221 protein-coding genes, 4 tRNA genes, 1 pseudogene and 1 riboswitch (2 of these 227 only partly in view) are annotated in these 226155 nt (G+C 75.2%); of the genes and pseudogenes, 128 read left to right on the top strand and 98 right to left on the bottom strand.

Translation table 11 applies throughout. The features are described 5' to 3' along the window. Nucleotides 1-2561: the 3' portion of an alpha/beta fold hydrolase gene (locus BM158_RS09515; RefSeq protein ID WP_091557169.1), read on the top strand. Its footprint begins 307 nt before the window's first position; only the last 2561 of its 2868 coding nucleotides appear in the window; the start codon falls outside the window, past its left edge; it ends in the stop codon at nt 2559-2561. Then, nucleotides 2558-3424 carry an ABC transporter permease gene (locus tag BM158_RS09510; RefSeq protein WP_091557166.1) on the top strand — a complete coding sequence of 289 codons (867 nt, stop codon included), beginning with the start codon at nt 2558-2560 and terminating at the stop codon, nt 3422-3424. Before BM158_RS09515 ends, BM158_RS09510 begins: the two co-directional genes overlap by 4 nt. Here the strand turns inward: BM158_RS09510 and BM158_RS09505 are convergent. Beyond that, nucleotides 3414-4238, bottom strand: a complete 825-nt coding sequence (locus tag BM158_RS09505; protein ID WP_091558642.1) for an HAD family hydrolase — start codon at nt 4236-4238, stop codon at nt 3414-3416. The two genes, BM158_RS09510 and BM158_RS09505, sit on opposite strands and share 11 nt — an antisense overlap. 32 nt (nt 4239-4270) lie before the next feature. Further along, nucleotides 4271-4387: riboswitch (SAM riboswitch) on the top strand. A 48-nt stretch (nt 4388-4435) separates the two neighbouring features. Between BM158_RS09505 and thrC the strand changes: the two genes are divergently transcribed. The 10 genes from thrC (at nt 4436) to BM158_RS09455 (ending at nt 15618) form a co-directional block, all read left to right on the top strand. Beyond that, complete coding sequence (gene thrC, locus BM158_RS09500; protein ID WP_229827725.1) at nt 4436-5677, top strand: threonine synthase; 1242 nt, start codon at nt 4436-4438, stop codon at nt 5675-5677. A gap of 114 nt (nt 5678-5791) precedes the next feature. Continuing rightward, nucleotides 5792-6742, top strand: coding sequence for a hypothetical protein (locus BM158_RS09495; protein ID WP_131802008.1), 951 nt, complete (start codon nt 5792-5794; stop codon nt 6740-6742). A 90-nt stretch (nt 6743-6832) separates the two neighbouring features. Beyond that, entirely contained in the window at nt 6833-7900 is a 1068-nt protein-coding gene (locus tag BM158_RS09490; protein ID WP_131802007.1) for a GGDEF domain-containing protein, read from the top strand. A 26-nt stretch (nt 7901-7926) separates the two neighbouring features. Further along, complete coding sequence (locus BM158_RS09485) at nt 7927-8496, top strand: archaeosortase/exosortase family protein (RefSeq protein ID WP_109504848.1); 570 nt, start codon at nt 7927-7929, stop codon at nt 8494-8496. After that, nucleotides 8493-10256, top strand: coding sequence for a glycosyltransferase family 2 protein (locus tag BM158_RS09480; RefSeq protein WP_091557149.1), 1764 nt, complete (start codon nt 8493-8495; stop codon nt 10254-10256). The genes BM158_RS09485 and BM158_RS09480 overlap by 4 nt, the downstream gene beginning before the upstream one ends. After that, on the top strand, nt 10253-11095 hold the full coding sequence (locus BM158_RS09475) for a choice-of-anchor P family protein (protein ID WP_091557145.1): 843 nt from the start codon (nt 10253-10255) through the stop codon (nt 11093-11095). The genes BM158_RS09480 and BM158_RS09475 overlap by 4 nt, the downstream gene beginning before the upstream one ends. Further along, a complete protein-coding gene (gene wecB, locus BM158_RS09470; protein ID WP_091557141.1) occupies nt 11092-12213 on the top strand; it encodes a non-hydrolyzing UDP-N-acetylglucosamine 2-epimerase in 1122 nt (373 codons plus the stop codon). The genes BM158_RS09475 and wecB overlap by 4 nt, the downstream gene beginning before the upstream one ends. 10 nt (nt 12214-12223) lie before the next feature. Further along, nucleotides 12224-12649, top strand: coding sequence for a hypothetical protein (locus tag BM158_RS09465; RefSeq protein ID WP_091557136.1), 426 nt, complete (start codon nt 12224-12226; stop codon nt 12647-12649). 188 nt (nt 12650-12837) lie between these two features. Then, nucleotides 12838-14463, top strand: a complete 1626-nt coding sequence (gene groL, locus BM158_RS09460) for a chaperonin GroEL (protein WP_091557133.1) — start codon at nt 12838-12840, stop codon at nt 14461-14463. A gap of 147 nt (nt 14464-14610) precedes the next feature. Beyond that, entirely contained in the window at nt 14611-15618 is a 1008-nt protein-coding gene (locus BM158_RS09455) for an ABC transporter substrate-binding protein (protein ID WP_091557129.1), read from the top strand. An 8-nt stretch (nt 15619-15626) separates the two neighbouring features. On the opposite strand, the gene BM158_RS09450 is transcribed toward BM158_RS09455, so the two are convergent. Further along, nucleotides 15627-16622 carry a Gfo/Idh/MocA family protein gene (locus BM158_RS09450; RefSeq protein WP_091557127.1) on the bottom strand — a complete coding sequence of 332 codons (996 nt, stop codon included), beginning with the start codon at nt 16620-16622 and terminating at the stop codon, nt 15627-15629. 32 nt (nt 16623-16654) lie between these two features. Between BM158_RS09450 and BM158_RS09445 the strand changes: the two genes are divergently transcribed. After that, entirely contained in the window at nt 16655-16939 is a 285-nt protein-coding gene (locus BM158_RS09445) for a DUF4031 domain-containing protein (RefSeq protein ID WP_091557124.1), read from the top strand. Here BM158_RS09445 and BM158_RS09440 read toward each other — a convergent pair. Further along, nucleotides 16896-17519, bottom strand: coding sequence for an HD domain-containing protein (locus tag BM158_RS09440; RefSeq protein ID WP_091557120.1), 624 nt, complete (start codon nt 17517-17519; stop codon nt 16896-16898). The two genes, BM158_RS09445 and BM158_RS09440, sit on opposite strands and share 44 nt — an antisense overlap. Further along, nucleotides 17516-18781 (bottom strand): ArgE/DapE family deacylase, encoded by a 1266-nt coding sequence (locus BM158_RS09435; protein WP_091558639.1) that lies wholly within the window; start codon nt 18779-18781, stop codon nt 17516-17518. Before BM158_RS09435 ends, BM158_RS09440 begins: the two co-directional genes overlap by 4 nt. Nucleotides 18782-18813: 32 nt before the next feature. Between BM158_RS09435 and BM158_RS09430 the strand changes: the two genes are divergently transcribed. Beyond that, nucleotides 18814-19566: an LURP-one-related family protein gene (locus tag BM158_RS09430; RefSeq protein ID WP_091557117.1), complete on the top strand. Its 753-nt coding sequence runs from the start codon at nt 18814-18816 to the stop codon at nt 19564-19566. Nucleotides 19567-19773: 207 nt separating this feature from the next. Here the strand turns inward: BM158_RS09430 and BM158_RS09425 are convergent, their stop codons facing one another. Beyond that, nucleotides 19774-21249, bottom strand: a complete 1476-nt coding sequence (locus BM158_RS09425; RefSeq protein WP_091557113.1) for a glucose-6-phosphate dehydrogenase — start codon at nt 21247-21249, stop codon at nt 19774-19776. A 95-nt stretch (nt 21250-21344) separates the two neighbouring features. Between BM158_RS09425 and BM158_RS09420 the strand changes: the two genes are divergently transcribed. From BM158_RS09420 to BM158_RS09400, 5 genes are all read left to right on the top strand, one after another. Further along, entirely contained in the window at nt 21345-21917 is a 573-nt protein-coding gene (locus tag BM158_RS09420) for a DUF7282 domain-containing protein (RefSeq protein WP_091557109.1), read from the top strand. Between the two features lie 81 nt (nt 21918-21998). Then, nucleotides 21999-23285, top strand: coding sequence for an MFS transporter (locus BM158_RS09415; protein ID WP_091557104.1), 1287 nt, complete (start codon nt 21999-22001; stop codon nt 23283-23285). 263 nt (nt 23286-23548) lie between these two features. Then, nucleotides 23549-26440 carry a helix-turn-helix transcriptional regulator gene (locus BM158_RS09410; protein WP_091557101.1) on the top strand — a complete coding sequence of 964 codons (2892 nt, stop codon included), beginning with the start codon at nt 23549-23551 and terminating at the stop codon, nt 26438-26440. Next, entirely contained in the window at nt 26437-27015 is a 579-nt protein-coding gene (locus BM158_RS09405; RefSeq protein WP_091557098.1) for a DapH/DapD/GlmU-related protein, read from the top strand. Before BM158_RS09410 ends, BM158_RS09405 begins: the two co-directional genes overlap by 4 nt. Before the next feature lie 4 nt (nt 27016-27019). Further along, nucleotides 27020-27511: a cupin domain-containing protein gene (locus BM158_RS09400; RefSeq protein WP_091557095.1), complete on the top strand. Its 492-nt coding sequence runs from the start codon at nt 27020-27022 to the stop codon at nt 27509-27511. Here the strand turns inward: BM158_RS09400 and BM158_RS09395 are convergent. From BM158_RS09395 to BM158_RS09385, 3 genes are all read right to left on the bottom strand, one after another. Then, nucleotides 27508-29274 (bottom strand): DEAD/DEAH box helicase, encoded by a 1767-nt coding sequence (locus BM158_RS09395; protein ID WP_229827726.1) that lies wholly within the window; start codon nt 29272-29274, stop codon nt 27508-27510. The two genes, BM158_RS09400 and BM158_RS09395, sit on opposite strands and share 4 nt — an antisense overlap. 265 nt (nt 29275-29539) lie before the next feature. Continuing rightward, the gene (locus tag BM158_RS09390) at nt 29540-31225 is read right to left on the bottom strand and encodes a DNA repair helicase XPB (protein WP_091557086.1); all 1686 of its coding nucleotides are present in this window, start codon (nt 31223-31225) and stop codon (nt 29540-29542) included. Nucleotides 31226-31291: 66 nt separating this feature from the next. Further along, on the bottom strand, nt 31292-32575 hold the full coding sequence (locus BM158_RS09385) for an SAM-dependent methyltransferase (RefSeq protein ID WP_091557082.1): 1284 nt from the start codon (nt 32573-32575) through the stop codon (nt 31292-31294). A 107-nt stretch (nt 32576-32682) separates the two neighbouring features. On the opposite strand from BM158_RS09385, the gene BM158_RS09380 reads away from it, so the two are divergent. Beyond that, a complete protein-coding gene (locus BM158_RS09380) occupies nt 32683-32988 on the top strand; it encodes a hypothetical protein (protein WP_091557078.1) in 306 nt (101 codons plus the stop codon). Nucleotides 32989-33096: 108 nt separating this feature from the next. Here BM158_RS09380 and BM158_RS09375 read toward each other — a convergent pair whose 3' ends face one another. Continuing rightward, nucleotides 33097-35331 carry a helicase C-terminal domain-containing protein gene (locus tag BM158_RS09375; protein ID WP_091557075.1) on the bottom strand — a complete coding sequence of 745 codons (2235 nt, stop codon included), beginning with the start codon at nt 35329-35331 and terminating at the stop codon, nt 33097-33099. A 43-nt stretch (nt 35332-35374) separates the two neighbouring features. Between BM158_RS09375 and BM158_RS09370 the strand changes: the two genes are divergently transcribed. Then, nucleotides 35375-35869 (top strand): hypothetical protein, encoded by a 495-nt coding sequence (locus BM158_RS09370; RefSeq protein WP_091557072.1) that lies wholly within the window; start codon nt 35375-35377, stop codon nt 35867-35869. On the opposite strand, the gene BM158_RS09365 is transcribed toward BM158_RS09370, so the two are convergent. After that, complete coding sequence (locus tag BM158_RS09365; RefSeq protein ID WP_091557068.1) at nt 35866-37089, bottom strand: MFS transporter; 1224 nt, start codon at nt 37087-37089, stop codon at nt 35866-35868. The two genes, BM158_RS09370 and BM158_RS09365, sit on opposite strands and share 4 nt — an antisense overlap. A gap of 142 nt (nt 37090-37231) precedes the next feature. On the opposite strand from BM158_RS09365, the gene BM158_RS09360 reads away from it, so the two are divergent. Beyond that, nucleotides 37232-37459 carry a hypothetical protein gene (locus BM158_RS09360; protein WP_091557065.1) on the top strand — a complete coding sequence of 76 codons (228 nt, stop codon included), beginning with the start codon at nt 37232-37234 and terminating at the stop codon, nt 37457-37459. After that, nucleotides 37456-39102, top strand: coding sequence for an AMP-binding protein (locus BM158_RS09355; protein WP_091557061.1), 1647 nt, complete (start codon nt 37456-37458; stop codon nt 39100-39102). The genes BM158_RS09360 and BM158_RS09355 overlap by 4 nt, the downstream gene beginning before the upstream one ends. A 3-nt stretch (nt 39103-39105) precedes the next feature. On the opposite strand, the gene BM158_RS09350 is transcribed toward BM158_RS09355, so the two are convergent. After that, a complete protein-coding gene (locus BM158_RS09350) occupies nt 39106-39426 on the bottom strand; it encodes a hypothetical protein (protein WP_091057530.1) in 321 nt (106 codons plus the stop codon). A 133-nt stretch (nt 39427-39559) separates the two neighbouring features. Between BM158_RS09350 and BM158_RS22960 the strand changes: the two genes are divergently transcribed. Continuing rightward, the gene (locus BM158_RS22960) at nt 39560-39943 is read left to right on the top strand and encodes a cold-shock protein (RefSeq protein WP_091557057.1); all 384 of its coding nucleotides are present in this window, start codon (nt 39560-39562) and stop codon (nt 39941-39943) included. On the opposite strand, the gene BM158_RS09340 is transcribed toward BM158_RS22960, so the two are convergent. Together BM158_RS09340 and BM158_RS09335 are read right to left on the bottom strand one after the other, a co-directional pair. After that, a complete protein-coding gene (locus tag BM158_RS09340) occupies nt 39940-40440 on the bottom strand; it encodes a DUF2771 family protein (RefSeq protein ID WP_091557054.1) in 501 nt (166 codons plus the stop codon). The genes BM158_RS22960 and BM158_RS09340 overlap by 4 nt on opposite strands. Continuing rightward, nucleotides 40437-41990, bottom strand: coding sequence for an MFS transporter (locus BM158_RS09335; protein WP_229827727.1), 1554 nt, complete (start codon nt 41988-41990; stop codon nt 40437-40439). Before BM158_RS09335 ends, BM158_RS09340 begins: the two co-directional genes overlap by 4 nt. A 141-nt stretch (nt 41991-42131) precedes the next feature. Between BM158_RS09335 and BM158_RS09330 the strand changes: the two genes are divergently transcribed. After that, the gene (locus BM158_RS09330) at nt 42132-42932 is read left to right on the top strand and encodes a DUF3027 domain-containing protein (RefSeq protein ID WP_229827728.1); all 801 of its coding nucleotides are present in this window, start codon (nt 42132-42134) and stop codon (nt 42930-42932) included. Between the two features lie 309 nt (nt 42933-43241). On the opposite strand, the gene BM158_RS09325 is transcribed toward BM158_RS09330, so the two are convergent. Then, complete coding sequence (locus BM158_RS09325; protein WP_091557050.1) at nt 43242-43451, bottom strand: DUF2530 domain-containing protein; 210 nt, start codon at nt 43449-43451, stop codon at nt 43242-43244. A 58-nt stretch (nt 43452-43509) separates the two neighbouring features. On the opposite strand from BM158_RS09325, the gene BM158_RS09320 reads away from it, so the two are divergent. From BM158_RS09320 to BM158_RS09295, 6 genes are all read left to right on the top strand, one after another. Next, entirely contained in the window at nt 43510-45003 is a 1494-nt protein-coding gene (locus tag BM158_RS09320) for an NCS2 family permease (protein ID WP_229827729.1), read from the top strand. Between the two features lie 58 nt (nt 45004-45061). Continuing rightward, nucleotides 45062-45496 carry a MarR family winged helix-turn-helix transcriptional regulator gene (locus BM158_RS09315; protein WP_091557047.1) on the top strand — a complete coding sequence of 145 codons (435 nt, stop codon included), beginning with the start codon at nt 45062-45064 and terminating at the stop codon, nt 45494-45496. A 69-nt stretch (nt 45497-45565) separates the two neighbouring features. Beyond that, nucleotides 45566-46909, top strand: a complete 1344-nt coding sequence (locus BM158_RS09310) for an MFS transporter (protein WP_091557043.1) — start codon at nt 45566-45568, stop codon at nt 46907-46909. 44 nt (nt 46910-46953) lie between these two features. After that, nucleotides 46954-47436 carry a hypothetical protein gene (locus tag BM158_RS21495; protein ID WP_131802006.1) on the top strand — a complete coding sequence of 161 codons (483 nt, stop codon included), beginning with the start codon at nt 46954-46956 and terminating at the stop codon, nt 47434-47436. Then, on the top strand, nt 47433-47999 hold the full coding sequence (thpR, locus tag BM158_RS09300) for an RNA 2',3'-cyclic phosphodiesterase (protein WP_091558629.1): 567 nt from the start codon (nt 47433-47435) through the stop codon (nt 47997-47999). Before BM158_RS21495 ends, thpR begins: the two co-directional genes overlap by 4 nt. 4 nt (nt 48000-48003) lie before the next feature. Further along, on the top strand, nt 48004-48807 hold the full coding sequence (locus tag BM158_RS09295; protein WP_091557036.1) for a thioesterase family protein: 804 nt from the start codon (nt 48004-48006) through the stop codon (nt 48805-48807). A gap of 7 nt (nt 48808-48814) precedes the next feature. On the opposite strand, the gene BM158_RS09290 is transcribed toward BM158_RS09295, so the two are convergent. Genes BM158_RS09290 through BM158_RS09280 form a run of 4 tightly spaced genes read right to left on the bottom strand, consistent with a single transcriptional unit; the run spans nt 48815 to nt 54250 of the window. Next, nucleotides 48815-51442, bottom strand: coding sequence for an FtsX-like permease family protein (locus BM158_RS09290; protein WP_109504840.1), 2628 nt, complete (start codon nt 51440-51442; stop codon nt 48815-48817). Beyond that, on the bottom strand, nt 51439-52107 hold the full coding sequence (locus tag BM158_RS21340) for an ATP-binding cassette domain-containing protein (RefSeq protein ID WP_109504839.1): 669 nt from the start codon (nt 52105-52107) through the stop codon (nt 51439-51441). The genes BM158_RS09290 and BM158_RS21340 overlap by 4 nt, the downstream gene beginning before the upstream one ends. Beyond that, a complete protein-coding gene (locus tag BM158_RS09285) occupies nt 52104-52784 on the bottom strand; it encodes an ABC transporter ATP-binding protein (RefSeq protein WP_091557029.1) in 681 nt (226 codons plus the stop codon). Before BM158_RS09285 ends, BM158_RS21340 begins: the two co-directional genes overlap by 4 nt. Nucleotides 52785-52795: 11 nt before the next feature. Continuing rightward, entirely contained in the window at nt 52796-54250 is a 1455-nt protein-coding gene (locus BM158_RS09280; RefSeq protein WP_091557026.1) for an MFS transporter, read from the bottom strand. Nucleotides 54251-54336: 86 nt separating this feature from the next. Between BM158_RS09280 and BM158_RS09275 the strand changes: the two genes are divergently transcribed. Next, on the top strand, nt 54337-54969 hold the full coding sequence (locus tag BM158_RS09275; protein ID WP_091557023.1) for a nucleoside/nucleotide kinase family protein: 633 nt from the start codon (nt 54337-54339) through the stop codon (nt 54967-54969). Here BM158_RS09275 and BM158_RS09270 read toward each other — a convergent pair. Further along, nucleotides 54966-55907 carry an NAD(P)/FAD-dependent oxidoreductase gene (locus tag BM158_RS09270; protein ID WP_091557020.1) on the bottom strand — a complete coding sequence of 314 codons (942 nt, stop codon included), beginning with the start codon at nt 55905-55907 and terminating at the stop codon, nt 54966-54968. The two genes, BM158_RS09275 and BM158_RS09270, sit on opposite strands and share 4 nt — an antisense overlap. Before the next feature lie 50 nt (nt 55908-55957). On the opposite strand from BM158_RS09270, the gene BM158_RS09265 reads away from it, so the two are divergent. Beyond that, nucleotides 55958-56740: a TrmH family RNA methyltransferase gene (locus BM158_RS09265; protein WP_091557017.1), complete on the top strand. Its 783-nt coding sequence runs from the start codon at nt 55958-55960 to the stop codon at nt 56738-56740. Here the strand turns inward: BM158_RS09265 and BM158_RS09260 are convergent. Both BM158_RS09260 and sepH read right to left on the bottom strand, forming a co-directional pair. After that, the gene (locus tag BM158_RS09260; protein WP_091557015.1) at nt 56737-57213 is read right to left on the bottom strand and encodes a YflT domain-containing protein; all 477 of its coding nucleotides are present in this window, start codon (nt 57211-57213) and stop codon (nt 56737-56739) included. The genes BM158_RS09265 and BM158_RS09260 overlap by 4 nt on opposite strands. A 93-nt stretch (nt 57214-57306) precedes the next feature. Next, the gene (sepH, locus tag BM158_RS09255) at nt 57307-58197 is read right to left on the bottom strand and encodes a septation protein SepH (protein ID WP_091557012.1); all 891 of its coding nucleotides are present in this window, start codon (nt 58195-58197) and stop codon (nt 57307-57309) included. A 149-nt stretch (nt 58198-58346) separates the two neighbouring features. Here sepH and BM158_RS09250 point away from each other — a divergent pair, with 149 nt between their 5' ends. The 3 genes from BM158_RS09250 to BM158_RS09240 all read left to right on the top strand — a co-directional run bounded on the left by BM158_RS09250 (nt 58347) and on the right by BM158_RS09240 (nt 63555). Beyond that, complete coding sequence (locus BM158_RS09250) at nt 58347-60131, top strand: N-acetylglutaminylglutamine amidotransferase (protein ID WP_091557008.1); 1785 nt, start codon at nt 58347-58349, stop codon at nt 60129-60131. Nucleotides 60132-60212: 81 nt separating this feature from the next. Further along, complete coding sequence (locus BM158_RS09245; protein ID WP_091557005.1) at nt 60213-62060, top strand: S9 family peptidase; 1848 nt, start codon at nt 60213-60215, stop codon at nt 62058-62060. A 7-nt stretch (nt 62061-62067) separates the two neighbouring features. Then, nucleotides 62068-63555, top strand: coding sequence for a circularly permuted type 2 ATP-grasp protein (locus BM158_RS09240; protein WP_091558625.1), 1488 nt, complete (start codon nt 62068-62070; stop codon nt 63553-63555). A gap of 17 nt (nt 63556-63572) precedes the next feature. Here BM158_RS09240 and serC read toward each other — a convergent pair whose 3' ends face one another. Together serC and BM158_RS09230 are read right to left on the bottom strand one after the other, a co-directional pair. After that, nucleotides 63573-64691: a phosphoserine transaminase gene (serC, locus tag BM158_RS09235; RefSeq protein ID WP_091557003.1), complete on the bottom strand. Its 1119-nt coding sequence runs from the start codon at nt 64689-64691 to the stop codon at nt 63573-63575. Further along, the gene (locus BM158_RS09230; RefSeq protein WP_091557000.1) at nt 64688-65815 is read right to left on the bottom strand and encodes a citrate synthase 2; all 1128 of its coding nucleotides are present in this window, start codon (nt 65813-65815) and stop codon (nt 64688-64690) included. The genes serC and BM158_RS09230 overlap by 4 nt, the downstream gene beginning before the upstream one ends. A 171-nt stretch (nt 65816-65986) precedes the next feature. Here BM158_RS09230 and pdxH point away from each other — a divergent pair, with 171 nt between their 5' ends. The 8 genes from pdxH to BM158_RS09190 all read left to right on the top strand — a co-directional run bounded on the left by pdxH (nt 65987) and on the right by BM158_RS09190 (nt 74365). Continuing rightward, nucleotides 65987-66634 carry a pyridoxamine 5'-phosphate oxidase gene (gene pdxH, locus BM158_RS09225; RefSeq protein ID WP_091556997.1) on the top strand — a complete coding sequence of 216 codons (648 nt, stop codon included), beginning with the start codon at nt 65987-65989 and terminating at the stop codon, nt 66632-66634. Next, a complete protein-coding gene (locus BM158_RS09220; protein WP_091556994.1) occupies nt 66631-67929 on the top strand; it encodes an MFS transporter in 1299 nt (432 codons plus the stop codon). Before pdxH ends, BM158_RS09220 begins: the two co-directional genes overlap by 4 nt. A 45-nt stretch (nt 67930-67974) precedes the next feature. Then, nucleotides 67975-69147, top strand: coding sequence for a glucose-1-phosphate adenylyltransferase family protein (locus BM158_RS09215; protein WP_091558622.1), 1173 nt, complete (start codon nt 67975-67977; stop codon nt 69145-69147). A gap of 45 nt (nt 69148-69192) precedes the next feature. Continuing rightward, the gene (locus BM158_RS09210; RefSeq protein ID WP_091556992.1) at nt 69193-70083 is read left to right on the top strand and encodes an ABC transporter ATP-binding protein; all 891 of its coding nucleotides are present in this window, start codon (nt 69193-69195) and stop codon (nt 70081-70083) included. Further along, nucleotides 70080-71246, top strand: a complete 1167-nt coding sequence (locus tag BM158_RS09205) for an ABC transporter permease (protein WP_091556989.1) — start codon at nt 70080-70082, stop codon at nt 71244-71246. The genes BM158_RS09210 and BM158_RS09205 overlap by 4 nt, the downstream gene beginning before the upstream one ends. A gap of 207 nt (nt 71247-71453) precedes the next feature. Continuing rightward, on the top strand, nt 71454-72374 hold the full coding sequence (locus BM158_RS09200; protein WP_091556986.1) for a DUF559 domain-containing protein: 921 nt from the start codon (nt 71454-71456) through the stop codon (nt 72372-72374). Between the two features lie 144 nt (nt 72375-72518). Next, nucleotides 72519-73496 carry a TIGR03557 family F420-dependent LLM class oxidoreductase gene (locus tag BM158_RS09195; RefSeq protein WP_091556983.1) on the top strand — a complete coding sequence of 326 codons (978 nt, stop codon included), beginning with the start codon at nt 72519-72521 and terminating at the stop codon, nt 73494-73496. Continuing rightward, entirely contained in the window at nt 73493-74365 is an 873-nt protein-coding gene (locus BM158_RS09190) for an SDR family oxidoreductase (protein WP_091556979.1), read from the top strand. Before BM158_RS09195 ends, BM158_RS09190 begins: the two co-directional genes overlap by 4 nt. Here the strand turns inward: BM158_RS09190 and BM158_RS09185 are convergent. Together BM158_RS09185 and BM158_RS09180 are read right to left on the bottom strand one after the other, a co-directional pair. Beyond that, on the bottom strand, nt 74358-75725 hold the full coding sequence (locus BM158_RS09185) for a cytochrome P450 (protein ID WP_091556976.1): 1368 nt from the start codon (nt 75723-75725) through the stop codon (nt 74358-74360). The two genes, BM158_RS09190 and BM158_RS09185, sit on opposite strands and share 8 nt — an antisense overlap. Before the next feature lie 46 nt (nt 75726-75771). Beyond that, nucleotides 75772-76677: an SMP-30/gluconolactonase/LRE family protein gene (locus BM158_RS09180; protein ID WP_091556972.1), complete on the bottom strand. Its 906-nt coding sequence runs from the start codon at nt 76675-76677 to the stop codon at nt 75772-75774. Between the two features lie 55 nt (nt 76678-76732). Between BM158_RS09180 and ppc the strand changes: the two genes are divergently transcribed. Further along, on the top strand, nt 76733-79516 hold the full coding sequence (gene ppc, locus BM158_RS09175; RefSeq protein WP_207506344.1) for a phosphoenolpyruvate carboxylase: 2784 nt from the start codon (nt 76733-76735) through the stop codon (nt 79514-79516). A 98-nt stretch (nt 79517-79614) separates the two neighbouring features. Here ppc and BM158_RS09170 read toward each other — a convergent pair whose 3' ends face one another. After that, the gene (locus BM158_RS09170) at nt 79615-79911 is read right to left on the bottom strand and encodes a hypothetical protein (protein WP_131802005.1); all 297 of its coding nucleotides are present in this window, start codon (nt 79909-79911) and stop codon (nt 79615-79617) included. Nucleotides 79912-79973: 62 nt separating this feature from the next. Beyond that, nucleotides 79974-81299 carry an FAD-dependent oxidoreductase gene (locus tag BM158_RS09165; RefSeq protein ID WP_091556964.1) on the bottom strand — a complete coding sequence of 442 codons (1326 nt, stop codon included), beginning with the start codon at nt 81297-81299 and terminating at the stop codon, nt 79974-79976. 9 nt (nt 81300-81308) lie between these two features. On the opposite strand from BM158_RS09165, the gene BM158_RS09160 reads away from it, so the two are divergent. Both BM158_RS09160 and BM158_RS09155 read left to right on the top strand, forming a co-directional pair. After that, nucleotides 81309-81659, top strand: coding sequence for a DUF1905 domain-containing protein (locus BM158_RS09160; protein WP_091556961.1), 351 nt, complete (start codon nt 81309-81311; stop codon nt 81657-81659). Next, nucleotides 81656-82000, top strand: a complete 345-nt coding sequence (locus BM158_RS09155) for a putative quinol monooxygenase (RefSeq protein WP_229827732.1) — start codon at nt 81656-81658, stop codon at nt 81998-82000. The genes BM158_RS09160 and BM158_RS09155 overlap by 4 nt, the downstream gene beginning before the upstream one ends. Here the strand turns inward: BM158_RS09155 and BM158_RS09150 are convergent. Next, nucleotides 81993-82370 carry a GNAT family N-acetyltransferase gene (locus BM158_RS09150; protein WP_091556957.1) on the bottom strand — a complete coding sequence of 126 codons (378 nt, stop codon included), beginning with the start codon at nt 82368-82370 and terminating at the stop codon, nt 81993-81995. The genes BM158_RS09155 and BM158_RS09150 overlap by 8 nt on opposite strands. A 124-nt stretch (nt 82371-82494) precedes the next feature. Then, the gene (locus tag BM158_RS09145) at nt 82495-83301 is read right to left on the bottom strand and encodes an Fpg/Nei family DNA glycosylase (RefSeq protein ID WP_091556954.1); all 807 of its coding nucleotides are present in this window, start codon (nt 83299-83301) and stop codon (nt 82495-82497) included. Between the two features lie 43 nt (nt 83302-83344). Between BM158_RS09145 and BM158_RS09140 the strand changes: the two genes are divergently transcribed. Both BM158_RS09140 and BM158_RS09135 read left to right on the top strand, forming a co-directional pair. Then, nucleotides 83345-84181, top strand: coding sequence for an SCO6745 family protein (locus BM158_RS09140; protein WP_091556951.1), 837 nt, complete (start codon nt 83345-83347; stop codon nt 84179-84181). A 33-nt stretch (nt 84182-84214) separates the two neighbouring features. Next, complete coding sequence (locus BM158_RS09135; RefSeq protein WP_131802004.1) at nt 84215-84649, top strand: CBS domain-containing protein; 435 nt, start codon at nt 84215-84217, stop codon at nt 84647-84649. On the opposite strand, the gene BM158_RS09130 is transcribed toward BM158_RS09135, so the two are convergent. Both BM158_RS09130 and BM158_RS09125 read right to left on the bottom strand, forming a co-directional pair. Beyond that, nucleotides 84646-86004 carry a cryptochrome/photolyase family protein gene (locus BM158_RS09130; protein WP_091556943.1) on the bottom strand — a complete coding sequence of 453 codons (1359 nt, stop codon included), beginning with the start codon at nt 86002-86004 and terminating at the stop codon, nt 84646-84648. The two genes, BM158_RS09135 and BM158_RS09130, sit on opposite strands and share 4 nt — an antisense overlap. A 26-nt stretch (nt 86005-86030) precedes the next feature. After that, the gene (locus BM158_RS09125) at nt 86031-86363 is read right to left on the bottom strand and encodes a GNAT family N-acetyltransferase (protein WP_091556939.1); all 333 of its coding nucleotides are present in this window, start codon (nt 86361-86363) and stop codon (nt 86031-86033) included. A 177-nt stretch (nt 86364-86540) separates the two neighbouring features. Here BM158_RS09125 and BM158_RS09120 point away from each other — a divergent pair. After that, nucleotides 86541-86613, top strand: a tRNA-Arg gene (locus tag BM158_RS09120). 2 nt (nt 86614-86615) lie between these two features. Here BM158_RS09120 and BM158_RS09115 read toward each other — a convergent pair. Continuing rightward, nucleotides 86616-86810, bottom strand: a complete 195-nt coding sequence (locus tag BM158_RS09115) for a hypothetical protein (protein WP_131802003.1) — start codon at nt 86808-86810, stop codon at nt 86616-86618. Between the two features lie 162 nt (nt 86811-86972). Here BM158_RS09115 and BM158_RS09110 point away from each other — a divergent pair, with 162 nt between their 5' ends. The 4 genes from BM158_RS09110 to BM158_RS09095 are packed head-to-tail and all read left to right on the top strand — an operon-like array spanning nt 86973 to nt 90519. Further along, complete coding sequence (locus tag BM158_RS09110) at nt 86973-87887, top strand: ATP-binding cassette domain-containing protein (protein WP_091556932.1); 915 nt, start codon at nt 86973-86975, stop codon at nt 87885-87887. After that, nucleotides 87884-88681 (top strand): ABC transporter permease subunit, encoded by a 798-nt coding sequence (locus BM158_RS09105; protein ID WP_091556928.1) that lies wholly within the window; start codon nt 87884-87886, stop codon nt 88679-88681. Before BM158_RS09110 ends, BM158_RS09105 begins: the two co-directional genes overlap by 4 nt. 18 nt (nt 88682-88699) lie before the next feature. After that, complete coding sequence (locus BM158_RS09100; protein WP_165628876.1) at nt 88700-89863, top strand: sensor histidine kinase; 1164 nt, start codon at nt 88700-88702, stop codon at nt 89861-89863. Beyond that, nucleotides 89860-90519: a response regulator gene (locus BM158_RS09095; protein ID WP_091556923.1), complete on the top strand. Its 660-nt coding sequence runs from the start codon at nt 89860-89862 to the stop codon at nt 90517-90519. Before BM158_RS09100 ends, BM158_RS09095 begins: the two co-directional genes overlap by 4 nt. Nucleotides 90520-90529: 10 nt before the next feature. On the opposite strand, the gene BM158_RS09090 is transcribed toward BM158_RS09095, so the two are convergent. Then, nucleotides 90530-91348, bottom strand: a complete 819-nt coding sequence (locus BM158_RS09090; RefSeq protein WP_091556920.1) for a hypothetical protein — start codon at nt 91346-91348, stop codon at nt 90530-90532. 235 nt (nt 91349-91583) lie between these two features. On the opposite strand from BM158_RS09090, the gene pta reads away from it, so the two are divergent. Genes pta through BM158_RS09060 form a run of 6 tightly spaced genes read left to right on the top strand, consistent with a single transcriptional unit; the run spans nt 91584 to nt 97403 of the window. Then, entirely contained in the window at nt 91584-93677 is a 2094-nt protein-coding gene (gene pta, locus BM158_RS09085) for a phosphate acetyltransferase (RefSeq protein WP_091558613.1), read from the top strand. Then, entirely contained in the window at nt 93674-94837 is a 1164-nt protein-coding gene (locus BM158_RS09080; protein ID WP_091556917.1) for an acetate/propionate family kinase, read from the top strand. The genes pta and BM158_RS09080 overlap by 4 nt, the downstream gene beginning before the upstream one ends. Before the next feature lie 46 nt (nt 94838-94883). After that, nucleotides 94884-95321 carry an SRPBCC family protein gene (locus BM158_RS09075; RefSeq protein ID WP_091556912.1) on the top strand — a complete coding sequence of 146 codons (438 nt, stop codon included), beginning with the start codon at nt 94884-94886 and terminating at the stop codon, nt 95319-95321. Between the two features lie 10 nt (nt 95322-95331). Beyond that, nucleotides 95332-96192 (top strand): NAD-dependent protein deacetylase, encoded by an 861-nt coding sequence (locus BM158_RS09070; RefSeq protein ID WP_091556895.1) that lies wholly within the window; start codon nt 95332-95334, stop codon nt 96190-96192. Beyond that, nucleotides 96189-96497, top strand: a complete 309-nt coding sequence (locus tag BM158_RS09065) for a biopolymer transporter Tol (RefSeq protein ID WP_091556894.1) — start codon at nt 96189-96191, stop codon at nt 96495-96497. Before BM158_RS09070 ends, BM158_RS09065 begins: the two co-directional genes overlap by 4 nt. 15 nt (nt 96498-96512) lie before the next feature. Next, the gene (locus BM158_RS09060) at nt 96513-97403 is read left to right on the top strand and encodes an MSMEG_6728 family protein (RefSeq protein WP_091556892.1); all 891 of its coding nucleotides are present in this window, start codon (nt 96513-96515) and stop codon (nt 97401-97403) included. A 1-nt stretch (nt 97404) separates the two neighbouring features. Here BM158_RS09060 and BM158_RS09055 read toward each other — a convergent pair whose 3' ends face one another. From BM158_RS09055 to BM158_RS09045, 3 genes are read right to left on the bottom strand one after another with little or no spacing between them, the layout of a single operon-like run. Then, nucleotides 97405-97899 carry a DinB family protein gene (locus tag BM158_RS09055; RefSeq protein ID WP_207506342.1) on the bottom strand — a complete coding sequence of 165 codons (495 nt, stop codon included), beginning with the start codon at nt 97897-97899 and terminating at the stop codon, nt 97405-97407. A gap of 59 nt (nt 97900-97958) precedes the next feature. After that, complete coding sequence (locus tag BM158_RS09050; protein WP_229827734.1) at nt 97959-98366, bottom strand: PaaI family thioesterase; 408 nt, start codon at nt 98364-98366, stop codon at nt 97959-97961. Next, the gene (locus BM158_RS09045; RefSeq protein WP_091556889.1) at nt 98363-98725 is read right to left on the bottom strand and encodes a VOC family protein; all 363 of its coding nucleotides are present in this window, start codon (nt 98723-98725) and stop codon (nt 98363-98365) included. The genes BM158_RS09050 and BM158_RS09045 overlap by 4 nt, the downstream gene beginning before the upstream one ends. 50 nt (nt 98726-98775) lie before the next feature. Here BM158_RS09045 and BM158_RS09040 point away from each other — a divergent pair, with 50 nt between their 5' ends. Both BM158_RS09040 and BM158_RS21755 read left to right on the top strand, forming a co-directional pair. Continuing rightward, nucleotides 98776-99321: a YbaK/EbsC family protein gene (locus BM158_RS09040; protein ID WP_091556885.1), complete on the top strand. Its 546-nt coding sequence runs from the start codon at nt 98776-98778 to the stop codon at nt 99319-99321. Nucleotides 99322-99344: 23 nt separating this feature from the next. Then, a complete protein-coding gene (locus BM158_RS21755; protein WP_165628875.1) occupies nt 99345-99599 on the top strand; it encodes a hypothetical protein in 255 nt (84 codons plus the stop codon). Here the strand turns inward: BM158_RS21755 and mscL are convergent. Together mscL and cpaB are read right to left on the bottom strand one after the other, a co-directional pair. After that, nucleotides 99596-100033 carry a large conductance mechanosensitive channel protein MscL gene (gene mscL / locus BM158_RS09030; protein WP_091556879.1) on the bottom strand — a complete coding sequence of 146 codons (438 nt, stop codon included), beginning with the start codon at nt 100031-100033 and terminating at the stop codon, nt 99596-99598. The genes BM158_RS21755 and mscL overlap by 4 nt on opposite strands. Before the next feature lie 34 nt (nt 100034-100067). Beyond that, nucleotides 100068-100679 carry a Flp pilus assembly protein CpaB gene (gene cpaB, locus BM158_RS09025; protein ID WP_091556875.1) on the bottom strand — a complete coding sequence of 204 codons (612 nt, stop codon included), beginning with the start codon at nt 100677-100679 and terminating at the stop codon, nt 100068-100070. Nucleotides 100680-100801: 122 nt separating this feature from the next. Here cpaB and BM158_RS22400 point away from each other — a divergent pair, with 122 nt between their 5' ends. Next, nucleotides 100802-100972, top strand: a complete 171-nt coding sequence (locus BM158_RS22400; RefSeq protein WP_229827752.1) for a hypothetical protein — start codon at nt 100802-100804, stop codon at nt 100970-100972. 14 nt (nt 100973-100986) lie between these two features. Here BM158_RS22400 and BM158_RS22395 read toward each other — a convergent pair. After that, nucleotides 100987-101196: pseudogene (locus tag BM158_RS22395) on the bottom strand (FmdB family zinc ribbon protein); the annotation flags it as partial. A 48-nt stretch (nt 101197-101244) separates the two neighbouring features. Between BM158_RS22395 and BM158_RS09015 the strand changes: the two are divergent. Further along, complete coding sequence (locus tag BM158_RS09015; RefSeq protein WP_091556868.1) at nt 101245-101721, top strand: MarR family winged helix-turn-helix transcriptional regulator; 477 nt, start codon at nt 101245-101247, stop codon at nt 101719-101721. 5 nt (nt 101722-101726) lie between these two features. On the opposite strand, the gene BM158_RS09010 is transcribed toward BM158_RS09015, so the two are convergent. From BM158_RS09010 to BM158_RS08995, 4 genes are read right to left on the bottom strand one after another with little or no spacing between them, the layout of a single operon-like run. Beyond that, complete coding sequence (locus BM158_RS09010) at nt 101727-102422, bottom strand: AAA family ATPase (protein WP_091556865.1); 696 nt, start codon at nt 102420-102422, stop codon at nt 101727-101729. Nucleotides 102423-102449: 27 nt separating this feature from the next. Continuing rightward, nucleotides 102450-103976 (bottom strand): acetyl-CoA carboxylase carboxyltransferase subunit alpha/beta, encoded by a 1527-nt coding sequence (locus BM158_RS09005; RefSeq protein WP_229827735.1) that lies wholly within the window; start codon nt 103974-103976, stop codon nt 102450-102452. Next, the gene (locus BM158_RS09000; RefSeq protein WP_229827736.1) at nt 103973-105157 is read right to left on the bottom strand and encodes a CaiB/BaiF CoA transferase family protein; all 1185 of its coding nucleotides are present in this window, start codon (nt 105155-105157) and stop codon (nt 103973-103975) included. The genes BM158_RS09005 and BM158_RS09000 overlap by 4 nt, the downstream gene beginning before the upstream one ends. Nucleotides 105158-105172: 15 nt before the next feature. Further along, on the bottom strand, nt 105173-106489 hold the full coding sequence (locus tag BM158_RS08995) for an SLC13 family permease (protein WP_091556860.1): 1317 nt from the start codon (nt 106487-106489) through the stop codon (nt 105173-105175). A 161-nt stretch (nt 106490-106650) separates the two neighbouring features. Here BM158_RS08995 and BM158_RS08990 point away from each other — a divergent pair, with 161 nt between their 5' ends. Then, nucleotides 106651-107337, top strand: coding sequence for a FadR/GntR family transcriptional regulator (locus BM158_RS08990; protein ID WP_091556859.1), 687 nt, complete (start codon nt 106651-106653; stop codon nt 107335-107337). A gap of 3 nt (nt 107338-107340) precedes the next feature. Here the strand turns inward: BM158_RS08990 and BM158_RS08985 are convergent, their stop codons facing one another. Continuing rightward, nucleotides 107341-107910 (bottom strand): 5-formyltetrahydrofolate cyclo-ligase, encoded by a 570-nt coding sequence (locus tag BM158_RS08985; RefSeq protein ID WP_091556858.1) that lies wholly within the window; start codon nt 107908-107910, stop codon nt 107341-107343. 27 nt (nt 107911-107937) lie between these two features. Here BM158_RS08985 and BM158_RS08980 point away from each other — a divergent pair, with 27 nt between their 5' ends. The 5 genes from BM158_RS08980 to BM158_RS08960 all read left to right on the top strand — a co-directional run bounded on the left by BM158_RS08980 (nt 107938) and on the right by BM158_RS08960 (nt 112061). After that, the gene (locus tag BM158_RS08980; protein WP_091556857.1) at nt 107938-108888 is read left to right on the top strand and encodes a UTP--glucose-1-phosphate uridylyltransferase; all 951 of its coding nucleotides are present in this window, start codon (nt 107938-107940) and stop codon (nt 108886-108888) included. Between the two features lie 79 nt (nt 108889-108967). Then, the gene (glp, locus tag BM158_RS08975; protein ID WP_229827737.1) at nt 108968-110422 is read left to right on the top strand and encodes a molybdotransferase-like divisome protein Glp; all 1455 of its coding nucleotides are present in this window, start codon (nt 108968-108970) and stop codon (nt 110420-110422) included. 67 nt (nt 110423-110489) lie between these two features. Next, nucleotides 110490-111056, top strand: a complete 567-nt coding sequence (locus BM158_RS08970; RefSeq protein ID WP_229827738.1) for a GNAT family N-acetyltransferase — start codon at nt 110490-110492, stop codon at nt 111054-111056. Nucleotides 111057-111249: 193 nt separating this feature from the next. Next, nucleotides 111250-111942, top strand: a complete 693-nt coding sequence (sepX, locus tag BM158_RS08965) for a divisome protein SepX/GlpR (protein ID WP_091556853.1) — start codon at nt 111250-111252, stop codon at nt 111940-111942. Nucleotides 111943-111988: 46 nt separating this feature from the next. After that, a tRNA-Ala gene (locus BM158_RS08960) sits at nt 111989-112061 on the top strand. A gap of 44 nt (nt 112062-112105) precedes the next feature. Here BM158_RS08960 and BM158_RS08955 read toward each other — a convergent pair. From BM158_RS08955 to BM158_RS08940, 4 genes are all read right to left on the bottom strand, one after another. Then, entirely contained in the window at nt 112106-112894 is a 789-nt protein-coding gene (locus BM158_RS08955; RefSeq protein ID WP_091556851.1) for an enoyl-CoA hydratase/isomerase family protein, read from the bottom strand. Nucleotides 112895-112967: 73 nt separating this feature from the next. After that, nucleotides 112968-114278 (bottom strand): MFS transporter, encoded by a 1311-nt coding sequence (locus BM158_RS08950; RefSeq protein ID WP_229827739.1) that lies wholly within the window; start codon nt 114276-114278, stop codon nt 112968-112970. 44 nt (nt 114279-114322) lie between these two features. Further along, the gene (locus BM158_RS08945; protein WP_207506338.1) at nt 114323-114748 is read right to left on the bottom strand and encodes a MarR family winged helix-turn-helix transcriptional regulator; all 426 of its coding nucleotides are present in this window, start codon (nt 114746-114748) and stop codon (nt 114323-114325) included. 48 nt (nt 114749-114796) lie between these two features. Further along, the gene (locus BM158_RS08940; RefSeq protein WP_091556845.1) at nt 114797-116323 is read right to left on the bottom strand and encodes a dolichyl-phosphate-mannose--protein mannosyltransferase; all 1527 of its coding nucleotides are present in this window, start codon (nt 116321-116323) and stop codon (nt 114797-114799) included. Nucleotides 116324-116362: 39 nt separating this feature from the next. On the opposite strand from BM158_RS08940, the gene rsmI reads away from it, so the two are divergent. After that, nucleotides 116363-117196, top strand: a complete 834-nt coding sequence (gene rsmI / locus BM158_RS08935) for a 16S rRNA (cytidine(1402)-2'-O)-methyltransferase (protein WP_091556843.1) — start codon at nt 116363-116365, stop codon at nt 117194-117196. Between the two features lie 90 nt (nt 117197-117286). On the opposite strand, the gene BM158_RS08930 is transcribed toward rsmI, so the two are convergent. Both BM158_RS08930 and corA read right to left on the bottom strand, forming a co-directional pair. Further along, nucleotides 117287-118216, bottom strand: coding sequence for an endonuclease domain-containing protein (locus BM158_RS08930; protein ID WP_091556841.1), 930 nt, complete (start codon nt 118214-118216; stop codon nt 117287-117289). Nucleotides 118217-118403: 187 nt separating this feature from the next. Further along, the gene (gene corA, locus BM158_RS08925) at nt 118404-119516 is read right to left on the bottom strand and encodes a magnesium/cobalt transporter CorA (protein ID WP_091556839.1); all 1113 of its coding nucleotides are present in this window, start codon (nt 119514-119516) and stop codon (nt 118404-118406) included. A gap of 111 nt (nt 119517-119627) precedes the next feature. Here corA and BM158_RS08920 point away from each other — a divergent pair, with 111 nt between their 5' ends. From BM158_RS08920 to BM158_RS08825, 20 genes are all read left to right on the top strand, one after another. Beyond that, on the top strand, nt 119628-121154 hold the full coding sequence (locus tag BM158_RS08920) for an amino acid permease (RefSeq protein WP_091556837.1): 1527 nt from the start codon (nt 119628-119630) through the stop codon (nt 121152-121154). A gap of 122 nt (nt 121155-121276) precedes the next feature. Next, entirely contained in the window at nt 121277-121909 is a 633-nt protein-coding gene (locus tag BM158_RS08915) for a hypothetical protein (RefSeq protein WP_091556835.1), read from the top strand. Between the two features lie 9 nt (nt 121910-121918). Then, nucleotides 121919-123712: a methionine--tRNA ligase gene (metG, locus tag BM158_RS08910; protein ID WP_091556833.1), complete on the top strand. Its 1794-nt coding sequence runs from the start codon at nt 121919-121921 to the stop codon at nt 123710-123712. Nucleotides 123713-123771: 59 nt separating this feature from the next. Next, nucleotides 123772-124581: a TatD family hydrolase gene (locus BM158_RS08905; protein ID WP_229827740.1), complete on the top strand. Its 810-nt coding sequence runs from the start codon at nt 123772-123774 to the stop codon at nt 124579-124581. Nucleotides 124582-124679: 98 nt separating this feature from the next. Beyond that, nucleotides 124680-125522: a hypothetical protein gene (locus BM158_RS08900; protein WP_409359888.1), complete on the top strand. Its 843-nt coding sequence runs from the start codon at nt 124680-124682 to the stop codon at nt 125520-125522. A 233-nt stretch (nt 125523-125755) separates the two neighbouring features. After that, a complete protein-coding gene (locus BM158_RS22690; protein WP_091556831.1) occupies nt 125756-126892 on the top strand; it encodes a resuscitation-promoting factor in 1137 nt (378 codons plus the stop codon). Continuing rightward, a complete protein-coding gene (gene rsmA / locus BM158_RS08890; RefSeq protein WP_091556830.1) occupies nt 126849-127766 on the top strand; it encodes a 16S rRNA (adenine(1518)-N(6)/adenine(1519)-N(6))-dimethyltransferase RsmA in 918 nt (305 codons plus the stop codon). The genes BM158_RS22690 and rsmA overlap by 44 nt, the downstream gene beginning before the upstream one ends. Before the next feature lie 4 nt (nt 127767-127770). Beyond that, nucleotides 127771-128724, top strand: a complete 954-nt coding sequence (locus BM158_RS08885; RefSeq protein WP_091556828.1) for a 4-(cytidine 5'-diphospho)-2-C-methyl-D-erythritol kinase — start codon at nt 127771-127773, stop codon at nt 128722-128724. Nucleotides 128725-128797: 73 nt separating this feature from the next. Then, nucleotides 128798-128870, top strand: a tRNA-Gln gene (locus BM158_RS08880). A 32-nt stretch (nt 128871-128902) separates the two neighbouring features. Beyond that, nucleotides 128903-130366, top strand: a complete 1464-nt coding sequence (gene glmU, locus BM158_RS08875) for a bifunctional UDP-N-acetylglucosamine diphosphorylase/glucosamine-1-phosphate N-acetyltransferase GlmU (RefSeq protein ID WP_091556827.1) — start codon at nt 128903-128905, stop codon at nt 130364-130366. Further along, nucleotides 130363-131343: a ribose-phosphate diphosphokinase gene (locus BM158_RS08870; RefSeq protein WP_091556825.1), complete on the top strand. Its 981-nt coding sequence runs from the start codon at nt 130363-130365 to the stop codon at nt 131341-131343. The genes glmU and BM158_RS08870 overlap by 4 nt, the downstream gene beginning before the upstream one ends. A 132-nt stretch (nt 131344-131475) precedes the next feature. After that, complete coding sequence (locus tag BM158_RS08865; RefSeq protein ID WP_091556823.1) at nt 131476-132171, top strand: 50S ribosomal protein L25/general stress protein Ctc; 696 nt, start codon at nt 131476-131478, stop codon at nt 132169-132171. 8 nt (nt 132172-132179) lie between these two features. Next, nucleotides 132180-132830 (top strand): aminoacyl-tRNA hydrolase, encoded by a 651-nt coding sequence (pth, locus tag BM158_RS08860; protein WP_165628874.1) that lies wholly within the window; start codon nt 132180-132182, stop codon nt 132828-132830. A gap of 105 nt (nt 132831-132935) precedes the next feature. Further along, nucleotides 132936-134639 (top strand): sugar transferase, encoded by a 1704-nt coding sequence (locus tag BM158_RS08855; RefSeq protein WP_091556821.1) that lies wholly within the window; start codon nt 132936-132938, stop codon nt 134637-134639. A 155-nt stretch (nt 134640-134794) separates the two neighbouring features. Further along, nucleotides 134795-137134 carry a hypothetical protein gene (locus BM158_RS08850; protein WP_091556820.1) on the top strand — a complete coding sequence of 780 codons (2340 nt, stop codon included), beginning with the start codon at nt 134795-134797 and terminating at the stop codon, nt 137132-137134. After that, entirely contained in the window at nt 137131-137799 is a 669-nt protein-coding gene (locus tag BM158_RS08845) for a DUF4352 domain-containing protein (RefSeq protein ID WP_131802002.1), read from the top strand. The genes BM158_RS08850 and BM158_RS08845 overlap by 4 nt, the downstream gene beginning before the upstream one ends. Before the next feature lie 100 nt (nt 137800-137899). Further along, nucleotides 137900-141457 carry a transcription-repair coupling factor gene (mfd, locus tag BM158_RS08840; protein WP_091556816.1) on the top strand — a complete coding sequence of 1186 codons (3558 nt, stop codon included), beginning with the start codon at nt 137900-137902 and terminating at the stop codon, nt 141455-141457. Then, the gene (locus tag BM158_RS08835) at nt 141454-142254 is read left to right on the top strand and encodes a hypothetical protein (protein WP_091556814.1); all 801 of its coding nucleotides are present in this window, start codon (nt 141454-141456) and stop codon (nt 142252-142254) included. Before mfd ends, BM158_RS08835 begins: the two co-directional genes overlap by 4 nt. 35 nt (nt 142255-142289) lie before the next feature. Beyond that, nucleotides 142290-143255, top strand: coding sequence for a SurA N-terminal domain-containing protein (locus BM158_RS08830; protein WP_091556813.1), 966 nt, complete (start codon nt 142290-142292; stop codon nt 143253-143255). 4 nt (nt 143256-143259) lie between these two features. Continuing rightward, the gene (locus BM158_RS08825; RefSeq protein ID WP_091556811.1) at nt 143260-144141 is read left to right on the top strand and encodes a nucleoside triphosphate pyrophosphohydrolase; all 882 of its coding nucleotides are present in this window, start codon (nt 143260-143262) and stop codon (nt 144139-144141) included. Here the strand turns inward: BM158_RS08825 and BM158_RS21750 are convergent. Then, nucleotides 144132-145079: a DUF3592 domain-containing protein gene (locus tag BM158_RS21750; RefSeq protein ID WP_165628873.1), complete on the bottom strand. Its 948-nt coding sequence runs from the start codon at nt 145077-145079 to the stop codon at nt 144132-144134. The two genes, BM158_RS08825 and BM158_RS21750, sit on opposite strands and share 10 nt — an antisense overlap. A gap of 46 nt (nt 145080-145125) precedes the next feature. Between BM158_RS21750 and eno the strand changes: the two genes are divergently transcribed. From eno to BM158_RS08800, 4 genes are read left to right on the top strand one after another with little or no spacing between them, the layout of a single operon-like run. Then, complete coding sequence (eno, locus tag BM158_RS08815) at nt 145126-146409, top strand: phosphopyruvate hydratase (protein ID WP_091558594.1); 1284 nt, start codon at nt 145126-145128, stop codon at nt 146407-146409. A gap of 14 nt (nt 146410-146423) precedes the next feature. Beyond that, nucleotides 146424-146993, top strand: coding sequence for a septum formation initiator family protein (locus tag BM158_RS08810; protein ID WP_091556808.1), 570 nt, complete (start codon nt 146424-146426; stop codon nt 146991-146993). A gap of 13 nt (nt 146994-147006) precedes the next feature. After that, nucleotides 147007-147516, top strand: a complete 510-nt coding sequence (locus BM158_RS08805; protein WP_091556806.1) for a DUF501 domain-containing protein — start codon at nt 147007-147009, stop codon at nt 147514-147516. Further along, nucleotides 147513-148457, top strand: coding sequence for a Ppx/GppA phosphatase family protein (locus tag BM158_RS08800; protein WP_091556804.1), 945 nt, complete (start codon nt 147513-147515; stop codon nt 148455-148457). Before BM158_RS08805 ends, BM158_RS08800 begins: the two co-directional genes overlap by 4 nt. Before the next feature lie 2 nt (nt 148458-148459). Here BM158_RS08800 and BM158_RS08795 read toward each other — a convergent pair whose 3' ends face one another. Continuing rightward, entirely contained in the window at nt 148460-148765 is a 306-nt protein-coding gene (locus BM158_RS08795) for a DUF4235 domain-containing protein (protein ID WP_091556802.1), read from the bottom strand. 40 nt (nt 148766-148805) lie between these two features. Between BM158_RS08795 and BM158_RS08790 the strand changes: the two genes are divergently transcribed. From BM158_RS08790 to BM158_RS08775, 4 genes are all read left to right on the top strand, one after another. Continuing rightward, nucleotides 148806-149567: a uracil-DNA glycosylase gene (locus BM158_RS08790; RefSeq protein WP_091556800.1), complete on the top strand. Its 762-nt coding sequence runs from the start codon at nt 148806-148808 to the stop codon at nt 149565-149567. 5 nt (nt 149568-149572) lie between these two features. Beyond that, nucleotides 149573-149649 (top strand) — tRNA-Leu (locus BM158_RS08785). Between the two features lie 122 nt (nt 149650-149771). Then, nucleotides 149772-151388, top strand: coding sequence for a M20/M25/M40 family metallo-hydrolase (locus BM158_RS22685; protein WP_131802001.1), 1617 nt, complete (start codon nt 149772-149774; stop codon nt 151386-151388). Between the two features lie 190 nt (nt 151389-151578). Beyond that, nucleotides 151579-152424 (top strand): Bax inhibitor-1/YccA family protein, encoded by an 846-nt coding sequence (locus tag BM158_RS08775; RefSeq protein ID WP_091556796.1) that lies wholly within the window; start codon nt 151579-151581, stop codon nt 152422-152424. 76 nt (nt 152425-152500) lie between these two features. Here BM158_RS08775 and BM158_RS08770 read toward each other — a convergent pair whose 3' ends face one another. Further along, on the bottom strand, nt 152501-153721 hold the full coding sequence (locus tag BM158_RS08770) for an acetyl-CoA C-acetyltransferase (protein ID WP_091556794.1): 1221 nt from the start codon (nt 153719-153721) through the stop codon (nt 152501-152503). 70 nt (nt 153722-153791) lie between these two features. Continuing rightward, on the bottom strand, nt 153792-154796 hold the full coding sequence (locus BM158_RS08765) for an SGNH/GDSL hydrolase family protein (RefSeq protein WP_091556792.1): 1005 nt from the start codon (nt 154794-154796) through the stop codon (nt 153792-153794). 83 nt (nt 154797-154879) lie between these two features. On the opposite strand from BM158_RS08765, the gene BM158_RS08760 reads away from it, so the two are divergent. Beyond that, nucleotides 154880-156238 (top strand): DUF2252 domain-containing protein, encoded by a 1359-nt coding sequence (locus BM158_RS08760; RefSeq protein ID WP_229827741.1) that lies wholly within the window; start codon nt 154880-154882, stop codon nt 156236-156238. Here BM158_RS08760 and BM158_RS08755 read toward each other — a convergent pair. Genes BM158_RS08755 through BM158_RS08745 form a run of 3 tightly spaced genes read right to left on the bottom strand, consistent with a single transcriptional unit; the run spans nt 156231 to nt 160119 of the window. Next, the gene (locus BM158_RS08755; protein WP_091556790.1) at nt 156231-156677 is read right to left on the bottom strand and encodes a GNAT family N-acetyltransferase; all 447 of its coding nucleotides are present in this window, start codon (nt 156675-156677) and stop codon (nt 156231-156233) included. The two genes, BM158_RS08760 and BM158_RS08755, sit on opposite strands and share 8 nt — an antisense overlap. Nucleotides 156678-156691: 14 nt before the next feature. Next, nucleotides 156692-158683, bottom strand: a complete 1992-nt coding sequence (locus BM158_RS08750; protein WP_091556788.1) for a VWA domain-containing protein — start codon at nt 158681-158683, stop codon at nt 156692-156694. Nucleotides 158684-158685: 2 nt separating this feature from the next. After that, complete coding sequence (locus BM158_RS08745) at nt 158686-160119, bottom strand: sigma 54-interacting transcriptional regulator (RefSeq protein ID WP_229827742.1); 1434 nt, start codon at nt 160117-160119, stop codon at nt 158686-158688. Nucleotides 160120-160184: 65 nt separating this feature from the next. Between BM158_RS08745 and ilvA the strand changes: the two genes are divergently transcribed. The 4 genes from ilvA (at nt 160185) to BM158_RS08725 (ending at nt 165463) form a co-directional block, all read left to right on the top strand. Continuing rightward, nucleotides 160185-161408: a threonine ammonia-lyase gene (gene ilvA, locus BM158_RS08740; RefSeq protein WP_091556784.1), complete on the top strand. Its 1224-nt coding sequence runs from the start codon at nt 160185-160187 to the stop codon at nt 161406-161408. A gap of 117 nt (nt 161409-161525) precedes the next feature. Further along, nucleotides 161526-162509 (top strand): ATP-binding cassette domain-containing protein, encoded by a 984-nt coding sequence (locus BM158_RS08735; RefSeq protein WP_091556782.1) that lies wholly within the window; start codon nt 161526-161528, stop codon nt 162507-162509. Beyond that, nucleotides 162506-163315: an ABC transporter permease gene (locus BM158_RS08730; protein WP_091556780.1), complete on the top strand. Its 810-nt coding sequence runs from the start codon at nt 162506-162508 to the stop codon at nt 163313-163315. Before BM158_RS08735 ends, BM158_RS08730 begins: the two co-directional genes overlap by 4 nt. A gap of 75 nt (nt 163316-163390) precedes the next feature. Beyond that, a complete protein-coding gene (locus tag BM158_RS08725; RefSeq protein WP_091556779.1) occupies nt 163391-165463 on the top strand; it encodes a M3 family metallopeptidase in 2073 nt (690 codons plus the stop codon). A gap of 30 nt (nt 165464-165493) precedes the next feature. On the opposite strand, the gene BM158_RS08720 is transcribed toward BM158_RS08725, so the two are convergent. Beyond that, a complete protein-coding gene (locus BM158_RS08720; RefSeq protein ID WP_091558589.1) occupies nt 165494-165859 on the bottom strand; it encodes an RNHCP domain-containing protein in 366 nt (121 codons plus the stop codon). An 8-nt stretch (nt 165860-165867) separates the two neighbouring features. Continuing rightward, nucleotides 165868-166371, bottom strand: coding sequence for a transcription elongation factor GreA (gene greA / locus BM158_RS08715; protein ID WP_242657464.1), 504 nt, complete (start codon nt 166369-166371; stop codon nt 165868-165870). A 152-nt stretch (nt 166372-166523) separates the two neighbouring features. Here greA and mca point away from each other — a divergent pair, with 152 nt between their 5' ends. The 5 genes from mca (at nt 166524) to BM158_RS08690 (ending at nt 170304) form a co-directional block, all read left to right on the top strand. Then, nucleotides 166524-167411: a mycothiol conjugate amidase Mca gene (gene mca, locus BM158_RS08710; protein ID WP_091556776.1), complete on the top strand. Its 888-nt coding sequence runs from the start codon at nt 166524-166526 to the stop codon at nt 167409-167411. Next, entirely contained in the window at nt 167408-167728 is a 321-nt protein-coding gene (locus tag BM158_RS08705; RefSeq protein ID WP_091556775.1) for a hypothetical protein, read from the top strand. Before mca ends, BM158_RS08705 begins: the two co-directional genes overlap by 4 nt. A gap of 34 nt (nt 167729-167762) precedes the next feature. Continuing rightward, entirely contained in the window at nt 167763-168290 is a 528-nt protein-coding gene (locus BM158_RS08700) for a phosphate-starvation-inducible PsiE family protein (protein ID WP_091556773.1), read from the top strand. An 86-nt stretch (nt 168291-168376) separates the two neighbouring features. Further along, on the top strand, nt 168377-169027 hold the full coding sequence (locus tag BM158_RS08695; protein WP_229827744.1) for a hypothetical protein: 651 nt from the start codon (nt 168377-168379) through the stop codon (nt 169025-169027). Between the two features lie 32 nt (nt 169028-169059). Next, a complete protein-coding gene (locus BM158_RS08690; RefSeq protein ID WP_091556771.1) occupies nt 169060-170304 on the top strand; it encodes a geranylgeranyl reductase family protein in 1245 nt (414 codons plus the stop codon). A 21-nt stretch (nt 170305-170325) separates the two neighbouring features. Here the strand turns inward: BM158_RS08690 and katG are convergent, their stop codons facing one another. Beyond that, nucleotides 170326-172569, bottom strand: a complete 2244-nt coding sequence (gene katG, locus BM158_RS08685; protein WP_091556769.1) for a catalase/peroxidase HPI — start codon at nt 172567-172569, stop codon at nt 170326-170328. Between the two features lie 169 nt (nt 172570-172738). On the opposite strand from katG, the gene BM158_RS08680 reads away from it, so the two are divergent. Both BM158_RS08680 and BM158_RS08675 read left to right on the top strand, forming a co-directional pair. After that, nucleotides 172739-173071, top strand: coding sequence for a PadR family transcriptional regulator (locus BM158_RS08680; RefSeq protein ID WP_091556767.1), 333 nt, complete (start codon nt 172739-172741; stop codon nt 173069-173071). Further along, the gene (locus BM158_RS08675) at nt 173068-174015 is read left to right on the top strand and encodes a hypothetical protein (protein WP_091556765.1); all 948 of its coding nucleotides are present in this window, start codon (nt 173068-173070) and stop codon (nt 174013-174015) included. The genes BM158_RS08680 and BM158_RS08675 overlap by 4 nt, the downstream gene beginning before the upstream one ends. On the opposite strand, the gene trhA is transcribed toward BM158_RS08675, so the two are convergent. Next, on the bottom strand, nt 174012-174839 hold the full coding sequence (gene trhA / locus BM158_RS08670) for a PAQR family membrane homeostasis protein TrhA (protein WP_091556763.1): 828 nt from the start codon (nt 174837-174839) through the stop codon (nt 174012-174014). The two genes, BM158_RS08675 and trhA, sit on opposite strands and share 4 nt — an antisense overlap. 128 nt (nt 174840-174967) lie before the next feature. Here trhA and BM158_RS08665 point away from each other — a divergent pair, with 128 nt between their 5' ends. The 6 genes from BM158_RS08665 (at nt 174968) to BM158_RS08645 (ending at nt 180428) form a co-directional block, all read left to right on the top strand. After that, the gene (locus BM158_RS08665; protein ID WP_091556761.1) at nt 174968-175747 is read left to right on the top strand and encodes an isoprenyl transferase; all 780 of its coding nucleotides are present in this window, start codon (nt 174968-174970) and stop codon (nt 175745-175747) included. A gap of 25 nt (nt 175748-175772) precedes the next feature. Further along, entirely contained in the window at nt 175773-176987 is a 1215-nt protein-coding gene (locus BM158_RS08660) for a DUF885 domain-containing protein (RefSeq protein ID WP_091556759.1), read from the top strand. Next, on the top strand, nt 176984-177160 hold the full coding sequence (locus tag BM158_RS21745; protein WP_165628871.1) for a hypothetical protein: 177 nt from the start codon (nt 176984-176986) through the stop codon (nt 177158-177160). Before BM158_RS08660 ends, BM158_RS21745 begins: the two co-directional genes overlap by 4 nt. A gap of 10 nt (nt 177161-177170) precedes the next feature. Further along, nucleotides 177171-178163, top strand: a complete 993-nt coding sequence (locus tag BM158_RS08655; RefSeq protein ID WP_091556757.1) for an ATP-binding cassette domain-containing protein — start codon at nt 177171-177173, stop codon at nt 178161-178163. Further along, nucleotides 178160-178918 carry an ABC transporter permease gene (locus tag BM158_RS08650; RefSeq protein ID WP_091556755.1) on the top strand — a complete coding sequence of 253 codons (759 nt, stop codon included), beginning with the start codon at nt 178160-178162 and terminating at the stop codon, nt 178916-178918. The genes BM158_RS08655 and BM158_RS08650 overlap by 4 nt, the downstream gene beginning before the upstream one ends. Before the next feature lie 214 nt (nt 178919-179132). Next, a complete protein-coding gene (locus BM158_RS08645; protein ID WP_091556753.1) occupies nt 179133-180428 on the top strand; it encodes an RNA 5'-3' helicase PhoH2 in 1296 nt (431 codons plus the stop codon). Nucleotides 180429-180452: 24 nt separating this feature from the next. Here BM158_RS08645 and BM158_RS08640 read toward each other — a convergent pair whose 3' ends face one another. From BM158_RS08640 to BM158_RS08490, 31 genes are all read right to left on the bottom strand, one after another. Continuing rightward, nucleotides 180453-180695 (bottom strand): hypothetical protein, encoded by a 243-nt coding sequence (locus tag BM158_RS08640; protein ID WP_091556751.1) that lies wholly within the window; start codon nt 180693-180695, stop codon nt 180453-180455. Beyond that, nucleotides 180692-184738, bottom strand: a complete 4047-nt coding sequence (locus BM158_RS22035; RefSeq protein ID WP_207506336.1) for a hypothetical protein — start codon at nt 184736-184738, stop codon at nt 180692-180694. Before BM158_RS22035 ends, BM158_RS08640 begins: the two co-directional genes overlap by 4 nt. After that, entirely contained in the window at nt 184731-186764 is a 2034-nt protein-coding gene (flhA, locus tag BM158_RS08630) for a flagellar biosynthesis protein FlhA (RefSeq protein ID WP_091556749.1), read from the bottom strand. The genes BM158_RS22035 and flhA overlap by 8 nt, the downstream gene beginning before the upstream one ends. 56 nt (nt 186765-186820) lie before the next feature. After that, a complete protein-coding gene (locus BM158_RS08625) occupies nt 186821-188008 on the bottom strand; it encodes an EscU/YscU/HrcU family type III secretion system export apparatus switch protein (RefSeq protein WP_091556747.1) in 1188 nt (395 codons plus the stop codon). 4 nt (nt 188009-188012) lie between these two features. Continuing rightward, on the bottom strand, nt 188013-188777 hold the full coding sequence (gene fliR / locus BM158_RS08620; RefSeq protein ID WP_091556745.1) for a flagellar biosynthetic protein FliR: 765 nt from the start codon (nt 188775-188777) through the stop codon (nt 188013-188015). 4 nt (nt 188778-188781) lie between these two features. After that, the gene (gene fliQ / locus BM158_RS08615; protein ID WP_091556743.1) at nt 188782-189057 is read right to left on the bottom strand and encodes a flagellar biosynthesis protein FliQ; all 276 of its coding nucleotides are present in this window, start codon (nt 189055-189057) and stop codon (nt 188782-188784) included. Next, nucleotides 189057-189872 (bottom strand): flagellar type III secretion system pore protein FliP, encoded by an 816-nt coding sequence (fliP, locus tag BM158_RS08610; protein ID WP_091556741.1) that lies wholly within the window; start codon nt 189870-189872, stop codon nt 189057-189059. Before fliP ends, fliQ begins: the two co-directional genes overlap by 1 nt. Beyond that, complete coding sequence (locus BM158_RS08605; RefSeq protein ID WP_091556738.1) at nt 189872-190423, bottom strand: FliO/MopB family protein; 552 nt, start codon at nt 190421-190423, stop codon at nt 189872-189874. Before BM158_RS08605 ends, fliP begins: the two co-directional genes overlap by 1 nt. After that, nucleotides 190420-191175: a flagellar motor switch protein FliN gene (fliN, locus tag BM158_RS08600; protein ID WP_091556737.1), complete on the bottom strand. Its 756-nt coding sequence runs from the start codon at nt 191173-191175 to the stop codon at nt 190420-190422. Before fliN ends, BM158_RS08605 begins: the two co-directional genes overlap by 4 nt. Then, nucleotides 191172-192140: a flagellar motor switch protein FliM gene (locus BM158_RS08595; protein ID WP_229827897.1), complete on the bottom strand. Its 969-nt coding sequence runs from the start codon at nt 192138-192140 to the stop codon at nt 191172-191174. The genes fliN and BM158_RS08595 overlap by 4 nt, the downstream gene beginning before the upstream one ends. Before the next feature lie 52 nt (nt 192141-192192). Next, entirely contained in the window at nt 192193-192693 is a 501-nt protein-coding gene (locus tag BM158_RS08590) for a flagellar basal body-associated FliL family protein (RefSeq protein ID WP_091556732.1), read from the bottom strand. Then, nucleotides 192690-193649 carry an OmpA/MotB family protein gene (locus tag BM158_RS08585; protein ID WP_229827896.1) on the bottom strand — a complete coding sequence of 320 codons (960 nt, stop codon included), beginning with the start codon at nt 193647-193649 and terminating at the stop codon, nt 192690-192692. Before BM158_RS08585 ends, BM158_RS08590 begins: the two co-directional genes overlap by 4 nt. Further along, nucleotides 193646-194425, bottom strand: a complete 780-nt coding sequence (locus tag BM158_RS08580) for a motility protein A (RefSeq protein ID WP_091556730.1) — start codon at nt 194423-194425, stop codon at nt 193646-193648. Before BM158_RS08580 ends, BM158_RS08585 begins: the two co-directional genes overlap by 4 nt. A 1-nt stretch (nt 194426) precedes the next feature. Further along, on the bottom strand, nt 194427-194741 hold the full coding sequence (locus BM158_RS08575; RefSeq protein WP_091556728.1) for a flagellar FlbD family protein: 315 nt from the start codon (nt 194739-194741) through the stop codon (nt 194427-194429). A 128-nt stretch (nt 194742-194869) separates the two neighbouring features. Further along, nucleotides 194870-196138 carry a flagellar hook protein FlgE gene (locus BM158_RS08570; RefSeq protein ID WP_091556727.1) on the bottom strand — a complete coding sequence of 423 codons (1269 nt, stop codon included), beginning with the start codon at nt 196136-196138 and terminating at the stop codon, nt 194870-194872. A gap of 38 nt (nt 196139-196176) precedes the next feature. After that, nucleotides 196177-196599, bottom strand: coding sequence for a flagellar hook assembly protein FlgD (locus tag BM158_RS08565; RefSeq protein WP_091556725.1), 423 nt, complete (start codon nt 196597-196599; stop codon nt 196177-196179). Nucleotides 196600-196608: 9 nt separating this feature from the next. Continuing rightward, nucleotides 196609-198297, bottom strand: a complete 1689-nt coding sequence (locus BM158_RS08560; RefSeq protein WP_091556723.1) for a flagellar hook-length control protein FliK — start codon at nt 198295-198297, stop codon at nt 196609-196611. Further along, the gene (locus BM158_RS08555; protein ID WP_091556721.1) at nt 198294-199253 is read right to left on the bottom strand and encodes an NlpC/P60 family protein; all 960 of its coding nucleotides are present in this window, start codon (nt 199251-199253) and stop codon (nt 198294-198296) included. Before BM158_RS08555 ends, BM158_RS08560 begins: the two co-directional genes overlap by 4 nt. After that, nucleotides 199241-199693, bottom strand: coding sequence for a flagellar export protein FliJ (locus BM158_RS08550; RefSeq protein WP_091556719.1), 453 nt, complete (start codon nt 199691-199693; stop codon nt 199241-199243). Before BM158_RS08550 ends, BM158_RS08555 begins: the two co-directional genes overlap by 13 nt. Further along, nucleotides 199690-201021: a FliI/YscN family ATPase gene (locus tag BM158_RS08545; protein ID WP_091556717.1), complete on the bottom strand. Its 1332-nt coding sequence runs from the start codon at nt 201019-201021 to the stop codon at nt 199690-199692. Before BM158_RS08545 ends, BM158_RS08550 begins: the two co-directional genes overlap by 4 nt. Next, entirely contained in the window at nt 201018-201857 is an 840-nt protein-coding gene (locus BM158_RS08540; protein WP_091556715.1) for a FliH/SctL family protein, read from the bottom strand. The genes BM158_RS08545 and BM158_RS08540 overlap by 4 nt, the downstream gene beginning before the upstream one ends. Then, complete coding sequence (fliG, locus tag BM158_RS08535; protein ID WP_091556714.1) at nt 201841-202923, bottom strand: flagellar motor switch protein FliG; 1083 nt, start codon at nt 202921-202923, stop codon at nt 201841-201843. Before fliG ends, BM158_RS08540 begins: the two co-directional genes overlap by 17 nt. Then, nucleotides 202920-204491 carry a flagellar basal-body MS-ring/collar protein FliF gene (gene fliF, locus BM158_RS08530; RefSeq protein ID WP_091556712.1) on the bottom strand — a complete coding sequence of 524 codons (1572 nt, stop codon included), beginning with the start codon at nt 204489-204491 and terminating at the stop codon, nt 202920-202922. Before fliF ends, fliG begins: the two co-directional genes overlap by 4 nt. Next, entirely contained in the window at nt 204491-204904 is a 414-nt protein-coding gene (fliE, locus tag BM158_RS08525) for a flagellar hook-basal body complex protein FliE (RefSeq protein WP_229827895.1), read from the bottom strand. Before fliE ends, fliF begins: the two co-directional genes overlap by 1 nt. Further along, on the bottom strand, nt 204901-205302 hold the full coding sequence (locus BM158_RS08520) for a flagellar basal body rod protein FlgC (protein ID WP_091558579.1): 402 nt from the start codon (nt 205300-205302) through the stop codon (nt 204901-204903). Before BM158_RS08520 ends, fliE begins: the two co-directional genes overlap by 4 nt. A 2-nt stretch (nt 205303-205304) precedes the next feature. After that, nucleotides 205305-205658, bottom strand: a complete 354-nt coding sequence (locus BM158_RS08515; RefSeq protein WP_195826733.1) for a flagellar basal body rod protein FlgB — start codon at nt 205656-205658, stop codon at nt 205305-205307. A 302-nt stretch (nt 205659-205960) separates the two neighbouring features. Beyond that, nucleotides 205961-206386 carry a hypothetical protein gene (locus BM158_RS08510; RefSeq protein ID WP_091556710.1) on the bottom strand — a complete coding sequence of 142 codons (426 nt, stop codon included), beginning with the start codon at nt 206384-206386 and terminating at the stop codon, nt 205961-205963. Further along, complete coding sequence (fliS, locus tag BM158_RS08505; protein WP_091556708.1) at nt 206383-206769, bottom strand: flagellar export chaperone FliS; 387 nt, start codon at nt 206767-206769, stop codon at nt 206383-206385. The genes BM158_RS08510 and fliS overlap by 4 nt, the downstream gene beginning before the upstream one ends. A gap of 34 nt (nt 206770-206803) precedes the next feature. Continuing rightward, complete coding sequence (gene fliD, locus BM158_RS08500) at nt 206804-208213, bottom strand: flagellar filament capping protein FliD (protein WP_091556706.1); 1410 nt, start codon at nt 208211-208213, stop codon at nt 206804-206806. A gap of 196 nt (nt 208214-208409) precedes the next feature. Continuing rightward, on the bottom strand, nt 208410-209648 hold the full coding sequence (locus BM158_RS08495; RefSeq protein WP_091556704.1) for a flagellin N-terminal helical domain-containing protein: 1239 nt from the start codon (nt 209646-209648) through the stop codon (nt 208410-208412). A 139-nt stretch (nt 209649-209787) separates the two neighbouring features. Next, complete coding sequence (locus BM158_RS08490; RefSeq protein ID WP_229827894.1) at nt 209788-210633, bottom strand: sigma-70 family RNA polymerase sigma factor; 846 nt, start codon at nt 210631-210633, stop codon at nt 209788-209790. Nucleotides 210634-210890: 257 nt separating this feature from the next. Between BM158_RS08490 and BM158_RS08485 the strand changes: the two genes are divergently transcribed. From BM158_RS08485 to BM158_RS08450, 8 genes are all read left to right on the top strand, one after another. Then, nucleotides 210891-211376, top strand: a complete 486-nt coding sequence (locus BM158_RS08485) for a flagellar protein FlgN (protein WP_091556700.1) — start codon at nt 210891-210893, stop codon at nt 211374-211376. Continuing rightward, complete coding sequence (flgK, locus tag BM158_RS08480) at nt 211373-212764, top strand: flagellar hook-associated protein FlgK (RefSeq protein ID WP_091556698.1); 1392 nt, start codon at nt 211373-211375, stop codon at nt 212762-212764. Before BM158_RS08485 ends, flgK begins: the two co-directional genes overlap by 4 nt. Nucleotides 212765-212768: 4 nt before the next feature. Next, nucleotides 212769-213656, top strand: coding sequence for a flagellar hook-associated protein FlgL (gene flgL / locus BM158_RS08475; RefSeq protein ID WP_091556696.1), 888 nt, complete (start codon nt 212769-212771; stop codon nt 213654-213656). A 136-nt stretch (nt 213657-213792) separates the two neighbouring features. Then, on the top strand, nt 213793-214089 hold the full coding sequence (gene csrA, locus BM158_RS22955) for a carbon storage regulator CsrA (RefSeq protein ID WP_091556694.1): 297 nt from the start codon (nt 213793-213795) through the stop codon (nt 214087-214089). Nucleotides 214090-214199: 110 nt separating this feature from the next. After that, on the top strand, nt 214200-214703 hold the full coding sequence (locus BM158_RS08465; protein WP_191328764.1) for a hypothetical protein: 504 nt from the start codon (nt 214200-214202) through the stop codon (nt 214701-214703). Nucleotides 214704-214833: 130 nt separating this feature from the next. Further along, complete coding sequence (locus BM158_RS08460) at nt 214834-215904, top strand: sigma-70 family RNA polymerase sigma factor (RefSeq protein ID WP_229827893.1); 1071 nt, start codon at nt 214834-214836, stop codon at nt 215902-215904. A 98-nt stretch (nt 215905-216002) separates the two neighbouring features. Continuing rightward, nucleotides 216003-216347 (top strand): hypothetical protein, encoded by a 345-nt coding sequence (locus tag BM158_RS08455; RefSeq protein WP_091556690.1) that lies wholly within the window; start codon nt 216003-216005, stop codon nt 216345-216347. A 10-nt stretch (nt 216348-216357) separates the two neighbouring features. Further along, nucleotides 216358-217104 (top strand): hypothetical protein, encoded by a 747-nt coding sequence (locus BM158_RS08450; protein WP_091556688.1) that lies wholly within the window; start codon nt 216358-216360, stop codon nt 217102-217104. Nucleotides 217105-217131: 27 nt separating this feature from the next. Here BM158_RS08450 and BM158_RS22680 read toward each other — a convergent pair whose 3' ends face one another. The 6 genes from BM158_RS22680 to BM158_RS08420 form a co-directional block, all read right to left on the bottom strand. Further along, on the bottom strand, nt 217132-219003 hold the full coding sequence (locus BM158_RS22680; RefSeq protein ID WP_091556685.1) for an NlpC/P60 family protein: 1872 nt from the start codon (nt 219001-219003) through the stop codon (nt 217132-217134). Nucleotides 219004-219129: 126 nt separating this feature from the next. Continuing rightward, entirely contained in the window at nt 219130-219318 is a 189-nt protein-coding gene (locus BM158_RS08440) for a hypothetical protein (protein WP_091556684.1), read from the bottom strand. A 3-nt stretch (nt 219319-219321) separates the two neighbouring features. After that, nucleotides 219322-220632 carry a citrate synthase gene (locus tag BM158_RS08435; RefSeq protein WP_091556682.1) on the bottom strand — a complete coding sequence of 437 codons (1311 nt, stop codon included), beginning with the start codon at nt 220630-220632 and terminating at the stop codon, nt 219322-219324. An 11-nt stretch (nt 220633-220643) separates the two neighbouring features. Beyond that, complete coding sequence (locus BM158_RS08430) at nt 220644-221642, bottom strand: glycosyltransferase family 2 protein (protein WP_165628870.1); 999 nt, start codon at nt 221640-221642, stop codon at nt 220644-220646. Further along, nucleotides 221639-222766 carry a DegT/DnrJ/EryC1/StrS family aminotransferase gene (locus tag BM158_RS08425; RefSeq protein WP_278247565.1) on the bottom strand — a complete coding sequence of 376 codons (1128 nt, stop codon included), beginning with the start codon at nt 222764-222766 and terminating at the stop codon, nt 221639-221641. The genes BM158_RS08430 and BM158_RS08425 overlap by 4 nt, the downstream gene beginning before the upstream one ends. Further along, nucleotides 222763-223251 carry a sugar 3,4-ketoisomerase gene (locus tag BM158_RS08420; protein ID WP_229827892.1) on the bottom strand — a complete coding sequence of 163 codons (489 nt, stop codon included), beginning with the start codon at nt 223249-223251 and terminating at the stop codon, nt 222763-222765. The genes BM158_RS08425 and BM158_RS08420 overlap by 4 nt, the downstream gene beginning before the upstream one ends. A gap of 78 nt (nt 223252-223329) precedes the next feature. Here BM158_RS08420 and BM158_RS08415 point away from each other — a divergent pair, with 78 nt between their 5' ends. The 3 genes in view from BM158_RS08415 to BM158_RS22030 are tightly spaced (each overlapping or abutting the next) and all read left to right on the top strand, a layout consistent with a single transcriptional unit that may run on beyond the window. Then, complete coding sequence (locus BM158_RS08415) at nt 223330-224250, top strand: GNAT family N-acetyltransferase (RefSeq protein WP_091556676.1); 921 nt, start codon at nt 223330-223332, stop codon at nt 224248-224250. Beyond that, nucleotides 224250-225014: a class I SAM-dependent methyltransferase gene (locus tag BM158_RS08410; RefSeq protein ID WP_091556674.1), complete on the top strand. Its 765-nt coding sequence runs from the start codon at nt 224250-224252 to the stop codon at nt 225012-225014. The genes BM158_RS08415 and BM158_RS08410 overlap by 1 nt, the downstream gene beginning before the upstream one ends. Beyond that, nucleotides 225007-226155, top strand: partial view of an NAD(P)-binding protein gene (locus BM158_RS22030; RefSeq protein WP_091556672.1) — the 5' portion only. It continues 246 nt past the right edge of the window; 1149 of the gene's 1395 nt are visible here — the first part of the coding sequence; it begins with the start codon at nt 225007-225009; its stop codon lies off the right edge, out of view. Before BM158_RS08410 ends, BM158_RS22030 begins: the two co-directional genes overlap by 8 nt.

The raw sequence follows: 226155 nt of genomic DNA, 5'->3' as shown, positions 1-226155 counted from the left end.
ACGACGCCCAGGACCTCGCCGGCCGCGGCTACGTGGTGCTCACCTACTCCGCGCGCGGCTTCGGGGCCAGCACCGGCCAGATCGGCCTGGACGACCCGCGCTACGAGGTCGCCGACCTGTCCACCCTGCTCGACGTGCTGGCCGAGCGGGACGACGTGCAGCTCGACGCCCCCGGCGACCCCCGGGTCGGGGTGGCCGGCGCCAGCTACGGCGGCGCGCTGTCGCTGCTGGGCGCGGCCTACGACGACCGGGTCGACGCCATCGCCCCGCAGATCACCTGGAACTCCCTGACCACCGCGCTGTTCCCCTCCCAGGCCGGCGCGGTCGACGAGGCCACCCCCGCCGCCACCCCCGACACCGGCGACAGCGGGGTGTTCAAGCGGCTGTGGTCGGGCCTGTTCTTCGGGGCGGGCTCGGTGCCCACCGGCGACGGCCTGCTCGCCTCGCTGACCGGCGGGTCGGCGGCGGCCGGCGACGGCCTGCCGCAGGTCGACCCCGGGTCGCTGGACTCCGCCGAGGTGGAGCAGGCGCTGACCTGCGGCCGGTTCCGCGCCGACGTGTGCGCGGCCTACCAGCAGGCGGCCAGCACCGGGACGCTGACGCCGGAGATCGCCGAGGTGCTCGAGCGCTCCTCCCCGGCCGGGGTGCTCGACCGCATCACCGCGCCCACCCTGCTGCTGCAGGGCACCCAGGACTCGCTGTTCGGCCTGGGCCAGGCCGACGCCAACGCCCGCGGCATCGCCGCGAACGGCACCCCGGTGAAGGTGGTCTGGTATGACGGCGGGCACGACGCCAGCGCCTCCGAGCGGGACACCGAGGACCTGCGCGGGCTGGTCGCCGGCTGGTTCGACTTCCACCTCCGCGGCCAGGGCACCGACCCCGGCACCGGGTTCACCTTCCCGGTGCCCACCGGCGTCGGCGCCGCGGTCGGCAGCGTGCAGGGCGGCAACCAGAGCGAGACCGCGTCGGCCTACCCCGGCCTGACCGGCGACGCGGTGCAGCGCACCGACGTCCCGCTGTCGGGCACCACCTTCCCGGTGGTCACCCCGCCCGGCGGCAACCCGGCCGCCATCACCACCGTCCCCGGCCTGGGCGCGGTCACCGCGGCCCTCGGCGGCACGACGGTGGAGATCCCCGGCCAGTTCGCCGCCTTCGACTCCGCGCCGCTGGACGCCGCGGTCGACGTCGTCGGCGCCTCGACCGTCACGCTCACCGTGTCCTCGCCCACGGGCACGGCGACCCTGTTCGCCAAGCTCTACGACGTCTCCGCCGACGGCGCGCAGACCCTGCCCTCGGGCCTGGTCGCCCCGCTGTCGCTGACCGGGCTGTCCACCGACCCGACCGCGCCGACCGAGGTCGAGGTGACCCTGCCGGGGATCGTGCACCGGTTCGAGGCCGGCCACACGATGCGGGTGCTGGTGTCCTCCACCGACCAGGCCTTCGCCGCCCCCGCCGAGGCCGGGGTGTACGCGGTCGGGCTGGCCGACGGTGCGGCGCTGGCCGCGCCGTCGGTGAGCGGCACGGTGCAGGGGGAGTCCGGGGCGACCCGCTGGTGGGTGCTGCTGGCGGTGCTGGTCGCCCTCGGCGTGGCCGGTGTCGTCGTCGCGAAGCTCTGGGGCGCCCGCCGGAGGAAGCAGCTGTCGGTCTCCGAGCCCGACGGCGAGGACGTGCCGCTGCGGTTCAGCGGCGTCACCAAGAGCTACAAGGACGGGTTCACCGCCGTCCGCGACCTGTCCTTCGAGGTCCGCCGCGGCCAGGTGCTCGGCCTGCTCGGCCCCAACGGGGCGGGCAAGACGACGTCGCTGCGGATGCTCATGGGCCTGATCCGGCCGACCGAGGGCACCATCTCCGTCTTCGGCCACCCGGCCACCCCCGGTGCCCCGGTGCTGTCGCGGCTGGGCTCCTTCGTCGAGGGCACCGGCCTGCAGCCGCACCTGTCCGGCCGGGACAACCTGGAGCTGTACTGGGCCGCCACCGGCCGCCCGCTCGCCGACGCGCACCTGGACGAGGCGATCCAGATCGCCGGCCTGGGGACGGCGCTGGACAAGCGGGTGCGGTCCTACTCGCAGGGCATGCGGCAGCGGGTGGCGATCGCGCAGGCGATGCTGGGCCTGCCCGACCTGCTGGTCCTCGACGAGCCGACCAACGGGCTGGACCCGCCGCAGATCCACGCGATGCGGCAGGTGCTGCAGGACTACGCGGCCACCGGCCGCACGGTCATCGTCTCCAGCCACCTGCTGGCCGAGATCGAGCAGACCTGCTCGCACGTCGTCGTGATGGCCAAGGGCCAGAAGGTCGCCGAGGGCACGGTCGAGGAGATCATCGGCACCGGGGGAGCGGTGCTGCTGGTCGTGCAGGGCGACCCGGCCCGCGCCGAGCAGGTGCTCACCGGCCTGGGCGCCTCCGTCGAGCGCTCCGACGAGGGCCTGGTCGTCGAGCTCGGCGACCTGACCCGGGCGCAGGCGGTGTCCGCGCTGGTCGAGGCCGGCGTCGGCGTCGACCAGGTCACCCCGCGTCGCCGCCTGGAGGACGCGTTCCTGTCGCTGGTGGGGGAGTCATGAGCAGTTCCGTGCAGGCGACCGGTGCGGTGGCCGGGTACCGGCCCGAGCGCACCCTGCGGCTGTCGGTCGAGCTGCGCCGGCAGTTCAAGCGGCGGCGCACCATCGGCGTCTTCGCGCTGATGGTCGCCCTGCCGCTGGTGCTCATCGCGGCGCTGCAGCTGGGCGCCTCGGAGGACGCGCAGAGCAACAGCAGGCTCAACCTGGTCGACGTGGCCACCGCGTCGGGGCTGAACTTCACCCTGTTCGTGCTGTTCGCGACCACGTCGTTCTTCCTGGTCGTGGTCTACGCGCTGTTCTTCGGCGACACGGTGGCCAGCGAGGCGCAGTGGGGGTCCCTGCGGTACGCGCTGGCCACCCCGGTGCCCCGGATGCGGCTGCTGCGCCAGAAGTGGCTGGCCGCGCTGGTGCTCTCGGTGTCGGCGCTGCTGACCGTCACGGTGGTCGCCGTCGTGGCCGGGGGCATCGCCTTCGGGTTCGCCGACATCACCACCCCGATCGGCATCAGCATCGGGCAGGGCGAGGGGCTGCTGCGGCTGGCCGGGATGGTCGGCTACCTCGCCGTCCACCTGCTCGTCGTCGGCACGCTGGCGTTCTGGCTGTCCACCGTCACCGACGCGCCGCTGGCCGCGGTCGGCGGGGCGGTGTTCACGATGTTCGTGTTCGCGATCCTCGACCAGGTCGAGCAGCTCGGCAGCATCCGGGACTGGTTCCCCACGGCGGAGGAGTTCGCCTGGACCGACCTGCTGCAGACCCCGGTCGACAGCGGCGACCTGTACCGCGGGGTCATCCAGTCCCTGGTCTACGCGGCGGTGTTCACCGCGCTGGCGTTCCGGCACTTCGCGCGGCGCGACGTCACGTCCTGAGGGCGGCGTGCACGGCCTCGGCCCAGCCGAGGCCCATCGCCCCGGCGGTCGCGGTGGCGTTGGGCAGGGCGTCGACGGCCGCGGCCATCCCGGGGACGGCGGCGCCGTTGGCGGTGAGGAACAGCCGGCCGACGGCCGAGGCCATCTCCAGGTCGCTGACCGAGTCCCCGACCGCCACCGCGTCGGCGGGGTCGAGGCCGCGGCGCTCGAGGTCCCAGGTGATCGCCAGGCCCTTGCCGATCCCGCGCGGCATCAGGTGGTAGACGTGCGGGTCGCCCTCGACGGCGAGGGTGACGCGTGAGGTGCGCGGCACCCGGCCGTTGTCCTTGAGCGTCAGCCAGCCCCAGCCGCGCTCGGCCAGCCAGGCGTCGACCTCGGCGGTGTCGAGCCGGCCGCGCAGCATGGCGTCGCCGGTGTGCGAGGCCGACCAGGGGGCGTGCCACTCCACCCGGCCGGGCCAGGCGGCGACGAGGGCGTCGACCACGCCGAGCTCGGCCATGACCTCCACCGGGGCGCGGCCGGCGAACTCGCCGGGCAGCTCGCCGGTGAGCAGGTGGACCTCCCGGCCGCCGGACCAGCTGACCGTCGACCCCAGCTCGGCGACCCAGCCGTCGGCGGCGAAGACCCGGCCGGCCTCCTGCAGCTGGGCGTGCGTGCGGCCGGAGACCAGCACCAGCGGCACGCCGGCGCGGTGCAGCTCCAGCAGCGCCGTCCAGGGCTCGGCGGTCAGCTGGCCGTCGGCGGTGTGCACGAAGGAACCACGCGGCCCCACCATCGTGCCGTCGAGGTCGGTGTAGACGATGGACGCGGGCACGGCCGCCATCCTGCAGTAGTCTCGGCCCGTTCCACTCATCCAGAGGGGCAGAGGGACACGGCCCGACGAAGCCCCGGCAACCACTGCGCGAGCAGCAGGTGCCCCGTCCGTCCTGCGCGGTCGACGACCCGTCGCAGGGAAGATGAGGAGGTAGTCGTCGTATGACCCTGACCGCTCCCGCTCCCACGGCCGTCGCGGTGAACCCCGCGCGCGGCCTGGTCTGCCGCAACTGCGGTGCCACCTTCGGCCTCATCGCCGAGCACGCCTGCGCCGAGTGCTTCGGCCCGCTGGAGGTCGACTACGACCCCGACCTCATGCGTGCGGTCACCCGCGAGCAGATCGAGGCCGGCCCGCAGAACATCTGGCGCTACGCCCCGCTGCTGCCCACCGGCCAGGACCCCGCCCAGCGGGTGAGCCTGGACCCGGGCATGACGCCGCTGGTCCGCGCGCAGCGCCTGGGCGACGAGCTCGGCTTCACCGCCCCGCTGTGGGTCAAGGACGACTCGGCCAACCCCACGCACTCCTTCAAGGACCGGGTGGTCAGCCTCGCCGCCACCGCGGCCAAGGGCTTCGGCTACACCAAGATCGCCTGCGCCTCGACCGGCAACCTGGCCAACTCCGTGGCCGCGCACGCCGCCCGCAACGGCCTGCCCTCCTACGTGTTCGTGCCCAGCGACCTGGAGCCGGGCAAGATCGTGCAGTCGGCGGTCTACGGCCAGGCGCTGATCGCCGTCGACGGGTCCTACGACGAGGTCAACCGGCTGACCAGCGAGCTCGCCGAGACCGACGAGTTCGAGGACGCCGCCTTCGTCAACCAGAACGTGCGGCCCTACTACGCCGAGGGGTCCAAGACCGTCGGCTACGAGATCGCCGAGCAGCTGGGCTGGCGGATCCCGGCGCAGGTGGTCATCCCGATGGCGTCGGGCTCGTTGCTCACCAAGGTCGACAAGGCCTGGAAGGAGCTGGTGGCCGCCGGCATCGTCGCGGACACCCCGTGGAAGGTCTTCGGCGCGCAGTCGGCCGGCTGCGACCCGATCGCCACCGCCTTCGACAACGGCTGGGACGTCGTCAAGCCGGTCAAGCCCACCGGCATCGCGAAGTCGCTGAACATCGGCAACCCCGCCGACGGCCCCTACGCCCTGGACGCCATCCGCCGCACCGGCGGCTCGGTGGGCCGGGTGGGCGACGAGGAGATCGTCGCCGGCATCCGCGACCTGGCCCGCACGACCGGCGTCTTCGCCGAGACCGCGGGCGGCGTGACCACCGCCGTGCTGCGCCAGCTGGTGGAGAAGGGCCTGCTCGACCCCGCGCAGGAGACCGTCGTCCTCAACACCGGCGAGGGCCTGAAGACCCTGGACCCGCTGGCCCCGGTCGTCGGCCCGACCCACCGGGTCGAGCCCTCGCTGCGCTCGCTGCGGCAGGCCGGCCTCATCGCCTGACCGGTACCTGCCCCACCCGGTCGGGTGGGGCAGGTACAGACCGGGCTGCGCCCGCCGATAGAGAACACATCCGTCCGGAACTGGTCCGGTCGGTAAGTGTTGCGGGAGGCGGCCATGTTCGCGAGGTCTGCGCGGCCGGTGCCCGACCCGGCCGGGCCCGTGGTGGCCCGCCGGCACCTGGCGTCGGTGTTCTCCGCGTCGGCCGCCTCCGTCGTCGACGCCTTCGCCGCCACCGAGGAGCTCGACGCCTTCGCCGTGGCCCGGATGACCGACCGCTGGTGGACCGGGGTGGCCGCCGACCAGGCCCACCGCGCCGCCGTGCTGGAACGCCCGGTGCCGGTCGCGCTCTCGGTCTGCCACCACCTGCTCGTCGACGACCGTGCCGCCCGCGCCGCGGACGCGCGCACGCACGACCACCCGGCCGTGCGCGCCCTCGGCCGGCGCCACGCCCTGGGGGAGTACGTGTCCGCCCCGCTGCGCCGCCCGGACGGGCAGCTGCTGGGCAGCCTCTGCGGCTGGTCCGACCGCGCCGCGGTCACCCCGGACCCGGGCGCGGTGCTGCGCCGGCTGGAGACCGCCGCCGACCACCTCGCCGCCCGCTTGACCGCTGCGCTGGACGCCGTCGCCGACGACCGCGAGGCCGACCGCGAGCGCGCGCTGCGCACCGCCGACCCGGTCACCGGCGTGCCCGACCGGCGCGGGTGGGCTCAGCTGCTCCAGGACGAGGAGGAGCGGGCGCGCCAGCTGGCCGGTGCGGTGTCGGTGGTGCTGGTCGACGTCGGCACGGTGCGCACCGCCCGGGGGCTGCGCCGGGCCGCCGACGTGCTGCAGGAGGCGGCCGGCCCCGCGGCGGTCGCGCGGGTGTCCGGACGCCGGTTCGGCCTGCTCGCCGGTGACGTGGACGACCCGGTGGCGCTCGCCCGCTCCGTCCGGGCGGAGCTGGCCGGGGCCGGCTACGGCGCCACCGCCGGCTGGGCCGTGCGCGAGCCGCAGGAGGGTCTGGCCGGCACCTGGTGGCGGGCCGAGGACGCGCTCGTGCAGGTCAGGGTCGCACTACAGGGTTGACCCCGATGGTTCCGACGGGGCCGGGCGCTGCCGATAGCGGACATGTAGATCCGGAACGTCGCTAGATCAATTATGCGAGGAGCACACGTGGTGAGGCAGGCGCAGTCGCTCTCCCCGGCGGCGGGGACCTGGGACGACGAGCTGGCCGTTGCTCCGTCGGTGCAGGTGCTGGACACCCGGACGGCGGCCCCGGCCGCCCCGGCGGCGGCATCGGTGTGGTCGCGGGGCACCCTCCCGGGCGCGCAGGCCGCGCTCTCCCTGCTCGGCAGCCTGGGCGGTGTCGACGCCTGGACGGTCACCCGGATCACCGAGGACACCTGGACCGGGCTGGCCGTGCAGATCACCGCGCAGGCCGCCGCCCCGGGTTCGGCCTGGCCGCAGAGCCGGGCCGCCCGGTACGAGGCGGGCACGCCGGTCTCCCGCGACCGGTCGCTGTGCCACCACCTGCTGACCGGCCCCCAGCCGACCGTGGTGACCGACCTGGCCCGCAGTGCCGCGCCCGACCTGCGCCGGATCTCCGAGGGCTGGGGCCTGCACGGCTACCTGGGCATCGCGCTGCTGGCCCCCGACGGCAGCCAGCTCGGCTCGCTCGCCGGGTTGAGCGCCCGGCCGCTGGAGGTCGACCGCAACTGGACCGAGCTGCTCGCCGTCCAGGCCGGCGCGCTGCAGACCTCGCTCAGCGCCGACATCGCCGCCCTGCACGGCCAGCGGCAGGAGGCCTTCGAGCGCAGCCTGGAGAGCCACGACGACGTCACCCGGCTGCCCAACCGGCGCGGCTGGGCGGCGCTGCTGGCCACCGAGGAGCGGCTGGCCACCCCCGTGGGCGACCCGGTGGGCATGGTGCTGGTCGACCTGGGCGTCATCCGCACCGTCCGCTCGCTGCGCCGCGCGGTCTCCGTCGTCCGCGAGTCCGCCGGCGACGTGCAGCTCGCCCGGGTCGGCCCACGCCAGCTGGGCCTGCTGGGCGGCGGCCACCAGACCTCGCAGGTCTCGCGCATGGCCAACCTCGTGCAGGCGCGGCTGGAGGGTGCCGGCTACCGCACCGCCACCGCGCACACCATGCGGGCCGGGGTCGAGCCGCTGGCCACCACCTGGGCCCGCGCCGAGCACGCACTGGTGCAGGCCCGCCGCGAGCAGGCGCTGGGCCGGTCGCGGTGACGGCCGGGGCGGTGGAGCCCTGGGCCATGCGGGGCGACACCGACCACACCGCCGACGTCGGCCTGGTCCGGCCCGGCATGGTCGCCGGCGGTGTCGCCACCGTGCTGGTGATGCTCTGGTACGCCGACCTGCTGCAGGCCCTCGAGGCCGCCGTCACGGCGTGGACCGCCCGGCTCATCGGGCTCGAGGACGCCTACCAGGTCGGCCGGTCGGTGCTGTTCACCGTCGACGGCCAGGCCACCGGCATCGACATCACCGTCGGCTGCACCGCGGCCTTCCTGCTGCTGCCCTTCGTCGCCGCCACCACCGTGCTGCTCGCCGTCCGCCGCATCCCGGCCGTGCGGGCCTTCACCTCGCTGGCCACCGCCGTGCTGGTGATCCTGGCGGTCAACCAGGCCCGGATGCTGGCCATCACCGCCGGCATGGCCCACTGGGGCCCCGAGGTCGGGTACGCCCGCACCCACGTGCTCGTGGGCACCGCCGTGAGCACGCTCGGCGTCGTGCTGGCCGGTACCGCCTACCTGCTGGTGCTGCTGCGCGGCACCTACCAGTCGCCCGCGGTCGACCCCCGGGACCTCGAGGAGGCCCACCGGTGAACGCCGACAACCTCGCCCTGGCCGCGCTGAACACCACCGCGTTCCTGCTCTGCGTGGGGTTCCTGCTCTACGTCGTGTTCATAATGCGACCGTTCCTCCGCCGGACCGACGGCGTGCCCGGCAGCCGCGAGGGCCACGACTTCCACTTCGTGGTGCCCTGCCTGGACGAGGAGCTGGTCGTCGGCGGGACGGTGCGGCACCTGCTGGGCACCTTCCCCGAGGCCACCGTCTGGGTGGTCGACGACGGCTCGACCGACCTGACCCCCGACGTCCTCGCCGACCTGCAGCTGCAGTTCCCTCAGCTGCGGGTGGTCACCCGCTCGCTGCCCGACGCCCGCCGCGGCAAGGGCGCCGCGCTCAACGCCGCCTGGCGCGCCATCGCCGCGTCGCTGCCCGCCGACGCCGACCGGCACCGCGTCGTGGTCGGCGTCCTGGACGCCGACGCCCGGCTCGAGCGGCTGGCGCCCGACGTCATCTGCGGCTACCTGGTCGACCCCCGGGTGGCCGCGGTGCAGGTGCAGGTGCGCGTCACCGACGACATCGACGGCCTGGCCGCCGCCGACCTGGACTCCCTGGTCGACCCCGACGACCGGCTCCCCGCCCGCCGGGACTCCCTGCTCGTGCAGCTGCAGGACCTGGAGTTCACCGGCCCGATAGCGGCCATGCAGAGCCTGCGCCGGCGCACCGGCAGCGTCGGCATGGGCGGCAACGGCCAGTTCACCCGGATGGCCGCGCTGGACCGGATCGCCGACGAGTTCGGCACCCCGTGGCACGGCGCCCTGCTGGAGGACTTCGAGCTCGGCCTGCACGTGCTGCTCACCGGCGGGCGCACCGAGTACTGCGACGAGACCTTCGTGGCCCAGACCGGGTTGCCGCGGATCAAGCCGCTGCTGCGCCAGCGCAGCCGGTGGGCGCAGGGCGGCATGCAGTGCCTGCGCTACCTCTGGGCGATCATCTGCTCCCCGCAGGTCAGCCTGCCTGGCGCCCTGGAGATCGCCTACTACCTGTGGGTGCCGTGGTCGCAACTGCTGGGCTCGGTGGTCTTCCCGGCCGCCGTCGGCGTGCAGGTGTACTTCATGACGCACACCGGCGACGGCGTCGTCGACTGGTGGACCCAGGGCGCCTGGGGCCTGGTCCCGCTGGCCGCGCTGTTCGGCGTCCTGCCGCACGTGGTCTGGGGCCCGGTCTACCGGTCCCGCAGCGGGGGGACGGTCACCCGGCGCCGGGCCTTCGTGCTCGGGCTGGCGAACGTGCTCTACGCCTACCTCCTGCAGGCCGCCGTCTGGTGGGCCTTCCTCCGGCTGCTGCGCGGTCGCCGCGACTGGAAGAAGACCGCCCACGACGGGCCCGGCCACCGCGGATCGGGCCGTGCGCCCGAGCCGGTCGAGCCCGCCCGCTTCGCCGCGCCGCCCGGTGACCCCGACTGGCTCAGCGACGACTCCCTCGCCGAGGCGCTGGCCGCCGAGGTCCGTGCAGCGCGGACCCGCGCCCCCCGGGTGCCGGAGGCGCGCGCGGTGGAGGTCCCGGTGGCCGTCGTCGCCGAGGAGCCGCCCACCGCGGCGCAGCCCCGCGTGGGCGGCGGCGCCTCCCGCCCCGCCGTCCGGCCGAGCCGTCCCCGCGCGTCGGCGACCCCGCCGGCGCCCCCGGACGGACCGGGCACCGAGCGCATCCCGCCCGTCCTCATGGGCGGCCAGCCCGAGCGTCGCCGCCGTCCCGCCCCACCCGCACCGACCGACCCCGACCGGAGGCCGCACCCGTGACCGCATCCCGCCTCGGCCGCCGTGCCGGCCTGGTCGCCGCGGCCACCGCGGCCCTGGTGGCGCTGTGGGCCGGCCCGGCGTCGGCCGACACCTCGAAGGCCTCCGCCGTCGCCGCCACGGTCACCGCGGCCGGGAGCGGGGCCGTGTCGTCGGGGACGTTCTCCGCGACCAGCGACGGCCAGACCGCCAGCACCAGCGGCAACGCCCAGCCCGCGCTGGGCGTGCTGGGGTCGCAGACGCTCATCACCTCCGGCGTCCTGGTGCAGCAGGCGGTCGCCCGCAACGACGGCACCTCGGCCGCCTGCGCCGGCCTGGTCGGCACCGGCGGCGGCATCGCCATCGGCAGCGACGGCACCTGCACCGTCACGCCCGGCAGCGGCGGGGTCACCATCCGGCTCGTCGGCGGGGTGACCCCGGTCGACATCAAGGCCGACGCCATCACCTCCCGCTGCACCGCGACCTCCGCGGGTGCCGTCACCACCGGCGTCACCCTGACCAACGCCCGGGTGACCACCGCCGTGGCCATCGCGCTGCCGGTCAACCCGGGCACCGGGGTCAGCGTCTCGGTCCCCGGCGTCGCGACGATCCTGCTCAACGGGCAGACCCAGCCGCAGGGCGCGGGCAGCGTCCGGGTCAGTGCGCTCGCCGTGTCGTTGCTCGGCAGCACCGCCGCGGTGGACGTCGCCGCCTCCAGCTGCGGCCTGAACGTGGCGACGGTGCCCGTGCCGGCCGTCCCGCTGTCGGGCTGGACCGCCGGCGCCGGCGCCGTCGTCGCCGGCTGGGGCGTGCTCGCCGTCCGCTTCGTCCGCCGTCGGGCCGGCTCGGTGCTGGTCGCATGACGCCGCGGGTCGCGGTGGTCATGGGCACCCGGCCCGAGATCATCAAGCTCGCCCCGGTGGTCGCCGCCCTCGGCCCGGCCGCCTCCCCGCTGGCCACCGGCCAGCACTGGGACGCCGACCTGACCGACGTGTTCTTCGCGGGGGTCGGCATGCCCCGGCCGGTGCAGCCGCTGCGCGGCGTCGGCGGCCGCGACCGGGCCGGCCAGGTCGCGGCCATGCTGACCGGCCTGACCGACTGGTTCCGCACCGACCGGCCCGACGCCGTCGTGGTGCAGGGCGACACCAACTCGGCCAACGCCGGCGCGCAGGCCGCCCACCACCTCGGCATCCCGGTGGTGCACGTGGAGGCCGGGCTGCGCTCCTTCGACCGGGCCATGCCCGAAGAGGTCAACCGGCTGGTGATCGGGGCGGTGGCCGACGTGCACTGCGCGGCGACCCGGGGCAACGCCGAGCACCTGCTCCGCGCCGGGACGCCGGCCTCGGCCGTGCACGTCACCGGCAACACCATCGTCGAGGCCACCCGCCGCGCGCTGCCGGCCCCCGCCGTCCGGGCCGCGGTGCAGGCCGCGCACGGGGTGGTCGCCGGGCAGTACGTGCTCGCGACCGTGCACCGCCCGGAGAACACCGACGACCCGGAGCGGCTGCGCGCGCTGCTGCAGGCGCTGGACCTGCTCGGCCTGCCGGTGCTGCTCCCGCTGCACCCGCGCACCCGCGCCGCCCTGACCGCCGCCGGGGCCGTGCTCCCGCCCGCGGTGCGCGGCACCGGGCCGGTGGACCACGCGACCTTCCTCGCGCTGGCCGCCGGCGCCCGGCTGCTCGTGTCGGACTCCGGCGGTGTCCAGGAGGAGGTCACCGTGCTGGGCAAGCCGCTGGTGGTGGTCCGGAACAGCACCGAGCGGCCCGAGGCGGTCGACGCCGGGTTCGCCGAGCTGACCGGGCCCGAGGGCGTCCTGCCCGCGGCCCGCCGGCTGCTGCGGCCGGGCTGGCCGGAGGAGCTCTCCCGGCGTCCGAGCCCCTTCGGCGACGGCCGGGCGGCCGAGCGGGTCGCCGCGCTCACCCTCGCCGCGGCCGGCCACGACGGCGCCGGCGTGCTGACCGGGGCGCTCGCCGTCGGCTAGCGTCGGGACGGTGCCGCGACCGCGCTCGCTCGCCCCGGCGCTGCTGGCCGGGCACGCCGTCCTGCTCGTCCTGGTCGTGGTCGTCTCGCTGGTCCTGCTGGGGACCGGCGCCGGGCCGGCCGACCGGGGGTACGAGCTGGGCCGCCGGCTGGCCGTGCTGGCCGTCGGCGTCCTCGTCGTCGCCCTGGTGGCCCGCCGGGTCGGGCCGCGGGCCCAGAGCCGGGCCGGCCGCTGGTCGGCCGTCGCCGGCCTGGTGACGGTGGGTGCCTGGCTGTGGGGGACGGCGTGGCTCGCCCCGTTCGACGCCGCCACGGCACCGCTGCTGCTGGTGCTGCCGCTCTACGCCTGGCCGATCACGCTCGGCGTGCTCGCGGTCGCCGTCCTCGTGGCCACCCTCGACCTGGCCGCCGGCGCCCTGCTCACCCGTCGGGGGTGACCCCCCGTCCTTGCACTCGCCCAGGGGGAGTGCCAGACTCCTGGTTGGCACTCGGAGCACCTGAGTGCCAACCAGGTCGGACCGGTGAGGCACCGGCCCGTGGGCCGCAGGAGCGTCCACGGCGCGGGTGTCGTCCGTCGCGGGCACCGCCCGGCCAGCAGCGATCCACGCATGGAGGACACCACCACATGGCCAAGATGATCGCCTTCGACGAGGAGGCCCGCCGCGGCCTCGAGCGGGGCATGAACACCCTCGCCGACGCCGTCAAGGTCACCCTGGGCCCCAAGGGCCGCAACGTCGTGCTGGAGAAGAAGTGGGGCGCCCCCACCATCACCAACGACGGTGTGAGCATCGCCAAGGAGATCGAGCTCGAGGACCCGTGGGAGAAGATCGGGGCCGAGCTCGTCAAGGAGGTCGCCAAGAAGACCGACGACGTCGCCGGTGACGGCACCACCACCGCCACCGTGCTCGCCCAGGCCCTCGTCCGCGAGGGGCTGCGCAACGTCGCCGCCGGCGCCAACCCGATGGCCCTGAAGAAGGGCATCGAGAAGGCCGTCGCCTCGGTCTCGGAGTACCTCCTCTCGACCGCCAAGGACGTCGAGACCAAGGAGCAGATCTCCGCCACCGCGTCGATCTCCGCCGCCGACCCCGCCATCGGCGAGCTCATCGCCGAGGCGATGGACAAGGTCGGCAAGGAGGGCGTGATCACCGTCGAGGAGAGCAACACCTTCGGCCTGGAGCTCGAGCTCACCGAGGGCATGCGCTTCGACAAGGGCTACACCTCGCCCTACTTCGTCACCGACACCGAGCGCATGGAGGCCGTCCTCGACGACCCGTACGTGCTCGTCGTCAACTCCAAGATCAGCTCGGTCAAGGACCTGCTGCCCCTGCTGGAGAAGGTCATGCAGAGCGGCAAGCCGCTGCTGATCATCTCCGAGGACGTCGAGGGCGAGGCCCTCGCGACCCTGGTGGTCAACAAGATCCGCGGCACCTTCAAGTCCGTCGCCGTCAAGGCCCCGGGCTTCGGCGACCGCCGCAAGGCCATGCTGGGCGACATCGCCATCCTCACCGGTGGCCAGGTCATCTCCGAGGAGGTCGGCCTCAAGCTCGAGAACGCGGGCCTGGACCTGCTCGGCCGCGCCCGCAAGGTCGTCGTGACCAAGGACGAGACCACCATCGTCGAGGGCGCCGGGGACCAGGACCAGATCGCCGGCCGGGTCAACCAGATCCGCGCCGAGATCGAGAAGTCCGACTCCGACTACGACCGCGAGAAGCTGCAGGAGCGCCTGGCCAAGCTGGCCGGCGGCGTGGCCGTCATCAAGGCCGGTGCCGCCACCGAGGTCGAGCTCAAGGAGCGCAAGCACCGCATCGAGGACGCCGTCCGCAACGCGAAGGCTGCCGTCGAGGAGGGCATCGTCGCCGGCGGTGGCGTCGCCCTGGCCCAGGCCACCTCGGTCTTCGAGAAGCTCGAGCTCACCGGCGACGAGGCCACCGGCGCGAACATCGTGCGCGTGGCCCTCGAGGCCCCGCTCAAGCAGATCGCGGTCAACGCCGGCCTCGAGGGCGGCGTCGTGGCGGAGAAGGTGCGCAACTCCGAGACCGGCTGGGGCCTCAACGCCGCCTCCGGCGAGTACGTCGACCTGGTCGGCGCGGGCATCATCGACCCGGCCAAGGTCACCCGCTCGGCGCTGCAGAACGCCGCCTCGATCGCGGCGCTGTTCCTCACCACCGAGGCCGTCATCGCCGACAAGCCGGAGAAGGCCGCCCCGGCCATGCCCGGTGGCGACGGCGGCATGGGCGGCATGGACTTCTGAGTCCTGCACCACCCAGCACCACCACGCACCACGGCGGGGCCGTCCTCCTCAGGAGGGCGGCCCCGTCCGCGTACCCGGGTGATCGGTAGGCGCACAGGTAAGGCTAACCTCAGCGGACGACCTCGTCCGATCCACAGGAGCCCCCGCATGCGCCGCCCCCTGGCCGCCCTCGCCACCACCGCCCTCGCCCTGACCCTGGCCGCCTGCGGCGGGTCCGACGAGGACGCCGCCGGCTCCTCCGCCGCGTCGTCGTCCGGCTCGTCGGACGCCTTCCCGGTCAGCATCGAGAACGCCTTCGGCACCACCGAGATCCCGGAGCGGCCCGAGCGGGTCGTGACGATCGGCTTCAACGACGCCGACTTCGTGCTCGCCCTGGGCGGCACCCTGGTCGGCGAGCGCGAGCTGCTCGGCGACTACGACGCCACCCAGCGCCCCTGGGCGGCCGGCCAGCTGCCCGACGAGGACATCCCGACCGTGGGCAGCGAGGAGCTCAACCTCGAGGAGATCGCGGCGCTGCAGCCCGACCTCATCGTCGGCGTCTACTCCTTCATCGACCAGGCCACCTACGACCAGCTGTCGGCGATCGCGCCGACCCTGGCCCAGACCGACGAGTACGCCGACGGCGCCACCCCGTGGCAGGAGCAGACCCTGCTCACCGGCCGCGCGCTGGGCGTCGAGGACGAGGCGCAGCAGCTCGTCGACGACGTCGAAGGCCGCTTCGCCGACGCCGTCGAGGCCAACCCGGCCTTCGAGGGGGCGTCGGTGGCCGTCGACCTGACCGGTCTCGGCGGCTCGGGCCACTACCTGCTGGGCCAGGACGACCTGCGCACCCAGTTCTTCTCCGACCTGGGCTTCGCCGTGCCGGAGACCTCCGCCGAGCTGTCGGCCGAGCGGCTGGACCTGCTCGACGCCGACGTGCTGGTGGAGAACGGCTACGACCAGGCCGCCCTGGACGCCGACACCGTGGTCTCGCAGCTCGCCGTGGTCACCGAGGACCGCACCGTGCTGCTGGGCCAGTACTCCAGCGCCGTGTCCGCCGCGCTGGGCTTCGGCAGCCCGCTGTCGCTGCCCTACCTGCTCGACCAGCTCGTCGACCCGCTGGCCGCCGCGGCCGACGGTGACCCGGCCACCGCGGTGGAGCAGCCGCAGTCCTGACCCCCTGCCTAGGGGGTGGGCGGGGCCTCCGCGAACTGCACGCCGAGCTGGCCGGCGGCCTCCTCCAGCACCCGCATGACCGCGAGGGTGTCGGCCAGCGGCATGACCGCGGACTCCGTGCGGCCGGCCAGCACGCCCGCGTGCACCTCGGCGACCTCGTGGCTGTACCCGGTGCCGTCCGGCGGCAGGGTGATCGTCTCCGGCTCGGCGCCGGCGCGGTGCAGCACGATCGTGGCCGGGTGGTGGAACCGCGGCAGGACGTCGACCCAGCCCTCGGTGCCGTACACCCGGGCCTGGCCGGGCAGCGCGTTGCGCAGCGAGGTCATGAGGGCGGCCGAGCGGCCGGCGGCGTACCCGAGCAGCAGGCTGGCCTCGGCGTCCACCCCGGTCGGGAAGGTCGACCCGGTCGCGGTGACGGTGTCGGGGTCCCCGAGCAGCATCTGGGCGAAGGACACGACGTAGACCCCGAGGTCCAGCAGCGCGCCGCCGCCGAGCTCGTGGGCGAACAGCCGGTCCTCGGGGTCGAACTCCCGGGCCACGCCGAGGTCGGCCTGCACGCTGCGCACCTCGCCGACCGCGCCGTCGGCCACCAGCTCCCGCAGCCGGACGACGGCGGGCTGGAAGCGGGTCCACATCGCCTCCATGACGAACACCCCGGCGGCGCGGGCGGCGTCCACGACCTCCTGCGCGCCGGCGACGGTGGCGGTGAAGGACTTCTCAACCAACAGGTGCTTGCCCGCGGCGATCGCCTCCAGCGCCACGGCGTGGTGCTGCGGGTGCGGGGTGGCCAGGTAGAGCACGTCGACGTCGGGGTCGGCGACGAGGTCGGCGTAGGAGCCGTGCGCGGTGCCGATGCCGTGCCGCTGCGCGAAGCCCTGCGCCCGGTCCAGCGCGCGCGAGCCGACGGCGGTGACCTCCGCGCCGGGTACGTGCACGAAGTCGCGCACCACGTTCTCGGCGATGCGGCCCGGTCCGACGATGCCCCAGCGGGTCGTTGTGGTCACGCCCGCGACCGTAGCGGGGGACACTGTCGACCGTGGCCGTGCTGATCGACACCCCCGTCTGGCCCTGGCGCGGCCGGCTGTGGTCGCACCTGGTCAGCGACGTCTCCTACGACGAGCTGCACGCCTTCGTCGCCGCCGAGCTCGGCATCCCGCGGCGGGCGTTCCAGGGCGACCACTACGACGTCCCCGAGGAGCTGCACGCCGTCGCGGTCGCCGCGGGCGCGGAGCCGGTGGGCTGCCGGGAGCTGCTGGCCCGGCTGCGGGGGGCGGGGCTCAGGAAGCCGCACGGGCGCGGAGCAGCTGCAGCTCCGCACTGAGGTTGGCCCGCGCCGGGGCCTCCCAGGGCTGCGCCGTCGGCGTCCGGTAGAGCCGGGGCAGCGCCAGCAACGACTCCAGGACGCCGATCCGGCCGGCGGTGAACGTGGCGTCGTCCAGGTGCCCGTACTCCTCCCGGACGGCGGAGGCGTAGCCGGCGTAGGCCTGCGCGGGGGAGGCGAGCACCGCGAGGTCGGCGTCGCAGAGCACCGCGCCGTCGGCGTCGTCGTCGGCCGGGTCGTGGCCGGCGGTCAGCCGCACCAGCCGGACCACCTCCGCCAGCCGGTCCTCGGGGACCAGCCCGCGCAGCCCGGCCTGCGCCCGCTGCGCGCTGAGCTCCTCGTTGTCCGCGGCGGTGGGGTCGTAGACGACGTCGTGGTACCAGGCGGCCAGGGCGACTGCCGCGGGGTCGGTGGCGTGCCCGGCCAGCTGCCCGGCCACCCCGAGGACGGCGGCCAGGTGCGCCAGGTCGTGGTAGCGGCGGTGGTCCTCGCCCCAGGCGTCGACGACCGCGGCCCACTCGGTGCGGGCGGTGGGGGAGTCCTCGGTCAGGGCAGCGAAGTCCTCGAACTGGACGGTCATGCCTCCACCGTGCACTGCCGCAGCGCGGTGAGCGCGAGCACCCGGGCCACGTGCACGACGTCGGCCAGCGGCACCTGCTCGCGCGGGCCGTGCGCCAGCGCCAGGTCGCCGGGGCCGTAGTGCAGCGTGGGCACCCCGGCGGCGGCGTAGAGCCGCAGGTCGGTGCCGGCCGGGACGTACCGCTCGGCGGGGCGGGGCCGCCCGGCGTCGACGACGGCCCGCTGGACGGCGGGCAGCAGCGGCGAGCCCTGCGGCAGCCGGCCGCTGGCGAAGCTGCCGCCCACCCACTCGACCCGCACCGGGTGCTCGGCCAGCCACGGGTGGCCGGCGCAGAACCCGGCGACGGCGGCCTCGAGCAGCTCGCGGGCGGTCTCCACCGGCTCGTCGACCCGCACGCCGTAGCGGCCCTCGGCGACCAGCCGGTCGGGCACGGAGGAGGACCAGTCGCCGGCGTGCACCGTGCCGATGGACAGGCCGTAGGGCAGCGCGGTGCCGGCGAACCGGTCGACGTCGGACTGCCGGGTCGCCTCGAAGGCGCGCAGCGCGGTGTGCAGCTCGCCGAACAGCTCGACCGCGCTGACCCCCTGGTCGCGCATCGCGCCGTGGGCGGCGAGGCCGGTGACGGTGAGCCGGAAGGTCAGGGCGCCGGCGTTGGCGGTCATCACCGACCCGGCGGTGGGTTCGGGGACGACGCACGCGGCGCCGCGGTGCCCCCGCTGCAGCGTGGCCCAGGCCCCCAGCCCGCCGTCCTCCTCGCCGACGACGCTGTGCACCGCCAGCGGCCGGGCCAGGGCCACCCCCGACGCGGCGACCGCGCGGGCGGCGGCCAGCGCGGCGACCAGGCCGCCCTTCATGTCGCAGGTGCCGCGGCCGTGCAGCACGCCGTCGGCGAGCCGGGGGGTGAACGGGTCGCCGCCCCACAGCTCGGGGTCGCCGGGCGGGACGACGTCGGTGTGCCCGCAGAGCACCAGGCCGGGCTCGCCGTCCCCGCCCAGGGTGCCGACGACGCCCCACGCCTCCTCCCGCACGACCTCCTGGCCGGGGGCGTCGGGCGCGGTGGCCGCGGCGACCAGGTCGATCGCCCACACGTCGGTGTCGGCGCCGAGGTCGGCCAGCCAGCCGGCGACGAGGTGCTGGGCCTCGGACTCCGCCACGGTGCCGCCGACCGAGGGGACGGCGACCAGCTCGCGCAGCCGGTCGAGCGCCCAGGCCTCGTCGACGGCGTCCAGGACGCGGGCCTCGGTGTCGGTCAGGTCGGCCACCGGCACAGTCAAGCGCACTAGGTTCACCGGCCATGACCGCTCCGCCGCCGCCCCCGGGCTGGTACCCCGACCCCGCCGGCAGCCCGGCCACCCGCTGGTGGGACGGCCAGGCCTGGACCGGGCACCTGCAGCAGCCGGCCCCGCCCCAGCGGCCGCGGTACCAGCAGCCGCAGCACCAGCAGGGCCGGTCGATCCTGCTCGAGCAGCCCGTGCTGGTGGTCTCCCAGCGGACGAAGCTGATCGAGCTGAGCAACGAGTACACGGTCAGCGACGGCAACGGCCAGCAGATCGGCGCCGTGGTCCAGGTGGGCCAGTCGACGGCGAAGAAGGCGCTGCGGTTCGTCTCCTCCATCGACCAGTTCCTCACCCACCGGCTCGAGGTCCGCGACGCCACCGGCGTGGTGCTGGTGCTCGTCCGGCCCGCCAAGCTCGTGAAGTCCCGGGTGCAGGTGTCCCGGGCCTCCGGCGAGCCGGTGGGGGAGATCGTGCAGGCCAACGCGTTCGGCAGGATCCGCTTCGACCTGGTGGTCGGCGGTCAGCTGGCGGGGGCGATCCAGGCGGAGAACTGGCGGGCGTGGGACTTCGCGATCACCGACCACACCGGCACCGAGGTCGCCCGGATCACCAAGACCTGGGAGGGCCTGGCCCGGACGATGTTCACCACCGCGGACAACTACGCCGTGCAGGTGCACCGCCGGCTGGAGGACCCGCTCGCGTCGTTGGTGCTGGCCAGCGCGCTGACCGTCGACACGGCGCTGAAGCAGGACGACCGCGGCTTCGGGTGAGGCGTACGGTGGACGACGTCCGGGCCGGGCGACCTGTGTCCCCGGGCTCCACTGGATAACTGCCGCCGGGGAATACCGCTCTTTCGAGGCTGGAGCCCCGGATGCGCAACTCGCCGCGAGGCGACCAGCGTCCGGCTCGGACCCGTACTGCTGCACCGCACGACGAAGGCCCCCTCCCGTCCGGGAGGGGGCCTTCGTCGTGCCGGGCTACTGCTCGTCGGTCTCCCCGGTCTGGCCCAGCAGCCACCCGCAGGGGGCGGCCAGCTCGTTGGCCGCGGCCGGCCCCCACGAGCCGGCGGCGTAGGGCTGCACCCCGGGCCGGTCGTCGAGCAGCGGCTCCACCGTCGCCCACGCCTTGGCCAGGCCGTCGCTGGTGGTGAACAGCGAGCGATCGCCGGTGACCACGTCGTGGATGAGCGACACGTAGGGCGGCAGCGGGGTGCCGCCCTCGATGTCGGCCAGGTCGAGCGTGGTGCGGGTCTGGGTGAGCTCGAGCTGCGGCCCGGGCTTCTTGGCCACGAAGTCCAGGTCGAGGGCGCCGGCCCCGGACAGCGACAGGGTGATCACGTTGCCGTGCTCGGGCACGTGGGTGACCGGCCCGTCGGGCTTGCGCAGCACCAGGGACACCTTCTGCTCGGAGGCGGCCAGCTTCTTGCCCGTGCGCAGCAGGAACGGGACGCCGTGCCACCGGTCGGTGTCCACCCACAGCCGCGCGGCGACGAAGGTGTCGGTGGTCGAGTCGTCGGGGACGCCCTCGATGTCGGTGTAGCCCTCGAACTGGCCGAGGACGACGTCCTCCGCGGCCAGCGGCCGGAAGGCGGCGAGCACGGACTCGCGGGCCTCCTGCAGCGACGCCGGGGACAGGTCGACCGGCGGCTCCATGGCGACCTCGGCGGCGACCTGGAACAGGTGGGTGACCAGCATGTCCAGGGTGGCGCCGGTGGCGTCGTAGAACTCGGCGCGCTGGGCGACGTCCAGGGTCTCGGGGACGTCGATCTGCACCTGCTGCACGTGCTCGCGGTCCCAGACGTGCTCGAACAGGCCGTTGGCGAAGCGCAGCACGTGCAGGTCCTGGGTGCCCTCCTTGCCCAGGAAGTGGTCGATCCGGAAGACCTGCTCCTCGTCCAGCACCGACAGCACCAGCTCGTCGAGCTCGCGGAAGGAGTCCGGGCTGGTGCCGTAGGGCTTCTCGTAGACCACCCGGGAGCCCTCGGTCAGGCCGTGCTCCTGCAGGCCCTTGGTCAGCTTCTCGAAGGCCGTGGGCGGGACGGCGAGGTAGTGCACGTGCTGGGGGTCCCCGCCCATCTCCTGCTTGGTCTCCTCCAGGACGTCCAGGAGGCTGCCCGGGTCGGTCTCGTCGAACCCGCCGCCGGCGAAGCGGAGGTTCCCCACGAACTCGTCCCACGGCCCGTCCTCGGGCTTGGGGCCGAACTCGGTGAGCGCGTCGTGCACCCGGCCCTGGAAGTCCTCGTGCGACACGTCGCCGCGGCCGTTGCCGACCAGCCGCCACTCCTGGGGCAGCAGTCCGTACTGGGCGAGCTGGTAGAAGGCCGGCAGCACCATCCGCCGGGCGAGGTCGCCGGTGGCCCCGTAGAGCACGAAGATCGTGGGGGGCAGGTCGGTGTCGGTGGTCCCGTTGTCGGGCACGGTGGTCCTCTCGTCGCGCGGGTCTCCCACGTGCATGCCCCGTCGACCTGGACACATGCCTGTGAATCCGGATGAGACGGCTCTCATCCCCTCCTCCTGCGGTTCCCACCTGCGCCGGGCACGGTGCTGCCATGACCGCACGCCGCCTGCTCCTCGCCCTGCCCGCCGCCACCGCCCTCGTCGTCCTGCCCGCCTGCGGGTCCGACGACGACGTGAGGGGCGCCGCCTCGACGGCCGGGACGACCACCGGCGGGGCCTCGTCGTCCTCGTCGTCCTCGTCGTCCCCGTCGTCCTCGCCGGACGCCGCCGGTGGCGGCAGCTCCGCGGCGGCCGCGGTCCAGCTCGAGGACCAGTCCGGGGACGGCTCGTCGGTGCAGGTCGCGTCGGTCACCGCGCTGGAGGACGGCTTCGTCGTCGTCTCGCCGGACGACGACGACCGGTCCGGCGCCGGCCAGGTGCTCGGCTCGGCCGAGGTCCCCGCCGGCACCACCACCGACGTCCGGGTCGACCTGGGCACCCCGGTGCCGGCCGCCACCGGTGACGACGACGGCACCGAGATCACCGCGACGCTGTACGCCGACACCGACGGCGACGGCAGCTTCTCCAGCGGTGACGTCACCGTCGCCGAGCCCCAGGACGGCGACGACGACGAGGACGACGGGGACGACGTGGTCGACGACGACGCGGACTACCGGCTCGGCTGAGCTGTGCGGGCCCGGTGAGCGCGCTGGGATCGTGATCGCTAACGTGACGCGGGTCCCAGCGCCGCTCCGACGGGAGACCCCGTGACCCACACCGTCGCACGCGAGGCCGAGCACAAGCTGCCGGTCAAGACCCTGGTCTCGGCCAGCATCGGCAACGCCGTCGAGTGGTTCGACTGGACCGTCTACGCGACCTTCGTCGTGTACTTCGCCGGCCAGTTCTTCCCCAGCGAGAACGCGGCGCTGTCGTTGATCGGGGCCACCTCGACGTACGCGCTGGCCTTCTTCTTCCGGCCGCTGGGCGGCTACGTGCTGGGCCGGTTCGCCGACCTCAAGGGCCGCAAGGCCGGCATGCTGGTGACCATCCTGCTGATGGCCGGCGGCTCGCTGGTCATCGCCGTGCTGCCCACCTACGACGCCGTCGGCTGGCTCGCGCCCATCCTGCTGCTGCTGGCCCGCATCGCCCAGGGCATGTCGCTCGGCGGCGAGGTCTCCAACGCCTCGGCCTACCTGGCCGAGATCGCCCCGCCGTCCCGCCGGGGCCGGTACTCCGCCTTCTTCTACATCTCGACCGGCACCGCGCTGCTGGCCGCCTCGCTGATGGGCGTGCTGCTGACCAGCGTGCTCGACGAGGACCAGCTGCAGTCCTACGGCTGGCGGATCGCCTTCGCCGTGGGCGGGCTGCTCGGCTTCGTCGGCATGTGGCTGCGCCGCTCGCTGGTGGAGACCGACCAGTTCGAGGAGAACGCGGTCAAGGCGCGGGCGACGAAGAACCCGCTCATGCAGACCATCCGGCACCACCCGCGGGCGGTGCTGCAGCTGTGCGCGTTCACGCTGCTGTCGACGCTGTCCTACTACACGTTCTTCAGCGCGCTGACCCCGTTCGCGATCAACTTCCGCGGCGCCGACGGCAACGACGTGTTCATCGCGCTGTCCATCGGCACGGCCCTGTTCGTCGCGCTCTGCTACCCCTTCGGCGCCCTGTCCGACCGCATCGGCCGCAAGCCGCAGATGCTGGTCTGGTCGGGGGCGATGGCGGTCCTGACCGTGCCGCTGTCCTTCCTCGTGCAGGACAACCTGTTCTCGCTGGTCGTCGTGTTCTGCGTGGGCCTCGGCCTCTACGCGATGATGGCGTCGCTGGCGCCGGCGGTGATGAGCGAGCTGTTCCCGACCGAGCTGCGGGCCACCGGCATCGGCTCCTGGTACAACCTCACGGTCGCGCTGTTCGGCGGGACCGCACCGCTGGTCATCACCGCGCTGTCCGACGCGGGGCACCCGGTGTTCTTCTTCGTCTACGTCGCCGTGGCCGCCGCCATCGCGTTCGGCGTCATCCTCACCCTGCGCGAGACGAAGGGCACCGAGCTGCGCTGAGGTGCCCTCAGGCCCGGCCGGCGCCCGGGACGACGTGACCTCCCGATGCCGGGCCGGCCCCCTCAGGCCGAGCGTGGTCGTCATCGCACACCGATGACGAGGAGGACACCGTGGACGCCGTCTGGGGACCGGGAGCCGAGGCCGAGCTGGCCTACCGACGCGAGCAGCTGGCGCGCGCCGCCCGCCGGCGGCGCCCGGAGCGGGGCCGGTGGCCCTTCAGGCGCCGCTGAGCCGTGTCGGAGGGGCGTGCCACGATCCCGGACGTGCCGCAGTGGGTGGAGGTCCCGCTCGTCGGCCGGGACGCGGAGCTCGCCCGGCTGACCGAGCACGTCGAGCGCGCCCGTGCGGGCCGGCCGTCGGCGGTGCTGGTCGCCGGGGACGCCGGGGTCGGCAAGAGCCGGTTGCTCACCGCCGCCGGCGAGGTGGCCCGCGAGCGCGGGGTGCGGGTGCTCACCGGCCACTGCCTGGACCTCGGCGACGTCGGTCTGCCCTACCTGCCCTTCGTCGACCTGCTCCGCCCGCTGCGCGAGGAGCTGCCGGCCGGGCACCCGGCCCTGGTCCCGCTGCTGGGTGCACCGGGTGCCGCCCCGGCCGAGGCCGGGCGGCTGCCGCTGTTCGAGGCCGTGGCCGCGCTGCTGGGTGAGCTGGCGGCACGGCAGCCGCTGCTGGTGGTGCTGGAGGACCTGCACTGGGCCGACCGGTCCAGCCGCGACCTGCTGCGCTACCTGCTCACCCGGCTGGTGGCCGAGCCCGTGCTGGTGGTGGCCAGCTACCGCAGCGACGACCTGCACCGCCGCCACCCGCTGCGCCCGCTGCTGGCCGAGCTGGTCCGGCTGCCCGGTGTCGAGCGGCTCGACCTGCCGCCGCTGCCCGACCCCGACCTGGCCGCGCTGGTGCGCGCGGTCGCCGCCGGCGCGGGCGGCGTCCCCGAGCGGCTGGTCGACGACGTCGTGGCCCGCGCCGAGGGCAACGCCTTCTACGCCGAGGAGCTGCTGGCCGCCGGCAGCCGGGGCGGCGAGCTGCCCTGGGCGCTGTCGGAGGTGCTGCTGGGCCGGGTCGAGGAGCTGGGCCCGGCCGCGCAGCAGGTGCTCCGCGTGGCCGCGGTCGTCGGCCGCCGGGTGCGGCACGACCTGCTCGCCGCGGTGGCCGGCCTCCCCGACGCCGAGCTCGACGCCGCCCTCGCCGAGGCGGTGCACCGGCACGTGCTGGTGGTCGACCCCGGCGGCCGGCTGCGGTTCCGGCACGCCCTGCTCCGGGAGGCGGTGCTGGCCGACCTGCTGCCCGGCGAGCGCACCCGGGTGCACGCCGCGGTGGCCGCCCGGCTGCGCGCCGACGGCACCGGCACCGCAGCGGAGCTCGCGCACCACGCGCGGGAGAGCAACGACCTGCCCGGCGCCTTCGACGCCGCGCTGACCGCCGCCGACGAGGCCGGCGCGGTCGGTGCCCCGGCCGAGGCGCTGCAGCAGCTGGAGGCGGCGCTCACGCTGTGGCCGGCGGTGCCCGACCGGCACGCCGGGGTGCCCGACGGCGAGGTGGGCCTGCTGCTGCGCGCCGCGGCGGCCGCCCGGGCCGCGGGGGAGCTGCACCGGGGCATCGCGCTGCTGCGCTCGGCCCGCGACCTGGCCCCCGCCGACCCGCACCTCGCCGGCCGGGTGCAGTACACGCTGGCCCAGGCCCTGATCCGGGTCGACGACCTGCCCGGTGCCGTCGAGGCCAGCACCGCGGCGCTGGACCTGATCCCGGCGCACCCGCTGACCGCCGACCGGGTGTGGGCCACCACGACGCGGGCCCGCACCGCCTGGAGCGTCGGCGGCGGCGACGCCGTCGCGCGCGACGCGGCCCGGGAGGCGCTGGCCGGCGCCGAGCGACTGGGGTTGGAGAGCGCCTGGTCGGACACGATGATCTCGCTGGCCCGGATGACCGAGGAGGGCGACCCGGCCGCCCGCACCGCGGACCTCACCGAGGCGCTGGAGCGCGCCCGGCGGGCCGGCGACCTCGACGTGGAGCTGCGGGCGGCGTTCAACCTGGCCACGCTCGCCTACGAGTCCGGTGACCTGGCGGCGGCGGTGGCCCACGCCGGCCCGGCCCTGGACCGGGCGGCCGCGCGGGGCGCGGGCTGGAGCTTCTACGCCGCCGAGCTGCGCTACCTGCGGGTGCTCGCCCAGTTCCACGCGGGCCGGTGGGACGACGCGCGGGCCACCGCCGACGAGCTCGTCCGGGTGCCCGACACCGCCGCGCACGTGCGGGTGGCCGGGCTGCACGTGGCGATCGGGCGGGGTGCCGACGTGGCCGAGCAGGTGGAGCAGGCGTGGGCCGTCGGGGACCGGCTGGGCCACGCCGCGCTGGTGCTGTCGTCGGGCAGCGCCGGCATCGAGCTGGCCGCGTGGCGCCAGGACGCGACCGCCGCCGTGGCGGTCGCCGAGCGCACCGTCCGGCGGCTGCGCGAGATCTGGCCGGTGGACTTCCTGGTCGCCGTCCGGCTGGCCGCGGTCGCCCTCGGGCCGGTGGCGGACGCCGCGGCCGCAGCCCGGGTGCCCGGCGACGAGGAGACGGCGCTGCGCTGGGTGGCGGCCGGGGAGCGGCTGGTGGACCAGGCCCGGCAGGCGCAGGAGCTGTTCGCCGAGCACGTCGGCGAGGTGGAGGGCGAGGGCCGGGCCTGGGCGCTGCGGCTGGCCGCCGAGGTGGCCCGGCTGCACGGGCGGGACGACGCCGCCGCGTGGGCGGGGGCGGGCGCGGCGTTCGGGCCGCGCCAGGTGTGGGAGCAGGCCCGTTGCCGGTGGCGGGAGGGGGCCGCGCTGCTGGCCGCGGGCGAGCGGGAGCCGGCGGCGCAGCGGCTGCGGGCCGCGCACGAGGCCGCCGTCGCGCTGGGTGCGGTCCCGCTGCGCACCCGGGTCGAGGCACTGGCCCGGCGCGGCCGGCTCGACCTCGGCGCGGGCGGCGCCCGGCCGGCCGACCCGGCGGCGGTGTTCACCCCGCGGGAGGCCGAGGTGCTCGGCCGGGTCGCCGCGGGCCTGACCAACCGGCAGATCGGTGCCGAGCTGTTCATCAGCGAGAAGACGGTGTCGGTGCACCTGTCGCGGGTGCTGGCCAAGCTCGGCGTCTCCGGGCGCACCGAGGCGGTCGCGGTGGCCGCCGAGCGCGGGCTGCTGCCGTGAGCCGGGTGCTGACCGCGCCGCTGTGGTGGCTGGTCGAGCGGGCGGAGGCCGGCCCCTACCTGCGCCGCGACGCGGAGCGGTTCGCCGAGTGCCTGCCGCGGCCGGCCTGGGCGGCGCTGTCGCCGCGGGCCCGGTTCGGCCGGCTGGTGGTGCACCACCCCGAGTTCCGCTCGGTGGTGCACTACCGGCTCACCCCGCTGCCGCGGGCCCTGCGCTGGCTGCTGCGCCGGGCGTACCCGCCACTGGCCTCGCTGCACATCGGCGCGCCCCACGTGGGCCCGGGCCTGTTCGTGGAGCACGGCTGGTCGACGGTGCTCACCGCGTCGTCGGTGGGGGAGGACTGCTGGGTCAACCAGGGCGTCACCGTGGGGCACACCGGCCGCGGCCAGCCGGTGATCGGCGACCGCGTGCGGCTGGGTGCCGGGGCCGTGGTGGTCGGCCCGGTGCGGGTCGGCGACGGCGCGGTGGTGGGCGCCGGCGCGGTGGTGCGCTCCGACGTCCCGGCCGGCGCGGTGGTGGTGCCCCCGGAGGCGGTGCCCGCCCCTGGCGCACGGGGCCGGCGGCCCGCAGGGTGAGCGCATGACCGACGACGTCGTCCGCAGCCCGAGCGGGGTGCTCGTCCCCGCCTCCGTCGACCCGTTCCACCGCGGGCTGCACCACGTGGCGCCGTCCGGGCTGGTGGGCGACACCGCCCAGACGTCGGGGATGCGCCGCCGGGAGGCGATCAGCGGCGCGACGGTCGGGGCGCGCCACCTCTGGATGGGCCAGACGCACGTGCCGGGGGCGACCAGCTCGGGCAACCACCACCACGGCGACTCCGAGACCGCGATCTACGTCGTGTCGGGCACCCCGCGCTTCGTGTTCCTCGACGTCGAGGGCGACGAGCCGGTGGAGCGGGTGGTGCAGACCGCACCCGGCGACTACGTCTTCGTGCCGCCGTGGGTGCCGCACCGCGAGGAGAACCCCGACCCCGAGGTGGAGGCGGTCGTCGTGATCGCCCGCACCACCCAGGAGGCGGTGGTCGTCAACCTCGACGGTCTGGACTGGTCCGAGGTCCGCATCCCGGGCTAGAGCATCGTGCGGAGGCGCTCCCGGCGCATGCGCAGGACGTCGACCGACGCGCTGGCCGACGGCGGCCCCGGCACGGACTGGCGCAGCTGGGTGTGCACCACCGCGTGCGGGGTCGAGGTCTTCGCCGACACCCGGGAGACCAGCCGGTTGATCTCCCGGCGCAGCTCGGCGGCGTCGCGCCAGCCGTTGGTCTCGTGCTCGTCGGGGTGGTCCTCGACCAGCATGAAGTCGCCGTCGTCGTGCTTGTGGCTGGCCGCGATCCGCAGCCGGAGCTCGTCGTCCCGCTTGGCCAGCAGCTCGGCGGTCTGCTCGGGGGTCAGCAGGCCGGGGATGCCGACGAACTCCTCGTCCTCGGCGGCCAGCGCGGTCGGCCGGTTGCCGGCGCCGGTGTGCGCGGTGCCGCCGTGCAGGACGTGGGCGAACCGGGCGTCGGCCTCGAGCATCTCGTGCTGGGAGAGCGCCCCCTCGCGCGGCTCGCGCGGCGGCAGGTCGAGCTCCTCGAGGTCCTCCTCGGTCTTCCGCGGCGGCGGCATGACGTGGTTGCGCTGCTCCTCCATCGACGCCGCCAACGCCAGCAGCGGCCGGACGGCGGGCAGGAAGACCGTCGCGGACTCCTGCGGGTCGCGGGCGCGCACGACGCGGCCGACGGCCTGCGCGAAGAACAGCGGGGTGCGGTAGGAGGTCATCCAGGCCAGGACGGCGGCGCGGGGGATGTCGACGCCCTCGGACACCATGCGCACGCAGACGGCGATGCGGGCCGAGCCGGTGGCGAACCGCTCGATCTTCTTCGACGCCTTGGGGTCGTCGGAGAGGATGAGCTCTGGGGCCTTGCCGGTGATCCGGCGGACGATGCGGGCGTAGGCGCGTGCGTCGTCCTGGTCGGAGGCGAGCACGAGGCCGGCGGCGTCGGGCATGCCGTGCTCGCGCAGGTGGGTGATCCGCTCGTCCATGGCGGCGATGACGTGCGGCACCCACTGGCCCTTGGGGTCCAGCACGGTGCGCCAGGCGGCCATCTCGACGCTCTTGGTGCCGGCCTCGGTGAGGGAGGCGGCGACCACCTCGCCGGCGGAGTTCCGCCAGCGTGCGGTACCGGTGTAGGCGGCGAACACCACGGGACGGACGACGCTGTCGGCCAGCGCCTCCTTGTACCCGTAGGTGTAGTCGGCGCGGGAGGCCAGGCCGACGCCGCGCTCGCCGTCGTCGGCCTCGAAGGTGTCCTCCTCGTACCGGACGAAGGGGATGCGCTCGTCGACCTTGGTGCGGAACGGGGTCCCGGTCAGGCACAGCCGGCGGGCGACCATGCCGAAGGCGTCGGCCACGGCCTCGCCCCAGGACAGGCCGTCGCCGGCGTGGTGGATCTCGTCGAGGACGACCAGGGTCTTGACCGCGGTGGCCCGGGCCGCGTGCAGCATCGGCTTGCCCGCGACCTGGGCGTAGGTGGTCACGTAGCCCTGGGTGCCGGCGCGGACCGGGCCGACGGCGTTGGTCAGGCCGGGGTCCAGCACGATGCCGGCGCGGTCGGCGGCGTCGGCCCACTGCAGCCGCAGGTGGTCGGTCGGGGCGACGACGACGACGCGCGCGACCTCGCGGCGCTGCAGCAGCCGGGCGGCCAGGGTGAGGGCGAAGGTGGTCTTGCCCGCACCCGGGGTCGCGGTGACCAGGAAGTCCTTGGGGGAGGTCTCCTCGTAGCGCTCGAGGGCCTCCTGCTGCCACGCGCGGAGGGGGCGTGCGCCGGCTGCGTACATCGGTGCGGGGGAGGCCATGGCGTCGTCCATCGTGACCCACGCGGAGGCGACACGCCCAGGCCGGGTTCCCCTTCGCGTGCCGCCCGCAGTCGTGTAGAGGCCCTGTCGACGGGCCGTTGAGCTGGGCATTCGCGGATGATCTCCGCGCGGGTGTGGTCCACGTCTCGCCCGCGTCGGACCGTTCCGTCCCACCCGCCCCGCGTGCCGTCACCGAGCGCACGACTGCGGTGGTCACCCGGCTCGGCTGACCACCGCAGTCGTGCACTCGCCGCCGGGAGCGGGCTCAGTCGGTGGCGTCGTCCACCCAGTCGGGGCCGTTGACCTCGCCCCGGCCGGCCAGGTCGGCGGCGTCGACGATCGTGTACGCGTAGCCCTGCTCGGCGAGGAAGCGCTGCCGGTGGGCGGCGTACTCGCTGTCGAGGGTGTCCCGGCTGACCACCGTGTAGAAGTGCGCCTGCCGGCCGTCGGCCTTGGGGCGGAGCACCCGGCCCAGCCGCTGCGCCTCCTCCTGCCGCGACCCGAACGTGCCCGACACCTGGACGGCGACGGCGGCCTCGGGCAGGTCGATGGAGAAGTTCGCGACCTTGGAGACCACCAGCGTGCGGATCTCCCCGGAGCGGAACGCGTCGAACAGCTTCTCGCGCTCCCGGTTGGTGGTGGAGCCCTGGATGACCGGGGCGTCGAGCGCCGCACCGAGCTCCTCGAGCTGGTCGAGGTAGGCGCCGATGACCAGCTTCTGCTCGTCGGGGTGCCGGTCGAGCACCCTGCGGATGACCGGCAGCTTGGAGTGCGCGGTGGCCGCGATGCGGTAGCGCTCCTCGGGCTCGGCGACCGCGTAGGTCATCCGCTCCTCGTCGTCGAGGGACACCCGCACCTCGATGCACTCCGCGGGGGCGATGTAGCCCTGCGCCTCGATGTCGCGCCACGGGGCGTCGTACCGCTTGGGGCCGATGAGGGAGAACACGTCGTCCTCCCGGCCGTCCTCGCGCACCAGCGTGGCGGTGAGCCCCAGCCGGCGGCGGGACTGCAGGTCGGCGGTGAGCCGGAAGATCGGCGCGGGCAGCAGGTGCACCTCGTCGTAGACGATCAGGCCCCAGTCCTGGGCGTCGAAGAGGTCCAGGTGCCGGTACTCGCCCTTCCGGCGGGTGGTGATCACCTGGTAGGTGGCGATGGTGACCGGGCGGATCTCCTTGCGCTCGCCCGAGTACTCGCCGATCTCGTCCTCGGTCAGCGTGGTGCGGGCGATCAGCTCGCGCTTCCACTGCCGGCCGGCGACGGTGTTGGTGACCAGGATGAGCGTGGTGGCCTTGGCCTCGGCCATCGCCGCGGCCCCGACCAGGGTCTTGCCGGCCCCGCAGGGCAGCACGACGACGCCGGACCCGCCGGCCCAGAACCCGTCGACGGCGGCCTGCTGGTAGTCGCGCAGGTGCCAGTCGGCCTGGTCGAGGGCGATCGGGTGCGCCTGCCCGTCGACGTAGCCGGCGAGGTCCTCGGCGGGCCAGCCCACCTTGAGCAGCGCCTGCTTGAGCCGGCCCCGCTCGGAGGGGTGCACGGCGATCGTGTCGTCGTCGATGCGGGCGCCCAGCATCGGGGCGACCTTCTTGCTGCGCGAGACCTCGGTGAGCACGGCCCGGTCGGTGGTGGTGAGCACCAGCCCGTGCACCGGGTTGTTGGACAGCGTGAGGCGGCCGAAGCGGTCCATCGTGTCGGCGACGTCGACCAGCAGCGCGTGCGGCACCGGGTAGCGGCTGTAGCGCACCAGCGCGTCGACGACCTGCTCGGCGTCGTGCCCGGCGGCGCGGGCGTTCCACAGCGCCAGCGGGGTGACCCGGTAGGTGTGCACGTGCTCGGGGCTGCGCTCGAGCTCGGCGAAGGGGGCGATCGCGGCCCGGCACTCCTTGCTCTGCGGGTGGTCGACCTCGAGCAGCAGGGTCTTGTCCGACTGCACGATCAGGGGTCCGTCGCTCACGTGTCTCCTCCGCGTAGGGCCATCACGACGGTAACCGCGGGCAGCGACAGGAGCTTCCCGCGCAGGTCAGACCCAGGCGGTGCGGCGCAGCGGGGGCTGCTCGCCGCCCGGCTTGACCGCCAGCACCTGGTCCACGCCCATCGCCCCGGACTCGAAGGCCAGCGCGCAGGCGGCCATGTAGAGCCGCCAGACCCGGGCCCGGCCCTCGGTGCTGGCCGCCACCGCGTCGTCCCAGGAGGCCTCGAGGTTGCGCACCCAGGCGCGCAGGGTGAGCGCGTAGTGCCGGCGCAGCGCCTCGACGTCCACGACCTCCAGGCCACCGGCCTCGATCGCGGCGACCATCGACCCCAGCGGCAGCAGCTCCCCGTCGGGGAAGACGTAGCGGGCGATGAAGGTGTCCTCGTCCCAGCTGGTCTCCCCGGCGTTCCAGGCGATCGCGTGGTTGAGCAGCCGGCCGCCCGGGCGCAGCAGCCCGACCAGCCGGTCCACGTAGTCGCCCAGCCGTGCCCGGCCCACGTGCTCGGCCATGCCGATCGAGCTGATCGCGTCGAAGGGGCCGTCGTCGACCTCGCGGTAGTCCTGCACCCGGATCTCGACCCGGTCGGTGAGCCCGGCCTCCGCGACCCGCTTGCGGGCCAGCGTGGCCTGCTCCTCGGAGATGGTGATGCCGACGACGGTCGCGCCGTACCGGCCGGCGGCGTGGATGGCCATGGATCCCCAGCCGCAGCCGACGTCCAGCAGGCGTGAGCCGTCGGTGAGCCCGAGCTTGCGGCACACCAGGTCGAGCTTGGCCTCCTGCGCGGCGTCCAGCCCGGTGTCGGGGGACTCCCACACCGCGCAGCTGTAGACCATCGAGGGACCCAGGACGAGCTCGTAGAAGTCGTTGCCCACGTCGTAGTGGTGGGCGATGGCGGCGGCGTCCCTCCGTCGGCTGTGCCGCAGCCCGTGCCCGCCGAGGTCGGCTTCCTCGGCCGGTGGCTCGGGGTCGCGGCCCAGCCCGCCCAGGCCGGCGACGGTGCGCAGCAGGGCCAGCCGCTCGGCCACCGACAGCGGCCGCATCGGGCCGGTCTCGGACAGCCGGCCGGTGGAGCTGAGCGCGGCGAAGGTGTCGAAGACGTCGTCCTCGATGTCGATGTCACCGGAGACGTAGGCCCGGCCCAGGCCGAGCTGGCCGGGGGACCAGAGCAGCCGGCGCAGTGCCCGGCGGCCCCGGACGGCGACCGCCGGCGCCCCGGGCGGCCCGGCCAGCGACCCGTCCCACCCGCGCAGCCGCACCGGCAACCGCTCGCTGCCGAGCACCGTCCCCAGCACCGTCGCCAACCGGTCCGCGACCGTCCGTCCCTGCGCCATGACTCACCGCCACATTCGTTGCCTCGACCAACTACGTGCTCAAGCCGGTCGCTGCCCCGCTTGTTCCAGGGTGGACCCGGCGGGTCGGTGCTGGCTACCGTCCGGCCGTGCTCCGCGCCCGGTCCCGCGCCGCCCTCGCCACCGTCGTCCTGGCGGTGCTGGCGGCCCTGGCCCTCTCCGTGGCCGACGTCGTGGGTACCACCTCGACGACCGAGGAGCGGATCTCGGTACCCCTGTGGCTGGTCGGCTGGGTGGTGCTGGGCTGGGCCGCGCTGCTCGGGGTCGTCACGCTGGTCCGGCTGCTCCGCGCGGGCAGGCGCCGGGACGCCGCGGTGGCGGCGCTGGGTCTGGCCTGCGTCGTGGTCGTCGCGGTGGCGCACCCGGTCGCGGGCAGCGGCGGCGGCGCCGCCTGAGCCGCCGGCCGGCCCGGCCGCCCGCACATCCCCGACGGTGGCCGCGCGGTGCGCGGTGGGCGGTGGGCGGTGGGTCCGGGATGCCGGGCGACCCCCGGCCGCGAGGGGTCAGGCCTCGTCGACCAGGTCGACCGAGGTGATCCGGTGGACGGCGAAGGTGCGCTGCTCGCCCTTGCCCTCGTCGAACCCGGACAGGAAGCCCCCGCCCAGGGTCATCGGCTGCACCGTGCGCCGGCTGCCGGAGCCCTGCGCGTCGACGTAGCCCAGCCAGACCGGCAGCTGCTCGCGCACCGCCCGAGACAGCAGCTCCAGCGTGCTCGCCGTCGTCACGCCCGGGACCTGGCGGGCCGGGTCGGTGCGGCGGGCGGCCAGCGCGGCGTCCCCGGCGCGGATCTCCCGCACCGTGGCCTCGACCTCGTCGGGCCCGAGCGGGCGCGGCCCGGCCGGGGGTCGGCTGCCCGGCCGCGCGGTGGCCCGGGGCCGCCCGGCCGGCCGGGTGAGGACGGCGCCGCCGGCCGACTCCCCGGCGGGCGCGTAGCCCGCGGCGCGCAGCACCTCGAGCACCTCGTCGGCCGGCAGCCCGCTCACCAGCACGCCCGGTGCCAGCCGGCGCAGCTCCGCCCCCGCGGTGCGCCTGTCCGAGAGCACCTGCGACAGCAGCCCGTGGTCGTCGCTGCGCACGTAGGCCTCGATCGCCCCGACCCGCAACCGGCCGTGCTGGCGGGCGACGTCGTCGACCAGGTAGTCCAGCGCCTGCGGCACCGGGGTGCGCGAGGCGCGGGCGAAGAAGTCGTGCAACTCGGCGGCCGACCAGCCGGAGTCCAGGGCGCGCCGCACGCTGCCGTCGGTCACCCGGAACACCGTGGCCCCGCCCGAGGACTCGACGTCGGCCACCACGGCCAGGGTGCGGGCGAGCTCGGCGACCAGCGGGCCGGGCGCGACCAGGGAGAGGTCGGGCTGGGCGAGCACGTGGTCGACCGGGTCGGGCAGCAGGCCGCGCATGCCCGTCGCGGCGCCCTCCTCGCCCCCGGTCAGCAGCCCGCGGCCGCCGGCGGACAGCCGGCCGCCGACCACGACCCCCAGCTGCTCGGCCTCCCCGACCAGGGCGGGCACCAGCACGAACCGGTCGGCCCGCCGCGGGCTCTGCCACCGCAGCAGCGCCAGCAGGTCGTCGGTGGCCAGGCCGAGACCGGGCCCGAGGTCGCCGAGGGTCGCCAGCAGGGTGCGCCGGACCGCCGGCACGGTGTGCCGGACGACGTCGGGGGAGAGCACGTTGACCGCCTTGCCGGCCAGGTCGCGCTGGCCGACCAGCGAGATCACCCGCATCGAGTCCAGCCAGCCCGCCGCCAGCACCGCCCACCGCTCGGGGAGCGGCTGCTCGCGCCAGGCGTCGGACTCCCGGCTGGGCAGCCACTCGTCGCGGTGCGGCCCGCCCAGGTCGAGCAGCCCCGCGGCGTGCGCGACCTCGACGAAGAAGCCCGCCGCGCCCTCGTCCACGCCCAGGGTCCTCGCCAGCCGCTTCTGGTCGCGGATGGCCATGCCGCCGCTGCGCAGCAGGCCCGCCGGGTCCTCCTCGAGCGCGGCCAGCAGCTCGCCGACCCGCCCGACGGTCTCCAGCGCCGCGCCGGCGGCCCGGCGGTCGACCACGGCCGGGTCCCGGTGCTCGGTCGGCGGCTCGGGACGGCGGCGCACCGGCCCGTAGGGCTGGTCGCCGCGCAGCGCCAGGCCGTACTGGCGGGGCAGCTCGACGTTGGCGGCGTCCACCCGGGTCAGCAGCCCGCGGCGCAGCAGGCGGCGGGCCGGGCTGTCGGGGGCGCTGCCCGCGTTGTCCACGGGCAACCGGCCCAGCGGGTTCTCCCCGGCGAGGGCCTCCAGCACGGCGCGCTCGTCGTCGTCCACCTCGGCCAGGTCGCCCTCGACGTCCGACGGCGGGGGCGTGCGCGGGCGCCCCAGCCCGGCCGGGTAGCGGACGGCGCGGCGGACCGGTTCGGGGGCGTGCAGCACGTCGTCGCCCCACAGCAGGGCGCGGTCGGTGAGCAGCGTGACCGCCTCGTCCACCGGGGCGCCGGGCAGTGCCGCGGTCAGCTCACCGCGGGTCAGCCCGTCGCCGGGTGCGAGCAGGACGACGTCGAGCACCTGCAGCGTGCCGGCGTCGAGCTCGTCGAGGGCGCGGTCCACCGACACCGGCACCGCCAGCCGGGTGGCCAGGCCGACGACGTCGGACGGGGCGGGGCGGGCGACGTCGGGCCGCAGCGCCAGCAGGGTGCCCAGCTGCTCGTCGGTGCGGGTGCGCAGCCAGGCGGCGAGCGTGGCGGGGGCCGCGGCACCCTCGGTCGTGGACATCCGCTCCACGCTACGACGCGGGCGGGATGACAGCATCGCGTGCGTGCCCGGCGCCCTCGACGACCCGCAGACCCGCGCCGCGCTGGCCGCCACCCGGGCGGGCGCGGTGCGCTGGCTGGCCGGGGGAGCGGTGGCGCTGGTGCTGGCGGTGCTGCTCGGCGTCGCCACGGTGCAGGCGGCGTCCGACGGCGGCACCCGGCTGCCCTTCGCCGGCCTCGCGGTCGTCGCGCTGGTGCTGGGCGGCGTCGCCGCGCTGGTCGCCGGGGCCGGGTCGCTGCTGCGGGTGACCCGCTGGACCCGTGCGCTGGCCACCTCGCCCTGGCGGGCCGGCGCGCTGCGCATCGCCGGCCCGGCCACGCTGCGGGTCGCCACCCCCGAGGGGGACGTCGACCTGCGGCTGCAGTCGACCACGATCTGGCGCACCCGCGCCGTGCAGCGCCTGGACGAGCGCGAGGTGCAGGTGGCCGAGGTCGGCCGCGACCGCTGGGTGCTCACCGCCGACGGCGCCGGCACCCTCTACGGGGCCCGCCGGCCCTAGTCGGCGTCGGCGTGGGCCACGTGCCGCAGCTGGCCCCAGATGAGCACCACGAACACCGCCGACCCGGCGAAGGCGAACCAGAACGGCCCGGTCACCGACGTCTGCTGGGCGACCACCCCGCCCACGCCCGAGCCGATGACCAGCCCGCCGAACGTGCCGACCAGGTTCACGCTGCCCACCCGGCCCTGCAGGTGCCGGGGCACGGCGCGCTGCCGCACGGTGACCGACGTCGTCCCCCAGACGAAGGCGTGCGCGCCGAAGACCACGAACACCGGCATGGCCACCCACGGGCTGGTGGTCAGGGCCAGCGCCAGGTGGGTCAGGGTCTCCACGACCAGCCCGACCCGCATCAGGTTGCCCAGGCTGACCCGCCGGGTGATCCAGCCGTAGGCCGCGATGCCGGCGATGCCGCCCACCGCCTGCGCGGTGGTCACCAGCCCGAAGCCGACCTCGCCGAGCCCGAGCCGCTGGGTGGCGTAGAGGACCAGCACCGACCAGGCGGCCCCGAAGGTCACGTTGAACACGAAGATCGTGAGCACCAGCGTGCGGACGGCGGCGTGGTGCACCACCCACCGGAAGCCCTCGGCGATCTCGTGGTGCACCGGGCGGCGCTGCACGGGCTCGGCCGGCGGCAGCACGATCCGCGACACCAGCACCGCGCCCAGGGCCACCAGCACGGCGACCGCGCCGAACGCCCACGCCGCGCCGACGGTGAACAGCGCCGCGCCGAGCGGCGGCCCGGCGAGCTGGTTGACCGTGACGAACCCGGTGGTCATCCGGGCGTTGCCGACCGCCAGGTCGTCGCGGTGCACCAGGGTGGGCAGCAGGGTCTGCGAGGCGTTGTCGGCGAACACCTCCGCGGTGCCCAGCACGAACAGCGCGCCCAGCAGCGCACCGATGGTGACCAGGTCGGTGGCCACCGCCAGGGTGAGGACGGCGAGCACCCCGGCCCGCAGCAGGTCGACCAGCACCACCAGCAGCCGCCGGTCCACCCGGTCGGTGACGGCGCCGGCGACCAGGCCGAACAGCAGCGGCGGCAGCCACTGCACGCCGGCGGCCAGCGACACCAGGAACGGGTCACGGGTCAGCGAGGCGACCAGCAGGGGGCCGGCGGCCAGCGCGATGCCGTCGCCCAGGTTCGACGTCCAGGAGGAGGCCAGCAGCCAGCGGAAGCCGGTGCCCAGCCGGGCCGGCACCACGGTCTCCACGATGCGGCCCACGGGGAGGTGACCCTAGGCGGGTGCGGGCCACGTCGCACGCAGGTTGCGGCCGGGCTGGCGTGGGTGCCGGGGGGCGCGGTTGGATGCGGGACGATGGGCCCGAGCGCCGGCGGGAGGCCGGCCACGACGGCAGGAGTGCGCCATGGCCAAGAAGAACCCGAAGACGGCCCACCTGGTCGAGCCCACCTGGGGCCAGTCGACCGACGGCGGCCCGCCGCTGACCGAGCTGATCAGCGAGATGACCGGCTCGCTGTCGCCCTTCGGCGAGGACCACTCCTTCCCCCTGCCGGTCGAGCGGCTGCGCTACGCCCACCCCACCGACAAGCCGAACCGGGCCGGCGTCCAGCTGCGTCCCGAAGAGCGGGCATGACCGCCCCCGCGCTGCCGTCCTACACCAGCGGGACCTCGACGGTCCCCCTGCTGGGCGACACCATCGGGGCCAACCTGGACCGGACGGCAGCGCGGGTCGGCGAGCACGAGGCGCTCGTCGAGTGCGCCACCGGCCGCCGCTGGACCTACCCGCAGCTGGTGGCCGACGTCGACGCCTTCGCCCTCGGCCTGCACGCCCTCGGCGTGGCCAAGGGCGAGCGGGTCGGCATCTGGGCGCCCAACTGCGCCGAGTGGGTGTTCGTGCAGTACGGCACCGCCAAGCTCGGCGTCGTCCTGGTCAACATCAACCCGGCCTACCGCACCCACGAGCTGTCCTACGTGCTGCAGCAGGCCGGCATCTCGGTGCTGGTCGCGGCACCTGCGTTCAAGACCAGCGACTACCGCGCGATGGTGGCCGAGGTCCGGGACGAGTGCCCGGCGCTGCGCGAGGTGCTCTTCCTCGGCGACCCGGAGTGGCAGCAGCTGATGGACACCGGCCGGGCCGCCGACCGCGGGTTCCTGGCCGAGCGCGAGGCCGAGCTGAGCGCCGACGACCCGATCAACATCCAGTACACCTCCGGGACGACGGGCTTCCCGAAGGGCGCCACGCTCACCCACCACAACCTGCTCAACAACGGGTTCTTCGTCGGCGAGGGCTGCGGCTACACCGAGGCCGACCGGGTGTGCATCCCGGTGCCCTACTACCACTGCTTCGGCATGGGCATGGGCAACATCGGGGCCACCTCGCACGGCTCGACGATGGTCATCCCGGCGCCCGGGTTCGACCCGGCGCTGACCCTGCAGGCGGTGCAGGACGAGAAGTGCACCTCGCTGTACGGCGTCCCGACGATGTTCATCGCCGAGCTGGCGCTGCCCGACTTCGCCTCCTACGACCTGTCCAGCCTGCGCACCGGCATCATGGCCGGCTCGCCGTGCCCGGTGGAGGTCATGAAGCGCGTGGTCGACGAGATGGGCATGGCCGAGGTGACCATCTGCTACGGCATGACCGAGACCTCCCCGGTCTCCACCCAGACCGGCGCCGACGACGACCTGGACCGCCGCACCTCGACCGTCGGGCGCACCCACCCGCACCTGGAGAGCAAGGTCGTCGACCCCGAGACCGGGCTGACCGTGCCCCGCGGGACGCCGGGCGAGCTGTGCACCCGCGGCTACTCGGTGATGCTCGGCTACTGGGACGCCCCGGAGAAGACCGCCGAGGTCATCGACGCCGCCCGGTGGATGCACACCGGCGACCTCGCCGTGATGGACGCCGAGGGCTACCTCAACATCGTCGGCCGGATCAAGGACATGGTCATCCGCGGCGGGGAGAACGTGTACCCGCGCGAGGTCGAGGAGTTCCTGTACGGGCACCCCGACATCGCCGACGTGCAGGTCATCGGGGTGCCCGACACCAAGTACGGCGAGGAGCTGATGGCCTGGGTGCAGCTGCGCGCCGGCGCCCCCGAGCTCACCGCCGAGGCGCTCCGGGAGTTCTGCACCGGCAAGCTGGCGCACTACAAGGTGCCCCGCTACGTCAAGGTCGTCGACGGCTTCCCGATGACGGTCACCGGCAAGGTGCGCAAGGTCGAGATGCGGCAGGTGTCCACCGAGGAGCTCGGCCCGGCCGAGGTCGCCACCGCCTGACGGTCAGCCCGCCTTCGTGCGGGGGGCCAGCCGGGTGATGACCTTGGACAGCAGGTTGCCCACCACCACCCACACGATGGCGGCGATCAGCGCGTTCACCGTCTCGGCGATCTTCGGGTCCTCGGGGGTGAACAGGTCGCGGGTGAAGGCGCCCAGGTCGTCGCGCACCCCGGCGGTGAACTCGACGATCGGGTTGGCCGGGTTGGCCTCGAAGAGCACGAACACCGCGTACAGCACGATGAGCCCGCCGACGACCGAGGAGACCAGCCGCACGGCGGCGGCGATCGAGGTGACGACGCGGGACGCAGCGTTGCGGGCAGCCATGGCGGGCATCGTCGCATCCCGCGCCGGGCCCGGCCTACCCGCCGGTAACACGGGCGCCCACCGGCCCCGCAGCGGCTAGCCTGGGTCGCGGCGACCCGGCCGGGCCGCCTCCGAGGTGGAGCGAGGGATCGACGTGCCCAGCGGCAAGGTGAAGTGGTTCAACCCGGAGAAGGGCTTCGGCTTCCTCTCCCAGGAGGGTGGACCCGACGTGTTCGTGCACAAGGACGCGTTGCCCGCCGGCACCACCGAGCTCAAGCCCGGCCAGCGCGTGGAGTACGGCATCGTCGCCGGCCGCCGCGGTGACCAGGCGCTGCAGGTGACCGTCCTCGATCCGCTGCCCTCGGCGGTCGCCGGCACCCGCAAGAAGCCCGACGACCTGGTCCCGATCATCGAGGACCTCATCCGTCTGCTCGACGGCGTCGGCAACGGCCTGCGGCACGGCCGGCACCCCGACCGGCAGGCCGCGGCGAAGGTCGCCGCCGTGCTGCGGGCGGTGGCCACCGACCTGGAGGGCTAGCTGCTGGGGGCTGCGGGTTCCTCGCCGGAGCGGATGAAGCCGACCGGCCACGCCCCCGACAGCCCGCTGCACGCGCTGTCGTCGGAGTCCTCGACGACCACCAGGTAGTAGGCGGCCGGGACGGCGTCGGAGCTGTTGATGCCGGTGAAGGTCGGGGTGTCCTCGGGGACGTCGACCTCGCCCAGCAGGTCCTGCAGCTGGTCGTCGTAGACCTGCACGCTCCAGCCCTGCCGGGCCACCGCGTCCGGGACGGTCAGCGAGATGGTGGAGTCCGGCTGCACCTCGATGACCGGCGGCGTGCCGGCGTAGCGCTCGCCGGTGCCGTCCAGGCAGTACTGCGAGGGCTGCACCGTGACGTCCTGGCCGCCGCTCTGCACCCGCACCGTGGGCGGCGGCCCGCCCTGCTCGGCGGCGCCGCTGCTCCCGCCGGCGCCGCACCCGGCCACCAGCGCCAGGACGGCGGCCCCGCCGGCCGCCGTCGTCGCCACCCTGGTCATGCCCGCTCCCACCCCGTCGTCCGACCGCGGCCCCGGGCGGGACGGCGGTGGTGCCCCAGCCAGGCAACCAGACCTGTGGCCACCACCAGCAACCCGGAGGTGACGCCGAACGCCAGGGTCGGCAGCGTCGCCGGCAGCGCGATCCCCAGCCCGCCGCCGAGCACCCAGGCCAGCTGCAGCAGCGTCTCCGAGCGGGCGAAGGCCGAGGCGTGCTGGGCGCCGGGGACGTCGCGCTGGATGATCGCGTCCAGCGACACCTTGCCCAGGCCCGCGGCCAGCGCGGCCACCCCCGCGGTCACGGCGACCAGGGTCACGGAGAAGAAGACCGCGGCGGCCACCGCGCTCAGCACCGCCGCCACCGTGGACCACAGCACCAGGGTGTCGGGCGTGGCCCGGTGCAGGCGGGAGCCGATCGCCGTCCCCAGGAAGCTGCCCACCCCGGCCGCACCCGCGATCGCGCCCAGCGCCAGCGTCCGCTCCCAGCCGCCGGGCACCTCGGCCTGCACCAGGAACGCCGCGTAGATGGTCAGGAAGCCGCCCAGCACCCGCAGCAGCGAGGCGCTGCGCAGCGCGTCCACCACCGACGCGGCGACCCGCGGCCGGCCCCGGCGACCGGGCACCGGGATCTCCATCGTGGTGGTCAGCAGGTCGCTGGCCTCCTCGCCCGCGGGGACGTCGACGTGCTGCGGCAGCCGCAGCGCCAGCACCCCGGCCGCGGTGAACACCGCGGCGGTCGCCCACAGCAGCGGCGGGAACCCGGCCGACGCCGCGATGCCGGCGCCGACGCCGCCGAACACGCCCGCGGTGACCAGCCCGAACACCGACGTGCGGGCATTCGCGCTGGTCAGCGACATCGCCGGCGGGACCACCCGGGGGATGACCGCGGCCCGCAGCACGTTGTGCGCCTTGGACAGCACCAGCGCCCCCAGCGCCGCCGGGTACAGCCAGAGGCCGTCGAAGTTCGCCGCCATCACCAGCGCCAGCACCGCCCGGCCGACCAGGCTCGCGGCCATCGCCCAGCGGCGGCCGCGCTGCAGCCGGTCCAGCAGCGGACCCAGCAGCGGCGCGACCACCGCGAACGGCGCCATCGTGACCAGCAGGTACAGCGCCACGTTGCCGCGCTGGGCGTCGGTGGACGCGGCGAAGAACAGCGTGCCCGCCAGCGAGACCGCGATCATCGCGTCGCCGGCGGTGTGCAGCGCGTTGACCCACAGCACGTGCGCCAGGCCGCTGTCCCCGGCGCCGTCGGCCCGGCTGGCCGCGTTCACCCGCCGCACCGCCGCCACCGTCAGCTCCCGCGACCGGCGCGCCGCCACCCGGGTCACGGTCACCTTCGGCGGGCGCGCGCCCAGGCCCGGGGACGGCGGTGCCGCCGCCGGCTCGGGTGCCGGCGGGCGCCAGGTCTGCGGACCGGTCGGCGCGACCGGGTCCACCACCGTCGGGGAGTCGTCGCCGGGCAGCTGCATCGGTCGCGTCGGGGTGCGCCGCGCCCCGGCACCCGGCCGGTCGACCCGCGAGGGCCGGCCCCAGCGGCGGCGCGGCCGGATCACCGCTGCCCCCCGCGGACGGCCCAGCCCACGCGTCCGCTCACGCGCCCCATGGTGCCGCACCCGGTGCCCGCCACCGCGGACCTCACCCGGCCGGGGTCGCGGCCCCACCGGCCCGCACCGTCGTGGGGCACCATGGAGGGCGTGTCCGAGCACCTGCCCACCGCGCCCAGCCCCGTGCCGCCCCCCTCCGACGTGCTGACCGCCGCCGTGGAGACCGCCCGGGCCGCAGCGGTCGAGGTCGCCGGTGCCGCCGAGGAGGTCGGCGAGCACCTGGGCACCGCCCGCGAGGCCGTCCCCGACCAGGGCGTGCTCGGCGAGGTCCTCACCCACACCTTCGCCGCCGCCCTGCCCGGCTACGCCGGCTGGCACTGGGCCGTCACCCTCGCCCACGTCCCCGGCGACGAGCACGTCACCGTCGACGAGGTCGTGCTGCTGCCCGGCGACACCGCCCTGCTCGCCCCCGCCTGGGTGCCCTGGCACGAGCGCATCCGCCCCGGCGATCTCTCCGTCGGCGACGTCCTCCCCGTCACCGAGGACGACCCCCGCCTGGTCCCCGCCTACCTCGCCGACGACGACGCGGCCGCCGACCCCGCCGGCATGGTCGTCGCCCAGGAGATCGGCATCGGCCGCGAGCGCGTGCTCTCCGTCGAGGGCCGCCGCGGCGCCCTCGCCCGCTTCCGCGGCGGCGAGTTCGGCCCCGGCTCCGCCATGGCCCGGCACGCCCCCGGCACCTGCGGCGACTGCGCCTTCCTCATGCCGCTGGCCGGCTCCGTCCGCCTCGAGCTCGGCGTCTGCGCCAACGAGTACGCCCCCGCCGACGGCCACGTCGTCACCACCGACCACGGCTGCGGCGCGCACAGCGAGGCCAACCTGGTCACCGTCGACACGTCGGAGATCCAGCTGACGCCGCTGTACAACACCGACACCTACGACGACCTGTAGGACCGTCGCGCTGCGCGCTCCCACCGCGGCCGCCCCGGCTGGGCGCGGTGCGCTGAGCCCTCCCTGCGACTCCTACGGGTGACCCTGCGGGCCACCCGTCGTCGGCGCCCGCTCGTTGCGCTCGGGGTGGTCAGCCGTAGGGGCGTCCGCCTGGCCACCGGGATCGGGGTTCGTGGGGTTCTCGGGTGCCGCGTGGCAACGGGAACCGCGTTCTCGGCGGTGGGCCGAGGTGGAGGGCGCCCGATGTGACTCGTTGCTGGGTCGTCAGGGTCGGACCCCACGCCGAGTCACATGGTGCGGGGACCGCGGCTAGCCCTGCTTCTGCCAGCGCATGATGCCGAGGCCGCCGGCGGCGAGGACGAGGCCGCAGACGCAGGTCCAGGTCCAGACGCGGTCGACCCGGTCGCCGAGGAGCAGCACGACCACCAGGGCGACGGCCCACAGCACCATGCCGACCAGCACCACGCGGCGCGTCTCCACCCGCAGCGGGGGAGGGGAGGGGCGGGTCGGGGCGGGCACGCCGCGACTGTAACCAGAGCGCGACCTCAGAACCGGTTGTGCGTGGCACCCTGTCGCCGTGCCGGACGACACCGAGACCACCGACGCCGCCCCCAGCAGCGCCAAGCGCCGCAGCGCCGGGCCGCAGATGAAGCCCCGCAACGGGCTGGACCGCTACTTCTCCATCACCGCCCGGCGCTCCACCGTGGGCCGGGAGGTGCGCGGCGGGGTGGTCACGTTCTTCACGATGGCCTACATCGTGGTGCTCAACCCGATCATCCTGTCCGGCGCCGACGTCGACGGGAACACCCTCGACTTCGGCTCCGTCGCCGCGGTCACCGCGCTGGTCGCCGGGGTGCTGACCATCGTCATGGGCATCGTCGGCCGGTACCCCTTCGCCCTGGCCGCCGGGCTGGGCATCAACGCCGTGGTCGCCGCCTACGCGGCCACCCAGATGTCCTGGCCCGAGATCATGGGCCTGGTCGTCCTCGAGGGACTGTTGATCACCGTGCTGGTGATGACCGGCTTCCGCAAGGCCGTCTTCGAGGCCATCCCCGACCAGCTCAAGACCGCCATCGCCGTCGGCATCGGCTTCTTCATCGCCCTCATCGGCCTGGTCGACTCCGGCTTCGTCCGCCGCGCGCAGACCGGCACCGTGCCCATCACCTTCGGCATCGACGGCAGCCTGGCCAGCTGGCCGCAGCTGGTCTTCGTCATCGGCCTGCTGCTCACCGCCGTCCTCGTCGTCCGCAAGGTGCGCGGTGCGCTGCTCATCGGCCTGGTCGTGACCACCGTCGTCGCCGTCGTGGTCGAGGCGATCGCCCAGGTCGGCCCCACCTTCCTCGCCGACGGCTCGGTCAACCCCAAGGGCTGGGCGCTGCAGGTGCCCACGCTGCCCGACCAGGTCGTCGGGCTGCCCGACTTCTCCCAGATCGGCCAGTTCTCGCTGTTCGGCGGGTTCTCCCGGATCGGCGTCGTCGCCGCGCTGCTCATCGTCTTCGCGCTCATGCTCGCCGACTTCTTCGACACCGTCGGCTCGGTCACCGCGGTCGGCGCCGAGGCCGACCTGCTCGACGAGGACAAGAACCTGCCGCGCTCCCAGCCGGTGCTGCTGGTCGACTCGCTGGCCGCCGCGGCCGGCGGTGCGGCCAGCGTCTCCTCCAACACCACCTACGTGGAGTCCACCGCCGGGGTCGCCGACGGCGCCCGCACGGGCCTGGCCAGCGTCGTGACCGGTGCGCTGTTCCTGGTGGCCACGCTGTTCTCCCCGCTGGTGGACGTCGTCCCCTCCGAGGCGGCCTCGCCGATCCTGGTCATCGTCGGCGCGATCCTCATCGCCCAGGTCAAGAACCTGCACTGGGACGACCTGGCGCTGGCCATCCCGGCCTTCCTCACCATCGCGCTGATGCCCTTCACCTACTCGATCACCAACGGCATCGGCGCCGGCGTCATCAGCTACGTGGTGCTCATGGCCGCCACCGGGCGGGCGCGGCGGGTGCACGCGCTGATGTGGGTCGTCGGCGTGCTGTTCGTGGTCTACTTCGCGATCGAGCCCGTGCAGCAGCTGCTCTGAGCTGCCCGGCCGGGCTGGTACGTTGAGCCCGGCTAACTATTTCTCGATGAGGTGACACGTGGCGCGGACGACGCTGGACACCGCCGCCCTCGCGCACGACCTGCGGCTGGCGGTCATGCGGTTCTCCCGGCGGCTGCGCAACCAGCGCGTCGACACGTCGGTGACGCTCACCCACCTGGCCGCGCTGTCCACGCTCAAGCGGCACGGCGCGATGAGCCCGGGTGAGCTGGCCGGCCACGAGCGCGTGCAGCCGCCGTCCATGACCCGGGTCGTGGTGGCGCTGGAGGGCAAGGGCCTGGTCACCCGGACCCCGCACCCCACCGACCGGCGCCAGGTGATCATCGACCTCACCCCGGCCGCCGAGGCCCTCCTCACCGAGGAGGCGCGCGCCCGCGAGGCGTGGCTGTCGGGGAAGCTGCACGCCCTCCCGCCCGAGGACCGGGCGACCCTGCGGGAGGCCGCCCGCATCATGGACGAGCTCGCCGGAGGGTGAGCCAGGAGGCGACCGCACACGCCTGACCGCACGAGCACCGGCGAGACCAGCGCACCACGGCGCGCGGGGATGTTCCGCGCCCTGTCGGTGCACAACTTCCGGATCTACGTCAGCGCCAACCTGGTCTCGCTGACCGGCACGTGGATGCAGCGCATCGGCCAGGACTGGCTGGTGCTGCAGCTCTCCGGCGGCTCCGGCACCGCGCTCGGTGTGGTCACCGCCCTGCAGTTCGCCCCCACCCTGCTGCTCAGCTTCTACGGCGGTCTGCTGGCCGACCGCTACGACAAGCGCCGGATGCTGATGGTCACCCAGACCGTCCTCGGCCTGCTCGCCCTCGCCCTCGCCGTGCTCGTCGCCACCGGGGTGATCGCCCTGTGGCACGTGTTCGCCCTCGCCCTGCTCCTGGGCGCGGTCAGCTCCCTGGACACCCCCGCCCGGCAGTCCTTCGTGTCGGAGATGGTCGGCCCGGCCTACCTCGGCAACGCGGTGAGCCTGAACTCCACCGTGTTCAACGGTGCCCGGCTCGTCGGCCCGGCCGTCGCCGGCGGGCTGATCGCGGTCTCCGGCGGCAACACGGCCCCGGCGTTCTTCGTCAACGCCGCCAGCTTCGCCGCCACCATCGCCGCGCTGGCCCTGATGCGCGACGGGGAGCTGCAGCGCAGCGCCCCCGTCGCCCGCGCCCGGGGTCAGCTGCGGGCCGCGCTGACCTACACCCGCGACCACCCGGACCTGCAGCTGGCGATGCTGCTGGCCTTCGTCGTCGGCACCTTCGGGTTCAACTCCCAGATCACCGTCGCGCTCATGGCCACCGAGGTCTTCGGGCTGGGGGCCGGGTCCTTCGGCCTGCTCTCCACCGCCTTCGCCGTGGGCTCGCTGACCGGCGCGCTGGTCTCCACCCGCCGCGACTCCCGCCCGCTGCAGCGCTTCCTCGTCGTGGCCGCGGGCGTCTTCGGCGCGATCACCGTGGTCAGCGGGCTGATGCCGACCGTGTGGGCCTACGGGCTGCTGCTGGTGCCCTGCGGTGCGGCCGGCCTGGTGTTCAGCGTGGCCTGCAACAGCTTCGTGCAGCTGGGCGTCGAGCCGCAGATGCGCGGCCGGATCCTGGCGCTGTACTTCATGTGCTTCATGGGCGGCACCCCGGTCGGGGCGCCGGTGGTCGGCTGGGTGTCGTCGCACCTGGGCGCGCGGTGGGGCCTGGTGTCCAGCGGCCTGGTGGTGCTGGTCGCCGCCGTCGTGGTCGGCGCGGTGCTCTCCCGCGGCCGCCACGTCCGGCTGGAGGCGCACGTGGTCCCGCCGAGCGTGCGTCTGCACGTCGACCCGCCGGTCGCCGTCCCCGCCGCGCCGCAGGCCGCCGCGGTCGTCGAGGAGGCCGCCGGCGAGGCCCCGGGGACGGCGGCCGGGCCGCGCCGCTGAGCCCGCGATTGTGGGCGCGGTCACCGGTGACCTACCGTGCGGGCATGTCGCCGGAGCCCGCCGTCCCCTGGCCGGTGCAGCTGGCGCTCGTGCTGGCCATGGTGCTCGCGATGGTCTGGCTGATGGACCTCTCGCTGCGGCTGTTCACCGGCCAGGCCCGGTTGCCGCGGCGCCGCCGCACCGACCGCCGGCGGGTGCGCCGTCCGGCCCGGCGGCCCGACACCGACCGGGCCCCGCTCGGGGCGCCCCCGGTGGCCCCCGACCGCCGGGCGGTGCAGGCCGTCGCGGCCGACCTGCGCCGGCTGCGCCGCGAGCTGTCGCTGGTGGCCACCGGCTCGGCCGCCCACCGGGCCGGTGTGCTCGCCGCCTACGACGACGTGCTGGTCGAGGCCGCGGGGGCGCTCGAGGTGCCGCACCGGCTGCGCGACGCCGCGCCCGGCGAGGACCGCGAGGTCGAGCGGCTGCGGCTGGCGGCCGCGCTCGCCGACGCCGGCCTGGTGGTCAGCGACCCCCGGGACCGCGGCTGAGCGCAGGGCGGCTGTTCACCGGCGTCGCGCCGCCCCCGGCGGTCGTGCGGGCGCTCACCGCGGCCGTGGACGGCGTCCGCGACGACCCGGGGGCACCGCGCTGGTCGGACCCCGCCGACCTGCACATCACGCTCGCCTTCCTCGGGGAGGTGCCCGGTGCACGGGTGGCCGGCCTGCTCGGCGCGCTGGGCCCGGTGGCCGCCGGCGCCCCGCCGGCCACCCTGCAGCTGACCGGCGCGGGCACCTTCGGCCGGCGCCCGCGGGTGCTGTGGGCCGGCGTCGGCGGCGACGTCGACGTGCTCGGCGCGCTGGCCGGCCGGGTCGCCGCCGCCGCGCGGCACGCCGGTGTCCCGGTCGAGGACCGGCCGTTCCTCCCGCACCTCACCCTCGGGCGCTGGCCCGGGTCGGGGACGGCGGCCACTCCGCTGCCCGACCGGCTGCCCGGCCCGCACGGCCCGCCGTGGCGGCCGGCCGCCCTGGTGCTGTGGCGCAGCCGCCCCGGCACCCGGTACGAGCGGTTGGCCGGGTGGCCGCTGGGCGGGTCCGGCCCGGTGGCACGCTGACCCCGTGCCGCAGAGCTTCGACGCCGCCACCGCGCTGACCCCCGCCGAGGGCGGGTTCACCGCCGAGCTCGACGCCGGCTGGGACGTCGGCGGGGGAGTGGTCAACGGCGGCTACCTGCTCGCGGTGGTCGCCCGGGCCGCGGTCGAGGTGTCCCCGCACGCCCACCCGGTGGCCCTGTCGGCGTCCTACCTGCGCGCGCCGTCGCCCGGCCCGGCCACCGTCTCGGTCACCGCCGGCCCGGCCGGCCGGACGCTGCAGCACGGATCGGCGGTGCTCGGGGACGCCGGCGGCCCCGCCGTCCCGGTGCAGTGGACGACGGGGACCCTGCACGACGTCCCCGCCGAGCACGCCGTGCCGCCGCCGGCCGCCACCCCGGTCGAGGACTGCTTCTCCGTCGCCGAGAACGCCCACCTGGCCCCGCCCGGGCTGACCGTGCCCGGCATCTCGCGGCAGATGGAGACCCGGCTGGACCCGCTGACCGCCGGGTGGGTGCTCGGCCAGCCCTCCACCGAACCGGTGGTGCGGGCCTGGGTGCGCTTCACCGACGGCCGGGAGCCCGACCCGCTGGGTCTGGTCGCCTTCACCGACGTGCTGCCGCCGAGCTCATGGGCCACCGGCCGCACGGGCTGGGCCCCGACCGTGCAGCTGCAGACCCTGGTGCGGGCGCTGCCGGCGCCGGGCTGGTGCCTGGTCGAGGCCCGCGGCAACGAGGTCTCCGACGGCTGGGTGGACGAGGACTACCGGGTGTGGGACTCGACCGGCCGCTTGGTGGCGCAGTCCCGTCAGCTCGCCCGCACCCCGCGCTGAGCCCGGGTCAGGCGTCCTCGCGCAGCACTGACGACGGGTCCGCCCGGTCGGCCGAGCGCTGGGCGTACAGGGCCGCCCCGGCGGCCACGGCCAGGGCCGCGACGACGGTGAGCGCCACGGCGGGCACGGGCACGTCCAGCAGCGGGGTGGGCGGGCGGAGCAGGTCGACGTCCAGCCGCCGGTACACCGCGGCCACGGCGCCGACCGCGAGCACCCCGCCGACGAGCACCCCGGCGGCCGCCACCCCGACCAGCTCCACCAGCAGCGACCGCAGGTGCGCCGCCCGGCTCAGCCCCAGCCGGCGGGCCATCACGTAGCCGCTGACCCGTGACCTGGACCGGGCCTCCAGGTAGAGCAGCAGCCCCGCGGCGCCGATGACGCCGGCGAACACGGCGAGGGCGGAGAGGTAGCCGAAGGTCCAGGTGATGCCGAGGAAGTTCGCCGTCCGCTGGACGTCGGCGGGCACGGTGTCCAGCACCCGCACCGCGCCGGCGTCCCGCAGCGCGGTGGCGGCGGTCGCGACGTCGCCGTCCGTCCAGCGCTCGACGGCCTGGTCCGAGCCGGCCGACGGCGGCACCTGGGGCAGCCGGGAGCGGTCGACCAGGACGACGGGGTCGGCGGTGCGGCGGCCGGGCAGCACGTCGGCGGTGGCCACCACATCGACGTCGACGGGCACGTTCCCCAGCCGCAGCTCGTAGGGCCCGGTGGGCAGCCCGGCGGCCACCACGGGCACGGTCGCGGTCTCCCGCGTCAGGTCGGTGACCAGGTCCTGCAGCGGCCGGTCGGCGAAGGAGCCGACCCAGAACGCGCTGCCGGCGAAGGTGGCCGGGTCGACGGCGAGGGTCTGCACGTCGGTGCCCGCACCGCCGGCCGAGGTCAGCGAGGAGTTGCCGAACCGCAGCACGGTGGTGCCGTCGGACCCGGTGACGGCGGCGGGGTCGACCCGGGTGGCGGTGGAGGCGTAGGCCCCGGCGCCCAGCTGCACGCCGACCTTGGCGTCCAGGGTCGCCCGCGAGCTGGCGGTGAGCGTGGCGGTGTACCCCAGCACGGCCACCGGCAGCGCGATCGCGACCAGCAGTGTGGCGGTCGCCGCCCGCGCGGCCACCAGCCGGTTGACCGCGAGGAACACCGGCGGGCGGCGCCGGCCGGCCCAGCGGCGCAGCCGCGGGAGCGCGGCGGTGAGCACCCGGGCCAGCAGCACCGCCGCGCCGGCCACGGCCAGCAGGGGGAAGGCCACCAGCAGCCCGTTGACCTGCGCGACGCCGGCCTGCGAGACGACGGCGTCGCGGCCCTCCAGCAGCACCCAGCACCAGCCCGCGGCGACCAGCAGCGCGAGCTCCCAGGGCACCCGGGAGGGCCAGCGCGGCGCGGCGCCCAGCGGGCGCTCCGCGGTGCCGCGTGCCCGCAGCCCGGCCACCGCGGCGGCCGCGCCGAGCCCGACGACGAACGCGGCGACCCCGGCCCACAGCGCGGCGGTGGTGGCGGCGGGGTCGAGCTCGGGTGCGGGGCCCAGGCCGCCGACCAGCAGCCGGGACGCCGCCCAGCCGATCGCGGCGCCGGCCAGCGCGGGCAGGCCGAGCTCGAGGGCGGCCTTGGCGGCCAGCGGCACCGGGCCCACCCCGCGGGCGGCCAGCAGCCGCACCTCGGTGGCCCGCCGGTCGGCCCAGAAGCTGCCGGCGGCGGCGACCAGCACCAGCGCCAGCAGCCCACCCGCGACGGCCACCGGGACGACGGGCCCGCGCAGCCCGCTCTCCAGGACCTCGGCCCGGCCGGCGGCGTCGGCCAGCCGGGGGTCGGCACCCTTCCCGCCGTCGTCGGGCGGGACGTCGGGCAGCCGGGCGAGCGCCCGGTCGGTCGCGGCGCCGAGGGCAGCGGCCCGGCTGCTGGTCAGCGTGCCGCCGTCCACCTCGACCTGCGCCGACGACTGCAGCGAGCCGCGCGCCGCGACGGCCAGGTCGACCAGGGTCTGCTCGTCGCCGGCCAGCAGGAGCGCCGGCGGCGGGGTGTCGGCGCTGGTGGCGTTGGTGAACAGGTCCTCGTAGTCGCACCAGTACTCGTCGGGGACGGTGTCGAACAGGTCGGTGTAGATGCCGGCGACCGGGGTCGGGACGCCTCCGACGGCGAGGGTGCCGCCGGCGACGACCCCGGCCGCCTGCGCGTAGCTGGCCGGCACCCAGACGCCGTCGCCGCCCCCGTCGTCGAGCACGTCGACGTGCTCCAACGCCCCCGGCCGCCAGAACAGCGTCGCCGGCTGGCTCAGCGCCGCACCGTCGGCCCCGGCCACCGGGACGCCCTGCTGGCGGTTCCCCCCGGCGCCCAGGGCCGACCCGACGAGCAGGGCGGGGACGGAGGCCCTGCCCTCGGCCGCCCAGGCCTCCTGCGGGGCGGCGGCCAGACCGGCGGCCCGGTCGCCGACCGGTGCGGCGACCCCGACGCCCACCTCCGGCCAGGACGCCTCGGCGCACTGCGGGGCCAGCTGCTGCTGCAGAGCGGCCGAGCGGGCGGAGGACAGGAACAGCGGGGCGCTGGCCACCGCGCACGCCAGGATCGCCGTCGTCACCAGCACGGCGAGGACGGCGGCGGGCTGGCGCAGCCCGAGCAGCGGCGCCCGCGACCACGGCGGCAGCAGCCTCACGACGGCGCCCCGGCGGCCAGCCGGCCGTCGCGCATCGACACCACGCGGTCGGCGCGGGACCAGGCGACCTCGTCGTGGGTGGCCAGCAGCACGGCGCTGCCGTCGAGCGCGGCGTCGCGCAGGGCGTCCAGCAGCGCGTCGGCGTGGTCGCGGTCCTGGTGCGCGGTGGGCTCGTCGGCCAGCAGCAGGGCGGGGCGCAGCACGAGGGCCCGGGCGACGGCGGCCCGTTGCTGCTCGCCGAGGGAGGCCTGGTGCGGGTAGCGGTCGGCCAGGTGCTCCAGGCCGAAGTCGGCCATCAGCCGGTGCGCCAGCGGCACCGGGTCGCCGGGTGCGTCGGTGCGGGTGGTCCGGTGCCGACGCAGGCGCGCGGGCAGCAGTACGTTGTCCAGCAGGGAGAGGTCGGCGACCAGGCCGAGGGCCTGCGGCACCAGGGCGAGGTCCGACCAGCCGCGGTCGACCGCCGCCGCGGGTTCCAGGGTGCCCTCGTCGGGGGTCTCCCAGCCGCACAGCACCGCCAGCAGCGTGGACTTGCCCGACCCCGAGGGCCCGACCAGCGCGACGAACTCCCCGCCGGCGACGGCCAGGTCGACCCCGGCGAGCGCCGTGACGGTCTCGGTGCCCCGGGTGAACCGCTTGACCACCCCGTGCGCGGCGAACCCGGTCACGCCAGCCGACCCTGCTCGAGGCGGACGAAGCCGTCGGCGACGGCCATCACCCGCGGGTCGTGGCTGGACACCACGAAGGCGACGCCGTCGGCCGCCAGGGCCTCCATGGCCTCCAGCACCCGGACGGCGGCGGCCGTGTCGAGCTCGGCGGTGGGCTCGTCGGCCACCACCAGCGCGGGCCCGCCGACCACGCCGCAGGCCACCGCCAGCCGCTGCTGCTCGCCACCGGAGAGCTGGGCGGGCCGGTGGCCGCCGCGGTCGCCCAGGCCCAGCCGCTCGAGCAGGGCCGCCACCTCGGCGTCGCCCACGTGCGCCCCGCGCAGGTCGGCGGCCAACCGCACCTGCTCGGTGGCGGTCAGGTAGGGCAGCAGGTTGTGGCCCGGGCGCTGGAACAGGTAGGAGACGTGCCGGCGGCGCAGCCGGCGCCGGCCGCGCGCGCCGAGGTCGTCGACCCGGTGGCCGCCGACGTGCACCGTGCCGGCGTCGGGGGAGTCCACGCAGGCCAGCAGGCGCAGCAGCGAGCTCTTGCCCGACCCCGACGGGCCGACCACGCAGGTGACGCGTGCCCGCGGGATGTCGACGGTGACGTCGGTGAGCGCGGGAACCGACTCGGTCGCGGTGCGGTAGGTCTTGACCACGTCCCGGCAGGCGGCGGCGGGCCCCGGGACGTCGGTCATCGCCCGCGACCCTAGCGACCCTGCCCGGTTCCGCCGACGACCTCCTCGACCCCGGTCGGCGCCGCGGCCACCCCGGGTGCCGGGGGCGGGACGGGGGCCGGGTCGCCGGTGACCGGGGCGGGTGCGTCCGACGTCGCGTACGCCGCCGACAGCCGCCGGTAGGCGGGGCTGAGGAAGGCCAGCAGCACGGTGACCAGCCCGATCGCGCCGGTGACCACGAAGACCAGCGCGATGCCCCGGGCGGTGCCGGTGCCGAACCAGCTGCCGACGGCGGCCGCGCCGGCCCCGTCGGTCATCCACGGGATGACCAGGAACTGCGTGAGCGGCGCGATCAGGAAGGCGGTGAGCGGCGAGGCCGCCTGCTCGACGCTCTGCGCGAAGCCGAACACCCGGCCCTGCCGCTCGTAGGGCACCACCCGCTGCAGCACCGTCTGCTCGGCCGCCTCGGCGAACGGCATGACCAGCATGAACGCCGCCATCGCCACGGTCATCGTGAGGATCGAGGAGACCAGGGGGAACAGCATCGTGCCGGCCCACATCACCACGTTGGCCAGCAGCAGCAACCGGATCGGCCGGCTGCCCAGCCCGACCCGGGCGACGAGCAGCCCGCCCACGACCAGCAGCGCCGAGAGCCCGCCCCACAGCAGGCCCCAGGCCTGCACGCTCATCAGCGACAGGCCGTAGGGGTCCATCAGGGCCATGAACCCGCCGCCGAGGAAGTTGTTGAAGCAGGAGAACAGGATCAGCGGCAGCAGGCCCGGCACGCCCCGGACCAGCGTGACGGTGCCGCGCAGGTCGACCCCCCGGGCGGCGGCGTCGTCGTCGCCGCTGGTGACCACCTGGGGCTCGGGGACGTGCACCCGGGACAGGTGCACCACCGCGAGGGCGAGCACGGCCAGCGCGACCACCAGCACCGCCGTCATGCCGCCGTACGCGACCAGCAGGCCGCTGATCACCGAGGTGACCAGCATGGACACCCCGGTCACCGTGCCCACCAGGCCGTTGGCCCGGTCGCGGCGGTCGGCGGGCACGAGCAGCGTCACGCAGGTGGGCAGGGCGATCGACCGCGGGTTGCCGGCGATCACGCCCAGCATGAGCAGCACGGTGAACACCCAGAGGGGCACGCTGGCGACCGTGGTGAACGAGGACGCCGGGGCGAGCAGCAGGACGGCGGACGCCAGCGCGTAGAGCACGGCGGAGGCGATCGCCGAGGCCTGCATGACGGTGTGCTTGCGGTGGTGGTCGACCAGGCTGCCGAACCAGATGCCGGTGGCGGCCGTGGCGACCAGGAAGATGCCGGCCACCAGCCCGGTGCCGAACACCGACCCGGTCTGCAGGAACATCCAGAACGTCAGCGCGAACCAGACGGTGTAGTTGGTGACGCCGACGAGCAGGTTGCTGGCCAGCAGGTGGGCGAAGACCCGCTGGGTGCCCGAGCGCAGGTCCAGGGCGGGGCTGGCGGTCATGGGGTTCTCCTCGGGGTGGCGGCCGTCGGGGAGAGGACGGCTGCCGGTGCGCGGGATCATCGGTGCGGGGTACGACAATTCCCGGGATGACCGTCCCGCCCGTCCCCGGTTCCCTCGTCGAGCGGGTGCGGGCACTGGCCGCCGACCGGCCGCGCGTGCTCGTCGGGCTCGCCGGCCCGCCCGGGGTCGGCAAGTCGACCCTGGCCGCCGCGCTGGTCCCCGCGCTGACCGCGGCGGGGCTGCCCGCCGCCGGGGTGCCGATGGACGGCTACCACCTCGCCGACGTGGCCCTGGAGTCGCTGGGCCGCCGCGACCGCAAGGGCGCCCCGGACACCTTCGACGCCGACGGCTACCGCGCCCTGCTGCAGCGGCTGCGCACCGAGACCGACCGCACGGTCTGGGCGCCGGCCTTCGAGCGGGTGCTCGAGCAGCCGCTGGCCGGGGCGGTCGCCGTCCCGCCGGGCACCCGGGTGGTGGTCACCGAGGGCAACTACCTGCTGCTGCCCGACCACCCGTGGCCGCAGGTGCGGGCCGCGCTGGACGAGGTGTGGTCGCTGCGGCTGGACGAGCAGGTGCGGACGGCCCGGCTGGTCGCCCGGCACGTGCAGTTCGGCAAGGACCCGGCGGCCGCGCAGGCCTGGGTGGCCGCCGTCGACGAGCCCAACGCCCGCCGGGTGGTCGCCGCGCAGGACCGCGCCGACCTGGTCGTGGACCTCTAGCGACCGGCCAGCAGCGCCTGCGCGAGCAGCGTGCCCGACGTCCAGGCCGACTCGACCTTCGACGGCGCCGACCAGCCGTCGCCGCACAGCCCCACCCCGTCGGCGAGGTGGAAGGGCTCGCTGCGGGGGTCGGCGGGCTTGGCGAAGGTCCACCGGTGCACGTGCACCCACGCGGGCTCGGGCAGGTCGAGCAGGCGCCGGACGGCGGCCACCACGTCGGGCCCGGCGGCCTGCGGGTCGCCCAGGTGGCCCGCGGCGAAGGGGCCGGTGGTGTGCGCGACCAGGACGGGGGCGTCGTCCCCGCGCCGGGTGCCGTCGTCGGCCAACCACTCGAGCACCGGGTGGTCGTTGACGAAGACGCCGTGCAGGTCGGCGTCCCAGCCCCGGTCGGGCCAGCCCATGGCGACGGCGAGGGTGGCCTGCCAGCCGCGCGGGTCCAGCGCCTGCTCGGCGGGGGAGCCGGGGGCGAGCACCCGGCGGGCCTGCGGGTCGGGCAGCGCGACGACGACGGCGTCGGCCGGTGCGCCGTCGACGGTGGGGCCGGGGCCGACCTCGCCGACGATGTGCCCGGTCACCAGGTCCAGCCCCTGGGCCAGGTCGGCGACCAGGGACCGCAGGCCACCGGCCGCGCCGTAGCGCAGCGGGCCAGTCTTCCGGTCGGTGACGCCGTCGGGGCCGGCGACGGCGAAGGTGTCGGTCCACGGCCGGGCCAGCCCGCGCTCGACCCAGTCGGCGACGACGCCGGCGAAGGGGCCGTCGGGGGTGGCGGTCAGGTAGGAGGCGCCGAGGTCGACCACGCGGCCGTGCAGCTCGCGGCCCGACATCCGTCCGCCGGGGCGGCGACCGCGGTCCAGGACCCGGACCGGCGCACCGGCGTCGTGCAGGGCGCGGGCGGCGGCGACGCCGGCGATGCCGGCGCCGATCACGGTGGTGGTCACTCCTCCCACCCTGCGGGGTGCGCGGCCGTCCCGCTCGTCAGGATGGACCGGTGCCGGAGACCATCACCGACCCGCGCGACCCCCGCGTCGCCGACTTCCACGACCTGCACGCCGGCGACCGCCGGCCGGGCACCGAGCGGGGCACGGGGCCGGTGGTGGTCGAGGGCGTCACCGCGGTCGAGCGGCTGCTCGGCTCGGGTCTGCGGGTGCGCTGCGTGTACGGCGTCCCGGGCCGGGTCGGCGCACTCGACGTCCCGGCGGGGGTGCCGGTGTACGAGGCGGACAAGTGGGTGCTGTCGGAGACCATCGGTTTCCGGCTGACCCGCGGCGTGCTCGCCTCCTGCGAACGACCGGAGCCGCCGGCGCTGGCGGACCTGCTCGCCGGCGCCCGGCGCATCGCGGTGCTGGAAGGCCTCAACGACCACGAGAACATCGGCTCGATCGGCCGCTCGGCCTGGGCGCTGGGCATCGACGCGCTGCTGCTGGACCCCACCTGCGCCGATCCGTACTACCGGCGCTCGGTGCGGGTGTCGATGGGCCACCTGCTGACCACGCCGCTGCGGGTGCTCACCGACTGGCCCGGCGACCTCGCCCGGGTGCGCGCGGCCGGGTTCACCACCGTCGCGCTGACCCCGGGCGCGGAGGTCGACCTGCGGGACGTCGACCCGGTGCAGCACCCCCGGACGGCGCTGCTGCTGGGCGCGGAGGGCCCCGGGCTCACCGACGCGGCCATGGCGGCGGTCGACGTCCGGGCGCGGATCCCGATGCGCCCGGGCGTCGACTCGCTGGGCGTGGCGGCCGCGGCGGCGGTCGCCTTCGCCCAGCTGCGTTAGCCGCGGAGGCTGAGGCGGGCCAGGTGGGCCCGGGCGTCCTCGGCGAACTGCGGGTTGCACAGCACGTCGTACCGGCCGGCGACGATCTTCTGCCCGGTCGAGGCGAAGTCGCGGCGGCCGCGGGTCGCGGCGTAGCCGGCCAGGCCGAACAGCGCGCCGAAGGCGACACCGATGAGCAGGCCGGTGATCACCGAGCTGATCCAGCTGGAGCCGTCGGGGGCGAAGATGCCCAGCAGCAGGCCCACGAAGAGGCCGAACCAGGCGCCCGAGGCGGCCCCGGCGCCGGCGGCCCGGCCGTAGGTCAGCCGGCCGACGACCTGCTCGACCGAGCGCAGGTCGGTGCCGACGATCTGCACGTTCTCGACGGGGAAGTGCTCGTCGGACAGGTAGTCGACGGCGCGCTGGGCCTGCGCGTAGTCGGGGTAGGTCCCCACCTGGACGCCCCCGGTGGGCATGGACACCGATGCGGACATGCTGGCGTTCTCCTCGCTGGTCCGGCCGTGTTGCCGGACCCTCCGCTACCCAGAACGCGCAGGCCGGACACGGCGTGCCCGGTCACAGGGGGCTCAGCGGTGGCGGCGGACCCCGAAGACGATGTCCTCCCACGCCGGGATGGCCGCCCGCGGGTCCTCGGCCTCGGGGTCGAGCACCCGGTCCAGCACCACGGTGTCGTGCTCGGGGCCGTCGTCGCCGGAGAGCAGCACGTCGACCGGGTTGCCGTCGACGGGCACCACGTTGCGCACCTCGTCGTCGTCCTCGGCGGGCGAGGGCCCGGGCAGCCACTCGTCCTCGGCGGGGACGGCGGCCACGGTGCGCCGCGGGGGAGCAGCGGGCAGGCCGGCCGGGACGTCGGGGACCACGCGCACCAGGCGGGTGCCCTCGGCGAAGTCCATGGTGGTGGCGTCCAGCGGGGTGACCGTGCGGGTGGTGGTGTCGAAGCTCCACTTCGTGGTGCCCGACTTGTGCCCGGCCTTCCACGCCGCGCGCACGGCCCAGGTGCCGTCCTCGGCGCGGTGGGCGTCCCAGCGCACGCCGTCGAGGTCGGCGCCCAGCAACCGCAGCCGGTCGGACATGAACTGCTGCAGCGCGACGCCGGGCGTGCCCTCGGACAGCCGCACCCGTGCGCCCTGGGCCTGCTCGGCCACCCGGGCGCGCTCCTGCAGCACCGGGTGGGCGAAGCGCATGATCCGCTCCACCGACGTCCCGGAGGCGTGCGCGACCTGCTCGGGGGTCTCCCCGGCGCGGATGCGCGCCTGGATCACCCGCGGCGGCAGGGCGTTCGCCGCGTCCAGCTCGATCTGGCCCATCCGCTGCGCGTCGCCGCGGGCGGCGGCCCTCAGCCGGTCGTCGATGGGCAGGTGGAAGCGCTCGCCGTTGTCGATGGAGTCCGGCACGTCCGCGGCCAGCACCAGGCTCTTGCCGTCGTCCGAGAGGGCCACGAGGCGCAGTGTGCGCATGGGGGTCGACCTCCGGGGGTGGGCAGGGACACGGGACCAGCGCCGAGGCTAACCCGGCGGCGGCGGTGCCCAGGGCTCGGACACGCGGATGGAACACCGACCGGGCAAGGTGGACCCGACCCGGCGCCGGCCGGGCAGGGGAGGCGCTCGTGTGCGGGATCGCGGCCGAGGTCAGGTTCGACGGCGGGGTCGCCGACGTCGGCGCGGTGGCCGCCATGTGCGACCAGCTCGCCCCGCGCGGCCCCGACGGCTCGGGCGCCTGGCAGTCCGGGCCGGTCGCCCTCGGCCACCGCCGGCTGAGGATCATCGACCTCACCGACGCCGGCGCGCAGCCCATGGTCGACCTCGAGCTCGGCCTGACCTGCGTGTTCAACGGGATCGTCTACAACTACCGCGAGCTGCGCGAGGAGCTGCGCGCCGCGGGTTACCGGTTCGGCTCCACCAGCGACACCGAGGTGGTGCTCAAGGCCTACCACCGCTGGGGTGCCGCCTGCGTCGAGCGCTTCTACGGGATGTTCGCCTTCGTCGTGGTCGAGCGGGACTCCGGCCGCGTGGTGGTGGCCCGCGACCGGCTGGGCATCAAGCCGGTGTACCTCAGCCGCGGGCCGGGCCGGGTGCGCATCGCCTCGAGCCTGCCGGCGCTGGTGCGGGCCGGGGGGGTGGACACCTCGATCGACCCGGTGGCGCTGCACCACTACATGTCCTTCCACTCCGTGGTCCCGGCGCCGCGCACGATCCTGGCCGGGGTCGGCAAGCTGCCGCCGGCGACGGTGCGCACCTACGAGCCCGACGGCCGCGAGTCCGACCACGTGTACTGGTCGCCGGTGCACGAGCGCCGTCCCGACCTCGCGGGCCTCTCGCCGGCGGACTGGCAGGACGCCGTCCTGGCGAGCCTGCGGACGGCGGTGCGCCGGCGGATGGTGTCCGACGTCCCGGTCGGCGTGCTGCTGTCCGGGGGCCTGGACTCCTCGCTCATCGTGGGCCTGCTGGCCGAGGAGGGGCAGCGCGACCTGGCCACCTTCTCGATCGGGTTCGAGGCCGTCGGCGGCCGGGAGGGCGACGAGTTCGCGTACTCCGACGTCGTCGCCGAGCACTTCGGCACCGACCACCACCGGCTGCTGGTGCCCACCGCCGACGTGCACGCCGGCCTGGACGGCGCGATCGGCGCGATGGCCGAGCCGATGGTCAGCCACGACTGCGTGGCGTTCTACCTGCTCGCCCAGCAGGTCAGCCGGCACGTGAAGGTGGTGCAGAGCGGGCAGGGCGCCGACGAGGTGCTGGCCGGCTACGACTGGTACCCGCCGCTGGCGGGCGTCCCCGCCGGGCGGGCGGTCGACGCCTACTCCTCGGTCTTCGTGGACCGCCCGCACGCCGAGCTGGCCGGGATCCTGGCCGACCGGTGGCTGCTCACCGAGGACGCCAGCCGGGCCTTCGTCGCCGACCACTTCGCCCGCCCGGGCGCCGACACCACCCTGGACCGGGCGTTGCGGCTGGACTCCACGATCATGCTGGTCGACGACCCGGTGAAGCGGGTGGACAACATGACCATGGCGTGGGGCCTGGAGGCCCGCGTGCCGTTCCTGGACCACGAGTTCGTCGAGCTCGCGGCGGCCGTCCCGCCGGAGCTCAAGCTCGCGCAGGGCGGCAAGGGCGTGCTCAAGGAGGCCGCCCGCGCGGTCATCCCCGCGCACGTCATCGACCGGCCCAAGGGCTACTTCCCGGTGCCGGCGATCATCCACCTGGAGGGCGAGTACCTGGCCAGCGTGCGCGAGGCGCTGCACGCCCCCGAGGCCCGCGAGCGCGGGCTGTTCCGCGGCGACTACACCGACCGGCTGCTGGCCGACCCCAACACCCACCGCACCACGCTGGGCAGCAACCAGCTGTGGCAGGTGGGGCTGCTGGAGCTGTGGCTGCAGCGGCAGGGCATCCGCTGACCGCGCACTGCCGATGACGCCCGGGAACACCGGGCGGGCGGTCCCCGCTGCACCCGGGAGACGACGACCCCAGGAGGTGGCATGACCCGGCTCGACCCCCGCCAGCAGACCCACGGTCTGCCCACCGGTACCCGCGAGGCCCTCGCCGCGATCGCCTCGGCCGCGGGCGCCTGGTGCCCGGCGCTGGCCGCGGACGGCGAACGCGTGGCCTACGTCAGCGACCGCACCGGCCTGCCGCAGCTCGAGGTCGCGACCCTGGGCCAGCGGACGACGCCGGCGGTGCTGTCCGGCCCCGGCCAGGAGGTCGTGTCGGTGGCCTGGTCCCCGGACGGGGAGTGGCTGGCCTACCTGGTCAGCCCGGGCGGGTCGATCCGCGCGCAGCTGTGGGCGGTGCGCCCCGACGGCACCGACCGCCGGCTGGTGCTCGGCCACCCCGGCGCCACCGTGTTCGCCGGCGGCTGGACCGCCCGGCCCGGCCACTACGCCTGCACGGTCGCCGAGGGCCCGGGCGCCGACGTCGTCCTGGTCGACGTCGTCACCGGGGACCGGGCCACCGTGGCCACCGGCGGGTTCCTGGCGCTGACCGCCATGTCGGCCGACGAGGGCCGGTTGCTGGTGCGCCGGGGCCCGCGCGGCTGGCGGCACGTGGTGCTCGTGGACGTCGCCTCCGGCGAGCAGCGGCGGGTCATCCCGGCCGGTGCCCCCGGTGGGCGGCAGAGCGAGGACGGCCGGTTCGCCCCCGACGGCCGGTCGGTCTACCTGCGCGCCGCGCAGCCCGGCCCGCTGGGCGAGGACCGCACCGCGCTCGTCGTCGTCCCCCTCGACGAGCACGGCGCGCCGGGGGAGCCCCGCGTCGTCGTCCGCCGGCGGGACGGGGACCTGGACGGCTACGCGGTGCGCACCGACGGCACCGTGCTGTGCGTGTGGACCGTGGACGGCGTCACCGAGCTCGACGTCCGCCGGGCGGACGACGGCACCCTGGTGCACCGGGTGGACCTGCCGCTGCCGGTGATGCCCGGCTGGTCGCTGGCCGCCGACGGCCGCTCCCTGGTCGCCGAGCTGACCGGCCCGGCCGACCCCCGCGCGCTGCACCTCGTCGACCTGGACGGCGGCGGCGTCACCCGGCTGCCCAGCTCGCCGCGGCGGCCCGACCCGGAGCTGCTGGTCCGGCCGGTGCGGCACCACTACCGCGCCGCCGACGGCCTGGAGCTGGACGGCTGGCTCTACGTGCCGCGCGGCGTGCACGGCCCGAACCGGACGGTGGTCAGCTTCCACGGCGGCCCCGAGGGGCAGGAGCGGCCGGCCTGGTCGCCGGTCGCGCAGGCGCTGGCCGCCACCGGCCTGACCGTCTTCGCCCCCAACGTGCGGGGCTCGGGCGGCCGGGGTGCGGCGTTCATGGGCCTGGACGACGTCGCCGACCGCGAGGCCTCCTTCGCCGACGTGCCCGCCACCGTCGAGCACCTGGTCGGGGCGGGCATCGCGCTGCCCGGCCGGGTCGGGGCGCACGGCTGGTCCTACGGCGGCTACCTCACCCTGGTGGCGCTGACCCGCTGGCCCGACCTGTTCGCCGCCGGCGCCTCGCTGGCCGGGATGAGCGACCTGCGCACCTTCTTCGAGCGCACCGAGCCGTGGATGGCCGCCGCGTCGGTCACCGAGTACGGCGACCCGGTCACCGACCGCGAGATGTTGGCCACGATCAGTCCGATGACCGCGCTGCAGCGGTTGCGCTCGCCGGTCCTGCTGGCGCACGGTGACCGGGACACCAACGTCCCCGTCGAGGAGTCGGTCCAGGCCCACCGGGCGCTGACGGCCCTGGACAAGCCCGCCGAGCTGCTCCTGCTCGCGGGGGAGGGCCACACCGTCGTGGGCCGGGAGAACCTGGTGGTGCTGACCGACGCGATCGCGGAGTGGTTCGACCGCTGGCTGTGAGGTGGCCATGACCGGCACGACCGACCTGTTCGCGCACTACCGGCCGCACCCCGCCGACGAGGTCGTCGGGCCCGACGGCGTGGTCCGCGAGGGCTACCGCTCGGTGGTGCCGGCCCTGCAGGAGCTCGGCGGCGTCGGCCTGGCCACCGCCGTCGGCGAGATGGGCCGGGAGCGCCGCGCGCGGGGGGTGGTGTTCGGCTCCTTCGTCGACGGCGCGCTGGTCGAGCACCCCTTCCCGGTCGACCCCCTGCCCCGGCTGCTGGCCGCCGACGAGTGGGACACCGTGGCCCGCGGCGTCGAGCAGCGCACCCGGGCGCTGAACGCCTTCCTCGCCGACGCCTACCGGCCCACCGGCCGCCGGCGGGGCGACGGCCGGGACGCCGCACCCGAGGCGGTCCGCGCCGGCGTGCTGCCCGGGTGGCTGGTCACCCGCAGCCCCGGGTACCGCCCGGCCGCGGTCTCGCTGGCCTGGCCCGGGCAGCAGCGCGCCGCCGTCGCCGGGCTCGACCTGCTGCGCACCGCCGAGGGCTGGGTCGTGCTGGAGGACAACCTGCGGGTCCCGTCGGGCCTGGGCTACGCGATCGTCAACCGGGACAGCACCCGGGCCGCGCTGCCCGCCCTCTACGCCGACCGCGCCGGCCTGGCCGAGCCGTCCGAGGCCGTCGCCGTGCTGCGGGCCGCGCTCGCCGACGCCGCGCCCCCGGCCTGCGACGGCCCGCCGCAGCTGGCGCTGCTCACCGACGGCCGGGTGAACACCGCCTGGTTCGAGCACCGGCTGCTGGCCGAGGCGATGGGCATCCCGGTCGCCACCCCGGACCGCCTGTGGGCCACCCCCGAGGGCGGCGTCGCGGTCGAGGTGGACGGCGAGCGGGTGTCGGTCGACGTCCTCTACCGCCGCTTCGACGACGACGACCTCGCCGCGCACCTGAACCCGGTGGGCACCCCGCTGGACGTGCTGCTCGGCGGTGCGGTGCGGGCCGGCCGGCTGGCGCTGGCCAACGTGCCCGGCAACGGGGTGGCCGACGACAAGGCCACCTACTGCCACGTGCCGGCGATGATCCGGTTCTACCTGGGGGAGGAGCCGCTGCTGCCCAGCGTGCCGACCTGGGTGCTGGCCGACGAGGGCGACCTCGCCGCCGTCCGCGGCCGGCTGGGCGAGCTGGTGGTCAAGCCGGTCGACGGCTACGGCGGCCAGGGCGTGGTGTTCGGGCCGTCCTGCTCGGCCGCGGAGCTGGCCGAGCTGACCGCCCAGGTCGAGGCGGCCCCGCACCGGTTCGTCGCCCAGGAGCCGGTGGACTTCTCCACCCTGCCCACCCTGGTCGACGGCGTCGTCGCGCCGAGGCGGGTCGACCTGCGGGTCTTCGCCGTCGCCGGGTCGACCACCCGCGCGGTGCGTGCACCGCTGACCCGGGTGGCCCTGGAGGAGGGCTCGCTGCTGGTCAACTCCAGCCGCGGCGGCGGGTCCAAGGACACCTGGATCCTGCCGCCGCGCTGAGGCCGGTCAGGCCGGGGTCAGAGCCGTTCGACGACGTGGTCGATGCAGGCGGTCAGCGCCGAGACGTCGTCGGGGTCGACGGCGGGGAACATGCCCACCCGCAGCTGGTTGCGGCCCAGCTTGCGGTAGGGCTCTGTATCCACGACGCCGTTGGCCCGCAGCGCCTTCGCGACGGCCGAGGCGTCCACGGACTCGTCGAAGTCGACCGTGCCCACGACGAAGGAGCGGTGCGCCGGGTCGGTGACGAACGGGGTGGCGTGCTCGGAGGCCTCGGCCCACCCGTACAGCCGCGACGAGGACTCCTGGGTGCGGGCCACTGCGCCGGACAGCCCACCGAGGCCGTTGAGCCAGTCGAGCTGGTCGGCCAGCAGGAACAGCGTCGCCACCGCCGGGGTGTTGTACGTCTGGTCCTTGCCCGAGTTGTCCACCGCGGTCGACAGGTCCAGGAACCCGGGGACCCAGCGGCCGGAGGCCTTGATCTCGGCGACCCGCTCGAGCGCCTTCGGGCTCATCAGGGCCAGCCAGATGCCGCCGTCGGCGGCGAAGCACTTCTGCGGCGCGAAGTAGTAGACGTCGGTCTCCAGCACGTCGACCGGCAGGCCGCCGGCTCCGGAGGTGGCGTCCACCAGGACCAGCGCGTCCTCGTCGGCGCCCTCGGGACGGACGACGGGCGCCATGACGCCGGTCGAGGTCTCGTTGTGCGCCCAGCCGTAGGTGTCCACCCCGGCCACGGCCTCGGGCAGCGCCAGCGAACCCGGGTCGGCCTTGCTGATGACCGGGTCGGAGAGGAACGGCGCCTCGGCGACCCCGGAGGCGAACTTCGCGGAGAACTCGCCATAGGTGCCGAACGCGGCCCGGTCGCGGACCAGGCCGATGGTCGCGGCGTCCCAGAACGCGGTGGTGCCGCCGTTGCCGAGCACCACCTGGTAGCCCTCGGGCAGGTCGAACAGGCTGGTCAGGCCCTCGCGGACCCGGCCGACCAGGTTCTTGACCGGCGCCTGGCGGTGCGAGGTGCCCATGAGCGCGGCGCCGTCGCGGGCGAGGGCGGCCATGGCCTCGGGGCGGACCTTGGAGGGCCCGCACCCGAAGCGGCCGTCGGCGGGGAGGAGCTCGGCGGGGATCCGGATGCCGGTCACGCGGGCGCCAGGATCGACTTGTCCTTGATGCTGTCCCAGCCCTCGACGTCGGAGGGCTTGCGGGTGTCGGGGCCGACGTAGCGGGCCGACGGGCGGACCAGCCGGCCGGTCTCCTTCTGCTCCAGGATGTGCGCGCACCAGCCCGCGGTGCGGGCGCAGGTGAACATCGAGGTGAACATGTGGCTGGGCACCTCGGCGAAGTCGAGCACGATCGCGGCCCAGAACTCGACGTTGGTCTCGATCGGGCGGTCGGGACGGCGCTCGCGCAGCTCGGCGAGGGCGGCGTCCTCGAGGGCCTTGGCGGCCTGGAAGCGGGGCGCGCCCAGCTCCTCGGCGGTGCGGCGCAGCACGCGGGCGCGGGGGTCCTCGGCCCGGTAGACCCGGTGCCCGAAGCCCATCAGGCGCTCCTTGCGGTCCAGTAGGTCCTTGACGTACTTCCGTGCGTCGCCGCTCTTCTCGACCCCGTCCAGCATGTGCAGCACACGCGAGGGCGCGCCGCCGTGCAGCGGGCCGCTCATCGCGCCGATGGCGCCGGACAGGGAGGCCGCGACGTCGGCGCCGGTGGAGGCGATGACGCGGGCGGTGAAGGTGGAGGCGTTCATGCCGTGCTCGGCGGCGGACACCCAGTAGGCGTCGACGGCGGCCACGTGCTTGGGGTCGGGCTCGCCCCGCCAGCGGACCATGAACCGCTCGACGATGGTCTTGGCCTCGTCGATGCGCTTCTGCGGGACGGCGGGGACGCCGATGCCGCGGGCGGACTGCGCCACGTAGGACAGCGCCATGACGGCGGCCCGGGCGAGCTCCTCGCGGGCCTCCTCGGCGGTGATGTCCAGGAGCGGGCGGTAGCCCCAGATGGGGGTCAGCATCGCCAGCGCGGCCTGCACGTCGACCCGGACGTCGCCGGTGTGCACCGGGATCGGGAACGGCTCGGCCGGGGGCAGGCCGCTGGGACCGAACTTGCCGTCGACCAGCAGCGCCCAGACGTGACCGAAGGTGACCTTGCCGACCAGGTCCTCGATGTCGACACCGCGGTAGCGCAGCGAGCCGCCGTCCTTGTCCGGCTCGGCGATGGTCGTCTCGAAGGCGACGACGCCCTCGAGGCCGGGAACGAAGTCGTCCGACATCTCGCATGCTCCTCTGCGCGCGGGACCCGTGCCCGAGGTGTCGGCGCACGGCTGTGCCAGAACATAGGTCACCCCGGTGGCGTCGACCCAATCGGACCGTCCCGGCCAGCGGGAGGTGCGACCGGTGTCACACCTGGTCGCGGGGTGGTTGCAGGGTGGGAGCATGGCCCGGTGCCCGACCTGACGACGATGCGCCGCGACTACGACGAGGGCAGCTTCTCCGAGAGCACGCTCGCCGACACCTGGCTGGCGCAGTTCCGGCGCTGGTTCGACGACGCGGTGGCCGCCGACCTGCCCGAGCCCAACGCGATGGTGCTGGCCACCGCCGACCCCGACGGCGCCCCCGACGCCCGCGTCGTGCTGCTCAAGGGGCTGTCGGAGGAGGGGTTCGTGTTCGTCACGAACGGCGCCTCGGCCAAGGGCGCGCAGCTGGCGCTGGACGACCGGGTGGCGCTGGTCTTCCCGTGGCACGCGCTGCAGCGCCAGGTCCGGGTCGTGGGGACGGCGGCCCGGCTGCCCGACGCCGACTCCGACGCGCTGTGGGACCCCCGCCCGCGGGGCGCGCAGCTGGCCGCCGCGGCCACGGTGCAGTCCTCGGTCGTCGACGGCCGCGAGGACCTGGTGCGGGCCTTCCGCGACCTGGACGAGCAGACCCCGGAGGGCAAGCTGCCCCGCCCGGCCTCGTGGGGCGCCTACCGGGTGGAGCCGCAGCGGGTGGAGTTCTGGCAGGGCGGCCACGACCGGTTGCACGACCGGCTGCGGTTCGAGCGCGACGACGCGGAGGGCGGCGGCTGGGTCGTCCGCCGCCTCGCCCCGTGAGCTCACCCGTCGACGGACCCGCACCCGGGGAAGCACCGCCGCGCCGCCGCCGTGGCTGGGCACTGGACACCCGGCCGCTGGCGATCCCGGCCTACCGCCGGCTGTTCGCCGGGGTGACGGTGACGATGCTCGGCCAGCAGATGACGCTGGTCGCCGTCCCGTTCCAGGTGTACGCGATCACCGGCTCCTCGTTCCTGGTCGGCGTCACCTCGGTGGTGGCGCTGGTCCCGCTGGTGGTGTTCGGCCTGCTCGGCGGTGCCATCGCCGACGCCATGGACCGCCGGCGGCTGATGCTGATCACCTCGGTCGGGGCCGCGGTCACCAGCGCGCTGCTCGCCGTCCAGGCCGGGCTGGGGATGGACAACCTGGCCGTGCTGTGGGTGCTGACCGCGTTCGTGTCGGCGTTCTCCGCGGTCAACCAGCCCACCCGCAGCGCCGCCATCCCGGCCGTGGTGGGCACCGAGCTGGTCCCGGCGGCCAACGCACTGGCGATGACGGTCCGGCAGATAGGCGTCATCGCCGGGCCGCTGCTGGCCGGTGTGCTCATCGGCCAGGGCGAGCTCTTCCTGACCTACGTGGTCGACGCCGTCGGGTTCGCCGCCGCCGTCTGGCTGGTGCGCGGCCTGCCGCCGCTGCCTGTGGCCGGGGCGGCGGGCCGGGTCCGGATCGGGTCCGCGGTGCGCGGCGTGCTGGACGGCTTCGTCTTCCTGCGCACCCAGCCGGTGCTGCTCATGACCTTCGTCGTGGACATCATCGCGATGCTGTTCGCCTGGCCGCAGGCGGTGTTCCCCCAGCTGGCCGCCACGGAGTTCAGCGGCGACGCCAACAGCCTGGGCTGGCTCTACGCCGGCATCTCGATCGGCTCGCTGGTCATGGGCCTGACGTCGGGCTGGGTGAGCCGGGTCGACCGGCAGGGCGCCGTGGTGCTCGGCGCGATCGCGGTGTGGGGCGTGGCGATCATCGGGTTCGGCCTGGCCGGGTCGCTGTGGTTCGCCGTGCTCTGCCTGGCCGTGGCCGGCGCCGGCGACATGGTCAGCGCGGTGCTGCGCAGCTCGATGCTGCAGCTGGCCGCCCCCGACGACATGCGCGGGCGGATGCAGGGCGTGTTCATCGTCGTGGTGGCCGGCGGTCCGCGGTTGGGCGACCTGCGCGCGGGTGCGCTGGCCAGTGCGTTCGGCGTCTCGGTGGCGATGTGGACCGGTGGCGTGGTGATCGTCGTCGCCATGGCGGTGGTCGCCGTCGCCGTCCCGTCCTTCTGGCTGTTCCGGGCCTCACGGGCGGCGCGGACGATCTAGGGCCGGTTCGGGCGTGCGGTGCCCCCGGACCGGGCAGTGGGGGGCATGGCCCTCTCCCGGATCCTCGTCCTCGTGCTCGCCGGTGGTGCCGGTGGCCGGCTGGAGCTGCTCACCGAGCACCGGGCCAAACCGGCCGTGCCCTTCGGCGGGGTCTACCGGCTGGTGGACTTCCCGCTGTCCAACTGCCAGCACTCCGGCATCGCCGACGTGTGGGTCGCCGTGCAGTTCCACCCGACGTCGCTCTCGGAGCACCTGGCCAACGGCCGGCCCTGGGACCTGGACCGCACCACCGGTGGGCTGATGACCCTGCCGCCGTTCCGCGGCACCGACCGCGGGGGCTGGGCGACCGGCACCGCCGACGTGCTGTGGCGCCAGGCCGACCTGGTGCGCGGGTTCGACCCCGACGCCCTGGTCGTGGTCAGCGCCGACGCGGTCTACCAGCTGGACTACCGGGCCGTCGCCGAGGAGCACCTGGGGTCCGGCGCCGAGGTCACCATGGTCACCACCGAGGTCGCCGCGGACGACGCCTCCCGCTACGGGATCGTGCAGACCGACGGGGAGCGGGTGACCGACTACGCCTACAAGCCCGACGAGCCGGCGACGACGACGGCCACCAACGAGGTCTTCGTGTTCACGCCCCGGCCCACGCTGGACCGGCTGGAGGCGCTGGCCGCCGACGCCGGGGAGGAGGGCCTGGCCGACCTCGGCGACGGCCTGCTGCCGGCGCAGACCGCCGACGGGCTGGCCCGGGCGCACCGGTTCGAGGGCTACTGGCGCGACGTCGGCACCGTGCCGGCCTACTGGCAGGCGCACATGGACGTGCTGGCTCCCGACCCGCCGATCGACCTGGACGACCCGGCGTGGCCGGTGCACACCCGCGGCGGCCGGCACTCCGCGGCCCGGCTGCTGCCCGGCGCCTCCGTCGAGGGCTCGCTGGTCTCCGGCGGCACCCGGGTGGGCGGCACCGTGCACCGGTCGGTGCTCTCGCCCGGCGTGGTCGTGGAGGCGGGCGCGACGGTGACCGACTCGGTGCTGCTGCCCGGGGTGCGGGTGCGGGCCGGTGCGCGGGTGCACCGGGCGGTGCTCGACGACGGGGTGGACGTCGGCCGGGACGCCACGGTCGGCGGGGACGGCGACGTCGCCCTGGTGGGCCGGCGCGCGGCGCTGGAGGCCGGTGCCGTGGTGGCCGCCGGGGCCCGGCACCCCGAGCCGGAGTGAGACGGATACGGTCCTGAACGACGCTCACGACCGCCTGGAGGGCGCGTGCTCGAGTTCGACGGACTGGTCAAGACCTACGGTGACAACCGGGTGCTGCAGGGGGTCGGCTTCACCGTGGCGCCCGGGCAGATGTTCGGGTTCTGCGGCTCCAACGGCGCCGGCAAGACCACGACCATGCGCATCGCGATGGGCCTGGCCCGGGCCGACGCCGGCGAGGTCCGCTGGCGCGGCACGGCGCTCGACGACGCCAGCCGGCAGCGGATCGGCTACATGCCCGAGGAGCGCGGCCTCTACCCGAAGATGAAGGTCGCCGACCAGCTCACCTACTTCGCCCGGCTGCACGGCGCCGGCTCCGCCGACGCCGACCGCGCTGTGCAGGAGTGGACCGAGCGGCTGGGCCTGGCGGACAAGCGCGGCGAGCGGGTGGAGAAGCTGTCGCTGGGCAACCAGCAGCGGGTCCAGCTGGCGGCCGCACTGGTCAGCGGGCCCGAGGTGCTCATCCTCGACGAGCCGTTCTCCGGCCTCGACCCGGTCGGCGTCGACTCCCTCGCCGACGCCCTGCTGGAGCGGTGCCGGGCCGGCGTCCCCGTGGTGTTCTCCAGCCACCAGCTCGATCTGGTCGAGCGGCTGTGCGACGCGGTCGGCATCCTCGCCCGCGGCCGGATCGTGGCCAGCGGCACCGTGCCGGAGCTGCGCCGGCGGGAGGGCGGCCGGCAGCTGCGGGTCGTCGTCCCCGACGCCGGCCCCGGCTGGGCGGACGGCGTCCCCGGCGTCCGGGTGGTCAGCGAGCAGCGCGGGGACACCGTGCTCGAGCTCGACCCGGCCACCGACGACCAGGCCGTCCTCGCCGCGGCCCTGCGCACCGGCCGGGTGACCCACTTCGCCCGGCGCGAACCCAGCCTGGTGGAGCTCTTCCGCGAGGCGGTGGCGGCGTGAGCGCGGCGGGTCAGGTCCGGCTGGTCGCCCGTCGGGAGATCACCACCCGGGTGCGGGACAAGGGCTTCATCATCAGCTCGCTGGTCATCGTGCTGCTCGTCGTCGGCGTCATGATCTTCCAGCTCGTGGCCGGCGGGCGGACCTCGACGACCACCATCGGCGTCGTCGGCGGCAACCCCTCGGTGGAGACCGCGCTGCAGCAGGCCGGCGAGGCCTCGGGCACCGCGGTCACCGTCACCGAGCTGCCCGACGAGGCCGCCGCCCGGCAGGCGGTCAGCGACGGCGACGTGGACGGCGCCGTCCTCGACCCGGTCGGGGACTCCCCGCAGCTGCTGGTGGAGTCCTCGGGCAGCGTGGACGACATCGTGCGCTCCGCGGTCGGCGCGCTGTCGGTGGGCGCGCAGCTGGCCGCGCAGGGCGTGGACCTGCAGCCTGCGCCGAACGTGTCGGTCACCGAGCTCGACCCCTCCGACGAGGACGACGGCCCCGCGGTCGTGGTGGCGCTGGTGGGCGTCGTGGTGCTCTACGGCCTGCTCATCCTGTTCGGCCAGTTCGTCGCGCAGGGCGTGGTGGAGGAGAAGTCCTCCCGGGTCGTGGAGCTGCTGCTGTCGACGATGAAGCCCTGGCAGCTGCTGGCCGGCAAGATCCTCGGCCTCGGCGTGCTGGGCCTGGCGCAGATGGTGCTCATCGCCGTGGTCGGCGTGACCGGTGCGCTGGCCCTCGGCGTGGTCAGCGTCCCCGGCCAGCTCATCGGCACCGTGCTCGTGGTCATCGGCTGGTTCCTGGTCGGCTACGCCTTCTACGCCTCGGTGTTCGCCGCCGCGGCGTCGCTGGTCAGCCGGCAGGAGGACCTCGGCAGCGTGCTCACCCCGACCACCCTGCTGCTGGTGGTCGGCTTCTTCATCTCCATCCAGGCCGGCCAGGACCCGGGTTCGGGCCTGGCCACCGTCACGTCGTTCGTCCCCGGGCTGACCCCGCTGGTGATGCCGGTGCGGATGGCCGCCGGCGACGTCCCGCTCTGGCAGGTGCTGCTGGCCGTGGCGATCATGGCCGTCGCCATCGCGCTGGTCGTCCGGGTCGGCGGCCGGGTCTACGCCGGCGCCCTGCTGCGCACCGGGGGCAAGACCAAGCTCCGCGAGGCCCTCACGGCCGAGCGCGCCTGACATCCGCCTCCTCCCCGCCGAGGCAAGGGATCCCTTCCATCACGGGTGGGGCCCATCCGTGGTGCAGGGGCTCCCTTGCCTCGGCGGGGGAGAGGGTGCAGCAGCCGGGCGGCGCCTGCGCAAGGGGCACGGCGGATCGGTGGACGGCGCCCAGCTGTCCACAGGCGTCGCCCCCGACCGTTCGCCAGCGGGTGCAGGGTGCGCCCCGTGTCCGGGAAGAAGGAACTGCTCGCTGCCCTCGCGGCCCACGGCGGCATCGCGACCAGGCAGGAGCTGCTGCAGGCGGTCCCGGCCCGCACCGTCGACGCGGGAACCAGACTCCGCTGGGTGACCCGGCTGCACCCGCACACCTACGTCGCGACGGCGACCACGGTGACCGACGAGCTGCGGGCACGGGCGGCTCTGCGGTACGCGATGCGGGATGCCGCGCTCAGCCACCTCACGGCCCTCGCCCTCCACCGCGGCGAACCGCTGGGCGGCACCGTCCACCTCACCGTCGACCACGGTCGCCGGCTGGCCGGCGGTCCGCGGTTGGTGGTCCACCGCCGCACCGGGTTCGTCGCGGCCCCACCCATGTGCCGCACCGTGCGCGGGCTGCTGCTGACCGAGCCGGCGAGGACCGCAGTGGACTCCTGGCCCCTCCTCCCGTTGCGTGATCGTCGCCCCGCGGTGATCGATCTGGTCCGGCGCGGCACGGTGTCCGGTCAGGAGTTGGATGCCGCGCTCCGGCAGCGGGCGAACGTGGCCGGTCACGTCGAGCTGCGCCGGACCATCGCCCTCGTCCTGGACGGCGTCCGCAGCGAGCTCGAGGCGCTGGGGGTGCTCGGGGTCTTCGCCCACCCGGAGCTGCCACCCAGCCAGGGCCAGCGTCGTGTCGACCTCCCGGGACGGCGCTGCTACCTCGACCGGTGCTGGCCCGAGGCGGGACTGGTCGTCGAGCTGGACGGGGCTGCCCACCACACCTCGCCGGAGGACCGCCGCAGGGATCTGGAACGGGACCGCCTGCTGTCCGCCGCGGGGTGGCTCGTGCTCCGGTTCACCTACGCCGACGTGGTCCGTGACCCGGCTGCTGTCCGGGCCCAGGTGTTGGCGGTGTACCGCGCCCGCGTCGGCCGGTGCGCCGTCTGAACCATCCCGCCGAGGCAAGGGATCCCTTCCATCACGGGTGGGGCCCATCCGTGGTGCAGGGGCTCCCTTGCCCCGGCCGGCTGGGAGGCGGCGCTTGACCTGGGGGCGGTTGGGGATCCCCCCGGCGGGGGTAGCGCGCGCGGCATGAGCATGCAGCTGGGCTACACGATGATGACCGAGCAGGCCGGCCCGAAGGAGCTGGTCTCGCACGTGGTCGGGGCCGAGGAGGTCGGCTTCGACTTCGCGGTCAGCAGCGACCACTACTTCCCGTGGCTGGACTCGATGGGCCACGCGCCCAACGCCTGGGTCACCCTCGGCGCGGCCGCGCAGGCCACCAGCCGCATCGACCTGATGACCTACGTGACCTGCCCGATCATGCGGTACCGCCCCGCCGTGGTCGCCCAGCAGGCCGCCACCCTGCAGATCCTCGCCGACGGCCGGTTCACCCTCGGCCTGGGCGCGGGGGAGAACCTCAACGAGCACGTCATCGGGGAGGGCTGGCCGCCGGTCGCGGTGCGGCACGAGATGTTCGCCGAGGCGGTGCAGCTGATCAAGGAGCTGCTCGCCGGCGACGGCTACACCACCTTCCACGGCGACTACTTCGACGCCGACGGCGCCAAGATCTGGGACCTGCCCGAGGGCGGGGTGCCCATCGGCATCGCCGTCTCGGGCAAGCAGTCCTGCGAGCTCGCCGGCGAGTACGCCGACGTCATGATCGGCACCGAGCCCAAGCCCGAGCTCGGCGAGATGTTCGACGCCGCGGGCGGGGCCGGCAAGAACCGCGTGGGCCAGATGCCGATCAGCTTCGACCGCGACAAGTCCGCCGCCGTCACCCGCGCGCACGACCTGTTCCGCTGGTTCGGCCTGGGCTGGAAGGTCAACGCCGACCTGCCCGGGACGGCGGGGTTCGAGGCGGCCAGCCAGTTCGTCCGCGAGGAGGACGTCGAGGGCTCCCTGCCGTGCGGGGACGACGTCGGCGCGGTGATCGAGGCGGCGCAGGAGTACGCCGACGCCGGCTACACCCACCTCGCGCTCGTGCAGATCGGCGGCGACCAGCAGCAGCCCTACCTGGAGTGGACGCAGCAGGAGCTCATGCCGGCCTGGCGGGAGGCCTTCGCGTGATCGACCCGCGCACGAAGCACCCCGCCTCCTCGGCCATCCCCGGGTTGCAGGTCGAGCACCCCGGCGGCGCCGGCGAGCTCACCCCGCGTCCCGACCACGGCGAGGAGTCCTACCGCGGCTCCGGCCGGCTGGAGGGGCGCCGGGCGCTGATCACCGGCGCCGACTCGGGCATCGGCCGGGCCGTGGCGATCGCCTACGCCCGGGAGGGCGCCGACGTCGCGATCTCCTACCTCTCCGAGGACGCCGACGCCGAGGAGACCGCGCGGCTGGTGCGGGAGGCCGGCCGCACCGCGCTGCTGCTCCCCGGTGACATCGCCGAGGAGTCCGTCGCCAAGGGCCTGGTGGCGCAGACCGTCGACGGGCTGGGCGGACTGGACCTGCTGGTGCACAACGCCGCGTTCCAGAACGTGGTCGACGACGTCCTCGGCTTCTCCACCGAGCTGGTCGACCGCACGTTCCGCACCAACGTCTACGCGTTCCTGTGGCTGCTGCAGGCCGCGAAGCCCGAGCTGGCCCCCGGGTCGTCGATCATCGTGACCAGCTCGGTGCAGGCGTTCACGCCCTCGCCGAACCTGGCTGCCTACGCCGCCACCAAGGCGGCGCTGGTCAACCTGACGAAGTCGATGGCCGACGAGTTCGCCCAGGTCGGGGTGCGGGTCAACTGCGTCGCCCCGGGGCCGGTCTGGACGCCGCTGATCCCGGCGACCATGCCCGCCGACCAGGTCGAGGGCTTCGGGGAGCAGGCGCTGCTCGGCCGGGCCGCCCAGCCGGCGGAGCTGGCCGGGGCCTACGTGTACCTGGCGAGCGAGGACGCCAGCTTCACCGCCGGCGAGGTCATCGGGGTCACCGGCGGGTCGCCGATCAACTGACCCGGTAGGCCAGGGCGGTGTGGTCGAGGGAGCGCGGCAGCGCCGTCCCCTCGACCACCCGCCGGCCGGCCACCTGCTCGACCCGGTGGCCGGCGGTGAGCACCGACAGCGCCACCCCGGTCGTGTAGAGCACCAGGTCGCGGCCGGGGCAGCGGGCCGGGCCCGCGCTGAAGGGCACCATCGACCACAGCGAGGCGCTGGTGCCGCCGGGGGCCGCGTCGTCGGCCCACAGCTGCGGGGCGAACCGGTCGGCGTCGTCCAGCAGCTCGTCGTCCCGGTGCGCCAGGGACGACGCGATGACGAACGTGGTGCCGGCCGGGACCGTGCTGCCCGCCCAGTCGGTGTCCTGCGTCGACTCGCGCAGCACCGCCAGCGTGGTCGGCCAGAGCCGGACGGACTCCAGCACGGTCGCCCGCAGCAGGGGCAGGTCCGGCGCCACGGCGTCCGCCCGGTCGACCTCCTCGGCGACCGCGGCGGCGTGGGCGGGGTGGCCGGCCAGCAGGGCCAGCGACCGGTGGGTGGCGATGCCGGCGGCGTCCCAGGCGAACAGCCAGTGCGCGACCTGGTCGGCCACGTGCACGTCGGGGTCGGCGGGCAGCGCGGCGACGGTGGCGGCCAGGCTGCCGGGCTCGGCGGCCTGCACGTAGGCCTCGATGCGGCGCAGCAGCTCGGCCCGGGCGGGGCCGTCGGTGCGCCGCAGGAACGCCCAGTTGGCCCGCGACCGCAGCCTGCCCAGCAGGTCGGTGAGCGCCTCGTCGTCCCGCGCGGCGTCGCCGAGGGTGAGCCGGCGGACGGCCCGCCACCACGCCGGGGCGAAGGTGTCCCAGTCCCACCGGCCGGCGGTGCGCAGGCCGGACAGCTCCTGCGCCGCGATCTGCGCGACCGAGGCGGCCTGCGCGTGCAGGGGGACGTCGACCTGCAGCGCCGTCTCGTTCCAGGCGCGGCGGGCCGGGCGCTCCTCGGGCGGGCTGATCAGCACCCCGCGCGGCTGGAAGTGCTGCAGGGCGGCCCGCTTCTCCCGGGTGGCGGGGGAGAAGGGGGTCGGCCCCTCGGCGAGCAGCCGCCCGGCGTCGCGGGCGGAGAGCACCAGCGCGAGGGAGCGACCGGGGACGCGCAGCAGCAGCGGTCCGTCGCCGTGCCGGCGGCGGCTCGCCTGCAGGGCCCGCACCGCCCGGTCGTCGAGCTGCAGCCGGTCGGCCAGCCGGACCAGCGGCGGCCGCCGCAGGATGATGCCGCGGGCCAGCATGGGGGCCAACGCGGTGCCGGCCAGGCGCAGCGTCTCGCCCACCCCCGCCCGGGAGGCGGGCGCGGGGACGGCGGGGGCGGGGTGCTGGACGGCTCGGTCGTGGAGGGCGGTCACCCGCAGCCGCTACCCGCCTCCGCCGTATCCGGAACCACTCCGTACGTCACGCGGGGCGCAGGCCGGTGACCGGGCCGCGGTAGACCGCAGCAGGGCGGCCGGTGACGCCCGGGCGCACGGTGAACAGCCGGCCGGCGTGCGGGTCGGGGTCGGTCAGACCCTGCGTCGAGGTGCTGATCACCAGCAGGTCGAGGTCCGCGCCCGCGAACGCGCAGCTCGACGTGTTCGGCGTGGGCACCTCGACCACGGCCAGCAGCTCGCCGGTGGACCCGTAGCGGCGCACCTGGCCGGCGCCCCACACCGCGACCCAGAGGCAGCCCTCGGCGTCCACGGTCAGCCCGTCCGGGGCGCCGTTCTCACCGGTCAGGTCGACCACGACGCGGCTGTCCCCGAAGACCCCGGTGGCCACGTCGTAGTCGTAGGCCCGCACCGTGGAGGCGCCGGAGTCGGCGAGGTAGACCGTCGAGCCGTCGCCGGTCCACTCGATGCCGTTGCTGATGGTCAGGTCGCGCAGCACCACGTGCACCGACCCGTCGAGGTCCACCCGGTGCAGCGAGCCCGCGCCCGGGGTCGAGTCGAACGCCATGGTGCCGCCGAAGCACCGGCCGACCGGGTCCGCGGCGCCGTCGTTCATCCGGGTGCCCGCCGCCGGGCCCTCCCCGGGGACGTCGACCAGCGCGGTGGCGGTGCCCTCGGGCGAGAGGTGGGTGAAGCCGCCGTCGGCGCCGAGCAGCCACCCGCCGTCCGCGGCGGGGACGGCGAAGCCGACGGTGCCGCCGCCGCGGTGCGCGGCGACCTGGCGGACGTCGTCCCCGGTGACCTCGCCGCGGAGCACGAGACCGCGGTCGATGTCGACCCAGAGCAGCTCCTGGCGGGCGGCGTCCCAGACCGGTCCCTCGCCGTGGACGGCCGGTTCGACGGTGCTGGCGGGCGTGGCGGTGAGCGTCAGCATGGCGGTCTCCTCCCCGCGACACCGGACCGTCACACGTGGCCTGGAGAATGCGCCCGTGTCCGAAGCAACCGTCGACGTCGCCGACCTCCGCCCCGACGCCCCCGAGGACCGTGCCGACGAGGCACCTCTCCGCGAGGACATCCGGCTCCTGGGCCGGGTCCTCGGCGAGGTGGTGCGCGAGCAGGCCGGCGAGGAGGTGTTCGACCTCGTGGAGGCCGCCCGGGTCGAGGCCTTCCGCATCCGCCGCTCCGAGGTCGACCGCAGCGGCCTCGCCCAGACGCTGGCCGGCCTGGACGTGCGCAGCGCCAACCACGTCATCCGCGCGTTCAGTCACTTCTCGCTGCTGGCCAACCTGGCCGAGGACGTGCACCACGAGCGCCGGCGCCGGCACCACCGCCGCGAGGGGTCCCCGCCGCAGAAGGGCACGCTGGCCGCCAGCTTCGAGCTGCTCGACTCAGCCGGCCTCGACCCGGCCGACGTGGCCCGCGAGCTCGACGGCGCCCTCGTCGTCCCGGTGGTCACCGCGCACCCCACCGAGGTCCGCCGGCGCACGGTGTCGCGGGTGCAGCGCGAGGTGGCCCAGCTGATCCGCACCCGGGAGACCGCCCCCGACGAGGCGCAGTGGTCGGCGCACCTGTGGCGCGAGGTGCTCACGCTCTGGCAGACCGCGCTGCTGCGGCTGTCGCGGCTGCGGCTCGAGGACGAGATCGACGAGGCGCTGCGCTACTACGACCTGTCGCTGTTCGCCGTCGTCCCGCAGATCAACGCCGACCTGCGCGCCGCGCTGCACCAGCGCTGGCCCGACGCCGACCTGCTGCCCACCCCGATGCTGCGCACGGGGTCCTGGATCGGCGGTGACCGCGACGGCAACCCGTTCGTCACCGCGGCCGCCGTCCGGCTGGCCACCACCCGCGCCGCGGAGACCGCGCTGGGCCACCACCTCGGCGAACTGGTCGCGCTGGCCGACGAGCTGTCGATGTCCGAGCGGCTGGTGGCGCCGACCGCCGAGCTCGAGGCGCTGGCCGAGGCCTCCCGCGACGACTCCCCGTTCCGCGCCGACGAGCCCTACCGCCGGGCGCTGCGCGGCATCTACCGGCGGCTGGCCGCCACCGCGCTGTCGGTGGTCGGGCACGTGCCCGGGCCCCTGCCCGACGTCGAGCTCGAGCCCTACGCCGAGCCGGCCGAGCTGATCGCCGACCTCGACGTGGTCGCGGCCTCGCTGCGCACCCACGGCGCCGGGGCGCTGGCCGACGACCGGCTGCGCCGCCTGCGCGACGCCGTCGAGGTGTTCGGCTTCCACCTGTCCGGGCTGGACATGCGGCAGAACTCCTCGGTGCACGAGGAGGTGCTCGCCGAGCTCCTCGCCTGGGCGGGGGTCTGCGAGGACTACGCCGCGCTCGACGAGACCGCCCGGCGCGAGCTGCTGACCGCGGAGCTGCGGCTGCGCCGTCCCCTCGTGGGCGCCGACGCGCAGCTGTCCGAGCTGGCCCGCGGCGAGCTCGACCTGCTGGCCGCCGCGGCCGAGCAGGTGCGCCGGCTGGGCCCGCGCGCGATCCCCAACTACGTGATCAGCATGTGCGAGTCGGTGTCGGACGTGCTGGAGGTCGCCGTCCTGCTCAAGGAGGTCGGCCTGGTCACCCTCGGCGAGGACGGCCTGCCCGCCTCGCCGATCATGATCGCGCCGCTGTTCGAGACGATCGGCGACCTGCAGGGCGGCGGGGAGACCCTCGCCGCGATGCTCGCCGAGCCGGTGTACCGGTCGATGGTCGACGGCCGCGGCGGCACGCAGGAGGTCATGCTCGGCTACTCCGACAGCAACAAGGACGGCGGCTACCTGGCCGCCAACTGGGCGCTGTACCGGGCCGAGCTCGCGCTGGTCGACGTCGCCCGCGAGGCCGGCGTCGAGCTGCGGCTGTTCCACGGCCGCGGCGGCACCGTCGGCCGCGGCGGCGGTCCCTCCTACGAGGCGATCCGGGCGCAGCCGCCGGGGTCGGTCGCCGGGCAGCTGCGCATCACCGAGCAGGGCGAGGTCATCGCCGCCAAGTACGCCGAGCCGGACCTGGCGCGGCGGAACCTGGAGGCGCTGGTCGCGGCCGTGCTGGAGAGCTCGCTGCTGTCCCTGGAGGGCCTGGGCGACGAGGCCGACGAGGTCTACGCGCTCTTCGACGACCTGGCCGGCCGGGCCGAGGCCGCCTACCGCGCGCTGGTGCACGACACCCCGGGGTTCGTCGAGTGGTTCCGGGCGGCCACCCCGATCCGCGAGCTGGCTGAGCTGAACATCGGCTCGCGGCCGCCCTCGCGCAAGCCCGGCGACAGGATCACCGACCTGCGGGCCATCCCGTGGGTGTTCAGCTGGTCGCAGACCCGGATCATGCTGCCGGGCTGGTTCGGCACCGGGACGGCGCTGCAGTCCTGGATCGACGACGACCCGGCGAAGCTGGCCCGCCTGCAGGACCTGCACGCGCGCTGGCCGTTCTTCCGCACGGTGCTGTCGAACATGGGCATGGTGCTGGCCAAGACCGACCTGGAGCTGGCCGCCCGGTACGCCGAGCTGGTGCCCGACGAGGACCTGCGCCACCGGGTCTTCGACGTCATCACCGCCGAGCACGAGCGCACCGTCGCCGTCCTGCTGGCGATCACGGGCGCGGACCACCTGCTGGCCGACAACCCGTCGCTGGCCCGCTCGATCCGCAACCGGTTCCCCTACCTGGAGCCGCTGCACCACCTGCAGGTCGAGATGCTGCGCCGCCGCCGCGAGGGGGACGACGACGAGCTGGTCCGCCGCTGCATCCAGCTGACCATCAACGGCGTGGCGACGGCCCTGCGCAACTCCGGCTGAGGCGCCCCCGGGCTCAGCGTTGATCAGGGAGGTTGATCCAACTCCGTCCTCCTGCGCCAGATCTGGTGCAGGAGGACGGACCCCGGTGCAGGGAGTGGTCAGCTGCGGGCGCCGGGCCGGGTGCGGCGGACGGCGACGGCCCAGGTGACCAGGTAGGCCAGGTACCCCCCGGCGACGGCCGCGGTTCCTGCCACGACCACCCCGTCGCCCAGGGCCAGGGCGGTGGCGAGCACCCGCGTGCCGGCCACGGCCGGTTCGAGCGACGCGTCGAAGACGACGGGCACGTACTGCGGCAGCGAGGTGGTCAGCAGCAGACAGGTGAGGGCGTGCAGCACGGCTGCCGCGATCAGCGCCACCGCCGTCACCGGCATCGCGGGGGGTTCGTCCTCCTGCACGGGAGTCCGTCTCCCTGCACCAGAGCTGGTGAGGGAGGACGGAGTCGGATCAACCTCCCTGATCAACGCTGCACGCGGGCGGCGGTGCGGAGGGCCTCCCGCTCGTGGATCGTCGTCCGCGCGCGGCCCCGCTCCGCGCCCAGGGCGTGCTCGGCCTCGTCGATGGACCGCCAGTTCTCCAGCAGCACCGGCCGGCAGCCGCGTGCCCGCAGCGTCTCCACCAGGTCGGGCCCCTCGACCCGCGGCAGCGTCGGCGCGTCGGCCAGCAGCGCGGCCACCGTCTCGCGGGCGTCGTGCTTGTTGGTGCCGACGACGCCGCTGGGCCCGCGCTTGATCCACCCGGCCACGTACTCGCCGGGGCTCGGCGCGCCGTCCCGCAGCACCCGGCCGCCCTCGTTGGGCACCACCCCGCCCGACACCGGCAGGCCGGGCAGGTCCTGCCCGGCGTACCCGACGGCGGCGACGACCAGGTCGGCGGCGAGCTCCTCGGTCTCCCGGGTGCTCGTCAGCCGGTCGGCCGGGTCGACCGCCACCCGCTCCACGACCACGCCGGTGACCCGGTCCCGGCCGGTCAGCCGCACCGGCCGGGCGAAGAAGCGCAGCCGCACGGTGGCCTTGCCCGGCTCCGGGACGTGCTCGGCGAACTCCCGCAGCGTCGCCAGGTTCCGGGCGACCGCCCGGACCTCGGACTCCTCGTCCAGCCCCTCGGGGTCGGTCAGCGCGACCGCGGCGGACAGGTGGCCCAGCTCCCGCAGCTCCTGCGTGGTGAAGGACGCCTGCGCGGGACCCCGCCGGCCCAGCAGCGTGATCCGCTCGACCGGCGCGGTGGCCAGCGCGTCCAGGACGTGCTGGGGCATGTCGGTGGTCTCCAGCTCCGCCGGGCCGCGGGCCAGCACCCGCGCCACGTCCAGGGCCACGTTGCCGACCCCGACCACCACGACGTCGCGGGCCCGGGCCACCGCCTGCTCCACCCGGGCCCGGTCGGCGTCCGGGTGGCCGGTGTACCAGGCGACGACGTCGGTGGCGGCCAGGCTCCCGGGCAGGTCCTCGCCCTCGATCCCGAGCCGGCGAGCCCCCGAGGCGCCGTGGGTGAAGACCACCGCGTCGGCGTGCGCCCGCAGATCGGCCACCGACAGGTCGCGGCCCACCTCGACGTCGCCGACGAACCGCACCGACGGGTGGTCCAGCGTGTGCCGCAGCGTGTCCGCCAGCGCGCGCATCTTGAGGTGGTCGGGCGCGATGCCGTGCCGGACGAGGCCGAAGGGGGTGGGCAGCCGGTCCAGCAGATCGACGGCCACCGGGACCTCGTCCTGGCCGGCCAGCGCCTCCGCCGCGTAGATGCCGGCCGGACCGGCCCCGACGACGGCCACCCGCAACGGTCGGTCCATGCGCGCACGATGCCCTACCGGCACGCCGGGCACCAGGGCACGCTGGGCGCCGTGGGCAGCGACGTCGTCGTCGTCGAGTTCGACGTGACCGGACCGGTCGTCGAGTGGCGCGGACCCGCGCCCCACCACTTCCTCGAGGTGACCGGGGAGCCGGCCGACCTGGTGCACGACGTCGCCCGCCGGGTGACCTACGGCTGGGGCATGGTCCCGGTGCGCGTCCGCGTCGGCGCGACCACGTCGACCACCGCGCTGTGGCCCAGGGACGGCGGCTACGTCGTCCCGCTGAAGCTGGCCCTCCGACGGGCGGAGGGCATCGACCTGGGGGACGTGGTCACCGCGCACGTCGAGGTGCAGGGGTGAGCCCCCTCGGCGCGGGGCAGACCACGGGCATGACCGTCACCGTCGTCGCCACCATCACGCCCAAGCCCGACCGCTTCGACGCCGTCCGCGAGGCGTTCGTGCAGGCCATCCCGGCCGTCCACGAGGAGGCCGGCTGCGAGCTGTACGCGCTGCACGAGGGCGGTGGGGTGCTGGTCATGGTCGAGCGCTGGTCCGACGGCGCGGCCCTGGAGGCGCACGGCGCCGGGACGACGTTCAACCAGCTCAGCGAGGGCGTCAAGGACGACCTGGCCGAGCCGCTCAAGGTGCACGTGCTGCAGGCCGTCCCGGCCGGGGACGACGCCAAGGGCACGATCAGCTGAGCCGCAGCTCCAGGAACCGGTTGTCCGGCCCGGCCACGTAGTCCCCGAACGGGCCCCGGTCGGTGAACCCGGCCCGCCGGTAGAGCGCGACGGCGGGGGCGAAGGGCGGGGCGGTGCCGGTCTCCAGCACCACCCGGTCCAGCCCCCGCCCCCGCGCGGCGGCCAGGGCGTGCTCCAGCAGCGCGGCGGCGACCCCGCGGCGCAGGTGGTCCGGGTGGGTGCGCATCGACTTCAGCTCGCCGGCCGCCGAGAGGGCGACCATCCCGGCGAGCGCATCGCCGTCCCACGCCGTCCAGACCGTCATGCCCGGGCCGGTCAGGCCGGTGAGGTCGAGGGCGTAGGACGTCCCGGGCGGCGAGTCGGCCAGCATCGACCCGACGTGCAGCGCGACCAGGTCACGGACGCGGGGGTCGGAGGACTTGCCCGACCCGCCGGTCCCGGTGATGCCCAGGACCGGGACGCGAGGTCGTCGGGGCGGATGGTCAGACGGCTGGTCAGACGGCCTGGCAGGTCGGGCACCAGAACAGGTTCCTGCCCACCATCTCCTCGGTGCGCACGGGGGTGCCGCACAACCGGCACGGCTGCCCGGCCCGCCGGTAGACGTAGTGCGCGTCGACCCGGCTGGCCGCACCGCGCTTGCGGGTGCGGTCCTCGGGCCGGGTGGTGACGATCCGCCCGGCCCGCACGCCGGCGCGCAGCAGCACGACCAGGTCGGCCCACACCGCGTCCCACTCCGCCTCGGTGAGGGCCTTGCCGGGCCGGAAGGGCGAGATGCCGTGCCGGAAGAGCACCTCGGCGCGGTAGACGTTGCCGACCCCGGCGAGCACGGACTGGTCCATCAGCAGCGCGCCGACCGCCTGCCGGGACCGGCTGATCCGCGCCCATGCCCGGCCCGGGTCCGACCTCCGCAGCGGGTCGGGGCCGAGCCGGTCGAGGATCAGCTGCACCTCGCCGTCGGTGATGAGCTCGCAGGCGGTGGGGCCGCGCAGGTCGGTCCAGACACCCTCGCCGTCCTCCCCGGGCCCCTCCCAGCGCATCCGCAGCGCGCCGCGCGGCTCGGGCGGCAGGCCGGTGCCGGTCGTGTACTTCCCGTAGAGCCCCAGGTGCACGTGCACCACGTCGGGGCCGAAGACGGCGAACAGGTGCTTGCCGTAGGAGGTCACCTCGTCGAGCACGCGGCCGTCGACCAGCTCGGCCTCGGCGGCGAACCGGCCCTGCGGGCTGGTCACGTGCACCTCGCGGCCGGCGAACCTCCCGTGCTGCTCACGGGCCAGGCGGAACAGGGTGTGGCCCTCAGGCACCGGCGATCACCCGCTGATCCTGCCCCGGGTGCAGGATCGCCGCATGACCGTGACCCCTGCCCTGGCCCGCCGCGCCTGGGGGACCCTGGAGACCCTGCACGTCACCGGGTTCTTCGCCCCCGAGGTGGCCGCGGCCTACGAGCGGTTCGGCGTGCCGGCCACCCGCGCCGGCTACTTCGCCGCCCGGGCCTCGGCGTTCGGCCCGTGCCGGCCCGAGCTCGTCGTCGCCACGTTCTACGTCTTCGCCCCGCGGCTGGTGCACGCCGCCGTCCCCGCGGTGTGGGACGCCGCAGCGCCCGAGGAGTGGGCGGCCGCCCGCCGCGAGGCGGTAGCGACCCGGCTGCACGACGTGCTGGGCGAGCCGGACGTCGCCGAGGCGGTGGACCTGGCCCGCGAGGCCTGCGCCGGGCTGACGCCGGCGGGCCGGCCGGTCCACGCCGCGTGGTCGGCGGTCCCGTGGCCCGAGGACCCGCTGCTGCAGCTGTGGCACGCCGGCCTGCTGCTGCGCGAGCACCGCGGCGACGGGCACGTCGCCGCGCTGCAGACCTCCGGGCTGGACCCGGTCGAGGCGCTGGTCACCGGCGGGCTCGCGTCGGGGTCGGTGGACTTCGTGCGCTCCACCCGCGGCTGGACCGACGCCGAGTGGGACGCCGGGGTGCAGCGGCTCCGGCTGCGCGGCCTGGTGGACGACGACGGGCTGACGCAGGCCGGCCGCGACCTGCGCGACGACGTCGAGACCGTCACCGACCTGCTCGCGACCGAGGGCTGGGCGCACCTGGGCCCGCAGAAGGTGGAGCGGCTGGTCGAGCTGGTGACGCCGCTGCGGCAGCGCATGCTGGACTCGGGCACCCTGCCGGACTGGATCCGCAGCCGCGGCTGAGCGCCCCGGCGCGCACTGGGGCACGCTGGGGTGGTGACGACCGATCCGTGCGCGGGGGGCTCCGCGGCCCGCACCGCCGGTGAGGCGATGGTGCGCGCCCCCAAGACCTGCGGCGTCGGCACCACCACCGGGCAGGCGCGGGCGTTCTTCGCCGACGACCACGTGCACGCGCTGCTGGTGGTCGACGGCGTCCGGCTGGTCGCCGTCGTCGAGCGCGACGACCTGGCCGGCCCGGACCAGCAGCCGGTGGAGGAGCTCGGCCGCCTCGAGGGCCGCACCGTGCCGCCGTCCGAGCCGGTGCAGGTCGTGGCGGCGCGGTTGCGGGCCGAGGGCCGGCGGCGCACCGCGGTGGTCGACGACACGGGCCGGCTGCTCGGCCTGCTGTGCTTCAAGCGCAGCGGCCGCGGCTTCTGCACCGACGCCGACGTCGCCGCCCGCGCCGCCGACCGGGACCTGCTGCCGGCCTAGCGGCCCCGCGCCTTGGCGTAGCGGTCGAGGGCGACCTCGCGCTCGTGCTTGTGGTCCACGATCCGCTCCGGGTAGCCCTCGGGCAGGCCGTCGGCGACGTCCCACGGCTCGTGCACCTTCTTGCCCTCGATGCCGCGCAGCTCGGGGACGTAGCGGCGCACGTAGTCGCCGTCCGGGTCGAACTTCTGGCCCTGGCTGACCGGGTTGAAGACGCGGAAGTAGGGCGCGGCGTCGGTGCCGGTGCCGGCGACCCACTGCCAGCCGTGGTTGTTGCTGGCCAGGTCGCCGTCGACCAGGTGCTGCATGAAGTACCGGGCGCCGCGGGTCCACTCCTGGTGCAGGTCCTTGACCAGGAAGCTGGCGGTGATCATCCGCATCCGGTTGTGCATCCAGCCCTCGGCCAGCAGCTGGCGCATCGCGGCGTCGACGACCGGGAAGCCGGTGCGGCCGGCGGCCCAGGCCTCGAAGTCCTCGTCGGCCTGCTCGCCGGTGGAGTAGGTCATCCCCTGCAGCTCGGGGTTGTAGTACTCGCGGGCGGTCTCGGGCCGGTGCCAGAGCACGTCGGCGTAGAAGTCCCGCCAGCACAGCTCGGTCGTGTAGGTCTCCACGCCCTTGCCGACCTTCCCGGAGTCGGCGATGTCCTTGAGCAGGGTGCGCGGGTGCACGGTGCCGAAGTGCAGGTGCGCCGACATCCTGCTGGTGGTGTCCAGGTCGGGCCGGTTGCGCTCCTCGTCGTAGCCCTCGATCCGGTCGTCGAGGAAGGCCTTCCAGCGCCGGTGCGCCGCGGCCTCACCCGGCTCGAGCACCTCGGTGTCGCCGAGGTCGGGTGCCTCGGGCAGGTCCTCGCCGTCGGCGCGGGCCCAGCTCACCTTCCGGGGGCGGGCCGCCGGGTCGTGCCAGCCGTGGTCGCGCCACCGGCGGGAGAAGGGGGTGAACACCTTGAAGGGGGTGCCGTCGTCCTTGGTGATCGTGCCCGGGGCGACGGCGTACGGGGAGCCGGTGCGCACCAGCGCGGCGTCGTCGCCGAGCGCCTTCTCCACCGCGGCGTCGCGCTGCCGGCCGTAGGGCCCGGTGTCCCCGGCGATGTGCACCGTGTCGGCGCCGACCTCGCGGGCGAGGGCGGGGACGACGTCCTGGGGCGTGCCGTGCCGGACGACCAGCCGGCCGTCGGTGGCCTCGTGCAGCTCGGCCAGGCAGCCGGCCAGGAAGTGCCTGCGGGGGTCGCCGGACTTCTCCCAGATCGCCGGGTCGAGCACGAAGAGGGGGAGCACGTCGCCGGCCTCGCGGGCGGCGAGCAGCGCAGGGTTGTCGCCCAGGCGCAGGTCACGGCGGAACCAGTGGATGGCGGTCGGCACCGCCCGAACCTACGGATTCTGCGAGGTCAGCGCGCGGTGAGCGGCAGGCCGAAGTGCGGCCGGTCGTCGGGGCGCACCAGGTCGTGGTCGGCCGGGTGCTGCTGCAGGTAGTGCCGGACGAAGGAGCAGTAGGGCAGCACCGACAGGCCGCGCTCGCGGGCGCTGGCGAGGACCGCGGCCACGAGGACCGTGCCCAGCCCCCGGCCGGCGACGGCGGGGGACACCTCGGTGTGCGGGAGCGTCATCACGTCGTCGTCGACGTGGTAGCTCGCCATGCCGACGACCTGGCCGTCGACGCTGATCTCGAAACGCCCGCGGGACGGGGCGTCCTCCACGTGCACCTGCTGCGTGCTGCTCATCGTGCTGATCCCACCTCCTGCCCGGCTCCGCTGCCGGGACCTGGAGCCCGCGCTCGACTCCGGACAGACAAGGTAACCGCTTCGTCTCGTTTCCGCTTCCACCCAGGACCACGATCCTGCTCCTCCGGGGGTTCCCGGACGGCGGCGACGCGCCCGCTAACCTCGACCCGCACCCGGGCCCCCGTAGCTCAGGGGATAGAGCGACGGTTTCCTAAACCGCAGGCCGCAGGTTCGAATCCTGCCGGGGGCACCTCAGGCGGCCCGCTGCACCTCGAACCGGTGCCCGCGCGCCGCGGCCCGGCGGGCGCACTGGTCCAGCGCGAGCCGCGCCCCCGGCGGCCAGGAGGCCACCCGCGCGGCGTCGACGACCACGTCGCCGCGGAACACCGCCAGCCGCAGCTGGCGCAGCACCCGGGCGATCTCCGCCCCGTCCGTCCCGTTGTCCATGCCGTCGATCCTGGCGACGGCGGCGTCCCCGCACATCGGCCCGGGGTCCCATCCGTGCCTCCACCCGGAGGTGGACCTACGTCTGCAGGAGTACGCCGCGCGGGCCGAGGTGACGCCGCGGGGGCGACGACGGCGGGCCCGGCGCGCAGCAGGCTGGACGCCATGATCGAGCTGCAGGGGTTGACCAAGCGCTACGGCGAGCGACTCGCCGTCGACGACGTCACGGTGACGGTCCGGCCGGGCGTCGTCACCGGGTTCCTGGGCCCCAACGGCGCCGGGAAGTCCACGACCATGCGGATGGTGCTGGGCCTGGACCGGCCCACCGCCGGCACCGCGCTGGTGAACGGCCGGCCCTACGCCGAGCACCGGGACCCGCTCCGCGAGGTCGGCGCGCTGCTGGAGGCCCGGGCGCTGCACCCCGGCCGCACCGCCCGCGCCCACCTGCAGGCACTGGCCGCCACGGCCGGCCTGCCCCGGGCCCGGGTCGACACCGTGCTGGAGCTCGCCGGGCTCACGGCGGTGGCCGGCAAGCGGGTCGGCGGGTTCTCCCTCGGCATGGGCCAGCGGCTCGGCGTGGCCACCGCGCTGCTCGGGGACCCGGCCACCGTCGTGCTCGACGAGCCGGTCAACGGCCTGGACCCCGACGGCGTGCTGTGGATCCGCACCCTCGCCCGCCGGCTGGCCGCCGAGGGCCGCACCGTCTTCTTCTCCTCCCACCTGATGGCCGAGATGGCGGTGACCGCCGACCACCTGGTCGTGATGGGCCGGGGCCGGCTGGTCGCCGACGTGCCCACCGGCGAGTTCATCCGCCGGGCCGGGGGCGACGGCGTCCGCGTGCGCAGCCCGCGGGCCGGCGAGCTCGCCGGGCTGCTCACCGGACCCGACGTCGTCGTCGAGTCCGCCGAGCGCGGCGTGCTGCTGGTCCGCGGCGTGCCGGCGGAGGTCGTCGGCGACCGGGCCGCGGAGGCCGGCATCGCACTGCACGAGCTCACCCCCGTCCAGGCCTCCCTCGAGGAGGCGTTCATGGCGCTCACCGCCGACGAGCGCGAGTACCGCACCGAGGAGCAGCCGGCATGACCACCACCCTGGAGCACACCGCGACCACGACCGGTCTCCTGCGGGGGGAGTGGGTGAAGGCCCGCTCGCTGCGCTCCACCTGGTACGTGCTGGGCGGCTCGCTGGTCGGGATGGTGCTGCTCGGCCTGCTGTTCACCAGCACCGCCGACACCGGCGGGCCCAGCGGGAGCGGCGGGGGCCCGCCCGGCGTCGACTTCGCCCAGCCCCTGACCCTCGCGCTGGCCGGCTACAACCTGGCGCAGCTGGCGATGGGCGTGCTCGGCGTCCTGCTGGTCACCGGCGAGTACACGTCCGGCACCATCCGCAGCACCTTCGCCGCCGCCCCGCGCCGCTGGCCGGTCGTGGCGGCCAAGGCCGCCGTCCTCGGCGCCCTGGTGCTGGTCGTCGCCGCGGCCGGTGCGCTCGCCGCCTACGCCGTCGGCTCGGCCGTCGTCGACGGCATGCCGGGCCTGGCCGAGGACGGCGTCCTGCGGGTGGTGCTGGGGACGGCGCTCTACCTCACCGCGATCACCCTGCTCGGCTCCGCGCTGGGCTGGCTGCTGCGCTCCACGGCCGGCGCCGTCGCGACGCTGTTCGGGCTCGTCTTCCTGCTGCCGGTCCTCGGCGGGCTGCTGCCCGGCGACTGGGGCCCGGACGTGGTGCGCTGGCTGCCCAGCTCGGCCGGCGGCAGCCTGCTGCGGCTGACCACCACCGCCGACCAGTTCGCACCCTGGACGGGGTTCGCCGTGCTGCTGGGCTACGTCGCGGTCGGGCTGGCCGCCGCGGTGTGGCGGCTGCGCACCCGCGACGCCTGAGCGTGGACGATGACCGGCATGACCACGTCGGCCCGCCTGCGCCTCGTCGCGCCGGTGGCCGTGCTGGCGGTGCTCTCGCTGGGCCCGGTGGTCAGGCTCGGCGGGCTCTCGGCCGGCGCGGTGCTGGTCTCGCTGCTGCTGTGGTCGACCGCGCTGGCCCGCCACCGCGCCCCGTTCCCGGCGTTGGTCGTCGCCGTCGTCGTCCTGGGCGCGTGGTGGGCCGGTCACGGCCTGGAGCCCCAGCGGCTGCTGCCGGCCGGGGCGGTCACGCTGTGGCTGCTGGCCTGGGTGGCCGACCGCCGTCCGGCCCGGGAGGTGGTCGCCGCGACCGCCGTCGTCGCGCTGGTGCCGGTGACCCTGGCGGTGCTGGGCCTGCTCGGCCGGCCCGGCGGCGAGGCCGTCGTCCCGATCAGCGCGGCGACCGTGGTGGCCGTGGTCGTCGGGCGCAACCGGCGCACCCGCCGCTCGCTGGTCCGGGCGCTGGAGGACCGCGCGCTGCGTGCCGAGCGGGAGCGGGACGCCGGGGCCCGCGCCGCCGTCGCCGAGGAGCGGACCCGGATCGCCCGGGAGGTGCACGACGTCGTGGCGCACAACATCTCGGTGATGACCGCGCTGGCCGACGGCGCCGGCTACGCCATCGACACCGCGCCGGAGAGGGCCCGCGCCGCCATGGGCCAGGTCGCGGCCACCGGGCGGGAGGCGATCACCGAGATGCACCGGCTGCTCGGTGTGCTGCGCGGCGACGACGAGCACGGAGCGCCGGCCCCCGCGCCGGGGCTGGCCCAGCTCGACGCCCTGGTGGAGCAGGTCCGCGCGGCGGGCCTGCCCGTCGTGCTCACCGTCGGGGGCACGCCGTCCCCGCTCCCGGCCACCGCGCAGCTGGCCGTGCACCGCCTGGTGCAGGAGGCGCTCACCAACACGCTCACCCACGCCGACGGCGCCCGCTGCGCCCGGGTCGCGCTGGAGTGGACCGCCGACCGGCTGCAGGTCGAGGTCACCGACGACGGCCGCGGCACCCGGCCCCGCGACCCCGACCGCCCGCCCGGGCACGGCCTGGTCGGCATGCGGGAGCGGTTCGGCGCGTGGGGCGGCACGGTGGAGACCGGTCCGGCGGACGGCGGCTGGCGCGTGCGCGGGGTGCTGCCGCTGGCTCCGGTGCCCGGGAGCGGGGTGCACGCATGACCACGGTGCTGCTCGTGGACGACGAGCCGCTGGTGCGGGTCGGCTTCGGGATGGTGCTGGACAGCCAGCCCGACCTGCAGGTGGTCGGCCAGGCCGGGGACGGCGCCGAGGCGGTCGCGCTGGCGCGGGAGCTGCGGCCCGACGTGGTGGTGATGGACGTGCGGATGCCCGTGCTGGACGGCGTCGGGGCCACCGCGCAGATCGTCGCCGCGGGCCTGCCCAGCCGGGTGCTGGTGCTGACCACGTTCGACCTGGACGAGCACGCCTTCGCCGCGCTGCGCGCCGGGGCCAGCGGCTTCCTGCTCAAGAACACCCAGCCGGCCGACCTGCTCGCCGCCATCCGCACGGTCGCCGCCGGCGACGCGGTGGTCTCCCCGCGGGTCACCCGGCGGCTGCTGGAGACCTTCGCCGGCCGGCTGCCCGACCCCGCCGCGCGGGACGCCCGGCTGGACCCCCTCACCGACCGGGAGCGGGAGGTGCTCGCCCTGGTGGCCCGCGGCTGGTCCAACGCCGAGGTGGCCGCCGAACTGGTGCTCTCCGAGCTCACCGTGAAGACCCACGTCGGCCGGATCCTGGGCAAGACCGGCCTGCGCGACCGCACCCAGGCCGCGGTGCTGGCCTACGAGACCGGCCTCGTCCGCCCCGAGGGCGGCTGACCGGCCGCGATCAGCGGTGCGGTCCGCCCGGGCCACGGCCCGGCCCGCCCGGACCGGGTCCGCCGCCGGGTCCGCCCGGGGCGCCGTGGTCGGCCCCGGCCGGGCCCGACCCGCCGGGTGCCGGCCCGCCGGGTGCCGGCCCGCCGGGTGCCTGGCCACCGGGCCCGCCACCACTAGGTCCGCCACCACCAGGTCCGCCGCCACCCGGCGGGGTGCTCCCCGGGCCGGCTGCGTGCCCCCCACCCGGGCCGCCGTCCCCGGGTGCGCTGCCCGCGCCCGGCCCGGCGGGGACCGGTGCACCGCCGACGGGACCGCCGGCACCGCTGGAGGTCGGGGCGGACGTCGCCGCCCCCGTCCCGGTGGCCGGGACCGCGGGGTCCGCCACGGGTGTGCTCGTGACCGCCCGCGGGACGACGCCGCGCTGCGCGGCGGGCGCCGGGACCACCTCCGCCGCCGCGGGGACCACCTCGGCCGCCGCGGGGACCACGTCCGCCGCGGGGACGACCTCCGCGGTCGGGGACAGCTGCGGGGCGTCGGCGGGCGCGGCATGCTCGCCGCGCACCTCGGCGGGGCCCGGGACGGCGGCCCCGGCCGCGGCGCCCGGCGTGGCGGCCGGGCCGGCGCCGGTGGCGCCCGCCAGCAGCAGGACGACGCCGGTGATGCCCGCTGCCCCCGCTGCACGGGAGCCCCGCGCGCGCTTGCGGCGGACCGGCGGCCGGGGAGGGCGCGGGTCGGGCACCGGCGGCGGTGCGAGGACGGGGAACTCCCCGACCAGCTGCTCGAAACCCACCACGGCGGGGCGTCGTGCGTCGTCGACCACCGTGGGCATCCCCGTCCGTCCGCGATCCCGGACGGGACCGGCGCCACCCTGACCCGCGCCGGTCGCCCGTGGGCGGTCCCGGTGCGCGAGCGGCCCGCCGTCCTCGTGCGCCCTCACCCAGCGTGGTCGTGCGGCGGCGGTGGTCGGGCTGCCGGGGCCGGGTGCACCGGTTACGTTCGGCCACGACAGCGACCCGCAGCTCGCCGGCGCCGCCTGCCACGAGCCCACCCGGACGAGGAGCACCGTGGCCCGCAGCGTGTACGTCGCCTCCGTCGAGGGCCACTCCGGCAAGTCGATCGTGGCCCTCGGCCTGCTGCACACCCTGACCCGCGAGGTCGGCCGGGTGGGCGTCTTCCGGCCGATCGCCCGCGGCGCCACCGACCCGGTGCTGGACACCCTGCTCGCCCGGGCCACCGCCGAGGTCGGGTTCGCCGAGGCCGTGGGCGTCACCTACGACGACGTCCACGCCGACGGCGACGCCGCGCTGGCCCGCATCGTGGAGCGCTACAAGGCGGTCGAGGCCCGCTGCGACGCCGTCGTCGTGGTCGGCTCGGACTTCACCGACGTCTCCTCGCCCACCGAGCTGTCCTTCAACGCCCGGATCGCGGCCAACCTGGGCACCCCGGTCGTCCTCGTGCTGGGCGGCCGCGACCCGGCGGGCGCCGAGCAGCTCGGCCAGGCCCCGGCCCGCAGCCCGGGGACCCTCGCCGCGGTCGCCGAGCCGGCGCTGCGGGAGCTGGCCGCCGAGCACGCCGCCGTGGTCGCGGTGGTGCTCAACCGCGCCGACCCGGACCGGCTCACCGAGGGCGTCGCCGCGGTGCAGGCGGTCACCGACCGGCCGGTGTGGGCCATCCCCGAGGAGCCGGTGCTCATCGCGCCGACCTTCGCCACGGTCGCGGCCGCCGTCGACGGGGAGCTGGTGGCCGGCGACCCGTCCCTGATGGACCGTGAGGCCATGGGCGTCGTGGTGGCGGCGATGTCGATGGTCAACGTGCTGCCGCGACTGCTGGAGGGCTCGGTCGTCGTCGTCCCCGGCGACCGGCCGGACGTCGTCCTGGCGGTGATGACCGCGCACGCAGCCGGCACCTACCCCTCGCCGACCGGCATCCTGCTCAACGGCGGCATCGACCTGCCCGAGCCGGTGCTGCAGCTGATCGCGGGGCTGGGCAGCTCGCTGCCGATCGTGCGCACGCCGCTGGGGACCTTCGACACCACCGCCCGGGTCATCCACACCCGCGGCCTCATCGCCTCGGACTCCCCGCGCAAGGCCGAGCGGTCCATCGCCCTGTTCGACGAGGCGGTCGACACCCGTCAGCTGCTCGACGGCCTGGACGTCGGCCCCTCGACCGTGGTGACCCCGCTGATGTTCGAGCACCTGCTCACCGAGCGGGCGCGGGCGGCCGACCAGCACGTCGTGCTGCCCGAGGGGGACGACGACCGGGTGCTGCGCGCGGCGTCGACCGTGCTGGCCCGGCGGATCGCCCGGCTGACCATCCTCGGCGACGAGGCGAAGGTGCGCGGCCGGGCCTCCGAGCTGGGTCTGGACATCGCCGCCGCCGACGTCGTGGACCCCTTCGACGAGCAGCTGCGCACCCGCTTCGCGCAGGAGTACGCCGCGCTGCGCGCCCACCGCGGGGTGACCGTCGAGGCGGCCTACGACGTCGTCCCCGACGTGTCGTACTTCGGCACGCTGATGGTGCACCTGGGCCTGGTCGGCGGCATGGTCTCCGGCGCCGCGCACACCACCGCGCACACCATCCGGCCGGCGTTCGAGGTCATCCGCACCCGGCCCGGCGTCTCGGTGGTCTCCAGCGTCTTCCTCATGGCGCTGGCCGACCGCGTGCTGGTCTACGGCGACTGCGCGGTCAACCCGCTGCCCGACGCCGCGCAGCTGGCCGACATCGCGATCTCCTCGGCGGCCACCGCGGCCGAGTTCGGCATCGAGCCGCGGGTGGCGATGCTGTCCTACTCCACCGGGACGTCGGGCTCGGGCGCCGACGTGGACAAGGTGCGCGAGGCGACCCGGCTGGTCCGCGAGCGCGCCCCGGAGCTGGTCGTCGACGGCCCGATGCAGTACGACGCCGCCGCCGACCCCGAGGTGGGTGCCGCGAAGATGCCCGGGTCCGCGGTGGCCGGGCGGGCCACGGTGTTCGTCTTCCCCGACCTGAACACCGGCAACAACACCTACAAGGCGGTGCAGCGCTCGGCCGGCGCGGTGGCCATCGGGCCGGTGCTGCAGGGGCTGAACAAGCCGGTCAACGACCTGTCCCGGGGGGCCACCGTGCGCGACATCGTCAACACCATCGCCATCACCGCGGTGCAGGCGGCGGGCCGGTGACCACCGTCCTGGTGGTCAACAGCGGGTCCTCCTCGCTGAAGTACCAGCTGCTGGACGACGCCGAGCAGGTGCTGGCCTCGGGCCTGGTCGAGCGGATCGGCGGTGCGGGCTCCATCCGGCACCGCGGCCCGGGCGGCGAGGTGACCGTCGACGCCGACGTCCCCGACCACCGGGCGGCGCTGGCGCTGATGATGCGCACCTGCACCGAGCACGGCCCGCAGCTCGCACCCGACGTCGTCGGCCACCGGGTGGTGCACGGCGGGGCCCGGTTCAGCGCGCCGGTGGTGGTCGACGACGAGGTCGAGGCCGCGGTCGAGGAGCTCGCGACGCTGGCCCCGCTGCACAACCCGCCCGGGCTGCTCGGCATCCGCGCCGCCCGGGCGACGTTCCCCGGCGTGCCGCAGGTCGCGGTCTTCGACACCGCCTTCCACGCGACCATCCCGCCGGAGGCCAGCACCTACGCCATCGACGCCGGCCTCGCCGCCGAGCGGGGCATCCGGCGGTACGGCTTCCACGGCACCTCGCACGAGTACGTCTCGCAGGAGGCGGCCCGGTTCCTCGGCCACGCCGGCCGGTTCGTGGTGCTGCACCTGGGCAACGGCGCCTCGGCCTGCGCGGTCTCCGGCGGCCGGTCGGTGGCCACCTCGATGGGCCTGACCCCGCTCGAGGGCCTGGTCATGGGCACCCGCGGCGGCGACCTGGACCCCGGCGCGCTGCTGCACCTGCTGCGCACCGGCATGTCCGTCGATGAGGTGGACACGCTGCTCAACCGGCGCAGCGGCCTGGCCGGGCTCACCGGCACCGGCGACCTGCGCGACGTGCTGGCCGCCGCCGAGGGCGGGGACGAGCGCGCCGAGCTGGCCCTCGACGTCTACGCGCACCGCATCCGGGGCTACGTCGGCGCCTACCTGGCGCACCTGGGCGGGCTGGACGCGCTGGTGTTCACCGCCGGGGTGGGCGAGAACAGCCCCGAGGTGCGGGCCCGGGTGGTCGAGGGCCTGGGCCACCTGGGCCCGACCCTGGACCCGGCCCGCAACGAGGCACGCGGGCGCGGCGCACGGCTGGTCAGCCCGGACGACGCAGCCGTGCCGGTGCTCGTCGTCCCCACCGACGAGGAGCTGCAGATCGCCCGGCACGCCCTGGCGGTCACCGCGGGATGACCCGGGCGCGCGACGGCGCGTGCACCGCCCGGGCAGACTGGGCGGCATGGGTCAGGTCGTCGCCACCGCAGAGCACGTCGTCGCAGCCCCCGCCGAGCAGGTGCGGGCCGCCCTCGCCGACTACGCCGGCACCCGGCAGCGGATCGCCGGGCCGCAGTTCAGCGACTACCGCGTCGAGGCGGGCGGCCAGGGCGGGGGCACCCGGGTGCACTGGCGGTTCGCCGCCACCCAGAAGCGTGTCCGCGACCAGCTCGTCGCCGTCACCGACGGGCCCGACGGCCTGGTCGAGCGCGACCAGAACTCCTCCATGGTCACGACCTGGACCGTGCACCCGGCCGACGCCGGCGCCGCCACCGTGCGGGTGCGCACCACCTGGGACGGCGCCTCGGGCATCGGCGGGTTCTTCGAGCGCACCTTCGCGCCCAAGGGCCTGGCGCGCACCTACACGGGCATGCTCGAGCGGCTGGACGCAGAGCTGCGCTGAAACGGGGACCATGGGTGGGGTGACCGCACCGCTCACCGTCGTCCCCGAGCTGGAGGACCTCGCCCGGCTGGTCGGCAACGGCAACGCCGTCGTCCTCTCGGGGGCCGGCCTGTCCACCGACTCCGGCATCCCCGACTACCGCGGGGCCACCGGCTCGCTGCGCCGGCACACCCCGATGACCTGGCAGACCTTCACCCGCGACCCCCGTGGCCGGCACCGGTACTGGGCGCGCAGCTTCGTCGGCTGGCGGCAGATCGCCGGCGCCCGGCCCAACCCCGGCCACCGCGCCGTCGCCGCCCTCCAGGACGCCGGCCTGGTCGGCGGCATCATCACGCAGAACGTCGACGGGCTGCACCAGGCCGGTGGCGCCACCGACGTGCTGGAGCTGCACGGCGGGCTGGACCGCACCGTCTGCCTGCAGTGCGGGGACGTCGCCCCCCGCGCCGAGCTCGACCTGCGGCTGCGCGAGGTCAACCCCGGCTTCCGGCCCGAGCCGGTCGACGACGAGGTCAACCCCGACGGCGACGTCGAGCTGCCGGAGGAGGCCCTCGACGGGTTCGTCATGGTCGACTGCCTGGCCTGCGGCGGCGGCCCGCTCAAGCCCGACGTGGTCTTCTTCGGCGAGACCGTGCCGCCCGAGCGGGTGGCCGCGGCGTACGCCACCGTCTGCTCGGCCCGCTCGCTGGTCGTGCTGGGCTCCTCGTTGACCGTGATGAGCGGCTACCGGTTCGTGCTGCGCGCGGAGAAGGAGGGCATCCCGGTGGCCATCGTCAACTGCGGGCCCACCCGGGGGGACGAGAAGGCCGACGTCCGCGTCGACGCCCCGCTGGGTGCGGTGCTGCCGGCACTGGTGGACCGGCTGGCGCGGTGACCCGCCGGGAGGTCGAGCGGACCGACGACGGGCGGTGGATCGTGGTCGACGGCCGCCGCTGGCGGGCGCAGGACCCGCAGCTGCCCGACGACGTGCGGGAGCGGCTGCTGCACCACCTCGGCGTCGGCCGCAGCGGGGTGCGCGCGGCCAAGGGCGACGACGCCGCGGTGGCCGCGGCCCGCGCCCGGGTGCAGCTGGCCAAGACCGGTCTGGGCGAGCGCGGCACCGCGTGGTGGGAGCAGAGCGACGACGAGCGCCGGGACCGCTGGGAGTCCGCGCTCGCCGCGCTGGACGAGCGCGGCTGACCCAGACTGGACCCGGTGCAGACCTTCCTCCCCGTCGCCGACTTCGCCGGCAGCGCCCGCCTCCTGGACGCCCCGCGCCTGGGCAAGCAGCGGGTCGAGACGCTGCAGGTCCTGCGCGCGCTGGAGCTGCCCGACTACGGCTGGACGACGCACCCGGCCGTCGTGATGTGGCGCGGCCGCACCCCGGCGCTGGTCCGCTACGGCCTGGACATGGCCGCCGAGTGGGTGGCCCGCGGGTTCGCCGACTCGACCGCCGCGCAGATCGAGGAGTTCGCGCCCGGGGTGGGCAGCCAGGCCGAGCTCGGCGCCGCCGGGCTGCTGCCGAGCTGGCTGGGCGACGAGGCGGTGCACCTCTCGCACCGGTCCAAGCTGCTGGCCAAGGAGCCGGCCACCTACCGCAGCCTGTTCGCCGGCGACCCCGACGACCTGGACTACGTCTGGCCGCCCGCCGACGACGTGCCGCCCACGCCGGCGCCTGCGGGCCGGCCGGTGTGGGTGGTCCGGCCGCGGGCGCACCCGGAGCTGGGTGCCGCGCTGGCCACCGGCGTCGTGGGACTGGGCACGCAGTCCGGGGTGGACGTCGACGCCACCGGGCTGGAGCTGCCGGCGCTGCGCGCACTGGCGCACGAGCTCACCGGCAAGCGGCCGGCCAAGGACCTGCGCCAGCTGGCCACCTTCCTCGACGAGGTGCGGCCCGGTGACGCGGTCGCGGTGCCGGTGGGGGGCGGATCGGGGCTCCTGCTCGGCGAGGTGACCGGCGACTACGCCTACGCCGGCCGGGAGCTGCTGCCGCACCGCCGTCCGGCCCGGTTCGAGCGGGTCGTGCCGCGCTCGGCCGTGCGCCCGCCGGCCACCATGCAGGACCCGCGCGCGCTGTTCCGGGTGGTGCTCGACCCCGCCGCCTGACTCACCCCATCGTCTTGGCCCCGTCGATCCCCTCGCGGACGACGTCGGCATGGCCCGAGTGCTGGGCGATCTCGGCCAGCAGGTGCACCAGCACCTTGCGGCGCGACCAGCGGGCGCCGGGCGGGAACCAGGGCGCGGTGGGCAGCGCGACGTCGGTGTCGAGGTCGTCGAAGGAGCGCACCAGCTCCTCGGTGGCGGCGGCGACCTCGTCGAGCTCGGCCAGCACGCCGGCCAGCGTCTCGTCGGGGCCGAGCACGAACTGGGCCTCGAACGCGCTGTCGGGCAGGTCGTGCGCGGCGGCCCCGCGCACCAGGAAGTCGGTCCAGATGCGCTCCTGGGCGACGCAGTGCTTGATGGTGCCGCCGACGGTGAGCTCGCTGGCGCCGGTGCGCAGCCGGGCCTGGTCGTCGGTCAGCCCGTCGGCGGTGCGCCGCAGGAAGAAGCGGTGCTCGGCCAGGGTGCCGAGCAGGTCGTCGCGTTCACGGTCGAGGGTCACGGCTGCCTCCGGTGCTGTCGGGTGCGGTGATCGTGGCACCGGGGTCCGACAGTGCGAGGTCAGCCGGGCAGCGGCACGTTCTGCAGCCGGACCTGGCCGCGGGCGACGACCTTGCCGTCGTCGGCGCGGGTCAGCGTGACCAGCCACAGCTGCAGGGTGCGGCCCTGCTGCACCGGCTCGGCCAGGACGTCCAGCCGGCCCGACGTCACCGGGCGCAGGAAGTCGGTGGAGTTGTTGACCCCGACGGCGAACTGGCCGCGGTCGGCCACCGCGACGCTGGCGCCGATGCTGGCCGCGGACTCGATCGCGGTGCAGTAGACGCCGCCGTGCACCACGCCCCACGGGGTGTGCTGGTCCGGGCCCAGCTCGAGGGTGCCGGTGACCCGGGTGCCGGTCATCTCGTCGGGGGTGAAGCCGCTCGCGGCGAGGAAGGCGCTCGCGGGGGCGCCGAGGTCGGGGGCGCTCACAGCGGTGCGTCCCAGACGAGGCAGAACGGGTGGCCCACCGGGTCGGCGTAGACCCGGAAGTCGCCCCCGCCGCCGGGCAGCCGCCGGGCGCCGAGGGCCAGCGCGGCGGGCTCGGCGACGTCGATGTCGGCGACCCGGACGTCGAGGTGGGTCTGCTGGGGCCGGGCCGGGTCGGGCCAGTCCGGCGGCTGGAGGTCCGGGGCCTGCTGGAAGGCCAGCCGGTAGCCCTGCCCGGTGACGACGACCCAGTCGTCGCCGGGGTCGCCCTGCACCTGCATCCCCAGCAGCTCGCCGTAGAAGCAGGCCAGGGCGTGCGCGTCCGGGGCGTCGATGACGTAGGAGTGCAGCTGACCGATCACACCGCCATCCTGCCCGGGTCGGACCGGATCGGCTGGGGCACGATCGGGGGATGACCGCACCGCAGCTCGGCACGCTCGCCTGGGTCCCCGCCGCCGACCGCCCCGACCTGCTCGCCGACCCGGTCGCCGCCGCGCTGCCGGGCCTCACCGGCCCGGCGTGGGTGGCCGGGATCGACGACGACCTGGCCGACACCGCCGCGTTCGGCGAGGCCTACCAGGTGCCGGCCGCGGCCTCGGCCAACTGCGTGGTGGTCGCCGCCCGCCGGGGCGGGGAGACCACGCTGGCCGCCTGCCTGGTGCTGGCGACCACCCGGGCCGACGTCAACGGGCTGGTGCGCCGGCACCTGGGCGCGCGCAAGGCGTCCTTCGCGCCGCAGGACGTCGCGGTCGCCGAGAGCGGCATGGCCTACGGCGGGATCACCCCGGTGGGGTTGCCGCCGTCCTGGCCGGTGCTCGTCGACGCCGCCGTCGCCGCCGGGGAGCTGCTGGTGGTGGGGTCGGGCACCCGCGGCAGCAAGCTCGCCGTCCCCGGCTCGGTGCTGGCCGCGCTGCCCGGCGCGGAGGTGCTCGAGGGGTTGGGCCAGCCGGTCGGGTGAGCGTCGGGGCTACCGTCGGGAGGATGAGCAGGGACCCCGACCTCGACCCCGCGCCGGCCCGCGGGCCGGGCGACGGCACGTCCTACCGCAAGCCGACCGCGCCGCCGTCGATGCGGCCCCGCCGTCGGGCGACGTCACCGGGCACGGGCGCACCGGCGGGTCCTGAGCCGACCGCGGAGACGCTGCCGGGCGCCGACGCCGGGTGGGGCGACCGGCAGCCGGCCGACGAGGACGAGCGCTACCTCGCCGACCGGCCGCCGCATTGGGGCAGCGACTAGAGCTGGCCGGGCAGGCTGGTGGTGCCGGGGCCGGCCGGGTCGTGGCCGGGACCCTGGCCCTGCTGCGCACGGAGCAGGTCGCGGATCTCGACCAGCAGCTCCACCTGGGTGGGGGCGACCGGGCCGGCCTCCTCGCCGCGCTTGCGCCGTTCGACGATCTTCTTCATCGGCAGCACCACGACGAAGTAGACGACCGCGGCGGTGAGCACGAAGGTGATCACCTGGTTGACGAACGCTGCCCAGGTGAAGGTCTGCCCGTTGACCTCGAAGGTGCCGCCCAGCTCGCCGCCGCCCCCGATGAGGCCGATGAGCGGCTCGAGGAACGACTCGGTGAACGAGGTGACCACGGCGGTGAACGCGGCGCCGATGACCACCGCGACCGCCAGGTCGACGACGTTCCCGCGGAGCAGGAAGTCCTTGAAGCCCTTGATCATGTCTGTCCTCCGGTTGCTCGACGGTCACCCAGGGTCAGGGCGGGCCGAGGGTAGCGCTGAGGGTCGCCTGGGTGGTTGCCGTCGCCAACTCGGCCGCCGTCGTCTCCGTCACGGCCAGCACCAGCAGGCCGCCGTCCGCCCCGTCGGGTGGGACGGCGAGCACCAGCGCGCCTGCCGCCACCACCCGGGTGCCGCCGTCCTCGGTGGTGGCGAGCACGTCCACCCGGTCACCGGCGCGCAGCAGGGCGGCGACCGCGAGGTCGGCCAACCGGACGGGGGCCGCGACCTGACCGGGAGCGACCTGCGCCCACAGGCCGGGCCCGACCAGCCGGGCGTCGGTGACCGGTTCACCCCGCCGCACCGGCGCCGCCAGCACCGCGCCGGCGAGGTCGGCCGGGGCACGGGCCACGCCGTCGGGCACCAGCTCGGGCGGCCACTCGGCGGTGGCCAGGTCGGCACCGGACAGCGCGCGGCCGGCCGGGAGGTCCGACGCGGCGACCACCACCGTCACCACCGCCGCCGGGGCCGGCGCCGCCGGGGTGGGGCGCAGGGCGAGGGCCAGGGCGGCGCAGGCGAGCAGGGCCGCGGCCAGCCGGCGCAGCGCGTGCGCGGGGTGGCGGGGGCGGCGCAGCCGGGGGAGGGGCACCGGCCGATCGTCGGACGGGGGGTCCGTGCGCGGGGTGCGGCCGGCGGATCTGTGGACCGGCCCCCCGGGTGTGGACGGCGACCGGCGCGCCCGGCCCGCGCCTGCTACGTCAGCTGGACGGGGTGCTGCTCGACGAGGACGACGAGCTCGAGGTCGACGGGCTGCTCGACGACGAGGAGGAGCTCGACGAGCTGTCGCTGCTCGACGAGGAGGAGGAGGTCGACTCCTTCGACGACGACGACGCCGACGTGGAGGAGGACTTCTTGCCGGAGTCGCGGCTGTCGGTCCGGTAGAAGCCCGAGCCCTTGAAGACCACCCCGACCGAGCCGTAGACCTTGCGCACGGGCGCCCCGCACTCCGGGCAGGTCTCCACCGCCGGGTCGGTGAACGACTGGACCACCTCGAACTGGTGCTTGGTCTCGGGGTTGGTGCAGGCGTACTGGTACGTGGGCACGGTGCTGGACTCCTCCGTCGGTGCGAGCCGGGCTGGCACTCGGACCCGGCGACTGCCAATCATGCGCCACCGCCGGTGCGCCGTCCACGAGACACCCCTTACCGTCCGGTCGTGGCATCGCCGTGGCTCACCGACCAGCAGCAGCGCACCTGGCGGCTCTGGCTGTCGGTCGCGGAGCTGCTGCCGCGCACCCTGGACGCCCAGCTCCAGCGCGACGCCGGCCTCACCCACGCCGCCTACGTCGTGCTGGCCATGCTGTCCGAGGCCCCCGACCGGCGGCTGCGGATGAGCGAGCTGGCCCGGATGGCCAACCAGTCGCAGAGCCGGCTCTCGCACACCGTCGCCCGGCTGGAGGAGCGCGGCTGGGTGCGCCGGGAACGGGCCGCCGAGGACGGCCGCGGCAACGTCTGCGTGCTGCTCGACGACGGGTGGGACGTCGTCCGCACCGTCGCGCCCGGGCACGTGGCCGCCGTCCGGGAGGCGCTGTTCGACGTGCTCACCGACGAGCAGGCGGCCGTGCTGCACGACGCGCTGGCCGCCGTCCTCGACGGCCTGGACCCCGACCAGAGCCAGCGCCGGGGGCGCTGACCCGCCTAGCGGAGGTGGCGCAGGAAGCTCTCCGGGCGGTCCAGGAACTGCCGCCACGACGCGGTGAGCTCCAGCTCCCCCCACGTGGCCGGGCGCAGGCCCCACGGGCCGACCTCGAGGATGCGGGCCCCGGGGAGCGCGGCGACCAGCGGTGAGTGCGTGGCGACCACGAGCTGCGCGCCCTGCTCGGCCAGGTGCAGCAGCCCGGCGACCAGCCGCAGCTGGCCGCCGAAGGAGAGCGCGGCATCGGGCTCGTCGAGCAGGTAGACCCCCGGCCCGCGGAGCTTGTCGGCGAAGATCGAGAGGAAGCCCTCGCCGTGGCTGAGCTGGTGGTAGCCGTCGCCGAGGTAGGTGTAGAGGCCGTGCAGCGTCTCGTCGCGCAGCAGGTAGGCCCAGCGCGGCGCACCGGGGGAGCGCTCGACCACCAGCGGCAGGGGGTCGGGTTCGGAGCGGGCGGTCTGCAGCCGGGCGCCGGCCGACCCGCCCTCCGGGTTCAGGCCGAGCGCCTGAGCCAGCAGCTCGACCAGGGTGGACTTGCCCGAGGCGTTCTCGCCCACCAGCACGGTCGCCCCCGGGGCCAGCTCCAGGCCCTCGGCCCACAGCTGCGCCACCGCGGGCACGGTCATCGGCCAGACGTCGGCCGGGGGCGGGTCGGCCCCGGGGTCCGCGCGGATGCGCCGCACCCCCGGTCGATCGGTCATGGCCCGCATCCTGCCTCCGGCCGGGCGTCAGCGGGCGCGGCGGCCCAGGTGACGCCAGCGGGCGTTGCGGCTGCGCATCCGCTCCACGTCGTCCCGCCCGAGCAGCCCGGCCAGCTCCTCGGCCAGCACCCGGCCCAGCCGCTCGCAGAACTCCTGCGGCTCGTCGGCGGCGTCCGGGCGCTCGGGCACCACGCGGTCGACGATGCCCGCCCGCCACAGGTCGGTGGCCCGCACGCCCTGCTGCGCAGCCATCACGTCGGCGTGGTCGACGTCCCGGTGCACGATCGCCGAGGCGCCCTCCGGCGGCAGCGGACCCAGCCAGCCGTTGGCCGCGGCGAGCACCCGGTCGGCCGGCACCAGGGCGAGCGCGCCGCCGCCGGTCCCCTGGCCGAGCAGGACGGCGATGGTCGGCGCCCTGAGCGTGACCAGGTCGGCCAGGCAGCGGGCGATCTCGCCGGCCAGCCCGCCCTCCTCGGCCTCCTTGGACAGCGCCGCGCCGGGGGTGTCGATGAGCGTCACCAGCGGCAGCCGCAGCTCCGCGGCCAGCCGCATGCCGCGGCGGGCCTCCCGCAGCGCAGCCGGTCCGAGCGGGGCGGTCAGCGACTGCCCGCGCCGGTCCTGGCCGAGCACCACGCACGGCGCCCCGCCGAAGCGGGCCAGCGCCAGCAGCAGGCCGGGGTCGGCCTCCCCGGCGCCGGTGCCGTTGAGCGCGACGACGTCGGTGGCGGCCGCCCGGAGCAGCCGCCGCACGCCGGGCCGGTCGGCGCGCCGGGAGGCGGTGACGACGTCCCAGGCCGTGCGGCCGTCCTCGGGGTCGTCGGCGTCGGTGCCGTCGCCCTCGACCGGCCCGGCGACCTGCGCGTCCCGGTGCCAGGTGGAGCGCGCCGCCAGCACGCGCAGCGCGCGGTCGGCGACGTCGGCGACCTGCTCGTGCGGCACGACGGCGTCGATGACCCCGCGCTCGTGCAGGTGCTCGGCGGTCTGCACGCCCTCGGGGAACTTCTCCCCGTAGAGGGACTCGTAGACCCGTGGGCCGAGGAACCCGATGGAGGCGCCGGGCTCGGCGATCGTGACGTGGCCCAGCGACCCCCACGAGGCGAGCACGCCGCCGAAGGTGGGGTGCCGCAGGTAGACCAGGTAGGGCAGGCCGGCGTCCTTGTGCCGGGCGATGGCCTGGGTGATGCCGACCATCTGCAGGAAGGCGACGGTGCCCTCCTGCATCCGGGTGCCGCCGGAGACCGGCGCGGCCAGCAGCGGCAGGCCCTCGTCGGTGGCCCGCTCGATGGCCTGGATCAACCGCTCGGCGGTGGCCACCCCGATCGAGCCGGCGAGGAAGCCGAACTCCCCGGCCACCACGGCGACCCGCCGCCCGCGCAGCCGGCCCTCGCCGGTCACGATCGCCTCGTCCTGGCGCGACCTCTCCTGCGCGGCGGCGAGCTCCGCGGCGTACTCGGCCGAGACGTCCCGCGTGCCGACCGGGCTGTCCCAGGAGACCCACGAGTCGGCGTCGAGGACCAGGGCCCGCAGGGTGCGGGCGTCCATCCGCGTGCTCACGAGCGCAGCCAGGCGCGGATCGCGTCGCCGTCGGCGCCGAGCACCGGGGGAGCGGTGTGCTCGCGGCGGGTCGTCTCGGTCTCGCCGTCGGCGGACGGCGCGAAGAACCGCAGCGGGGGCCCGGGCAGCGCGACCGTGCCCAGGGTCTGGTGCTCGACGTCGACGAGCAGGCCCTGCGACAGCGTCTGGTCCCAGGCGTAGACCTCGTCGATCGTGCGCACCTTGCCCGCGGGCACGCCTGCCGCGGACAGCCGGGCCAGCAGCGTCTCCGCGTCGATGGCCGCGAACGCCGTCTCGAGCAGGTCGATCACCTCGGGACGGCGGGCCACCCGCTCGGCGTTGGTCGCGAACCCCTCGGCCTCGGCGTCCAGGCCGAACTCGGCGCACAGCCGCCGCCACAGCGACTCCGACCCGCAGGACAGCTGCACCGAGCCGCCGTCGGCGCAGCGGAACAGGCCGTACGGGGCGATGGAGGGGTGGTGGTTGCCCTGCGCGTGGCCGACCTTCCCGCCCACGGTCCACGCCGTCCCCTGGAAGGCGTGCACGCCGACGACGGCGGCCAGCAGCGACGTCCGCACGACCTGGCCCTTCCCGGTCCGCTCACGCTCGAGCAGCGCGGCCAGCACCCCGTAGGCGCCGTACATGCCGGCCAGCAGGTCACCGATGGGGACGCCGACCCGCTGCGGGTCGTCCGGCCCGGAGCCGGTCAGCGACATCAGGCCGGCCTCGCCCTGGGCGATCTGGTCGTATCCGGCCCGGCCGCCCTCGGGGCCGTCGTGGCCGAAGCCGCTGATGGCCAGGGTGACCAGCCGCGGGTTGAGCTCGGCGAGGACGTCGGTGCCGAACCCCAGGCGGGCCAGGGTGCCGGGGCGGAAGTTCTCCAGCAGCACGTCGGCGCGGCGCAGCAGCTCGGTGAGCGTCGCCTTGTCCTCGGGGGACTTGAGGTCGAGGGTGATCGACTCCTTGTTCTTGTTCGTCGACAGGAAGTACGTGGACTCCCGGGCCCCCTCGGGCGGGTCGACGAAGGGCGGACCCCAGCCACGGGTGTCGTCCCCGCTGCCGGGGTTCTCCACCTTGATCACCCGGGCACCGAGGTCGCCGAGCATCATCCCGGCGTGCGGGCCGGCGAGTGCCCGGGTGAGGTCGACGACGAGCACGCCGTCGAGGGGTCCTGCGGTCACGGTTCCTCCGGTCATCTAGAGCCACCCGGGGACGACGAAGACCAGCCAGGCCAGGAGCGGACCGACCAGCACGACGATGCCGGAGTAGCCGAGGATCTGCTTGTAGAAGCGGTCGCGGTCGACGTCCTGGGCGTTGGCGAGCACCAGGGCGCCGTTGGTGGAGAACGGGCTGACGTCGACGATGGTCGAGGCGACCGAGAGCGCCACGACGACGCCCACCGCCCCGATCTCGCCGGCGAGCAGGAACGGCACGGCCAGCGAGATGGCGACGCCGATGATCGCGGTGGAGCTGGCGAACGCCGAGACGATGCCGCCGATGTAGGCCAGCAGCAGCGCGACCACCAGCGGGATGCCGATGGCGGTCACGCCCTCGCCGACGTAGTCGATGGTGCCGGCCTCCTGCAGCACGAAGACGTAGCTGAGGACACCGGCGATGAGCAGCACGGTCGACCAGCTGATCTGCATGACCGCGCCCTTGTGCCGCGCGGCGGAGAACAGCGCCAGCACGGTCGCGATGGTGATCGAGACGAACCCGATGTCGAGGTCGAAGACCAGCGCCAGGACGACGAGGACGGCCAGGCCCACCAGCGTCAGCACCTGCTCGGCGGTGACCCCGGTCCTCGCCTTGACGTCGACCGAGGACCCGGCGCCGGTGCCGTGCCCGCTGATCTCGGCGTCGGTGTCGCCGTCCGCCGAGGCGGGCCCGGGCTCGTCACCGACCCGGCGGCCGGCCAGCCCGCGGCCGCCGAGGACCAGGAACAGCACCACGCCGATGGCCAGGTTGAAGAACAGGCTGCCCAGGAAGACCGCGAGCGGGCTGCCCGGCAGGTCGTTGGCGGCCACGATGCTGTTCACCGTGACGCCGTAGACGCTGATGGGGGAGAACCCGCCGGCCTGGGCGCCGTGGATGACCATCATGCCCATCAGCAGCGGGCTGATCCGGTACCGCGCGGCGAAGCCCAGCGCGACGGGCGCGATGATCGCGACCGCTGCCGGGCCGAGCGCGCCGATGGCGGTGAGCACGCCGGTGACGGCGAACATGATCCAGGGGATCAGCGCCACCCGGCCGGCCACCAGCTTCACGGCGCCGCGCACCAGCAGGTCGACGGTGCCGTTGTTCTGCGCGATGGCGAAGAGGTAGGTGACGCCGATCAGCGTCAGCACCAGCTCGCCGGGGAAGCCGGCGATGATGTCGTCGGTGGTCATCCCGACGGCCAGGGTGCCGACCAGGAAGGCGGCCACGAACGCCAGCGCGCCCATGTTGATGGGCAGGAAGGTGGCGATCGCGAAGATCGCCACCAGCGCCAGGATCGAGATGATCTCGGGTGACACGGTCTCTCCCACGTCGTCGGGGGCCGGCTGTGGGCCGGCTGTGCTCGGATCGTGCTCGCACCGTTCGGCAGCGGCACCTCGGTGCCGCTGGCTCAGTGGACTGGCCACTGAGCCGGCGCTAGTGTGGCACCCGTCACGACGCCGCTGTCAAGGAGGTCCCGGTGGGTCCCGGACCGCTGCGCCGCAACCGGCTCTACGAGCAGGTGGTGCACCAGCTGCTGACCTGGGCGGCGTCCTCCGGGCTGGGCGCGGGCGACCGGCTGCCGGCCGAGCGCGAGCTGGCGGCCTCCCTCGGGGTCAGCCGGGCCACGCTGGCCCAGGCGCTGGTCGCGCTGGAGGTGACCGGCGTGGTCGCCGTCCGGCACGGGGACGGGACCGTGCTGCTCACCGCGCCACGGCCGGACTCCGTGCTGGCCGCCCTCGACGCCCGCCGGGAGGACCTCGGCGCGGTCATCGAGGCGCGGGAGGCGCTGGAGGTGCGGCTGGCCGCGCTGGCCGCCCGCCGGCGCACCGACGAGGACCTGGCCGCGATCGACACCGCGCTGGCCGGCATGGCCGCCGACGTCGAGGCGGGCGGGCGCGGGGTGGCCGGCGACGAGGAGTTCCACGCCGCGGTCACCGCCGCCGGGCACTCGCCGCTGCTGGCGCGCTTCATGGCCGAGATCGCCGACCGCATCCGCGACTCCCGGATCGAGTCGCTGGCCCAGGAGGGCCGGCCGCACCGCTCGCTGGAGGGCCACCGGGCCATCGCCGAGGCGATCCGGTCCGGCGACCCCGACGCCGCGGCCGCCGCGATGGCCGCGCACATCCACCTGGTCTCCGACGTCCCCCTCCTCGGCGGCGGCTGAGGGTCAGCCGAGGTCGCGCCAGCCGCCGGACGGCGTCACGACCGCGTGCAGGTGGACGTCGTGCGCGCCGGCGGGGACGGTCGGCAGCAGTTCCTCGTCGAAGACCAGGCCCACCAGGACGGCGTCCGGCGCGGCGTGCAGCAGCGCCCGGTCGTAGTACCCGGCGCCGCGGCCGAGCCGGGTGCCGTCGAGCCCCACCGCCAGCGCGGGGACGACCACCACCCCCGCTCCGCCCAGCGCGCCGGGGGGCAGCCGGGGGCCGGTGGGCTCGAGCAGCCCGTAGCGCCCCGGGACCAGGTCGCCGTCGGCCCGGGCCCACGACAGCACCCGCCCGGATGCCGGGACCACCGGCAGCAGCGCACCGGGGCCCAGCACCCCGACCAGCTCCCCGGCGCCGGGTTCCTCGGCCGTGGGCACGTAGCCGGCGACCGGGCCGGCCAGGCGGGGTCGGAGGTGGGCGCACAGCGCACGGGCGGCGGTCGCGCGGTCGGCGGGGGACCGGGCCGCCCGGGACGTCGACAGCCGTGTGCGCAGGGCCACCTTGGCGCTCACCAGGCCGGGGGAGGCACCCATGGGCAGAGGCTAGCTAGGGTCCAGGCCATGTCGAGCCCGACGAACAGTCGTCCCGCCCGCAAGGCCGTCATCCCGGTGGCCGGGATGGGCACCCGGTTCCTGCCCGCCACGAAGGCGGTGCCCAAGGAACTGCTGCCGGTCGTCGACCGGCCGGCGCTGCAGTACATCGTCGAGGAGTCAGCCCGCGCCGGCCTCGCCGAGGTGCTCATGGTCACCGGTCGCGGCAAGGCCGCCATCGAGGACTTCTTCGACCGCACCCCCGAGCTCGAGGCGGCGCTGGAGAAGAAGGGCGACCAGGCGCGCATCGACGCCGTCGCCGAGTCCACCGACGTCGCCCAGGTGCACTTCGTCCGGCAGGGCGAGGCCAAGGGCCTGGGCCACGCCGTGCTCCAGGCCGCCTCCTTCGTCGGCGACGAGCCCTTCGCCGTCCTGCTCGGCGACGACCTCATCGACGCCCGCGACCTGCTGCTCGAGCAGATGCTCGCCGTGCAGGCCGAGCACGGCGGCTGCGTCGTCGCCCTGCTGGACGTGGGGGCCGAGAACATCGACAAGTACGGCTGCGTGGCGGTCGACGACGCCCCGCAGACCGGTGCCGGCGACACAGACAGCGCTGCCGACACCGTCGTGCGGATCACCGGCATGGTCGAGAAGCCGAAGAAGGAGGAGGCGCCGTCCAGCCTGGCCATCATCGGCCGGTACGTGCTGGCCCCCGAGATCTTCGACGCCATCCGCGCCACCCCGCCCGGCCGCGGCGGGGAGATCCAGCTGACCGACGCCATCCTGGCGCTGCTGGAGCAGGGCGTCCCGGTGCACGGCGTGGTCTTCTCCGGCCGCCGCTACGACACCGGTGACAAGCTCGACTACCTCAAGGCCGTCGTCCGGCTGGCCGTCGAGCGCGAGGACCTGGGCCCCGCGCTGCGGCCGTGGCTGCGCAGTTTCGTCGGTGACCTTCCGCCGGAGGGCGCGTCGCAGGCCTGACCGGCGCCCCCGAGCGGGCACCATTCCTGGTCGGGCGCCCGATCCAGGGCGTCCGAGGACCGGGACGGCGGTGGTGACGGTGGCGGGGCTGACCGAGGACAGGACGCGGGGCTGGTTCCGGGGTGCCCGGGAGACCACCCAGCTCGACCTCTCCACCGGCACGGCGACCGGGACGCAGGCCGCCGCCGGCCCGCAGCCGACCCAGGCCATCGGGGGCACCCACGCCACCGTGCAGGTCGACCGCGACCAGCTGCCCGGCCTCGACGCCGCCGAGCCGCGCACCGACAGCTGGGCCGCCGCCGAGCCCGTGGTGCGCACCGTCGAGCAGCACCTCGACCTCATCCTGGCCGCCGCGCCCACCCCCGACCCGATCGAGCTCGCCGTCCTCGACGCGCAGGGCCTGCTCTGCGCCGAGCACGTGGTCAGCAGCCGCGACCTGCCCGCCTTCGAGCAGGCCGCCCTCGACGGCTACGCGGCGCGGTCGGTGGACACCGTCGGCGCCGGCCCCGAGGAGCCGGTCGGCCTCGCTGTGGTGGGGGAGAGCCAGGCCGGACCGGCCGAGCCCTCGGCCATCGGCCCGGGCCTGGCGCACAAGGTCGCCGCCGGCGCGATGCTGCCCACCGGCGCCGACGTCGTCGTCCCCACCGTCTGGACCGACGGCGGTGCCGCGCACGTCGGCGTGCACGCCGAGCTCGCCCCGGGCACCTACGTCCGGCGCACCGGCGAGGACGTCGCGGTCGGCGACACCGCGGTCTCCCCGAACACCCCGATCGGCCCCGCCCAGATCAGCCTGCTGGCCGCCGTCGGCCGCGACCGCGTGCTGGTGCACCCCCGCCCCCGGGTGACCGTGCTGTGCGCCGGCAACGAACTGGTCGACGTCGGCACGCAGCCCGGCCCGGGCCAGGTCGTCGACGTCAACAGCTACGCGCTGGCCGCCGCGGCCCGCGACGCCGGTGCGGAGGCCTACCGCGGCGGGATCCTGCCCCGCGACCGGCGCCGGCTGGTCGAGCTGCTGGAGAGCCAGCTGCTGCGCAGCGACGTCGTGCTCATCTCCGGCACGTTCGCCGGCGGCGGCTTCGACCTGGTGCAGGAGGCGCTCGCCCAGCTCGGCGAGGTCACCTTCGCCCAGGTGGCCATGCACCCCGGCCCGGTGCAGGCCTTCGGCCGGCTGGGCCGCGACGGCGTCCCGGTCATCTGCGTCCCCGGCGAGCCCGCCGCCGCGCTGGTGGCCTTCGAGGTGTTCGTGCGCCCGGCCATCCGGCTGATGCTGGGCAAGCGGCAGCTGTTCCGGCGCACCGTGCAGGCGGTGTCGGCCCAGCAGCTGCTGTCCCCGCTGGGCTACCGGCAGTACCTGCACGGCCAGGTCATGCGGCACCCCGACGGCGGCTACGTGGTGGAGCCCGTCGACGGCGGGCAGGACGCCGCCCTGGCCCGCACCGCGCGGTCGAACTGCCTGGTCGTGGTGGACGAGGACGTCACGGAGGTCTCGCCCGGCGGGCTGGTCACCGTGATGCCCATGCTGCTCGGCGGCTGACCTGAGCTCCTTCTGGACCGACCCGGCGCTGCACCCGGGCTGGCCGGCGCAGCTGGCGCACGGCGAGGTGTCGCTGCACCCGCTGCGCCGCTCCGACGCGGCGGCCTGGTCGCGGCTGCGGCTGGAGAACGAGGCGTGGCTCGCGCCGTGGGAGCCCACCGCACCGGCGCCGTGGGCCGCCCGGCACACCCCGGCGGTGTACCGGGGCATGCGCCGGGCCGCGCTCCGGCGGGCGCAGGCGGGGCTGTCGCTGCCCTTCGCCGTCCGGCACCGCGACCGGCTCGTGGGCCAGGTGACGCTGGACAACGTGGTGCGCGGCGCGCTGCGCTCGGCCCACGTCGGCTACTGGATCGACCGCGCCGCCTCGGGGCATGGCATCGCCTCCCTCGCGGTGGCCCTGGCGTGCGACCACGCCTTCGGCCCGGCAGGTCTGCACAGGATCCAGGCCGATGTACGTCCCGAGAACGGTCGCAGCTGCCGATTGGTGGAGCGACTGGGTTTCCGGGAGGAGGGGTTGTTCCGCTCGTACCTCGACATCGACGGCGACTGGCGCGACCACAGGGGCTACGCGCTGCTCGCCGGTGACCACCCCGGCGGGGTCGTCGCGCACCTGCTCAGGACCCGTCGGGCCTGACCCGGTCCCGACACGCCGGGCGCGCGACACGCCGCTGCGGCGCGACACGACACGGTCGTGTCCCGGTGCGCCTCCCTCGAAGTGGGGACGGCGCGCCCTAACGTGCTGACTCGAGTGACCCGTGTGACTCGTGTGACGCCAGGGATCGGCGTCGCACACGCGGGTGCCAAGGACGGATGCGGGGTGGTTCGCGATGGGATCGGGTGTTCTGCTGGCCGCTCTGGTCGTGCTGTGGTTCGTCGTGCTGGTGCCCATGGTGGTCACCCGCGGCGACGCGGCACCGGCCCGGGCGGGTGCGGTCGACACGGGGCGCACGCTGCGCCGGCGACGGGTCGTCGACCCGGTCGTGCACGCCGACACCGAGCGCGTGGCCGTGGACCGGGAGCAGCTCTACCGCACCGGTGAGCTGGTCGTCGACGTCCACGCCGTCCGCCGCCGCACCCTGGCCGGCCTGGTCGCGCTGTCGGTGCTGGCCCTGGTCGGCGCGCTGACCTACCGCTCCTGGCTCTGGGCCCCGCAGGTGCTGCTCGACCTCGCCGTCGTCGGCTACCTCATGGTCACCCGCGCCGCCGCCCAGCGGGAGCGTCGCGCGGCCGCCCGGCGGCAGGCCCGCGCCGCCCGCACGGCCCCCCGTCCCGCCCGGCGCCCCGCGGCGCAGCGTCCCGCCGTCCCGGCCCCCCGCCGGGCCGCGGCCGCGGTGTCCGCGCCGGTGCCGAGCCTGCCGCTGGCCCCCGTGCACCCGCTCCGCCCGGGTCGTGTCGTCGCCGCCTCGCACGGCGCCCCCGCGGCCACCGGCTGGCAGCACAGCGCGGTCGTCGGCCTGGACGACGACGACATCGGTTTCGCCGACGTCGACGTCTACGCGCCGCGGGCGGCCACCGGCTGACCCTGCGCGGCAGCCGCCCACCCACGCGGTAGGCTGTCGTGCGCAAGGGGCTGTGGCGCAGTTGGTAGCGCGTCTCGTTCGCAATGAGAAGGCCAGGGGTTCGAATCCCCTCAGCTCCACCCGCTCCGTCAGGCCGGGCCCTCGGGCCCGGCCTGACGTGTTCCTACCGGGTCCCGCCGAACTCGGCGGCCCGCCTCCCCGCGAAGGCCGCGATGCCCTCGGCGGCCTCCGCGTCGGCCGCCGACGCCACGATCAGCCGGGCCTCCTCGTCCAGCTGCGCGTCCAGCGTCGTGGTGGCCGCCCGCCGCACCAGGCCGCGGGTGCGCACCATGGCCCGCACCGGCCCGGCCGCCACCCGGTGCGCGAGGTCCACGGCCTCGTCGGTGAGCCGGTCGTCGTCGGCCAGCCGGGCGACCAGGCCCGCGGCGTGCGCGTCGGCGGCGCTGAGCGTGCCGTTGGTCAGCATCAGGTCCAGCGCCCGCGGGGCGCCGAGGGTGCGGGCCAGCGCCCAGGAGGTGCCGCCGTCGGGGGACAGGCCGATGGCGCCGTAGGCGGGCCGGATCTTCGTGGACCGGGCGCAGACCACCAGGTCGCACGCGCCGACCAGGCCGATGCCGGCGCCGGCCACGGCGCCCTGCACGCCCGCGACCACCGGCACGGGGCAGGTGATGACGGCCCGGACGGCGTCGTGCCACCGGTTCGCCAGGGCGCCGATGAAGGCCGCCCGGTCCTGTGCGGCGGCCATGCCCGCCACGTCGCCGCCCACGCAGAAGCGGGGCCCGTTGCCCAGCAGCAGCACGGTGCGGGCCCGCGCCGGCCGCTGCTCGAGGGCGTCGACCAGGGCGTCGGCGAGGGGCAGGTCGATGGCGTTGCCGGCGTCCGGGCGGTCCAGGGCCACCCGCCAGACGTCGCCGTCCATGTCGGTGCTGATGCGTCGCTGCGCTGCGTCCATGCCCGCACGGTAGGACCCCGGGCACGACGACGCCCCGGGTCCGTGCCGGGACCCGGGGCGTCGTCGGCGACGGTCAGCGGCGGTGCGTCAGCTCCGCCTCGACCTCGCCGTCGATGGCGGCGGGGGCGCCGCCGAACTCGTCGGCCACCTCGCCGGCGACCTCGTCGGCCGCGCCCACCGGGTGGCCGTCCTCGTCCAGGCCGGCGTCGGCCCGGGCCAGCATCCGGTGGCCGGTGGACAGCACGGCGACCGCGGCGAGCACCGTGGCGGCGCCGACGAAGAACGGCACGTGGATGTCGAAGGCGTCCACCAGCTTGCCGGCCACGAACGGGGCGAGCCCGCCGCCGAGGAAGCGGACGAAGCCGTAGGCGGCGGAGGCGACCGGCCGCTCGACCGGGCTGACCAGCATGACCGCCTGGGTGGTCAGCGTGTTGTTGATGCCGATCGGGATGCCGGCGGCCACCACGCAGGCGACGAGCACCCAGCGGGTGTCGGTGAACAGCGCGATGAGCAGCAGCAGGACGGCGAAGAAGGTCAGCGCGCCGTAGAGGCTGCGCGCGGTGCCGAAGCGGGCCTGCAGGCGCGGGGCGCCGACGACGGAGAACAGCGCCACCAGCAGGCCCCAGCCGAAGAACACGAAGCCGAGCTGGATGGCCGAGAGCTCCATCGGGAAGGGCGCGTAGCCCAGCATGGTGAAGAAGCCCCAGTTGTAGAGCAGGGCGGTGATCGCCATGGTCAGCAGGCCGCGGTGCCGCAGCGCCCGCAGCGGGGCCGACAGCGGGGTGGGGTGGGCCGGCCTGGGGGTCGGGTCCAGCAGGACGACGGTCGCGATCAGCGCCACCGCCATGAGCGCGGAGACCCCGAAGAAGGGGCCCCGCCAGCTGACCGAGCCGAGCAGGCCGCCGACCAGCGGGCCGGCCGCGATGCCCAGGCCGAGGGCGGCCTCGTAGAGCACGATCGCGCCGGCGAACCCGCCGGAGGCGCTGGCCACGATGACCGCCAGCGAGGTGGCGATGAACAGCGCGTTGCCCAGGCCCCAGCCGGCGCGGAAGCCGACGATGCCGCCGACGGAGTCCGACAGCCCGGCGAGGGCGGCGAACACCACGATGATCGCCAGCCCGGTGATCAGGGTCTTCTTGGCGCCGAGCCGGCTGGACACCCAGTTGGTGCCGAGCATGGCGACCGCGGTGACCACCAGGTAGCTGGTGAACAGCAGCGTCACCTGGCTGGGCGAGGCGTCGAGCTGGCTGGACAGCGCGGGCAGGATCGGGTCCACCAGGCCGATGCCCATGAAGCTGACGACGCAGGCGAAGGCGACCGCGTAGACGGCCTTCGGCTGGGCGAACGTGCTGGTCTTCTCGCTGGTCGCGCCGTGTGCGCTCACCAGGTCACCTCCGTGTCGGGGTCGTGCTCGGGTTCGTGGGTGGTTCAGTGCTGCAGGACGCCGGCCAGCCGGGACAGCGCCGGGAGGGCGGCCTCGATCCGGTCGACGTCGTCGTCGTCCAGGCCGGCCAGCGGTACGGCCAGGCGCGCGGCGCGTCCGGACCGCCGGCGGGCCAGCAGGTCCGCGCCCGCGTCGGTCAGGGTGAGGACGACGGCGCGGCCGTCGCGGGGGTCGGCCGCGCGGGCCACCAGGCCCTGGCCGGCCAGCCGGGCGATCAGCGCGGTCATCGACGGCTGGCTGACGCCCTCGGTGGTGGCCAGCTCGGTGAGCCGCGCGGGGCCGGAGCGCTGCAGCGTCGCCAGCGTGGCCGCGGCGGTCAGGCTCAGCTCCGTGCGGGTGCTGGTCAGCTGGCGCAGCCCGACGACGACGTCGTCCAGGCGCGCGGCCAGCTCGGTCCGGTGCTCGTCCACCAGTCCGTTGTACTACTCAACTATGTATCCCACAACGTGGGCCCCGCCTCAGAACCAGGAGGGGAACCACATCCGCTGCACCCACTCGTCGTAGGACAGCGGCTGCCCGGTCAGCACCGGGTAGAAGAAGGCGAACGTCAGCGCGACCACCGCGAGGTACAGGCTCATCGCGCCCAGCCCCAGCTGCCGGCGGAACGGGGTGACCGGGCCGTCGGCGGTGGGGCGCCCCAGCACGTCCTGCAGGGCGAGGGTCACCGCCAGCACGAAGAACGGCAGCACCGGCGCCATGTAGAAGATGAACATCGTCCGGTCGAGGTTGACGAACCAGGTCAGCCAGCCGGCCGCGATCGCCACCGCCACCGTGGTCGCGGCCGGGTCGCGCCGGGCGGCGATGCGCCACAGCAGCCACAGCATCGCGGGGGCGAACACCAGCCAGAGCGTGGGCGTGCCGACCATCAGGATGTAGCGGATGACCTGGCCGCCGTCGGCGTCGGTGAGGCCCTGCGGGTTCCACAGCAGGATCGGCCGGCCGTCGACCAGCCACGACCAGGGGCCGGACTCCCACGGGTGCGGGGTGGACAGCCCGTTGTGGAAGGCCAGCCACTCGCCGTGCATGTGCCACAGCGACCGGAGCGCCCCGGGGACCCAGGGGAACGCGGTGTCGGGGTTCTGGTCGGCCCAGTGCCGGCCCTGGGAGTTCTCGCCGAGGAACCAGCCGGTGAACGTGGCCAGGTAGGTCAGCACCGGCAGCACGGCCAGCGCCCACAGCGCCCCGGGCAGCCCGCGGCGCAGGACCGCGCGGGTGGGGCTGGCCACGCCGGCCCCGCGCCAGGCGGCGCGGTCCCAGAACAGCGACAGGACGGCGAAGAAGGCGAGGAAGTAGACCCCCGACCACTTCACCCCGGCCGCGCAGCCGAACAGGATGCCCGCCGCGATCCGCCACCCCCGCGGGCCCAGCGCGAAGCCGGTCGCCAGCGGGCCGGCAGCGCTGATGCGGGCGCGGACCCGGTCGCGGTCGACCACCAGGCAGGCGACCGCGCTGACCACGAAGACCTGCAGGAAGACGTCCAGCAGCCCGATGCGCCCGACGGTGAAGGCGAACCCGTCCAGTGCCATGAGCAGGCCGGCGACCAGCCCGAGCAGCGTGGAACCGGTGAGCCGGCGGGCCAGCCGGGTGAGCACGACGACGGCGACGGTGCCGGCGACCAGGCTGGGGAAGCGCCAGCCGAAGCTGTCGTAGCCGAAGAGCTTGATGCCGCAGGCGATGAGCAGCTTGCCCAGCGGCGGGTGGACGATGAACGTGTAGCCGCGGTTGTACTCGTAGCCCCACTCGAGGACCTCGTTCGCCTCGGGCGGGTAGTACGCCTCGTCGAAGAGCAGGTCGCCGGGGTAGCTGAGGTCCCACAGGCGGCTGACGAAGGTGGCTGCGCCGAGCACCGCGGTGAGCACCCAGGACAGCACCCGGTCGGTGGGCAGGGGCGGGGTGACCTGCCGCGTGGGGCGCCGGGGGCGGCGGCGGGGCCGCGCCGCGGGCGGGACCTCGTCGTCCGTCCGCTCCGGAGCCAGCACCGCCACGTAGGGGAGCGTAGGCGGAAGGTCTGGCAGTCTCGTGCCGTGACGGGACGGCTGGTGCTCGGTGGCGCGCCCCTCGGTCAGCCCGGCGACGTCGGACCCCGGCTGCGCGCGGCGATGGCGTCGGCGGACGTGCTCGCCTGCGAGGACACCCGCCGGCTGCACCGGCTCGCCCAGGACCTCGAGGTCACCTTCACCGGCCGGGTGGTCACCTTCCACGAGACCGTCGAGGCGTCCCGACTGCCGGGGCTGGTCGCGGCGATGCAGGCCGGGCAGACCGTCCTGCTGCTCACCGACGCCGGCATGCCCTCGGTGTCCGACCCGGGCTACACGCTCGTGCGGGCCGCCGTCGACGCCGGGGTGGAGGTGACGTCGGTGCCCGGCCCCTCGGCGGTCACCACGGCGCTGGCCGTGTCGGGCCTGCCCTGCGACCGGTTCTGCTTCGAGGGCTTCGTGCCCCGCAAGGGCCGCCGCACCGCCTTCGGCGCGCTGGTCGCCGAGCCGCGCACGATGGTGTTCTTCGAGTCCCCGCACCGGCTGGCCGACGCCCTCGCCGACGCCGCCGCCGTGCTGGGCGAGGACCGCGAGGCCGTGGTGTGCCGGGAGCTGACCAAGACCCACGAAGAGGTCGTCCGCGGCACCCTGGGCTCGCTGGCCACCTGGGCCGCCGACGGCGTGCGCGGCGAGATCACCCTGGTCGTCGCCGGTGCCCCCGCCGGCCCGGCCGACCTGACCCCGGCGGAGATCGCCGCCGAGGTGGCCCGCGAGGAGGCGGCGGGGGAGACCCGCAAGGACGCGATCCGCGCGGTGGTCGCCCGCACCGGCCTGCCCAAGCGGGTCGTCTTCGACGCGGTCGTGGCCGCGAAGACCCCCTGACCCGTTCCGCCGTCCAGCCTCCGAGCACCGGGTATCGGAAGCTCTACCCCATCGCGGCGGGTCGATCGCCCAGGTCGAGCTTCCGATACCTCAGGCGGACCGGAGCTGGGCCACGCGCATCCGGTACACGGCCAGCACCTTCGCCCGCACGCCGTCGGGGTCGCGCAGCACCTCGGCGTAGGTGAACCGGAGGACGAGCCAGCCCATCGACGCGAACAGCGCGTCGCGGGCCAGGTCCTCCGCGCGCTGCTCGGGGGAGGAGTGGAAGGCCGCTCCGTCGAGCTCGACGGCGAGCATCGCCTCCTCCCACGCCCGGTCGTGGTGCCGGGTGATGCCATCGGGGCAGCGCACGGCCAGCTGACCCCGGCTCCTGGGCAGGGACGGGTGCCGGAAGACGCGGAGCACGCCCAGCGCCTCGAGCTCGCTGCGGACCCCGTCGGCAACCAGGTCGACGGCGACGACGAGCTCGCGGTGCCCGCCGATGTTCGGCCGGCGCGCTGCCGCCCGGTGGAGCTCCTCCGCGCCGAGGTCGGGGCGGCGCGCCGCGTCGACGAGGGTCGGGCGCCGTCCCGCTCGTGGGATGAGCGGCCAGGCATCGACCAGGCTGTCCGCGAGCGTGGTGACCGGCAGGCCGCGCACCGACGCCCGGTCAGCAGCGGCGAGCTCGACCCGACGGTGGACGACGAGGTCACGGCTCCCGGACCGGCGCCGGGACTCGTCGATCGTCACGTGCACCGGCCCTCCGTGCTCCCGGACGCCGTGGATGGCCAGCGCGGTCGTGTGGCTCAGCAGTGCGGGACCACCGGCGCACAGGACGGCTGCGCGGAGCCGGCGGTCGCCGGTCGCCGGGTTGCCCCGGGCGGTGTGCACGTGCGGGAACACCCTGCGCAGACGCCCGCTCGCGACGTAGCCGTCGACGACGCCGACGGGCGCGACACGGAGCAGGTCCTGTCGGGTCGCGAGCCCCTGCTGGCTGCGCAACAACCGGTCGATGCGGGTGGGCCAGTCCTCGTCGGTCATGAGCGCAGGGTCGTGTCCCCCCGGCCGCCGCGGGGGTGTCCGGGCAGATCTGTGGACGCACTGCCGCTGTCCACGAGGGCAGGTAGCGGAAGCCCTACCCGAGCGCGCGTGGCTGTCGACGGGGGTAGTGCTTCCGGTACCCGGGCCGGCGTGGGCTCCCATGCCCGGTGGGGGGAGGGGGAGCGGGCTACAGCCAGCCGCTGCGCTTGAAGGCGCGCCAGAGCAGGCCGCAGGCCAGCGCCATCACCAGCAGCACCAGCGGGTAGCCGTAGTGCCAGCTCAGCTCGGGCATGTACTGGAAGTTCATCCCGTAGATCCCGGCGATCGCGGTGGGGACGGCGATGATGCCCGCCCAGGCGGAGATCTTGCGCATGTCCTCGTTGTCCGACAGCGACGTGCGGGCCAGCGACGCCTGCAGGATCGAGCCGAGCAGCTCGTCGAGGGCCGCGATCTGGTCGCGCACCCGGAAGACGTGGTCCTGCACGTCCCGGAAGTAGGAGCGCATCTCCTTCGGCACGATCTCGGCCTGCCGGTCGGTGAGCGCCTGCATCGGCAGGTCCAGCGGGGTGACCGCGCGGCGCAGCTGCATCAGCTCGCGCTTGAGCTGGTAGAGCCGCTGGGAGTCGTCGGTGCGCTCGGGGGAGAAGACCGACGCCTCGAGCTCGTCGACGTCCTCCTCCATGGCCTGCGCGACCTCCACGTAGTGGTCGACCACGAGGTCGGCGACGGCGTAGAGCACCGCCGAGGGGCCCAGGCAGAGCAGGTCGGGCTGCTGCTCCAGGCGGTGCCGCAGCTCGGCCAGCCCGCCGTGCGAGCCGTGCCGCACCGTGATGACGAAGTGGTCGCCCAGGAACACCATCACCTCGCCGGTGTCGACGACGTCGCTGGTCGCGGTCAGCTCGGCGTGCTCGACGTAGGCCGCGGTCTTGAGGACGACGAACACCCCGTCCTCGTAGCGGTCGAGCTTGGGCCGCTGGTGGGCGTAGACGGCGTCCTCGACGGCGAGGGGGTGCAGCCCGTACTCCGCGGCGATCGTCTCGAGCTCGGCCTCGGTGGGCTCGTGCAGCCCCAGCCACACGAACCCGTCGCGCTCGCGGGCGGTGCGCAGCGCGTCCTCCGGCCCGACGTCGGGCACGCGGTGGCCGCCGACGTAGACCCCGCACCCGACGACCGGTGCTCCCTCGGGCCGCTGCGGCGCGGGGTGCAGCGGCGTGCCGGCCGGCTTCGGGGCGTGCCGGGGCCGCGGCTGCGGTGCCGGCGTGCCCGTGCGCGCAGGGGTCCCGGGTCCGGTGCTGGTCATGTGTCTCCTCCGCGGCGGTCGGACGCGACCGCAAGCATGCGGACAGCCGCCGATGGTGGCACGCTCCGCACACCAGGTGTGATCAACAACCTTCGGGCAGGGGGAACGCAGATGACCGTCGCGAACGGCCGGCGCGTCAAGAGCGTCGAGGACTCCATCGCCGACACCGAGGAGCCGGAGCACCAGCTCAAGAAGAACCTGTCGGGCCTGGACCTCACGGTCTTCGGCGTCGGCGTGATCATCGGCACCGGCATCTTCGTGCTGACCGGCGAGGTCGCGCAGACCACCGCCGGGCCCGCGGTGGCCATCTCGTTCGTCATCGCCGGGATCGTCTGCGGGCTGGCCGCCCTCTGCTACGCCGAGTTCGCCTCCACCGTCCCGGTCGCCGGGTCGGCCTACACGTTCTCCTACGCCACCTTCGGCGAGCTGATCGCCTGGATCATCGGCTGGGACCTCGTGCTGGAGCTGGCCCTGGGCGCCGCGACGGTCAGCGTGGGCTGGTCGGGCTACCTCAACCAGCTGCTCAGCGACATCGGCATCGGGCTGCCCGAGGCGATCGCCGGCGAGACCGCCCGCTTCAACATCCCGGCGATGTTCATCGCCCTGGTGATGACCGGCGTGCTGATCCTGGGCATCAAGCTGTCCTCGCGGATCACCTCGATCATCGTGGCGATCAAGGTCGTCATCGTCCTGCTGGTCATCGTGGTCGGCGTCTTCTACGTCAAGGCCGCGAACTTCAGCCCCTTCGTCCCGCCGAGCCAGCCGGCCGAGGGCGGCGGCTCGGGCCTGACGCAGCCGTTCATCCAGCTGCTCACCGGGTTCTCCCCGGCCAGCTTCGGCGTCGAGGGCGTCATCGCCGGCGCGGCCATCGTGTTCTTCGCCTTCATCGGCTTCGACATCGTGGCCACCGCCGCCGAGGAGACCAAGGACCCGGCCAAGGACCTGCCCCGCGGCATCTTCGGCTCGCTGGCGGTCTGCACGGTCCTCTACGTGCTGGTCAGCCTCGTGGTGGTCGGCATGCAGAACTACACGGAGCTCAACGCGTCGGCGCCGCTGGCCGGGGCGTTCTCCAGCGTCGGCCTGCCCTTCTTCTCCGGGATCATCTCGGTGGGCGCGCTGGCCGGCCTGACCAGCGTGGTGATGATCCTGCTGCTGGGCCAGTCCCGGGTGCTGTTCGCCATGAGCCGCGACCACCTGCTGCCCCCGGGGCTGGCGAAGGTGCACCCCACCTACGGCACGCCCTACCGGATCACCCTCATCACCGGTGCGGTGGTCGCGGTGATGGCCGGGCTGATCCCGCTGGGCACCCTGGCCGAGCTGGTGAACATCGGCACGCTGTTCGCCTTCGTGCTGGTCAGCGTCGGGGTCGTCGTCCTGCGGCGCACCCGCCCCGAGCTGCCGCGGGCGTTCAGGGTGCCGCTCATGCCGGTGCTGCCGATCGTGGCCGCGCTGGCGAGCTTCTACCTGATGCTCAACCTGCCGACCGACACCTGGATCCGGTTCGCCATCTGGATGGCGATCGGCGTGGCCGTCTACTACCTCTACGGCCGCAAGCACAGCCGGCTGGCCAAGGGCGGCGACCACGACCACAGCGTCGCGACCGGCGACGGCACCGCGGGGCAGCGCCCGCGCGGCTGACGCACCACGGCCGACGGGGCCGTCTCACCCCCAGGGGTGAGACGGCCCCGTCGTCGTCTCCGGCCCCGCGCGCGGCGGGACGACCTCCACGGTGACCACCCGTCACCGTCCAGGGAGCCCCGTTGTCCACCACCGCCGTCGCGCTGCCCCGCCTGCCGCGCACCCCGGCCGCCGGGCGCCGCCGTCCGCCGGCCGCCGTGCTGGCCGCCGGCGCGCTGTGCGTGGTCGAGGCGGTCGCGCTGCTCGCCCTGGGCCTCACCTCGCTCGACGCGCTCTGGGGCACCGGGCTGCGCCCGCCCGGCGTCCTGGTGGCCGGGACCCTCGTCGGGCTCGCCGCGTGGGTCGTGCTCGTGGCCGCCGGCGGCGCCTGCCTGGTCGACGGCGCCGGCCACCGGCTGCTCGTGGGCACGGCGGTGGGGGAGCTCGCCGTCCTGGCCGTGCTCGCCGTCGGCGGGGCCAGCGGCGGTGTGCACCGGGTCGAGCTGGCCGGGCACGTGGTCGCGCTGTCCGCCGTCGCGGTCACGGCCGCCGTCGTCCCGCTGGTCAAGCTGCTGCTGGGCACCACGCCGGCGGCCGGCACCTGGACGGCGACGACCCGCCGCCCGGTCCGCGCCCCGCGCCCGCCGCTGGCCCACCGCCGGGCCCGGGCGCTCACCCTCGTCGCCGTCGCCGCGGTGCTGACCACCGTCGCGCTGACCGGCCAGCCCGCACCGGCCGGCACCGCGCCCACGAGCTCGGTCGACAGCGCTCACTAGTCTCGTGCCGTGAGTGATCGGCACATCCTGACCGCGGTCGCCTGGCCCTACGCCAACGGCCCCCGGCACATCGGCCACGTCTCGGGCTTCGGGGTGCCCTCCGACGTCTTCAGCCGGTACCAGCGGATGGCCGGCAACAAGGTGCTGATGGTCAGCGGCACCGACGAGCACGGCACCCCGATCACGGTGGCCGCCGACGCCGAGGGCGTCTCGCCGCAGGAGATCGCCGACCGGAACAACCGGATCATCGTCGGCGACCTGACCGGCCTCGGGCTGAGCTACGACCTGTTCACCCGGACGACGACCGCCAACCACGCGGCGGTGAGCCAGGAGATCTTCCTGGGCCTGCTCAAGAACGGCTACGTCTTCCCGCAGACCACCCTCGGCGCGATCAGCCCGTCGACCGGGCGCACGCTCCCGGACCGCTACATCGAGGGCACCTGCCCGATCTGCGGCTACGACGGCGCGCGCGGCGACCAGTGCGACAACTGCGGCAACCAGCTCGACCCGGTCGACCTGGTCAACCCGGTCTCCAAGATCAACGGCGAGACGCCGAAGTTCGTGGAGAGCGAGCACTGGTTCCTCGACCTGCCCGCCTTCGCCAAGGCGCTGGGCGACTGGCTGGGCACCCGGAAGAGCTGGCGACCCAACGTCCTGAACTTCAGCGTCAACCTGCTCGAGGACCTCAAGCCGCGCAGCTACACCCGCGACATCGACTGGGGAATCCGCATCCCGCTGCCCGACTGGCAGGACCGCGACGACAAGCGCATCTACGTGTGGTTCGACGCCGTGGTGGGCTACCTGTCGGCGTCCATCGAGTGGGCCCGCCGGTCGGGTGACCCGGAGGCGTGGCGGCAGTGGTGGCAGAGCCCGGACGCCGACGCCTACTACTTCATGGGCAAGGACAACATCGTCTTCCACGCCGAGATCTGGCCCGCGCAGCTGCTGGGCTACAACGGCGCGGGCGACAGGGGTGGCAGCCCGGGCTCCTACGGCACGCTGAACCTGCCGACCGAGGTGGTCTCCAGCGAGTTCCTGACGATGGAGGGGAAGAAGTTCTCCTCCTCGCGCCGGGTGGTCATCTACGTGCGCGACTTCCTGGAGCGCTACGACGCCGACGCGCTGCGCTACTTCATCGCCGTCGCCGGCCCGGAGAACCAGGACACCGACTTCACCTGGTCGGAGTTCCGCCGCCGCAACAACGACGAGCTGGTCGCCGGCTGGGGCAACCTGGTCAACCGGTCGGTCTCGATGGCGGCGAAGAACGTGGGCGCCGTCCCGCAGCCCGGCGACCTGACCGACGCCGACCGCGACCTGCTGGCGACGACGTCCGGTGCCTTCGGCACGGTCGGGGAGCTGCTGGGCCGCAACCGGCAGAAGGCCGCGATCAACGAGGCCATGCGGGTGGTCGGCGAGGCCAACAAGTACCTGTCGGACCAGGCCCCGTGGAAGCTCAAGGAGGACCCGGCCCGCCGGGACTCCGTGCTGTTCACCGCACTGCAGGCGATCAAGGACTGCAACGGCCTGCTGTCGCCGTTCCTGCCGCACGCCGCGCAGCAGGTGCACGAGCTGCTCGGTGGCGAGGGCACCTGGTCGGTGGCGCCGCGCATCGAGGAGGTCACCGACCTCGACGACGGCCGGCCCTACCCGGTGATCACCGGCGACTACGGGACCGGCCAGGCGGTCTGGGCGTCGGTGCCGATCACCCCGGGGACGCCGCTGGAGGCACCCAAGCCGGTCTTCACCAAGCTCGACGAGTCGATCGTGGACGAGGAGCTGCGCCGGTTCGAGGAGGGGTCCTGAGCCGCTCGGCGTCCTCGCGGGCGAACAAGCGGGGCGAGCTGCCGCCGTCCCCGGAGCCGTTGCCGGCCCCCGCGCTGGACAGCCACACCCACCTGGACATCGCCGTCGGCGGGGAGGACCGGCTGCCCACCGACGCCGAGGTGGACGCCGAGGTCGCGGCGGCGGCCGCGGTGGGCATCCCGCGGTTGGTGCAGGTCGGGGTGGACGTCGCCAGCTCGCGGTGGTCGGCCGCCCTGGCGGCGCGGCACCCGTCGGTGCTGGCCGCGGTCGCGCTGCACCCGAACGAGGCGGGGGCCGGTGCGGCGACGCCCGAGGCGCTGGCCGAGATCGACCGGCTCGCGGCGCAGCCCCGGGTGCGCGCGGTGGGGGAGACCGGCCTGGACCGGTTCCGCACCGGGTCCGAGGGGTGGGCGGCGCAGGAGGAGTCCTTCCGCGCGCACATCGGCATCGCCAAGCGGCACGGCATCGCCCTGGTCATCCACGACCGGGACGCGCACGCGGAGGTCCTGCGGGTGCTGGACGACGAGGGGCTGCCCGAGCACACGGTGTTCCACTGCTTCTCCGGCGACGCCGCGTTCGCCCGGCAGTGCCTGGACCGCGGCGCGGTCCTGTCCTTCGCGGGGACGCTGACCTTCGGCAACGCCGGCTACCTGCGCGAGGCGGCGGCCATCGCCCCGGTCGACCAGCTGCTGGTCGAGACCGACAGCCCCTTCCTCACCCCGGTGCCCCACCGGGGGAGGCCGAACGCCAGCCGCCTGGTGCCCCACACCGTCCGCGCCCTGGCGGAGGTCACCGGCACCGACCTCGAGCAGCTGTGCACCACCCTGACGGCCACGGCCGAACGGGTCTTCGGCCCCTGGCAGTACTGAGCACCGGCGCGGGGCCCGCAGGGTCCCCGCGGAGTGCCCGCCGGGCTCAGCCCACCCGGGGTGCGGCACGTGGGCACGCTGTGGTCCGAAGGACCACAATGGGCAAGGTGGGTCGCCTCATCGCCGTCGTGCTGTTCATCGCCGTGATGGTGCCCTCGGGCCTGCTGGCCCGGGCGTGGGCCAGGGCGGCCGACCGCCGCCTGGTGGCGAGCGGGTCGGTGGAGCTGGTGCCGCCGTCCGAGGCGGGGGCGGCGGTGCTGGCCCGGCAGGCGCGGCACGGCCGGCGGGTGCGGCAGCTGGGGTTCGTGCTCGGGCTGGTGCTGGTGGGCGTGAGCGTGGCGTTCTTCGCGGAGGCGTCGGTGTTCCTGTGGTTGCCGGCGCTGGTGGTGGGTCTGCTGGCCGGGGTGCTGCTGGCGGAGGCGACCCGGCCCCGGCCGCGGTGGGCGACGGGGTCGCGCAGGCCGCGGCGGGCCGAGCAGATCTCCCCGTGGCTGCTGTGGACGATGCGCGGCGCGGTGGCGGGGGAGCTGGTGGCCACGTCGGTGCTGTGGGACGCGGGGTCGCTGCGCGACGGGGTGGCTGTGGCCGCGCTCGTGGCGCCGGCCGTGGCCTGGCTGCTGGCCGAGGTGGCGCTGCTGCGGCTGGTGGTGCGCCCGCTGGCGGCCGACGGGTCCGACGTCCCGGTCGACGAGGCGCTGCGGACCTGGAGCGCGCACCTGGTCGTGGCCGCGGCCAGCACGGTCGCGCTGCTGCCGCTGGGTGCGCTGCTGCTGGTCGCCGGGGTGGACCTGGGTGACCGGGTGAGCGACGGGGTGGACCTGCTGCCGGTGGCCTTGGTGGCCGGCGGCTTCTCGGCGGTGACGGCGGGGCTGGCGGTGGCGTGGTTCCTGGTGACGTGGCTGCGTCCGGTGCGCCGCTCCGCGCCCGCTCTGGCAGGCTGAGCCAGCCCACACCGTGACGCTGGTCACACTGCGGAGAGCGACGAACTCTGCAGGTCACCGGGGAATTCGTGACGTGTGGTGTCGGCGTGGCTACTGCGTGTCGACTCGTCGACCTGTTTCGATCACGTCAGCAGCCCAGCTGCGAGCACCTCGTTCGTTATCGTGTCGTGACCGACCCGTCGGGGCGGGGGCCTGATCCCCCCGCCCGGGCCCCCGTGACCCGTGGATGTGCCGTGCACCGAACGCTCAAGCTCTCCCTCTTCGCCCTCGTCCTCGTGGGCCTCGTCGGCGGTTCCCTCGCCTTCGTGATCGCCCAGAAGTCGGTGACCCTCACCATCGACGGCCAGTCGCGCGAGGTCTCCACCTACGCCGACACCGCCGGCGAGGTGCTGGCCGACGAGGACGTCGCGGTCTCGGCCGACGACGTGCTGCTGCCCTCGGCCGACAGCCAGGTCGACGACGGCGACACCGTGGTCCTGAACCGGGCGCGTCCGCTGGAGCTGACCGTCGACGGCGTCACCACGACCGTCACCACCACCGCGCTGTCGGTGGACGAGGCTCTGGACCAGCTCGGCTACCGCGGCGACGGCCTGGTGCTGTCGGCCTCCCGCAGCGAGCGCGTGCCGCTGGACGGCATGGCCCTGCAGGTGACCACGCCCAAGACCGTCACCCTGGTCGCCGACGGCGCGACCCGCGACGTCACCACCACCGCCGGCACCGCGGGCGACCTGCTGGCCGAGCAGGGGCTGGCCCTGTCGCCGACCGACCGGATGAGCCTCTACCCGACCACCCCGCTGATGGACCGCATGGTGCTGCAGGTCTGGCGCGTGCAGGTCACCGAGGTGACCGAGCAGCAGTCGATCGACTACCAGACCGTCGAGACCGAGGACCCCGGCGCCACCGAGGGCACCCGCGAGGTGACCACCGAGGGCGTCGAGGGCTCGCAGACGGTCACCTTCACCGTCACCACCACCGACGGCGTCGAGACCTCCCGGGTGCAGACCGGCGTCACCGTGGACCAGGCGCCCGTCGACGAGCAGGTCAGCGTCGGCACCGCGCCCCGTCCCGCCCCGGCGGCCGCCCCCTCCGGCGGCAACACCGGCGCCTCGGCCCCGGCGTCGACCAGCGGCCTGAACTGGGACGCGCTGGCCCGTTGCGAGGCCGGTGGCAACTGGTCGATCAACACCGGGAACGGCTACTACGGCGGGCTGCAGTACAACATCTCGACGTGGAACGCCTACGGCGGCGGCGAGTTCGCCTCCCGTCCCGACCTGGCCACCCGTGAGCAGCAGATCGCCGTCGGCGAGCGGACCTACGCCGCCCGCGGTGCCTCGCCGTGGCCGTCCTGCGGCTCGCGCCTGCACAGCTGACCCGCTGAGCACCGCCGCCGACGCAGGCGACGGGCTGCTGGGCCCCGCGGAGATCCGCCGGCTGGCCCAGCAGCTCGACCTGCGCCCCACCAAGCAGCTCGGGCAGAACTTCCTGCACGACGCCAACACCATCCGGCGCATCGTGCGGACCGCCGAGCTCCGCCCGGACGACGTGGTCTGCGAGATCGGGCCGGGCCTGGGGTCGCTGACCCTGGGGCTGCTGCCCGCGGCCGCACGCACCGTCGCCGTCGAGGTCGACCCGCGGCTGGCCGAGCAGCTGCCGGTGACCGTGGCCGACCGGGTGCCGCAGCTGGCCGACCGGCTGACCGTGGTCACCGCGGACGCCATGCGGGTGACCGAGCTGCCCGGGCCGCCGCCCACCGCGCTGGTCGCGAACCTGCCCTACAACATCTCGGTCCCGGTGCTGCTGCACTTCCTGCAGACCTTCCCGACGATCCGGACGGCGCTGGTGCTCGTGCAGCTGGAGGTGGCCGACCGGCTGGCCGCCGCACCGGGCAGCGACGCCTACGGCGTCCCCAGCGTGAAGGCCGCCTGGTACGCCGACGTGCGGCGGGCCGGGGCGGTGGGCCGACCGGTCTTCTGGCCGGTGCCCAACGTCGACTCCGGGCTGGTCCGCCTCACCCGGCGCGAACCGCCGCCCGGCGACCGCGCGGCCACCTTCGCCGCCGTCGACGCGGCCTTCGCCACCCGGCGCAAGGGGCTGCGCGCGGCCCTCGCCGGCTGGGCGGGCAGCCCGGCCGCCGCCGAGACGCGGCTGCGGGCCGCCGGCATCGACCCGACCTGGCGCGGCGAGCGGCTCGGCGTCGCCGACTTCGCCCGGCTCGCCGCCACCGACCCGGTCGCGGCAGGCTGACCCCATGCCGCACGCGACCGCCGGGGGACCGGGCAGGATCCACGGGGACGGGTCGGTCACCGCGCACGCCCCCGCCAAGGTCAACGTCCACCTCGGCGTCGGCCCGCTGCGGGCCGACGGGTTCCACGAGCTGACCACGGTCTACCTGGCGGTGTCGCTGCTGGACTCGGTCACCGTCTGGCCGGACGAGGGCCTGTCGGTCACCGTCACCGGCGAGGGTGCCGACGGGTCGGTGCCCACCGACTCGCGCAACCTGGTGTGGCAGGCCGCCGAGCTGCTCGCCCGGCACGCGGGCGTCCGGCCGGACGCCGCGCTGCACGTCGACAAGTCGATCCCCGCGGCCGCCGGCCTCGCCGGGGGGTCCGCCGACGCCGCGGCGGCGCTGGTCGCGCTGGACGCCTTGTGGGGCACGCACTGCACCCGCGGTGACCTGGCCGGGCTGGCCGCCCGGCTGGGCAGCGACGTCCCCTTCAGCCTGGTGGGCGGCACGGCCCTCGGCACCGGCCGGGGGGAGCAGCTGTCCCCGGTGCTGTCGCGGCACCGCACCGACTGGGTGCTGGGCATCGCCGGCGACGGCCTGTCCACCCCCACGGTCTACCGCGAGCTCGACCGGCTCCGCGACGCCGGCGACCTGCCCCCCGACTCGGTCGCCGGCCCGGCCGACGACGTCCTCACCGCGCTCCGGGGCGGGGACGCCGGCGAGCTGGCCGCCCGGCTGGCCAACGACCTGCAGGCCCCCGCCGTCCACCTGCGGCCGGAGCTGCGCCGTGCGCTGGGGGTGATGACCGGGGCCGGGTGCCTCGGCGCGCTGGTCAGCGGCTCGGGCCCGACGGTCGCCGGGCTGCTGCCCGACGCCGACGCCGCGGAGGAGACCGCCGCCGCCCTCGCCGCCAGCGGCGCGTTCCGGGCCGTGCGGGCGGTGCACGGCCCGGTCCCGGGCGCCCGGCTGGCCGGCTGACCGGCCGGGCCGTGGTCGCCCCGCCCCCCGCCGCGCCCTAGGCTCGGGCAGTCCCCGGGTGTGCCCGGGGTCGTGGGGGATGGGGTAATCGGCAGCCCGCCGGCCTTTGGAGCCGTGCAGTCTCGGTTCGAGTCCGAGTCCCCCAGCTGCACCGTCGCGACGTCCCTGGGGAGATCCGTTGGCACAGCCCGCTCAGACCGTCGGCGCCGTCGTGGTGCTGGCCGCCGGACAGGGAACGCGGATGCGTTCCCGCACGCCGAAGGTGCTGCACCCGCTCGGCGGGCGCAGCATGCTCGGCCATGTGCTGGCGGCCGCCGAGCCGCTGGCCGCCGCGGCCACCGTCGTCGTCGTCGGCTCCGGCCGCGACCAGGTCGAGGCGCACCTGGCGGGCATCGCCCCGCACGCGCGCACCGTGGTGCAGGAGCAGCAGAACGGCTCCGGGCACGCCGCGGCGCTGGCCCTGGACACCCTCGCCGAGCTGAGCGGCCCGGTGCTCATCGTCAACGGCGACGCCCCCCTGCTGCGGGCCAGCACCGTCCAGGCGCTCGTCGACGCGCACCTCGGTGCCGGTGACGTGCTGACCGTGCTCACCGCGACGGTGCCCGACCCCACCGGGCTGGGTCGGATCGTCCGGGACGCCGAGGGCCGGGTGACCGCGATCGTCGAGGAGCGCGACGCCACGCCCGAGCAGCGCGCCATCACCGAGGTCAACGCCGGGGTCTACCTCGGCGACGGCCCCGCGGTGCGGGCCGCGCTGACCCGGGTCGGCGCCGCGAACGACCAGGGTGAGCAGTACCTGACCGACGTCCTCGGGCTGCTGGTCGGCGACGGCGCGCAGGTCGGGGGCCACCGGGCGGCGGACGCCGAGGACACCCTGGGGTGCAACGACCGGCGCGAGCTCGCCGCCCGCCGGCGCACGCTCAACGACCGGGTGGTCGACGACCTGATGCGGTCCGGGGTGACCGTGGTCGACCCGGCCACCACCTGGGTCGACGTCACCGTGGAGGTGGGCCAGGACGCCGTCCTGCACCCCGGGGTGCAGCTGCTCGGCGCCACCGTCGTCGCCGCGGGCGCGGAGGTCGGGCCGGACAGCACGCTCACCGACACCGAGGTGGGGGAGGGCGCCCGGGTGGTGCGCACCCACGCCGAGCTCGCCGTCGTCGGGCCCGAGGTGTCGGTCGGCCCCTTCGCCTACCTGCGTCCGGGCACCCGGCTGGCGCGGGGCGCCAAGGTGGGCACGTTCGTGGAGACCAAGAACGCCGTCGTCGGCGAGGGGTCGAAGATCCCGCACCTGTCCTACGTCGGCGACGCCACCATCGGCGAGGGCACCAACATCGGGGCGGCCACCGTCTTCGTCAACTACGACGGCGTGGCCAAGCACCACACCACGATCGGCTCGCACGCCCGCACCGGCGCGGACAACATGTTCGTGGCGCCGGTCACGGTGGGGGACGGCGCCTACACCGCCGCCGGGTCCGTGATCACCACGGACGTCCCGCCGGGGGCGATGGGTGTGGCCCGGGCCACCCAGCGGAATGTGGCAGGGTGGGTGGGCCGACGCCGTCCGGGGACGGCGGCCGCCGAGGCGGCCGAGGCGGCCACCGCCAGGACCTCCGACGACGCCCAGGGGACCCCGTCATGAGCGCGATCACGCAGACGCCGACCAAGAGCCTGATGCTGTTCAGCGGCCGGGCCTTCCCCGAGCTCGCCGACGAGATCGGCGGGCACCTCGGCGTCGCGCCGACGCCGACGTCGAGCTACGAGTTCGCCAACGGCGAGCTCTACGTGCGGTTCGAGGAGTCCGTGCGCGGCTCGGACGCCTTCATCGTGCAGAGCCACACCTCGCCGGTGAACACCTGGCTGATGGAGTCGCTGCTCATGGTCGACGCCGCCAAGCGCGCCTCGGCCAAGCGCATCACCGTCGTCGCGCCGTTCTTCCCCTACGCCCGGCAGGACAAGAAGCACCGCGGCCGCGAGCCCATCTCCGCCCGCCTGGTCGCCGACCTGTTCAAGACCGCGGGTGCCGACCGGCTCATGTCGGTGGACCTGCACACCGCCCAGGTGCAGGGCTTCTTCGACGGCCCGGTCGACCACCTGTTCGCCATGGACCTGCTCATCGACGAGGTCAAGCGCAAGTGGGGCGACCGCGACCTCACCGTCGTGTCGCCCGACTCCGGCCGGGTCCGGGTGTCCGAGCGCTGGTCGGACAAGCTCGGCGGCACCCCGCTGGCCTTCATCCACAAGACCCGCGACATCACCCGGCCCAACGAGGTCGTGGCCAACCGCGTCGTCGGCGAGGTCAAGGGCCGGGTCTGCATCCTGGTCGACGACATGATCGACACCGGCGGCACGATCACCAAGGCCGCCGAGACGCTGTTCGCCGAGGGCGCGGCCGACGTGGTCATCGCCGCCACCCACGGCGTGCTCTCCGGCCCCGCGGTCGACCGCCTGAAGAACAGCCGGGCCGCCGAGGTGCTCATCACCAACACGCTGCCCGTGCCGCCGGAGCGGCAGTTCGACAAGCTCACCGTGCTCTCCATCGCCCCGCTGCTGGCGCGGGCGATCAAGGAGGTCTTCGAGGACGGCTCGGTCACCAGCCTCTTCGACGGCGCGAGCTGAGCCTGGGGTAGGGTGTGCGGCTGTTGCCCGGCGAGGGAGCTGCCGCTCCGTGATCGACGTGCGTGTGCGCCTCCAGGTGTGTCCGTGCGTCCAGGCGCCGGGACCCACACCTCTAGCTAGGAGCACACCACCGTGGCTGATTTCCGTCTCGAGGCCGAGACCCGCACCGAGTTCGGCAAGGGCAGCGCCCGCCGCACCCGGCGCGCCGGCCGCGTCCCCGCCGTCCTCTACGGGCACGGCCAGGACGTCGTCCACCTGTCCCTGCCGGCCCGCGAGTTCGCCGCGGCGCTGCGCAACGGCGGCACCAACGTCCTGCTGACCGTCGTCCTCGACGGCAAGGAGCAGCTCGCGCTGACCAAGGCCGTGCAGCGCGACCCGCTGACCCGCGTCCACGAGCACGTCGACCTGCTGGTCGTCCGCCGCGGCGAGAAGGTCACCGTCGACGTCCCCGTCACCGTCACCGGTGACGTGGCCCCGGAGACCATCACCAACTTCGAGCTCAACACGATCTCGATCGAGGTCCCGGCCACGAGCATCCCCGAGAACATCGAGATCGACGTCGAGGGCCGCGCGGCCGGCCAGGGCATCACCGCGGCCGACGTCGAGCTGCCCGAGGGCGCCACCCTGCTGACCGACCCCGAGGCCCAGGTCATCGGCTTCCTGGCCGCCCCGACCGCCGAGGCGCTGGAGGCCGAGCTCGCCGAGGCCGAGGCCGAGGCCGGCATCGAGCGCGACGAGTCCGACGCCGACGGCGACGTCGTGCCCGAGCCCTCCGACCAGGGCAGCGGCGAGTCGATGGACGCCGCCGAGAACTCCGCGGACGCCTGAGCGGTCCGTTGACCGAGAGCACGACCCGCAGGGGCGCCGGCACCGCCGGCGCCCCTGCGGCGTCCCCGGAGCCCCCCGCCGGCCCCTTCCTGGTGGTGGGGCTCGGCAACCCCGGTCCCGGCTACGCCGGCAACCGGCACAACGTCGGCGCGATGGTGCTGGCCGAGCTGGCCGCCCGCGCCGGGGTGAAGCTGTCCCCGGGCAAGGGCCCGCGTGCCCGGTCGGCGTCGGGTGACGGGCGGCTGGCCGGACGGCGGGTGGTGCTCGCCCAGCCGAGCACCTACATGAACGAGTCGGGCGGCCCGGTGAAGGGCCTGCTGGACTACCACTCCATCGACCCCACCTGCCTGGTGGTGGTGCACGACGAGCTCGACCTGGACTTCGACGTCGTCCGGCTCAAGCGCGGTGGCGGCGAGGGCGGGCACAACGGCCTGCGCTCGATCTCCCGGTCCACCGGCACCCGGGACTACCTGCGCGTGCGGGTGGGCATCGGGCGCCCGCCCGGCCGGCAGGACCCGGCGGACTTCGTGCTCAAGGACTTCTCCGCCACCGAGCGCAAGACCCTCGAGCTGCTGGTCGGCGAGGCCGCCGACGCCACCGAGCTGCTGCTGGAGAAGGGCCTGGAGGCGGCGCAGAACGTCGTTCACCCGCGCTCCTGAGCGTCCCCCTCCCGGGTGAGGCCCGGCTGTCCCGCGTTGACCCCGGGACCGCCGCGGCCGACGGTCGACGGGTGAACCGCTGCCGACGACGTCCCGGGGCGCACGGTGTCCGCGCCTGAGGTCCGCGGGCCCGAGCAGCCCGAGCAGCGGCCCGAGCGGTCCGTCGACGACGTGGTCCGGCGTGCCCGCGAGGCCCACGCCGCGGAGCTGGCCGAGGCCGCGGCCGAGGCGGCCGAGGCGGCTGCGCAGGGCCTGCGCGCCGACGGTGCGTTCGGCGCCGACTCCGTCCGGCCGGTCGCCGGCCGGCCCGCGGTGCCGCGCACGGCGCCGGCCGGCCCCCGCGAGCTGCCCCGCCGCCGCGCCGGGGACGTCGCCCGCGGGACGCTGTCCGACCTGCCGATGTACGACCCGCTCTCCGCCCGGCGCCGTCGCACCCCGGAGTGGCTGTCGGCCTACCTGGGTGGTCTGCTCCTGCTGGACGGCCTCGCCCTGGTCGTCGCGGTCCTGCTGGCCGCGGACCTGCAGCCGGGCCCGGTCCAGCTGCTCGCCGCCGCCGGGGTGTGGGCGGTCGCCCTCCAGCTGGCCGGTGCCTACCGGGAGGCCTACTTCGGGGCCGGCACCCAGGAGTACCGCCGGGTGCTGGTCGCCGCCACCGGGCTGGTGGCCGCGCTCGCGGTCGCCGAGTCGGTCGCCGGACCCTGGGCCTGGGGCACGACCGACGTCGTCCTCGCCCTGGCCGTCGGGGCCGGGCTGACCGTGCTGGGCCGCCGGGTGGCGCGGACCCGGATGCACGCCCGCCGCCGGCAGGGCCTGATGGGCAAGCGCGTCGTCCTGGTCGGCCGCGAGGTCGCGCTCGTCGACATCGCCGAGCGGCTCCGCCGGGACGCGACGTCGGGCTGGACGGTCGTCGGGGCCTGCGTGCCCGACCCCGGGGCCGCCGGCGGGCTCGCCCGGATCGGCGTCCCCGTCCTCGGCGGTCTGGACCACGTGCCGGCCGTGCTCGACCAGGCCCGCGCCGACGCGGTGATGGTCGCCGCGGCCAGCGAGGGCGGCGCCTCCTACCTCCGGCAGCTCGCCTGGCGGCTCGAGGGCACCAACATCGAGGTCCTGCTCGCGCCGGGCCTGGTGGAGGTCGCCGTCGACCGGCTCGAGGTGCGCCCCACCATCAGCTTCCCGGTCGTGCAGATCATGGAGCCCTCCTACCGGGGGCTGCGCCGGCTGGCCAAGTCCGCCCTCGACCGCGGCGCGGCGCTCGTCGGCCTGGCCCTGCTGTCCCCGTTGCTGGTGGCGCTGGCGGTCGCGGTCAAGTGCGAGGACGGCGGGCCGGTGCTCTACCGGCAGGCCCGGGTGGGCCGGCACGGCCGGGTCTTCGACGTGCTGAAGTTCCGCAGCATGACCGTCGGGGCCGACGCCCGGGTCGAGGAACTGGCCACGGCGGACGAGGGCAACGGGGTGCTGTTCAAGATGCGCTCCGACCCGCGGGTGACCCGGATCGGGCAGCTGCTGCGCCGGTGGTCCCTCGACGAGCTCCCGCAGCTGGTGAACGTGCTGCGGGGGGAGATGTCGCTGGTCGGCCCGCGACCGGCGCTGCCCGTCGAGGTGGCCACCTACGGGCCGGACATGCAGCGGCGGCTGCTGGTGCGCCCCGGGGTGACCGGCCTGTGGCAGGTCAGCGGCCGGTCCGACCTCAGCTGGGCCGAGACCGTCGAGCTCGACGTCCGCTACGTGGACAACTGGTCGGTCGGACGCGACCTGTCGATCCTGTTCCGCACGGCGCGCGCCGTGGTGGCGGGGTCCGGGGCCTACTGACCGCACGTGGCCGTGGCAGGGCGCACGGTCACGACACGGCTGTCCGCGGCCGGGGAGGCGGACGAGGGCACCCGCGGCCTCCTCACGGTGGCCGCGCGGCCCTAGCCTGCGCCGCGAGGGCTCGAGGGGACGCCCTCCACGCGAGGAGCAGCCCGATGACGACGTCGACCGTCCGCCGGTCCGTGGCACCCCTGGTGCTGGCCCTGCTGCTGCTGGGGCTGGCCACCGCGCCGGCGCGGGCCGACACCGCCCCGGCCGGCGGCGCCACCGCGGCCGCCCCCGTGACGGTCTCGGCGGACCCGCTGCCGACCGTGCAGATCAACGGTGTGGCGTGGTCGCAGGTGGTCGTCGGCACCACCGTCTACGTCGCGGGCAAGTTCACCCGGGCCCGGCCCGCGGGGGCGGCGCCCGGCACCCAGGAGACGGTCCGGAACAACCTGCTCGCCTACGACATCCGCACCGGCCAGCTGATCACCTCGTTCGCACCGGACCTCAACGCCCAGGCACTGGTCGTCACCGCCTCCCCGGACGGTTCGCGGCTCTACGTCGGCGGCGACTTCACGGTGGCCAACGGCCAGAGCCGGCTGCGGGTCGCGGCGTACGACACGGCCACCGGGGCGCTGGTGAGCGGTTTCGCCCCCGCCGTCTACGGCCAGGTGCGGGCACTGGCCGCGACGGCCACGACGGTCTACGCCGGGGGTTCGGTCTCCAGCGTGGGCAGCGTGGGCCGCAACCGGCTCGCCGCGTTCACCGCCTCCACCGGCGCGCTGCTGCCCTGGGCGCCGCAGCCCGGCGTCGGGTCCACCTCCGGCAACCGCGACGGCAGCACGGTCACCAGCAACGCCGTCCTGGCCCTCGTGGTCACCGGCGGGGGCAGCCAGGTCGTGGCCGCGGGCCGGTTCGACAGCCTCAACGGCACGAAGTCGACCGGCGTCGGCGCGCTCGACCCGGTCAGCGGGGCCACCCGGTCGTTCGCGGTGAACCGGCTGATCACCAACCAGGGCGTCAACTCCGCGGTCTGGAGCCTGTCGACCGACGGGACGACGGTGTGGGGCAGCGGCTACGACTACTACGGCCCAGGGAACCTCGAGGGCGCCTTCGCCGCGCGGGCCGACGGCGGCGGTGTGGTGTGGATCGACGACTGCCACGGCGACACCTACTCCACCTTCGCGCAGGGCGGGGCGGTCTACGTGGCCACCCACGCCCACGACTGCGGGAACATCGGCGGCTACCCCGAGCAGAACCCCCGGGTGAACCTGTTCGGGCTGGCGTTCTCGCAGGCGCCGGTCGGCACCGTCGGCACCGCGACGCTGCGCAACCGCAACTTCACCGGGCAGCCGGCCCCGGCGCTGCAGACCTGGTTCCCGACCTTCTCCAGCGGCACCGTCACCGGCCAGTACCAGGCCGGGTGGAACGTCACCGGCAACGCGCAGTACGTGGTCTACGGCGGGGAGTTCCCCCGGGTCAACGGCACCGCCCAGCAGGGCCTCGTCCGGTTCGCGGTGCCGGCGTCGGCGCCGAACCGGGTGGGCCCGGTGGCCGCCCAGCTCACCCCGTCGGTCAGCCAGCCCAGCGGCGGTGCGGCCCGGGTGAGCTGGCCGGCGACCACCGACCAGGACAACGGCACCCTGGTGTACCGGGTGTTCCGCGACGGCGGCAGCACCCCGGTCCACCAGGTGCCGGTGTCCTCGACCTGGTGGAACCGACCGACCACGACCTTCACCGACACCGGGCTGGCCAACGGCCAGCACTCCTACCGGGTCAGCGCCACCGACCCGTTCGGCAACGTGGTCACCTCCGCCCCGGTCACCATCACCACCACCGGCGGGACCACGACCCCGCCGCCGCCCACCACCACGGCACTGGCGCAGGACTCCTTCACCCGCACCTCGACCGCCGGGTGGGGCACCGCCGACGTGGGGGGCACCTGGACGGTGAGCTCCACGGCGACCACCTCCGTCGACGGGCAGCGCGGGGTGCTGTCCCTGCCGGCCCCGGGCCGGTCGGCGGCGGCGACCCTGGAGTCCGCGCAGGGCACCGACGTCGCCCTGCAGGCGGCCCTGTCGGTGTCGGCCACCCCGACCGGGGGCGGCACCTACGTCTACCTGGACGCGCGCCGGTCCGGGTCGACGGCCTACCGGCTCACCGCCCGGTTCCAGGCCGACGGCAGCGTGCAGCTGGTCCTCGCCCGCCGGGTCGCCGGGGCGGACACCGTCCTGGGCAGCACGGTGCTGCCGGGCCTCGGCGCGGGTGCGGTCGTCCGTCTGGAGGCGCGGGGCACCGGCACGACGACGCTCCGGGTCAGCGCGTGGGCGCGGGGCGGGACCGCCCCGGCGACCCCGCAGCTGACCGCGACCGACAGCCAGGCCGAGCTGCAGCGGGCCGGCGCGGTGGGGGTCGCCGCCTACCTGTCCGGCAGTGCGTCGACGGGCACCCAGGTGCTCGTCGACGACGTGTGGGCCGGGGCCCCGGGCACCGGACCGGCCGCGGGGTGAGACGCAGGCCGGTCCTGGCGCTCGCCGGCGCCGGGCTGCTCGTGGCGGTCGTGCTCGCCCTGGTGCTGACCGGCGGGGACGACCAGCCGCGGACCGACCACGCAGCCTCCCCGTCGGCGACCACGGCGGCACCCACGTCGTCCTCCGCGCCGGTGCAGGGCCCCGCGCTGCCGACGACGGCGTCGGGCACGTCGTCCGCGGCGCCGGGCACGGCGACCGCCCCGACCACGGCGGCCGCGCCCGGTGGCGGGGCGGCGGAGCAGCGGCCCGCCGAGCTGCCCGCGGTGCCGCTGGACGCCGGGGCCACGGTGCCGGGCGTGGTGTCGGGCCGGCTGGTGGTGGTCGAGGCGGTGCAGGCCACCGGGAGCGGGGTGGGCAACGTCTCGGGCCCGGCCCTGCGGGTCACCGTCGAGCTGACCGGCGATGGGCGGACGCTGTCGCTGGACGGCAGCTACGTCGAGCTCCTCACCGGCCCCGACCTGACCCCCGCCTCGCCGGTGGACGACCCGTCCACGGCGCCGCTGCAGGGCCAGCTGCCCCCGGGCGGGACGGCGACCGGCGTGTACGTCTTCAGCGTCGACGACGGCGCCCGCGGGGACGTCACCGTACGGGTGCAGCCCGCACCGGGGGAACCGTTCCTGGTGTTCCGGGGTGCGGCCGGCTGACCACGGGCGCACCCCGCCCGGCGCGGACTAACCTGGACGACGGCCCCCCGCGCGCCCGTGCGACCTGCACGGGCTGCGTGAGCGGTGCGGCCCGGACCCGATGGAGTACCCCCTCGTGAGCCTGCGCGGCGTGCTCGACGTCGTCCTGACCGACCCCGGCATGGCCCGGGTGGTGGGCCGGGCCGGCGCGGCCGACCTGGCCGTCACCGCCCCGCCCACCGTGCAACCGCTCGTCGCCGCGGCGCTGGCCGCGCCGTCGCCCGGGGCGTCGGTCCCCGTCCTGGTGGTGACGGCGGGGGAGCGGGACGCCGACGCGACCGCCGACCTGCTGCGCTGCTTCGTCCCCGACCGCCGGGTCGAGGTGTTCCCGGCGTGGGAGACGCTCCCGCACGAGCGGCTCAGCCCCCGAGCGGACACCGTCGGCCGCCGGCTCGCCGTGCTGCGCGACCTCACCCACCCGGAGGCCGCGACCGGGGCGATCGACGTCCTCGTCGCCCCGGTGCGCAGCCTGCTGCAGCCGCTCACCCCGGGCCTCGGCGACCTCACCCCGGTCGAGCTGCGGCCCGGCGACGAGGCCGAGCTCGACGCCGTCGCCCAGCGGCTGGTCGATGCCGCCTACACCCGCGTGGAGCTGGTCGAGAAGCGCGGCGAGTTCGCCGTCCGCGGTGGCCTGCTCGACGTCTTCCCGCCCACCGAGCCGCACCCGGTCAGGGTCGAGTTCTGGGGCGACGAGGTCGACGAGCTCCGGTACTTCTCCGCGGCCGACCAGCGGTCGCTGGACGAGCGGCCCGAGCGGCTGTGGGCACCGCCGTGCCGCGAACTGCTGCTCACCCCCGAGGTCCGCGAGCGGGCCCGGGCGCTGGCGGTCGAGCACCCCGAGCTGGCCGAGGTCGCCGACTCCCTCGCCGAGGGCATCGCCGTCGAGGGCATGGAGGCGCTCATCCCGGCGCTGATCGGGTCCGCGCGCATGGAGCTGCTCACCGACCTGGTGCCGCGCGGCACGCACGTGCTGGTCTGCGACCCCGAGCGGGTGCGCAGCCGAGCCGCGGACCTGGTGCGCACCGCCGAGGAGTTCCTCGCCGCGTCCTGGCAGACCGCCGCCGAGGCCGGCCAGGCGCCGGTCGACCTGGGCGCCTCGAGCTTCCGCGACCTCGAGGACGTCGCCGACGACGCCCGGGGCCGCGGCCTGCCCTGGTGGACCACCGGTGCCTTCACCCTCGCCGTCGAGGACGACGACGAGCACGTCACCCTGCAGGCGACCGGCGTCGACCGGTTCCACGGCGACGCCGACGCCGCCACCGCCCGGCTGCGGGAGTGGTCGCGCGAGGGCTGGCGGGTCGTGCTCACCTTCGCCGGGCCGGGCCCCGCGCAGCGCGCCGCCGACCAGCTGACCGAGGCCGACCTCGGCGTCCGGCTGGTGCCCGACATCGCCACCCCCCAGGACGAGGGCCTGACCTACGTCACCCAGGGCAACCTGGAGTCCGGGTTCGCGCTGCCGGGCGTGAAGCTCGCCCTGGTCACCGAGCACGACCTGACCGGCCAGCGCGGCACGAGCATGCGCGACGCGCAGAAGATGCCGGCCCGCCGGCGCAACGCCGTCGACCTGGTCCAGCTGCAGCCCGGCGACCTGGTCGTGCACGAGCAGCACGGCATCGGCCGCTACGTCGAGATGGTCAGCCGCACCGTGCACGGCGGCCAGCGCGACTACCTGATCGTGGAGTACGCGCCCGGCAAGCGGAACCAGCCGCCGGACCGCCTCTTCGTGCCCACCGACGCCCTGGACCAGCTGACCCGCTACGTCGGCGGCGAGGCACCGGCGCTGTCCAAGCTGGGCGGCGCGGACTGGGCCAAGACCAAGGGCCAGGCCCGCAAGGCGGTCAAGCAGATCGCCGCCGAGCTCATCCGGCTCTACTCCGCCCGGATGGCCACCAAGGGCCACGCCTTCGGCCCCGACACCGTCTGGCAGCGCGAGCTCGAGGACGCCTTCCCGTTCCAGGAGACACCCGACCAGCTGGCGGCCATCGACGAGGTCAAGGCCGACATGTCCCAGTCGGTGCCGATGGACCGGATCATCTGCGGCGACGTCGGCTACGGGAAGACCGAGATCGCCGTCCGGGCGGCCTTCAAGGCGGTGCAGGACGGCAAGCAGGTCGCCGTCCTGGTGCCGACGACGCTGCTGGCCAACCAGCACTTCAAGACCTTCTCCGAGCGGTTCGCCCAGTTCCCGGTCACCGTCGCCGCGCTGTCGCGGTTCCAGTCGAAGGCCGAGAGCGACGAGACGCTGCGCAAGCTCGCCGACGGCGAGGTCGACGTGCTCGTCGGCACCCACCGCCTGCTGCAGCCGACCACCCGGTTCAAGGACCTCGGCCTGGTGATCGTGGACGAGGAGCAGCGCTTCGGCGTCGAGCACAAGGAGTACCTGAAGACCATGCGGACGGCGGTCGACGTGCTGTCGATGTCCGCGACGCCGATCCCGCGCACCCTGGAGATGAGCCTCACCGGCATCCGGGAGATGTCGACGATCCTCACCCCGCCCGAGGAGCGGCACCCGGTGCTGACCTACGTCGGCGCGTGGGAGGACAAGCAGATGGCCGCGGCCATCCGGCGCGAGCTGCTGCGCGACGGCCAGGTCTTCGTCATCCACAACCGGGTGCAGTCGATCGACAAGGCCGCCGCGACCATCCGCCGACTGGTGCCCGAGGCGCGGGTGGCGGTGGGCCACGGCCAGATGAAGGAGCACGAGCTCGAGCGGATCATGGTCGGCTTCTGGGAGAAGGAGTACGACGTCCTGGTCGCCACGACCATCGTCGAGTCCGGGCTGGACATCCCCAACGCCAACACCCTGATCGTCGACCGGGCCGACACCTTCGGCCTGTCCCAGCTGCACCAGATCCGGGGCCGCGTGGGTCGTGGCCGGGAGCGGGCCTACGCCTACTTCACCTACGACCCGACCCGCCCGCTCACCGAGACCTCGGTCGACCGGCTGACCACGATCGCGCACAACACCGACCTCGGGGCCGGCATGGCGGTGGCGATGAAGGACCTCGAGATCCGCGGCTCGGGCAACCTGCTCGGCGGCGAGCAGTCCGGCCACATCGCCGGCGTGGGCTTCGACCTCTACGTCCGGCTGGTCGGCGAGGCGGTCACCGACTACCGCGCCCAGGTCAGCGGCGAGGAGGCACCGGCCGAGCCGGTCGACGTCCGGGTCGACCTGCCGGTGGACGCGCACCTGCCGCACGACTACGTGCCCGGCGAGCGGCTGCGGATGGAGGCCTACCGCAAGGTCGCCTCGGTGCAGGACGACGGCCAGGCGCAGGCCGTGCTCGACGAGCTCACCGACCGCTACGGTCCAGTACCCGCACCGGTGCTCAACCTGCTGGCCGTGGCCCGGTTCCGCGCGGCGGTGCGCAAGCTGGGGGTCACCGAGGTGTCGATGGCCGGGCGCAACGTGCGCATCTCGCCGGTCGTGCTGCGGGAGTCCCAGCAGATGAAGCTGGCCCGCCTGGCCGACGGCGCCACCTACAAGTCACAGGTCGAGACCGTCTCGCTCAAGGTCCCGGTCGGCCCCGACCGCCGCACCCCGCTGCGCGACGTCGCCCTGCTGGAGAAGCTGCACGCACTGCTGACGTCCGTGCTGGAGCAGCCGGTCGCCGCATGACGCTGGCCGTCGCGGCGCTGGCCGGCGCCGTGCTCTGCTACGGCGTCGCCGGTGACCGGCTCAGCACGGGCGCGCAGGCCGCCGGGTCGCCGCTGCGCTCCCGCACCTGGTGGACCGGCACGGCGCTGCAGGCGGGTGCCTTCCTGCTGGCGCTGGTCGCCCGGCACGACCTGCCGCTGCTGGTGGTGCAGTCGGCGATCGTGGCGGCGCTGGCGGTGACCGCGGTGCTGCAGCAGGTCACGGGCGTGCGGCGGCTCGGTCGCGGCGAGGCGGTCGCCGTCCTGGGCACGGTGGCCGGCCTGGCCCTGCTGTCGGCGGCCACCCTGCCCGGGCCGGCCGTCGTCGAGGGCCCCGTGCTCGGCTGGCTGGTCGCCGGCCTCGCGGTCGCCGCGGCCGGGGTCCTGGTCCCGGCGAGCACCTGGGGGTCGGGCGCCCTGGCCGGGGTCGGCTTCTCGGTGGGCGCGGTGGGTGCGCGGGTGCTCGTGTCGGAGCTGCCCGAGCGGTGGTGGGCGTTCTGGGCGTTCCCCGGCGCGGTCTGGCTGGCCGGCCTGGCCACCGTCGGCGGCCTGCTGCTCGGTCAGCTGCACCTGACCCGCGGCCTGGCCGGTGCGCCCGCCGTCCCGGTGCTGGCGGTCATGTACGTGGTCAGCACCGTCGTCCCGGCCGCGATCGGGCACTGGCTGCTCGACGAGCAGGTGCGGCGGGGGTGGGCGGTCGCCGCCGTCGTGGGCTGCGCCGTGGCGCTGGCCGCCGCCGTGGCGTTGCTGCGCGGGGGACGGGTACCCGCGGCGGGCTGAGTCGCAGATCACGTCGGGCGTGAGAAGGTCACCCCGTGCGCCGACGTCCGATCGTGTCCCTGCTGGTGCTCGGGCTCGCCGTGCTGGGCCTCGCCGGGTGCCGCACGTCGCCCGACGTCGCGGCCTACGTCGGCGACGCGCAGATCACCACGGGCCAGCTGCAGGCCGCCGTCGACGAGCGGCTGGCCGACCCCGACATCGCCTCCTACGCCGCCGGGCAGGACGGCGGCGCCTTCACCCGCCAGGTGCTCACCCTGATGATCGGCGAGCGGGTCTACGACGCGGTCGAGCAGCGCTACGGCGTCGACGTCACCGAGGGGCAGGTCAGCACCCGCATCACCGACCTGCTGGCCGGCGAGGACGAGGACACGCTGTTCACCCAGCTCGCCCAGCAGCAGGGCCTGACCCGCGACGACGCCCGGGAGATCATCCGCGAGCTGCTGCTCCGGGAGGAGGTCGCGCAGGCGGAGGGGCTGGCCGACCTCTCCGACGCCGGGCTGCAGGCCGCCTACGAGGACGCGGCGCAGGCCGGCCAGCAGTTCGAGCTCGGCTACATCACCGTGCCCGACCAGGCCACCGCGGACGCCGTCGCGGCCCAGCTGCGCGCCGACCCGGCCGGCTACGCCGCGCTCGCCGCGCAGTACGCGGGCACCTACACCCTCGCCGCGCCGCAGCAGCGCACGCTGGACCAGCTGCCCCCGGTGCTCGCCACGCCGGTGCAGCAGACCCTGCCCGAGGGCGTCTTCACCCTCCCGGTCGCCGAGACCGGGGGGGTCGTCGTCGGCCAGGTGACCTTCCCGCCGTTCGAGGACCTGGAGAGCAGCCTCACCGACCAGGCCCGGCAGGCCGCCTCCGACGCCGCCCAGCCGCTGGTCGACGGCCTGCGCGCCGACCTCGACGTCGTGGTCAACCCCCGCTACGGCGCGCTCGACGACGGCCAGGTCGTCGAGGGCGACGGCGGGGTCGTGCAGATCCTCGGCGGGGGCTCCGCGGGAGACTGAGCGGGTGCCCACCCTCCTCGTCGTCGGTCCCCGCCTCCCCGGCCTGCTCGGGCCCGCCGCCTGGCAGGCCCTGGCCGCCGCGCCCGCGGTGCACGCGCTCCCCGGGGCCGCGGCCACCGCCGCCGTGCTGCGCGAGGCCGGGGTGGCGGTCCTCGACGCCACCGACGCCACGGCGGCCGGGCCGGACGACGTCGTGCTGCTCACCGCCGAGGAGGCCGGGGACGCCCCGGTCGTGGTGGCCGCCCCCGAGCCGGCCGGGGCCCGGCTGCTGGACGTCGTCGCCGTGATGGACCGGCTGCGCTCGCCCGGCGGCTGCCCCTGGGACGCCGAGCAGACCCACGCCTCCCTGCGCCGCTACCTGCTGGAGGAGGCGCACGAGGCCTACGACGCGATCACCGACGAGGACCCGGTCGCCATGCGCGAGGAGCTCGGCGACGTGCTGCTGCAGGTGGTCTTCCACGCGCGGGTGGCCGCCGAGTCCCCGACCGGGTTCGACGTCGACGACGTCGCGGGGGAGCTGGTCGACAAGCTGGTCCGCCGGCACCCGCACGTGTTCGGCGACGCCGGCCCGAAGGACGTCGCCGGCGTCGAGGCGGGCTGGGAGGAGATCAAGAGGAAGGAGAAGCAGCGCCGCTCGCCGACCGAGGGCGTCTCCACGACCCAGTCGGCCGCCGCGTGGGGAGCGGCCCTGGTCTCCCGCGCCCGCCGGGCCGGGCTGCCCACACCGCCGCCCGCCGGGCTGGACGCCCCCGACCAGGCGGCCCTGGGCGAGCACCTGCTCGGCGTGGTGTCCGCCGCCGCCGACCGCGGGTGGGACGTCGAGGACGCGCTGCGCAGCGCCGTCCGCCGCTACGCCGCCGAGCTGGACGCCGCGGCTCAGTCCTGACCGCGGGTGCCGGCCGGCGCGGGGGAGGAGCCCAGCTGCTGCGGCAGCCAGAACAGCAGCGCGGCGCCCAGCACCGACGCCACGACGAACCCGGCCGGCCCGCTGCCGTCGACGTAGGCCCACAGCAGGCCGAGCACCGGGGCGAGCACGACGGCCACGGCGTCACCGCGCAGCTGCCGGCCCAGTGGCTGGTCGGTCGCGTCCGGGTCGACCGGGGCCTGCCGGACGTCGCCGCGCGGAGCCGTCCGGCGGACCCGGCCCGAGGGCCACACCTGCCGCCCGTCGACCACCGGCAGCACCCGGGTCGCGCTCGCCGGGTCGCCGTGCACCTGCACCGGTGCGTCGGCCCGCATCCGGTCCAGCTCGGGCGCCCAGTGCACCGGCACCCAGCGGACCCCGCGGCCGGTGGTCAGCTCCAGCCAGCTGCGCACCAGCAGCCCCTGCCGGACGACGACGTGGGTGCCGGTCGCGGCGGTGACCGGCAACCGGGCCAGGCGGGGGCGCCCCACCAGCCGCCGCAGGGTGGCCACGGCGACGGCGAGGACCGCCACGACGACCACGACCAGGCCGAACAGGACGTCGCGCACCGCGGTGTGCGCGGCGTCGCCGTCGGCGTAGACCGCCGCCGGGTCGGCCGGGTCGTACTGCACCGGCACCTCGGTGCCGTCGGGGACGGCGACGGCCTCGCGCAGCTGCAGCACCCCGCGCTGCTGCCCCCCGTCGGCGTCGGTCCAGGTGACCGTCACCGAGCGGTCCTGCACCGACTGCACGGTCGCCGTCGCGGTGGCGGTGGCCCGGGCCAGCGGCTCCTGCGCGGCGCCCAGCCGGACGGCGAGCACCACGAGCAGGACGACGCCGACCAGGAGGACGGGGGCCAGCCCGGCCAGCAGCTGGGTGCGGGCGCGGCGGTGGGTGCGGGTGGGCGGTCGGTCGGTCATCGCGGCCATGGTCCCGCACCGGCGCGGCCCCGATAGGCTGCGCCCCGTGGCCAGCATCGATGCAGTAGGCGCGCGGGAGATCCTCGACTCGCGCGGAAACCCGACGGTGGAGGTCGAGGTCGCCCTCGACGACGGCACGATCGCCCGCGCGGCGGTGCCCAGCGGCGCCTCCACCGGTGCCTTCGAGGCGGTGGAGCTCCGCGACGGCGGCGACCGCTACCTCGGCAAGGGCGTGACCAAGGCCGTCGACGGCGTCCTGGACGTCATCGGCCCCGAGCTCGTGGGCTTCGAGGCCACCGAGCAGCGGCTGGTCGACCAGGCGCTCATCGACCTCGACGGCACCCCCGACAAGTCCCGCCTGGGCGCCAACGCGATCCTCGGCGTCAGCCTCGCCGTCGCCAAGGCCGCGGCCGAGTCCACCGGTCTGCCGCTGTTCCGCTACGTGGGCGGCCCGTCGGCGCACGTGCTCCCCGTCCCGATGATGAACATCGTCAACGGCGGTGCCCACGCCGACTCCAACGTCGACGTCCAGGAGTTCATGATCGCCCCCGTCGGGGCGGCCACCTTCGCCGAGGCCCTGGCCACCGGCGCGGAGGTCTACCACGCGCTGAAGTCGGTGCTGAAGAAGCGCGGGCTGTCGACCGGGCTGGGCGACGAGGGCGGCTTCGCCCCCGACCTGCCGAGCAACCGCGACGCCCTCGACCTGATCGCCGAGGCCGTGGAGAAGGCCGGCTACTCCGTCGGCACCGACATCGCCTTCGCCCTCGACGTCGCGGCGACCGAGTTCCACTCGGCCGACGGCTACGCCTTCGAGGGCAGGAGCCTGACCGCCGGCGACCTGACCGAGTACTACGCCGGCCTGCTGGACGCCTACCCGATCGTCTCGATCGAGGACCCGCTGTCCGAGGAGGACTGGGAGGGCTGGGTCGACCTGACCGCGGCCATCGGCGACAAGGTGCAGATCGTCGGCGACGACCTGTTCGTCACCAACCCCGCCCGCCTGGCCGACGGCATCGCCCAGGGCGCGGCCAACGCGCTGCTGGTGAAGGTCAACCAGATCGGCACGCTCACCGAGACCCTCGACGCGGTCAACCTGGCCCACCGGTCGGGCTACCGCTGCATGATGAGCCACCGCTCGGGCGAGACCGAGGACACCACGATCGCCGACCTCGCCGTCGCCACCGACTGCGGGCAGATCAAGACCGGTGCCCCGGCCCGCTCCGAGCGCGTGGCGAAGTACAACCAGCTGCTGCGCATCGAGGAGGAGCTCGACGACGCCGCCCGCTACGCCGGCGCCGCCGCCTTCCCGCGGCTGACCCCCGCCTCCTGAGCGGGGCGCGACCCGTGGCCGACGCCCGCCCCCGCCGGGGCTCCACGCCCGGCGGGGGCGGGCGCGCGCCCGGACGTCGTCGTGCGGCGCCCCGCCCGTCCGCCTCGGGCGGCCGCGGTGCCGCCGACGCCCGGCAGGGCCGGCGGCGCACCCGCCGGCCGGCCCGCACCGCCACCGCGGCCGGCCGCACGCCGCTGGTCACCGGCCGTGCGGTGCTGCTCGGCGTCCTGGTGCTGGTCCTGCTGCTCACCCTGGCCGGGCCGGTGCGCAGCTTCGTCGCGGGCCGGCAGGCCCTGGCCGAGCTGGCCGCGGACAACCAGGCGCTGTCGCTGCGCCAGCAGCAGCTGCAGGCCCAGCTCGACCGGCAGTCCGACCCGGCCTACGTGGTGCAGCAGGCCCGGGAACGGCTGAACTTCGTGCTGCCCGGTGACCGGGTGGTCGTCGTCGCCGACGGCACCGTCGTCGAGGGCGAGGAGCCGGCGCAGACGCCCGACGCCGCCCAGGACACCGAGCAGCCGCCCTGGTACGAGGGTCTGCTGGAGTCCATCACCACCGCCGACGGCACAGCCGGCTCGGGCGGCTGACAGAATCCGGCGGGTGAGCGAACCCGTCAGCGAGCACGACCGCGACGTCGTGGCCCGCCAGCTCGGCCGACCCCCGCGGGCCCTCGTGGCCGTCGCGCACCGCTGCCCGTGCGGCCAGCCCGACGTGGTGCAGACCGCGCCCCGGCTCGAGGACGGCACGCCCTTCCCGACGCTGTACTACCTGACCTGCCCGCGCGCCTCGGCCGCGGCGAGCCGGCTGGAGTCCGCCGGCGCGATGAAGGAGTGGCAGGCCGACCTGGCCACCGACCCCGAGCTCGCCGCCGCGTACACCCGCGCGCACGAGGCGTTCCTGGCCACCCGGGACGCCGTCGACGTGCTGCCCACCCGCGCCACCGCCGGCGGCATGCCCGACCGGGTCAAGTGCCTGCACGCGCTGGCCGCGCACTCCCTGGCGGCCGGCCGCGGCGTCAACCCGATCGGTGACCGCGCGCTGGACGGCATGGGGGAGTGGTGGGACCGCGGCCCCTGCGCCCTCCCGACCGACCCGGAGGGGACCCCGTGACCCGGGTGGCGGCCGTCGACTGCGGCACCAACTCCCTGCGCCTGCTCGTGGCCGACGTCGGCCCGACCGGCGGCCCGGTCGAGGTGCTGCGCCGGATGGAGGTGGTGCGGCTCGGCCAGGGCGTGGACGCCACCGGCCGGCTGGCACCCGAGGCGATCGAGCGGGCCCGGGTGGTGCTCACCGAGTACGCCGAGCAGGCCCGCGAGCTGGGGGTCGAGCGCACCCGGATGGTGGCCACCAGCGCCAGCCGGGACGCCGCCAACCGCGCCGACTTCGAGGGCATGGTGCAGTCGGTGCTGGGCCAGCTGCCCGACGTGGTGCCCGGCCTGGAGGAGGCCGCGCTGTCCTTCGCCGGCGCCACCGGCTCGCTCGCCGCGGCCGCCGCGGCGCACGGCGCCGCCGTCCCGGCCGCGCCCTACCTCGTCGTCGACATCGGCGGCGGGTCGACCGAGTTCGTGCTGGGGGACGACGACGGCGTCCGCGCGGCCCGGTCGGTCGACATCGGCTGCGTCCGGCTGACCGAGCGGCACCTGCACGGCGACCCCCCGACCGCCGACGAGATCCAGCGCGCCGAGTCCGACATCCGGGCCGCCCTGGTCGAGGTCGTCGCCGAGGTGCCGGTGCACGAGGCGGCGACCCTCGTCGGCCTGGCCGGCTCGGTGACCACGGTCGCGGCGCTGGCGATGGACCTGCCCGCCTACGACGCCGCGACCATCCACGGCTCCCGCATCCCGGTGGGCGCCGTCCGCTCGGTCACCGCCGGCCTGCTGACCTCCACCCGGGCCCGGCGCGCCGCGCTGCCGGTCATGCACCCCGGGCGGGTGGACGTGATCGGCGGCGGGTCGCTGGTGCTCCGGGTGGTGATGGACGCCCTCGCGATCGACGAGGTGGTGGTCAGCGAGCACGACATCCTGGACGGGATCGCGCTCTCGCTGCGCTGAGGTCAGGCGGCGCTGTCGGCGTTGGCGTTCGTGGGGAACTTGCCGGTCAGGGCGGTGTAGGTCTTGGCCGCGCCCCGGGCGGCGAGCAGCCGGCCGACGGCGACGAGCACGCCGGACACCGCGGCCCAGGCGATCGCGTCGCCCCAGGTGACCCCGGGGACGTCGGGGTTCTTGGGAGGCGGGCTGCCCTTCACGGCGATCCACGCCTGGTCGGCCACCTTCTTGACCACGATGCCGGTGGGGATGGCCATCGCCGGGCCCAGCAACTTGTACAGCGCCGGGGTCTTCACCTTCTGCTTCTTCGCCACCCGGGGATCATCGCCCGCGCGGCTGTGCTCTGCTGGGTGGATGGCGCGTGATGCCGACGGCTACCCCGTCACCCGCACCCCGGCCGGGGTCCTCCGCTCGGCGCGGTCGGCGCCGGACCTCGCGGCGGTCGACGAGCGGGTCTGCGGTTGCCGGGCCTGCCCGCGCCTGGTGCGCTGGCGCGAGGAGGTCGCCGTCACCAAGCGGGCGGCCTTCCGCGACCAGGTCTACTGGGGTCGGCCGATCCCCGGGCTGGGCCCGGCGGACGCCCGGATCGCCGTCGTCGGGCTGGCGCCGGCCGCGCACGGCGGGAACCGCACCGGCCGCATCTTCACCGGCGACCGGTCCGGCGACTGGATCTTCGCCGCCCTGTGGCGGGCGGGGCTGGCGAACCAGCCCACGTCGGTGGCCGCGGACGACGGGCTGGAGCTCACCGGGTGCCGGGTGGTGTCCGCGGTGCGCTGCGCCCCGCCGGACAACGCGCCCACCCCGGCCGAGCGGGACACCTGCTCGCCCTGGCTGGCCCGGGAGCTGGACCTGCTGCCGCAGTTGCGGGTCGCCGTCGTGCTCGGCGGGTTCGGCTGGTCGGCCCTGCTGCCGGTGCTCGCCGCGGCCGGGTACCCGCTGCCGCGCCCGCGGCCCCGGTTCGGGCACGGCGCCGAGGTCACCCTCGAGGGCCCGCGGGGCCCGCTGACCCTGCTGGGCAGCTACCACGTCAGCCAGCAGAACACCTTCACCGGCCGGCTCACCGAACCCATGCTCGACGCCGTGCTGCAGCGGGCGGTCGAGCTCGCGGCAGGATGAGCCCGGCCCTCGTAGCCCAACCGGCAGAGGCAGGCCCCTTAAAAGGGTCCCAGTGTGGGTTCGAACCCCACCGAGGGCACCACGTTCTTTCCGCTCACTAACCGTTGCGCGTCGAGAACACAAGGCTTGTTCTCCGGGCTGCGCTCGACCACGGTCGAGCACAGGGGATCCACAGGGTCGTGGGTCGGAGCGGAGGGCGAGCACGTGGAACCACTCGAGCACACCCGGCGGATGCGCCGTGGACGGTGGACGGCGGCCGGGACGGCGGTCCTGCTGGGCGGGGCGGGCCTGCTGGTCGCGGGCCCGGCGGCGGCGGCCCCCGGACGGCCCGGAGGACCCGGCGGAGCGCCGGCGGGGTGCGAGCGGCGGGTGAACGCCGACGTGGAGAAGCTGCTGCGCTGCGTCACCGTCGACGGGGTCATGGAGCACCTCGAGGCGTTCCAGGGCATCGCCGACGCCCACGACGGCAACCGTGCCTCGACGACACCGGGCTACGCGGCCTCGGTCGACTACGTGCGCGACACCCTCGAGGCCTCCGGCTACCAGGTCGAGGTCACCGACTTCACCTACGACGAGGTCAGCTACGCCGGGTCCTTCCAGCAGCTGACGCCGACACCGGCCACGTTCACCCTGGACACCGACTACGTGGCGGTGGACGGCACGGCCTCGGCGGCGACGTCGGCGCCGGTCACCGCCGTCGACTACGCGTCGACGACCAGCGGTTGCGAGGCCGCGGACTTCGCCGGCTTCCCGGCGGGCACCATCGCCCTCGTGCAGCGCGGCTCGTGCAACTTCAGCGCCAAGGCCGCCAACGCGGTGGCCGCCGGCGCCTCGGGTGTGGTCATCGCGAACAACGCGCCCGGCCTGATCAACCCGACGCTGGGTGGGCCGAGCACCGTGCCGGTCGTGTTCGCCACGCCGGAGGTGGGTGCCGCCCTCGCCGTCGACGGCGCCACCGCGACCCTCGCCGTCGAGGTCATCACCGAGACCCGGACCTCGCAGAACGTCACCGCCGAGCTCCCCGGCCGCTCCGACGACGGCGTCGTGGTCGTCGGCGGGCACCTGGACTCCGTGCCGGAGGGCCCGGGCATCAACGACAACGGCTCGGGTTCGGCGACGATCCTGGAGGTGGCGCAGAACCTGGCCAGCACCCGGTTGGCGCACCCGGTCCGGTTCGCGTTCTGGGGCGCGGAGGAGCTGGGCCTGCTCGGCTCGCAGGCCTACGTCGACTCGCTGCCCGAGGCCGAGGTCGACCGCATCGGTGCCTACCTGAACTTCGACATGCTGGGCTCGCCGAACTTCGCGAACTTCGTCTACGACAGCGACGGCTCGACCTTCCCCGCGCCCGAGGGCTACGTGACCCCGGAGTCGGCCGCGATCGAGGCCACCTTCCGCGAGTTCTACGACTCCCGCGGGATCGCCTACGAGGACACCGAGTTCGACGGCCGCAGCGACTACCAGGCCTTCGCCGACGCGGGCATCCCCTCCGGCGGGCTGTTCTCCGGCGCCGAGGGCACCAAGACCGCCGACCAGGCGGCGCGCTACGGCGGCGCGGCCGGCCAGCCCTACGACGCCTGCTACCACCAGGCCTGCGACGACCTGAGCAACGTCAGCACCACCGCCCTGGACCAGAACTCCGACGCGGTCGCCTACGCGGTGCTGGTGACCGCGCAGGCCGACGGCGGTCCCGGCCAGGGCCCGGGTGGGCCCGGCGGCCCCGGCCACGGCGGTCCCGGCCACGGCGGCCCGGGCGGCCCGGGCCACGGCGGCCCCGGGCACGGGCACGGGCACGGGCACGGACCGGGGGCGACCTCGGCCTGACCTGCAGCGGCACCCGTCGCGGGGCCCCGCGGACCACGGTCCGCGGGGCCCCGTGGCGCGTCCGGTCACGGTCGGGTCACGCCCAGGGAGCTCCCAGGAACTGATCCGCCACCACCGGCGTTGTGATCGATGAGTGGGCTGGCTCCGTGCCCGTCCACGCACCCGACCGAGTCACCTCGAGGAGATGACGATGCCCAGCAGCAACCCGGCCTTCAGCCGGGGCTTCCCCGGCGCCCCCAACGGCCAGGGTGGCCAGTACGGCAACCAGGGCTACGCCCAGCCGGGCCCGCAGCAGTACGGCGCCCCCCAGCAGTGGGGCCAGCAGGCCCCGCAGCAGTCGCCGTACCAGCAGAACCCGTACGCGGCCACCGGCCAGCAGTACATGACGATGGACGACGTCGTCAGCAAGACCGGGATCTCGTTCCTGGTCACCGTGCTGGCCGCCGCCGCCGTCTGGGCCGTCCCCGGCCAGGCCGCGATGGGGCTGGCCCTGCCGGCCGTCCTGATCGCGTTCGTCGTCGGCCTGGTGATCTCGTTCAAGCAGATCGCCAACCCGGCCGCCACGCTGGCCTACGCCGCCCTCATGGGCGTCGGCGTCGGCGCGATCAGCGAGGCGTTCAACTCCGTCTACCCCGGCATCGTCATGCAGGCCGTGATCGGCACCTTCGGTGTCTTCTTCGGCATGCTGGTGGTCTACAAGACCGGCGCCATCCGGGTCACCCCGAAGCTGACCCGCTGGATCGTCGGCGCGATGTTCGGTGTGCTCGCCCTGATGCTGGTGAACCTCGTCGCGGCCCTCATCGGCGGCGGCGACGGCCTGGGCCTGCGCTCCGGCGGCCCGATCGCGATCATCTTCAGCCTGGTCGTCATCGGTGTCGCGGCGTTCTCGCTGCTGCTGGACTTCGACATGGCCGACGAGGCCATCCGTCGCGGTGTGGCCCCCAAGGTCGCCTGGTACATCGCCTTCGGCCTGCTGGTCACGGTCATCTGGCTGTACCTGGAGATCCTGCGCCTGCTCAGCTACTTCCGCGAGTAACCGCAGCACCCCGCACCAACGCACCGAGGCCCGGTCCCCGTCAGGGGGCCGGGCCTCGGTCCGTTCCGGGGGGCGGTCAGCTCAGGCGCTCGAGCACCATCGCCATGCCCATGCCGCCGCCGACGCACATGGTCTCCAGGCCGAAGGTGCCGTCGGTGGAGCGCAGCCCGTTGAGCAGCGTGCCGGTGATCCGGGCGCCGGTCATGCCGAACGGGTGGCCGACGGCGATCGCGCCGCCGTGCACGTTGAGCTTGTCGATGTCGATGCCCAGGTCGCGGTAGCTCGGGATGACCTGCGCGGCGAAGGCCTCGTTGATCTCCACGAGGTCCATGTCGTCGATGGTCATGCCGGCGCGGGCCAGCGCCTGCTTCGAGGCCTCCACCGGGCCGTAGCCCATGATCTCCGGCGACAGGCCGGTCACGCCGGTGGAGACGATCCGGGCCAGCGGCGTGATGCCCAGCTCGGCGGCCTTGGTGTCGCTCATGACCACCAGGGCCGCGGCGCCGTCGTTGAGCGGGCAGGCGTTGCCCGCGGTCACCCGGCCGTCGGGGCGGAAGACCGGCTTGAGCCCGGAGATGCCCTCCAGGGTGGTGCCGGCGCGCGGCCCGTCGTCCTTGCTGACGACGGTGCCGTCGGGGGTGGTCACCGGGGTGATCTCGCGGTCCCAGAACCCGTCGGCGATGGCCTTCTCGGCCAGGTTCTGCGACCGGACGGCGAACTCGTCCATCTCCTGGCGGCTCACGTCCTTCAGCAGCGCCAGGTTCTCGGCGGTCTGGCCCATCGCGATGTAGACGTCGGGGATGCCGCCGTCCTCGCGCGGGTCGGTCCAGGAGTCGGCGCCGGACTCGGCGACCTTGGCGACCTCGGCCTTGCGGTCGGCGAACACCGGGTTCTCGGTGTCGGGCAGCCCGTCGGAGTTGCCCTTGGCGAAGCGGGACACCATCTCGACACCGGCGGAGATGAACACGTCGCCCTCGCCGGCCTTGATGGCGTGCAGGGCCATCCGGGTGGTCTGCAGCGACGACGAGCAGTACCGGGTGATGGTGGTGCCGGGCAGGTGGTCCATGCCGAGCAGCACCGACACGACCCGGCCCATGTTGAAGCCCTGCTCGCCGCCGGGCAGGCCGCAGCCCAGCATCAGGTCGGAGATGTCGCGGGGGTCCAGCGAGGGCACCTGGTCCAGGGCGGCGCGGACGATGGTCGCGGTCAGGTCGTCGGGCCGCAGGTCCTTCAGCGACCCCTTGAACGCGCGGCCGATGGGGGAGCGGGCGGCGGCGACGATGACGGCTTCGGGCACGGGGGACCTCCACGGTGAGGGCGCCACCCGCGTGGTGGCGTCGGGACCGCCTCCGAACGTACCCCGGGGGTTACCGACCGGTAGGGCCGGCGGTCACCTCGGGCAGGTCCTGGGGCCGCCGCCGGCGCAGCAGCGCCCAGGGTCCCCGCGGGCCGGCGTCGGCGCCGTCGACCGAGGCGGGCCGCACCTCGGTGCCCGGCCGGCCGGCGGCACTGGCCGCCGCCCGGGCGATCGGGCGCACGCTGTCCCGGCGGAGGCTGCGGATCCCGCGGTCGGCCGACGCGGGCCAGACACCGAGGGCGTCGGCCACCGCGGGCACCAGGCAGGCCGCCGCCGCGGCGTAGCCGGCGGCGGAGGGGTGGAACTCGTCGGGGGAGAACATGCTGCGGTCGCTGGCGAACTGCGGTCCGAGCAGCGAGCCCAGGGAGACGGTGCGGCCGCCCTCCGCGACGACCGCCATGGTCTGCGCGGCGGCCAGCTGCCGGCTCCACCGGCGGCCCAGCGTGCGCAGGGGCTGGGCCACCGGGCGGATGGTGCCCAGGTCCGGGCAGGTGCCGACGACGACCTCGCAGCCGGTCTCGCGGAGCCGGCGGACGGCGGCGGCCAGGTCGCGGACGGCGAGCGCGGGCTTGGCCCGGGCGGTGACGTCGTTCGCACCGATCATGATCATCGCGACGTCGGGCGCCGCGGGGAGCACTCGCTCGACCTGCGCGGCCAGGTGCTCCGAGCGCGCGCCGGACACGGCCACCTTGACCAGCTGCACGGGTCGCTCGGCGAGCTCGGCCAGGGCCGAGGCGACGAGGACGCCGGGGGTCTGCTCCGCGCGGTCGACGCCCAGACCGACCGCGCTGGAGTCGCCCAGCACGGCCAGCACGACGGGCGTGCCGCGGTAGCGCCCGTAGCGGCCCTCACCGGTGGGCGGGTCGGCCTTGGCGGTGCGGGAGGACACCCGGCGCCGGGCCCGGCGGGCCTCCTCGCGCAGCAGCGTCGCCAGGCCGGCGCCGACGACGCCGAGACCGCCCCCGCCGTAGGCGGCTGCCGTGGCGAGACGTCGTGCCCTGCTCGCCCGCGTCACCGGCCACCGCCCCGTCGTCGTGTCGTCGTCCTGCTGTCCTCGTCCGCCCTGCTCAGCGAGGCTAGCCCCCCTACGGTGACCCCGTGACCGACCACCCCACCCCGTCCCAGCCGGAGGACGAGGGCGCGCGCCGGGCCCGCATCGTCGAGGTGCTGGTCGACGCCTTCTCCGACCTGATGACCGCCGACGCCGACGCCTTCCGGGTCAAGTTCCGCAAGATGGCCGCCGACCCGTTCGCCTTCTACCGCGGGTCGGCCTGCCTGTTCTACGCCGACCTGGTGGACGCCGAGGACCGGTGGGCCGACGAGCGGACGTCGCGCACGTGGATCCACGGTGACCTGCACGCCGCCAACTTCGGCACCTACATGGACGCCACCGGCCGCATCGTGTTCGACGTCAACGACTTCGACGAGTCCTACCTCGGCCACCTGTCCTGGGACCTGCGGCGGTTCTGCGCCAGCTTCGCGCTGCTGGCCTGGCGCAAGGCGCTGTCCGACGACGTCATCGCGTCGGTGCTGCGGGTGTACCTGGAGGCCTACCTCGACCAGGTCGCGGAGTTCACCCGCACCGACGCCGACCGGAACTTCGCGCTGGACCGGGGCTCGACGTCCGGGGCGGTCCGCGAGCTGGTGATGGAGACCGCCGAGCAGACCCGCATCTCCCTGCTCGAGCGGCTGACCGTCGTCGAGGACCACGAGCGCCGCTTCGCCGACATGCCCCGCCACCGCCGGCTGGACGACGACGAGCGCACCGAGGTGCTGGCCGCGGTCGAGGCCTACCGGGAGACCGTGCCGCGGGGCGTCCGCCGCCGCGAGGTCGCCTACGACGTGAAGGACGTCGTCGGCACCGGCGGGTTCGGCATCGGCAGCGCCGGTCTCCCGGCCTACACCGTGCTGCTGGAGGGGTACGACCAGGCGCTGGAGAACGACGTCGTCCTCTCCCTCAAGCAGGCCGGGACGGCGGCGCCCTCGCGCATCGTCACCGACCCCGAGGTGCGGGCGCTGTTCCAGCACGAGGGCGAGCGCACGGTGTCCGCGCAGCGGGCCATGCAGGCGCACGCCTCCCCGTTCCTCGGCCACACCGTCATCCGGGGCGTGGGCTTCCTGGTCTCGGAGCTCTCGCCCTACGAGAACGACCTGGACTGGGAGGAGCTGACCGAGCCCGAGGAGATCACCGAGGTGGTCGGTCAGCTCGGCCGCGCGACGGCGAAGATCCACTGCATCGGGGACGCCGACGCCGAGCACGAGGCCGTCGACGTCCAGGTCGAGGAGGCGGTCACCGCGATGGTGGGCGACCGCCGCGAGGAGCTCGTGACCGACATGATCGCCTTCGCGCACGCCTACGCCGCGCGGGTGCGCACCGACCACCGGCTGTTCGTCGACGCGTTCCGGGCCGGGGAGATCCCGGGCATCAGCTCCTCGGGGGAGCACCAGGTCACCTGATCGGCAGGTCCAGCACCATGCCGAGGTGGATGCCCACCGGCGGCATGTCGTAGGGCGGGCTCACCACGGTGAACCCGATCCGCTCGTAGAACCCCACCGCCGCCTCGCGGGCGTCGCACCACACCAGGTCGGCGCCCGCGCGGGAGATCTGCACCAGGCCCTCGGCGACCAGGGCGCGCCCGGCCCCGAGGCCACGGACCTCGGGGTCGGTCGCCATGCCGCGCAGCTGCCAGGCGTACTCGGTGTCCCGCCACGGGCAGACCTGCGGGTGGAACCGGACGACGCCGACCACCCGGCCCTCGTCGGTGACCGCGGCCAGGTGCACGGTCGAGGGCGCGTCGTCACCGGTGATCTGCACGGCGCGGCCCTGGCGGAGCACCCGGGACCGCAGCTCGTAGGTCGCCGCCGGCTCCACGCGCTCGATCCTGACCGTGCCCACCCGGGCAGTCTCCCTCAGCGCGCCCGGCGGCCCTTCCGTGCCCTGAGGTAGTCGGCCACCACGTACTCGCCGAGGCGGTCGCCGTCGGGCAGGAACACCCGGCCGCCCGCGCGGGCGGTGATGTCGTGCACGAACCGCACCAGGGCGGGCTCGGGGTCCAGGGCGAAGACGTTCATCGTCGCCCCCGACCGGGCCACCCGCTCGACCTCGGCGACGGTCTTGGCGATGGTCTGCGGCATCGGCGGCCAGCAGAAGTAGGGCGTGCCGTCGTCCTCCAGGTGCGCGGTCGGCTCGCCGTCGGTGACCACCAGGACGACCGGCTCGGCGTCGTGGTGCCGGGCCAGGAACCGCCGGGCCAGCATCAGGCCGTGCTGCAGGTTGGTGCCCTGCAGGGTGTCCACGCTGAGCTCGGCGAGGGTCTCCGGGCGCAGCACCTGCGCGGTCGAGGCGAACCCGATGATCTCGATGGCGTCCTGCGGGAAGCGGGTGGTCACCAGCGAGTGCAGCGCCATCGCCGTCGACTTCGCCGCGCCCCACGTGCCGCGCAGCGCCATCGAGTAGGACAGGTCGACCAGCAGCGCGACCGCGGCGCCCGTGCGGCGCTCGGTCTCCACCACCTCGAAGTCCTCGACCGCGATCCGCACCCGTCGGTCGCCGTCCGGGGTCGGGTCGCCGGCGGTGCGCAGCACCGCGTTGCGCACGGTGCGGACGACGTCCAGCGGTTGCTCGTCGCCGAACCGCCACTCGCGGCTGGCCCCGGTGAGCTCACCCGTCGCGCCGGCGTCGGCGACGTCGTGCTCGCCGCGGCCGGTGGCGTCGAGCTGGGCGAACACCCGGCGCAGTGCGGTGGCGCCCAGCCGGCGCACCGCCTTGGGGGAGAGCTCGAGCTTGCCCTCGGTGCGGGTCAGGTGGCCCTGCCGCTCGAGCTCGCGCTCCATCTGCCGCAGCGCGGCCAGGTCGTCGACCCCGGACCGGCCCAGTGCGCGCTCGACCAGCTCCTCGTCGACGTCGGCCAGGCTGGCGCCGGCGTAGCCCTGGGAGAGCTGGTTGGACAGCGCCTCGAGGTCGGCCAGCTCGGCCACCGCGGTCGTCGCGTCGCCCAGCCCGAGGCCCTCGGCGCCGTCGGGCACCGGCCCGGGCCGGCCCCAGGGCAGGTCGGGCCGGGCCTGGCGGAGCGCGTCGTTCAGGTGCGCCATCTCGCTGGCCAGGCCCATGTCCTGCATGGCCTGGCCCATCAGCTGGCCCAGCTCGGCCCGCTGCTCGGGCGAGAGCCCGGCCATCATGCGTTCCTGCGCGGCGGCCCGGCGGGCCAGGGAGTCGACCAGCTCGTCGACGGTCTGCGGGTCGTCCGGGAAGAACTGCCCGTGCTGGTCCATGAAGTCGGCGAACTGCTGGTCGGTGTCCTCGCCGCGGTTGTGCGCGTCCAGCAGCGCGGACAGGTCCGCGACCATGTCCTTGACCGCCTGGTTGCCGTCCTTTCCGGCGGCGTTCATCTGCTGCAGCGCCTGCTTCATGTGCTGGAACTGGCTGTCCAGCACCTCCTTCAGCAGCAGGTCCTGGATCTGCCGGTAGGCCTCGGCCGCCTCGGGCGAGCGCCACTGCTTCTCCTTCAGCGCCCGCACCGCGCCCGCGGTGTCCTGCGGGAGCGCGTCCAGCTCGGCCTCGGCCAGGCGGGCTGCGTCGTCGGGGTCGGGGAACAGCTCGCGCCGCTCGGCCTCCAGGGCCTTGTCCAGCAGCTCCCGCACCTCCTGCAGGGTGCCGTCCAGCGCGCCGGCCCGGCGGGCCTCGCGCAGCCGGTCGCGCACCGACCGGCGCAGGTCGTCCAGCCCGCGCCGGCCGTCCAGGCCGCGGCGCAGCAGGTCGCGCAGCGCCTCGCGGACGCTGCTGCCGGCCAGCACCTGGTCGCCGATCGCGTCGACGGCGTCGCCCAGGTCGTAGGGCGGGGCCAGGGGGTCGGCCCCGCCCCGCCAGCGCCCGTAGCGGTACCCGCGTCGTCCCCGGGGCACGGTCAGCTCCCGTAGACCGTGCGGTTGCCGTCGGTGTCCTTGGCCAGGCGCCTGGTCAGCCACAGGCCCTCGAGCGCGAACTCGACGGCGGCCGCGGCCTGCTCGGCGGACTCCTCGCCCTCGGGGACGCCGAGCCGGCCCAGCAGCTGCGCCAGGTTGGGCACGGTGCCGACCTGGCCCATCAGCTCGGGTGCGCTGACCAGGTCGCCGGACTCGACGACCTCGCCGCCGGCGAAGTGCTCCTGCAGGCCGGTGAGGTCCAGCCCGCCGCAGCGGGCCCGGAAGGTCTGCGCCGTGGCCTGCCGCAGCAGGTGCTCGAGCACCTCGAGCTCGCGCTCGTCCTCGGGGTCGGACCCGGCGTCGGCGAACTCCACCTTGCCGCGGCTGGCCGGGACGACGGCCGGGAGGTCGACCACGCGGGCGACGGGCCGGGCCTCCCCGGCGACGGCGGCCCGGCGGACGGCGGAGGCGGCGATGGTCTCCAGGCCCGCGATCGCGAACCGGGCGCTGACCCCCGACCGCTGGTCGACCTGGCTGGACTCGCGGACCAGCCGGGTGAACCGGGCCATGATCTCCACCAGGTGCGCGGGCACCAGCGGGGTGTCGAGGGCGTCCCCGCCCAGCCAGCTGGTCTGCGCCTCCTGGTGCAGCAGCCGGATCTCGTCGGCCAGCTCGATCGGGTAGTGGGTGCGGACCTCGGTGCCGAAGCGGTCCTTGAGCGGGGTGATGATCCGCCCGCGGTTGGTGTAGTCCTCGGGGTTGGCGCTGGCGACCAGCAGCAGGTCCAGCGGCAGCCGCACCCGGTAGCCGCGGATCTGGATGTCGCGCTCCTCGAGCACGTTGAGCAGCGCGACCTGGATGCGCTCGGCCAGGTCGGGCAGCTCGTTGATGCTGAAGATGCCGCGGTTGGTGCGGGGGACCAGGCCGTAGTGCACGGTCTCGGGGTCGCCCAGGGTGCGGCCCTCGGCGACCTTGATCGGGTCGACGTCGCCGATCAGGTCGCCGACGCTGGTGTCGGGGGTGGCCAGCTTCTCGCCGAACCGGTCGCTGCGGTGCAGCCAGCCGACCGGGGTGGCGTCGCCGTGCTCGGCGATCTGCCGGTGGGCCCAGACGCTGACCGGGGCCAGCGGGTGCTCGTTGAGCTCGCTGCCGACCAGCACCGGCGTCCACTCGTCGAGCAGGCCGACCAGGGTGCGGATGAGGCGGGTCTTGCCCTGGCCGCGCTCGCCGAGCAGCACCAGGTCGTGGCCGGCGATGAGGGCCCGCTCGACCTCGGGGAGCACGGTGTCGTCGAAGCCGACGATGCCGGGCAGGGTGGTCTCGCCGGCCGCCAGGCGGGCCAGCAGGTTCTTCCGTAGTTCGGCCTTGACGCCGACGTGGGTGGCACCGCTGTCGCGCAGCTCGCCGAGGGTCGTGGGTGCGGGGGTCTCCGTCACCCCACTCACGGTACGACGGCGGTGCGACATCCGGGGGCCGCCGCGGGTGCTGCCAGGATCGGGGGGTGAGCGAACCCGCCGTCCCCCTCGTCACCGGGCCTGCGGTCGAGGCCGCCGCCACCCTGCTGTCCGGGGTCGTGCGGCGGACCCCGCTGGAGCACTCCCGCGCCCTGGCCCAGCGGGTGGGCGGGCCGGTGTGGCTCAAGTGCGAGAACCTGCAGCGCACCGGGTCGTTCAAGATCCGCGGCGCCTACACCCGCATCGCCCGGCTGACCGACGAGGAGCGGGCCGCCGGCGTCGTGGCCGCCAGCGCCGGCAACCACGCGCAGGGCGTCGCGCTGGCCGCCCGCGAGCTGGGCGCCGCGGCCACCGTCTTCATGCCCGAGACCGCACCGCTGCCCAAGCTCGCCGCCACCCGCGGCTACGGCGCCGTGGTGCACCAGCTGGGCGACTCCCTCACCGAGCCGCTGGTCGCCGCCCGGGAGTTCGCCGACCGCACCGGGTCGGTGTTCATCCACCCCTTCGACCACCCCGACGTCATCGCCGGGCAGGGCACCGTCGGCCTCGAGGTGCTCGACCAGTGCCCGGACCTGCGCACCGTGGTGGTCTGCACCGGCGGCGGGGGACTGGTCGCCGGGATCGCCGCCGCCGTCAAGTCCCGCCGGCCCGACGTCCGCGTGGTCGCCGTGCAGGCGGAGATGGCCGCGGCGTTCCCGGCCTCGCTGGCCGCCGGCGTCCCCGTGCCGCTGGCCATGATGTCGACCATGGCCGACGGGATCGCCGTCGCCGCACCCGGTGACCTGACGCTGGCGCACGTGGCCGGGCTGGTCGACGAGGTCCGCACGGTCAGCGAGGACGAGCTGTCCCGGGCGCTGCTGTTCTGCCTGGAACGGGCCAAGCTGGTCGTCGAGCCGGCCGGGGTCGCGGCGGTGGCCGCCGTGCTCGCCGACCCCGGGGCCTTCGCCGCCCCGGTGGTGGCCGTGGTGTCCGGCGGCAACATCGACCCGGTGCTGATGCTCAAGGTGGTCCAGCACGGCATGTCCGCCGCCGGTCGCTACCTGTCGCTGCGGGTCCGCGTGCCCGACCGGCCCGGGTCGCTGGCCGGGCTGCTGCGCGAGCTGGCCGCGGTGTCGGCCAACGTGCTGTCGGTCGAGCACGAGCGGACGACGGCGCAGCTGGACCTCGGCGAGGTGGAGATCGCGGTCGTGCTGGAGACCCGGGGGCCCGACCACGCGCGCGAGGTCGTCGCCGCGCTCGAGCGGGTGGGGTACGCGGTCACCTCCGGCTGAGCCGATGAGTTCTGCGGCCGCCGGCGGTCCCTCCTCCGACCCCGGCGAGCGGGGAACCGGACAGGTGGGAGCGGACGTGCACGAGTTCTGTCGGTGGTTGCCCCTACGGTGCCGACCATGAGCGACGCCGTGGTGGTCGAGGGGCTGGTCAAGAAGTTCGGTGACTTCACCGCGCTGCGCGGGGTCGACCTCACCGTCGCCCGCGGCACGGTGCTGGGGCTGCTGGGGCCCAACGGCGCGGGCAAGACGACGGTGGTGCGCATCCTGTCCACGCTGCTGCGCGCCGACGGCGGCCGGGCCGAGATCACCGGCCTGGACGTCGCCACCCAGGCCGACCAGGTGCGCTCGGTCATCGGGCTGACCGGGCAGTACGCCGCGGTCGACGAGTACCTCACCGGCGAGGAGAACCTGGAGATGGTCGGCCGGCTCTACCGGCTGGGCAAGAAGGAGTCCCGGCGGCGGGCCGGGGAGCTGCTGGAGCGGTTCGACCTCACCGACGCCGCGCGGCGGCCGGCCAAGACGTACTCCGGCGGCATGCGCCGCCGGCTGGACATCGCCGCCTCGCTCATCGCCCGCCCGCAGGTGCTCTTCCTCGACGAGCCCACCACCGGCCTCGACCCGCGCAGCCGGCTGGGCATGTGGGAGTTCATCGCCGACCTGGTCAGCGACGGCACCACGATCCTGCTCACCACCCAGTACCTCGAGGAGGCCGACCGGCTGGCCGACCGCATGGTGGTCATCGACCGCGGCAGCGTCATCGCGCGCGGCACCGCGGACGAGTTGAAGGCGCAGGTCGGCGGCGAGCGGCTGGAGCTCACCGTCGGCTCGGTCGAGGGCCTGGGGCGCGCGGCCGAGCTGCTGCGCCCGCTGGCCGTCGACGACGCCCAGCGCGACGAGCAGACCCGCCGGCTGACCCTGCCGGTGAAGGGCGGCGCGGCCACCCTCGCCGAGGCGCTGCGGCTGCTGGAGGGCAGCGGTGTCGAGCTGCTGGACGTCGGGCTGCGCCGGCCCGACCTCGACGACGTCTTCCTGACCCTGACCGGGCACTCGGCCGACGCCGCCGAGGGCTCCGCACCCGAGACCACGGAGACCACCCGATGAGCGCGCTGGCCCACACCTTCTCCGACAGCGTCGTCATCACCCGGCGCAACCTCATCAAGGTCAAGCGGGTGCCCGACCTGATCGTGTTCGCGACGCTGTCGCCGATCATGTTCGTGCTGCTGTTCCGCTACGTCTTCGGCGGCGCCATCGGCGGTCTGCCCGACGGCATCAGCTACGCGGAGTTCCTGCTGCCGGGGATCTTCGCGCAGACGGTCGTGTTCGGGTCGACCACCACCGGGGCGAGCATCGCGGAGGACCTGCAGAAGGGTCTGGTCGACCGGTTCCGGTCACTGCCCATGTCGCGCTCGGCGGTGCTCATCGGCCGCACCGTGGCCGACCTGGGGCTCAACGCCATCTCCATCCTGGTCATGGCGCTGACCGGCCTGCTCGTCGGCTGGCGGATCACCAGCTCGCCGCTCGAGGCCGCGGCCGGGTTCCTCGTGCTGCTGGTCTTCGCCTTCGCGGTCAGCTGGATGATGGCGCTGGTCGGGCTGCTGGTGCGCACGCCCGAGGTGGTCAACAACGCCAGCTTCATCGTGATCTTCCCGCTGACCTTCGTGGCCAACACCTTCGTGCCGCTGGAGACCTTCCCGTCGGTGCTGCGCACCTTCGCCGAGTGGAACCCGGTCTCGTCGGTCGTGCAGGCCGCCCGGGAGCTGTTCGGCAACCAGCCCGCGAGCGCCCCGGTGCCCGACGCCTGGTCGCTGCAGCACCCGGCGCTGTACACGCTGATCTGGGCGGCGGTGATCCTCGCGGTCTTCGTGCCGCTGGCCGTGCGGGCCTACCTGCGCACCGCCACCCGCTGACCTCCCCCCGCTGACCGCCCCCCGCGGGTCGCCCACCCGGCGGCCCGCGGGGGAGCAGGCGGAGACTGGGCGGCGATGAGCACGCCCGCGGCCGAGCCCGCCCCCACCGCCCTGTCCGCCGACAACCCGCTGGCCGAGGTCTCGACGCTGCCGCACCGGCTGCCGCCGTTCACCGACCTCACCCTCGAGCACTGCCGCGAGGCGCTGCTGGCCGGGATGGCCCAGCAGCGGGCGGAGGTGGCGGCCATCGCGGGCAGCGAGGCGCCGGCCACCTTCGACAACACCGTCGTGGCGCTGGAGCGGTCGGGTGCGCTGCTGCGCCGGGCGCAGGCGGTGTTCTACGCGCTGTCGTCGTCGAACTCCTCCGACCGGCTGCGCGAGATCGAGCGCGAGGTGGCCCCGCTGTCCGCCGCGCACGCCGACGCGCTGCGGCTGGACCCGCAGCTGTTCGCCCGCATCGACGCCGTGCACGACCAGGTGCAGGCCGGCGACCACGGCCTGGACCCCGAGGCCGTCCGGCTGGTCGAGCGGTACCACCTGGACTTCGTGCTCTCCGGTGCCCGGCTCGACGAGGCCGGCCGCGACCGGCTGCGCGAGCTGAACCAGCAGCTCTCCCGGCTGTCGACCACGTTCGGCCAGAACCTGGTGGTGGCCACCGAGGCCGCCGCGGTGCTCGTCACCGACCGCGCCCAGCTGGCCGGCCTCTCCGACGCCGAGGTCGAGGCCGCCGGGGTCGCGGCCACCGAGCGCGGCCGCGAGGGCTACCTGCTCACCCTGGTGCTGCCCTCGGGCCAGCCGGCGATGGCCAAGCTGCACGACCGCGAGCTGCGCCGGCGGCTGCACGAGGCGTCGGTGACCCGGGCGTCGGCCGGCGAGCACGACAACGGGCCGGTCGCCGCGGAGATCGCGCACCTGCGCGCGGTCCGCGCCCGGCTGCTCGGGTTCGACACCCACGCCGACCTGGTCGCCGCCGACCAGACCGCGGGGACCTCGGCGGCGGTCGACGAGCTGCTGGCCACCCTGGTCACCCCCGCGGTGCGCAACGCGCGCGCCGAGGGCGAGGTGCTCGCCGAGCTGGCCGAGGCCGACGGCGTCGAGCTCGCCGCCTGGGACTGGGCCTACTACAGCGAGCAGGTCCGCCGCGACCGCTACGCCGTCGACACCACCGCGCTGCGGCCCTTCTTCGAGCTCGACCGGGTGCTGGTCGACGGCGTCTTCCACGCCGCCCGGCTGCTCTACGGCTACACGTTCACCCCGCGGCCGGACCTGCCCGGCTACCACCCCGACGTCCGGGTGTGGGAGGTGTCCGACGCCGCCGGTGAGCCGGTCGGGCTCTACCTGGGCGACTTCTTCGCCCGCGACGGCAAGCGCGGTGGGGCGTGGATGAGCTCCTTCGTCTCCCAGTCGCGGCTGCTGGGCACCGTGCCGGTGGTCTTCAACGTCATGAACGTGACCCGGGCGGCGGCCGGGCAGCCCACGCTGCTGACCCTGGACGAGGTCACCACCCTCTTCCACGAGTTCGGCCACACCCTGCACGGGCTGTCCTCGTCGGTTACCTACCCGCGGTTCTCCGGCACCAGCGTGCCGCGGGACTTCGTGGAGTTCCCCAGCCAGGTCAACGAGATGTGGGCGCTGTGGCCCGAGGTGCTCGACCACTACGCCCGGCACACCGGGACCGGTGAGCCGCTCGGGCGCGAGGTCGTGGCGGCCATCGAGGCCGCGGCGCTGTGGGGCGAGGGCCACGCCACCCTGGAGTACCTGGCGGCGACCCTGCTCGACCAGGCCTGGCACCGGATCGGCCCCGACACCGTGGTCGAGGACCCGCAGGCCTTCGAGGCGGCCGCCCTGGAGGCCGCGGGTGTGGCGTACGACCTGGTCCCGCCGCGGTACCGGACGACGTACTTCCAGCACGTCTTCTCCGGGGGCTACGCGGCGGGCTACTACTCCTACATCTGGTCCGAGGTGCTCGACGCCGACACCGTGGAGTGGTTCAAGGCCAACGGCGGCCTGACGCGGGCCAACGGCGACGCCTTCCGGGACAAGCTGCTCTCCCGCGGCGGCTCGGTCGACCCGATCGGCGCCTTCCGCGACGTCGTCGGGCACGACCCCGACCCGGCCCCGCTGCTGGCCCGCCGCGGCCTGGGCTGAGCCGGCCCGGCGGGGTCCACGCCCAGGTCCTCACAACCAGGGGAGCGCCAGCACCAGGTCCAGGTCGTCGGGGGCGTCGCCGTCGCGGACCAGGCGGTTGGGCTGGCGGTGGCCGCAGGCGGTGCAGCGGTGCACCACCTGCCAGCCCTTGCCCGACTTCTCCACCAGGCCGATCGGCTCCATGGCCTGCCGGCAGGTCGAGGCCCGGTCGCCGGGCACGACGTCCACGTGCAGCGACCACAGGCAGAACGGGCAGTGGTTGCGGTAGTGCCCGTCGGTGTTGGCCGGCACCGTGCGCGCGCAGTGCACGCACGCGAAGGTCGTGTTCTCCCGCCGACGCGAACGACCCCGGGGGCGCGGGCCCCCGGGGTCGTCGTCGACGTCGTGCTCGCTCAGCGTCTGCCTCAGGGCACGAAGGGCTCGACGGCCAGCACCTTGACGGTGATGTCCTTGCCGTTGGGCGCGGTGTAGGTCACCGAGCTGCCGGGCTTGGCGCCCAGGATCGCCGATCCCAGCGCGGACTCGGGGGAGTACACCGACAGCTCGGTGGTGCCGGCGATCTCGCGCGAGCCCAGCAGGAACTTCTCGGTGTCGTCCTCGTCGCCGTCGAAGGCGATGGTGATGACCGTGCCGAGGGCGGCGTCGGTGGCGGTCTTCGGCGGCTCGCCGACCCGGGCCTTGCGCAGCAGGTCGGTGAGCTGGCGGATCCGGCCCTCCTGCTTGCCCTGCTCGTCCTTGGCCGCGTGGTAGCCGCCGTTCTCCTTGAGGTCGCCCTCCTCGCGGCGGGCGTTGATCTCCGCGGCCATCGCGGGCCGCCCGGCGACCAGCTCGTCGAGCTCGGCCTTCAGCCGGTCGTGGGCCTCCTGGGTCAGCCAGACGCCCTGGTCCTGCTCGTCGGTCGTGGACACGATCACGGCTCCTACAACTCAAGAGCCGCCCCCCGGTGCGGGGAGCGGCTGCGGTCGAACGGACAAGCTAACACCCCGCTGTGGCCCAGCGCACCTGCAGCGGGACCCGGGTGCGGCGCCGTCCCCCTCGCCCGGGTGGGACCATGGAAGGCGTGACCCACGCCGACCAGCTGCGCCTGCTCGCGGTGCACGCCCACCCCGACGACGAGTCCAGCAAGGGTGCGGCCACCATGGCCAAGTACGTGCACGAGGGCGTCGACGTCCTCGTCGCCACCTGCACCGGGGGCGAACGCGGCTCCGTGCTCAACCCGGCGATGGACCGCCCCGACGTCCTCGAGCGGCTGCCGGAGATCCGCGCCCAGGAGATGGCCGCGGCCCGGGAGATCCTCGGCGTCGGCCAGGAGTGGCTGGGCTTCGTCGACTCCGGCCTGCCCGAGGGCGACCCGCTGCCGCCGCTGCCCGAGGACTGCTTCGCGCTGGTGCCCCTCGAGGAGGCCGCGGCCCCGCTGGTCGCGCTCATCCGCCGGTTCCGCCCGCAGGTGATGACCACCTACGACGAGCGCGGCGGCTACCCGCACCCCGACCACATCAAGACCCACGAGATCTCGGTGCACGCCTTCGAGGCCGCCGCCGACCCCGACCGCTACCCCGACCTGGGCGAGCCGTGGCAGGTCAGCAAGCTGTACTACAACATGAGCTTCACGCTGCCCCGCACCAAGGCGATCCACGAGGCGATGCTGGCCGCGGGCCTGGACTCGCCCTACGCCGAGATGCTGCAGAACTGGGACCCGGCCAAGGACATCTCCCACCGGGTGACCACCCGGGTGCCGTGCGGTGAGTACTTCGGCATCCGCGACCGGGCGCTGATCGCGCACGCCACCCAGATCGACCCCACCGGCCGCTGGTTCTCCACCCCGATGGACATGCAGCAGCGGGTCTGGCCGACCGAGGACTTCGAGCTGGCCCGCTCGACGGTCGACAGCACGACGCCCGAGGACGACCTGTTCGCGGGCATCCGCAGCGAGGTGGGGGTCCGATGAACGCCGGCCTGGTGGTCCTGGCGGTCGAGCAGCAGCTGCCCGAGGACGTCGGCAAGTCCGGCCCGCTCGGCCTGCTGCTCACCGTCGTCCTGCTGGTCGCGGTGCTGCTGCTGGGCCGGTCGATGGGCAAGCACCTCAAGCGGGTGCCGCGCAGCTTCGACCCCGAGCAGCCCGCCGTCGTCGTCCCCGACGACGCCTCGGAGCTGTTCGAGCCGCGGGCGGGCGAGGAGCTGCTGGAGACCCTGCGGCGGCAGCCGCTGGCCATCGAGCCACCCCGCCGCACCGACCCGGACGAGGGGCCCACCGCCGCGTCCTGAGGCGCAGGTCACGGCCAGACCGCATGATCACGCCGTGGCCGACCGACGCACCGACCGACGCAAGGACGAGCAGCACCCGCCCGGCTTCGGCCGGGTGGGCACCCGGGTGCTGGAGCTGGCGGAGAACGTCGTCTACGCCGGCATCGCGCTGTTCCTCGTGGTGACGGCGCTGGTCCTGCTGGTGCTGGCCGGGAAGAGCACCTGGGCGCTGGTCTCGGACTTCAGCGAGACCCCGGTGCTGGAGCTGCTCGACGTCCTGCTCCTGGTGTTCATCGTCGTCGAGCTGCTGTTCGCCGTCCGCACCACGGTGGAGAAGCGCGAGCTCATCGCCGAGCCGTTCCTGCTGGTCGGGATCATCGCCTCGATCAAGGAGATCGTGGTGCTCAGCGTCGAGGCCGCCGGCGCCGTGGGGACCGGCGGGTTCGCCGACCGGATCGTCGAGATCGGCGTGCTCGGGGTGCTCGTGCTGCTGCTCGGCATCACCTCCCTGCTGCTGCGCCGCAAGGAGCGCGAACCCGACGAGGGCGAGAACGCCCCGGCCGACCCGGAGCGCACCGGCTGACGATCATGGCGCTCACTTGATTACGTCATTACAGTGATGCACAGCAGGACCCGATCTGCGGGCCCTCCGTAGGACAGGAGAGCGCCATGCGTCCCCCCTTCACCCCCCATCCGCACCACCGCGGCGGCCCCTTCGCCGACGCCTTCGCCGGCGGCGGCCGCGGCTTCCCCGGTCGCGGCGGCGGCCGTCGCGGTCCCGGCGGCGCGGGTCGCGGCCGCGGCGCCGACGCCCCGCCGCCGGTGGACCGCGCCGAGGTCGCCGGCTGGTTCGCCGGCCGGCTGCCCGACGCCTGGACGGCGGTCGCCCCCGACCTGACCGTCGACCGGGACGAGATCACCGTCGTGGTCACCGTCCCCGCACCGGACGGCGCCGAGGACGCCGCCGCGGCGGCCGCCGGCCGGATCGCCCGCTTCCGCGAGGACACCCGGGCCCAGCGGGTCGCGATCGCCGCGGCCGCCCAGGAGCGCTTCGGCCGGACCGTCTCCTGGGGTGCCACCTGCGGCGAGACCACCGAGCTGTTCACCACCGTCTCGGCACCGGTGATGACCCGGCTGCGGCAGAGCGAGCGGCTGGTGCTCGACACCCTCGTCGACGCCGGCGTGGCCCGCTCCCGCAGCGACGCGCTGGCCTGGTCGGTGCGCCTGGTCGGCCAGCACGCCGACGAGTGGCTGACCCAGCTCCGGGCGGCCATGGCCTCGGTCGAGGAGGTCCGCGCCCAGGGCCCGCAGCTGCACTGAGCGGGCCGCCGCGCACCAGGGACACTGGGTGCGTGAGCAGCACCGACAGCACCGACGTCCTGGTCGTGGGCGCGGGTCCGGCCGGCTCCGCGGCGGCCGCCTGGGCCGCCCGGGCCGGCCACGACGTCGTCCTCGCCGACGCCGCCACCTTCCCCCGCGACAAGACCTGCGGCGACGGGCTCACCCCGCGCGCGGTCGCCGAGCTCGACCAGCTCGGCCTGGGGGAGTGGGTGCGCTCGCACGGCACCAACCGCGGCCTGCGCGCCGCCGGGTTCGGCCAGGAGCTGCTCCTGCCCTGGCCCGGCGGCTCGCTGCCCGACCGGGGCAGCGCCGTCCCGCGCACCGAGCTCGACGCCCGGATCCGCCAGGTCGCCCTCGACGACGGCGCGGTCGGCATGGAGGACGCCCGCGCCGTCGACGTCGAGCGCGACGGCGACCGGGTCAGCGCCGTCCGGTTCGCCGACGGCCGCACCGTGTCCTGCCGCCGGCTCGTGGTCGCCGACGGCGTGCGCTCCCCGCTGGGCCGGGTGCTCGGCCGGGAGTGGCACCGCGAGACCGCCTACGGCGTGGCCGCCCGCGGCTACGTGGCCAGCGGCCGCAGCGACGACCCGTGGATCTCCAGCCACCTGGAGCTGCGCGGCACCGAGGGCGAGCTGCTGTCCGGCTACGGCTGGGTCTTCCCGCTGTCCGACGGCGAGGTGAACATCGGCGTCGGCACCCTGGCCACCGCCAAGCGCCCGGCCGGGGTGCAGCTCAAGCCGCTGCTGCAGTACTACGCCGACAGCCGCCGCGAGGAGTGGCAGCTCGACGGCGAGGTGCGCGCACCGGCCTCGGCGCTGCTGCCGATGGGCGGGGCGGTCTCCGGCGTCGCCGGGCGGAACTGGGCGCTGGTCGGCGACGCCGCGGGCTGCGTCAACCCGCTCAACGGCGAGGGCATCGACTACGGCATGGAGACCGGCCGCACCCTGGCCGGACTGCTCGACGAGGCCGACTGGACCCTGGCGTGGCCGGCGACCCTGCGCCGGCACTACGGCGAGGCGTTCTCCATCGCCCGCCGGCTGGCCGGCCTGCTCACCGTGCCCCGGCTGCTGCCCGCGGCCGGTCCGGTCGGCATGCGGTCCCGCGCGCTCATGACCGTCGCGCTGCGGGTCATGGGCAACCTGGTCACCGACGAGGACCGGGACGCCGTCGCCCGGGTGTGGCGGGCGGCCGGCCGGCTGTCCGTGCGCCTGGACGGCCGGCCGCCGTTCGCCGCGGCGGACCTGCGCGCCGGGTGACCCCGGCGCGCAGGTCGGTGCTCAGCCGGCCCTGACGTCGTAGCGGTCGGCCATCATCACCTTGTCCCAGACCGCGACGAAGTCCCGCACGAAGCGGGCCTCGCCGCCGGCCGAGCCGTAGACCTCGGCGACCGCGCGCAGCTGCGCGTTGGCGCCGAACACCAGGTCGTCGCGGGTGGCCTCGTGGCGCTGCTCGCCGGACTCCCGGTCCTCGAGGACGAAGCGCAGCCCGGAGTCGTCAAGTGCGCGCCACTGCAGGTCGGGGTCGAGGACCGTGGTGAAGAAGTCGGTCGACAGCGTCCCGACCCGATCGGTGAAGGTGCCCGTGCCGTCGTGGTTGCAGCCCAGCGCACGCAGCCCGCCGGTCAGCGCCACCCACTCCGGTGCGCTGAGCCCCAGCAGGCTGGCCTTGTCCAGGAACAGCTGCTCCGGCGACACCGGGGTGACCTCGGTCAGGTCGGCCTGCGCGTAGTTGCGGAACCCGTCGGACAGCGGCGCCAGCCACTCGAAGGTGGGGACGTCGGTCTGCTCCTGCGTGGCGTCGACCCGGCCGCCGGTGAAGGGCACCGCGACCTCGTGGCCGGCCGCGCGGGCGGCGTCCTCGACGGCGACGCACCCGGCGAGCACGATCGTGTCGGCCAGGCTCGCCCCGCCCTGCTCGGCCACCCCGCGCAGCGCCTCGACCACCGGCACCGTGCGGCGGTTGACCACCCAGTCCTTCTGCGGGGCCAAGGCCAGCCGGGCCCCGTTCGCCCCGCCGCGCTTGTCGCTGTCGCGGTAGGTGACCGCGGAGGAGAAGGCGGTGTAGGCCAGGTCGGAGGTCGACAGGCCGGTGCCGCGGATGGCCTCCTTGAGCGCGGCGGTGCCGGCGGCGTCCAGCGGGGCGTGCACCGGCGCGGGCAGCGGGTCCTGCCAGGGCAGGTCCTCGGCCGGCACCTCGGACCCGAGGTAGCGGGCCTTGGGGCCCATGTCGCGGTGGGTGAGCTTGTACCAGGCCTTGGAGAAGGCCAGTGTGAACGCGTCGAAGTCGGCCAGGAACCGCTCGCAGACCTCCCGGTAGACCGGGTCGACCTTCAGCGCGATGTCGCTGGTCATCATCATCAGCGGGTGCTCGACGCCCTCGCGGTGCGCGTCGGGGGTCCTCGGGGCGTCGGGGTCGGTCGGCGTCCACTGCAGGGCACCGGCGGGGGAGCGGGTCTGCTCCCACTCGAACCGGAAGAGGTTCTCCAGGTAGGCGTTGTCCCACGTCGTCGGGTTCGGCGTCCAGGAGCCCTCGATGCCGTTGGTCATGGTGTCCGCCCCGTTGCCCGCGCCCTCGGGGTTGTGCCAGCCCAGGCCCATGGCCTCCATCGGGGCGTTCTCCGGCGGCGGGCCGATCCGGTCGGCGGCCACCGCGCCGTGGCTCTTGCCGAAGGCGTGGCCGCCGGCGATGAGGGCGACGGTCTCCTCGTCGTCCATCGCCATCCGGCCGAAGGTGATGCGGATGTCGACGGCGGAGGCGGCCGGGTCGCCGTTGGCCTCGGGGCCCTCGGGGTTGACGTAGATCAGCGACTGGTGCGAGGCGGCCAGCGGCTGCTGCAGTCCGTAGTCGGCGTCCCCGGGCGAACCGACCCAGCGCTCGTCCCGGCTGACCATGTCGTCGTAGGAGCTCGGCGCGGTCATGTCGATGTGCTCGGGCCCCCACCAGGTGGCGTCGTCGGCCTCCCAGGCGTCGCGGCGGCCACCGGCGAACCCGTAGGTCGGGAAGCCCATGATCTCCAGCGCGCAGTTGCCGGTGAGCACCATCAGGTCCGCCCACGAGATGGCGACCCCGTACTTCTGCTTGATCGGCCAGAGCAGCCGGCGCGACTTGTCGGTGTTGCCGTTGTCCCACCAGCTGCTGATCGGGGCGAAGCGCTGCATCGCCTGCCCGGCGCCGCCGCGGCCGTCGGCGATGCGGTAGGTGCCGGCCGAGTGCCAGGCCATCCGGATCATCTGCGGGCCGTAGTTGCCGTAGTCCGACGGCCACCACGGCACCGACGTGGTGAGGAACTGCTTGATCTCGTCCTTGAGCGCCGGCAGGTCGATCGTGGCGAACGCCTGCGCGTAGTCCTCGTCCGACAGCGGGTTCGCCGCGGCGCCGTCGCGGTGCAGCACCTCCACCCGCAGCCGGTGCGGGTACCAGTCCGACAGGGTGGGGGAGGAGCCCTGCGCCCCGCCCAGGGTGTCGCCGCCGAACGGGCACTTCCCCGCGAGGACGTCGTCGTAGTCCTTGTACTGCGTCATTCGGGTGCCCTCTCCTCGAGCGCCGCGGGGTCCCGCGGTCCGGGTCGATCGTCGGGGTTGTGCCGGGGTCCCGCGACGGGACGGGACCGTCTCGACACGCCGGTAGCTCTCGGTGCGGGCTACTGCGCGATGTGCAGTACCGTGCAGCGCACACACAGGAGGAGGGCGCATGGACACCACCCAGCTGCTCAAGGGGGTGCTCGACCTCGCGGTGCTCGCGGTGCTGGACGGCGAGGACGGCTACGGCTACGACGTCGTCCGGCGGCTGCGGGCCGCGGGCCTGGAGGACGTCGGCGACGCCTCGGTCTACGGCACCCTGCGCCGGCTCTACGCCGCCGGGCACCTGACCTCCTACGTGGTGCCGTCCGTGGAGGGCCCGCACCGCAAGTACTACGGCCTCAACCCCTCCGGGCGGGCCGAGCTCACCACCTCGACCAAGACCTGGACGGGGTTCGCGGACACGATGGCGGCGCTGCTCGCCGGGGAGCAGGTGGCGGCATGAGCGCACCCACGTCGACCGACCCGGAGGTCGCGGCCTACGCCCGGCAGGTCCGCGAGGCCCTCGCCGACGTGCCGGCGGCCCGGCTGGAGGAGCTGCTGGAGGACCTGGAGGAGCACCTCGTCGAGGTGGCCTCGGAGACCCCCGGGCCGCTGGACGAGCGGTTGGGGTCGCCGGCCGCGTACGCCGCCGAGCTGCGGCGCGCGGCGGACCTGCCCGAGCCGACGGTGGTCACCGAGCGGGGCCGGCGCGGTGTCCGGCAGCAGCTGCAGGAGAGGTGGGGCGACCACGCTGCGGTCGTCGCCGTCCGCGACTTCCTGCCCGAGCTGCGGCCGGCCTGGTGGGTGGTCCGCGGCTGGGCCGCCGTCGCCGCGGTCGAGGCCGTGTTCCTGGGGCAGGTCGGTCTCCCGCTGCCCACCCTCGGCCTCGGTCCGGTCGGCTGGGTCGTCACCGGCGCCGCGGTCGCCTGGTCGGTCCGGACGGGCCTGCGGGCCCGCGCGGCCGGGGCGCCGCTGACCCACGCGAGCGGGTTCCTCAACGTCGGTCTGGCGCTGTGCGCGCTGGTGGCGGTCGTCGGGCTGGCGAGCCAGCGCAGCACCACCGAGTACTACCCGGCCGAGGTGTCCTACGACTCCGGGCCCGCCACGCTGACCCACGAGGACGGCACCCCGATCACCAACATCGTCCCGTACGGCCCCGACGGCACCCCGCTCACCGGTGTGCTGCTCTACGACCAGGACGGCCGCCCGATCGACAACCTGTCCGACTGGACCGGCGACGGCACGACCGTGGAGCCGCAGGTCTCGGTGCCCGCGCAGCCGGCCAACGCCTACCCGCAGGCGCAGGTCGTCACCGGCTACGACGAGTACGGCAACGAGGTCGACGAGGTGTTCCCGGCCCCCGCGGAGCCCACCGCCGAGCCGGCCCCCGCGGCGCCGACCCCCTAGACGTAGGGCGAGTTGTAGATCGCGAAGTAGACGGCGATGTAGTGGCAGGCGGCGGCGACGATGGTCATCGCGTGGAAGACCTCGTGGTAGCCGAAGACGCCGGGCCACGGGTTGGGCTTCTTGGTCGCGTAGGCGACCGCGCCGACGGAGTAGAGCAGCCCGCCCGCGGCCAGCAGCACCATCGCGGCCACCCCGGCCAGCTGCAGGATGTCCACCAGCACGAACACCGCGACCCAGCCCAGTGCGAGGTAGATCGGCACGCCGAGCCACCGGGGCGCGGTCGGCCAGGCCATCTTCAGCGCGACGCCGGCCAGCGCACCGCCCCACACCACGCCGGCGATCCACCAGTTGGTCGGGTGGGGCACCGACAGCGCGGCGAAGGGCGTGTACGTGCCCGCGATGAACAGGAAGATCATCGAGTGGTCGAGCCGCTTCATCAGCTTCCAGCCGCGCGGTGACCACCGGCGCCGGTGGTAGGCGGCGGAGATGCCGAACAGGCCGAGGATGGTCAGGCAGTAGACCGACACCGGCAGGCCGGCGCGCACCCCGCCCTCGACCCAGGCCAGCGGGATGAGCACGGCGCCGGCGACCACGGCGCCGAAGCTGGCGAACAGGTGCAGCCAGCCGCGCAGCCGGGGGCGGGTGTCGGGGTGGTCGTAGTCGGGGTCGCGGTAGTCGGCGACGGCCCAGTCCCCGGTGCGGACGGCGCCGACCTGCTCGCCCTCCTCGCGGACGGCGGCCTGCGCCTCGCCGGGCGGGGCCTGCAGCAGAGCACCGTCCGAGGACACCTCGACGGTCTCCGACGGCCGGTGCGGAAGGCTCATGCACCGAGGCTACGGCGGTCCGGCGGGGTGCGGCACGCCGTGCAGCAGTCGAGCGGCCGGGGCCCGTGTGAGGTCGGTCGCCGTCCGGTCTGCCGCGGACGCACACCGGACACCTAGGCTTACCCGCCGTGGGGGCACGCGAGCAGCTGCGCGATGTGCTGACGACGCTCTACGAGCGGCGCCTGGGTTCCCGGCTCGACCGCGCCGCCGTGCCCCGGCACGTCGGGGTGATCGTCGACGGCAACCGCCGCTGGGCCCGCGCCACCGGGCTGGACGACGTCAACGACGGCCACCGCCGCGGCGCGGACAAGATCGCGGACTTCCTGGGCTGGTGCGACGACGCCGGCGTCGAGGTCGTCACGCTGTTCCTGCTGTCCACCGACAACCTGGCCAGGCCCGAGCCCGAGCTGACCCCGCTGCTGCGCATCATCGAGGGCGTGGCCGCCGACCTCTCCGGCCCGGACCGCCGCTGGCAGCTCAACGCGGTCGGTGCGCTCGGGCTGCTGCCGGCCGAGACCGCCGCGGTGCTCAAGCAGGCCGAGGAGGACACCCGCGGGCGCGCGGGCGCCACGGTCAACCTCGCGGTCGGCTACGGCGGGCGGCGCGAGATCGCCGACGCCGTCCGCTCGCTGCTGGCCTCCCACGCCGAGCGCGGGACGACGCTGCCCGAGCTGGTCGAGGTCCTCGACGTCGAGCACATCGCCGAGCACCTCTACACCCGCGGCCAGCCCGACCCCGACCTGGTCATCCGCACCAGCGGCGAGCAGCGGATGTCGGGCTTCCTGCTCTGGCAGACCGCGCACTCGGAGTTCTACTTCACCGACGTCTACTGGCCGGAGTTCCGCCGGGTGGACTTCCTGCGGGCCCTGCGCGACTACGCCGCCCGGCAGCGCCGCTTCGGCGGCTGACGGCGCGGCTGGGAGACTGACCGCCATGGTCAACGGCGCGGTCGACGTCCCCCTGGAGTACGTGCGGCTGGGGCTGCGGTTCGACCGGCTCGAGGAGGGGTTCGTCGACGCCTACACCGGCGACCGGCGGATCCGGGCCGCGGTGGCCGACGAACCCGCACCCACGCCGGAGAAGCTGCGCGACCAGGCCCGCGGGCTGCTGCGCGAGCTGGGCTCCAGCGACCTGCCGGCCGACCGGGTCGCCCACCTGCGCGGCCAGCTGACCGCCCTGGAGTGCACCGCCCGGAAGATGGGCGACGAGCCGGTCGGCTTCCGCGAGGAGGTCCGGGCCTACTTCCAGGTCGACGTCGCCCTCGGCGACGAGGCGTCCTACGCCGCCGCGCACGCCGAGCTCGAGGAGCTGCTCCCCGGCTCGGGGACGCTGGCCGAGCGGTACGCCCAGCACCGGCGGCGCGAGGAGTGCCCGCCGGCCAAGCTGGAGGAGGCGGTGCACGCGCTGTCCAGCGCGCTGCGCGACCGGGTGCGCAGCTCCTACGGCCTGCCCGACGTCGAGACCGTCGCCTACGAGGTGGTCACCGACAAGCCGTGGTCGGGCTTCAACTACTACGCGGGCGACTACCGCTCGCGGGTGGCGATCAACGCCGACCTGCCGCACCGCACCAGCCAGCTCCCGCACCTGGTCGCGCACGAGTCCTACCCCGGCCACCACACCGAGCACTGCCGCAAGGAGATGGGTCTGGTCGAGCGCGACCAGCACCTGGAGCACACCGTGTTCCTGGTCAACACCCCGGAGTGCCTGATGGCCGAGGGCCTGGCCGACCTGGGCCTGGAGGCCGCGGTCGGCGACGGGTGGGGGCCGTGGGCGGCCGAGGTGCTGGCCGACCTGGGCCTGCGGCTGGACGGCGAGCTGGCCGAGCGGGTGGCCGCAGCGGCCGCACCGCTGAACCGGGTGCGGCAGGACGCGGCGATCATGCTGCACGACCAGGGTGCCTCGTCCGACGACGTGGTCGCGCACCTGCAGCGGTGGTCGCTGGTCAGCCACGACCGCGCGGTGCAGCAGCTGCGCTTCCTCACCCACCCGCTGTGGCGGGCGTACATCACCACCTACGTCGAGGGCTACGACCTGCTGGCCGGCTGGCTGCGGGCCCGCCCGGCCGACCAGCCGGTGGCCGACCGCTTCCTCCGGCTGCTCGACGAGCCGCTGACCCCGGCCCGGATCGCCGCGGAGACGCAGGGTTGAGGCGCACCCCGGCCGAGAAGCGCACGCTGGGCCTGTGGACCTCGGTCTGCCTGCTGGTCTTCCTCGTCGTCCTGCTGCTGTGGGTCGGCGACCTGGCGCTGCAGTGGCCGGTGCTGCTGCTGCCCGTGCTGTGGGCGTTGATTTCGTTACGACCTCGGCGCGGATGGTCCTAGGCTCCCCGGCGTGATCCACGCCCGCGGGCTGTCCCGCACGTTCCGCAAGAAGCGCGGCAAGCAGACCACCGAGGTGGTCGCCGTCGCCGGGGTCGACCTGGACGTCGAGGCCGGCGAGATCGTCGGTTTCCTGGGCCCGAACGGGGCCGGCAAGACCACCACCATGCGCATGCTCACCACGCTGCTGGCCCCCACCGCCGGGACGGCGACCGTGGCCGGCTGCGACCTGCTCACCGACCCGGTCGGCGTGCGCCGCCGCATCGGCTACGTCTCCCAGGCCGGGTCGACCGCGCCGGAGAACCGGGCGGGGGAGGAGCTGGTCAGCCACGCCCGCCTCTACGGCGTGAGCACCGCCGAGGCCACCGAGCGCGGCAAGCAGCTGTTCGCCGAGCTCGACCTCGACGGCCTGTGGGAGCGCCAGCCGAAGGCTATGTCCGGCGGCCAGCGGCGCCGCCTGGACATCGCGATGGGCCTGGTGCACGTCCCCGGCCTGGTGTTCCTCGACGAGCCCACCACGGGCCTGGACCCGCAGGCCCGGGCCAACCTGTGGCAGCACATCGAGGGCCTGCGCAGCGAGCGCGGCACGACCGTCTTCCTGACCACGCACTACCTCGACGAGGCCGACGCCCTCTGCGACCGGGTGCTGGTCATCGACAAGGGCACGATCGTCGCCTCCGGGACGCCGGACGAGCTGAAGAGCTCCGTCGGCGGCGACCTGCTCACCCTGACCTCGCCGCGGGCGGCCGAGATCGCCGGCCGGGTGGCCGGCCTGCCCGGCGCCGAGGCACCCACCGTGGACGGCGACCGGGTCAGCTGCCGGGTCCCGGCCGGCGGCGCCGCGTTGGTCACCCTGCTGCGCGACCTGGACGCCGCCGGCATCGAGGTCGACGGCGTGGAGAGCCGCCGGCCCAGCCTCGACGACGTCTTCCTGACCGTCACCGGCCGCTCGCTGCGCGACGGCGAGCAGCAGCCGGCCGCCGAGACCGAGGGGGCGCAGGCGTGAGCACGCTGGTCCGCGACACCGGGACGATTTTCCGCCGGGCGATGCGCACCTCGCTGCGCAACCCGGCCTGGCTGGTCATCAGCCTCATGCAGCCGGTGCTCTACATCGTGCTGTTCGGCCCGCTGCTGGAGCCGATCGCCGGCCAGCTGGGCGGGGCCAACGCCTACCAGGTGTTCGTGCCCGGGATCCTCGTGCAGCTGGGGCTGTTCGGCACCGCGTTCGTCGGGTTCAGCCTGATCGCGGAGTACCGCGCCGGGGTGATCGAGAGCCAGCGGGTCAGCCCGGCACCGCGGGCCGCGCTGCTGCTGGGCCGGGTGCTGCGCGACGTGCTGGTGCTCGCCGTCCAGGGCGTGGTGCTGGTGCTGGTCGCCGTCCCCTTCGGCCTGGACGCCTCCGTCGGCGGGGTCGCGCTGACCATCGCGCTGGTCGCCGTCCTCGGCGGGTCGCTGGCCGCGGTCAGCTACGCGCTGGCGCTCACGCTCAAGAGCGAGGACGCCTTCGCCCCGCTGCTCAACGTCGTGCTGTTCCCGGTCCTGCTGCTGTCGGGGATCCTGCTGCCGATGACGCTGGCGCCGGGGTGGCTGCAGGCGGTGTCCGACGTCGTCCCGTTCAAGCACATCGTCGACGGCGCCCGGGCGCTGTTCGCCGGTGACTTCGGAGCGCCGGACGTGGGGTGGGGTCTGCTGTTCACCGTCGTCCTCGCGGCCCTGGGCGCCTGGTACGGGACCTCCCAGTTCCGCAAGGAGAGCGGCTGAACAACTCCCCCGGGTGACGTGGTGTGTCCCGTCACGCGCCGGACACTTCCGGGCCGTAGCGTTCCCGGTGTCAGGGGAGCCCGCCTCCCCGGACACGGGAGGCCCGGTTGGTCCGCTGCTCGCAGTCGAACCAGGGGGCCGGTTCCCGGCCCCTGAGCCGGGACCCGGTCACCTTCGATGCGTGGCGCGTCCTGCGCCTCCTGGGAGTCGATCCGTGAGCAGCCGCCGCACCTACGTCCTCGACACCTCCGTCCTGCTGTCCGACCCGGGTGCCCTGGCCCGCTTCGGCGCGCACGACGTCGTCCTGCCCCTGGTCGTCATCGGGGAGCTGGAGGAGAAGCGGCACCACCCCGAGCTCGGGTGGTTCGCCCGCCAGACCCTGCGCATGCTCGACGACCTGCGCGTGCAGCACGGCCGGCTCGACGCCCCGGTGCCGGTCGGCGACGCGGGCGGCACGCTGCACGTGGAGCTGAACCACTCCGACGCCTCGGTGCTGCCGGCCGGCTTCCGCAACGACAGCAACGACAGCCGCATCATGGTCGTCGCGCTGAACCTGCGGGCCGAGGGCCGCGACGTCTGCCTGGTCACCAAGGACGTGCCGCTGCGGGTCAAGGCCGCGGCGGTGGGCCTGGAGACCGACGAGTACCGCGCGCTGGGTGCGGTCGACCAGGGCTGGACCGGGATGGCCGAGCTGTCGCTGTCCGAGGAGGAGATCGCCGGGCTCTACGAGGCCGGGACGGCGTTCCTGCCCGCCGCGGCCGAGCTGCCCACGCACACCGGGCTGGTGCTGCTGTCCTCCCGGGGTTCGGCGCTGGGCCGGGTGACCGCCGACAAGCACGTCAAGCTGGTGCGCGGCGACCGCGAGGCGTTCGGCCTGCACGGCCGCTCCGCCGAGCAGCGGATCGCGCTGGACCTGCTGCTGGACCCCGAGGTCGGCATCGTGTCGATGGGCGGGCGGGCCGGGACCGGCAAGTCGGCGCTGGCGCTGTGCGCGGGCCTGGAGTCGGTGATGGAGCGGCGGGCGCACAAGAAGGTGGTCATCTTCCGGCCGCTGTACGCCGTGGGTGGCCAGGAGCTGGGCTACCTGCCCGGGTCCGAGGGCGAGAAGATGGCGCCCTGGGCGCAGGCGGTCTTCGACACCCTCGGCGCGCTGGTCAGCGGTGACGTCCTGACCGAGGTGCTCGCGCGCGACCTGGTCGAGGTGCTGCCGCTCACCCACATCCGCGGCCGGTCGCTGCACGACTCGTTCGTGATCGTCGACGAGGCGCAGTCGCTGGAGCGCGGCGTCCTGCTGACGGTGCTGTCGCGGCTGGGCACCAACTCGCGGGTGGTGCTCACCCACGACGTCGCGCAGCGGGACAACCTGCGGGTCGGCCGGCACGACGGCGTCACCGCGGTCATCGAGGCGCTCAAGGGCCACCCGCTGTTCGCGCACGTCACGCTGACCCGCTCGGAGCGCTCGCCGATCGCCGCGCTGGTCACCGAGATGCTGGAGGACATCCCGCTCTGAGGTCCGCCCGGACCCGCCGCCGCGTCAGGCGTCGGCGGGTTCGGCGGCCTCGACCGCCGGGTGCGGGCGCCGGCGTCCCTTCGGCTCCGGCTTGGGGGCCGGGAACACCGCACGCAGCAGGGAGCTGACGACCCAGCCGGCCAGCAGGCACCAGGGCAGCCGCGCCACCACGACGTCGGTGTCCAGCGTGCCCAGCGCGCCCAGCAGCAGGACCGGGACGGCGAAGAGCGCCGCTGCGCCGAGGACGTCCCAGCGCAGCGGGCTCATTGCCGACCGGCCAGCCGCTCGCAGAGCAGGGCGGCCCACCGGTGCGGGGTGGCCCGGGCGCCGTCGACGACGGCCACCGGCACCGGCAGGCCGTCGAGCAGGGTGGCCGGGTCGGGCGCGGTGTCGGTGTCGGTGACGACGACGGCGTCCACGCGCGGCAGCCCGGCGAGCCAGGTGCGCAGCGCACCGGGCTTGCGGGTGGCGTCCAGCACGCCCCAGACCGCGGTCGCCGACCACGCCTGCAGCATCTGCGCCGCCCACGCGCCACCGGCGTCGCCCAGCGGGACGTCGACGGCGACGACGGTCGGGACGTCGGCGGCGGCGGCCTGCGCGCGGCGGTCGGCGGCCGCGGTGGCACCGGCCACCTGCACGTCGGCGGGCACCAGGCCGGCCAGCGCGCCGCGGGTGCACCACTGCACCCGGGCCGGGTCCAGCCGCAGCGCGACGGCCAGCGCCCGCGCGGCGGTCAGGGCCTCGGCGCCGGGGCCGACGACCACGAGCACGTCACCGGGCTCCGACGGCATCGCCGGGGCGGCGGGCAGCGCCCGGCCCAGGGCCGAGGCCAGCGCGGCGAAGGTCCCGCGGCGCGAGGCGTCGGCGGCGAAGTCGGCGCCGAGCACCGCGGCGGGGACGCCGAGGGCGGCCAGCCCGGCCACGCCGCTGTCGGCGGGGGAGGCGTCGTCGGTGACGGGGACCAGGTGGGTGATGGTGGCCCAGCGGTCGCCGTCGTCGCCGCGGGTGCCGCGCATCCGCGTGGAGGGGTGCGGCGGCAGGGAGCGCGACCGGCCCGAGGGTGCCGGGACGGGCGGCCGGTGGCCGCGCACCCGGGGCACCGACGCCGGCACGACCGCGGCCAGGCCCGGGAGCACGGTGGTGGCGTCGGCGGTCATCGGCAGGTCGGTCGCCGTGCGGGCGAGCTCCTCGGCCATGCCGGCGGCCATCTCGTGCGCCATCTCCTGCACCAGCAGCTCGGGGACCTCGGGTGCCTCGGCGGGCACGGGGGCCGCGAAGTCGCTGTCGGCCACGGCCTGCAGCACGTCGAGGAAGCCCGACGTCGCCTCCGACGGGTCCTCCAGCGCGGTCAGCCGCGCCGCACCCACCGCGGGCATGTCGACCTGGGTGGGGGCCGTGCGGTGCCGGCCGGCGCTGTCGGCGCGGCGGCGGCGCGGGGAGACCGACCCGCCGGCCAGCGCGGCGGCGCGCAGTGCCTCCAGCGGGTCGGCCTGCGCAGCGCGGGGCGTGGACCGCGTGCCGCCGAAGAGGACCTCGTCGTACCGCGAGCCGGCCGGGAAGCCCGGCGGCGGGACGTCGACGAGCTCGCCCTCGACCGGCTCGGCCACCGCGAGCGGGGGCGGGACCTCGGCCGCGGGCACCCCGCGGTGCCGGCCGCCGTCGGCCTCCACCACCGCGGTGACCTCGGCGACCTCTGCCGGACGACGCACGGGCGTGCCCCACAGCGGGTCGACCTCGGGCACCTCGGCCACCTCGGCGGCGGCAGGGGCGGGCGTGCGCCCGGGGGCCGGGACGACCACCCCGGCGCGGGCGAGCTCGGCCGCGGCGCGGCGCTCGGCGCGGGTGCGCCGGCGACCGGCGGCGTCCTCGACCTCCTGGGCGGTGCGGGCGGCCAGCGCCTGGCGCGCCTTGGCCCGCTCCGCCTCGGCCTGCTCGGCCGCGCGCGCGGCCTCCTCGGCGGCCCGCTGCTCAGCGGCCACCCGGGCGGCCTCGTCCCGCTCCTCCGCGGCCCGGACCGCCGCGATGCGCTCGGCCTCCACGCGGGCGGCCTCGGCCAGCTCGGCGGCGGCGCGCTCGGCCTCGACGCGGGCGGCCTCGGCCGCGGCCTGCTCGGCCCGGACGCGCTCGGCCAGCTCGGCAGCGACCCGGGCCTCCTCGGCGGCGGCCCGCTCGGCCTCGAGCCGGGCGGCCTCGGCCCGCTCGGCGGCGAGGCGCTCGGCCTCGGCACGGGCCGCCTCGACACGGGCCGCCTCGACACGGGCCGCCTCGACCCGGGCCGCCTCGACACGGGCCGCCTCGACCCGGGCCGCCTCGGCGGCGGCCTGCTCGGCCCGGACGCGGGCGGCCTCGGCCTCGATCCGCCCGGCCTCGATGCGGGCGGCCTCGGCCTGCTCGGCGGCGACCCGGGCTGCCTCGGCGGCGGCCCGCTCCGCCTCGGCCCGCTCCGCCTCGGCCCGCTCCGCCTCGAGCCGCGCGGCCTCGGCCTCGGCCTCGGCGGCGCGGCGGGCCGCCGAGGACGCGGCCGGCGGGACCGCCGGGAGGCTGCGGCGGGCGGGGGCCTGCTCCCCGGCGACCTCGGCCGGGGCGACCGGTGCCGCACCCGGGGTCGCGGCGGCCAGCACGGACCGCAGGCGCGCAGCGCGCTCCTGCAGCGAGGGCTCGGCGGAGGCAGCGGCCGGGGCCGCTGCGGCGACGGGGGCCGGGGCGGCCGGGGCCGCGAGCTCCGGGTCGACGAACTCGTCCAGCAGGTCCGGTGCCGGCCCGGCCGGGGCGGCCGCGCGCTCGGCCAGCTCGCCGGCGGCGCGGATGGCGGCCTCCCGCAGCTGGGCGGCGCCGGCCCGGGCCGAGGTCACCTTGGTGGGCGCCGGCGCGGGGGCCGCAGCGGGTGCCTCGGCGGCGGGCGGGGTGGCCACCGGTGCGGCCGCGGGGGCCGGGGGCCGCTGCGCGGCCGCGGGGCGACCGGGCCGGGGGGCCAGCTCGATGATGGTGGTGGCGTCCCAGACCGGCTCCGCGGGGGCCGGGGCGGCGGCGGGCGCCGGCTCGGCCGCGGGGGCGGCCCCGGCCGCGCGGGCCTCCCGCGCGGCACGGCGGGCCTCGGCGCGGGCCCGGGCGGCGGCCCGGCGCTCCTCGGGCGTGCGGGACGCAGTGGCGGTGGCAGGGGCGGGTGTGTCCACGACGGCGACGACCTCCCCGGCCGCGGCCGGGCCGGCGGTCAGGGCGGGGGCGTCGGCGAGCTCGGCGGCGAGCACCTCGCGCCGGGCGGCGTCGGCGCGGGCGGCGGCCACGGCCTGCGCCTCGGCCCGGAGCGCCGCCGCGCGCACGGCGGCGGCGCGGTCGACGACGGGGTCGGCGGCGGGCCGGTCGGTGGCGGCCGCGACCGGCGCCTGGTCCTGCTCGGCGGCCACCCGCTGCTCCTGTTCCTGCTGCTCGGCGTCGGCCACGGCGGCCTCCACCTCGTCGTCCTGGGTCACCACGCGCATCAGCGCGGCGGCGAAGGGGGAGGGGGGCGCCTGCTCGTCGGCCACCTCGGCCGCCGGCTCCTCGGCCGCGGGCGCGGTGCGCGAGGTGCGCTCCCACGCCGGCGCGGCCGGCGCGGCCGGCTCCTCCTCCCGGCGGGTCGCGATCGGGCGACACCCGGTCCGCGCGGGCTCCGCGGTGGACCCGGTGTCGGCCGGGCGCGGCGCGGCGGCCCGGCGCGGGGCGGGCGCGGCGGACCGCGCCAGCGAGGCCGGGCTGTACACGTCGACGTCGGCGTCGGCGGGCGAGCCCAGCAGGTCGGTCAGCTCGTCGACGGGGTCGACGGCGGGGATGGCGCCGGTCGGGGTGTCGTCGGCGCTGCGCTGGGCGTCGCGGACCTGCAGGGCGACCTCGAGCAGGTCGTCCACCGACAGCCCGGCGGAGGGCCAGCGGGCCATCACGTCGGCCTGGGAGAGCCCGGCGGCGGGCACCTCGGCGACCACGACCGGCGTCGCGGCGCGGGCCGGGGCGACCTGCGGCCCGGACGCCTTGGCGGGCTTCGCGGGCTTGGCCGCCTTCGCGGCCTTCGCGGCCTTCGCGGCCTTCGCGGCCTTCGCGGCCGGGGCGGCCTTCGCCGTCGGCTTCGCGGCGGCCTGGGGGGCCGACGCCGCGGGCGTGGCCGCGGTCCCCGCGGGGAGCACGACGTCGGCGACGTAGCGCTCCTGGCTGAAGAAGCCGGCGACGCCCCCGGTGCGGATGCGGCGCACGCCGCGGATCCGCACGTCGGAGCCGTACTCCTCGCGCGCGGCGGCGATGGCCTCGTCCCGGGTCGCCCCGGACGGCGGCTCAGGCAAGTGCGACGGCACCGTTCACCACTCCGATCGTCTCGATCTGGGCCGTACGGGAGACCTCGGCGTAGGAGATGACCGTGCAGCGGGCCACCACCTGACGCATCAGCCGGGACAGCGCCGGGCGGACCTGCGGGGAGCAGACCAGCAGCGCGGTGATCCCGAGCTTCTCGGCGTCGTCCAGCAGGTCGCTGGCCCCGCGGGCCAGGGCGTCGACCATGCCGGCGTCCAGGGCCAGCACGGCACCCTGCTCGCCCTGCCGGACCGCGGACAGCAGCCGCTGCTCCAGGCCGGGGTCGAGGGTCATCACGTACAGCTTCTCGTCCGCGGTCACGTAGGGGTGGCTGATCGCCGGCCCCAGCGCCGCGCGCGCCGCCTCGACCAGGCTGTCGATGTCGGTGGCGGTCTTGGCGCGCAGGGACAGCGCCTCGAAGATCCGGACCAGGTCGCGGATCGAGACGCCCTCCTCGAGCAGCGCCTGCAGCACCTGCTGCACCTGGCCCAGCGACAGCCCGCCGCCGGTCAGCTCCTCGACGACGACGGGGTGCGAGCGGCGAACCATCTCCAGCAGCAGCTTCACGTCCTCGCGGCCCAGCAGCTGCGCGGCGTTCTGCCGCACGACCTCGGCCAGGTGGGTCGTGATGACCGAGGACCGGTCGACGACGGTCGCGCCGGCCATCTCGGCCTGGCGCTGCAGCTCGGCGGGCACCCACTTGGCGGCCAGGCCGAACACCGGCTCGCGGGTGGGCTTGCCGGGCAGGCCCTCCAGCGAGTCGCCGATGGCCAGCACGGTGCCCGCCGGCGACGTCCCCTTGGCGACCGGGACGCCGTTGAGCCACACCACGTACTGGGAGGCGGGCAGGTCCAGGTTGTCGCGGGTGCGCACCAGCGGGATGACCAGGCCGGTGTCCATGGCGACCTTGCGGCGCAGCGCCTTGACCCGGTCCAGCAGGTCCCCGCCGCGCGCGGTGTCGACCAGCTCGACGAGGTCGAAGGCGACCTCGAGCTCCAGCGGGTCGACGCGCATCTTCTCGGCGATGGCCTCGGGGGAGTCCGGGGAGGGCTCGTCGGCGGCCGGGGCGGCGGCGTCCTCGTCCTCGGGGACGGTGTCCTTGACCCGGGTGGCCAGGAACAACATGACCGCGCCGGTGAGCAGGAAGGGCAGCTTGGGCAGGCCCGGGATGAGGCCCAGGGCGAGGAGGCCGGCACCGGCGATGCGCAGCGGCTGCTTGGTGCGGCCGAGCTGGCCGAGCAGGTCCTCGCCGAGCTCGCCGTCGGCGGCCGAGCGGGTGACCACGATGCCGGTCGCGGTCGAGAGCAGCAGCGCCGGGACCATCGAGACCAGGCCGTCGCCGACCGCCAGCAGCGAGTAGGTGCTCACCGCGGTGCCGGCGTCCATGCCGTTCTGCACCATGCCGATGGTCAGCCCACCGATGAGGTTGACCAGCACGATGATGATGGCGGCGATGGCGTCGCCCTTGACGAACTTGCTGGCACCGTCCATCGAGCCGTAGAAGTCGGCCTCGGCGGTGACCTCGGCGCGGCGCTTGCGGGCCTGCGCCTCGGTGATCAGGCCGGCGTTCAGGTCGGCGTCGATGGCCATCTGCTTGCCGGGCATCGCGTCCAGGGTGAAGCGCGCGCCGACCTCGGCGACGCGCTCGGCACCCTTGGTGATCACCACGAACTGGATGACGACCAGGATCAGGAAGACCACCAGGCCGACCACCAGCGAGCCGCCGATGACGAAGTGGCCGAAGGCCTCGATGACCGCCCCGGCGTAGCCGTCGGACAGCACCAGGCGCGTCGAGGAGACGTTGAGCGCCAGCCGCAGCAGGGTGGCGATGAGGATGGCCGAGGGGAAGACGGCGAAGTCCAGCGGCCGCTTGATCGACATCGCGACCAGCAGGATCAGCAGCGACGCGGCGATGTTCAGCCCGATGAGCAGGTCCAGCAGCATCGCGGGCATCGGCACCACGAGCATGAGGACGATCGCCACCACGCCGATGGGCACGGCTGCCGTCGTCCACTTCACGCAGGTCTACATCGGCAGCCGCGCAGGGGGCCGTGACCGCCCCGTCACGCCCGGGGTCAGGCCGCGGAGACGCCGTCCACCGCACCGGTGCCGCCACCGGCGACGGGGGTGACGCGGCGGCGGCCGGCGACCGGCAGCCCGGTCGTGTCCGGCGGGCTGAAGCCGGGCTGGTGCACCCCGCCCCGGATGCCGCGGGTGCCCAGCTGCATGACGAAGGCCAGCACCCGCGCGACGGCGGTGAACAGCTGCGGGGGGACCTCCTGGCCCAGGTCGCAGCTGCCGTGCAGGGCGCGGGCGAGCGGGATGTCGCGCACCTGGGGGACGCCGTGCTCGGCGGCCAGCTCGCGCAGCCGGCGGGCCACCTCGCCCGAGCCCTTGGCCACCACCCGCGGTGCACCGAAGGCGGGGGAGTACTTCAGCGCGACGGCCACGTGGGTGGGGTTGGTGAGCAGCACGTCGGCCGTGGTCACGTCGGTCATCATCCGGTTGCGGGCCTGGGCCAGCATGACCGCGCGGCGGTGGCCCTTCACGTGCGGGTCACCTTCCTGCTGCTTGTGCTCCTGCTTGATCTCGTAGAGGCTCATCTTGAGCTTCTTCATGGTCTGCATCCGCACCACCATGTAGTCCGCGACCGCGAGCACCAGGCCGGTCAACGCGGCCACCCGGATCATCATCAGCGCCGAGTCGGTGAACACCGAGGCGACGGTGCCCAGCGGCATCGACCCCGACGACGCCACCAGGCTCTGCACGTCGTCGACGGTCAGCAGGATGGCCACGCCGATGGCCACCGTCTTGATCAGCGCCTTCGCCGTCTCCCACAGGCCGTGCCCGCCGAACATCCGCTTCAGCCCGGGGAACGGGTTGATCTTGGAGAAGGTGGGCTTGATCGGCTTGCTGGCGAAGACGACCCCGCCCTGCGCGGCCGAGGACAGCACCCCGACCACCATGATCCCGGCCGCCAGCGGCAGCACCGCCATGAGGAAGGTGGTCAGCGCCTGCCCGAGCAGCCGGTTGACCGCCTCGAGGTCGGGCCGCTCGGCCACCTGGCCGATCTGCAGGAACAGCGCCCGCGCCCCGTCGAAGGACTTGCCGACCATCACCGGCAGCAGGAAGCTCGCCGCCACCGCCCCCAGCCACGTCCCCAGTTCCTGGGTGCGCGGGATCTGCCCTTCCTTGCGCGCCTTCTTCAGGCGCTGGGGTGTCGGTTTCTCTGTCTTCTCACCACCCGGACCGTCCTGGGCCACGGCGCTACCCCGCCCTCAGCGCGAGGAAGGCGCGGGTGGCGGTCTCCACGAGGCTGTCCAGCGCGGTGGGCAGCAGCGGGAAGGTCAGCCCGAGCATCACCAGGGTGAGCATGATCTTGACCGGGAAGCCGAGGGAGAAGATGTTCATCTGCGGCGAGGCACGCGAGAGCAGCCCGAGGGCGACGTCGGACAGCAGCAGCACCGCCACCAGCGGCCCGGCGATCTGCAGCGCGGCCAGGAACATGGTGCTCATCGCGTGCACCACCGTCGGCCCGATCTGCTCGGCCGGCAGCACCGCCCCCAGCGGCAGCCCCTGGTAGGAGGTCCACAGCCCGCGGACCAGCAGCAGGTGCCCGCCGCTGGTGAACAGCAGCCCGATGGCCAGCAGGTTCTGCAGCCGGCCGATGGTCGAGGCGGTGCTCATCGACAGCGGGTCGTAGGCCGGCTGCAGGGAGAACCCGCCGGTGACGTCGAGGATGTCGCCGGCCAGCTGGATCGCGGCGAAGAACAGCTGGACGACGAAGCCCAGGGCAGCGCCGATCACCACCTCGGTCAGGGCCGTGAGCACCAGGTAGCCGGTCGACAGCTGGCCCAGCTGGGCCTCGACCTGGTGGAACACGACCAGGGCCAGGCACACCGACAGCGCGCCCTTCACCGTGGCCGGGATGGCCTTGGAGTTGAAGGGCGGGGCGAGCAGCACGAACCCGGCGGTGCGCGCGGTGGCCAGCAGCAGCGCCGCGAGCGTGGCCTCGGAGACGTCGAGGTCCACGCGGTCAGCTCCGGCCGAGCAGCGCCGGCAGTGCGTCGAAGAGCTGGTGGGTGAAGGAGACCAGTTCCGAGAGCACCCAGTTGCCGGTGACCACCATGGCGATGGCCACGGCGATCAGCTTGGGCACGAACGACAGCGTCTGCTCCTGGATCTGCGTCGCCGCCTGGAACAGCGAGATCGCGAACCCGACGAGCAGGGCGGTGAGCAGGATCGGCGCGGCCACCTTGGCGGCCACGATCATCGTCTGCACCGCCAGGTCGGTGATCTGGGCGTCGGACATCAGCCGCTGCCCGCGTAGGAGCCGACCAGCGCGGTGGTGATGAGCGCCCAGCCGTCGACGACGACGAACAGCAGCAGCTTGAACGGCAGCGACACGATCACCGGCGGGACCATCATCATGCCCATCGCCATCAGCGCGGCGCTGACCAGCATGTCCAGCACCAGGAACGGGATGAAGACGACCAGCCCGATGATGAAGGCGCTCTTGAGCTCGCTGAGCACGAACGCCGGGACCAGCGTCAGCATGCTCACCGCGTCCTGGTCGGCCGGCATCTGCTCGCCCGACAGCCCGACCATCAGCTTGAGCTCGTCGCCGCGGGTGTTGGCCAGCAGGAAGTGCTTGAGCGGCTCGACCCCGGCGTCGTAGGCCTGCCCGACCGACATCGAGCCGTCCAGGTAGGGCTGGATCGCCAGGTGGTTGATGTCGGCGATCACCGGGCCCATCACGAACAGGGTCAGGAAGAACGCCAGGCCGGTGAGCACCTGGTTGGGCGGGGAGTTCTGCAGGCCCAGCGCGTTGCGGGTCAGCGAGAGCACCACGACGATCTTGGTGAACGAGGTGACCAGCAGCAGCAGCGCCGGGGCGATCGAGAGCACCGTGATCGCCAGGATCAGGGTGATGGCGCTCGACGGGCTGTCCCCGCCGATGCTGATGTCCAGGCCGCCGGTCGGCGCGGTCGGGGCCACCGGTGCGGTGGGGTCGTCGACCGCGAGGGCGGCGGTGGCGGTGACGGTCAGGAGGGTCGCGCCCGCGGCGGTGACCACCCCCACCCGGGTGGCCCAGCGGCCGGCGCGCTCCCGCAGGAGCGCGGTCATCAGCGGCGCACCGTCCGCTCCCGCAGGCCCTCCACGACCTGCGTCCAGGCCGCCCGGTCGAACACCGAGCCGGCGACCAGCCCGCTCCCGCCGGCCTGCCGGCCGACCGGGACCGGACGGCGGGGACGACGGGTGCCGGGGACACCGGGCAGCGCGGGCAGCGGGATCTGGCTGGTGGGCGCGTCGTGGTCGAACGGGTCGTCGGCGGCCTCGAGCGCGCGGGCCGGACGGCGGGCGGCGACGGCGGCCCGGCGGGCCTCCTGCGCGGCGGTCCGCTCCTCCTCGGCCTCGGCGAGCACCTCCTCGACGACCTCGGCGTCCATCTCGGCCAGCAGCGTCACGTTCTCCTCGGTGCTGCCGACGACGAGCACCCGGTCGGCCACCCGCAGCACGCTGACGGTGCTGCTGCGGCCCATCCGCTGGCGCGCGACGACCTCGATGAGGCCGTTGCCCATGCCCAGGCCGCGCTTCTTGGCCACCCGGGCGGCGAACCACAGCACACCCGCGACGAAGACCAGCGAGAGGACCAGCCGGATGACCATCCAGGTCATGCCGAGGCCTGCCCGAGCTCGGCGGCCGCGGCGTCGGTGACCACCTCGGTGATGCGCAGGCCGAACTCCTCGTCGACCACGACCACCTCGCCGCGGGCGATGAGGGTGCCGTTGACCAGCAGGTCCGCCGGGGCACTGGCGGCCCGGTCGAGCTCGACGATCTCGCCGGGGTAGAGGGAGAGCAGCTCCTGCACCGTCATCCGGGTGCGGCCGATCTCGACGGTGACCTCCATGGCCACGTTGCGCAGCAGCTCCAGGCTGCCGCGCTGGGTCTGGCCCTGCGGGCGGGGCAGGGTGACCTGCAGGGCGAGGGTGGCCTGGTGCTCGCCGGCGGCCAGCAGCGGGACGGCGAGGAAGACGCCCTTGTCGCGCAAGCCGTCCAGCGCCGCCTCGGGCTCCTCCATCCGCTCGCTCGTCACCGTGACCCGGCCCAGCACGCCGGCGGCCGCCTCCAGCGCCGGGCGCATGGCCGCGGCGACGTCGAGCTTGCCGACCGGGGAGTTGGCCAGGGCCTCGACCACGGAGCCGGCGACGACCAGGACGACGTCACCGCTGACCTCGCCGGACAGCCGGGCGGTGATCGCCGCGGGGGAGTCGCCGGGCAGCGGGGCGATGTCGGGGTCGTCCACCGGGGAGCCGCAGCTGAGCGCGGAGGTGGCGGGCAGCAGGGCGCCGGCGGCCTGGGCGGCCGAGACCACGGCGGCGGAGATCGTGGCGGCGTCGTCGGTGCGGGCGGCGGTTCCGGTGCTCACTGGTGGTCCCTCGCGGTGCTGGTGGAACTGGGCGGGGTGGCGACGATCTCGGCGGCGAGCCGACGGCGGTGGTTGCTGGCCACCGCGTGCGCGAAGACCACGTCGTTGGTGGTCACCTCGAGGGGGCTGTCCCGGGGGTGGCGCAGCAGCAGCACGTCGCCGACGGCCAGGCCGAGCAGGTCGGCGCTGGGCACGGTGATCGGCCGGAAGCGGGCGTTGACCTCGACCGGGACCGCGCCGAGGCGCTCGGACAGCGCGTCGGAGGCCTGCTGCCGCTCGCGCAGCGCCTGCGCCGACAGCTGCGGGGAGGTGGCGCCGTGCAGGGCCGGGGCGAACGGCGCGAACGGCAGCATCAGCGTCGCCTCGGTCTCGCGGTCGCCGAGGGTGAGGGAGAAGGAGCTGACCACGACGGTCTCGCTGCTGACCGCCAGCTGGGCCAGCTGCGGCTGGTACTCGAAGGACTCGAGGCCGAAGTCGAGCCGGACGACGGGGCGCAGCGCGACGCCGAGCTCGTAGAGCACCCGCTCGACGGGGTACTTGGCGAGCCGGGTCTCCATGCCGGTCATCGGCCGCTGGGGCTGGGCCGCGGTGCCCGAGCCGCCGAGCAGCAGGTCGATCATCGCCATCGCGACGTCCATCGACCAGGTCAGCAGGCCCCGGCCGCGCAGCGGCTCGAAGGAGATGACCGACATGAACACCGGGTTGTCCAGGTGCGCGATGTAGTCGTCGTAGGCGAACTGGTCGATGCCGCCGAGCTCGACCTTGACCTCGGTCCGCAGCACCTGGGTGAGGTTGGTGGCGGTCTGCCGGGCGAAGGACTCGAGCAGGTTCTGCAGCACCCGCACGTGGTCGCGGGAGAGCTTGGTGGGGCGCCGGAAGTCGTAGCTGCGGGCCTCCCCGCGACGGCGCCGGGAGGCCATCAACGCCGCTGCGCGGGGCGCGGGTGCAGCGTCGGCGAGGGTCACGGATCCCTCATCGGCGGTCCGGGTGGTCAGAGTGACCACCCGGACCGTCCCGTCACTGGGTGACGTACTCCGTGTAGTAGATCCCCATCACGAGGTCGCCGGCCTCCTCGGTGTTGTAGGCCTCCTCGATGCGCTGCTCGAGCTCGGCCTTCATGGCGTCCCGGTTGCCGGTGACGTCGGTGGGCTGGGCCTCGGAGAACATGTCGATGACGATGTCGGTGGCCTTCGACCCGTCGGGGGCGGTCTCGCCGGCCTCCTCGGTCAGCTGCAGGCTCACCCCGATCTTGAGGTAGCCGCCGCCGGCCAGGTTGACCGTCACGGAGTCCAGCGGCAGCACGATGCCGGCCACCGGGGCGGGCTCGGCCTCCTCGCCGGAGCCGGAGAAGACGAAGAAGTACAGGCCGGCGCCGATGCCGAGGAGCGCGACGACGGCGATGACGATCAGCTTGAGCTTGCCGCCCTTCTTCTCCTCGCCGTCCTCGGCGGCGTCCTTGCCCTTCTTGCCCTTGCTGTCGGCGGCCGCGACCGGCCGCTCCTTGGTGGGTGCGGTCACGGGGTGCTCTCCTGGTCCTGGGCGGTGACGGCCTGGGGGGCCGCCTGCTGGGCTGCTTGCGAGGCGAGGCCGGGCAGCAGGGCGCTGGCCTCGGCCGAGGCGGTCGAGAGGACGACGACGTCCACCCGGCGGTTGACCGACACCGACGCGGGGTCGGAGTCGGGGAGGAGCGGTCGGGTGTCGGCGAAACCGGCGGCCTGCATCCGGTCCGCCGGCAACCCGTCGGTCTCGACCAGGTAGCGCAGCACGTTCACCGCGCGGGCGGCCGAGAGGTCCCAGTTGGAGGGGTAGGGGCCACCGGGGGTGACCGGCAGCGAGTTGGTGTGCCCCTCCACCTTGAGCGCGTTGGGCAGCGAGGCCAGGGTGGGCGCGATCGCGTCCAGCACGGTCTTGCCCTCGCCGCGCAGGTCGGCCTGCTCGGGACCGAAGAGCACCTGGTCGGCCACGATGTGCACGACGAGGCCCTCGTCGGTGATCTGGAAGGTGGCCGCGTCGGCGTCGCCCGCCGCGGTGAGCGCGGCGGTGATGGCCGCCTGGGCGGCGGCGAGCTGGTCGTACTGGGCCTGCGCCTCGGCCTGGTTCTGCGCCGACTGCTCGGCCAGGGCCTGCGCGCGGGCGGCGGCCTGGGTGGCCTCGTCGGGGCGCTGCGTGGGGTCGACCTGGTTGTCGACCTGCATCGGCGAGTTGAGCTGGTCGAGCACGCCGGCGTCGGCGGTGGGCGAACCGGTGTCGATGATCGCGGTGGGGGCGCCGAAGCTCTCGGACAGGCCCTCGGCGAACGCGGCGAACTTCAGCTGGTCGACCTGGCTGATCGAGTAGAGCACGATGAACACCGCGGTCAGCAGCGTCATCATGTCGGCGAAGGACACCAGCCACCGTTCGTGGTTCTCGTGCTCCTCCTCCTCGTGCTCCTCGTGCCGGCGGCGCCCCTTCTTCCCGGAGTCGTGACCGCTCACGCCGCGGCCTTGGCCATGGCGGCCGCCTCGCTGGGCGGCACCAGGGAGGTCAGCTTCTGCCGGACGGTGCGCGGGCTGGTGCCGGCCTGGATCTCCGCGATGCCCTCGACGAGCAGCTTCATCTGGGCGGCCTGCAGGTCGCTGGTGCGCATGATCTTGGCGCCGGCGGGCAGCCACAGCACGTTCGCCGAGAGCACACCCCAGAGGGTGGCGACGAACGCGGCGGCGATGAGGTGGCCGAGCTTGTCGGGCTGGTTGAGGTTCTCCAGCACGTGGATGAGCCCGATGACCGTGCCGATGATGCCGATGGTGGGCGCGTAGCCGCCCATGGCGGTGAAGAACTTGGCGGCGACCTTGTCCTCGGCCTTCTTCGCCGAGATCTCGGCCTCGAGCACGGTGCGGAGGTCCTCGGGGTCGGTGCCGTCGACGGCCATCTGCAGACCGCGCTGCAGGAACGGGTCCTGGATGTCCTTGATCGGGCCCTCGAGGGCCAGCAGGCCCTCCTTGCGGGCCTTCTCGGCCAGGATGACCAGGTCCTGGATCTTGTCCGCGGCCGGCGGGACGGCGGTGGGCATGAAGCCCTGCTTCATCCAGCCGCCCATCTTCTTCACGTCGGCCATCGTCGAGCCGGCCATCGCCGCACCGAACGTGCCGACGAAGACCAGCAGGATCGGCGGGATCAGCATGATCGCCATGGGCGAGGAGCCCTCGAGGATCATCGAGACCAGGATCGCCACGAGGGCGACGCCGACGCCGATCAGGGTTGCCGGATCCATGTCAGCGCTCCTCGCGGTGGGGGAAGGGCAGGACGGCGTGGTCGCCGTCCCCGGTGGGGTCGCAGTCGTGCCCGTCGTCGGCGAGGACGGACATCAGCGGGCGCGGGTGGGTGCCGCGGTCCATGGCGTAGGCGGTGGCCAGGACGTCGGAGCGGTAGTCGCGGATGGCGACCAGCACCTCCTGCAGGCTCTCGCGGACCAGGAAGCGGACGTTGTCGTTGAGCGAGATGACCGTGTCGGGGTGCGCCTCGACCCGCTCGATCAGATCGGGGTTGAGCGCGAAGGGCTCCCCGTTCAGGCGGGTCAGGCAGATCACCGGAGGCTCCAGGTCGTCGTCGTGGGGGGTGGCGCACTGCTGTCATCGGCGCGCCGGGTGGATCTCTGAAGCGGCACGGCCCGGTCACCCCGTCGGGGTGACCGGGCCGCCCACCGGAGGACCCGGGATCAGCGCTTGAGGTTGACCAGGTCCTGCAGCAGCTCGTCGGAGGCGCTGATGACGCGGCTGTTCGCCTGGAAGCCGCGCTGGGCGATGATCAGGCCGGTGAACTCCTCGGAGAGGTCCACGTTGCTCATCTCCAGCGCGCCGGAGGACAGCGTGCCCAGCGAGCCGGTACCGGCCGCGCCGATCAGCGCGACGCCGGAGTTGTCGCCCACCGCGTAGCTGGTGTTGCCCATGTTGATCAGGCCGGACGGGTTGTCGAAGGTGGCCATGGCCAGCTTGCCGATCGCGCGGCGCTCGTTGTTGGTGTAGACGCCGGTCATCGTGCCGTCCTCGGACAGCGAGAAGCTGGACAGCGAGCCGGCGGTGTAGCCGTTCTGGTCCACCGCGGCGATCGCGGTGCCGGCGGCCTGGGCGGTCACCTGGGCGAAGTCGAAGACGGCGCCGGTGGGGGAGCCCCAGCCCGGGACGGTCAGCGTGTTGCCGGTGGTCGCGGCGCCGGCGCTGAGGTTGCTGAAGGTCGGCGTGCCGCCGGCGGTGAACAGGACGTCGGCGGTCACCGGGGCCGGGGGCGTGGTGCCGTCCTCGTTGGCGATGGACAGCGTCCACTGGCTGTTGCCGTTGGTGTTGTCCACCGACTGCTGGGTCCAGGTCAGGTTGAGCCGCTGCTCGACGCCGGCCTGGTTGTAGACGGTGGCCTTGGCGACCTTGACGTTCGCGCCGGCTGCGGCGGCGGGGTCGATGAGCACGTTGCGGCTCATGGTCACCGCGGTGGTGGCCTTGGGGGGCAGCGCGGCGCCGTACTGGACCTGCAGGTCCTCGAGGGTGCCGCCGGTGTCGATCGTGCCGTCGGCGTCGGACATCCAGCCCTGCACCCGGTTGCCGTCGGCGGTGATGAGCTTGCCGGCGCCGTCGAAGGTGAAGGAGCCGGCGCGGGTGAACAGCTGCTGACCGCCGGTCTTGGTCACGAAGAAGCCGTCGCCCTGGATCATGAAGTCCAGCGCACGGCCGGTGTTCTGGGTCTTGCCCTGGCCGAAGTCGGTGGTGATGGCGGCGAGCTTGACGCCGAGGCCGACCTGGGCGGGGTTGGTGCCGCCCTCGGTGTCGTCGGGGCCCTTGCCGCTGCGCAGCACCTGGGTGAGCGTGGTCTCGAAGACCGTGTTCTGGGTCTTGAAGCCGACGGTGTTCACGTTCGCGATGTTGTTCGCGACGGTGTCCATCTTGGTCTGGTGGGCGCGCAGGCCGGAGATGGCCGAGAACATGGAACGCAGCACGGGGACTCCTGGGGTGGGGGTGGGCGGGGGAGCGCCGGTCAGGCGGAGAAGGCGGTGATGCGGCCGACGGCGACGGTCTGCCCGTCGATGACCGCGGTGGACTCGGTGCTGTCGGAGCCGAGGATCACCGAGCTGACGCGCCCGGTGGCGGCGACGCCGTCCTCGCCGACGTAGGTGGCCGTCTTCCCGACCAGGGCGCCGGCGCTGGAGGCCCGCTGCAGGGCGAGCATCGCGGCGTTCTGCTCGGTGAGCTTCTGCATCGTCTCGACCTGCGAGTAGGTGGCCGTCTGGGTGACCAGGGCGCCGGAGTCGGCGGGCTTCTCCGGGTCCTGGTACTTCATCTGCGCCACGAGCAGCTTGAGGAAGGTGTCCTTGTCCATCCCGCTGGTCCCCACCGAGGTGGTGGCGGAGCCGGCCATCGCGGACAGCGACGTGCTGCCGGAGGTGGCGGTGACGGTCATGGGTCCTCCTCAGACGCGGACGTCGACGCCGGAGGGCGCCGGTCCGCCACGGGTGTGGCGGGTGGTGCTGCTGGTGCTGGTGTCCTCATCGGCAGTCGCGCGGCCGGTCGGTACCGCATCCCAGCGGGGACCCGGTGAGCGGGGGTCCTGGCCAGCGGTCCAGCCCGAGCCGGACTGCTGGCCGCCACCGGTGGAGACCTGGGCGTCGGTCAGCTGCAGGCCCGCGGCGGCGAGTTCACGGCGCAGCTCGGGGACCGCGTCGGCCAGCACGGCACGGCTGCCGTCCTGCCCGGCGCTCATCGCCAGCGACACCTGGTCACCGGTGACCGTCAGCTGGACCTCGACCCGGCCCAGGGACTCCGGGGCGAGCACGACGGTCACCGAGTGGCTGCCGTCGCGGGTCGCCAGTGCGGTCAGCTGCGGGGCCAGCTGGGCGGCCACCGGGGGGTCGGCCGGAGCGGCCGGGGCCGGTCCGGTCGGGACGGCCGCGGCCGGGGCCGGGGCCGCCGCCGGCGCGGGGGCGGCGCCCGGGAGCAGGGCGTCGGTGCGGGGGACGTCGACCGCCTCGGGCCCGGTCGGGGCGGAGGTCGGGACGGAGGCCGGTGCGGACGGGCCGGACGGCGCCGGGGCGGCCGGTGCGCCGGCGACGGCGACCGGCTCGGCAGCAGGGGCCGGCGCGGTCGTGGTCGCCGCCCGCGCCGCGGCGACGACGGGCGGGGCCACCGGGTCGTCGGTCGGGGCAGCCGCCGCGGCGTCCGTCACGGGAGGCTCGACGGCCGCGCTGGTGGGTGCGGTCACGGCCGGGGCGGACCCGGTGCTGCCCGGGACGGCGACCGCGCCGGGGGTGGCGGCGGTGGCCGCGGGCAGGCCGGCCGGCCGGGCACCCGCGGCGGCCGACGGCGGCACGGCGACGGGCGCTCCGGGCAGGTCCGGACCGGCCACGGTGTCGACCGGGACGGCCGTCGGGGCGGCGACCTGGCCGGCCGCCGGGACGCCGGGGGGCTGCGCGGCCGCGGGGGCCGGACCGGTGGCCGGCGTGCCGGCCGGGTCCGCCGGCGGGCCGGGCACGGCGGGGGCGGGGCCGGTCGGCGACGCGGGCACGCCGGCCGTGCTCGGCACGGTGGCCGGCCCGGGGCGGCCGTCGAGCCCGGTGGCCCCGGTGGGCGCGCTGACGGCAGCGGGGGTGCGTACCTGGTCGTCGGAGGCGACGGTGGGGGCAGCCGCGGCGGGGGAGGTGACGGTGGCGGCGGGGGCGGAGCCCGGTGCGGTGGGCGCCGGGACGGCGGCGCCCCCCTCGGCCGCGGGCGCCGCTGCGGCAGCGGGCAGGGACGTTGCGACCACGGCTGCGGCCGGGGGAGCGGTCACCGGTCCGCCGGGCGGGACGGCGCCGACGGCGGTGGCGGAGCTGCCCTCGACCGGCGTCACCACGGCGGCCACGGCCGCGGCGGGCTGCACGGCAAGCAGGAACCAGGGCGGCGCACCCACCGGGGACGCGGCCACCAGCGCAGTGGCGGCGTCCTCGTCGTCCGGGGTCGCGGGGCGGTCGTCCGGCGTCCCGGCCGGGTCCCGCTGTGCCTGCACGGCGGACTGCAGGACGCCGGCGAAGGCGGCCGCGCCGTCCGGGTCGCCGGCCGTGGGACCGGTGGCGGGGGCGGCGGGCGCGGCGACGGCGACCTGCGCGCCGAGGGCGGCGGTCACGACGCGTACCCCGCGGCGGCCGCGTTGACCTTGCGGACGTAGGCCTGGGTCTCGGCGTAGGCCGGGATGCCGCCGGCGTTCGCGACCGCGGTCGGGCCGGCGTTGTAGGCGGCCAGCGCGAGGTCGGTGGAGCCGAAGCGGGCGGTCAGCTGCGCCAGGTACCTCGCGGCGCCGTCGACGGCGGAGGCCGGGTCCATGGGCCGCACGCCGAGGCCGGCGGCGGTCGCGGGCATGAACTGCATGAGGCCCTGGGCGCCGGCCGGGCTCACCGCGCCCGGGTCGAAGCCGGACTCGACCTCGGCCATGCCGGCGAGCACGGCGGCGCTCACGCCGTGCCGCGAGGCCGCGGCGGTGAACAGGTCGGCGTAGGGCACGCCGGCCAGCGAGCCGCCCGGGGGCGCCGCGGCCGGAGCGGCCGTGGGCAGCACGCGGCGGATGACGGTGGGGTTGCCGACGTCCTGCACCTTGACGACGTCGCCCTCCTGCGGTGAGGCGATCATCTTCCCGTTCCCGAGGTAGATCCCGACGTGGTCGATGCCGGCGCGGGCCGAGCTGTTGTCGAAGAAGACGAGGTCGCCGGGGCGGGCGTCGGCGAGGTTCGCGACGGCGGTGCCCGCGGTGGCCTGCTGGCTGGAGGTGCGGGGGATGGTGATGCCGACGTCGGCGAAGACGCGCTGGGTGAAGCCGGAGCAGTCCAGGCCCTTCGCCGGGTCGGTGCCGCCCCACAGGTAGGGCACGCCCAGGTACTCGGTCGCGGCCTGCACGACGGCGGTCTCCGCGGAGGTCCCGGCGGCGGCCGCGGTGCTGCCGGTGGCGGCCGCGGTGGAGGTGGTGCCCATCAGCCCGGCGGCGGACGCGGCGGACAGCCACGCGGCGTTCGGGCCACCGCCGGCGAAGGTCGCCATGCGGCTCTGGATCTCGGCGATCCTGCTCTGGACGGCGGTCAGGCCTTCCACGTGTCCTCCTCCCCGGTCCTGGTCCGGCCGTGCCGCCCGGTGACGACGTCGTCAGCCGCGCGCTCCTCGGCGGCGAGCTCGGCCCGCACGGCGGCGAGCCGGTGCCGCTCGGCCAGCCGCTCCAGGGCCTTGGTGGCCTGCGCGGCGGCGGTCCAACTGGCGCGCACCGCCTCGGCCTGCTCGGCGGTGGCCCGGGCGGTGGCCCGGGCATCCACCTCATCGGCGGCCAGGGCGCGCAACCCGACCATGGTCGCCACGAAGGTCGCGCCGTCCATCCGCTCCGGCAGCCGGGCCGACGCCAGCGAGCGGGTGACGTCGGCGGCCTGCGCCTCGCTGCGGGCCGCGGCGCGCGCCGCCGCCGCGGCGGCGGCACCGGCGGCCCGCTCCTGGGCGCGGCGCAGCTCGAGCACCGGCTGCAGCCGGAAGGCGGTGCGCTTCACGAACCCGTCACGATGCGGTGCAGCTCGTCCCAGGCCGCGTCGGGCGAGGTGGTGTCCTCCACCGACTGGCGCAGGAACCCGGTGAGCTGCGGCTCGAGCAGCCGGGCCCGGTCGACCAGCGGGTCGCTGCCCTCGGTGTAGGCGCCGATCTCGATGAGCTCGCGGGCGTCGCGCAGCGCACCGAGCAGCCGGCGGGCCTCGCGCGCGTCGGCCATCCGGTGCGGTGCGGTGACCGCGGAGGCGACGCGGGAGATCGACTCCAGCACGTCGATGGCGGGGAAGTGGCCGGCGGTGGCCATCTGCCGGGTGAGCACGACGTGGCCGTCGAGGATCGACCGCGCGGTGTCGGCGATCGGCTCGTTGTGGTCGTCGCCCTCGACCAGCACGGTGTACAGCCCGGTGATCGACCCGACCGCGCCGGTGCCGGCCTTCTCCAGCAGCCGCGGCATCATCGCGAACACGCTCGGCGGGTAGCCGCGTGTGGCCGGGGGCTCGCCCGCGGACAGGCCGACCTCGCGCTGGGCCATCGCGGTGCGGGTGATGGAGTCCATGAGCAGCAGCACGTCGCGGCCCTGGTCGCGGAAGTCCTCGGCGATCCGGGTGGCCACGAACGCCGCCCGCAGCCGGACCAGCGGCGGCTCGTCGGAGGTCGCGACCACCACGACGGTGTTGGCCATGCCCTCGGCCCCGAGGTTCTCCTCGAGGAACTCCCGGACCTCACGGCCACGCTCGCCGATCAGCCCGATGACCCGGACGTCGGCGTCGGTGCCGCGGGTGATCTGCGCGAGCAGGGTGGACTTGCCGACGCCGGAACCGGCGAAGATGCCCAGCCGCTGCCCGCGCCCGGCCGGCACCAGGGTGTCCAGCGCGCGGACGCCGAAGGACAGCGGCTGGGCAACCCGGGCACGGGAGAGCGCGTGCGGGGTCTGCGTGGCCAGGTCGACGAAGCGGGCGCGGCCGGCCAGTGGGGGCCCGCCGTCCACCGGGCGGCCCAGGCCGTCGAGCACCCGGCCGAGCAGCGCCGTCCCGACCGGGACCTGCAGCGGGCGGCCGGTGGCGCGGACCCGCGACCCGACGTGCACCCCGTGGACCTCGCCCAGGGGCATGCAGGTGAGCCGGTCCCGGTGCAGCGCGACGACCTCCGCGCGCAGTGCTCCTGACCCGCCCACCCCGCCGGGCCCGCTGGACCCGGCGATCTCCACGACGTCCCCGACCGCGGCGGTGACGCCCTCCACGGAGATGGTCAGGCCCATCGCACCGGTGACGGTGCCGGTGCACAGCGGGCGGGCGGCGGTGCGTGCGCGCGCGACGACGTCGGCGACGCTCATGCGCCGAGCACGTCCCGGACCCGCTGCAGCGCCGGGCCCAGCTGGGCGTCGACCCGCTGCACGCCGGTCTCGGCGACGGCGCCGGCGCGCTCGACCAGCGGGTCGGCGACCAGCCGGACCGAGGCGGGCAGGCCGGCCAGCACGGTCGGGTCGATCCGCTCGAGGTCGTCGGGGTTGAGCCGGACGACGGTCGGGCCGTCCTCGGGCGAGAGCGCCAGTGCGCGGCGCAGCGCGTCGACGCCGGGCTGCGCGGCCACCGCGAGCTCCCGGTCGAAGACCTCCTCGACCAGCGTCAGCACCGACCCCAGCACGAGCTGGTCGAAGGTCTCACCGCCCACCGGCGGGGTGGCGTCGACCTGGGCGCAGGCGGCGGTGAGCGCGGCGACGGTGGAGGCGATCCGCGACTCCCAGCGCTGCTGGACGGCCAGCAGCCGGGCCTCGGCCTCGGCCTCGACCCGCGCCACGGCGGCCTCGGCCTGGGCCATGCCCTCGGCGTGCCCCGCGGCCCAGCCCTCGGTCCGGGCCTGCTCGCGCAGCCGGTGCAGCTCCGCGGCGTAGACGTCCTCCAGCCGGGGCGCGGGGACGTCGCCCACCCGCCGTCCGGCCCGGTCGGGGGACCGGCGGTCGGCGACGTACGGGACGGCGGCGGCCGCGGCGTCGGCGCGGAGCACCGACGTCGGGACGTCGGGCTCCGCGCCGACCCGGGCGAGCACGGGGCGCTGCACCCGGGTCGGGGCCTCGCGGAGCACCCGGCCGGCACCGGCCGAGCGGTCCCAGGCGACGGCGCGGGCCGCGGAGTCGCCCCGCAGGACGGCTCCCTCAGGCGATGAGGTCATCGTCGCCTCCCCGGTCGATGGTGATCTGGCCGGACTCCTCCATGGTCCGCAGGACCGCGACCACCCGGGCCTGGGCCTCGCCGACCGTGGCCGCGCGGACCGGGCCGAGCAGCTCGATCTCGTCGGTGAGGTCGAGCGCGGCGCGCTCGGAGAGGTTCCGCATGACCTTGTCGCGGACGTCGTCCCGCACGCCCTTGAGCGCGGCGGCCAGGTCGGCGGGGGACACCTCGCGGAGCACCAGCTGCATGGACCGGTCGTCGACGATGACGATGTCCTCGAAGACGAACATCTGCGAACGGACCTTCTCGGCCAGCTCCGGGTCGTTGGTGGCCAGGGCCTCCAGGATCGACTTCTCGGTCGGCCGCGACGCCCGGTTGATGATCTCGACGAGGGTCTCGACACCACCGGCGGCGGGCAGGTCCGGCGAGGACAGCAGCGAGCCCATCCGGCGCCCGATCTCGTCCTCGACGAGCCGGACCACCTCGGGGGTGGTGCGGTCCATCATCGCGATCCGCAGCGCGACGTCGGCCTGGCGGTCGGGCTCGAGGCGGCTCATCAGCTCCGCCGACTGCGGGGCGGGCAGGTGGGCCAGCACCAGCGCGATGATCTGCGGGTGCTCCTCGCGCACGAAGGACAGCAGCTGCCGGGTGTCGGCGTTGCGCAGCGAGGTGAACGGCGGCTCCTCGTAGACGCTCTGCAGCCGGCCGAGGACGGCGGCGGCCTCGGCGTCGCCGAGCCCGGCGGTGAGCGCCTGCCGGGCGAACTCCAGCCCGCCCGCCCCGACGGCCGGCGCGTGCAGCATCCGGTCGTGGAACTCGAACAGGACGTCGTCGATGTCGCCCGGGTCGACGCTCTTGAGCCGCATCAGCTCACCGGTGAGGGCGTCGATCTCCTCGGGGGTCAGCTGGGCCATGACGGCCCCCGCTTCCTCCCGGGTCATCTGGGCAAGGAAGAGAGCAGCCTTGCGGAGTCCGGAGAGGTCGCGTCGGGGCAGGCGGACGGGAGCCCGGTCGGGGTCGCCCCCGGGCTCCAGGCCCACCATCTGCTCGACGGACGCCAGGGTCATGTCCGGCTCTCGGCCAACCAGCCGCGCAGGGTCGACGCCACGGCGTCGGGCTGCGACTCGATCATGGTGGTGATCTCACCGCGCAGGCGCTGGCGCTCCATGGCCTCGACGGCGGCCGCGGTGCGCGACTGCAGGCCGGCGTCGCGGGTGCTGGCCACCTGCAGCGCGTCGAGGTCGTCGTAGTCGCCGTCCAGCTCCTCGTAGTCCTCGTCGAGGTCGCCCTTCTTCTTCCGGTTCTTCAGCCAGACCAGCAGCAGGACCAGGAGCAGGCCCCCGACGATGGCGCCGGTCTTGACCATCGACCACATCTGCTCGCTGGCGGCGGCCTCGTTGGCCGCGGCGATGCCGGCCTGGGCCGCGTCGGCCGCGGCGGTGCTGAACGCCATCGAGGAGACGGTGATGGCGTCGCCGCGGGCGGGGTCCAGGGAGACGGCCTGGCTGACCAGGTCCTGGATGGTGCCGTTGGGCACCGTGCTGCCGCCGGCGGTGTTGAGGGCGACCGCGACGGTCAGCCGCTCGACCTGGCCCGGGGTGGAGACGGTGTTGGTGACGGTCGTGTTGATCGGGTTGTTGACCGTCGTGGAGTTCTTGTCGTAGTTGCCGTCGCCGCCGGTGGTGGCCCCGGTGGTGCCGTCGGTGCCGAGCACGCCGCTGACGCCCGAGCCGGTGCCGGTGTAGGTCTCCGACGTCGTCGCCTCCGACGTCGCCGGGAGCTGGGCCGGGTAGCTGTAGGTGGTCGCGGTGCTCTGGCTCTGGTCGAAGTTCATCGTGGCGGCGACCGTCACGATGGAGTTGCCCGGGCCCAGGACGCGGTCGAGCAGGTTCTGCGCGTTGGCCTGCAGGGTGTTCTGGAAGGTGGCCGTGGCGTCGGACTGGCTGCTGGTGCCGCCCACGCTGCCGGCCGCCGACAGCAGCTGGCCGTCGGTGTCGGTGACGGTGACGTCGGCGGGCTTCATCCCCGAGACGGAGCCGGCGACCAGGTTGACGATCGACTGCACCTGCTCGCCGGAGAGCTCGGTGCCCGGGGTGAGGTCCAGCAGCACCGAGGCGGTCGGGTTGCTGGTGTCGGTGACGAAGACCTCCTCCTTGGGCATGGCGATGTGCACCGCGGCGGTCTGCACGCCGTTCATCGACTCGAGGGTGTTGTTGAGCTCGCCCTCGAGGGCCCGCTGGTAGGTGGTCTGCTGCTGGAACTCGCTGGTGGTGATGCCGCCCTGGTCCAGCAGCGCGTAGCCGGAGTCGCTGCCGGCCTGCGGGGTCAGGCCCTTGCCGGCCATCGACAGGCGCAGGCTGTAGACCTGGTCCTTGGGGACCAGGATCGTGTCGGTGCCCTGCAGCTGGTAGGGCACGCCCTCGGTGTCGAGCTCGTCGCGGATGGCGGAGGCGTCGCTGGCCGAGAGGTTGGAGAACAGCGGCTCGTAGGTCGGCGTGGTCACCCAGCGCACGAAGAAGAACGAGCCCAGCGCGAGGCCCAGCACCAGGACGGCGGCGATGGCCTTCTGCTGGAAGGTCATCGTGGCCAGCGTCGTGCGCACCCGGTCCAGCGGGCCGGCAAGAACGGCGGGCATCAGACCGGCATCCTCATGATCTCGTTGAAGGCCTCGACGGCCTTGTTCTTGATGGTGACGACGGCGGTCGTGGCGAGCTTGGCCTCGTTCGCCGCGATCATGTAGTCGTGGACGTCCTGCAGGTCGCCGGTGGCGGCCTGCTGCGCGTAGGTATCGGCAGTGCTCTGCAGACCCTGCAGCTGCCCGATGGAGGAGGACAGCAGGTCGGCGAAGGAGCTGCCGTCGGCGGTGCGCGGGACCTGCGTGGTGGCCGTGGAGCCGGCCACGGCGGCGCTGCCGGCGGTGAAGACGCCGTTGGCAAGCATCCCGGCGATGTCCCCGGACGCCACGCTGTTGCTGACGCCGTTGTTGTAGTAGCCGGAGCTGACGCCGACCCCGGTGCCGGTGGTGAGCGCGAGCGGGTTGACGGTCACAGGTTCTTCCCGAGCGAGAGGGCCGCCTGGTAGGCGTCGGTGGCGCGCGAGATCGCGCTGATGTTGGCCTGGTAGCCGCGCTGGGCGATGAGCAGGTTGGTCATCTGGGTGCCCAGGTCGATGTCGGGCAGCCGGACGTAGCCCTCGTCGTCGGCGAGCGGGTTGTCGGGGGAGTAGACGAGCTTGCCCTCGCCGCTGCCGAACGCCGCGCCGGCCACCCGGACGCCGCCGGTGCCCGACCCGTAGTCGACGGCCTGGGCGACGATGAACCGCTCCTTGAACGCCTCCTGGTCCGGAGCCGCCGCGGTGTTGATGTTGGCGATGTTGTCCGAGACCGCGTCGAGGTACTTGCGGTGCAGGGTCATCCCGGAGCCCGAGATCCTCAGGGCGTCGAACATGGTCACTGGGTCCTCATCGCGGCGCTCAGGAGGTCGTACTTGCCGTTGAGGGCCTGCAGGGCCAGCTGGTAGCGCAGCCCGGTCTCGGTGGCGATGACGGTCTCGGAGTCCAGGTCGACGTTGTTGCCGTCGGTGCGGGTGGCGGCCAGCGAGCGGTGCACGGAGCCACCGCCGACGGCGACGCCGCGGCCGTCGGAGAGCTGGGAGCGCAGCGAGGACTCGAAGTCGGTCCGGCCGGCGAGGAAGCCGGGGGTGTTGACGTTCGCGATGTTGTCGTTGCTCACCCGCTGGCGCTGCGAGAGGCCGGTGAGGGCCGCGTGCAACGCCGTCATCGTGGTGTCGGAGATGCCGATCACCGGACGACCGTCCGCTCCATGTCACTACCTCCGCGGTGCTCGCGCGGACCCTCGGGAAGGCAGGTCCGTCGCGTGCAACGGTCATCGGCAGTGCGAGGGCCCGTCGTGACCATCGTGGCCGTGGCGACGTGTGGGACGAACGGGGCTGCGCGTGCGGAGGGGGGAGGAGGGGTGGTGCAGCGAGTATCGACACCCGCGGGGAGATGTTGAGTCGTGCCAGCTCAGCGGCCCGTCACGCACAGGACCCCCCAGTCCGGCGGGTGCCGGGCCGGGGGGTCCTGTGGTGATCTGCCGTGCGCTGCTCAGACCGGGCGGTCGATGAAGGAGGACACCGGCCGGGTCGGGGACTGCGACATGCGGGCCGCCAGGTCGCGCTGGCGGCGGGACTGCGTGATGCCCTCGACGAGGGCCTCGGCGACCGCGAGCTGGTGCTGCAGCAGCCGCGCGGCCCGCTCGCGCAGGTCGTCGGGCAGGGGGCCCAGCCCGCTCGGGGGCACCCAGTCGGTGGAGCGGCGTCCCCAGGCGGCGATCTCGTCGGGCGAGGCGCCGGCCAGGGTGCGCTCGGCGGTGCGGGCGTCGTCCTCGAGGTCGTCGAGGGCCTCGGCCCACGTGCGGGGCGGGGCGTCCGACCGGCGCCGACGCTCGTCGGGCTGGTCGTCGGCGCGGCCGGCCGGGGTCGCGGGCCAGGGGTCGCTCGCACGGATGGCCCGCAGGCCGGGCAGGCTCATCCCGCGTTCTGGCCGCTGAGGATCGCCGCGGCCTCGGCCCAGGCGTCCCGCAGCGGCTCGACGACCGTGCGGCAGTCGGCCACCCGGCGGGCGTCGCCCTTGACGTTGGCCAGCACCATCTCGCCGTAGAGCCAGGTGTAGAGCGAGCTGAGCGCGCCCGCGCCCTCCCACACCTCGGGGTTCAGGGTGCTGTGCAGCTCGAGCACGATGTCCTGGGCGTGCATGAGCTGCGAGCTGGCCTCGACCCGGTCGCCCTCGCCCAGGGCAGCCTCGGCGCGCACCAGGTCGAGGGCGAGCCGGTCGTAGAGCATGACGAGCAGTCGCTGGGGAGAGGCGGTCTCGACGGCGGAGGACTGGTAGCGGGAGCGCAGCGCGGCGGTCATTCGGGGTTCTCCTGGGCGACGGGGGAGCGGGCGGTCAGGACGACTTGTTCGGGTTGTACAGCTGGCCGATCTGCGAGCTCAGCCAGGACGACTGGTTCTTGATCGTGTTGAGCGAGGTCTCGAGCGCCGTGAACTGGGCGGTGAGCGTCGCCTTCCGCTGGGCGAGGCGGATGTCGAAGGCGTCGATCTTGTCCTGGATGTCCTTCGCCAGGGTGTCGCGGCCCTTGGCCAGCGCGACCAGGGTGCCGGTCGAGGAGTCGCTCGCGGTCCTGGCCAGGGCCTGGAGCCGGCCGGCGATGCCCCGGACACCGGGGGTGGTCACCCCACCGACCGTGCTGTCGGCGGTGCCGCTGATCAGCCGGGTCGCCAGGGCCGGGTCGGCGGCCAGCTTGGCGGTGAAGGTCGCCGCGTCGAAGGTGAGCTTGCCGTCGCGGGTCAGCTGCAGGCCGACCTGCGACGCCGACGCCCCGCCGATGGCGGTGGACACCGTCGACAGCAACTGACCGGACAGGCTGACCAGCGCCGAGTCGCCCTGCAGGGTCGCGGTGGCCGACCCGGCGGTGGAGACCGTGAACCCCTTGATGACGCCCAGGGCGCCGTTGACGGCGTCGACGAGTGCCTGCACCTTCCCGGCGATGGCCGAGCTGTCGGTGCCGACGGTGACCGTCACCGGCCCGTCGGTGCGCTTGCTGACCGTCACCGCGGTCCCGGGCAGCAGGTCGGCGAAGGTGTTGGTGGACGACGTGGCGCGGACCCCGCCGCCGAGGTCGATCTCGGCGTCCCGGGCCGCCTGGACGGTGGTGAACGCGGTCTCGTCCACCACGGTCGCGCCGGGGTCGTCCGGGTCGGTGCGGGTCAGGCCGAGGCGGAAGCCGTTGTCGGCACCCGTCCTGGTCCCGTCGATCTTGATCCGGTAGCCGCTGTCGCCGGTCTGCACGATCTGCGCCTGGAAGCCGTAGCCGGCCGCGTTGATCTTGCTGACCACGTCCACGAGGGACGCGCCCTCGGGGATGGTGATCGTGTCGGTCACGGCGCCGTTGGCGTCGATGACCTGGATGGGCCAGGTCGGCTCGGGCTCCCCGGTGACGGAGGCGGTGGTGGAGGACCAGGTCCGGCTGGTGAAGGTGGTCTGCGCGGCGGCGAGGTTCTCCACGGTGAAGCTGACCGAACCCCGGGCGGCCGTGGCGGACGCGGTGGCCGTGACGTCCGACGTGGTGGTCCGCGCGGTGCGGGCCGCCTCCAGGGAGGTGGCGGTCAGGGCCTCGGCGGCGGTGCGGATCGCGTCGAAGCGGGTGTTGACCGCGCGGTAGGCGGTCGCCTTGGCCTGGGTGTCGGAGAGCCGGGACTTCAGCAGGGTCTGCGGCCGGGCCTCGACGCTCATCAGGTTGTTGATGATCGAGGTGGTGTCGAGCCCGGAGACCAGTCCGTCGATGGCGGAGGCCATGATCGTCGTCCTTCCTGGTGAGCGTGCGAGCGGTGGAGGTCCTGCTCCCCCTACATCGGCCGCCCCCGGCCCCACCTCAACCCGAAACCACCGGCTCACCCGGACGGGGTGGCAGGGAACGCGACGAGGGGGGAGGCCTGCTGGCCTCCCCCCTCGCCCGAGGTGGTGCGCCCCGCCCGGAGGCAGGGGGTGGTGCTTACTGCAGGAGCTTCAGGACCGACTGCGACGACGAGTTGGCCTGGGCCAGCATCGCGGTGCCGGCCTGGACCAGGATCTGGTTCTTGGAGAAGTTGGTCATCTCCGAGGCCATGTCCGTGTCGCGGATGCGGGACTCCGACTCCGACAGGTTCTCCACCGCGGTGTTCAGGTTCGCGATGGTGTGCTCGAACCGGTTCTGGATGGCACCGAGGTTCGCGCGCTGGGTGCTGACCTTCGAGATCGCGTCGTCGAGCTTCGCGATCGCCGCGTCCGCACCCGAGCCGGCCGTGAACACCGGGGTCGCCTTCGCGATGTCGGCGGCGCTGCTGCTCGCGGCGTCGTCGGTCATCGTGAAGGTGAGCTGGTTGCCCGCGGCGGTGAAGGAGCCGACGTTGCCGAGCGCCGCGTCGACGGCGGAGTTCAGCTTGGTGAGCGCGTCGGCGGCGGTGGTGACACCGGCGTAGTCGACCGTGGCCAGGTTGAACGACTTGCCACCGACGGAGATGGTGCCGTCGAGGGCAGCGAACTCGCTGATGGCAGCCGCGTCGGTCGCCGAGGCGCCCGAGGCGAAGGCCGAGTTGGCGGCCGAGGACGACGTGAACGCCACGGTGGCGGCGGCGGCCGAGGTGGCGTTCGTGGTGAACACCGTGCTGGCCGTGCCGCTGGCGGCGGCGGAGCTGAAGGCGCCGACCCCGGTGAGGTCGATGCCCGCCACGCCCAGGCCGGTGGCGTCCATGCCGGCGCCGTTGGAGCCGATGGCGATCGAGATGACCTCGCCGCTGTTGGCGCCGACCTGGAAGTTGCCGGTGTAGGAGCCGTCGAGCAGCTTCTTGCCGTTGAACGAGGTCGACGAGGCGATCCGGTTCAGCTCGGAGTTCAGCTGGTTGATCTCGGCCTGCAGGTTGCCCTTGGCGGCGGTGGACAGACCACCGTCGTTGGAGGCCTGCACCGACAGGTCGCGCATGCGCTGCAGGATGCTGGTGGTCTCGGCCAGCGCGCCCTCAGCGGTCTGCACGACGCTGACGCCGTCCTGCGCGTTGCGGACGGCGACCTTGAGGCCACCGATCTGCGAGCGCAGGCCCTCGGAGATGGCCAGCCCGGCGGCGTCGTCGGCAGCCCGGTTGATGCGGAAGCCGGAGGAGAGCTTCTCCAGCGACTTGCTCATCTGGCTGTCGTTGACCGACAGGTTGCGGTAGGCGTTCATCGCCGCGGTGTTGGTGTTGATGCGCATGCCCATGGTGATCCTCCTGGATGTGGGGCGGTGCTGGGTTGTCCCGCTGCATCCGTGCTGCGGGTCGTACGGGTGTGTCTACGGCTGCTGGGGGGGCGGACTTGAGCCGAACCGGCGAGGAATTCCGCCGGTGCACCCGGTCGGGTCAGGCCGGCTGGCCGAAGGCCCGGCGGACCGCCGCGGGGGTGCGCGGGGGCGGGGGGTACAGCGCCCGCGAGGCCACCGGCCGGCGGTCGGCCGTCCGCTCGAGCACCTGGGCGACGTAGCCGGCCTGCTGGGTCCGGGCCCGCACGCCCCCGGCCGCCACCACCGGTCGCTCCTCCCAGGCCTCGCTCATCGCGGCGTGCAGCAGCACCAGGGCCCGCGCACGCATCTGCGAGACCCGCGAGAGGGTCACCCCGAGGTCGACCGCGATGTCGGTCAGGGATTCATCACCGAAGAAACTCCGCTCGACCACCTCGCCGAGCCGGTCGGGCAGCGCGGCCATCGCCTCGTGCAGGTGACGGGCCCGCTCGCGCTTGACCACGGCCCGCTCGGGGGTGTCGCCGGGTGCCGGGACGTCGAACGTGCCGCCGTCGTCGTTGGTCGTGGCGTCGATGCTCACCATGACCGCGCGGTGCACGTCGACCTGCAGGGCCGACAGCTCGGTGGGGGAGACCTCGAGCTCGGCGGCCAGCTCGGCCCGCGTGGGCGGGCGGCCCAGCCGGGCGGCGAGCGCGTCGGCGGCGGCGTCGGACCGGCGGGCGGCGGCACGCACCGACCGGCTGGCCCAGTCGCCCGAGCGCAGCTCGTCGAGCACGGCCCCCTGCAACCGGGGGAGGGCGTAGGTGGCGAAGGTGGCGCCGGCGCCGGCGTCGAACCGGCGGGCCACCTCCACGAGGGCGACCTGGGCGCAGGAGAGGAGGTCCTCCCGGCTGACGTGCGCGGGCAGCGAGATCCGGGCGGCCACCGCGTTCACCGCGTACTGGGCGAGCGCGAGGTGCTGGGTCACGAGCGCGTCGACCGGCGAGGTCGACGGCGTCCGGGACGCCCGGGGCGGGCCCGCCTGGGGAGGCGACGGGCGAGACGGGTTCACGACCCCTATCTCGGCGTCCCACGAGTCACATCTGACCCCCCTCGGCAACTCCAGCACCGAACTTGAGCACTCGGCTTGACCGTCGTCGGGATGTGCCGAAGACAGCCCCCGAGACCGGTGGGCGGCGACGTCGCCGGGACGACTGCACCGGACCGACGACGAGAGGAGCCACGGTGGACTTCCAGCACCTGTCGACCCTGCTCTGGCGCGAGCAGGAGCTCCTGGACCTGCTGCTGTTCAAGGCGGAGGAGAAGCAGTACCTCATCGTCTCGGGCAAGAACCGCTGGCTGCCGCGCATCGCGCACGAGATCGAGGTCGTCCTCGACCAGCTGCGCACCCTGGAGGTCGAGCGGGCCGCCGTCGCCGAGACCATCGCCTCCCAGCTCGGCCTGCCGGCCAACCCCTCGCTGCGCACCCTCGCCGAGGCGGCCGGCGCCCCCTGGGACGAGCTGCTCGTCAAGCACCACGAGACGCTGCTGGTGCTGGTCAGCGAGCTGCGCGGGCTCTCCGACGCCAACCGCGAGCTGATCGCCAGCGGCCTGGCCGCCATCGACGAGGCGCTGCTGAGCGTGCGCCCGGACCAGCCGCGCACCTACTCGGCCACCGGTCGCACCCAGGCCGGCGCCTCGCGCTCGGTCAGCCTGGACGGCGCGCTGTGAGCGGCTTCTCCTCCCTCAACGTCGCCTCCCGGGCGCTGGCCGCCCAGCAGCGCGCCATCGACGTCACCGGCCAGAACGTCGCCAACGCCAACACCGTCGGCTACACCCGCCAGCGGGTGGAGATGCAGTCGCTGGCCAGCCACTCGGCCTACGGCCTGCAGTCCCGCGAGGACAGCCCCGGCAACGGCGTCAGCGCCGAGAAGGTCATCCGCGTGCGCGACGCGTTCCTCGAGCGCCGCGCCCAGCAGCAGGCCGGGCTGGCCAGCCAGGCCGCGGCCACGGCGGCCACCTACAGCCAGCTGGAGACCTCCTTCGGCGAGCCCGGGGACACCGGCATCCAGAGCCTGCTGACCAAGACCTCGGCCGCCTGGAGCCAGCTGTCCACCCGGCCCACCGACACCTCGTCGCGGATCGCCGTGCTCTCGTCGGCCGACGCGCTGGCCAAGGGCCTGCGCACGGCCAGCGCGGCCGTCGACGCCCAGTGGTCGAACACCCGGCTCGAGGCCACGGACCTGGTCGACGAGGCCAACGCCACGCTCGCCCAGATCGCGCAGCTGAACCGGACCATCCAGGACTCCCAGGGCAACGGGAACCCGGCCAACGAGCTCCAGGACCAGCGGGACGGTCTGGTGGCCCTGCTGTCGAAGACCCTGGGTGCGACCGGGGTCGAGGGCGACAACGGCATGGTGGACGTCGTCGTGGACGGCAACGTGCTGGTCAGCGGCACCGGCGCGTCGAAGCTCGCCCTGACCGGCGGGACCGACCCCCTGACCATGGCGACCGCCCCGGTGCGGCTGGCCGTCGCGCCCGGCGGCTCCGTCCTGCAGCCCGGCGGCACCGTGGGCGGCCAGCTCGACGCGATGAACACCGTCCTGCCCTCCTACCAGGCGCAGCTGGACCAGGTCGCCCTGGCCGTGACCGGCGTCAACGCCGTCCTGGCCACGGGGTACGACAAGGCCGGCGCGCCGGGCACGGCGCTCTACGGCGGCAGCTCGGCCCGCGACATCACCGTGGTCATCACGGACCCGGCCGAGCTGGCCGCTGCGGCGAACCCGCCGGCCGGGACCGACGCCTCGGCCGACGGGGCGCTGGCGGACCAGGTCGCCCAGCTCGGCAAGGCCGCGGCCGGCCCTGACGCCACCTACCGGCAGATGATCACCGCGCTGGGCATCGCCTCGCGCGGCGCGGCCGGCGCGGCGACCACCGCCAGCACGGTGCTGGGCCAGGTCGACCAGGCGCGGTTGTCGGTCAGCGGGGTCTCCCTCGACGAGGAGATGACCAACCTCCTGGTCTTCAAGCAGTCCTACGCCGCGGCCGCCCGTGTGGTGACCGCCCTCGACGAGATGCTCGACGTCCTGATCAACAAGACCGGACTGGTCGGAAGGTGACCTGATGCGCATCACCCAGCGCACCCTGGCGGACAACAACATCCGCAACATGGGCGCCAACCTGTCGGCGATCTCCCTGCTCAACGACCAGATCTCGTCCGGTCGGGCGATCACCAAGCCCTCGGACAACCCCAGCGGCACGTCCACGGCGATGCGCACGCGCACCGACCTCGCCGCCAACGACCAGTACACGGCCAACATCTCGCAGGCGGGCACCACGCTGGCCGCCGCGGACGGTGCACTGGCCACCATGGGCGACCTGCTGCGGCGGGTCCGCGACCTGACCACGCAGGCCGCCAACACCGGCGCGCAGAGCCCCGACGCGCTCAAGGCGCTGTCGATCGAGGTGTCCGGCCTGCGCGACGGCCTGCTGTCGATGGCCAACCGCACCGTCGACGGTCGCCCCGTCTTCGGCGGGGCGACCTCGGGCTCGCAGGCCTACGACCCGACGACCGGTGCCTTCACCGGCCGCACCGGGGTGGCCCTCGACGTGCGGGTGTCCCCGACCGAGACGGTGCGCACCGACGTCGACGGGCCGACCGCCTTCGGTCCGGCCGGGGACGACGTGTTCGCCCTCGTGCAGCGCATCGCGGGCGAGATGACGGCGACGCCGACGGGTGACCTCACCGCCTCGATCGGGGACATCGACGCAGCCCTGGGTCGGCTGACCGCGGCGCGCACCGAGGTCGGCGTCCGGGTGAACCGGGTCGACACGGTCAAGGCGGTCAACGCCGACGTCGCGCTCTCGCTCAGCTCCCAGCTCGGGGACGTCGAGAGCATCGACACCGGCAAGGCCTACCTCGAGCTCAAGATCAGGCAGAACTCCTACGAGGCGGCACTGGCGGTCAGCTCGCAGTCCGTGCAGACCTCGCTGGTGGACTTCATCCGCTGACCCACCGGGCACGCGCACCCCACCCGCACCACGGCCGGTGCGTGTCGGGTTGCGCGACTGCCGATCATGATGGCGGGTCCACGACCCGCGACGGCAGGACGCCGCCGCATCCACCGACACCCACGGAGGGGTACTGGTGCTCACGCTCACCCGCACGATCGGCGAGACCATCCGCATCGGCGACGACATCGAGGTGCACGTCGTCGAGGTCCGCGGCAACACCGTCCGGCTCGGCTTCAAGGCCCCCCGCGAGGTGTCCATCCACCGCGAGGAGGTCTACGAGCAGATCGCCGCAGCCCGCCGGCTGGCCGCGCGCGTGGCAGCCGACGCGGTCGGTGCGCTGACCGCCGCGCTGGGTGGGACCAGGGCGTCCGCAGCTGGCACACAGGCGGTCGCCGCGACGAGCGACACGGCGGCCCGTTCCTCGGCATGATCTGCCCACGAATCCGTCCGTAGTTGGGCGACACGAACCTCGTTTCGGCTCAACTCCGACCCCCCGGTGCGCAATCCTTCTCCCCAAGCACGTGACAGGGGGCAACCAGGATGCGACACAGCGCGACCGACACCACCGACGGCGTCGACCTCGACCGGATGACCGGCTCGACCTCGACGGGTCCCGTCCTGCTCGCGGCACCGGCCGACGCCGACCGCGACGAGACCGACCACCTCGTCGTGCACGTGCAGCTGCGCCCCCGCCGGGCGGCCGCGCGCAAGTGCCTGACCGCGCTGGCGCAGCTCGCCACCGAGCACGCCGGCGTCCCGGTCAGCCTCGCCGGCCTGAGCAAGGACGACCGCGTCCTGCGCATCACCGTCGCCGTCGACCTCGGCCCGCGGCTGGAGGTCGCCCGCTTCAGCCCGGCCGCGCAGGCCGCCTACGGCTTCGTCTCGGACCTCTTCACGGTCCTCTACGACCACATGCCGGTCTACGCGACCGAGCCCACCGCCGAGGAGAGCGCGGTCGTCGCGCCGTTCCTGCGCGCCGGTGACCGGCCGCTGACCGCGGAGCCGGTCTGGCAGTCCGAGGTGCTCGGCGCCGTCAGCGCCTGAGCGCGAACCCCGCACGTCCCAGCACCACCTCGCAGCTCGTCCTCGACCGAGACGCGATCCCGCGGCCCGCCGGCTCCTCGTCGGCGGGCCGTCTTCCCCCGAGATCCGACCCGACGACAGGAGTCACCCGGTGTCCGAGCCGCCACGCAGGTCCACCGCCCCCCTCGTCTTCGGGGGCATCACCGAGGACGAGGCCTGGGCCAGCACGCCCATCACGCTGCGCGACCGGGTGCACTTCCGCACCGAGCGCGAGCTGCCGATGGGCGAGTTCCGCGCGGCGCTGCCCGCGGGCGTCACCGTCACCCTCGACGAGGGCGAGGGCCTGTACCGGGTCGACGGCGACGCCGGCCAGGCGGCGGCGTTGTCGGCGCTGGTGAAGAACTGGTGCGCCGTCCAGGGCTACCGCACGATCGGCCTGCGCGCCGAGACCGGGGTGCGGCGGAGGGCGCCCCGCGACCTGCCGCCGCAGTTCCTCGCCGACCTGTGCCGGCACTACGGGCCGGTCAGCCTCAAGCGGCTGCAGCGGAACATGAGCACGATCCGGCTGCACATCCCGGACAACGACGACGTCGTGCAGCAGGTCAGCGAGTGGGTGCTCAAGGCCGTCGCGCAGTACGACGAGACCAAGGGGGTGCCCTTCGGCGCCTTCCTGGCCACCCAGCTGTCCAAGTGGGTGCACGACCTGGGCCGGGCCGCCTTCGGGCGCACCGCCACCGACACGGAGAACAAGCAGCAGAAGGCCGTCGCCGCCTTCATCGCCGAGCACCAGCGGCGCCCGACCGAGCGCGAGCTGGCCGACCTGCTGGGGCAGAGCGTGGCCGTGCTGCGCAAGAACGCCCAGTCGGTCGCGACCCTCAACGGGCTGCGCAACCTCCAGTCGCTGGACGGCGTCCCCGACGGCGCCGACCACCTGCTGCCCGACACCGCGCAGGCCCCCGACGAGATCCTCGGCGAGGCCGAGCAGACGCTGCTCTCGCACGCCCTCACCGCGGCCTGCGCGCCCGACGTGACCGCCCGCCCCGACCAGCGCGCCGGCCAGCCGAACGTGCTCGGCTGGGTGACCTGGTACCTCACCACCTGGGGTGGGCAGACCAAGACGCAGCTCTCGGCCGACCTCGGCACCTCCGTGCGCAACATGAACGTGCACGCGGACCGCGCCGAGCGCGTGCTCAAGGACCGCCTGCTCGAACTGGCCGGCTGACTCGGATGGATGAGTGCGCTCTCCTGCCGATAGATGAGGTCAGTGGGACGGGAGAGCCGTACGGGACCGTCCTGGAGCGCAAGGGGAGCGTGTCGACGATGTCGATGGTCTACGAGCAGTCGACCCGGGTGGTCCTCGTGCCGCACTGGTTGTCGGCCGCAGATCGGGACGCGCTCGCCGCCAGCATCGAGGCCGCGCTGACCCGCGCGGACCTGCCCGCCACCACCGCCGACCGCCTGGTGGACGTGCTCACCGAGCTGCACGTGGCCCGCGCCCGCGACGTGGTCTGGCCCTCCTCGGCCGCCCGGGTCCGCCTGGTCACCGGCTGGGACCCCGACACGCTCCCGGTCCGGCTCTCGGCCATGGAGCTGGCCTGCGCCCTCAGCCTGCCCGAGCTCACGCCCCCGGTGCGCGCCGCGCTCACCGGTGGCCGCTCCCTCTGACCTCCCGGGCGTGCCCGCCCTCGGCGCACCGCTGCGCCTGCTGACCCGCCTGGACCGCCGCACCTGCGACCTCGACGACCTGGTCGCCGCGACCACCCGGCTGTGCGCCACCGGCGCACGCGGCCTGCGCCTGCAGGTCGAGGACGACGTCCGCCACCCGGCCCTGCTGGTCGAGGAGGACGAGCGCGTCTGGCGCGTCGACCTCGCCGACCTGGCGGAGGAGCTGTCATCTACCGGCGCCGACCTCGGACCCGCCGGCCTGGACCGGGCCCTGCTCGAGCACCTGGACCGGCGGCCGGTGACCGACGCCGAGGCCGCCCGCCGCGGTGTCGCCGTCCTCGCGTGGGCCGGCCCCGCCGGCGACGACCTCGCCTGGCAGGTCGCCGTGGCCCGCGGGGACCGGCTCGTCGGCTGGACGCCGCACCCGTTCACCAGCGCCCTCGACGTGCTCGCCGTCCGCGACGCCGCCCGCGCCCGCGCGGCCGACGTCGTCGTCCGCTGCTCGGTCGAGGGACCGGTGCTGCTGCTGGACGCCGACGCGCCCCTGCTGGCCACCGCCGCCCTCGCGGCACCCGAGCAGGTCGTCGCCCGGTCCGCCGAGCTCGGCCTGTTGCTGGCCGACGGCAGCGTCGTCGTCACCCCCGGCCGGCCCGTCGCCTGGGCACCCCGCGGTGTCGCCGCGCGGCTGGCCGGCGAGGGCGTCGAGCCCTGCGTCGTGCTGCCCTGGCGGGAGCTCGCCGACCTCCCCTGGGCCTGATCCCCGGGCTCGGCCCCGTCGCACTGGTCAGTCGGCCAGGTGGCCGAACTCCCAGTGCCACGGCTCCGGGTTGCTGCCGCCGGCCTGCGCCCAGTCCGGGTGCACCCAGCCCAGGTGGCCGGCGTAGGCGACCATCCAGTCGTGCTGAGGGGTGCCGAACACGTTCACCCCGCCGCACAGGTCCACGGCCAGGCCCCACCCGTGGTGGGACGTGCCGGGCACCGCGGTGATCCGCGGCTTGCGGACGTGCGCGTCCAGCTGCGCGGCGTAGGACCGGTAGGAGTCGGTGATGCACAGCGGGGTGCCGAAGGCCTGCTGGAAGGCCCGGTCCAGCGCGGTGTAGGCCGCGGCCGCGTCGCAGCGCAGCAGCTGCCCGCCACCGATCGGGCACAGCGTCGAGGCCGGGATGCGGCCGTTGGACCACCCGCCCCAGGCGGGGTCGACCGGGGCGCCGGCGACGGTGGCCGCCGCGGGCAGTGCGCCGCAGGTGGCCACGAGGGACCCGGTCCCGGGAGGTGCGGCGTTGGGCACGTCGACGGGCAGCGACGTGCGGACGGCGGTGGCGCCCTCGGGCAGCCCGGCGACGACCACCTGCGCCTGCCGGGCCGAGGCGGTGACCACCTGGCCGTCGCCGACGTAGACGCCGACGTCGTCCAGCCCCAGCAGCGGGTCGATGCCGAAGACGAGGTCCCCGGCTTCCAGCTGCCCGGCCGGGACGACCGTGCCGGCGGACCACTGGTCGACCAGGCCGGTGCCCAGGGCGGTCCCGGCGGAGGTCCACACGGCGGCGGTCAGCCCGCCGCAGTCCATGCCGGCGGGGGTGCTGCCGCCGGGGGAGTAGGGCGTGCCCAGCTGGGCGAAGGCGAAGCTGACGGCGGCGGCGGCCTCCGCCGACGGGACGGGCACCACGGCGCCGTCCACCACGCCGACGGCGGCACCGGCGATCGGCGCGCCGGCGGCGTCGCGGGCCGGGCTGAGACCGCCGGGCAGGTCGCCGGCACGCAGCTGGGCGGCGGTGGGCAGGGTGATGCCCGCGGCGGACAGGGCGTTCAGCCGCGCCTGCCAGGCGGTGCGGGCGGCGTCGTCGGTCGCCTGCTGCTCGGACGACGTGGGTGCGGCGGGCAGGCCGGCGAGCGCGGCGGTGACCACGGCGGGCTGCTGCTCGGCCCGGGCGCGGGCGGCGTCGGTGACGGCGGTGATCCGGCCGTGCGCGTCGTCGAGGACGGCCTGCGCCGCGCCCACCCGGCGCTGCGCGTGCGCGACGGCGGCCTCGGCGTCCTGGGCGGTGCGGGTCAGCCCGGCCAGCTGCTGGGCGGCGCGCTCGGCGACCACGGCCACCGAGCCGGCGACCGCGAGGTCGGTGCCGGCGGGGAAGCCGGCGGCGACGGCGCGGTCGGCGGGCGTGCCGCGGTAGAGCGCGCCGGCGCCGGTGCCGACGGCGGCGCGCGCGGTGCTCAGCGCGGCCTGCGCCGCGGCGAGGTCGGCCTGCGCGGTGGCCAGGTCGGTGGCGGCGGCCGTGACACCGGCGCGGGCGGCCTGCAGGTCGGTGGTGGTGGCGGTCAGCTGCTCACGCAGCTGGGTGGCCTGCGCGGCGAGGTCCAGCGGTGCCGAGGCCGCGGCGGGGGTGGCCGGCTGCACGCCGGAGACCACGACGGCACCCACGAGGACCACGAGCAGGGCGCCGGTGACGGCCCCGGCGCGGTGGGTCCAGCGGGTGAGGGCGGCCCGGCGGCGGGCCCGGGCGGCGGCCTTGCGCGCCGCGGCTGCCTCCGCGCGCGCGACCAGGGCGCGACGGCGGGCGACCGCCCGCGCGCGGGCGAGCTCCTGCGGGGTCCGCGGGGCCGGCCGGGCGGCCGGGGCGGTGGCCCGGGGGAGGGTCGCTGCGGAGCGCGGCGGCACGGTGCTCCCCCCGGCACCGGGTCGCGCCCGCGCCGGTGGCGGGCCGGAGGTCGACCGGTGTCCACCGAGGGCATCGGGACGCCGTCCCCACCGGTTGAGGTGCCCGACCCGGACGGGGTGGTGCGCTCACCCCTCCGGGTGACGCGGTGCCCACCAGGCGCCGTGCTCGGCGCGCAGCGGGATCCGGGTGCGGCCGCCGTCCTCGGTGGTCACCACCAGCTCGACGCCGACGACGGTGCGCCCGTCCGGGTCCGCCAGCCGGTCCCCCGAGGCGAGGGGGACCGGCGGCAGCCGGAAGGGGTCGCCGTCGGGCACGGCTCAGCGCTGGTCGAGGGGCACGAAGTCGCGCGCGGTGGGGCCGGTGTAGACCTGACGCGGGCGGCCGATCTTGGTGGTCGGGTCCTGGATCATCTCCCGCCACTGGGCGATCCAGCCGGGCAGCCGGCCCAGCGCGAACAGCACGGTGAACATGCGGGTGGGGAAGCCCATCGCCCGGTAGATCAGGCCGGTGTAGAAGTCGACGTTCGGGTAGAGCCTGCGCTGCACGAAGTAGTCGTCGGTGAGCGCGACCTCCTCGAGCTGGCGGGCCAGGTCGAGCAGCTGGCTGTTGCCGCCCAGCTTGTCCAGCACGGAGTCGGCGGTGGACTTCACGATCGCCGCGCGGGGGTCGTAGTTCTTGTAGACCCGGTGGCCGAAGCCCATCAGCTTGACGCCGGGCTCCTTGTCCTTGACCCGCTTGACGAACGCGGCGATGTCGCCGCCGTCGCGCTGGATGCCCTCCAGCATCTCCAGCACCGACTGATTGGCACCGCCGTGCAGCGGGCCGAACAGGGCGTTGATGCCGGCCGAGACCGAGGCGAAGAGGTTGGCGTGCGAGGAGCCGACCAGGCGCACCGTCGAGGTGGAGCAGTTCTGCTCGTGGTCGGCGTGCAGCACGAAGAGCATGTCGAGGGCCTTGACCAGCTCGGGGTCGGCCTCGTAGGGCTCGGCCGGGAAGCCGAAGGTCATCCGCAGGAAGTTCTCCACCAGGCCCAGCGAGTTGTCCGGGTAGAGGAACGGCTGGCCGACGGACTTCTTGTACGCGTAGGCCGCGATCGTCGGCAGCTTGGCCAGCAGCCGGTAGGTGCTCATCTCGACCTGGGCGTGGTCGAAGGGGTCGAGGGAGTCCTGGTAGAAGGTCGACAGCGCGCTGACCGCCGACGAGAGCACCGGCATCGGGTGCGCGTCGCGGGGGAACCCCTTGAAGAACTGCTTGAGGTCCTCGTGCAGCAGCGTGTGCCGGCGGATCTTGTTGTCGAACTCCTCGAGCTGGGCCGCGGTGGGCAGCTCGCCGTGGATGAGCAGGTAGGACACCTCGACGAAGCTGGCCTTGCCGGCCAGCTGGTCGATCGGGTACCCGCGGTAGCGCAGGATGCCGGCGTCGCCGTCGATGTAGGTGATCTCCGACGTGCACGCCGCGGTGTTGACGAACCCGATGTCCAGCGCGACCTGGCCGGTGGTGGCCAGCAGCTTGGACGTGTCGTACCCGTGCGACCCCTCGGTCGCCGCACGCAGCGGCAGCTCCAGTTCACCCCCCGGGTAGCGCAGGGTGGCCGGACCGGTTACCTCGGTGTCTGCTGTCGCGCTCATCGGGGGTGACGCTACCGAGTGCCGGCCGCCACGGCGACGACGGATTCGTCCGGCACCGCCTGCTGGTGCAGCGGACCGGGGTCCGGGAGGTCGAGGGCGTCGCGGTCGAGCGCCAGCTCGCGCAGCCGGCGGGTGGCCAGCTCGACGGCGTCCAGCATCACCGGGTGCAGGCCGCCGTCGAGGGAGTCGCGCAGGCGGGCGGCGACGTTGAGCAGGGCGACGGTGAAGGCGCGGCGCAGGTCGCCGTCACCGGTGAGCAGCCCGGCGCGGCCGGCCCAGTCGACCAGGTGCGGCCAGTCGGCGACGCCGACGGCCCACAGCCGGGTGTCCCAGGTGCGTTGCTGCTGGTGCACCCGGAAGCGGGACAGCGGACGCGGGGAGTACCACGCGTCGCCGCGCCGCAGGAGGTCCAGGCAGAGGGCGACGTCGCCCAGGATGGTCATCCGGCGGCCGTCGACGGCCCAGAGACCCGCGGGCTCGACGTCCTGCCGTCGGAACATGATCGTGGTCAGCTCGCCGAGGAGGTTGGCACCGGTGGTGAGCACCCGGTCGGCGAGCTCCGCGCCGGGGAAGGTGGTGACCCGGTCGGCCAGGGCGACCGGCTGACCGGTGGCCAGGGGGCGGCCGTCCTCCCCGATCACCGTCCGGTGCGAGAAGGCCAGGCTGATCCGCGGGTCGGCCTCGAAGGCGCGGACCATGTCGCGGACGCAGTCGGTGGCCAGCACGTCGTCGTGCAGCAGGTACTTGACGTACTCCCCGCGCGCGACCGAGAGCAGGAGCCGGGGGTTCTCGAAGGCGCCGACGTTGCGCGGGTGGCGGACCACCCGGACGCGGTCGTCGGCGGCGGCCAGCTCGGCCAGCACCTCGGGGGTGCGGTCGGTGGAGGCGTCGTCGCCCACCACGACCTCCAGGTCGCGGTGCGACTGCGCGAGGGCCGAGCGGACCGCCGCCTTGATGAACCGTTCGCCGTTGTAGGTGGGCACCAGGACGCTGACCGACGGGGTGGTCACGGGCGGAACTCCTGCACGGATCGGAGGACGTGGTCCTGGTGGTCGGCGGTCAGGTGCGGTCCCATCGGGAGGCTGAGGACCTGCGCGGACCACCGGTCCGCGCCGGGGAGGTCGGCGGCCGCGGCCGCCGTGCCGGCGAAGGCGGGCTGGCGGTGCGGGGGGACCGGGTAGTGCACGACGGTCCCCACCCCGCAGGCGGTGAGGTGGGCCTGCAGCGCGTCCCGGTGCGGGGTGCGGACCACGTAGAGGTGCCACGACGGCTCGGTGCCCGGTGCGGTGGCCGGCAGGAGCAGGTCGGGCAGGCCGCCCAGGGCCGCGTCGTAGCGGGCGGCCACGGACCGCCGGCGGGCGTTCCACTCCTCGAGGTGGCGCAGCTTGACCGTCAGGAGGGCGGCCTGCAGCTCGTCGAGGCGGCTGTTCCAGCCGACCTCGTCGTGCCGGTACTTCGTGGTGGACCCGTAGTTGCGCAGCGACCGCACGCGCCCGGCCACCTGCGGGTCGTCGGTGGTGACCGCACCACCGTCGCCGACCGCGCCGAGGTTCTTGCCGGGGTAGAAGCTCCAGGCCGTCGCCCGCGCACCCGACCCGACCGGCCGCCGGCCGACGCGCGCGCCGTGCGCCTGCGCTGCGTCGTCGACGACCGCCAGGCCGTGCCGGCCGGCCACGGCCAGCAGCGGGTCGAGGTCCAGCGGGTGGCCGTACAGGTGCACCGGGACCAGCGCGGTCGTCCGGGGGGTCACCGCCGCCTCGACGGCGGCCGGGTCCCACGCCCCGCTGACGGGGTCCGCGTCGACGGGGACGGGGACGGCACCGACGTGCACGACCGACAGCCAGGTGGCGACGAACGTGTGCGCCGGCACGACCACCTCGTCCCCGGGGCCGACCCCGACGGCGCGCAGGGCCAGGGTCAGTGCGTCCAGGCCGCTGGCCACGCCGACCGCGTGCCGCGCCCCGGCGGTGGCGGCCCAGGCGTGCTCGAAGCCCTCGACCTCGGGGCCGAGGACCAACCGGTCGGAGTGCAGCACCCGCAGGGCGGCCGCGTCGAGGTCGGCCCGCAGCTCGGTGTGCTGGGCCCGCAGGTCCAGGAAGGGCACGGTGGGCCCGGTCCTGAGCAGGGAGGTCACCCGGCGGCCTCGGCGGCGCGGGCAGCCAGGAACCCGTCGTAGTCCCGGTAGTAGTCGTCCTCGGAGTAGGGGAGGGACGCCATGACCAGGCAGACGCTGCCGGAGGAGAAGTTGCCGAGCTCGCGCCAGGTCAGCCGGGGCAGGTAGAGCCCGGTGTAGGACCGGTTGAGGTGGAAGCGGGCGGTCTCGGCGCCGTCGTCGACGACCACGTCGAAGCTCCCGGCGACGGCGATGATGACCTGCTCGAGCTCGCGATGCGCGTGGCCGCCGCGGGACTCCCCGCCGGGGACGTCGTAGAGCCAGTAGACGCGGGCCACGTCGAAGGGCACCTGCGACCGCCCCTCGAGGAAGGTCAGGTTGCCCCGCGGGTCGGCGATCTTCGGCAGCGGGACCAGCCGGCAGCCGGCGCCGTTCCCGACCGGGGTCGGGTTCCAGTCCACGGCCCGGCGGCCGGGGCCCAGGGCGCGCCGGTCGAGGATGGTCACGCGGGTAGTCATCGGCAGCCGCGAGGATGGGGTGGACCCAGCACCGGACGGCGGGCGGGCGCGAGCGGAGGTGACCGGGTGGCCGGGACGTACCTGGGCGGCGGCCTGCTCTTCGGCTCGGACGCCTTCCACGACCTCAACGGTGTCCCCGCCCCCGACCGGTGGGGCTACGTGCACCGGCGGGGTGACCGGGTGACCGGCGTGCTGCCGGGGGTCGTCGTCGACGGGGTGGTGCGGTCGGGGTGGAGCGCACCGTTCGGCGGGCCGGACCTGGTCCGCGACGACCCGCCCGTCGAGGACGTGCTCGACCTGGTCGACGGCGCGCTCGCGGCGGCCCGCGCGGACGGCCTGCGCGGGGTGCGCATCCAGGCCAGGCCGCCGGTCTACTCGGCCGCGGAACCGCTGCTGGAGTACGTCCTGCTCAACCGCGGGTTCGCGGTGGTGCACTGCGACGTCAACCAGCACGTGGACCTGGTCCCGTTGCTGCGGGGCGAGCGGGACGCCTTCTCGCTGCTCGCCCGCAAGCGCCCGGTCGTGCGCGCGGCCCTGCAGGGCGACTGGGAGCTGCGCGAGGTCACCGGTGGCGCGGACCTGACCGTGCTGCACCGGCTCCTGGACGCCAACCGCGCCGCCCACGGACGGCCCCCCGGGCTGGGCCGCGACTACCTCGGCCGGGTCGCGGCGCAGTTCCCCGACCGGGTGCGCCTGCTGCTGCTGCACGTCGACTCGCAGCCGGTCGCCGCGGCCGTGGTCTACCGGGTGCTGGACGACGTGGACCTCCTGGTGGCGTGGGGCGACGCCGAGCACGACCTGCCCCGGTCGCCGATGGACCTGCTCGCCCACCTGCTGGTCACCCGGTCGGTCACCGCGGGTGTGCGGTTGCTGGACCTGGGCCCCTCCAGCGAGAAGGACGGCACCCCCAACACCGGACTGCTCGCCTTCAAGCGCAGCGTGGGTGCCGTGCCCGGCACCCGGAAGGTCTTCGAGGTGAGGTTCTGATGGACGCGCGCGCCCCCGACCCGCGGGACCGGGACCTGGCCGACTACGGCGAGCAGTACCGCAAGCTGCCCTTCGAGCCGTTGCAGGCGGCGTACCGCCGACGCCTGGTGCTCTCGCGGGTGCGGGCGCACGACCCGGCCCGGCTGCTGGAGGTCGGCTGCGCGGAGCTGCCGCTCTTCCTCGACCTGCCCGGCCGGGAGCACGTGGTCGTCGAGCCGACGGAGGCCTTCGCGGCGCGCGCGAGGGAGCAGGCGGCGGGACGGCCGGACGTCCTCGTCGTGCCGGCGTTGCTGGAGGACGTCGGCCCGGGGCAGGTGGGGGGCCGGTTCGACCTGGTCGTGGTCAGCGGCCTGCTGCACGAGGTCCCCGACCCCGTGCGCCTGCTGGGCGCCGCGCGCGAGCTGTGCGCGCCCGGCGGCGTGGTGCACGTCAGCGTGCCGAACGCCCGCTCGCTGCACCGGCTGCTGGCCGTGGCCATGGGGTTGGCCGCCAGCCCCGACGAGGAGTCGGCCACCCAGCGGCTCCTGCAGCAGCGCACCGTCTACGACGAGGAGCGGCTCGACGACGAGCTGCGCCGCTGCGGCCTGCGCGTGCGGGAGCGCGGCAGCCTGCTGGTCAAGCCGTTCACCCACGCGCAGATGCAGCACCTGGTCGACACCGGCTTCCTGACCACCGAGCTGCTCGACGGCCTGGACCGGCTGACCGCGCAGCTGCCGGGTCTCGGCTCCGAGATCTGGGTGGACGCCGAGCCGGTCGATGCCTGACGCGGTCCTCGTCGGGGCCAACCTCGCCGCCCTGGTGGCCGCCCGCGAGCTCGCCGCGGCCGGCCGGGAGGTCGTGCTGCTCACCGACGGTCGGCCGGTGGGGGGCCACTTCGGCGGTCTGCGGGTGGACGGGACGGCCTTCGACACCGGGATGGTCACCCTCGAGCGGCCCGGTGCCGGGGAGGCGGGACCGGTCACCCCGCCGCTGGCCGGGTACGACCCGGACCGCCGCTACGACTGGACCCGGTTCGCCGGCCTGGTCGACCGGTGGCAGGCCGGTCGGGTGGAGCTGCGCCGCACCCCGACCCCGCAGGTCCTCGTCGACGGACGGCGGACGGCGGACCACCTGATGAGCGACCGGCTCGACGTCCTCGCCGGTGCCGCGGTGCCCGATCCGCTGCTGGCCGTCGACGACCCCCGGCACGCCCGGGGCAAGACCACCGCGCCGGCCTACGACGGGCTGGACTACCGCAGCGCGTCGCTGGCCAACCACGGCCCCGACGTCCACGGCCGGCTGGTGGAACCGTTCCTCGCCGCCGTCCTCGGGCCGGCGTCCGACCAGCTTCTCGCCCGGTACCACCGGACGGCCTGGCTGCCGCTGTACTGGCCCGCGACGGTGGCGGCGGCCGCCGGTGGCCGACCTACGGGCGTCGTCGAGCACCGCTTCTGGACGACGGCCGGGGGGCTGGTCGGCGAGGTCGTCACCGGCCTGCGCGACGAGCTGGTCGCCCGTGGCGTGGTGGTCGAGGACCAGCCGCTGCGCCCCCTGCGCCGCACGGCGGCGGGGTGGGAGGTGAGCACCGCGGGCGGGGTCTGGCTCCACCCCGCACCGGTGCTCGGGCTCCCGGTGCCCCGCGCCCGGGAGCTGCTCGGCCTCCGGCCGGCGCCCCGGGGCCCCGCGGTGGACATCGGCGTGCTCAGCTGCCGCGTCCGCGCCGGGGCCGTCACCGACCCCGCGGGGTGCGTGCTGCTGGCCGACGGGCGGTCGGTCGCGCACCGGGTGACCGACCAGGACGCGCAGGCCGGCCGGGACCCGGCCTGGCACCGGGTCACCGTCGAGACGGGGGCGGCCGGCCGGGTCGTGGCCGACGCGGGCGACGACCTGGGGCGGCGGCTGGTCGCCGACCTGGTCCGGGTGCTC

The sequence above is a fragment of the Klenkia taihuensis genome (genome assembly GCF_900112525.1).
GTDB lineage: Bacteria > Actinomycetota > Actinomycetes > Mycobacteriales > Geodermatophilaceae > Klenkia > Klenkia taihuensis.
Note: the sequence above shows the minus strand (reverse complement) of the source record. Positions and strands in the feature narration are given on the sequence as shown.

Bases quoted from the DNA above. Each gene is read 5' to 3' on its own strand.
- BM158_RS09040 (WP_091556885.1), top strand. From the start codon at position 98,776: ATGACCGCACCGCAGCTCGGCACGCTCGCCTGGGTCCCCGCCGCCGAC.
- BM158_RS08545 (WP_091556717.1), bottom strand. From the start codon at position 201,021: ATGAGCGTCGCCGACGTCGTCGCGCGCGCACGCACCGCCGCCCGCCCG.
- mfd (WP_091556816.1), top strand. From the start codon at position 137,900: ATGGAGTACCCCCTCGTGAGCCTGCGCGGCGTGCTCGACGTCGTCCTG.
- BM158_RS09115 (WP_131802003.1), bottom strand. From the start codon at position 86,810: ATGGACAACGGGACGGACGGGGCGGAGATCGCCCGGGTGCTGCGCCAG.
- BM158_RS09075 (WP_091556912.1), top strand. From the start codon at position 94,884: ATGGGTCAGGTCGTCGCCACCGCAGAGCACGTCGTCGCAGCCCCCGCC.
- BM158_RS09070 (WP_091556895.1), top strand. From the start codon at position 95,332: ATGGGTGGGGTGACCGCACCGCTCACCGTCGTCCCCGAGCTGGAGGAC.
- sepX (WP_091556853.1), top strand. From the start codon at position 111,250: ATGGGATCGGGTGTTCTGCTGGCCGCTCTGGTCGTGCTGTGGTTCGTC.
- BM158_RS08660 (WP_091556759.1), top strand. From the start codon at position 175,773: ATGGTCAACGGCGCGGTCGACGTCCCCCTGGAGTACGTGCGGCTGGGG.
- BM158_RS21750 (WP_165628873.1), bottom strand. From the start codon at position 145,079: ATGACCGACCGACCGCCCACCCGCACCCACCGCCGCGCCCGCACCCAG.
- BM158_RS09280 (WP_091557026.1), bottom strand. From the start codon at position 54,250: ATGACCGCCAGCCCCGCCCTGGACCTGCGCTCGGGCACCCAGCGGGTC.
- BM158_RS08735 (WP_091556782.1), top strand. From the start codon at position 161,526: ATGAGCGACGCCGTGGTGGTCGAGGGGCTGGTCAAGAAGTTCGGTGAC.
- BM158_RS08920 (WP_091556837.1), top strand. From the start codon at position 119,628: ATGACCGTCGCGAACGGCCGGCGCGTCAAGAGCGTCGAGGACTCCATC.
- BM158_RS08465 (WP_191328764.1), top strand. From the start codon at position 214,200: ATGCGACACAGCGCGACCGACACCACCGACGGCGTCGACCTCGACCGG.
- BM158_RS09010 (WP_091556865.1), bottom strand. From the start codon at position 102,422: ATGACCGATCGACCGGGGGTGCGGCGCATCCGCGCGGACCCCGGGGCC.
- BM158_RS09195 (WP_091556983.1), top strand. From the start codon at position 72,519: ATGAGCATGCAGCTGGGCTACACGATGATGACCGAGCAGGCCGGCCCG.
- BM158_RS09455 (WP_091557129.1), top strand. From the start codon at position 14,611: ATGCGCCGCCCCCTGGCCGCCCTCGCCACCACCGCCCTCGCCCTGACC.
- BM158_RS08850 (WP_091556820.1), top strand. From the start codon at position 134,795: ATGACGACGTCGACCGTCCGCCGGTCCGTGGCACCCCTGGTGCTGGCC.
- BM158_RS09420 (WP_091557109.1), top strand. From the start codon at position 21,345: ATGACCGCACGCCGCCTGCTCCTCGCCCTGCCCGCCGCCACCGCCCTC.
- BM158_RS09310 (WP_091557043.1), top strand. From the start codon at position 45,566: ATGTTCCGCGCCCTGTCGGTGCACAACTTCCGGATCTACGTCAGCGCC.
- BM158_RS09340 (WP_091557054.1), bottom strand. From the start codon at position 40,440: ATGACCAGGGTGGCGACGACGGCGGCCGGCGGGGCCGCCGTCCTGGCG.
- BM158_RS08580 (WP_091556730.1), bottom strand. From the start codon at position 194,425: ATGGATCCGGCAACCCTGATCGGCGTCGGCGTCGCCCTCGTGGCGATC.
- BM158_RS08885 (WP_091556828.1), top strand. From the start codon at position 127,771: ATGCCGCACGCGACCGCCGGGGGACCGGGCAGGATCCACGGGGACGGG.
- BM158_RS09400 (WP_091557095.1), top strand. From the start codon at position 27,020: ATGACCGACGACGTCGTCCGCAGCCCGAGCGGGGTGCTCGTCCCCGCC.
- BM158_RS09385 (WP_091557082.1), bottom strand. From the start codon at position 32,575: ATGGCGCAGGGACGGACGGTCGCGGACCGGTTGGCGACGGTGCTGGGG.
- BM158_RS09430 (WP_091557117.1), top strand. From the start codon at position 18,814: ATGACCGCTCCGCCGCCGCCCCCGGGCTGGTACCCCGACCCCGCCGGC.
- BM158_RS08540 (WP_091556715.1), bottom strand. From the start codon at position 201,857: ATGACCTCATCGCCTGAGGGAGCCGTCCTGCGGGGCGACTCCGCGGCC.
- fliD (WP_091556706.1), bottom strand. From the start codon at position 208,213: ATGGCCTCCGCCATCGACGGACTGGTCTCCGGGCTCGACACCACCTCG.
- BM158_RS09240 (WP_091558625.1), top strand. From the start codon at position 62,068: ATGACCGGCACGACCGACCTGTTCGCGCACTACCGGCCGCACCCCGCC.
- BM158_RS09350 (WP_091057530.1), bottom strand. From the start codon at position 39,426: ATGGCTGCCCGCAACGCTGCGTCCCGCGTCGTCACCTCGATCGCCGCC.
- mscL (WP_091556879.1), bottom strand. From the start codon at position 100,033: ATGATCAAGGGCTTCAAGGACTTCCTGCTCCGCGGGAACGTCGTCGAC.
- BM158_RS08510 (WP_091556710.1), bottom strand. From the start codon at position 206,386: ATGAGCCTGCCCGGCCTGCGGGCCATCCGTGCGAGCGACCCCTGGCCC.
- BM158_RS09140 (WP_091556951.1), top strand. From the start codon at position 83,345: ATGACCGTGACCCCTGCCCTGGCCCGCCGCGCCTGGGGGACCCTGGAG.
- fliS (WP_091556708.1), bottom strand. From the start codon at position 206,769: ATGACCGCCGCGCTGCGCTCCCGCTACCAGTCCTCCGCCGTCGAGACC.
- BM158_RS08675 (WP_091556765.1), top strand. From the start codon at position 173,068: ATGAGCGCACCCACGTCGACCGACCCGGAGGTCGCGGCCTACGCCCGG.
- fliQ (WP_091556743.1), bottom strand. From the start codon at position 189,057: ATGTCCGACGCCCAGATCACCGACCTGGCGGTGCAGACGATGATCGTG.
- BM158_RS09425 (WP_091557113.1), bottom strand. From the start codon at position 21,249: ATGCACGTGGGAGACCCGCGCGACGAGAGGACCACCGTGCCCGACAAC.
- BM158_RS09495 (WP_131802008.1), top strand. From the start codon at position 5,792: ATGTTCGCGAGGTCTGCGCGGCCGGTGCCCGACCCGGCCGGGCCCGTG.
- BM158_RS09245 (WP_091557005.1), top strand. From the start codon at position 60,213: ATGACCCGGCTCGACCCCCGCCAGCAGACCCACGGTCTGCCCACCGGT.
- BM158_RS08930 (WP_091556841.1), bottom strand. From the start codon at position 118,216: ATGACCGACGAGGACTGGCCCACCCGCATCGACCGGTTGTTGCGCAGC.
- BM158_RS09100 (WP_165628876.1), top strand. From the start codon at position 88,700: ATGACCACGTCGGCCCGCCTGCGCCTCGTCGCGCCGGTGGCCGTGCTG.
- BM158_RS09165 (WP_091556964.1), bottom strand. From the start codon at position 81,299: ATGGACCGACCGTTGCGGGTGGCCGTCGTCGGGGCCGGTCCGGCCGGC.
- BM158_RS08725 (WP_091556779.1), top strand. From the start codon at position 163,391: ATGAGCACGCCCGCGGCCGAGCCCGCCCCCACCGCCCTGTCCGCCGAC.
- BM158_RS09285 (WP_091557029.1), bottom strand. From the start codon at position 52,784: ATGACCGACGTCCCGGGGCCCGCCGCCGCCTGCCGGGACGTGGTCAAG.
- BM158_RS08790 (WP_091556800.1), top strand. From the start codon at position 148,806: ATGGCGCGTGATGCCGACGGCTACCCCGTCACCCGCACCCCGGCCGGG.
- BM158_RS09395 (WP_229827726.1), bottom strand. From the start codon at position 29,274: ATGGCCTCCCCCGCACCGATGTACGCAGCCGGCGCACGCCCCCTCCGC.
- BM158_RS09360 (WP_091557065.1), top strand. From the start codon at position 37,232: ATGGCCAAGAAGAACCCGAAGACGGCCCACCTGGTCGAGCCCACCTGG.
- BM158_RS09230 (WP_091557000.1), bottom strand. From the start codon at position 65,815: ATGTCGGACGACTTCGTTCCCGGCCTCGAGGGCGTCGTCGCCTTCGAG.
- BM158_RS09110 (WP_091556932.1), top strand. From the start codon at position 86,973: ATGATCGAGCTGCAGGGGTTGACCAAGCGCTACGGCGAGCGACTCGCC.
- BM158_RS09260 (WP_091557015.1), bottom strand. From the start codon at position 57,213: ATGTCCGCATCGGTGTCCATGCCCACCGGGGGCGTCCAGGTGGGGACC.
- BM158_RS09215 (WP_091558622.1), top strand. From the start codon at position 67,975: ATGGCCCTCTCCCGGATCCTCGTCCTCGTGCTCGCCGGTGGTGCCGGT.
- BM158_RS08955 (WP_091556851.1), bottom strand. From the start codon at position 112,894: ATGGACGCAGCGCAGCGACGCATCAGCACCGACATGGACGGCGACGTC.
- BM158_RS08695 (WP_229827744.1), top strand. From the start codon at position 168,377: ATGCGTCCCCCCTTCACCCCCCATCCGCACCACCGCGGCGGCCCCTTC.
- BM158_RS09125 (WP_091556939.1), bottom strand. From the start codon at position 86,363: ATGAGCAGCACGCAGCAGGTGCACGTGGAGGACGCCCCGTCCCGCGGG.
- BM158_RS08455 (WP_091556690.1), top strand. From the start codon at position 216,003: ATGTCGATGGTCTACGAGCAGTCGACCCGGGTGGTCCTCGTGCCGCAC.
- BM158_RS09375 (WP_091557075.1), bottom strand. From the start codon at position 35,331: ATGTCCACGACCGAGGGTGCCGCGGCCCCCGCCACGCTCGCCGCCTGG.
- BM158_RS08775 (WP_091556796.1), top strand. From the start codon at position 151,579: ATGCCCAGCAGCAACCCGGCCTTCAGCCGGGGCTTCCCCGGCGCCCCC.
- BM158_RS09105 (WP_091556928.1), top strand. From the start codon at position 87,884: ATGACCACCACCCTGGAGCACACCGCGACCACGACCGGTCTCCTGCGG.
- fliF (WP_091556712.1), bottom strand. From the start codon at position 204,491: ATGCCCGCCGTTCTTGCCGGCCCGCTGGACCGGGTGCGCACGACGCTG.
- BM158_RS08640 (WP_091556751.1), bottom strand. From the start codon at position 180,695: ATGAGCCCGCTGCGCTGGGACGTCCTCGGCGCAGCGGCGCTCTTCGCC.
- BM158_RS09355 (WP_091557061.1), top strand. From the start codon at position 37,456: ATGACCGCCCCCGCGCTGCCGTCCTACACCAGCGGGACCTCGACGGTC.
- BM158_RS09510 (WP_091557166.1), top strand. From the start codon at position 2,558: ATGAGCAGTTCCGTGCAGGCGACCGGTGCGGTGGCCGGGTACCGGCCC.
- BM158_RS08680 (WP_091556767.1), top strand. From the start codon at position 172,739: ATGGACACCACCCAGCTGCTCAAGGGGGTGCTCGACCTCGCGGTGCTC.
- BM158_RS08495 (WP_091556704.1), bottom strand. From the start codon at position 209,648: ATGGGCATGCGCATCAACACCAACACCGCGGCGATGAACGCCTACCGC.
- BM158_RS21495 (WP_131802006.1), top strand. From the start codon at position 46,954: ATGTCGCCGGAGCCCGCCGTCCCCTGGCCGGTGCAGCTGGCGCTCGTG.
- BM158_RS09440 (WP_091557120.1), bottom strand. From the start codon at position 17,519: ATGACCGTCCAGTTCGAGGACTTCGCTGCCCTGACCGAGGACTCCCCC.
- BM158_RS09090 (WP_091556920.1), bottom strand. From the start codon at position 91,348: ATGCCCACGGTGGTCGACGACGCACGACGCCCCGCCGTGGTGGGTTTC.
- BM158_RS08435 (WP_091556682.1), bottom strand. From the start codon at position 220,632: ATGAGCGCGACAGCAGACACCGAGGTAACCGGTCCGGCCACCCTGCGC.
- sepH (WP_091557012.1), bottom strand. From the start codon at position 58,197: ATGCGCACACTGCGCCTCGTGGCCCTCTCGGACGACGGCAAGAGCCTG.
- BM158_RS08730 (WP_091556780.1), top strand. From the start codon at position 162,506: ATGAGCGCGCTGGCCCACACCTTCTCCGACAGCGTCGTCATCACCCGG.
- katG (WP_091556769.1), bottom strand. From the start codon at position 172,569: ATGACGCAGTACAAGGACTACGACGACGTCCTCGCGGGGAAGTGCCCG.
- BM158_RS08900 (WP_409359888.1), top strand. From the start codon at position 124,680: ATGGGCAAGGTGGGTCGCCTCATCGCCGTCGTGCTGTTCATCGCCGTG.
- BM158_RS09150 (WP_091556957.1), bottom strand. From the start codon at position 82,370: ATGCTGGCCGACTCGCCGCCCGGGACGTCCTACGCCCTCGACCTCACC.
- BM158_RS08565 (WP_091556725.1), bottom strand. From the start codon at position 196,599: ATGACCGTCACCGCCACCTCCGGCAGCACGTCGCTGTCCGCGATGGCC.
- BM158_RS09180 (WP_091556972.1), bottom strand. From the start codon at position 76,677: ATGCTGACGCTCACCGCCACGCCCGCCAGCACCGTCGAACCGGCCGTC.
- BM158_RS08835 (WP_091556814.1), top strand. From the start codon at position 141,454: ATGACGCTGGCCGTCGCGGCGCTGGCCGGCGCCGTGCTCTGCTACGGC.
- trhA (WP_091556763.1), bottom strand. From the start codon at position 174,839: ATGAGCCTTCCGCACCGGCCGTCGGAGACCGTCGAGGTGTCCTCGGAC.
- BM158_RS09160 (WP_091556961.1), top strand. From the start codon at position 81,309: ATGCCCTACCGGCACGCCGGGCACCAGGGCACGCTGGGCGCCGTGGGC.
- BM158_RS08870 (WP_091556825.1), top strand. From the start codon at position 130,363: ATGAGCGCGATCACGCAGACGCCGACCAAGAGCCTGATGCTGTTCAGC.
- BM158_RS08980 (WP_091556857.1), top strand. From the start codon at position 107,938: ATGTCGAGCCCGACGAACAGTCGTCCCGCCCGCAAGGCCGTCATCCCG.
- BM158_RS08410 (WP_091556674.1), top strand. From the start codon at position 224,250: ATGGACGCGCGCGCCCCCGACCCGCGGGACCGGGACCTGGCCGACTAC.
- flgL (WP_091556696.1), top strand. From the start codon at position 212,769: ATGCGCATCACCCAGCGCACCCTGGCGGACAACAACATCCGCAACATG.
- BM158_RS08985 (WP_091556858.1), bottom strand. From the start codon at position 107,910: ATGGGTGCCTCCCCCGGCCTGGTGAGCGCCAAGGTGGCCCTGCGCACA.
- fliP (WP_091556741.1), bottom strand. From the start codon at position 189,872: ATGACCGCGCTCCTGCGGGAGCGCGCCGGCCGCTGGGCCACCCGGGTG.
- BM158_RS09095 (WP_091556923.1), top strand. From the start codon at position 89,860: ATGACCACGGTGCTGCTCGTGGACGACGAGCCGCTGGTGCGGGTCGGC.
- BM158_RS08520 (WP_091558579.1), bottom strand. From the start codon at position 205,302: ATGTTCGACGCCCTGAGGATCTCGGGCTCCGGGATGACCCTGCACCGC.
- BM158_RS08705 (WP_091556775.1), top strand. From the start codon at position 167,408: ATGAACGCCGGCCTGGTGGTCCTGGCGGTCGAGCAGCAGCTGCCCGAG.
- wecB (WP_091557141.1), top strand. From the start codon at position 11,092: ATGACGCCGCGGGTCGCGGTGGTCATGGGCACCCGGCCCGAGATCATC.
- BM158_RS09275 (WP_091557023.1), top strand. From the start codon at position 54,337: ATGACCGTCCCGCCCGTCCCCGGTTCCCTCGTCGAGCGGGTGCGGGCA.
- groL (WP_091557133.1), top strand. From the start codon at position 12,838: ATGGCCAAGATGATCGCCTTCGACGAGGAGGCCCGCCGCGGCCTCGAG.
- BM158_RS08605 (WP_091556738.1), bottom strand. From the start codon at position 190,423: ATGACCTGGATGGTCATCCGGCTGGTCCTCTCGCTGGTCTTCGTCGCG.
- fliG (WP_091556714.1), bottom strand. From the start codon at position 202,923: ATGACCCTGGCGTCCGTCGAGCAGATGGTGGGCCTGGAGCCCGGGGGC.
- BM158_RS09485 (WP_109504848.1), top strand. From the start codon at position 7,927: ATGCGGGGCGACACCGACCACACCGCCGACGTCGGCCTGGTCCGGCCC.
- corA (WP_091556839.1), bottom strand. From the start codon at position 119,516: ATGACCAGCACCGGACCCGGGACCCCTGCGCGCACGGGCACGCCGGCA.
- BM158_RS21755 (WP_165628875.1), top strand. From the start codon at position 99,345: ATGAGCAGGGACCCCGACCTCGACCCCGCGCCGGCCCGCGGGCCGGGC.